Annotated in this window: 170 protein-coding genes and 85 pseudogenes (2 of these 255 only partly in view); 138 read left to right on the top strand and 117 right to left on the bottom strand. The window is 66.6% G+C overall.

The window, feature by feature from the left end:
* Window positions 1–999: pseudogene (locus tag OG985_RS01865) on the bottom strand (IS1380 family transposase); it reaches 438 nt to the left of the window's first position.
* 328 nt (window positions 1,000–1,327) lie between these two features.
* On the opposite strand from OG985_RS01865, the gene OG985_RS01860 reads away from it, so the two are divergent.
* The 7 genes and pseudogenes from OG985_RS01860 to OG985_RS01830 all read left to right on the top strand — a co-directional run.
* Window positions 1,328–1,822 (top strand): ATP-binding protein, encoded by a 495-nt coding sequence (locus OG985_RS01860; RefSeq protein ID WP_371666571.1) that lies wholly within the window; start codon window positions 1,328–1,330, stop codon window positions 1,820–1,822.
* A 95-nt stretch (window positions 1,823–1,917) separates the two neighbouring features.
* Entirely contained in the window at window positions 1,918–2,250 is a 333-nt protein-coding gene (locus tag OG985_RS01855; RefSeq protein ID WP_371666570.1) for an STAS domain-containing protein, read from the top strand.
* A gap of 284 nt (window positions 2,251–2,534) precedes the next feature.
* Window positions 2,535–2,894 carry a transposase gene (locus OG985_RS01850; protein WP_371666569.1) on the top strand — a complete coding sequence of 120 codons (360 nt, stop codon included), beginning with the start codon at window positions 2,535–2,537 and terminating at the stop codon, window positions 2,892–2,894.
* 208 nt (window positions 2,895–3,102) lie between these two features.
* Entirely contained in the window at window positions 3,103–3,570 is a 468-nt protein-coding gene (locus OG985_RS01845; protein ID WP_371666568.1) for a hypothetical protein, read from the top strand.
* 93 nt (window positions 3,571–3,663) lie between these two features.
* The gene (locus OG985_RS01840; RefSeq protein ID WP_331719078.1) at window positions 3,664–5,406 is read left to right on the top strand and encodes an IS1634 family transposase; all 1,743 of its coding nucleotides are present in this window, start codon (window positions 3,664–3,666) and stop codon (window positions 5,404–5,406) included.
* A gap of 537 nt (window positions 5,407–5,943) precedes the next feature.
* Window positions 5,944–8,643 carry a LuxR C-terminal-related transcriptional regulator gene (locus OG985_RS01835; protein WP_371666567.1) on the top strand — a complete coding sequence of 900 codons (2,700 nt, stop codon included), beginning with the start codon at window positions 5,944–5,946 and terminating at the stop codon, window positions 8,641–8,643.
* A 34-nt stretch (window positions 8,644–8,677) separates the two neighbouring features.
* A pseudogene (locus OG985_RS01830) lies at window positions 8,678–8,851 on the top strand (IS6 family transposase); the annotation flags it as partial.
* A 36-nt stretch (window positions 8,852–8,887) separates the two neighbouring features.
* Here the strand turns inward: OG985_RS01830 and OG985_RS01825 are convergent.
* Window positions 8,888–9,972 (bottom strand): annotated as a pseudogene (locus OG985_RS01825) (IS110 family transposase).
* Window positions 9,973–10,278: 306 nt separating this feature from the next.
* Here OG985_RS01825 and OG985_RS01820 point away from each other — a divergent pair.
* Entirely contained in the window at window positions 10,279–10,647 is a 369-nt protein-coding gene (locus OG985_RS01820) for a transposase (protein ID WP_371666566.1), read from the top strand.
* Window positions 10,648–10,660: 13 nt separating this feature from the next.
* Window positions 10,661–11,107, top strand: coding sequence for a transposase (locus OG985_RS01815; protein WP_371666565.1), 447 nt, complete (start codon window positions 10,661–10,663; stop codon window positions 11,105–11,107).
* Between the two features lie 151 nt (window positions 11,108–11,258).
* On the opposite strand, the gene OG985_RS01810 is transcribed toward OG985_RS01815, so the two are convergent.
* Genes OG985_RS01810 through OG985_RS01800 form a run of 3 tightly spaced genes read right to left on the bottom strand, consistent with a single transcriptional unit; the run spans window position 11,259 to window position 13,575 of the window.
* On the bottom strand, window positions 11,259–11,633 hold the full coding sequence (locus OG985_RS01810) for a PIN domain-containing protein (protein ID WP_371666564.1): 375 nt from the start codon (window positions 11,631–11,633) through the stop codon (window positions 11,259–11,261).
* Window positions 11,630–11,884: a hypothetical protein gene (locus tag OG985_RS01805; RefSeq protein ID WP_371666563.1), complete on the bottom strand. Its 255-nt coding sequence runs from the start codon at window positions 11,882–11,884 to the stop codon at window positions 11,630–11,632. Before OG985_RS01805 ends, OG985_RS01810 begins: the two co-directional genes overlap by 4 nt.
* A gap of 53 nt (window positions 11,885–11,937) precedes the next feature.
* On the bottom strand, window positions 11,938–13,575 hold the full coding sequence (locus OG985_RS01800) for a transposase (protein WP_371666562.1): 1,638 nt from the start codon (window positions 13,573–13,575) through the stop codon (window positions 11,938–11,940).
* Window positions 13,576–14,693: 1,118 nt separating this feature from the next.
* On the opposite strand from OG985_RS01800, the pseudogene OG985_RS01795 reads away from it, so the two are divergent.
* Window positions 14,694–15,057: pseudogene (locus OG985_RS01795) on the top strand (transposase); the annotation flags it as partial.
* A 386-nt stretch (window positions 15,058–15,443) separates the two neighbouring features.
* Here OG985_RS01795 and OG985_RS01790 read toward each other — a convergent pair.
* The 3 pseudogenes from OG985_RS01790 to OG985_RS01780 all read right to left on the bottom strand — a co-directional run.
* Window positions 15,444–16,328 (bottom strand): annotated as a pseudogene (locus tag OG985_RS01790) (IS701 family transposase); the annotation flags it as partial.
* Between the two features lie 5 nt (window positions 16,329–16,333).
* Window positions 16,334–17,082: pseudogene (locus OG985_RS01785) on the bottom strand (transposase family protein).
* Between the two features lie 115 nt (window positions 17,083–17,197).
* Window positions 17,198–17,542, bottom strand: a pseudogene (locus OG985_RS01780) (transposase); the annotation flags it as partial.
* Window positions 17,543–17,600: 58 nt separating this feature from the next.
* On the opposite strand from OG985_RS01780, the gene istA (OG985_RS01775) reads away from it, so the two are divergent.
* Together istA (OG985_RS01775) and istB (OG985_RS01770) are read left to right on the top strand one after the other, a co-directional pair.
* Window positions 17,601–19,019: an IS21 family transposase gene (istA, locus tag OG985_RS01775; protein WP_331719138.1), complete on the top strand. Its 1,419-nt coding sequence runs from the start codon at window positions 17,601–17,603 to the stop codon at window positions 19,017–19,019.
* Window positions 19,016–19,786: an IS21-like element helper ATPase IstB gene (gene istB / locus OG985_RS01770; RefSeq protein WP_189845846.1), complete on the top strand. Its 771-nt coding sequence runs from the start codon at window positions 19,016–19,018 to the stop codon at window positions 19,784–19,786. Before istA (OG985_RS01775) ends, istB (OG985_RS01770) begins: the two co-directional genes overlap by 4 nt.
* A 253-nt stretch (window positions 19,787–20,039) precedes the next feature.
* On the opposite strand, the gene OG985_RS01765 is transcribed toward istB (OG985_RS01770), so the two are convergent.
* Complete coding sequence (locus OG985_RS01765; RefSeq protein ID WP_371666561.1) at window positions 20,040–20,366, bottom strand: hypothetical protein; 327 nt, start codon at window positions 20,364–20,366, stop codon at window positions 20,040–20,042.
* 10 nt (window positions 20,367–20,376) lie between these two features.
* Between OG985_RS01765 and OG985_RS01760 the strand changes: the two genes are divergently transcribed.
* Window positions 20,377–20,589: a hypothetical protein gene (locus OG985_RS01760; protein WP_371666560.1), complete on the top strand. Its 213-nt coding sequence runs from the start codon at window positions 20,377–20,379 to the stop codon at window positions 20,587–20,589.
* Between the two features lie 477 nt (window positions 20,590–21,066).
* Here the strand turns inward: OG985_RS01760 and OG985_RS01755 are convergent, their stop codons facing one another.
* Window positions 21,067–21,543, bottom strand: a complete 477-nt coding sequence (locus OG985_RS01755; protein WP_371666559.1) for an ATP-binding protein — start codon at window positions 21,541–21,543, stop codon at window positions 21,067–21,069.
* A gap of 270 nt (window positions 21,544–21,813) precedes the next feature.
* On the opposite strand from OG985_RS01755, the gene OG985_RS01750 reads away from it, so the two are divergent.
* Both OG985_RS01750 and OG985_RS01745 read left to right on the top strand, forming a co-directional pair.
* Window positions 21,814–22,095 (top strand): hypothetical protein, encoded by a 282-nt coding sequence (locus tag OG985_RS01750; protein WP_371666497.1) that lies wholly within the window; start codon window positions 21,814–21,816, stop codon window positions 22,093–22,095.
* Between the two features lie 122 nt (window positions 22,096–22,217).
* Entirely contained in the window at window positions 22,218–22,409 is a 192-nt protein-coding gene (locus OG985_RS01745) for a hypothetical protein (protein WP_371666496.1), read from the top strand.
* Here OG985_RS01745 and OG985_RS01740 read toward each other — a convergent pair.
* The 5 genes and pseudogenes from OG985_RS01740 to OG985_RS01720 all read right to left on the bottom strand — a co-directional run.
* A pseudogene (locus tag OG985_RS01740) lies at window positions 22,383–23,028 on the bottom strand (transposase family protein); the annotation flags it as partial. The gene OG985_RS01745 and the pseudogene OG985_RS01740 sit on opposite strands and share 27 nt — an antisense overlap.
* A gap of 90 nt (window positions 23,029–23,118) precedes the next feature.
* Window positions 23,119–23,440, bottom strand: a pseudogene (locus tag OG985_RS01735) (IS5/IS1182 family transposase); the annotation flags it as partial.
* A 142-nt stretch (window positions 23,441–23,582) separates the two neighbouring features.
* A pseudogene (locus OG985_RS01730) lies at window positions 23,583–23,846 on the bottom strand (transposase); the annotation flags it as partial.
* Window positions 23,847–24,106: 260 nt separating this feature from the next.
* Window positions 24,107–24,424: a transposase gene (locus tag OG985_RS01725; protein ID WP_371666558.1), complete on the bottom strand. Its 318-nt coding sequence runs from the start codon at window positions 24,422–24,424 to the stop codon at window positions 24,107–24,109.
* Between the two features lie 265 nt (window positions 24,425–24,689).
* Window positions 24,690–25,445, bottom strand: coding sequence for an HD domain-containing protein (locus OG985_RS01720; RefSeq protein WP_371666557.1), 756 nt, complete (start codon window positions 25,443–25,445; stop codon window positions 24,690–24,692).
* A gap of 296 nt (window positions 25,446–25,741) precedes the next feature.
* Between OG985_RS01720 and OG985_RS01715 the strand changes: the two are divergent.
* Window positions 25,742–25,855 (top strand): annotated as a pseudogene (locus OG985_RS01715) (IS6 family transposase); the annotation flags it as partial.
* Here OG985_RS01715 and OG985_RS01710 read toward each other — a convergent pair.
* A pseudogene (locus OG985_RS01710) lies at window positions 25,803–25,997 on the bottom strand (transposase); the annotation flags it as partial. The pseudogenes OG985_RS01715 and OG985_RS01710 overlap by 53 nt on opposite strands.
* Before the next feature lie 374 nt (window positions 25,998–26,371).
* On the opposite strand from OG985_RS01710, the gene OG985_RS01705 reads away from it, so the two are divergent.
* Window positions 26,372–26,593, top strand: a complete 222-nt coding sequence (locus OG985_RS01705; RefSeq protein ID WP_371666556.1) for a hypothetical protein — start codon at window positions 26,372–26,374, stop codon at window positions 26,591–26,593.
* A gap of 103 nt (window positions 26,594–26,696) precedes the next feature.
* On the opposite strand, the pseudogene OG985_RS01700 reads toward OG985_RS01705, so the two are convergent.
* Window positions 26,697–26,780: pseudogene (locus tag OG985_RS01700) on the bottom strand (hypothetical protein); the annotation flags it as partial.
* Window positions 26,781–26,874: 94 nt separating this feature from the next.
* A pseudogene (locus OG985_RS01695) lies at window positions 26,875–27,625 on the bottom strand (transposase family protein).
* Window positions 27,626–28,021: 396 nt separating this feature from the next.
* Between OG985_RS01695 and OG985_RS01690 the strand changes: the two are divergent.
* The 6 genes and pseudogenes from OG985_RS01690 to OG985_RS01665 form a co-directional block, all read left to right on the top strand.
* Window positions 28,022–29,156, top strand: a pseudogene (locus OG985_RS01690) (IS630 family transposase); the annotation flags it as partial.
* A gap of 723 nt (window positions 29,157–29,879) precedes the next feature.
* Window positions 29,880–31,592: a group II intron reverse transcriptase/maturase gene (ltrA, locus tag OG985_RS01685; protein ID WP_371674221.1), complete on the top strand. Its 1,713-nt coding sequence runs from the start codon at window positions 29,880–29,882 to the stop codon at window positions 31,590–31,592.
* Window positions 31,593–31,708: 116 nt separating this feature from the next.
* Window positions 31,709–31,879, top strand: a pseudogene (locus OG985_RS01680) (IS630 family transposase); the annotation flags it as partial.
* Between the two features lie 43 nt (window positions 31,880–31,922).
* A pseudogene (locus OG985_RS01675) lies at window positions 31,923–32,399 on the top strand (transposase); the annotation flags it as partial.
* A 57-nt stretch (window positions 32,400–32,456) separates the two neighbouring features.
* Window positions 32,457–32,723 (top strand): type II toxin-antitoxin system Phd/YefM family antitoxin, encoded by a 267-nt coding sequence (locus OG985_RS01670; RefSeq protein ID WP_371666555.1) that lies wholly within the window; start codon window positions 32,457–32,459, stop codon window positions 32,721–32,723.
* Window positions 32,720–32,968 (top strand): type II toxin-antitoxin system RelE/ParE family toxin, encoded by a 249-nt coding sequence (locus OG985_RS01665; RefSeq protein ID WP_371666554.1) that lies wholly within the window; start codon window positions 32,720–32,722, stop codon window positions 32,966–32,968. Before OG985_RS01670 ends, OG985_RS01665 begins: the two co-directional genes overlap by 4 nt.
* Window positions 32,969–33,486: 518 nt before the next feature.
* Here the strand turns inward: OG985_RS01665 and OG985_RS01660 are convergent.
* Window positions 33,487–34,029 (bottom strand): hypothetical protein, encoded by a 543-nt coding sequence (locus OG985_RS01660; RefSeq protein ID WP_331718632.1) that lies wholly within the window; start codon window positions 34,027–34,029, stop codon window positions 33,487–33,489.
* Window positions 34,030–34,123: 94 nt separating this feature from the next.
* Entirely contained in the window at window positions 34,124–34,966 is an 843-nt protein-coding gene (locus OG985_RS01655; protein ID WP_371666553.1) for an IS5 family transposase, read from the bottom strand.
* Between the two features lie 370 nt (window positions 34,967–35,336).
* Between OG985_RS01655 and OG985_RS01650 the strand changes: the two genes are divergently transcribed.
* The 3 genes and pseudogenes from OG985_RS01650 (at window position 35,337) to OG985_RS01640 (ending at window position 42,817) form a co-directional block, all read left to right on the top strand.
* Window positions 35,337–42,059 carry an FG-GAP-like repeat-containing protein gene (locus OG985_RS01650; protein WP_371666552.1) on the top strand — a complete coding sequence of 2,241 codons (6,723 nt, stop codon included), beginning with the start codon at window positions 35,337–35,339 and terminating at the stop codon, window positions 42,057–42,059.
* A gap of 315 nt (window positions 42,060–42,374) precedes the next feature.
* Window positions 42,375–42,566 (top strand): annotated as a pseudogene (locus OG985_RS01645) (IS6 family transposase); the annotation flags it as partial.
* Window positions 42,567–42,613: 47 nt separating this feature from the next.
* A complete protein-coding gene (locus tag OG985_RS01640) occupies window positions 42,614–42,817 on the top strand; it encodes a group II intron maturase-specific domain-containing protein (RefSeq protein WP_371666551.1) in 204 nt (67 codons plus the stop codon).
* An 88-nt stretch (window positions 42,818–42,905) separates the two neighbouring features.
* On the opposite strand, the gene OG985_RS01635 is transcribed toward OG985_RS01640, so the two are convergent.
* Window positions 42,906–43,598 (bottom strand): hypothetical protein, encoded by a 693-nt coding sequence (locus OG985_RS01635; RefSeq protein WP_371666550.1) that lies wholly within the window; start codon window positions 43,596–43,598, stop codon window positions 42,906–42,908.
* A gap of 275 nt (window positions 43,599–43,873) precedes the next feature.
* Here OG985_RS01635 and OG985_RS01630 point away from each other — a divergent pair.
* Window positions 43,874–44,624, top strand: a pseudogene (locus OG985_RS01630) (transposase family protein).
* On the opposite strand, the gene OG985_RS01625 reads toward OG985_RS01630, so the two are convergent.
* Entirely contained in the window at window positions 44,602–45,309 is a 708-nt protein-coding gene (locus OG985_RS01625) for an ISAs1 family transposase (RefSeq protein ID WP_371666549.1), read from the bottom strand. The pseudogene OG985_RS01630 and the gene OG985_RS01625 sit on opposite strands and share 23 nt — an antisense overlap.
* A gap of 10 nt (window positions 45,310–45,319) precedes the next feature.
* Window positions 45,320–45,847: a transposase family protein gene (locus tag OG985_RS01620; protein WP_371666548.1), complete on the bottom strand. Its 528-nt coding sequence runs from the start codon at window positions 45,845–45,847 to the stop codon at window positions 45,320–45,322.
* On the opposite strand from OG985_RS01620, the gene OG985_RS01615 reads away from it, so the two are divergent.
* Together OG985_RS01615 and OG985_RS01610 are read left to right on the top strand one after the other, a co-directional pair.
* Window positions 45,822–46,343, top strand: a complete 522-nt coding sequence (locus tag OG985_RS01615; RefSeq protein WP_371666547.1) for a transposase family protein — start codon at window positions 45,822–45,824, stop codon at window positions 46,341–46,343. The genes OG985_RS01620 and OG985_RS01615 overlap by 26 nt on opposite strands.
* A gap of 63 nt (window positions 46,344–46,406) precedes the next feature.
* Window positions 46,407–47,587 (top strand): IS3 family transposase gene (locus tag OG985_RS01610; RefSeq protein ID WP_371666478.1). Its coding sequence is split into 2 segments (ribosomal slippage): window positions 46,407–46,671 and window positions 46,671–47,587, totalling 1,182 coding nucleotides; the frame shifts between segments, so codons are not numbered across the junction.
* Window positions 47,588–47,627: 40 nt separating this feature from the next.
* On the opposite strand, the gene OG985_RS01605 is transcribed toward OG985_RS01610, so the two are convergent.
* The gene (locus OG985_RS01605) at window positions 47,628–47,816 is read right to left on the bottom strand and encodes a hypothetical protein (protein WP_371666546.1); all 189 of its coding nucleotides are present in this window, start codon (window positions 47,814–47,816) and stop codon (window positions 47,628–47,630) included.
* Window positions 47,817–47,852: 36 nt separating this feature from the next.
* On the opposite strand from OG985_RS01605, the pseudogene OG985_RS01600 reads away from it, so the two are divergent.
* The 3 genes and pseudogenes from OG985_RS01600 to OG985_RS01590 form a co-directional block, all read left to right on the top strand.
* Window positions 47,853–48,209 (top strand): annotated as a pseudogene (locus OG985_RS01600) (ISAs1 family transposase); the annotation flags it as partial.
* Window positions 48,210–48,497: 288 nt separating this feature from the next.
* On the top strand, window positions 48,498–49,229 hold the full coding sequence (locus OG985_RS01595) for a FadR/GntR family transcriptional regulator (protein WP_371666545.1): 732 nt from the start codon (window positions 48,498–48,500) through the stop codon (window positions 49,227–49,229).
* Complete coding sequence (locus OG985_RS01590; protein WP_371666544.1) at window positions 49,216–49,983, top strand: sterol desaturase family protein; 768 nt, start codon at window positions 49,216–49,218, stop codon at window positions 49,981–49,983. Before OG985_RS01595 ends, OG985_RS01590 begins: the two co-directional genes overlap by 14 nt.
* Here the strand turns inward: OG985_RS01590 and OG985_RS01585 are convergent.
* The 5 genes and pseudogenes from OG985_RS01585 to OG985_RS01565 all read right to left on the bottom strand — a co-directional run.
* Window positions 49,920–50,285, bottom strand: a complete 366-nt coding sequence (locus OG985_RS01585) for a transposase (RefSeq protein ID WP_371674220.1) — start codon at window positions 50,283–50,285, stop codon at window positions 49,920–49,922. The two genes, OG985_RS01590 and OG985_RS01585, sit on opposite strands and share 64 nt — an antisense overlap.
* A 148-nt stretch (window positions 50,286–50,433) precedes the next feature.
* Window positions 50,434–50,784 (bottom strand): DUF6444 domain-containing protein, encoded by a 351-nt coding sequence (locus OG985_RS01580; protein ID WP_371666543.1) that lies wholly within the window; start codon window positions 50,782–50,784, stop codon window positions 50,434–50,436.
* 50 nt (window positions 50,785–50,834) lie between these two features.
* Window positions 50,835–51,025, bottom strand: a pseudogene (locus tag OG985_RS01575) (ISL3 family transposase); the annotation flags it as partial.
* Between the two features lie 505 nt (window positions 51,026–51,530).
* A complete protein-coding gene (locus tag OG985_RS01570) occupies window positions 51,531–52,733 on the bottom strand; it encodes an IS110 family transposase (protein WP_371674219.1) in 1,203 nt (400 codons plus the stop codon).
* 236 nt (window positions 52,734–52,969) lie between these two features.
* A pseudogene (locus OG985_RS01565) lies at window positions 52,970–53,210 on the bottom strand (ISL3 family transposase); the annotation flags it as partial.
* A gap of 578 nt (window positions 53,211–53,788) precedes the next feature.
* On the opposite strand from OG985_RS01565, the gene OG985_RS01560 reads away from it, so the two are divergent.
* From OG985_RS01560 to OG985_RS01540, 5 genes and pseudogenes are all read left to right on the top strand, one after another.
* The gene (locus OG985_RS01560; protein WP_371666542.1) at window positions 53,789–54,247 is read left to right on the top strand and encodes a transposase family protein; all 459 of its coding nucleotides are present in this window, start codon (window positions 53,789–53,791) and stop codon (window positions 54,245–54,247) included.
* Window positions 54,248–54,500: 253 nt separating this feature from the next.
* Window positions 54,501–55,510: pseudogene (locus OG985_RS01555) on the top strand (IS110 family transposase); the annotation flags it as partial.
* Window positions 55,511–55,618: 108 nt separating this feature from the next.
* Window positions 55,619–56,374: a transposase family protein gene (locus OG985_RS01550; RefSeq protein ID WP_371666485.1), complete on the top strand. Its 756-nt coding sequence runs from the start codon at window positions 55,619–55,621 to the stop codon at window positions 56,372–56,374.
* A gap of 8 nt (window positions 56,375–56,382) precedes the next feature.
* Window positions 56,383–56,634 (top strand): annotated as a pseudogene (locus tag OG985_RS01545) (IS110 family transposase); the annotation flags it as partial.
* A complete protein-coding gene (locus OG985_RS01540; protein ID WP_371666541.1) occupies window positions 56,576–57,316 on the top strand; it encodes a transposase in 741 nt (246 codons plus the stop codon). The pseudogene OG985_RS01545 and the gene OG985_RS01540, both read left to right, overlap by 59 nt.
* Here OG985_RS01540 and OG985_RS01535 read toward each other — a convergent pair.
* Window positions 57,294–58,049 (bottom strand): transposase family protein, encoded by a 756-nt coding sequence (locus OG985_RS01535; protein ID WP_371666485.1) that lies wholly within the window; start codon window positions 58,047–58,049, stop codon window positions 57,294–57,296. The genes OG985_RS01540 and OG985_RS01535 overlap by 23 nt on opposite strands.
* A gap of 360 nt (window positions 58,050–58,409) precedes the next feature.
* On the opposite strand from OG985_RS01535, the gene OG985_RS01530 reads away from it, so the two are divergent.
* Window positions 58,410–58,772 carry a transposase gene (locus OG985_RS01530; RefSeq protein WP_371666540.1) on the top strand — a complete coding sequence of 121 codons (363 nt, stop codon included), beginning with the start codon at window positions 58,410–58,412 and terminating at the stop codon, window positions 58,770–58,772.
* Between the two features lie 46 nt (window positions 58,773–58,818).
* Here the strand turns inward: OG985_RS01530 and OG985_RS01525 are convergent, their stop codons facing one another.
* Window positions 58,819–59,343, bottom strand: a complete 525-nt coding sequence (locus tag OG985_RS01525; RefSeq protein ID WP_371666539.1) for a hypothetical protein — start codon at window positions 59,341–59,343, stop codon at window positions 58,819–58,821.
* Window positions 59,258–59,881 (bottom strand): transposase, encoded by a 624-nt coding sequence (locus OG985_RS01520; RefSeq protein WP_371666538.1) that lies wholly within the window; start codon window positions 59,879–59,881, stop codon window positions 59,258–59,260. The genes OG985_RS01525 and OG985_RS01520 overlap by 86 nt, the downstream gene beginning before the upstream one ends.
* Window positions 59,882–60,199: 318 nt before the next feature.
* Between OG985_RS01520 and OG985_RS01515 the strand changes: the two are divergent.
* Window positions 60,200–60,313: pseudogene (locus tag OG985_RS01515) on the top strand (IS5/IS1182 family transposase); the annotation flags it as partial.
* A gap of 52 nt (window positions 60,314–60,365) precedes the next feature.
* On the opposite strand, the gene OG985_RS01510 reads toward OG985_RS01515, so the two are convergent.
* From OG985_RS01510 to OG985_RS01500, 3 genes are all read right to left on the bottom strand, one after another.
* A complete protein-coding gene (locus OG985_RS01510; RefSeq protein ID WP_371666537.1) occupies window positions 60,366–60,521 on the bottom strand; it encodes a hypothetical protein in 156 nt (51 codons plus the stop codon).
* On the bottom strand, window positions 60,521–62,155 hold the full coding sequence (locus tag OG985_RS01505; protein ID WP_371666536.1) for a (2,3-dihydroxybenzoyl)adenylate synthase: 1,635 nt from the start codon (window positions 62,153–62,155) through the stop codon (window positions 60,521–60,523). The genes OG985_RS01510 and OG985_RS01505 overlap by 1 nt, the downstream gene beginning before the upstream one ends.
* Window positions 62,156–62,486: 331 nt before the next feature.
* Window positions 62,487–62,963 (bottom strand): ATP-binding protein, encoded by a 477-nt coding sequence (locus OG985_RS01500; protein ID WP_371666535.1) that lies wholly within the window; start codon window positions 62,961–62,963, stop codon window positions 62,487–62,489.
* A 164-nt stretch (window positions 62,964–63,127) separates the two neighbouring features.
* On the opposite strand from OG985_RS01500, the pseudogene OG985_RS01495 reads away from it, so the two are divergent.
* Window positions 63,128–64,040: pseudogene (locus OG985_RS01495) on the top strand (IS1380 family transposase); the annotation flags it as partial.
* Window positions 64,041–64,125: 85 nt separating this feature from the next.
* Here OG985_RS01495 and OG985_RS01490 read toward each other — a convergent pair.
* The 5 genes and pseudogenes from OG985_RS01490 to OG985_RS01470 all read right to left on the bottom strand — a co-directional run bounded on the left by OG985_RS01490 (window position 64,126) and on the right by OG985_RS01470 (window position 67,659).
* Window positions 64,126–64,809 (bottom strand): transposase family protein, encoded by a 684-nt coding sequence (locus OG985_RS01490; protein WP_371666534.1) that lies wholly within the window; start codon window positions 64,807–64,809, stop codon window positions 64,126–64,128.
* Between the two features lie 317 nt (window positions 64,810–65,126).
* A pseudogene (locus OG985_RS01485) lies at window positions 65,127–65,935 on the bottom strand (ISAs1 family transposase); the annotation flags it as partial.
* 26 nt (window positions 65,936–65,961) lie between these two features.
* Window positions 65,962–66,018, bottom strand: a pseudogene (locus tag OG985_RS01480) (hypothetical protein); the annotation flags it as partial.
* A gap of 157 nt (window positions 66,019–66,175) precedes the next feature.
* Complete coding sequence (locus tag OG985_RS01475) at window positions 66,176–66,448, bottom strand: hypothetical protein (RefSeq protein WP_371666533.1); 273 nt, start codon at window positions 66,446–66,448, stop codon at window positions 66,176–66,178.
* Between the two features lie 209 nt (window positions 66,449–66,657).
* Window positions 66,658–67,659 carry a transposase gene (locus OG985_RS01470; protein WP_371674218.1) on the bottom strand — a complete coding sequence of 334 codons (1,002 nt, stop codon included), beginning with the start codon at window positions 67,657–67,659 and terminating at the stop codon, window positions 66,658–66,660.
* A gap of 444 nt (window positions 67,660–68,103) precedes the next feature.
* Here OG985_RS01470 and OG985_RS01465 point away from each other — a divergent pair.
* Together OG985_RS01465 and OG985_RS01460 are read left to right on the top strand one after the other, a co-directional pair.
* Window positions 68,104–69,548: pseudogene (locus OG985_RS01465) on the top strand (ISAzo13 family transposase).
* Window positions 69,549–69,577: 29 nt separating this feature from the next.
* Window positions 69,578–69,757 (top strand): hypothetical protein, encoded by a 180-nt coding sequence (locus OG985_RS01460; protein ID WP_371666522.1) that lies wholly within the window; start codon window positions 69,578–69,580, stop codon window positions 69,755–69,757.
* 74 nt (window positions 69,758–69,831) lie between these two features.
* Here the strand turns inward: OG985_RS01460 and OG985_RS01455 are convergent, their stop codons facing one another.
* The 3 genes from OG985_RS01455 to OG985_RS01445 are packed head-to-tail and all read right to left on the bottom strand — an operon-like array spanning window position 69,832 to window position 70,704.
* Complete coding sequence (locus OG985_RS01455; RefSeq protein ID WP_371666532.1) at window positions 69,832–70,011, bottom strand: hypothetical protein; 180 nt, start codon at window positions 70,009–70,011, stop codon at window positions 69,832–69,834.
* The gene (locus OG985_RS01450; RefSeq protein WP_371666531.1) at window positions 70,008–70,166 is read right to left on the bottom strand and encodes a hypothetical protein; all 159 of its coding nucleotides are present in this window, start codon (window positions 70,164–70,166) and stop codon (window positions 70,008–70,010) included. The genes OG985_RS01455 and OG985_RS01450 overlap by 4 nt, the downstream gene beginning before the upstream one ends.
* Window positions 70,167–70,176: 10 nt before the next feature.
* Window positions 70,177–70,704 carry a transposase family protein gene (locus OG985_RS01445; protein ID WP_371666530.1) on the bottom strand — a complete coding sequence of 176 codons (528 nt, stop codon included), beginning with the start codon at window positions 70,702–70,704 and terminating at the stop codon, window positions 70,177–70,179.
* Window positions 70,705–71,009: 305 nt separating this feature from the next.
* Between OG985_RS01445 and OG985_RS01440 the strand changes: the two genes are divergently transcribed.
* From OG985_RS01440 to OG985_RS01425, 4 genes are all read left to right on the top strand, one after another.
* Window positions 71,010–72,248 carry an IS256 family transposase gene (locus OG985_RS01440; protein WP_371674217.1) on the top strand — a complete coding sequence of 413 codons (1,239 nt, stop codon included), beginning with the start codon at window positions 71,010–71,012 and terminating at the stop codon, window positions 72,246–72,248.
* Between the two features lie 130 nt (window positions 72,249–72,378).
* Window positions 72,379–72,711: a helix-turn-helix transcriptional regulator gene (locus tag OG985_RS01435; protein WP_371666529.1), complete on the top strand. Its 333-nt coding sequence runs from the start codon at window positions 72,379–72,381 to the stop codon at window positions 72,709–72,711.
* The gene (locus OG985_RS01430) at window positions 72,708–73,262 is read left to right on the top strand and encodes a hypothetical protein (RefSeq protein ID WP_371666528.1); all 555 of its coding nucleotides are present in this window, start codon (window positions 72,708–72,710) and stop codon (window positions 73,260–73,262) included. Before OG985_RS01435 ends, OG985_RS01430 begins: the two co-directional genes overlap by 4 nt.
* A gap of 494 nt (window positions 73,263–73,756) precedes the next feature.
* A complete protein-coding gene (locus tag OG985_RS01425; RefSeq protein WP_371666527.1) occupies window positions 73,757–75,052 on the top strand; it encodes an ISAs1 family transposase in 1,296 nt (431 codons plus the stop codon).
* A 63-nt stretch (window positions 75,053–75,115) separates the two neighbouring features.
* On the opposite strand, the pseudogene OG985_RS01420 reads toward OG985_RS01425, so the two are convergent.
* The 9 genes and pseudogenes from OG985_RS01420 to OG985_RS01380 form a co-directional block, all read right to left on the bottom strand.
* Window positions 75,116–75,607: pseudogene (locus OG985_RS01420) on the bottom strand (transposase family protein); the annotation flags it as partial.
* 63 nt (window positions 75,608–75,670) lie between these two features.
* Window positions 75,671–75,876, bottom strand: a pseudogene (locus OG985_RS01415) (transposase); the annotation flags it as partial.
* Between the two features lie 6 nt (window positions 75,877–75,882).
* Window positions 75,883–76,470, bottom strand: a complete 588-nt coding sequence (locus OG985_RS01410; protein ID WP_371666526.1) for a hypothetical protein — start codon at window positions 76,468–76,470, stop codon at window positions 75,883–75,885.
* On the bottom strand, window positions 76,467–76,730 hold the full coding sequence (locus OG985_RS01405; protein ID WP_371666525.1) for a hypothetical protein: 264 nt from the start codon (window positions 76,728–76,730) through the stop codon (window positions 76,467–76,469). Before OG985_RS01405 ends, OG985_RS01410 begins: the two co-directional genes overlap by 4 nt.
* Before the next feature lie 475 nt (window positions 76,731–77,205).
* Window positions 77,206–77,403 (bottom strand): annotated as a pseudogene (locus tag OG985_RS01400) (ABC transporter substrate-binding protein); the annotation flags it as partial.
* Window positions 77,404–77,433: 30 nt separating this feature from the next.
* Complete coding sequence (locus tag OG985_RS01395; protein ID WP_371674216.1) at window positions 77,434–77,880, bottom strand: PIN domain-containing protein; 447 nt, start codon at window positions 77,878–77,880, stop codon at window positions 77,434–77,436.
* Window positions 77,877–78,119: a type II toxin-antitoxin system Phd/YefM family antitoxin gene (locus OG985_RS01390; RefSeq protein WP_371666524.1), complete on the bottom strand. Its 243-nt coding sequence runs from the start codon at window positions 78,117–78,119 to the stop codon at window positions 77,877–77,879. Before OG985_RS01390 ends, OG985_RS01395 begins: the two co-directional genes overlap by 4 nt.
* Window positions 78,120–78,156: 37 nt before the next feature.
* Window positions 78,157–78,485: pseudogene (locus OG985_RS01385) on the bottom strand (IS6 family transposase); the annotation flags it as partial.
* Window positions 78,486–78,634: 149 nt separating this feature from the next.
* A pseudogene (locus tag OG985_RS01380) lies at window positions 78,635–78,849 on the bottom strand (transposase); the annotation flags it as partial.
* A gap of 1 nt (window position 78,850) precedes the next feature.
* Between OG985_RS01380 and OG985_RS01375 the strand changes: the two are divergent.
* From OG985_RS01375 to OG985_RS01360, 4 genes and pseudogenes are all read left to right on the top strand, one after another.
* Window positions 78,851–79,313, top strand: a pseudogene (locus OG985_RS01375) (transposase); the annotation flags it as partial.
* A gap of 94 nt (window positions 79,314–79,407) precedes the next feature.
* Window positions 79,408–80,853, top strand: a complete 1,446-nt coding sequence (locus OG985_RS01370; protein WP_371674215.1) for an NF041680 family putative transposase — start codon at window positions 79,408–79,410, stop codon at window positions 80,851–80,853.
* A 3-nt stretch (window positions 80,854–80,856) separates the two neighbouring features.
* Window positions 80,857–81,076, top strand: a pseudogene (locus OG985_RS01365) (transposase); the annotation flags it as partial.
* An 819-nt stretch (window positions 81,077–81,895) separates the two neighbouring features.
* A complete protein-coding gene (locus OG985_RS01360) occupies window positions 81,896–82,270 on the top strand; it encodes a Rieske (2Fe-2S) protein (protein ID WP_371666523.1) in 375 nt (124 codons plus the stop codon).
* 315 nt (window positions 82,271–82,585) lie between these two features.
* Here OG985_RS01360 and OG985_RS01355 read toward each other — a convergent pair whose 3' ends face one another.
* Both OG985_RS01355 and OG985_RS01350 read right to left on the bottom strand, forming a co-directional pair.
* On the bottom strand, window positions 82,586–82,765 hold the full coding sequence (locus OG985_RS01355) for a hypothetical protein (protein WP_371666522.1): 180 nt from the start codon (window positions 82,763–82,765) through the stop codon (window positions 82,586–82,588).
* Between the two features lie 29 nt (window positions 82,766–82,794).
* Window positions 82,795–84,203, bottom strand: a pseudogene (locus OG985_RS01350) (ISAzo13 family transposase).
* 98 nt (window positions 84,204–84,301) lie between these two features.
* Between OG985_RS01350 and OG985_RS01345 the strand changes: the two are divergent.
* From OG985_RS01345 to OG985_RS01335, 3 genes and pseudogenes are all read left to right on the top strand, one after another.
* Window positions 84,302–84,445, top strand: coding sequence for a hypothetical protein (locus OG985_RS01345; RefSeq protein ID WP_371666521.1), 144 nt, complete (start codon window positions 84,302–84,304; stop codon window positions 84,443–84,445).
* A 112-nt stretch (window positions 84,446–84,557) separates the two neighbouring features.
* Window positions 84,558–85,308 (top strand): annotated as a pseudogene (locus tag OG985_RS01340) (transposase family protein).
* Window positions 85,309–85,369: 61 nt separating this feature from the next.
* A complete protein-coding gene (locus OG985_RS01335; protein ID WP_371666520.1) occupies window positions 85,370–85,699 on the top strand; it encodes a transposase in 330 nt (109 codons plus the stop codon).
* 83 nt (window positions 85,700–85,782) lie between these two features.
* Here the strand turns inward: OG985_RS01335 and OG985_RS01330 are convergent.
* Window positions 85,783–86,009 (bottom strand): annotated as a pseudogene (locus OG985_RS01330) (DDE-type integrase/transposase/recombinase); the annotation flags it as partial.
* Between the two features lie 224 nt (window positions 86,010–86,233).
* Between OG985_RS01330 and OG985_RS01325 the strand changes: the two are divergent.
* Entirely contained in the window at window positions 86,234–86,707 is a 474-nt protein-coding gene (locus tag OG985_RS01325) for a hypothetical protein (protein WP_371666519.1), read from the top strand.
* A gap of 152 nt (window positions 86,708–86,859) precedes the next feature.
* On the opposite strand, the pseudogene OG985_RS01320 reads toward OG985_RS01325, so the two are convergent.
* A pseudogene (locus OG985_RS01320) lies at window positions 86,860–87,610 on the bottom strand (transposase family protein).
* 124 nt (window positions 87,611–87,734) lie between these two features.
* On the opposite strand from OG985_RS01320, the pseudogene OG985_RS01315 reads away from it, so the two are divergent.
* The 6 genes and pseudogenes from OG985_RS01315 to OG985_RS01290 all read left to right on the top strand — a co-directional run.
* Window positions 87,735–87,935: pseudogene (locus OG985_RS01315) on the top strand (DUF5372 family protein); the annotation flags it as partial.
* 420 nt (window positions 87,936–88,355) lie between these two features.
* Window positions 88,356–89,549 (top strand): annotated as a pseudogene (locus OG985_RS01310) (ISAzo13 family transposase); the annotation flags it as partial.
* Between the two features lie 426 nt (window positions 89,550–89,975).
* Window positions 89,976–90,317, top strand: coding sequence for a hypothetical protein (locus OG985_RS01305; protein ID WP_371666518.1), 342 nt, complete (start codon window positions 89,976–89,978; stop codon window positions 90,315–90,317).
* Between the two features lie 60 nt (window positions 90,318–90,377).
* Window positions 90,378–90,539: pseudogene (locus OG985_RS01300) on the top strand (helix-turn-helix domain-containing protein); the annotation flags it as partial.
* Window positions 90,540–90,650: 111 nt separating this feature from the next.
* Window positions 90,651–90,758, top strand: a pseudogene (locus tag OG985_RS01295) (winged helix-turn-helix domain-containing protein); the annotation flags it as partial.
* Between the two features lie 435 nt (window positions 90,759–91,193).
* Window positions 91,194–91,889, top strand: coding sequence for a L,D-transpeptidase family protein (locus OG985_RS01290; protein WP_371666517.1), 696 nt, complete (start codon window positions 91,194–91,196; stop codon window positions 91,887–91,889).
* 613 nt (window positions 91,890–92,502) lie between these two features.
* On the opposite strand, the gene OG985_RS01285 is transcribed toward OG985_RS01290, so the two are convergent.
* Window positions 92,503–93,879 (bottom strand): IS1380 family transposase, encoded by a 1,377-nt coding sequence (locus OG985_RS01285; RefSeq protein WP_371666516.1) that lies wholly within the window; start codon window positions 93,877–93,879, stop codon window positions 92,503–92,505.
* 308 nt (window positions 93,880–94,187) lie between these two features.
* Here OG985_RS01285 and OG985_RS01280 point away from each other — a divergent pair.
* Window positions 94,188–94,938, top strand: a pseudogene (locus tag OG985_RS01280) (transposase family protein).
* 868 nt (window positions 94,939–95,806) lie between these two features.
* Here OG985_RS01280 and OG985_RS01275 read toward each other — a convergent pair.
* The 4 genes and pseudogenes from OG985_RS01275 to OG985_RS01260 all read right to left on the bottom strand — a co-directional run bounded on the left by OG985_RS01275 (window position 95,807) and on the right by OG985_RS01260 (window position 105,104).
* Window positions 95,807–96,556 (bottom strand): annotated as a pseudogene (locus OG985_RS01275) (transposase family protein).
* Between the two features lie 114 nt (window positions 96,557–96,670).
* Window positions 96,671–96,859 (bottom strand): annotated as a pseudogene (locus tag OG985_RS01270) (ISAzo13 family transposase); the annotation flags it as partial.
* A gap of 409 nt (window positions 96,860–97,268) precedes the next feature.
* Window positions 97,269–104,225, bottom strand: a complete 6,957-nt coding sequence (locus tag OG985_RS01265) for an FG-GAP-like repeat-containing protein (protein WP_371666515.1) — start codon at window positions 104,223–104,225, stop codon at window positions 97,269–97,271.
* A 120-nt stretch (window positions 104,226–104,345) separates the two neighbouring features.
* Window positions 104,346–105,104: an FKBP-type peptidyl-prolyl cis-trans isomerase gene (locus tag OG985_RS01260; protein WP_371674214.1), complete on the bottom strand. Its 759-nt coding sequence runs from the start codon at window positions 105,102–105,104 to the stop codon at window positions 104,346–104,348.
* 757 nt (window positions 105,105–105,861) lie between these two features.
* Here OG985_RS01260 and OG985_RS01255 point away from each other — a divergent pair.
* On the top strand, window positions 105,862–107,241 hold the full coding sequence (locus tag OG985_RS01255; RefSeq protein ID WP_371666514.1) for an IS1380 family transposase: 1,380 nt from the start codon (window positions 105,862–105,864) through the stop codon (window positions 107,239–107,241).
* 228 nt (window positions 107,242–107,469) lie between these two features.
* Here the strand turns inward: OG985_RS01255 and OG985_RS01250 are convergent, their stop codons facing one another.
* Window positions 107,470–107,694, bottom strand: coding sequence for a ubiquinol-cytochrome c reductase iron-sulfur subunit (locus OG985_RS01250; protein ID WP_371666513.1), 225 nt, complete (start codon window positions 107,692–107,694; stop codon window positions 107,470–107,472).
* Between the two features lie 670 nt (window positions 107,695–108,364).
* Between OG985_RS01250 and OG985_RS01245 the strand changes: the two genes are divergently transcribed.
* The 3 genes from OG985_RS01245 (at window position 108,365) to OG985_RS01235 (ending at window position 110,377) form a co-directional block, all read left to right on the top strand.
* Window positions 108,365–108,787 carry a hypothetical protein gene (locus OG985_RS01245; RefSeq protein ID WP_371666512.1) on the top strand — a complete coding sequence of 141 codons (423 nt, stop codon included), beginning with the start codon at window positions 108,365–108,367 and terminating at the stop codon, window positions 108,785–108,787.
* A complete protein-coding gene (locus OG985_RS01240) occupies window positions 108,784–109,383 on the top strand; it encodes an ISAs1 family transposase (RefSeq protein WP_371666511.1) in 600 nt (199 codons plus the stop codon). Before OG985_RS01245 ends, OG985_RS01240 begins: the two co-directional genes overlap by 4 nt.
* Before the next feature lie 364 nt (window positions 109,384–109,747).
* Window positions 109,748–110,377, top strand: coding sequence for a transposase (locus OG985_RS01235; protein ID WP_371674213.1), 630 nt, complete (start codon window positions 109,748–109,750; stop codon window positions 110,375–110,377).
* A 6-nt stretch (window positions 110,378–110,383) separates the two neighbouring features.
* On the opposite strand, the pseudogene OG985_RS01230 reads toward OG985_RS01235, so the two are convergent.
* Together OG985_RS01230 and OG985_RS01225 are read right to left on the bottom strand one after the other, a co-directional pair.
* Window positions 110,384–111,134: pseudogene (locus tag OG985_RS01230) on the bottom strand (transposase family protein).
* Window positions 111,135–111,316: 182 nt separating this feature from the next.
* Window positions 111,317–111,583 (bottom strand): annotated as a pseudogene (locus OG985_RS01225) (IS5/IS1182 family transposase); the annotation flags it as partial.
* A gap of 297 nt (window positions 111,584–111,880) precedes the next feature.
* On the opposite strand from OG985_RS01225, the gene OG985_RS01220 reads away from it, so the two are divergent.
* The gene (locus OG985_RS01220) at window positions 111,881–112,330 is read left to right on the top strand and encodes an SRPBCC family protein (RefSeq protein WP_371666510.1); all 450 of its coding nucleotides are present in this window, start codon (window positions 111,881–111,883) and stop codon (window positions 112,328–112,330) included.
* A 179-nt stretch (window positions 112,331–112,509) separates the two neighbouring features.
* On the opposite strand, the gene OG985_RS01215 is transcribed toward OG985_RS01220, so the two are convergent.
* From OG985_RS01215 to OG985_RS01205, 3 genes and pseudogenes are all read right to left on the bottom strand, one after another.
* A complete protein-coding gene (locus OG985_RS01215; protein WP_371674212.1) occupies window positions 112,510–112,995 on the bottom strand; it encodes an ISAs1 family transposase in 486 nt (161 codons plus the stop codon).
* A 321-nt stretch (window positions 112,996–113,316) separates the two neighbouring features.
* On the bottom strand, window positions 113,317–113,688 hold the full coding sequence (locus OG985_RS01210) for a hypothetical protein (RefSeq protein WP_371674708.1): 372 nt from the start codon (window positions 113,686–113,688) through the stop codon (window positions 113,317–113,319).
* Between the two features lie 54 nt (window positions 113,689–113,742).
* A pseudogene (locus OG985_RS01205) lies at window positions 113,743–114,954 on the bottom strand (ISAzo13 family transposase); the annotation flags it as partial.
* Between the two features lie 86 nt (window positions 114,955–115,040).
* Between OG985_RS01205 and OG985_RS01200 the strand changes: the two are divergent.
* From OG985_RS01200 to OG985_RS01170, 7 genes and pseudogenes are all read left to right on the top strand, one after another.
* A complete protein-coding gene (locus OG985_RS01200) occupies window positions 115,041–115,319 on the top strand; it encodes a transposase (protein ID WP_371666509.1) in 279 nt (92 codons plus the stop codon).
* 5 nt (window positions 115,320–115,324) lie between these two features.
* Entirely contained in the window at window positions 115,325–115,594 is a 270-nt protein-coding gene (locus OG985_RS01195; RefSeq protein WP_371666508.1) for a hypothetical protein, read from the top strand.
* A gap of 127 nt (window positions 115,595–115,721) precedes the next feature.
* Window positions 115,722–116,024: a hypothetical protein gene (locus OG985_RS01190; RefSeq protein ID WP_371666507.1), complete on the top strand. Its 303-nt coding sequence runs from the start codon at window positions 115,722–115,724 to the stop codon at window positions 116,022–116,024.
* A 229-nt stretch (window positions 116,025–116,253) separates the two neighbouring features.
* A pseudogene (locus OG985_RS01185) lies at window positions 116,254–116,664 on the top strand (transposase); the annotation flags it as partial.
* 102 nt (window positions 116,665–116,766) lie between these two features.
* Window positions 116,767–117,976 (top strand): annotated as a pseudogene (locus OG985_RS01180) (ISAzo13 family transposase); the annotation flags it as partial.
* Between the two features lie 205 nt (window positions 117,977–118,181).
* The gene (locus OG985_RS01175; RefSeq protein WP_371666506.1) at window positions 118,182–118,637 is read left to right on the top strand and encodes a transposase; all 456 of its coding nucleotides are present in this window, start codon (window positions 118,182–118,184) and stop codon (window positions 118,635–118,637) included.
* Between the two features lie 56 nt (window positions 118,638–118,693).
* Window positions 118,694–118,957, top strand: a complete 264-nt coding sequence (locus OG985_RS01170; protein ID WP_371666505.1) for a hypothetical protein — start codon at window positions 118,694–118,696, stop codon at window positions 118,955–118,957.
* A 13-nt stretch (window positions 118,958–118,970) separates the two neighbouring features.
* Here OG985_RS01170 and istB (OG985_RS01165) read toward each other — a convergent pair whose 3' ends face one another.
* Both istB (OG985_RS01165) and istA (OG985_RS01160) read right to left on the bottom strand, forming a co-directional pair.
* Entirely contained in the window at window positions 118,971–119,741 is a 771-nt protein-coding gene (gene istB / locus OG985_RS01165; protein WP_189845846.1) for an IS21-like element helper ATPase IstB, read from the bottom strand.
* Complete coding sequence (gene istA / locus OG985_RS01160; RefSeq protein WP_331719138.1) at window positions 119,738–121,156, bottom strand: IS21 family transposase; 1,419 nt, start codon at window positions 121,154–121,156, stop codon at window positions 119,738–119,740. The genes istB (OG985_RS01165) and istA (OG985_RS01160) overlap by 4 nt, the downstream gene beginning before the upstream one ends.
* Window positions 121,157–121,283: 127 nt before the next feature.
* Here istA (OG985_RS01160) and OG985_RS01155 point away from each other — a divergent pair.
* From OG985_RS01155 to OG985_RS01135, 5 genes and pseudogenes are all read left to right on the top strand, one after another.
* Window positions 121,284–121,571 (top strand): annotated as a pseudogene (locus tag OG985_RS01155) (transposase); the annotation flags it as partial.
* A 293-nt stretch (window positions 121,572–121,864) separates the two neighbouring features.
* Window positions 121,865–122,161, top strand: a pseudogene (locus OG985_RS01150) (helix-turn-helix domain-containing protein); the annotation flags it as partial.
* 211 nt (window positions 122,162–122,372) lie between these two features.
* A complete protein-coding gene (locus tag OG985_RS01145) occupies window positions 122,373–123,023 on the top strand; it encodes an IS30 family transposase (RefSeq protein WP_371666504.1) in 651 nt (216 codons plus the stop codon).
* Window positions 123,024–123,183: 160 nt separating this feature from the next.
* Window positions 123,184–124,755, top strand: coding sequence for an ISL3 family transposase (locus OG985_RS01140; RefSeq protein WP_371666459.1), 1,572 nt, complete (start codon window positions 123,184–123,186; stop codon window positions 124,753–124,755).
* A 37-nt stretch (window positions 124,756–124,792) separates the two neighbouring features.
* Window positions 124,793–125,505: pseudogene (locus OG985_RS01135) on the top strand (IS256 family transposase); the annotation flags it as partial.
* A gap of 15 nt (window positions 125,506–125,520) precedes the next feature.
* On the opposite strand, the gene OG985_RS01130 reads toward OG985_RS01135, so the two are convergent.
* From OG985_RS01130 to OG985_RS01120, 3 genes are all read right to left on the bottom strand, one after another.
* Complete coding sequence (locus tag OG985_RS01130; protein ID WP_371666503.1) at window positions 125,521–126,270, bottom strand: transposase family protein; 750 nt, start codon at window positions 126,268–126,270, stop codon at window positions 125,521–125,523.
* Window positions 126,271–126,457: 187 nt separating this feature from the next.
* On the bottom strand, window positions 126,458–127,426 hold the full coding sequence (gene sph, locus OG985_RS01125; RefSeq protein ID WP_371666502.1) for a sphingomyelin phosphodiesterase: 969 nt from the start codon (window positions 127,424–127,426) through the stop codon (window positions 126,458–126,460).
* Window positions 127,427–127,872: 446 nt separating this feature from the next.
* Window positions 127,873–129,894: a neutral/alkaline ceramidase gene (locus tag OG985_RS01120; RefSeq protein ID WP_371666501.1), complete on the bottom strand. Its 2,022-nt coding sequence runs from the start codon at window positions 129,892–129,894 to the stop codon at window positions 127,873–127,875.
* A gap of 1,069 nt (window positions 129,895–130,963) precedes the next feature.
* Between OG985_RS01120 and OG985_RS01115 the strand changes: the two are divergent.
* Together OG985_RS01115 and OG985_RS01110 are read left to right on the top strand one after the other, a co-directional pair.
* Window positions 130,964–131,296, top strand: a pseudogene (locus OG985_RS01115) (transposase family protein); the annotation flags it as partial.
* Between the two features lie 670 nt (window positions 131,297–131,966).
* Window positions 131,967–132,315 (top strand): annotated as a pseudogene (locus tag OG985_RS01110) (transposase family protein).
* Between the two features lie 98 nt (window positions 132,316–132,413).
* Here the strand turns inward: OG985_RS01110 and OG985_RS01105 are convergent.
* From OG985_RS01105 to OG985_RS01070, 8 genes and pseudogenes are all read right to left on the bottom strand, one after another.
* On the bottom strand, window positions 132,414–132,725 hold the full coding sequence (locus tag OG985_RS01105) for a hypothetical protein (RefSeq protein ID WP_371666500.1): 312 nt from the start codon (window positions 132,723–132,725) through the stop codon (window positions 132,414–132,416).
* A gap of 123 nt (window positions 132,726–132,848) precedes the next feature.
* Window positions 132,849–133,019, bottom strand: a complete 171-nt coding sequence (locus tag OG985_RS01100; RefSeq protein ID WP_371674211.1) for a hypothetical protein — start codon at window positions 133,017–133,019, stop codon at window positions 132,849–132,851.
* Window positions 133,020–133,184: 165 nt separating this feature from the next.
* Window positions 133,185–134,348, bottom strand: a complete 1,164-nt coding sequence (locus OG985_RS01095; protein WP_371666499.1) for an acyltransferase family protein — start codon at window positions 134,346–134,348, stop codon at window positions 133,185–133,187.
* Between the two features lie 309 nt (window positions 134,349–134,657).
* Window positions 134,658–134,801: pseudogene (locus tag OG985_RS01090) on the bottom strand (IS6 family transposase); the annotation flags it as partial.
* 31 nt (window positions 134,802–134,832) lie between these two features.
* A complete protein-coding gene (locus OG985_RS01085) occupies window positions 134,833–135,117 on the bottom strand; it encodes a hypothetical protein (RefSeq protein WP_371674210.1) in 285 nt (94 codons plus the stop codon).
* A gap of 301 nt (window positions 135,118–135,418) precedes the next feature.
* Window positions 135,419–135,901, bottom strand: coding sequence for a transposase (locus OG985_RS01080; protein WP_371666488.1), 483 nt, complete (start codon window positions 135,899–135,901; stop codon window positions 135,419–135,421).
* Window positions 135,902–136,078: 177 nt separating this feature from the next.
* Window positions 136,079–136,473 (bottom strand): annotated as a pseudogene (locus OG985_RS01075) (IS6 family transposase); the annotation flags it as partial.
* Window positions 136,474–136,644: 171 nt separating this feature from the next.
* Window positions 136,645–137,067: an ATP-binding protein gene (locus OG985_RS01070; RefSeq protein ID WP_371666498.1), complete on the bottom strand. Its 423-nt coding sequence runs from the start codon at window positions 137,065–137,067 to the stop codon at window positions 136,645–136,647.
* Window positions 137,068–137,407: 340 nt separating this feature from the next.
* Here OG985_RS01070 and OG985_RS01065 point away from each other — a divergent pair, with 340 nt between their 5' ends.
* The 3 genes from OG985_RS01065 to OG985_RS01055 all read left to right on the top strand — a co-directional run bounded on the left by OG985_RS01065 (window position 137,408) and on the right by OG985_RS01055 (window position 139,414).
* Window positions 137,408–137,689: a hypothetical protein gene (locus OG985_RS01065; protein WP_371666497.1), complete on the top strand. Its 282-nt coding sequence runs from the start codon at window positions 137,408–137,410 to the stop codon at window positions 137,687–137,689.
* A 122-nt stretch (window positions 137,690–137,811) separates the two neighbouring features.
* Entirely contained in the window at window positions 137,812–138,003 is a 192-nt protein-coding gene (locus OG985_RS01060) for a hypothetical protein (protein ID WP_371666496.1), read from the top strand.
* A 67-nt stretch (window positions 138,004–138,070) separates the two neighbouring features.
* On the top strand, window positions 138,071–139,414 hold the full coding sequence (locus OG985_RS01055) for an endonuclease domain-containing protein (protein WP_371666495.1): 1,344 nt from the start codon (window positions 138,071–138,073) through the stop codon (window positions 139,412–139,414).
* A gap of 326 nt (window positions 139,415–139,740) precedes the next feature.
* Here OG985_RS01055 and OG985_RS01050 read toward each other — a convergent pair.
* Window positions 139,741–140,934, bottom strand: a pseudogene (locus tag OG985_RS01050) (ISAzo13 family transposase); the annotation flags it as partial.
* Window positions 140,935–140,990: 56 nt separating this feature from the next.
* Between OG985_RS01050 and OG985_RS01045 the strand changes: the two are divergent.
* Window positions 140,991–141,225, top strand: a pseudogene (locus tag OG985_RS01045) (IS3 family transposase); the annotation flags it as partial.
* Window positions 141,226–141,551: 326 nt separating this feature from the next.
* Complete coding sequence (locus OG985_RS01040) at window positions 141,552–141,974, top strand: SSI family serine proteinase inhibitor (protein ID WP_371666494.1); 423 nt, start codon at window positions 141,552–141,554, stop codon at window positions 141,972–141,974.
* Window positions 141,975–142,498: 524 nt separating this feature from the next.
* On the opposite strand, the gene OG985_RS01035 is transcribed toward OG985_RS01040, so the two are convergent.
* A complete protein-coding gene (locus tag OG985_RS01035; RefSeq protein WP_371666493.1) occupies window positions 142,499–142,969 on the bottom strand; it encodes a single-stranded DNA-binding protein in 471 nt (156 codons plus the stop codon).
* 79 nt (window positions 142,970–143,048) lie between these two features.
* Between OG985_RS01035 and OG985_RS01030 the strand changes: the two genes are divergently transcribed.
* Complete coding sequence (locus OG985_RS01030; protein ID WP_371666492.1) at window positions 143,049–143,261, top strand: hypothetical protein; 213 nt, start codon at window positions 143,049–143,051, stop codon at window positions 143,259–143,261.
* Window positions 143,262–143,604: 343 nt separating this feature from the next.
* Here OG985_RS01030 and OG985_RS01025 read toward each other — a convergent pair whose 3' ends face one another.
* The 3 genes and pseudogenes from OG985_RS01025 to OG985_RS01015 form a co-directional block, all read right to left on the bottom strand.
* Window positions 143,605–143,862 (bottom strand): transposase, encoded by a 258-nt coding sequence (locus tag OG985_RS01025; RefSeq protein WP_371674209.1) that lies wholly within the window; start codon window positions 143,860–143,862, stop codon window positions 143,605–143,607.
* Window positions 143,799–144,191 carry a hypothetical protein gene (locus OG985_RS01020; protein ID WP_371666491.1) on the bottom strand — a complete coding sequence of 131 codons (393 nt, stop codon included), beginning with the start codon at window positions 144,189–144,191 and terminating at the stop codon, window positions 143,799–143,801. Before OG985_RS01020 ends, OG985_RS01025 begins: the two co-directional genes overlap by 64 nt.
* Window positions 144,122–144,580: pseudogene (locus OG985_RS01015) on the bottom strand (transposase); the annotation flags it as partial. The pseudogene OG985_RS01015 and the gene OG985_RS01020, both read right to left, overlap by 70 nt.
* 643 nt (window positions 144,581–145,223) lie before the next feature.
* Between OG985_RS01015 and OG985_RS01010 the strand changes: the two are divergent.
* Window positions 145,224–146,467: pseudogene (locus tag OG985_RS01010) on the top strand (IS110 family transposase).
* Window positions 146,468–146,556: 89 nt separating this feature from the next.
* On the opposite strand, the gene OG985_RS01005 reads toward OG985_RS01010, so the two are convergent.
* The 5 genes from OG985_RS01005 to OG985_RS00985 form a co-directional block, all read right to left on the bottom strand.
* Window positions 146,557–147,897: an FAD-dependent oxidoreductase gene (locus OG985_RS01005; RefSeq protein WP_371666490.1), complete on the bottom strand. Its 1,341-nt coding sequence runs from the start codon at window positions 147,895–147,897 to the stop codon at window positions 146,557–146,559.
* Between the two features lie 940 nt (window positions 147,898–148,837).
* Complete coding sequence (locus OG985_RS01000; RefSeq protein ID WP_371666489.1) at window positions 148,838–148,975, bottom strand: hypothetical protein; 138 nt, start codon at window positions 148,973–148,975, stop codon at window positions 148,838–148,840.
* 3 nt (window positions 148,976–148,978) lie between these two features.
* Window positions 148,979–149,248, bottom strand: coding sequence for a hypothetical protein (locus OG985_RS00995; RefSeq protein ID WP_371674208.1), 270 nt, complete (start codon window positions 149,246–149,248; stop codon window positions 148,979–148,981).
* A 301-nt stretch (window positions 149,249–149,549) separates the two neighbouring features.
* On the bottom strand, window positions 149,550–150,032 hold the full coding sequence (locus tag OG985_RS00990; protein ID WP_371666488.1) for a transposase: 483 nt from the start codon (window positions 150,030–150,032) through the stop codon (window positions 149,550–149,552).
* A gap of 283 nt (window positions 150,033–150,315) precedes the next feature.
* The gene (locus OG985_RS00985; protein ID WP_371666487.1) at window positions 150,316–151,581 is read right to left on the bottom strand and encodes an IS701 family transposase; all 1,266 of its coding nucleotides are present in this window, start codon (window positions 151,579–151,581) and stop codon (window positions 150,316–150,318) included.
* A 103-nt stretch (window positions 151,582–151,684) separates the two neighbouring features.
* On the opposite strand from OG985_RS00985, the pseudogene OG985_RS00980 reads away from it, so the two are divergent.
* From OG985_RS00980 to OG985_RS00970, 3 genes and pseudogenes are all read left to right on the top strand, one after another.
* A pseudogene (locus tag OG985_RS00980) lies at window positions 151,685–152,611 on the top strand (IS630 family transposase); the annotation flags it as partial.
* A 672-nt stretch (window positions 152,612–153,283) separates the two neighbouring features.
* Window positions 153,284–154,999, top strand: a complete 1,716-nt coding sequence (ltrA, locus tag OG985_RS00975; RefSeq protein WP_371666486.1) for a group II intron reverse transcriptase/maturase — start codon at window positions 153,284–153,286, stop codon at window positions 154,997–154,999.
* 382 nt (window positions 155,000–155,381) lie between these two features.
* Window positions 155,382–156,137, top strand: coding sequence for a transposase family protein (locus OG985_RS00970; RefSeq protein ID WP_371666485.1), 756 nt, complete (start codon window positions 155,382–155,384; stop codon window positions 156,135–156,137).
* A gap of 129 nt (window positions 156,138–156,266) precedes the next feature.
* On the opposite strand, the gene OG985_RS00965 is transcribed toward OG985_RS00970, so the two are convergent.
* The 3 genes from OG985_RS00965 to OG985_RS00955 form a co-directional block, all read right to left on the bottom strand.
* Entirely contained in the window at window positions 156,267–156,566 is a 300-nt protein-coding gene (locus tag OG985_RS00965; protein ID WP_371666484.1) for a hypothetical protein, read from the bottom strand.
* A gap of 217 nt (window positions 156,567–156,783) precedes the next feature.
* Complete coding sequence (locus OG985_RS00960; RefSeq protein ID WP_371666483.1) at window positions 156,784–158,403, bottom strand: ISL3 family transposase; 1,620 nt, start codon at window positions 158,401–158,403, stop codon at window positions 156,784–156,786.
* Window positions 158,404–159,020: 617 nt separating this feature from the next.
* Window positions 159,021–159,182, bottom strand: coding sequence for a DUF1918 domain-containing protein (locus tag OG985_RS00955; RefSeq protein ID WP_371666482.1), 162 nt, complete (start codon window positions 159,180–159,182; stop codon window positions 159,021–159,023).
* 704 nt (window positions 159,183–159,886) lie between these two features.
* Here OG985_RS00955 and OG985_RS00950 point away from each other — a divergent pair.
* Complete coding sequence (locus OG985_RS00950; RefSeq protein ID WP_371666481.1) at window positions 159,887–160,054, top strand: hypothetical protein; 168 nt, start codon at window positions 159,887–159,889, stop codon at window positions 160,052–160,054.
* A 765-nt stretch (window positions 160,055–160,819) separates the two neighbouring features.
* On the opposite strand, the gene OG985_RS00945 is transcribed toward OG985_RS00950, so the two are convergent.
* On the bottom strand, window positions 160,820–160,996 hold the full coding sequence (locus OG985_RS00945; protein ID WP_371666480.1) for a hypothetical protein: 177 nt from the start codon (window positions 160,994–160,996) through the stop codon (window positions 160,820–160,822).
* Between OG985_RS00945 and OG985_RS00940 the strand changes: the two genes are divergently transcribed.
* The 9 genes from OG985_RS00940 to OG985_RS00900 all read left to right on the top strand — a co-directional run bounded on the left by OG985_RS00940 (window position 160,920) and on the right by OG985_RS00900 (window position 168,107).
* Window positions 160,920–161,336 (top strand): DUF6444 domain-containing protein, encoded by a 417-nt coding sequence (locus OG985_RS00940; RefSeq protein ID WP_371674207.1) that lies wholly within the window; start codon window positions 160,920–160,922, stop codon window positions 161,334–161,336. The genes OG985_RS00945 and OG985_RS00940 overlap by 77 nt on opposite strands.
* A 159-nt stretch (window positions 161,337–161,495) precedes the next feature.
* A complete protein-coding gene (locus tag OG985_RS00935; RefSeq protein ID WP_371666479.1) occupies window positions 161,496–162,233 on the top strand; it encodes a transposase in 738 nt (245 codons plus the stop codon).
* Between the two features lie 127 nt (window positions 162,234–162,360).
* Window positions 162,361–163,541, top strand: a protein-coding gene (locus OG985_RS00930) for an IS3 family transposase (RefSeq protein ID WP_371666478.1) whose coding sequence is annotated in 2 segments (ribosomal slippage) — window positions 162,361–162,625 and window positions 162,625–163,541 — 1,182 coding nt in all. Because the reading frame shifts where the segments join, the coding sequence is not laid out codon by codon here.
* A gap of 151 nt (window positions 163,542–163,692) precedes the next feature.
* Window positions 163,693–165,000 (top strand): helicase-associated domain-containing protein, encoded by a 1,308-nt coding sequence (locus OG985_RS00925; protein WP_371666477.1) that lies wholly within the window; start codon window positions 163,693–163,695, stop codon window positions 164,998–165,000.
* A 40-nt stretch (window positions 165,001–165,040) separates the two neighbouring features.
* Window positions 165,041–165,340, top strand: coding sequence for a recombinase family protein (locus OG985_RS00920; RefSeq protein WP_371674206.1), 300 nt, complete (start codon window positions 165,041–165,043; stop codon window positions 165,338–165,340).
* Complete coding sequence (locus OG985_RS00915) at window positions 165,250–165,774, top strand: recombinase family protein (RefSeq protein ID WP_371666476.1); 525 nt, start codon at window positions 165,250–165,252, stop codon at window positions 165,772–165,774. The genes OG985_RS00920 and OG985_RS00915 overlap by 91 nt, the downstream gene beginning before the upstream one ends.
* A gap of 420 nt (window positions 165,775–166,194) precedes the next feature.
* Window positions 166,195–166,797 carry a hypothetical protein gene (locus OG985_RS00910; RefSeq protein WP_371666475.1) on the top strand — a complete coding sequence of 201 codons (603 nt, stop codon included), beginning with the start codon at window positions 166,195–166,197 and terminating at the stop codon, window positions 166,795–166,797.
* A 93-nt stretch (window positions 166,798–166,890) separates the two neighbouring features.
* On the top strand, window positions 166,891–167,412 hold the full coding sequence (locus OG985_RS00905) for a SigE family RNA polymerase sigma factor (RefSeq protein WP_371666474.1): 522 nt from the start codon (window positions 166,891–166,893) through the stop codon (window positions 167,410–167,412).
* Complete coding sequence (locus OG985_RS00900) at window positions 167,409–168,107, top strand: hypothetical protein (RefSeq protein ID WP_371666473.1); 699 nt, start codon at window positions 167,409–167,411, stop codon at window positions 168,105–168,107. The genes OG985_RS00905 and OG985_RS00900 overlap by 4 nt, the downstream gene beginning before the upstream one ends.
* Window positions 168,108–168,149: 42 nt before the next feature.
* Here OG985_RS00900 and OG985_RS00895 read toward each other — a convergent pair whose 3' ends face one another.
* The 7 genes and pseudogenes from OG985_RS00895 to OG985_RS00865 form a co-directional block, all read right to left on the bottom strand.
* Window positions 168,150–168,371 (bottom strand): hypothetical protein, encoded by a 222-nt coding sequence (locus OG985_RS00895; protein ID WP_371666472.1) that lies wholly within the window; start codon window positions 168,369–168,371, stop codon window positions 168,150–168,152.
* A gap of 471 nt (window positions 168,372–168,842) precedes the next feature.
* A complete protein-coding gene (locus OG985_RS00890) occupies window positions 168,843–169,163 on the bottom strand; it encodes a type II toxin-antitoxin system PemK/MazF family toxin (protein ID WP_371666471.1) in 321 nt (106 codons plus the stop codon).
* Window positions 169,160–169,372: a type II toxin-antitoxin system CcdA family antitoxin gene (locus OG985_RS00885; protein ID WP_371666470.1), complete on the bottom strand. Its 213-nt coding sequence runs from the start codon at window positions 169,370–169,372 to the stop codon at window positions 169,160–169,162. Before OG985_RS00885 ends, OG985_RS00890 begins: the two co-directional genes overlap by 4 nt.
* A gap of 47 nt (window positions 169,373–169,419) precedes the next feature.
* A pseudogene (locus tag OG985_RS00880) lies at window positions 169,420–170,654 on the bottom strand (ISAzo13 family transposase).
* 81 nt (window positions 170,655–170,735) lie between these two features.
* Window positions 170,736–171,314, bottom strand: a pseudogene (locus OG985_RS00875) (transposase); the annotation flags it as partial.
* Window positions 171,315–172,058, bottom strand: a pseudogene (locus OG985_RS00870) (IS30 family transposase); the annotation flags it as partial.
* A gap of 223 nt (window positions 172,059–172,281) precedes the next feature.
* Window positions 172,282–173,248, bottom strand: a pseudogene (locus OG985_RS00865) (IS3 family transposase); the annotation flags it as partial.
* Here OG985_RS00865 and OG985_RS00860 point away from each other — a divergent pair.
* The 15 genes and pseudogenes from OG985_RS00860 to OG985_RS00790 all read left to right on the top strand — a co-directional run.
* Complete coding sequence (locus OG985_RS00860; RefSeq protein WP_371666469.1) at window positions 173,138–174,136, top strand: transposase; 999 nt, start codon at window positions 173,138–173,140, stop codon at window positions 174,134–174,136. The pseudogene OG985_RS00865 and the gene OG985_RS00860 overlap by 111 nt on opposite strands.
* Window positions 174,137–174,730: 594 nt before the next feature.
* Complete coding sequence (locus OG985_RS00855; protein WP_371666468.1) at window positions 174,731–175,294, top strand: reverse transcriptase domain-containing protein; 564 nt, start codon at window positions 174,731–174,733, stop codon at window positions 175,292–175,294.
* 450 nt (window positions 175,295–175,744) lie between these two features.
* Window positions 175,745–176,803: pseudogene (locus tag OG985_RS00850) on the top strand (transposase); the annotation flags it as partial.
* 60 nt (window positions 176,804–176,863) lie between these two features.
* Window positions 176,864–177,772: pseudogene (locus OG985_RS00845) on the top strand (IS256 family transposase); the annotation flags it as partial.
* A 26-nt stretch (window positions 177,773–177,798) separates the two neighbouring features.
* The gene (locus tag OG985_RS00840) at window positions 177,799–178,239 is read left to right on the top strand and encodes a transposase (protein ID WP_371666467.1); all 441 of its coding nucleotides are present in this window, start codon (window positions 177,799–177,801) and stop codon (window positions 178,237–178,239) included.
* Between the two features lie 65 nt (window positions 178,240–178,304).
* On the top strand, window positions 178,305–178,697 hold the full coding sequence (locus OG985_RS00835) for a hypothetical protein (RefSeq protein ID WP_371666466.1): 393 nt from the start codon (window positions 178,305–178,307) through the stop codon (window positions 178,695–178,697).
* 5 nt (window positions 178,698–178,702) lie between these two features.
* Window positions 178,703–179,365 carry a nucleotidyl transferase AbiEii/AbiGii toxin family protein gene (locus OG985_RS00830; protein ID WP_371674205.1) on the top strand — a complete coding sequence of 221 codons (663 nt, stop codon included), beginning with the start codon at window positions 178,703–178,705 and terminating at the stop codon, window positions 179,363–179,365.
* Window positions 179,366–179,780: 415 nt separating this feature from the next.
* The gene (locus OG985_RS00825; RefSeq protein ID WP_371666465.1) at window positions 179,781–180,182 is read left to right on the top strand and encodes a hypothetical protein; all 402 of its coding nucleotides are present in this window, start codon (window positions 179,781–179,783) and stop codon (window positions 180,180–180,182) included.
* A 153-nt stretch (window positions 180,183–180,335) separates the two neighbouring features.
* Window positions 180,336–180,434, top strand: a pseudogene (locus OG985_RS00820) (DDE-type integrase/transposase/recombinase); the annotation flags it as partial.
* Window positions 180,435–181,305: 871 nt separating this feature from the next.
* Window positions 181,306–182,475: a lanthionine synthetase C family protein gene (locus tag OG985_RS00815; RefSeq protein ID WP_371666464.1), complete on the top strand. Its 1,170-nt coding sequence runs from the start codon at window positions 181,306–181,308 to the stop codon at window positions 182,473–182,475.
* Window positions 182,476–182,487: 12 nt separating this feature from the next.
* A complete protein-coding gene (locus OG985_RS00810; RefSeq protein WP_371674204.1) occupies window positions 182,488–185,517 on the top strand; it encodes a lantibiotic dehydratase in 3,030 nt (1,009 codons plus the stop codon).
* A 186-nt stretch (window positions 185,518–185,703) separates the two neighbouring features.
* Window positions 185,704–187,842, top strand: coding sequence for a peptidase domain-containing ABC transporter (locus tag OG985_RS00805; protein ID WP_371666463.1), 2,139 nt, complete (start codon window positions 185,704–185,706; stop codon window positions 187,840–187,842).
* Window positions 187,843–188,314: 472 nt separating this feature from the next.
* Entirely contained in the window at window positions 188,315–189,466 is a 1,152-nt protein-coding gene (locus OG985_RS00800) for an ISAs1 family transposase (protein WP_371666462.1), read from the top strand.
* A gap of 435 nt (window positions 189,467–189,901) precedes the next feature.
* Window positions 189,902–190,054: a hypothetical protein gene (locus OG985_RS00795; protein ID WP_371666461.1), complete on the top strand. Its 153-nt coding sequence runs from the start codon at window positions 189,902–189,904 to the stop codon at window positions 190,052–190,054.
* A gap of 68 nt (window positions 190,055–190,122) precedes the next feature.
* Window positions 190,123–190,665: pseudogene (locus tag OG985_RS00790) on the top strand (transposase); the annotation flags it as partial.
* A 29-nt stretch (window positions 190,666–190,694) separates the two neighbouring features.
* Here OG985_RS00790 and OG985_RS00785 read toward each other — a convergent pair.
* Together OG985_RS00785 and OG985_RS00780 are read right to left on the bottom strand one after the other, a co-directional pair.
* A complete protein-coding gene (locus OG985_RS00785) occupies window positions 190,695–191,705 on the bottom strand; it encodes an IS30 family transposase (RefSeq protein WP_371666460.1) in 1,011 nt (336 codons plus the stop codon).
* Between the two features lie 281 nt (window positions 191,706–191,986).
* Entirely contained in the window at window positions 191,987–193,558 is a 1,572-nt protein-coding gene (locus OG985_RS00780) for an ISL3 family transposase (protein ID WP_371666459.1), read from the bottom strand.
* A gap of 89 nt (window positions 193,559–193,647) precedes the next feature.
* Between OG985_RS00780 and OG985_RS00775 the strand changes: the two are divergent.
* The 5 genes and pseudogenes from OG985_RS00775 to OG985_RS00755 form a co-directional block, all read left to right on the top strand.
* Window positions 193,648–194,283 (top strand): annotated as a pseudogene (locus tag OG985_RS00775) (IS256 family transposase); the annotation flags it as partial.
* Window positions 194,284–194,384: 101 nt separating this feature from the next.
* A pseudogene (locus OG985_RS00770) lies at window positions 194,385–195,679 on the top strand (ISAs1 family transposase).
* A gap of 508 nt (window positions 195,680–196,187) precedes the next feature.
* Window positions 196,188–196,562, top strand: coding sequence for a Rieske (2Fe-2S) protein (locus OG985_RS00765; RefSeq protein WP_371666458.1), 375 nt, complete (start codon window positions 196,188–196,190; stop codon window positions 196,560–196,562).
* 401 nt (window positions 196,563–196,963) lie between these two features.
* On the top strand, window positions 196,964–203,836 hold the full coding sequence (locus OG985_RS00760) for an FG-GAP-like repeat-containing protein (RefSeq protein ID WP_371666457.1): 6,873 nt from the start codon (window positions 196,964–196,966) through the stop codon (window positions 203,834–203,836).
* Between the two features lie 194 nt (window positions 203,837–204,030).
* A pseudogene (locus OG985_RS00755) lies at window positions 204,031–204,531 on the top strand (transcriptional regulator); the annotation flags it as partial.
* 249 nt (window positions 204,532–204,780) lie between these two features.
* Here the strand turns inward: OG985_RS00755 and OG985_RS00750 are convergent.
* The 3 genes from OG985_RS00750 to istB (OG985_RS00740) all read right to left on the bottom strand — a co-directional run bounded on the left by OG985_RS00750 (window position 204,781) and on the right by istB (OG985_RS00740) (window position 208,144).
* Window positions 204,781–206,430: a recombinase family protein gene (locus tag OG985_RS00750; protein WP_371666456.1), complete on the bottom strand. Its 1,650-nt coding sequence runs from the start codon at window positions 206,428–206,430 to the stop codon at window positions 204,781–204,783.
* Window positions 206,412–206,744: a hypothetical protein gene (locus OG985_RS00745; RefSeq protein ID WP_371666455.1), complete on the bottom strand. Its 333-nt coding sequence runs from the start codon at window positions 206,742–206,744 to the stop codon at window positions 206,412–206,414. The genes OG985_RS00750 and OG985_RS00745 overlap by 19 nt, the downstream gene beginning before the upstream one ends.
* Window positions 206,745–207,448: 704 nt before the next feature.
* A complete protein-coding gene (gene istB / locus OG985_RS00740; RefSeq protein WP_371674203.1) occupies window positions 207,449–208,144 on the bottom strand; it encodes an IS21-like element helper ATPase IstB in 696 nt (231 codons plus the stop codon).
* A gap of 109 nt (window positions 208,145–208,253) precedes the next feature.
* On the opposite strand from istB (OG985_RS00740), the gene OG985_RS00735 reads away from it, so the two are divergent.
* Complete coding sequence (locus tag OG985_RS00735; RefSeq protein ID WP_371666454.1) at window positions 208,254–209,663, top strand: IS701 family transposase; 1,410 nt, start codon at window positions 208,254–208,256, stop codon at window positions 209,661–209,663.
* Window positions 209,664–209,695: 32 nt separating this feature from the next.
* On the opposite strand, the gene OG985_RS00730 is transcribed toward OG985_RS00735, so the two are convergent.
* The 3 genes and pseudogenes from OG985_RS00730 to OG985_RS00720 all read right to left on the bottom strand — a co-directional run bounded on the left by OG985_RS00730 (window position 209,696) and on the right by OG985_RS00720 (window position 211,519).
* Entirely contained in the window at window positions 209,696–210,319 is a 624-nt protein-coding gene (locus OG985_RS00730) for a transposase (RefSeq protein WP_371666453.1), read from the bottom strand.
* Window positions 210,319–210,774, bottom strand: a pseudogene (locus tag OG985_RS00725) (transposase); the annotation flags it as partial. The pseudogene OG985_RS00725 and the gene OG985_RS00730, both read right to left, overlap by 1 nt.
* Window positions 210,775–210,895: 121 nt before the next feature.
* Window positions 210,896–211,519: a hypothetical protein gene (locus OG985_RS00720; protein ID WP_371674707.1), complete on the bottom strand. Its 624-nt coding sequence runs from the start codon at window positions 211,517–211,519 to the stop codon at window positions 210,896–210,898.
* A 53-nt stretch (window positions 211,520–211,572) separates the two neighbouring features.
* Here OG985_RS00720 and OG985_RS00715 point away from each other — a divergent pair.
* The 9 genes and pseudogenes from OG985_RS00715 to OG985_RS00675 form a co-directional block, all read left to right on the top strand.
* Window positions 211,573–212,191 (top strand): annotated as a pseudogene (locus OG985_RS00715) (IS256 family transposase); the annotation flags it as partial.
* 47 nt (window positions 212,192–212,238) lie between these two features.
* Window positions 212,239–212,912: pseudogene (locus tag OG985_RS00710) on the top strand (IS630 family transposase); the annotation flags it as partial.
* A 173-nt stretch (window positions 212,913–213,085) separates the two neighbouring features.
* The gene (locus OG985_RS00705) at window positions 213,086–213,784 is read left to right on the top strand and encodes an IS3 family transposase (RefSeq protein ID WP_371666452.1); all 699 of its coding nucleotides are present in this window, start codon (window positions 213,086–213,088) and stop codon (window positions 213,782–213,784) included.
* Between the two features lie 169 nt (window positions 213,785–213,953).
* Window positions 213,954–215,151, top strand: a pseudogene (locus OG985_RS00700) (IS30 family transposase).
* Between the two features lie 337 nt (window positions 215,152–215,488).
* Complete coding sequence (locus OG985_RS00695) at window positions 215,489–215,905, top strand: hypothetical protein (RefSeq protein ID WP_371666451.1); 417 nt, start codon at window positions 215,489–215,491, stop codon at window positions 215,903–215,905.
* A 320-nt stretch (window positions 215,906–216,225) separates the two neighbouring features.
* The gene (locus tag OG985_RS00690) at window positions 216,226–216,744 is read left to right on the top strand and encodes a winged helix-turn-helix domain-containing protein (RefSeq protein ID WP_371666450.1); all 519 of its coding nucleotides are present in this window, start codon (window positions 216,226–216,228) and stop codon (window positions 216,742–216,744) included.
* The gene (locus tag OG985_RS00685; RefSeq protein WP_371666449.1) at window positions 216,741–217,193 is read left to right on the top strand and encodes a transposase; all 453 of its coding nucleotides are present in this window, start codon (window positions 216,741–216,743) and stop codon (window positions 217,191–217,193) included. The genes OG985_RS00690 and OG985_RS00685 overlap by 4 nt, the downstream gene beginning before the upstream one ends.
* 428 nt (window positions 217,194–217,621) lie before the next feature.
* Window positions 217,622–218,458: a class I SAM-dependent methyltransferase gene (locus OG985_RS00680; protein WP_371666448.1), complete on the top strand. Its 837-nt coding sequence runs from the start codon at window positions 217,622–217,624 to the stop codon at window positions 218,456–218,458.
* A gap of 214 nt (window positions 218,459–218,672) precedes the next feature.
* Window positions 218,673–219,614: pseudogene (locus OG985_RS00675) on the top strand (IS256 family transposase); the annotation flags it as partial.
* An 81-nt stretch (window positions 219,615–219,695) separates the two neighbouring features.
* Here OG985_RS00675 and OG985_RS00670 read toward each other — a convergent pair.
* From OG985_RS00670 to OG985_RS00655, 4 genes and pseudogenes are all read right to left on the bottom strand, one after another.
* Window positions 219,696–219,953, bottom strand: a pseudogene (locus OG985_RS00670) (Tn3 family transposase); the annotation flags it as partial.
* A 73-nt stretch (window positions 219,954–220,026) separates the two neighbouring features.
* Window positions 220,027–220,368, bottom strand: a pseudogene (locus OG985_RS00665) (Tn3 family transposase); the annotation flags it as partial.
* 20 nt (window positions 220,369–220,388) lie between these two features.
* Window positions 220,389–220,577, bottom strand: a complete 189-nt coding sequence (locus OG985_RS00660; RefSeq protein ID WP_371666447.1) for a hypothetical protein — start codon at window positions 220,575–220,577, stop codon at window positions 220,389–220,391.
* Between the two features lie 64 nt (window positions 220,578–220,641).
* Entirely contained in the window at window positions 220,642–221,202 is a 561-nt protein-coding gene (locus OG985_RS00655) for a recombinase family protein (RefSeq protein ID WP_371666446.1), read from the bottom strand.
* 241 nt (window positions 221,203–221,443) lie between these two features.
* Between OG985_RS00655 and OG985_RS00650 the strand changes: the two genes are divergently transcribed.
* Together OG985_RS00650 and OG985_RS00645 are read left to right on the top strand one after the other, a co-directional pair.
* On the top strand, window positions 221,444–222,082 hold the full coding sequence (locus OG985_RS00650; protein WP_371666445.1) for an RNA polymerase sigma factor: 639 nt from the start codon (window positions 221,444–221,446) through the stop codon (window positions 222,080–222,082).
* Window positions 222,079–222,819: a hypothetical protein gene (locus tag OG985_RS00645; RefSeq protein ID WP_371666444.1), complete on the top strand. Its 741-nt coding sequence runs from the start codon at window positions 222,079–222,081 to the stop codon at window positions 222,817–222,819. Before OG985_RS00650 ends, OG985_RS00645 begins: the two co-directional genes overlap by 4 nt.
* A 355-nt stretch (window positions 222,820–223,174) precedes the next feature.
* On the opposite strand, the gene OG985_RS00640 is transcribed toward OG985_RS00645, so the two are convergent.
* From OG985_RS00640 to OG985_RS00630, 3 genes and pseudogenes are all read right to left on the bottom strand, one after another.
* Window positions 223,175–223,297, bottom strand: coding sequence for a hypothetical protein (locus tag OG985_RS00640; RefSeq protein WP_371666443.1), 123 nt, complete (start codon window positions 223,295–223,297; stop codon window positions 223,175–223,177).
* Between the two features lie 69 nt (window positions 223,298–223,366).
* Window positions 223,367–223,564, bottom strand: a pseudogene (locus OG985_RS00635) (ISAs1 family transposase); the annotation flags it as partial.
* A 353-nt stretch (window positions 223,565–223,917) separates the two neighbouring features.
* Window positions 223,918–224,085 (bottom strand): transposase family protein, encoded by a 168-nt coding sequence (locus tag OG985_RS00630; protein WP_371666442.1) that lies wholly within the window; start codon window positions 224,083–224,085, stop codon window positions 223,918–223,920.
* Window positions 224,086–224,162: 77 nt separating this feature from the next.
* Here OG985_RS00630 and OG985_RS00625 point away from each other — a divergent pair, with 77 nt between their 5' ends.
* From OG985_RS00625 to OG985_RS00605, 5 genes and pseudogenes are all read left to right on the top strand, one after another.
* Entirely contained in the window at window positions 224,163–224,486 is a 324-nt protein-coding gene (locus OG985_RS00625; RefSeq protein ID WP_371666441.1) for a hypothetical protein, read from the top strand.
* Window positions 224,487–224,545: 59 nt separating this feature from the next.
* A pseudogene (locus OG985_RS00620) lies at window positions 224,546–225,196 on the top strand (transposase); the annotation flags it as partial.
* 145 nt (window positions 225,197–225,341) lie between these two features.
* Entirely contained in the window at window positions 225,342–226,985 is a 1,644-nt protein-coding gene (locus OG985_RS00615) for an IS1182 family transposase (RefSeq protein WP_371666440.1), read from the top strand.
* Window positions 226,986–227,004: 19 nt separating this feature from the next.
* A pseudogene (locus OG985_RS00610) lies at window positions 227,005–227,748 on the top strand (transposase); the annotation flags it as partial.
* Window positions 227,749–227,951: 203 nt separating this feature from the next.
* Window positions 227,952–228,650: a tetratricopeptide repeat protein gene (locus OG985_RS00605; protein ID WP_371666439.1), complete on the top strand. Its 699-nt coding sequence runs from the start codon at window positions 227,952–227,954 to the stop codon at window positions 228,648–228,650.
* 86 nt (window positions 228,651–228,736) lie between these two features.
* Here the strand turns inward: OG985_RS00605 and OG985_RS00600 are convergent, their stop codons facing one another.
* A complete protein-coding gene (locus tag OG985_RS00600) occupies window positions 228,737–230,194 on the bottom strand; it encodes an NF041680 family putative transposase (RefSeq protein WP_371666438.1) in 1,458 nt (485 codons plus the stop codon).
* 171 nt (window positions 230,195–230,365) lie between these two features.
* Between OG985_RS00600 and OG985_RS00595 the strand changes: the two genes are divergently transcribed.
* Window positions 230,366–230,686: the beginning of a hypothetical protein gene (locus OG985_RS00595; protein WP_371666437.1), read on the top strand. The gene runs 480 nt beyond the window's last position; the window shows 321 of its 801 coding nt (coding positions 1–321); its start codon is at window positions 230,366–230,368; its stop codon lies beyond the right edge, outside the window.

Here is a 230,686-nt window from a genome sequence, read left to right as displayed (position 1 = left end):
GGCTCCGGGGTGCGGCCGCTCGCGGCGCACGATGATGCGGGTGCCGACCGGGTAGCCGTCCAGATTCGACCATGCCGGTTAGTTCGGCGACCTCGGCGCCATCACGCAGGGTGCCGTCCTGGTCCAGGGCGGGATACCAGAGGCGGTCGGGCATGGCCCGGACAGCGCGGCGGACCGGCTCAGTGATGGCGTATCCGACCGAGAAGAAGGCACGGATTCCTCGTTTCCTCGCGTCGCGGACGTGGGCGAGGAAGGCTTTGCGGATCCGGCACTGTCGGCGCGGATGAGGATGTCGGTGCCGTGCCGGTGGGCGTCGGGGATCTGCGTGAGCGCCTGGTCGAGCACCGCGATGTGATCGGCGGCAGTGTTGGCTCCGGAGTTTCCTGGCCGCAGCCGTCCCGACACGGCCTCGCCGGTGTTCGCGAGGAAACACAGCAGCGGATGGAAGCCGAAGCCGCCCTTGTAGGTCGGGGCGGCCTGTTCTTTTTCCGAGTGGCAGGCGACCAGCGTGGCGTCGAGGTCCAGAACCAGGCCGGGAAGTTCTCGTCCGCCGGCCCGAGCAGCAGGTATGCCCTCGCCGGTCTCGGCGGCCTGCATCCAGGCGACTTCCCGGGCTGAAGCGCGGGCCGCTCGCAGCGAAGCGAGTGCAGCCTCGTCGGTGTCGGCGAGCAACCGCCAAGCGGTGGGTGTGGAGGCGACCGGGCCGAACACCCCTGCCTGGTCCCGCAGCACGGCCAGATCCGCGATCGCCTCACCGCCGTCGGCGAGCATCACCGCAAGGTCGGTGGCTACCCGTCCCGGGTCATGCCCGGTCCCGCGCGGCCGAAGCGGCCTGAGAGCGGCGGAGTACGCGGCGGTCAGCCCTGTGGCGTCAGCGAGATCCGCCAGCAACCGTGCCCCGGCATGCCCGACCACCCCCGAACCATCGGCACTGACATGGACCTTGGGACGCAACCCGATAGCCTGCACGTAGAAAGTGCCCTCCGCCTGGACCGACAGAACCCCTCAGCAAGGTTCATCGTCCCAGGTCAGGAAGGCACTTTCGCGTTTCCGCCCCAGAGCCAGCCGTACCCAAGCGAAACGGCGAGGCTAACGCACAAGAGCACCTTGCCGTCCGATGCGTCCGGGGCACAGCCCACCAGTTCGACCAGCCAAGACCTCCCGCAAGCCGCCCGGACTGAAGATCGACATGTCACCTAAAGCACTGCCTGATGCCCGATTTTTTCGGTTTTGGGTATGGACTGCTCAGGAGCCTGCGCTCGACGGGAGTGTGCTGGAAGTACCAGAAGAAGCATTCCGGCCCCCTTCCGGACAGGCAGTGATCTTGATGACGACCACCACGACCTCCCACAGCCGGCAACAGCGCCCCGCGCCGCACGCCGCCGCGGCCGGTGCGCGCGTGTTCAGCCTGCCACTGGAACACGGACCGCTCGCACCGGCCACCGCCCGCCGTGCCGCCCGCCCCATCCTGGCCTCCTGGGGACTGGACGAAGACCAGCTCTACGACGCCCTGCTGGTCATCTCCGAACTGGTCACCAACGCCGTCACCCACGCCCTACCCCCCGTCGCCCTGCACCTGCACACCACCACCAACGGCCCAGGCCGCGTCCAAGTCCACGTCAGCGACGGCGGCCCCCACACCGCCTCCCCCACCACCAGCTGGGCCACCACCCGCCCCACAGACGAACACGGCCGCGGCACCACCATCATCACCACCCTCGCCCACCACACCGGCACCACCCCCACCCCCAACACCAACACCAACAACGACACCGACACCGACGGCCTCATCGACCACTGGGCCGACCTCAGCGCCGCCTGACCCCACCAGGCATCCTGGAAAAACCCCGCCCCACACGCGGGAGCACCAGGAAGCCAGCCAGCCCCTGGCCCACCCGACCATCTCCGGAGGCGGCCATGCGAGCGGACCAACTGCTCCAGACCCACACCCTGTGGCACGGAGACACCGTCCTGCTCCGCCTGACCGGAGAACTCGACCTCGCCACCACCCCACTCGTCCACCAAGCACTCACCACAGCACTGGCCGGACATCCCTGGCGCCTCCACCTGGATCTCACCGACCTCGTCTTCTGCGACGGAACCGGCCTACACGCGCTGCAACACCTCACCGACACCCTCCACGCCGCCCACGTCACCTTTCACCTCACCGGCCTCCACCCCAACCTGCACCGCACCCTCACCAGCCTCGGAACAGCCTCCCCCTGGACCCCACCTGCTCTCCCGCACTGACGATCCTGCTGGCCTATTCCGTGCCCGGCGGGGCTGGCGGCTCGTTGGTCGGGCAACAGCGGCCGTCTTGGCGTTCCCGGTAGCGGGTGGGGTGTGGAATGTCGATGCGGCCGAGGCCGTGGCCGAAGGGGCCCGAGCTGACCGCGCAGGTGGCGCGGGCGGTGGCGGCACGGGCCCGTACCCGTTGGCGATGCGGGTCCGTGACGAGTTGGGCGAGTTGTTCGTGGACGCCGAGTTCGCCGAGACGTTCGGAACTGAGCGGCCGGGCTGGCCAGCTGGCGCTGGTGACGGTGTTGCAGTTCGCCGAGAACCTCACCGACCGGGCGGCAGCGCATCAGGTGCGGTACGGCATGGACCTGAAATACGCACTCGGCCTGGAACTGGATGATCCCGGGTTCAACGCCTCGGTGCTGTCCGAGTTCCGCACACGGCTGGTCGAGCACGGGATGGAGGAGAAGGCACTCGACCTGCTGCTGACCGCGCTCAAGGACCGGGGCCTGGTGAAGGCCGGAGGTAAGCAGCGCACCGACTCCACCCGCGTGCTGGCGGCAGTACGCGACCTGAACAGGCTGGAGCTGGCCGGGGAAACACTGCGGGCCACGCTGGAGGCGCTTGCCTGCGCGGCCCCAACCTGGCTGACCTAGGCGGTGGCCGTTCGGGACACGGCCCACAGACTCACTCCTGGCATTCGCCGGCTTCAACGAGCAAGCGCGAGGAGATGGCCCTGGTCTACGGCCGGGACGGGTTCACGCTGCTGGAGGCGGTGCATGCCCCTGATGCCCCGGCATGGCGCGCGAACTCCCGGCGGTGCAGGTCCTGCGCACGATGTAGGTCCAGAACTACCACCGCACCGTGACCGAGGCCGGAGCGGAGGTGAAGCGGCGGGAGCGCAAAGACCTCCCGCCCGGCAGACTGCGGCTCGCCTCTCCGTACGACACCGGCGCGCGCTATGGCCTCAAACAGGGCTCCTGGTGGACCGGCTACAAGATCCATGAGCCCTGCGACGATGCCGATGCCCAGGACCCAGCTGCCGACGGCCAGGCGCTGATCCCCGGAGCCGACGGACCGCCGCCTCACTTGATCACCGGCATCGCGACCACCGACGCCACCGTGACCGATGCGGAAATGGCCGAACCGGTCCATGCTCGCTGCCCGCGATCTCCTGCCTGCCGAGCACTTCCTCGATTCCGGTTACGCCTCCCCCGAGTTGATCGTGGAGATGAAGAAGAACTTGGGGATCATCCCGGTCTTGATGAACCCGGGTTCATCAGTCAGCGGGCATACGGGAGGGGTCTGGCGGGCGTAAGTGCTGGTCAGTGAGGTGTAGGTGTTCCTGTGGGCTGATTTTGTGTGGGCAAACGTTTCGGGGCTTGAGGCTGGCTATCCGCTGGGCTGTTACGGCAGAATGCGGGCATGTATTTACGGAAGATCCAGCGACGGAACAAGGACGGGTCGGTGGTGCGCTACCTGCAGCTCGCGCACAACCGGCGCAAGGGCGGCACGACCGTGGCGGAGGTGGTGGCCAACCTCGGTCGTGAGGACCGTCTCGACGTCGAGGGACTGCGCCGCCTGGTCGCGTCGATCAACCGCTATCTGGGCGACGAGGACGACGTGGTCGTGCCGTTGGCCGCCGATGCGGCCGCGGGTCCGCTGAGTGTGGAGTCCTCCCGGCCGATCGGGGCGACGTGGCTGCTGGACGGGCTGTGGAAGCGCCTGGACATCGCCGCGGCGATCCGCGCGATCGCCGGCGAGCGGGAGTTCCGTACCGACATGGAGCGCGCGCTGTTCGCCCTGGTCGCGAACCGGGCCATCGCCCCCGGCTCGAAGCTCGCCGCCGGCGAGTGGGTCACCTGCGACGTGGTGATTCCCGGGCTCGCGGCGCTGGACGGCAACAACCAGGCCCTGCGCGCGATGGACTTGCTCGCCGGCGCGGACATGCGGGCCCAGGTCCAGGAGGCGGTGTTCTTCGCGGCCGCGAACCTGCTCAACCTGGAGGTCGACCTGGTCTTCTTCGACACCACCAGCACGTACTTCGAGCGCGACGAAGCGGACGACCCGGACGGCGAGGGCTCCAGACTGCGGCAGTACGGGCATTCCAAGGACCACCGCAAGGACCTGCCGCAGATCGTCATCGGCCTCGCGGTCACCCGCGAGGGCATCCCGGTGCGCTGCTGGACCTGGCCCGGCGGCACCAACGACCAGACCGTCATCACCGAGGTCAAGGACGGCCTGCGGGACTGGCGGCTCGGCCGTGTGGTCACCGTGTGCGACACCGGGTTCTCCTCCGAAGCCAACCAGACCTACCTCAAGCGCGCCGGCGGCCACTACATCACCGGCGCCAAGATGCGCGCCGGCTCCCGCCTCGCGGACCAGGCCCTCGCCCGGCAGGGCCGCTACCAGCAGGTCCGCGACAACCTGCGCGTGAAGGAAGTCCGCCTCGACGGCGACGACGGCCGCCGCTGGATCATCTGCCACAACCCGGTGGAGGCGATGCGCGACGCCGCACGACGCGATGACCAGCTCACCGCCGTTCGCCAGGAGCTGGCCCGCATCAAGACCGCGCGGGAGGCCGACGCCAAGAAGGCGAAGGCCAAGACGGCCAAGACCGGAAAGCGCCCCACGGCCCCCTCCGACGCGGTGCATCGCAAGGCCGAGTGCGCGCTGCGCGACCACCCCACGCTCGGGCGCTGGGCCAAGCAGCACCCGGCCACCGGGCGGCTGTCCGTCGACGCCGCCAAGGTCGCCGCCGAAGCCCGCCTGGACGGCAAGTACCTGCTCGCCACCTCCGATCCCGACCTGTCCGCCGAGGACGTCGCGCTCGGCTACAAGAACCTCCTGGAAGCCGAACGCGCCTTCCGCACCATGAAGACCACGCTCGACCTGCGGCCGGTCTACCACCGCCTCGACGAGCGGATACACACCCATGTGCTGCTGTGCTGGCTCGCCCTGCTGCTGATCCGCGTCGCCGAACGCGCCACCGGCCACACCTGGCCCCGCATCAACACCGAACTCGGCCGGATCCACCAGGTCACCCTCACCGGCCCTGCCGGCACCCTCCGGCAGACCACCCGCCTGACCGACACCCAGACCAAACTCTTCAAGGACTGCGCCGTCTCGCGACCGCCAAAGATGAGCGGCCTCACCACCCCCGAATAGCCCCTCACCAGCGAAAACAGGCTCCGGCACCGTGGGCACACGGCACCGGGGCCTCGTCATGCCCATAACCCCAGGTCAGCCCCCGGATTCAGCACTCCCACATGCCCACCGACTGATGAACCCGGGATGAACAGCTCACCCCAGGCGCGTGCCGGCGCCGGGTTCGACCGCACCGCGTTCACCATCGGCTGGGACAAGCGGCAGGCCACCTGCCCACGCGGGGACACCAGCACCTGGTGGAGCCCTGCGACCGCTCGACCGCACCCGCGTCAGTCACCTTGCCCGCCTCGGCCTCTCCCTCGCCGCGTGACCGAATAAGCCAGCAGGATCGGACACCCGCAAACAGCAACCCCACAGCCACACCCAAGGCCACTGTCTCCGGGCACAATGCCGCCGAGGGATCCCCAGCCATCCGCACCTCTGCGACTGACATCCAGAGCCCGGGCGAGCCGAAATGAGTAGTGTGGGTGGTATGCGGCGGGCCGCGTTGAGTGCCAGCCGGTGCCCTCGGGCCGGAAGCGCCGCCGGGAGGCCGTCATGGACGAGCGGATCTCGCGCTGGCCGCTGGTAGGCCGCGACAGCGAGCTGAAGGCCTTCACTGCGGCGTGGGCCAACCGCCGCTGCCAGGGGCTGATGATCTACGGGCAGGCTGGGGTCGGCAAGTCCCGGCTGGCCGAGGAGTGCCTGGCCCGAGCCGTCCACGACGGCTGGAAGGGTCGCCGCGCGACCGCATCCAAGGCGGTCGCCACGGTCCCGCTGGGCGCGATCGCGCACCTGATCCCGGCCGGGGTGGACTTGTCCGACCCGGTGAAGGGCTTCGCCGCGGTCGCCTCCGCGCTGACCGGACCTGACCGACGGCGCCGGTGGGCGCTGTGGGTCGATGACCTGCACCTGCTGGACGCCACCTCGGCGGTGCTGCTGCGCCAGCTGCTGGACGCCGGCGTAGTGCGGCTGATCGCCACTGTCCGCACCGGGGAGCCGGTTGGCGAGGCGGTGCAGGCGCTGACGGGCGGCGACGCGGTGCACCGGATCGACCTGACTACCTTCAGCCCGCAACAACTGGAAACGGTTCTGCAGGCGGCGCTGGGCGGGCCGGTGGGACGGCGCACCCTCCACGAGCTGTGCACCGCGTCCGGCGGGAACGTGCTGTACTTGCACGAGCTGGTCCTGGGCGCCCTGCAGGCCGGGGCCCTGGCCAGCGACGGCGAGATCTGGGAACTCACCAGGGACCGGCCGCAGGGCACGCCAAAGCTGACCGAGCTGATCGAGGCCCGACTGGTAACCGTCGGTCCCACCGCCCGCCCGGTCTTGGAGCTGCTGGCCCTGTGCGAACCACTGCCGCTGGCCGACGCCCAAGCGGCCGCCTCTCTGAGGGTGTTGGTCGACCTGGAAGAAGCAGGGTTGCTCCAGGTCACCACCGACCGGCACCGCACCACCATCGCCCTCACGCACCCGCTCTACAGGGAGATACTGCGCGCCGGACTGCCCGTCCTACGCGGCCGCACCCTGCTCCTGGCTCAGGCCGAGCGGGTCGAGGCCAGCGGTGCCCGCCGCCGCGACGACGCCCTGCACATCGCCACCTGGCGCCTGGCCGCCACCGGCACCGCCGACGCCGCGCTATTGCTTCAGGCGGCCGTCCTGGCCCGGCACGCCCACGACTACCAGCAGACCTTCGACCTACTGCAGGCTTTGCCCGACACTGCCCGCACCACCGCCACCCACCTGATGCAGGGTGAAGCACTTTTTGAAATGGGCAAGAACGACCAGGCGGAGGCCATATTGGCGGCAGCCGATGCGCGGACCGTCGATGAGGCGGCGAAGCTACTGGTGACAAATCTCCGGATGACGAACCTTTTTTGGGGGGCGGGTCGAACCGCAGAGGCGCTGGCAGTAAGGCAGGCAGCCGAAGCACAGGTGACAAGTGCAGGCGGTCTAAGCATGCTGCTGACTCTTGAAGGAGTGGTTCGCGTCGGATCTGGGGACTTCGTGCGAGGTTTGAACTCACTAGAGGGACTTGGAGAAGCCAGGCAGGCTCCGGACGTCAATACGTGGTTGCACGGCGCGTCCCTCAAGACGATGGGATTGGCGCTCACGGGCCGCACAACTGCAGCAGTTCGGTGGGCTGGGCACGCGCACGAAGCCAATCTTTGTCTGGATGAGCAGGCTCTCAGGCCTCCCCCCGCCACCCAATTGGCTCCGATGGTTGTTGCACTGGCAGAGGCCGGCAGGCTGACCGAAGCCCGGGATATCGGAGAGCACGCCTACGCGGAACTTCTCGCGGCTAATGCACCGATACCCGAGCTATGGACGGCTCTGTTTCTTGCTCGGGCAGAGTCGATGGCCGGCCACTACGCCAGGGCTCGCCACTGGTACGCCGAATCTGCCGCCCTCTGTCGGGCCCGTAATCAGACTAGGGCCTTGCGGCCGGTGCTGGCGGGCCTGGCCGCAACGACAGCGATTCTCGGTGACGTCCAGATAGCCGAAGCTGCGCAGGTAAAGGCCAAAGTTTACCCCCAGGTGGGCTACTTCCCAACTGAAGAGTGCCTTGGCACGGCGTGGGTTCAAGCAGGCCGCGGCCACCTAGCCAAGGCCCGAGCGAGACTCACCAAAGCCGCCGAAACCGCCCGATCAATCGGACACGTCGCCTCGGAGGCGCTCCTGCTCACCGATGCCGCCCGCCTGGGCGGCGCCAGGGAAGTCACCGGCCGCCTCAACGAACTCGCCCAGCTGTGCGATGGGGCATTCGCCCCGGCCCGTGCACACCTGGCGGCCGCGCTGGCCGCCGACGCCCCCGACCGACTCCTGGCCGCCGCCGACGAACTGGAGACCATCGGCGCGGACCTGCTGGCCGCGGAGGCGGCCACCGCCGCAGCCGCGGCCTGGCGGCGGACAGGACGGGCCCGCCGGGCCGCCTCCGCAACCCAGCGGGCCCAGGTCTGCGCCACCCGCTGCAAGGGCGCCCACACCCCACTCCTGGCCACCGCCGAGGCCGCATCCGCCCTCACCCCCCGGGAACGGGAGATCGCCCTACTCGCCGCCGCGGACATATCGAGCAAAGACATCGCTGACGCTCTGCACCTGTCCGTGCGCACCATCGACAACCACCTCCAGCACGCCTACGCCAAACTCGGCGTCACCACCCGCCGGGAACTCGCCAACACTCTCGGCCAGCCCATCACCCGACCCCCGACGATGCCCCCCAACGGCGTTGTCACGTTGGCTGACGGGGTGGGATGATCTCCAGGTTGATCATGCTGGGAAGGGTCTGGCCGTGGGGAGCGCTGCCGTCGTATCAGGGCCCCGGTACCGGGTGGAGATCATCTCCCACTGTGTGTGGCTGTACTTTTCGGTTCCCCTGAGCTTCCGTGAGGTCGAGGAGCTGATGCTCGCCCGCGGCGTCGTCACCTCCTATGAGACGGTCCGCCGGTGGTGCCGGGCCTGCGGGGCGTCACCGCAGGTGAACGGTCGACTCCTATAGTCGTCAAGCCGCTGGAGCAAGGTCGGTTTGAGTGATTTGTTCCGTTGGTGTGCTGGTCAGGGCGCGGTAGACCTCGCGGGCGACGAATCGCTTGAGGCAGCGCATGATGTCCTTCTTGGACAGTCCTTCCGTGGTCCAGCGCTCGACGTAGGCGCGGGTGCGTTCGTCGAAGCGCATGCGGGTCAGCACGATGATGTGCAGGGCGTTGTTCGCGGCCCGATCGTCGCCGCGGTTGAGCCGGTGGTGGTGGGTATGGCCGGATGATGCGGGGATCGGCGCGACTCCGGCCAGGTGCGCGAACGCGGCCTCGGAACGCATCCGTTCGGGGTTGTCCCCGGCCGTGGCCAGCAGCTGGCCGGCGGTTTCGGGCCGACGCCGAACAGTTCCAGTAGTACAGGGGCGGCCTGCTTGACCGGCGGGCCGATCTCGGCGTCGAGCTCGGCGATCTCCTCGTCCATCGCCTGATGGCGGCGGGCGAGGCGGCGCAGTGCCGCCCGGGTTGCCGCCAGCGGGCGTGACAGTTCACTGCCGGGCCTCAGCCGGCCCCGGGTGCGTATCAGCGCAGCCCGTTCCAGGCCCGCGACCTGCTCGCGCAGCATCGCCGGTGCGGATACCAGCAGTCCACGGATCTGGTTCATCGCCTGGGTTCGGGCCTTGACCGCGCTGCGGCGGGCTGTCCGCAGGACGCGGACCGCTTCGACCACGCCGTCCCGGCTCTTGGGCGTCCCGGTGGCCCGGCCGGACAGAACGGCCGTCGCGGCGGCGTAGGCGTCGATCGGGTCGGACTTGCCCTTCATCCGCCGGGTCTTGCGGTCCGGTTGGTCCACGTCGTCGACGACCGTGACCCGGCCGCGGTCAGCACGCGGGCGAGCTCGGCTCCGTAGGCGCCGGTGCCCTCAACTCCCACCGCGACGAGCTCACCATGAGAGCGCATCCAGTCCAGAAGGTCTCGGTAACCGCGGATGGAGGCGGGGAACTCCCGGTCGGCCAGGTGCCGGCCGATGGAGTCGATCACCGCCCCATGGTGCGTCAGACCACGGGTCGACTCCGCCGGTGATCTCCGGGCCGTCGTGCGTCATGCTGGTCATGTCCGTCCTTGTGAGTCCGTTCCGAGGGCGGCACGCGCCGGTCGGGCGGGTGGACAAGACAGTGACGGGGCTTCTCGACCAGGCTCCTGACTTGTTCAATCGGCCCCAGATGCTCGGTCTGCAGCCGTAGCGTCCAGGGTGTCGGTCGGCACGGGCCCGCAGTGCTCCTTGCCGCCCATGGGCTGGCTCACTGATAGCGTGCCGCCGCCGGCTGACACCCGCGCGGTGTGGCTCGACAGAGGCATGAAGGCGACACGGTGACTTCAAGTCAGGGTGCCCACCGCACTCCCCTTCCTGACTCATCGAGTGCGAGAGCAGCAGCCTGTGATCCTGATCGGTGTCGATCCCCACAAGTCGTCCCACACCGCCGTCGCCGTCGACACAGCAGGCCACCAGGTGGCCCAGCGCCGGTTCGTCGTCAACGCCGGAACCTTCCGCCAGCTGATGCGCTGGTGCGAGCAGTGGCCTGACCGTCGTTTCGCGGTCGAGGGCGCCGGCGGCCTGGGCCACTCGCTCGCCCAGCAACTGGCGGCCGCGGGCGAGAACGTGGTCGACGTGCCGTCCACGCTGTCGGCACGGGCCCGGCTGCTGGCCACCGGCGCCGACCGCAAGACCGACGAAGGGCATCCGGCCGGTCACGGCCACCGACAACTGCCGCCGGGACATAGCCCGTGACCTGCTGGCCGATTTGCGCAGACTGGACCGGCAGGTCAAGGACAACGAAGCCGAAATGCGCGAGGCCGTCGCCGCGACCCGCACCACGCTGACCGCCCTGCCGGGCCTGGGCACCGTGCTGGCCGCGAAGGTCCTCGGCCACATCGGGGACGTCAGCCGGTTCCCCACCGAGCACCACTTCGCCAGCTACACCGGAAGCGCACCCTTGGACGCCTCCGGCGGCAACAACGTCCGTCATCGGCTCAACACCGGCGGCAACCGCGCGCTGAACTCGGTTCTGCATACGATCGCCGTCTGCCAGATCCGCGACGGCGGCCGCGGGCAGGACTACTACCTCCGCAAGATCGCGGAAGGCAAGACACCATCCGAGGGCCGCCGGGCCCTCAAGCGCCGCCTGTCCAACGTGGTCTACCGGATTATGAAACGCGACCAACGGAGTCACCTCGCTCAAGCCGCTTGACACACAGAGGCGCTATGAAGTCACAAGCGCCCGTCCGGCCGCGTGCATGGAGGCCCGCCGACGCGCCGACAATCCCAAACAGGACAGTCGAAGACGTCAGTCAGGTGGCGAGTCAGACGCATCAGCAGAACCACCACTCACATCCTCACTGTCAGGTGGGGTTCAGCGGGGTGATGCCGGTGCCCGCATACAGCTCGGGGTCCAGTGACAGGACCGTGATCGGATCCCCCGCCTTCACTGCCTGCCAGGCGATGGCAGCCGCGTGAGCCACCGGCCAATCCGTATCTCTCCAGTCCATCGCATCCACCGCATGAGCGGCGGTGAACGGGACGCTCTCCGCGAACCGCAGCGATGCCGCGTGCCTGCCCGCGCCGGCGTCCTGCCGCTCAGCAGCAACGATGGAAAGCGACGGGATGAGAACGCGGCCGGCGCCGCGCGAGGCTTCGACGTAGAGGCCGGTGGAGAAGAGATCCGCGCGATACAGAGCGGTCAGAACGGTATGGTCCAGGACGGCCGTCAGGTTCACGCGGCGGCGCCGCTCTGATGGGAGCGGATCTTCGCCCAGGCGTCCTGGCCGACCTGCTGGACCTGCTCGCTGTACTCGATGCCAAGCTCACGGGCCGCCTCGACGGCACGCTGCTCACGCTCACATTCCGTGAGCTCGCGGGAAGCGAGCTCTTCGAGCAGCTCAGTAATGGTGGTGCCGCGCTCGTCGGCAAGGGTACGCAGCCGGTCGCGCACTTCCTCGCTGGTCTTGATGCTCGTTGGCTTACTCATACCCCGATTCTACCGCCGGTAGAACTCCGGAAGAAGCGTTCGAACGCAATCATTCAGCAGGGCTGCGCTGTGTGACGGTTTTGGGTGTGCGGTGACGGCCGGTGGCCGGTGGTCAGCGGCTGTTGTGTGGGGTGGTCAGGCGGGTGCGGTGGCTGCCGGGGGAGCCAGGGCGTGCCGGTGAAGGCGTCGCGGAGCACGGTCAGGGAGTTGACCGCGTGCTTGGTCGCGGTTGAGAGCACGCCGCGGATGAGGTAGCGGTCCTTGGCGCGTTGCAGGTCGGTGAGCCGCCCGGAGATCTTCTCTTGGGTCTTGGAGGGGCGCAGGTCGCGTTCGGCCTGGTTCGAGGTCGGCGGGATGCGCAGGTCGGTGGTGAAGCGCAGGAAGTCGTCCTCGCGCTCGCGCAGGGCCTGCAGTAGCAGGCGGGCCTTGCGGGCGCCGGGCCGGGCGTCCGCCAGTGTGGCGGTGTGCGCGAGGCCGATGCGCACGGCGTGCCGCAGGCCGGTCAGGGCGACCTGCCTGATCCGTGCGGCCAAGGTCTGCTCGCCTCGGTCGCGGGCCTGGTTGGCGCGGTGGATCAGCTCGCGCAGCTCGTCGGCGAGCTGGGTGGGCCAGGCCTGTTCGGGGTAGAGCCCGGCGGCGCCGGCCAGGTCCCGGAGCACGTGGGTCAGGCACAACTGGTGCTGGAGGGTGCCGAGGTGGATGCTGTCGTAGTTCTGGTAGCGGTCGTGGACGATGACCGCCCCGGGCTCCAGGTCGCGGTAGACGAACTGCCGGAAGGTCGTCATGGAGCGGTCGCCCAGCAGGAAGTTGGTGTACAGCCCGGTGCAGGCGACGTGCAGGTAGCTCTTGGCCTCGACTCTGCCCGGGGCGGGGGTGGCCGGGCAGGCCTTCAGCGGGGTCTCGTCGCAGCAGAGCGTGAAGGCGAGGGTGATCAGGGTTCGGATGACGAAGTCGCAGGTCGCCAGCAGGGACGCCGCCCGCGCCAGCAGGGCGTGGACGAAGCCGACGGAGGGTTCGGCGCCGGTCAGCGCGGCGAGGATCTCACGCATCCGGTGCACCGGCACGAAGTGCACCACAAGCAGGTAGACCGCGAATGCGCGCAGGCTGGGCCCATACTCCGCCCGTCCACGCCCGGCACCCGCGGGACGCTCGGCGGTGGACCTTCCCGCAGGCGCAGGCCACCGCGTGCTGGTCGTACTGCGTGACGGCCACCGCCACCAGCGGGATCTCGTGCTGCTGGTAGCGGTCCACCACACCACACCCAGGCCGACCGCGTCGACGAGGTCGGCCCCGCAGCCGCATGCCTTTTGGGGGAAACGGTCCAGGCGGTCGTCGATCTCATCGTCCCCGCGCCAGCACAGCGCCGACCCGGGCGCACCCCTCTGCTTGCCCTTACCGCGACCGCTCGGCTTGGCCCGGCGCTCCTTGCGCGGCGGCACCTTCCCGAGGGTGTCGTCCTTCGAGGGCGGCATCGAGGAGTTGGAACTGTTGCGCGAGTGCAGATGCTGGAGCTTCGCCAGTTCCTGGGCCTGCCGCTCGAACTTGTCTACCAAGTCGGCGAGTTGCGTAGCCATGGCCGCGATCTGCGCATCCTGACGGGCGATCACCACCGCCAGCTCATCGAGCCGGGCTGCTTGACCACGGGCGAGCACGACCAGCTCGTCACGCGTCATCGACTCCAGCTCGGGCACGGCAAGATCCACCACACCGCACAACCGACGCCTCACACCCTCACGGACCGTCACATCACGGCAGCCACCGTCACACTCCGATTACCTGCTGAATGATTGCGTTCGAACGCCTCCGAGCCCTGCTTGCTGCCAGGGGCCTGTGCGGGCGTCGGTGTAGGGGCGTTCGGTCCTCCTGAGACGCACTGAAGGAGAGCTGCAGCGCCACACGGCGCGCGTCGTCGCCTCGCCTTTCCCTTCCGGGGTACAGCGTGGCACTGGCCCCGCTAGGTTCATGATCAGTCCGCGCCGACACGGGTGCGCGGGCCAGGACCGGTTTCCCGCGCTCTGGGTACAGCCGGACCGCATCCGGGCCTCGGCATCCGAAAGGATGCCGAGGCCCGCACTCCCTCCCCGCCGGTGACGCCTACCGGATCCGTGCGAAACGATGTGACCTACTTGTCGGAGCTCCGGCGTCAGGGAAGTGAGGAGGCGGCGTTGCACTCGCGGAGCGAAGGCAACGGGCGTGCCGGCCGGTCGGGCCGGCACCGTGCTGTAGTCGCCGCCTTCCAGGGGACGCACATGGCCGGCTCCCAACCACACGCGGTACTCGACCGGCTCCGGACGGCCTCCGTTCCCTGTCCCCCAGACGGTGATCCCGACCCCGTACTGGAGGCCCGCAGTTCCTGACCGTCGGGCATGACCGCGATCACCCGCGCACCGGCTCCCGTCATCCGCGCTCCCTCTCTCATCACATGGTTCTCGAAGATGCGGCCCTGCGGTGCTGCCGCATTCTCGCTGGCCCCGACACGGCAGCGATCTCAGGGCTGCGGGGCTGATCAGGACACCTCTTCCGGCTGAGGCGCGATGTCGGGGACCCACGCCTGGCAGGCCAAGTACGCCCTTCGCCGGCGTCGAAGGAACGATCAATCAGGCCCTGGACATCACCGGCCTGCGCCGGGCCCGCTAGGCGGCCGAGGGTGTTCACTTCCTTGTGTAAGCGATGATCTTGTTGGGTGCTGGTCGGGCTTCGGCTGACACCAGGAATGTGACGCACAGTGAGTGACTTGATGAACGAGTTCATGCAGACAGTGGAGTCCCGTGACGACCGCGAGGAGGCGGGGCGTCGGCTGGCGTCGGTGATGTCGCCGGCGACGATCGACAAGCTGCTGGCGGACGCGGAGGCGGCCGGGGTCGGTATCGACGGGTCGGGCGGTCTGCTGCAGCAGATGATGAAGGCGGTGCTGGAGCGGGCCCTGCAGGCCGAGATGGCCGACCACCTCGACTACGAGACCGGGGACCCGGCCGGCCGTGGATTGGGGACGTCCCGCAACGACTCCTGCGCCAAGACGCTGAGCACCTCGACGGGCCCGGTGACCGTCCAGGTGCCGGCGGGATCGGGAGGCGGACTTCGAGCCGGTGATCGTGAAGGGCAAGCGGCGTCTGTCGCAGGTCGACGACATGATCCTGTCCCTGTACTCCCGCGGCATGACCACCCGCGACATCCGCTGCCGCTGGTGTCCGTCATGCGCCACTCCCAGGTCTCGATCCGTACGGGATGACACCTGCCCAGGGGGCCGCGGGAGGAGCGAGAATCTGACCGGCGTGCTCGATGGCAACAGTGCGTGGCCCCTCTGCGGCCCCGGCACCAGACTGACCTACGGGCTCAACGTCCCACCGAGCGACCGGCATCGGCGGGCAGGCGCCACAGTCATGTTTTCACGCCAGCAAGGCGTACCCGAACGGACCAGAGGGACTGACCTGCATATATACCGATGTATATTCCTGTACATGGTTAGGACTCCGTTAGGTTGCTCTGGATCTTGAGTTCGGGCTGGTGGCCGTTCTGGGCAGGGGGCGGTGGCAGGTGGTGCAGGTGCCGGTCCAGCAGTTCAGCAGGTCCTGGATGGCGTCGAGGGTCTGGTAGAGGGTGAGTTGGCTGTATCGGCTTTTGGGGCCAGGCGCTGTTCGATGAGGAAGGCGTGTGCGGCGGTGACCAGGGTGACGTGATGGTGCCAGCCGTTCCAGGAACGGCCCTCGAAGTGGTCCAGGCCGAGGCCGTGCTTGAGTTCCCGGTAGTCGTGCTCGATGCGCCAGCGGATCTTCGCCAGACGGACCAGTTCGGTGATCGGGGTGTCGGCGGGCAGGTTGGACAGCCAGTAGTCGGTGGGTGCTTCGGCGCCGGCGGGCCACTCGGCCAGCAGCGTCAGCTCAGGCAGGACGCCGTCCCAGCTGTTGTCGCCGGCGGCGGCCTGAGCGATGCGTCGGGATTTGATCCCGGCCGGCCGCACCCGCAGGGCCAAAAAGCGTGAGCGCATCGGCCCGCGGGAGCCTTCCCGCCAGGTCACCTCGCTGAAGGCCTGCCGTCCGTGGCCGGCGGCGAGTGCGGCCACCGGGGACGGCTTGTCGCGGTAACGGGGCTGCGGCTTGCGGCCGCTGCCGGACCAGGCGGAGGCGGCGGGCTGCACGTCGTGCGGGTGGACGCCCACATCCGAGCGGATCGCCACCACGTATCCGATGCCCCGGCTGTCCAGCCCGTCGCGAAAGTCGGCGTTCTGCCCGTAGCCGGCGTCGGCCACCAGCACCGGCGGAACCAGACCCCATTCCGCCAGCTCATCACCAGTGTCCAGAGCCAGGCGCCACTTCTCCCGGTGCCCGGTCTCCTCCGGGATCCCGGTCTTGCGCCGGCGGACCGGATCCTGCGCCCACTCCCGGGGCACGAACAGGCGCCACTGCAGCGGACACGACGCGGTGTCGGAGACCGCGTGCACACTGAGCTTCTTCAGCGTTGCTTCTCCAGGGTGAGGACGGCCTTGGCGATTGACGTGAGTGTGTTGGGACTGACGCGGGCTTTGCGGAAGATCCGCCAGGCTTTGAGTCGTGCGAAGGCCCGTTCGACGGGCGAGCGGAGTCGGGCGTGTGCCCGGTTGACGGCCTTCTCTTTGACGGTGAGCTCACGGTTTCGGTGTCTTTTGACGGGTGTGGCGAACGTTCCGCCGGCACCCTGGTACGCCTTGTCCGCGAGGGCGGGGATCTTCAGTCGCTCACAGATGGGGCGATGTTGTGGGTGCGGGCGGCGGTGATGTCCGCGGTCCGTCCGGGCAGGGCCGGCGAGTACCAGACGAGCTCACCGGCCGGGCCGGTGACCGTCTGGATGTTCACGCCGTGCTTGCGGTGCTTGCCTGAATAGTCGTTCTGGCTGTTGCCCACGCGGTCGCATTCGGCGAGCGTGCCGTCGACGAGGATGTGCTCAGGGCGGGCTTGCCGCAGCGCGTGAGTGAGAGAGGGTGCGCGGGCGGCCAGGTGGGTGATCACGCTGTGTACATGTGCGTGGGCGGTGCTCTCGCTGATCCGGAAGCCGGCGGCGATCTGGGCGAGGGTGTCGTGCTTGCGTGGGTACACGAGCGTGATGAGGGCCCGCTGAGAGGCCGGCAGTTTGCACCGGCGGTCACCCTCGCGGGTGATGATCAGCATCGTGACCCACTCCACGAGGGCATGCGGAAGGTCGAGTGCGGCAGGATAGGTAACCAACAAGGCTCCCTGACAAATGAGTTGAGACGTGAGATCTCTCGCTCAACTGTCCGGGAGCCTTGTCCGTTACGAGCCCTTGTCTGTCACCCGATCGGTGGCCAACTCGAAGAAGCTCACTCACCGCGACCTGGCAGTTGGCCTGTTTGCCCAGCGCTCCGCAGTACTGGGGGGCGACCGCCACCGACATCTTCCCGTCCTTGGGGAACGACACGTCATCGACCGCCCAGGCATCCGGGCAGACCTGGGGCACCATCCGCTCGGCGATCCGCCGCCGTACCGGCACCGGATCCCACGTCGACTGATTCACGAACTGCTGCAGGTTCTGCTCGTTGCCGTCCGGCAGCCGCTCCGCCATCGGCTGGATCGACTTACGCCGCCCGTCCAGCATCAGCTGTCGGCGTACACACGATCGTCCCCGGTCGCGTACGAGTGAAAAGGGACGCTTGATGGTGCGGTGAATCGTGGTGCCCGGCACTCTTCTGCTCGTCCGGTGAAGGGTGGCGGAGGGTGGTGACGCGGTGGTTTTGGACCCGCAGCGCTGGCTGGAACTGCGGCGGTTCCGTGCTCTGGTCGAGTCAGGGGCGGTCAGTCTGACCGAGGTGGCCAAGGAGACTGGGCTGGACCGCAAGACGGTCCGCAAGTATCTGTCGAGCACGGCGGCGTCGGTGCCGCCGAGGCGGACGTCGAACGGCCGGCCCCGGAAGAAGGCGGTCGACGAGGTCGCCCCGTTGATCGACGCGATGCTGCGGGCAGAGATCCTCATCAAGGGTGCTGTGGTGCACGAACGCCTGGTGAAGGAGTACGGCTCGACGATCAACTACCAGCGGGTCAAGCTCTATCTGCAGGAGGCCCGGCCGCGGATCGCGGGTGAACTGGGGATCGAGCCGCGGGAGTTGGCGGGTATGCACCGCCGCTTCGAGGTGGTTCCCGGGGCCCAGGCTCAGGTCGACTGGGGCGATGAAGGCAAGATCCTCGCCCACCTGGGAATCCCGAAGGTCTACTCGTTCCATATGGTGCTGTCGTACTCGCGCGATCCGTTCTGCTGCTTCACCACGAGCCAGGACCTGCAGACCTTCTTCGACTGCCACCGGCGGGCATTTGCGCACTTCGGCGGGGTGCCGATGTCGATCGTCTACGACCGGACCAAGACCGTCGTGCGCCGGCACGTCGCTCCCGGTGAGGCGGTTCCGCTGCATCCGGAAGCGGTCGGCTTCGCCGGCCACTACGACTTCGACATCGACGTGCTGGCCGCCTACCGGCCCACCGGGAAGGGTCGGGTCGAACGCCAGGTGTTGATCGTGCGTGATCACGTGCTGGCCGGGCGGGCGTTCTCCTCGCTCGAGGAGTTGGATGCCGCGTTCTTGGCGTGGGTGCCGCAGCGACGCGCCCGCACCCACGCCACCCACCACGAGGTCATCGGACACCGGGCCGCCCGGGATCACGCCGCCCTGAAGCCGTTGCCGTCCTCGCCCTATCTGGTGGCCGAGCGGCATCTGCGGCCGGTGGGCAAGGACTGTCTGGTCGCGTTCGGCGGGAACCTCTACTCGGTGCCCGCCCGCAAGGTCCGCCCGCGTCAGCTGGTGGAGATCAGAGCGACGAAATCCCAGGTCATGCTGCACACGACCGTCCCCGATGCCAGCGGCGAGACGTTGCTGTCCAGCCATCCGCGGGCGGTCGGCCGCGGCGTGGTTGTCAAGCAGGATGAGCACTGGGACGGCCTGCCAACCGGCAAGAACCGCCGCACTACGACGGGCGACGAGCCGCCACCACCGCAGAGCGAGTTCCCCGCGGCGGGTCGCATCGGGCCCTTGCAGGCCCTGTTGAACCGGGCCGCTGCAACCCAGATCGAGGTCGGGCGGCGGCCGCTGTCGGTCTATGACGAACTGACCGGCACCCGGCCCTTCACCACCAACTCCCCGACGAAGGAGTCGTCTTGAGCGAGCTGACCGGCAACCGCATCCGCACCACGGCCGGCAAGCTCGGCCTGCCCCACCTGGCGGAGACCATCAACGAGTACACCCGCCGAGCCGACGAGGCGAAGATGGGCTACCTCGACTTCCTCGACCTGGTCCTTTCCGAAGAGCTCGCCGTCCGCGACGACCGCCGCTTCCGCCAGGGCCTGCGACTGTCCAAGCTGCCACACCACAAGACGCTGGACGAATACGACTTCTCGTTCCAGCCCGAGCTCGACCCGCGCAAGGTCAAAGACCTCGCCAGCCTCTCCTTCGTCGACGGCAAGGCGAACGCCGCGCTGCTGGGGCCACCGGGAGTGGGCAAGACGCATATCGCTGTCGCTCTCGCTGTCGCGGCCTGCCGGGCCGGCTACTCGATCTACTTCACCAGTCTCGACGACATGGTCCGCAATCTGAAGGCTGCCGAGTCGGCCGGACGGCTGGTCAACAAACTCGGCACCTACCTGCGGCCGAGCGTCCTTGTGATCGATGAGGTGGGCTACCAGCCCCTCGAACGGGCCGAGGCGAACCTGGTCTTTCAGGTCATCTCCAAGCGTTACGAGAAGGGCTCCATCATCCTGACCTCCAACAAGACCTTCAGCGAATGGGGACAGGTGTTCGGCGACGAGGTCCTCGCCACCGCGATCCTCGACCGGCTCCTCCACCACTGCGAAGTGATCGCGATCAACGGCCCGAGCTACCGGCTCAAGAACCGCCTCCAGGCCATCGAGCGGGAGAACGAAGTGGCCTAACACCTGGGGACGTTCAAACGTACCGGCCCGGCCCGAAGCGAGAGTACGCCGACATCAGCCCCCGCAGGTAGCAGTAGCGGTGGCGGAAGTCTCGAATTGCTGAGTCAGATCATCCTGCTCACCCGGGAGAACGGAAACATGGTCCGCGGCGCGTGCCCTGCCGAGTCTCGCGGAAACGGGCTCGTTGGGGTGGCAGGCGGCGTAATAACGAAGGAAGGATACGGCAGCTGTAGAGCAGCGGCCGAGTTTTCGATCATGGCGGGGTGTCGGCGTATGCATGCCAGCGGCGGTGGCAGAGGCGGGCGCGGTGTTGGTGGCGGCGGCGCCAGGTGGACCACCACAGCAGGTGGTCGGGGTCTCGTCGGGGTGGCGGAAGGATCAAGGCCCGTAGCAGGCGGAGGAGTTCGTGGCTGCTGAGGGGCACGAGGTTGGCCTCGTCGGGGTCGTCGCGGGTGGTCTGGGCGGCGCGTTCGAGGGCGGCGGTGACGGCCAGGAAGGCGTAGGCGACCAGGGCGATCACGCTCCAGCGGTGCCAGGAGTTCCAGCAGGGCCACCGTACCGGTCCTGTGGCCCCACGCACGATGATCGATATGGCGAGCGAGGAGAACACGCTGGAGGCGGCAGCCCAGGCGCTGCACGATGCGCAAGAAGCGGTCCATGTGGCCCGCCGGAATCTGACTGCGGCGATCGTGGCCGCATACCAGAGCGGCGAGCCGGCAGCCCAGATCGCGATGCGCACTGGTAGAGACGTCATCGGGATCCGAAATCTGCTGGCCGCCGCCCAGGCGACACGTCGCCGGTAATCGAACCCCGTCCAGGAACGCCGCGGTCACGTCATGGACACTCCGTGCGCAGTCGCCGGATCTCGCCGTGGGCCCTTTCCAGGCGTCGGGTCAGCTCGGTGTTGGCCGCCCGGAGTTCTTGACCCGCAACAGGGCGGCTTCCAGGCGCCGGTGCAGTGAGGCGGTGCCCGTCGGCTGCTGACCGGTCCGCACGGGTGACGGTACTCCCTGCTTCAGCTTTGATGGCGTCGACCAGATTGCTCTGCGTGTAGAGCCAGGAGCGGGAGATACCCGCTGTGCGGGCGACGCCGGCGACGGTGACGGGTCCTCGGCTCTTCTGGGCGTTCTTGACGGCTTCCTCGGCGCGTGAGGGTGCCTGCAGGCACCCTCACAAGCCTTCCCCGACCGACGCGGACGAGTCGAGCGCCATCCCTGCCCCCGCTGCGGCGCCGAACCCGGATCGCCGTCCCGCCCGCCGACCCGTTCAACCTGGTGGGGTCAGGCGGCGCTGAGGTCGGCCCAGTGGTTGATGAGGCCGTCGGTGTCGTTGTCGGGGGTGGGGGTGGTGCCGGTGTGGTGGGCGAGGGTGGTGATGATGGTGGTGCCGCGGCCGTGTTCGTCTGTGGGGCGGGTGGTGGCCCAGCTGGTGGTGGGGGAGGCGGTGTGGGGGCCGCCGTCGCTGACGTGGACTTGGACGCGGCCTGGGCCGTTGGTGGTGGTGTGCAGGTGCAGGGCGACGGGGGGTAGGGCGTGGGTGACGGCGTTGGTGACCAGTTCGGAGATGACCAGCAGGGCGTCGTAGAGCTGGTCTTCGTCCAGTCCCCAGGAGGCCAGGATGGGGCGGGCGGCACGGCGGGCGGTGGCCGGTGCGAGCGGTCCGTGTTCCAGTGGCAGGCTGAACACGCGCGCACCGGCCGCGGCGGCGTGCGGCGCGGGGCGCTGTTGCCGGCTGTGGGAGGTCGTGGTGGTCGTCATCAAGATCACTGCCTGTCCGGAAGGGCCGGAATGCTTCTTCTGGTACTTCCAGCACACTCCCGTCGAGCGCAGGCTCTCTGAGCAGTCCATACCCAAAACCAAAATCGGTGGTTTGGTATGCCGTTGTTTCCCCTGGCCGGTTGCTGGTCGCAGGGCGCGCCGTGAGCTGCGGTGACGCGCCCTGGCTGTCATCCTTGCCAGGTCAGACAACCCCGGGCCGGGCCGGAGCGGGAATACGGGGGTGAGTTCACCGCCGGAGTGGAGGCCATCATGCTGCTCAGTCACAGCCTGGACGGCGACGTGCTGCGGGTGACCCTGCACTGCAATCTCGACATCGCCACGCGGGCCGCGGCCGTCCAGGAGATCGAGGCCTTCGTCCGTGCCTGCCGGCCCCGCTGCGTGATCCTCAGCGTTCCCGCTGGGGAGCCGGCACCCGCCACGCTCAGCGCCGCCCTCCGGGCCCACCGCATGTGCCAGAAGGTGGGTATCGCGCTGGAGGTGACCGGAGTATCCACGGCGATGCAACGCCTGTTCGCTACGAACATCGCGTAGACCCCACCACTCGGGATCGGAAACGCGCGCGGTGGCTGCGGCCGCTGTTGTCCGCGCGGGCCTCCACGAGGCCCGCCCCGGCCGTGGGTGACTGGGATGGTGCGGAAGACGTTGAATCCGGTGTGACCAAGACGATGCGGCTTCCGTCCCTTCCCGGCGCCCAGCACAGTGGCAGTGCGGTTTCCCGCCCCGAGCTGGAGCCGATCTTCACTGAACTCGCCGCCCGGTGGGCCGGCGCCGGGCGGGCCGTGCCCGGCCGGGCGGACGAGGAGTGGACGACCCTCACCCGCCGCTCCCCGTGGCCGGTACGCTGACCGCACAGCACGATGCCGATGTCGATCACCAGCTATCACGTCTTTGCCCGGTCGTCGTCTGTGGGGCACGAGGACGATGTCACCGGCGCCCTGGTAGCCGCGGTCGGCCAGGATCGGGATGCCCAGGCGGATACACGTAGCGATGATCCGGTGCCGTCTGGCCGCGGTCAGATCGTGGGTCCGGCCGGGCAGCGCGGGCGAGATCCACACCAGCGTGCCGTCCGGAGCGGTCACCACCTGCAGGTTCACGCCGTGCCGGCGGTGCTTTCCCCAGTAGTCCGCCCGGCCGTCGCCGGTCCGGTCGCACTCGGCGAGTGTCCCCTCCAGCAGCAGGTAGCGGGCGTCGGGGCGATCTCAGGGCCGCGGTCAGACCGGGCGCGAGCTCTGCGAGGTGGCCGATCACGGCGTGCACGTGGGCGTGTGCGGTGCCCAGGCTGATACCGAAGCCGGCCGCGAGCTGACGCAGGGTGTCGTTCTTCCGCAGGTATACCAGTGCGACCAGGGCGCGCTCGGACGCTGGCAGCTTGCACCTGCGGTCACCTTCACGGGTGACAATGAGCATCGTGACCCACTCCACCAGGGCATGCGGAACATCGAGTACGGCACGATAAGGAACCAACAGAGCCCCAAGGCTGAAGAGTTGAGCGTAGACACCTCGCTCAACAGCCCTGGGGCTCTGCCCGTTCCGCCCTCACCACACCTCACCCGATCAGTAGCCGAACTGAACAAGCTCATGCTTCGCCGCCCGGTTGCGCCAGGAGATGGTGGCCTCGCCGGTGAGTCGGCGGGCCATGAGGTCGGTCATGGCGAGGTAGATCGATCATGGCTTCGGATCGGGCAGGGAGGGTCTCGCCAGGTGGCGGTGGAGCATCAGCCAGCCGTAGGTCCGCTCGACCGTCCGGGATCGGGATGAACCCCCTGCTCCCGGGGGTACGGGCGGTGATTTCCAAGTCGATGCCGAGAGTGGCGGCGTGCTCGACGAAGTGCTTGCGATAGCCGCCGTCGACCCCAGTGAGGTGACCCCCGGAGTGTGGACGCAGTGATCGCGTTCGGGGCAGGCCGGATGAGGTGGTAGACCTCGCGGATCACGTAGCGTTTGAGGCATCGGATGATCTCGCGTTTCGTCTTGCCTTCTGCGGTTCGGCGGGCGGCGTAGTCGATCGTGGGCTGGTGGAATCGCATGCGGACGATGACGGTGCGGTAGATCGCGGCGTTGAGCTGGCGATGGCCGCCGTGGTTGATGCGGTGCCTGGCGCTGGTCATTTTGGAGCCGGTGGGCACGGGTGCGATGCCCGCGAGTTTGGCGAGTGCGGCTTCGGACTTGATGCGCTCGGGGTTGTCGCCGGCTGCGACGAGGATTTCCGCGGCCGTGTCCACTGCGATGCCGAACGGCTCGAGCAACTGCGGGGCGGCTCGGTGCGCCAGGTCATCGATCATCTTCGTCAGCTCTTTGGCCTCGGCGTCGAGGTACTGCCACCGCTTGGCCAGCGTGCGCAGGGCGTGACGTAGTGCGCCCTCAGGGCCCTCCAGCTGTCGAGGACGCAGGCCCGCCAGGTGCCGGGCCAGAGCGATCTGCGTTGTGCCGGCGGTCTCGTGACGCAGGCCATCGCCGGCGTGGACGAGCATCGCCTTCATGGTGACCCTCGCGGCCGCGCGCTGTTCGACGGCCTGGTCGTGGGCGATCTTCAGCCGGCGGATCATCTCGGCCTCGCCGTCCGCCGTCTTGGGAGTGGCGGTGGCAAAGCCGGCGAGAACCGCGGGGCGGCGTTCTCGGCATCCAGCGTGTCGGACTTGCCGTTCATCCGCCGTAGCCGCCGGTCCGGCCGGCCGGCCTCGACCACCTTGTGACCGGCCCGGCGAAGGAACGAGGCCAGGGTGGCGCCGTAGAAGCCGGTGCCCTCGACCCCGAATGCGAGCACCTTGCCGAACGAGGTTGCCCAGTCCAGGAGTTGCTGGAATCCACCGGTGTCCGTGGGGATAGTCAATGTCGCCAGGATTTTGCCGATGGTGTCCATGACTGGCGACGTGCACGTGCTTGTGTGTGTCGACGCCGATCACGACGTGCCCGGACCTGTGCTGCTCGTTGGTGTTCACCGCGTTCCTTCCGGCCGGCAGCGTGAGGTGCACGCTGTCGCCGGCCGGATCATGCCAGCCGAGAGGGCCTCCACTCAACCGTCAACTCCATCCGGGGACCGGGAGCTCCACCTCCCGCACCAGGGCCCGCTCCGCGCCCGTGTCCGGCAAGCCGGCCGACTGCCGGAAGGCACCGCCCTGGCCGCGCTACAGGAAGTTGTTAGGCCAGATCATGGTGCGCCACATGTGTGCGACCGGTGAGCCATCAAAGCCCAGGCCCTGATCGGGTTGCCGGAAGTGCCGGCCGATGATGTCTTCGAACTCGGCGATGTCGATGTCGTCTTCGTTGTCGAAGGTGTACAGGTCGTTGAGGGTGACCAGACGCGCTGTCATGTACCAACGGTGTGCACGAACGTGCTCATAGGCACTGTGTATGTGTGCGGGTGGGGCGTATTGCGGGCCGAAGAAGGTCCGGTATGCCTCGGGGTAGTCGTAGCCAACCGACGGGTCGGGAAAGAAACGCAGGATCTCGTGCTGGCGGATAGCCCAGGCGACTTCCTCGGAGACGTAAGGGGCCACCAGCTGGGCGCCCCAGTGTCCATGGTGGCTGCGCAGCAGGCCGCCCACAGCGATGTCGTGGAGGAGACAGGCCAGCACCACCTCCTCGTTCAGCCCCAAGTCTCGGGCCCGGCGGGCGCTGTGCAGCATATGCCGGGCGGTGAAGGGCTCAAGGCGCAGCCGGAAGAAGTCCGCCAGAGTCGGACGCTCGGGCATCGGGGGCAGAGCAGGGTTGTCACCCATCATGAACACTTTGCCAGGACGCAGCTCAGCCAGCAGTTCCTCGCCGGTGGCGTGATGCGCGGTGCCCATCATGGCGATCGACGGCAGAACGGCCATTCGTTCCAATCCCTCCTGGCCGTGACCAGGGCGGGGCTGGGGGACAGGTTCGATGCTGGTGGTCACTGATGAAACTCTCCTGAAGTCCCCCGCTTCTCGAACACATAGGTCATGTTCTGAGTTTTGGGCGGGTCCCACTATGTCCCGGAGGACGATCGCCTCACCCCTGAAGAGCTAGGTAGTTGATACCTCACTTGAAGCGAGCCTCCTCCCCGAACACGGCAGCTGTAGATGGGTCAATGGGGCATTGTCAAGTTGAGCGCGGTGCTCCGAATCTGGGGTTTGCTGAACATCTGGGAGGGGCTGTCGTGGAGGCCGGAGCGACACCGTCGTACAAGGGGTACCGGTACCCGGCGGAGGTCATGTCCCGCTGCGTGTGGCTGCACCACCGCTTCCCGCTCTGCTTCCGCGAGGTCGATGAGCTCATGCTCGCCCGCGGCGTGATCGTCTCCCACGAAACCGTCCGGCGATCGGGTGGAGGCGGGCTTTGGCGAGGAGTTCGATGCCCGTGTAGTGGCGGGCTTCGGTCCATTCGTCGTTCTGCTCGGCCAGGACCGCGCCGACCAGGCGGATGACGGTGGTGCGGTCGGGGAAGATGCCGACCACGTCGGTGCGACGTGCGGGCACCATCCCGATGCCGGAGCAAACCCCCGGATCAGGTCGAACCCGTACACCACTTCTCTGGACGCAACCCCCTGCAGGCAGGGCGAGACCCCTGCACAAGCATGCGAACCGGCACTGTGAAGGGACTACTCGTCAAGGGTTGCCACCGATTGTCCCGCTGGTGACAGTGGCCTCTTCCGAGGTCAAGGGCTCCTCTCTTGACTGACCATCCCGGCTCACAGCACATGATGCGAAAACTGCCTCGGACACCACCCTCACCCCCGACACCTCCTCGCAGAATGAGTAATCAACGCCCAAACACCACTACCCGCCCCGTGACGCTCCCTCACATGAAGCAGCGCCGCAAAGGACCATGAGGGTGCGCACCCATGGTCGGGGTCATCCGCCTTGAGCTTCTCGATCTCCTCGTCGCTGGTGTCCTTGCCCTTCTTGTCCAACGTCTCGTACTCCGCAAGAACCCTCCCCTTGAGCGCGTCCTGCTTGAGCCAGCACCGCACGGTGGAGGCGGAGATCGCGCGGGCGACGACCTCGCGGGCCAGCTCCGGGTCGACCAGCGCGACAGCGGAACCCCGCTCTCGGCGGGCAGCTGACAGGCCAGGGCCTTGACCTGGGCGCCTGCAACGGCGTGAAGTAGGTCGGACGGCCGGAGCGCTTGCGGTCGGACCGGGCGGGCAGCCGGTGCTCGGCAAATCGGCCGCGCCAGGTGCGGACGGTGTCCAGGTGCAGCCTGGTCTCCCCGGCGATGCGGGCGTTCGAGCGATTCCGGGCCGCGTGCAGGACGACCTGGGCGCGCTGACGGAGCCGGTGCTCTGTCTTGTGACCGCCATCGTCTTGAGCCGCTTGCGCTCGGAAGCGGTCAGAGTGAGCTTGTTCAGCGGTGAGTCTCCAGGGTGAGAATGGCTCTGGCGATTGACGTCATCCGGCTCGGGTTGCAGCGGGCTTTGCGGAGGATCCGCCAGGTCTTGACCGATGCGATGGATCTCTCGACAGGCCACCGCAGACGCGAGTGCGCCCGGTTGACGCTTCTCTGTTTGACGGTGAGGTCTTTGCCCGGTCGTCGTCTGTGGGGCACGACGACGATGTCACCGGCGCCCTGGTAGCCGCGGTCGGCCAGGATCGGGATGCCCAGGCGGATACACGTAGCGATGATCCGGTGCCGTCGGGCCGCGGTCAGATCGTGGGTCCGGCCGGGCAGCGCGGGCGAGATCCACACCAGCGTGCCGTCCGGAGCGGTCACCACCTGCAGGTTCACGCCGTGCCGGCGGTGCTTTCCCCAGTAGTCCGCCCGGCCGTCGCCGGTCCGGTCGCACTCGGCGAGTGTCCCCTCCAGCAGCAGGTAGCGGGCGTCGGGGCGATCTCAGGGCCGCGGTCAGACCGGGCGCGAGCTCTGCGAGGTGGCCGATCACGGCGTGCACGTGGGCGTGTGCGGTGCCCAGGCTGATACCGAAGCCGGCCGCGAGCTGACGCAGGGTGTCGTTCTTCCGCAGGTATACCAGTGTGACCAGGGCGCGCTCGGACGCTGGCAGCTTGCACCTGCGGTCACCTTCACGGGTGACGATGAGCATCGTGACCCACTCCACCAGGGCATGCGGAACATCGAGTACGGCACGATAAGGAACCAACAGAGCCCCAAGGCTGAAGAGTTGAGCGTAGACACCTCGCTCAACAGCCCTGGGGCTCTGCCCGTTCCGCCCTCACCACACGTCACCCGATCAGTAGCCGAACTGAACAAGCTCAGTGATCGGGCAGGCGGAGGCAACGGGCAAGGCAGACATGCGGATCACGAGAAGTGGATTACGACAGGCCGCATCCTGCCCCATCCCGATCCCCGGCCCTGCGGCAGGATGTCCGCTGTGCCAACGCCCTCGGAACACACCCGGCTCCAGCTTGAGCTGTACCTGAACATGAGCGCCCATGCCGCCTGGCCGCAGCTGGCCGGCCTCCACGTCCGCCACCGGGGCCAGTTCGCCTAATGTGATGGGCCGGAAATCGCGGGCTTAAGTCTGTAGCCTGTTTTCATGTCCCGGGGTCCTCGTGCCGTCGAAGTGGTGCTGTCCGATGAGGAGCGCGCCGAGTTGCTGCGCTGGGCGGGCGGGGCAGTGGCGCCCTGTCTTGCCGAGCGGGCACGCATCGTCTTGGCATGCGCGGAGGGGAAGCCGAATACGCGTGTCGCGGCGGAGTTCAAGGTGACCGTGGAAACGGTGAGGAAGTGGCGCTCGCGGTTCGTTGACCAGCGGATGGCCGGGCTTGCGGATGAGCCGCGGCCGGGCCGGCGCAAGTTGGAGCTGGTGCTCAGTGATGACGAACGGGCTCAGCTGATGCGGTGGGCGAGGCGGGCGAAGACCGCGCAGTTCCTGGCCCTGCGGGCGAGGATCGTGCTGCGGTGCGCGGAGGGCGGGACGAACAAGCAGGTGGCGGCGGAGCTCGGGGTGCGCGAGCAGTTGGTGAGCCGCTGGCGGGCTCGGTTCGTCAAGCAGCGGCTGGACGGGCTGGTCGACGAGCCGCGGCCGGGGCGGCCGCCGTCTCTCCTGCTCGATCAGGTCGAGGACGTCATCGCCGCGACGCTGGAATCCACTCCGGGGCCAGGACACGCACTGGTCGCGGGCTTCCATGGCGGCCCGGACCGGGCTGTCGAAGTCCACCATCGGCCGGATCTGGAAACGGTTCGACCTCAAGCCGCACCTGCAGGATGCCTTCAAGCTCTCCACCGACCCGCAGTTCGTCGCGAAGGTCGTCGACGTCGTGGGCCTGTACCACAACCCGCCTGAGAAGGCGGTGGTGTTATGCGTGGACGAGAAGTCCCAGATCCAGGCCCTGGACCGCTCGCAGCCGGTACTTCCGATGATGCCGGGCATGCCCCAACGGCGCACCCACGACTACCTGCGGCACGGCATCACCAGCCTGTTCGCCGCCTTCAACATCGCCGACGGGACCGTCATCGGTGAACTGCACCGCCGCCACCGGGCCATCGAGTTCAAGACGTTCCTGGTTACGATAGACAAGGCGGTCCCCGCCGGACTCGACGTGCACCTGGCGTGTGACAACTACGCCACCCACAACACTCCCGAGATCAAGACCTGGCTCGGCAGACACCCCCGATTCCACGTCCACTTCACCCCGACCGGCTCCTCCTGGACCAACCAGGTCGTGCGACACGAAGTCGCTTGAGAAGAGTGGTAATCACCAAGGAGGTTCGGCCGATGTCGAAGGTGTAGGACCCGAGCCAGTGTGCAAGGCTCGTTCCCGCCTCAGCGTGCGTTGCGAGTAATCGCGGGGTGCGAAGCCTGAGGAAATGCCCAAGGATCCTCGTTCCATCCGGGGGTTACAGGCTGGGAAATGCCGGACGGGTGAATGCGAATGAACCCTTGATGATGCCTCGTCATGATCACTCTCGCCGATGGGTTGTTTCAGCGGGAGATAGGGACTGGCCGTTGGAAAGCGGCAGGCGCCGACTGGAGATACTTGACCGGTCGGGAGTGCACCGCCGTCCCCGGGGTGCAGAGGGCGCCCTCCCCGGCAGCATCTCTCTCATGCGGAACGTGACAACCCCGATGGAGTCCAGGCAATGCAGTTCTGGCCTGGTAAGCCAACCGCGAGGAAGGCCCAACTCTCCAGCGGATGCAGGAAGACCCAACAAGCGAATGCCGGTCGCCGAAAGGCAGCAGGAAACCGGGAACCATATGCCGACACCTCCGTCGGCGGTTCCCGCATAACTGGCCGGATAGGGGCCGATGCCTCGACCTGAAAAGGTGCTGACGTGGGTCTGGTGAGCCCGTGAAGAAACGATGACCAAAGACACCTGAACCGAAGGGCAAGTTGGACGCCGTGACGACACACGTGGCTGGGGCGGCGCAAGCCGCTGCGACCGCAGCCGGCATGGCGAACGGACCGGAGGACGAGATCACCGACTGGCCGTCGATCGACTGGCGGAAGGTCGAGGACGACGTACGGCGTCTGCGGCAACGCATCTTTACGGCATCGCAGGCAGGAGACCTGGCCAAGGTCCGGAACCTGCAGAAGTTGATGCTCCGCTCCCGCGCCAACACACTCGCGAGTGTGCGGCGGGTCACGGAGGTCAACGATGGCCGCAAGACGGCGGGCATCGACGGGAAAGTCGTCCTGCTGCCCCAGGGAAAGGCCGATTTGGCCGACTGGGTCCAGCATGACGCGGCCCCGTGGAAGCCCAAGCCCGTCAAGCGGGTGTATATAGCCAAGGCGAATGGGAAACAGCGCCCACTCGGAATTCCCGTGATCGCAGACAGATGCCTACAAGCTCTGACGCTGAATGCACTGGAGCCCGAGTGGGAGGCACGGCTGGAACCGAAGGTCTACGGATTTCGCCCCGGTCGCGGCTGCCATGACGCGATCGTTGCCATCCACACGACGGCGAGCGGCAAGAATGCTAAACGCCTGTGGGTGCTCGACGCTGACTTGAAAGCGGCATTCGACCGAATCGACCACGATCACCTGCTCGCGTCATTGGGGGACTTTCCCGCGAGGGGAATGGTTGCCGGATGGCTGAAGGCCGGTGTGGTCGAGAAAGGTTGGTTCACCCCGACGGTGGAGGGAACTCCCCAGGGCGGGGTGATCAGTCCCGCGTTGTTGAACATCGCCTTGCACGGAATGGGAAAGGCCGCTGGAGTCCGCTACCAGGCTCTCGGCAGTGATGCCACGATTCTGGCGCGCGATTCTCCGGTTCTGGTCGTCTACGCCGACGACCTTCTCGCCCTGTGTCATTCTCGGGAACAGGCCGAGCAGGTCAAGGCTCGGCTGGCCGCGTGGCTCGCGCCCCGGGGGCTGGCTTTCAATGAGGACAAGACGCGCATTGTCCACCTCGATGAGGGCTGCGACTTCCTGGGGTTCAACATCCGACGCTATCGCGGAAAGTTGCTGACCAAGCCGAGCAACGCGGCCCTGCGGCGGATCCGGGAACGGCTTGCCGCCGAAGTGCTGGCCCTGCGAGGGGCCAACGCCGACGCGGTGATCGCCAAGCTCAACCCGATCATCAAGGGCTGGGTCGCTTACTACCGGATCGGGGTGTCCAAGCGGGCGTTCAACTCGCTGGACGCCTACGTGTGGAGACTGGTCTACAAGTGGGCCAAGTTCTCCCACCCGAACAAGCCGATGCGCTGGGTGACCGCCCGGTACTTCGGCATGTTCAACCCGTTCAGGCAGGACACATGGGTATTCGGGGACCGCACCAGCGGTTTCTACCTCTACAAGTTCGCCTGGACGCCGATCGTCCGGCACCGGATGGTGCCAGGGAGAGCGTCAACCGACGATCCCGCCCTGGCCGACTTCTGGGCCAAGCGGCGCCGCCGCGGCAAACTCCCGCTGGGCAAAGGCACCTTGCATCTGCTGCAGATGCAAGACGGCCGATGCCCGCTCTGCGGAGGGCTGCTGCTGCACGCCGACCACGAGCCGCAAACCCCCGACCAGTGGGAGCAGTGGCTCAAGGTCACCCGCACCGCGATCCGCAAACACGCGATCACTACCGATGCGGGCAACGGCAAGCCGGACAAACCCGCCGCCTCACGCCTGATACACACCCACTGCCAGCGTCGGCTGGCCACTGGCCCCGGCCGGTGACCAGCACTTCTGTTCGCCCGCGAGCCCAAGGGGCTTGCTTGAGCCGGTTGCTCGGAAAGCGGGCACGGCCGGTTCTGAGGGGGGACCGCTGCAGCAATGCAGCGGTCCTACCCGACGAGCGGTGGTTCGGCCTGCTGACCGACAAACTCATCCGCCGTGGCGTCCACACCTCGGTGAAGGCGCTCGAAGACGACATCCGGGCATGGATCGTCTCGTGGAACGAGAACCCCAGGCCCTTCACTTGGACCAAGACCGCCGACGAGATCCTCAAATCCCTCGCCGACTACCTCACCATGGAGTTACGACGCTCTGTGATCACTGGGGAGACCTGTGCCTGCGCTGCCATCATGGCTGACCGAACCGCTCTGGGGCCAATTCGCTGCCTTGCTGCCCGAACGACCGGAAGACCACCCGGACCATCCGCTGGGCTGCCACCGCCAACGCATCAGCGACCGGATCATCTTCGACAAGATGCTGCAGCTGCTGCGCTTCGGCTGCTCCTACCAGGCGATCGCCGACACGACGTGCTCGGCCACAACGATCCGCAACCGCCGCAACGAGTGGATCCGGCTCGGCGTCTTCGACAGGTTCAAGCAGATCGCGCTGGAGTCTTACGACCGGATCGTGGGCCTCGTCCTGGACCAGATCGCCGTCGACGGCTCGATCACCAAGGCCCCCGGCGGCGGCGAGGTCGCCGGGCGTTCCCCCGTGGACCGCGGCAAACAGGGCCTGAAGCGCTCGGGCATGACGGATGGTTACGGCATTCCGCTGGGCCGCGTCCTGGCCGGAGCCAACCGGCATGACTCCTAAGCCCGCGATTTCCGGCGCATCACACTAAGTGTTATGTGGGTGTACTCTAGATTCATGTCGAGTACCTATCCGATCGCTGAAGCCCGCACCTGTCTAGGCGACCTCGCGCGTCGTGCCGCCCAGCACGAGCACATCACCCTCACCGACCGGGGGACACCCGCCGCCGTCCTGATCTCCCCGGCGGAGCTGGAAGACCTCGAAGACGCCCTGGCCGTCGCGCGCCTGGAGCGCGACAGGGCCCTGGGGATCACTCCGGCTCCCGTCTCGCATGCCGAGGCGCGTCTCGCACTCCTCGACGCAGCAGGCCGGAGCGGAGAGTGAGCTGGAGCGTCACGTGGGAGCCCACAGCGCTCAACGAGGCAGCCGGCCTTCTGAAGGCCGATTCCGCCGGCGTGGACGCACTGCTGCATGCCACGGACCGGCTCGCGGACGATCCGGCCCCCGAAGGCTCTCGCGCGTGGGGAAGCAGCCACCGGCGTCTGCACAGCGGCCCGTGGAGGGTCCTGTACCGCATCGACGTCCAGAACAGCACGCTGCACATTGAGCATGTAGGACACACCGGCTGAGCGGGGCTACCCGGCGATTCGAGCCAGTGGTCGGGCCGTGATGATGGATCAGCCGACCGGCTGGGCGTGGGCCGCATACCAAGCGTCCCAGATGTCGGTGCGGAGTGGGCCTGGATCAGGCACATCCATGCCCTGGTCCTTGGCCCACTGCCGTACCTGTGGCACCGGCGAGTTCGCCGCGGCTGGTGCGGGATCCGGTCGGCGGCGATGACGACGGGGCGGGAGGGCGGCTGGGGCAGCTGGCCGGGAGAGGTGGCGGTAAAGCCGCGACGTTCGAGGATCCAGTGGCGCTTGTGGTGCATGCGTTCCAGCCAGGGCATGTCAGCGTCGAGGTAGTGGTGCGCCTCGACGTGGTGGTGCGGGTGTCGGTGTGTTCGCCCCACTCGGCGTCGATCTTTGTGGTGGCCTCGGCCTCGATCAGTTCCTGCAGCAGCCTTTCGGCGACCTCGCGGACGAGTTCAAGACCATCGGCCGAACGTAGAGGTCACGCAGATTGGTGGCGGTGCAGTTTGGCGGGTTCAGTTCTCCCAGCGCAGATACCAAGTCGGCTTGGTCACTGTGCGTGCTGAGAATCCGTCGCGGGTGGCTTCCGCCTCGGTCGTACTGACGTAACGCAGCCAGTCGAGTTGCCAGCCGAGTTCTTCCTGTACTGCCCTGTCCTGATCGTCGTTGCATGCGTGAGCTGCGCGGGCGATGCCGCCCGTCGCGAAGTTCGCGGCCGCTTCAGCGTCTTTGGGGTCGCCGAAGAAGGCGGCCTTGAGCGCGTGGCCGACGGCGGTGATCACCTCAAAGGGAATGTCGATGCTCTCATCTAGATCGTCGCAGTAGCTGGCTGCTTCTTGATCGAGGGCTTCTGCCAGACGAGCGGCGGTCTCGCCAGGTATGGTCTCGCCGGATGCCCGGCCCCATGCAGCTGTGATCGCTTCCCAAACGTTGCTGCGGTACGGCCGTGCGCAGTCCATGTACAGGTCGAAGACCCGCTCGGCTACCCCTGCGACGAAGGCCGCACGCTGTTCGGGGGACATCCCGAGGATGACGGCGAATTCCGACTCTGGCAGCATGCCGACTTCTTTCTACGGCGGTTGGCCGTCTTCTTCGGGTCACCCATCCTGTGCTGGCGGCTTCGGCCTCATGGTAGGCGCGCAGGGCGGGTACTCAAGGGCGACGGTGGGGGCGTTCGTCCCAGCGATGGGTGGCCCAGGCTCGACGGATCAGGCTACGGATGGTGATGATCGTGTCCGCGAGATCGAAGAAGGCGTTGACGACGGTAGCGCGGCGTTCGTAGCAGCGGGAAAGGCGGTAGAAGGCGTTCTGCCAGGCGTGCGTACGCTCGACATGCCACCGCCGGCTCGCCTGGATCGGCGCCTTCTCACCCTTGTGCGCGATGCGTCCGCGCAGGTCGCGGGCCGCCAGTTCAGCGCGGGTCTTGTCCGAGTCGTAGCCGGCGTCCAGGTGCACCATGATGTCGTTGGGCAGCGGCCCGAGGTCGTCCAGCAGGTCCAGGGTCGGCGAGAGCAGCGGCGAGTCGTGGCGGTTCGCTCCGGCCAGGACCCGGCCGAGCGGGATCCCGTAACCATCCGTCATGCCCGAGCGTTTCAAGCTCTGTTTGCCGCGATCGACCGGTGAGCGCCCGGCGACCTCGCCGCCGCCGGGGGCCTTGGTGATGGAGCCGTCGACGGCGATCTGGTCGAGCACGAGCCCGACGATCCGGTCGTAGGACTCCAGCGTGATCTGCTTGAGTCGGCCAAAGACGCCGAGCCGGATCCATTCGTCGCGGCGGTTGCGGATGGTGGTCGCCGAGCAGGTCGTGTCGGAGATCGCCTGGTAGGAGCAGCCGAACCGCAGGAGTTGCAGCAACTTGTCGAACACGATCCGGTCGCTGATACGGCGCCGGTGGCACCCCAGCGGGTGGGACGGATCGACCGTAGGGCGCTCGGGCAGCAGCGCCGCGAATTGTTCCCAGAGCGGGTCAGTCAGCCATGATGGAAGCACGGGCACAGGTCCCCCCAGTAATCACAGAGCGTCGCAACTCCATGATCACCGGGACCTGTGCCCACCTTGTCGCTGGGGGCTCCCCACGACGTCTATCTGCGCGAGCTCGTAGTGACTCAAGCAGGCGAAGTAGGTCCTGCTGGGACAAAGCCATCGTGCACCCCCTGGGGTCGAACTGCCCGTCCACTCCGGACAGTTGCACGATGGCCTGCCAGTTGAGCAGGGAGCAGACACCGGCAGACGGTGCACCCCAGGGAGCAGAGAACCCGCGCACTCAACCGCGGAGATCCCCTACACCACTCAGCGGGACGCCATCCGGACGCGGCTACCGCCCCGCCGAATACGAGACCGCCTTCGCAGCCTGACCACCACACCAATGGTGGAACAAGCTCAGTGTGGTGTGAGTGGGGTTTGCTCTGGCGGGGTGGTGGGGGTGGGGGTTGTTTGGGGGGAGGTGGCTGATGCCGTGGGTTTCGGCCTTGTCTTCTCTGGTTGTGAGGCGATGGTGGCTGGTCGTGGTGTGTTGCGGTCGGGGGGTCTGCTGAGACCTGGTTGGTTGGCTGCGTTGTCGCCGGTTGTGGTGGCGGCGTTGGTGGCTGGGGTGGTGGGGCAGGCGCCGGTGGCGTCGGCGGCTGATCCGGTGTCGGGTGTGCCGGTGATTCCGAAGGCGTTGTCTGTGTCCGCGGCGGTAGGTAAGGGAGCAGACGCGGGGTATTTGCCGTCGTCGGGGGAGGTGTTGCCGTCGGGTGTGTTTACGACGTCGGTGCCGTTGGATGTGCCGGCGGGGCGGGCGGCCATGAGTCCGCGGCTGTCGCTGCAGTATGCGTCGGGGGCCGGTCGGTCTTCGGTGGGGGTGGGGTGGTCGTTGTCGGGTGCGGGGTCGGCGATTGCCCGGTGCGCACAGTCGGTGGCGGTGGACGGCACGCACGGGGGTGTGCACTTCGATCCCAACGACCGGTTTTGTCTGAATGGTGAGCGTCTGATTCTTGTCGGGGCGGTGCAGGGCGGCACGGACAAGTACGGAGGGGACGGCTCGGAGTACCGGACGCGGAGCAACAGCTTCCGCAGGATTGTGGCGTTCGGGGGGACGACGCCGGGGATTACGGGTCCGGACCGGTTCGAGGTGACGGACAAGAAGGGGGTGACGCAGACGTTTTTGCCGCACACGGCGACCCGGTCGAGGACAGGGGTCGGTTTCGACACGGCCAACAATCCTTTGATGGATACGGATCTCGCGGTGCCGGTGCGGGTGACGTGGCTGCTGGACCATGAGACGGATGCGTCGGGGAACACGGTCTCCTACGAGTACGACAAGGACGGCAGGGCCCGCAACGAAATCCTCATCTCCAAGATCGAGTATACGAGCAACGGGGGGGTGGCGGCGAAGCGGCGGGTGGAGTTCGATTACGAGGACGATGCTGCGGGGGCCAGGTTCTCGTATACGGCGGGGGTGCGGTTTGCGCATACGAAGCGGTTGAAGACGATCCGTATGCTGGCGCCGATGCCGGATGACACGAAGCTGGCGTGGCAGTACCACCTCGCCTACACGGTGTCGTCGAGCAGGCAGAGTCTGCTGGCCTCGCTGCAGAAGTGCGGCAGCGCGGGCGGGTGTGTGAAGAAGAAGGAGTTCGGCTGGTCCAGTCAGCCGGCGGCGCCGTCGTTCACGGTGGTCGACGGGGGTTCGGTGACACTGGACACGGCGGCTGGTAATCCGCGGATGCGGGTGCTGGACCTGGACGGGGACGGCAGAAGTGATCTTCTGTATTCGCGGGGGCCGGGGAAGCCGGACCGGGTGAAGTTCGGTGTCTCGCCGGATGCGCAGAGGGATCTGACCCCGGCGCTGGGCTGGCCGGGGGAGCTGACCGATCTGGGGCGGGCGCGCGCGGTGGACGCGAACGTCGACGGGGCGGCGGAGATTTTGCTGCCGGTCTTTTCGGCGGTGACGAAGAAGTGGACGTCGCATCTGCTGAAGTGGGACAAGAAGGCCGCCCGGTTCGTTGAGGACATGATGACGCCGTTCGACCTGCCGGAGAACGCGGTGGGTAACCTGGCGGATGTGAACGGTGACGGCCGTTTGGACATGCTCAGCCCCGATGGGGCGGCATCGGACAAGGTGCCGACGGTGTCGGTGCGGATCGCGGACGGGCCGGGCACGTTCAAGCCGGCTACGGCCAGCAGTATGAAGGCCCGTTGTGATCTGGGAGTGTCGGATCTGGACGGTGACGGCCGGGCCGAGCAGCTGTCGGCGAACGTGTCGGCGGACGGCACGTGTCTGGCGTCGGTGTCGTCGCTGAGTGTCAGTGATGCGGGCGTGGCCACGGTGAGTGCGCAGTCGGTGGTCAAGTCCGGCCGCCTCTACAGCCGGGCGGCACCCCAGCAGTCTGGTTTCGAGACGTTTCCGGGGGACTTCAACGCGGACGGTCTGGAGGATGTGCTGCTGCTGCCGCCCAAGACGGACCCGGCCAAGCACATTTACGATCTGCACGGCATCCTGCTGTTCAACACTGGCCGGGGCCTTGCCGATCCGCACAGTGTGTCGATCGGGCATGACGATTCGATGGATTTGCGGGTCGCTGACGTCAACGGCGACGGCCGGGATGACATCGTCTCCTTCGACGCCGTAGCGACGCATCTTGCGGTTTCGGACGGTGACGGCACGTTCACCTCCTCCGACATTGATCTGGGCGGCGGCACTAAGGACGAGAGTGCCGGGCGGGCCACTTCGCAGCTGGCGGATGTCAACGGTGACGGCCGCACCGACGTGGTGAAGATCGATTCGGGGCGGATGCGGATCCTGCAGCAAAACGAACGCCAGGTCGACAAGTTGGTGTCGGTGCACGACGAGGGAGTGGCCTGGCAGCGGGAGAGCATCACCTACTCCAACACCTGGTCCAGCACGCCCGAGACGGCCACGTGCACGTATCCGCTGACGTGTCCGAAGAAGGGCTTCCCGGTGGTGCGCCAGCGGGTGTCGCGGGCTGGACAGGTCAACACCGCTTCTGCCGGCGCGGCCCGCGTGTGGCAGTACACCTACGCCGATCCGGTCACTGACCTGCGGGGCAACGGCTCCCTGGGGTTCGGCACGTTCCGGGTCTTCGACAAGCGGCGTGCCTCCCAGACGGAGATGGTGTTCGCGCACCGCAAGAGCGTCAGCAACGGCGCTTTCTACCCGGAGGTCGGGCGGCCTTCGCTGGTCACCACGGTGGTGGCGATCCTTACCGCCGAGCAGGCTGCCGCGAAGCCGGCCACGGCCCGCGCGCGGGTGACACGCACGTCTTCCGCCTATGAGGCCCGGCCGCAGCACGGCGGCAAGGTGATGGCTGTCTTCGACACGAGCTCGACCACCAAGGAATGGGAACAGTCCGGCGCGCAGCAAGTCGCTATCGACTGGGACGGCCAGGCGGCGGGCGCAGCGATCACCGGTGTCAGTGAGCCGGCCACGGCGCTTCGGCGCACCGACAGTGCTGCGGTGTTCGACGAGTTCGGCAACCCGACCTCGCTGTCGCGGGCCACCGATGGCGGCACCGCGCTCATCACGACGACGAAGTTCGACACCGCGGCCGAGCTGATCGAGGAGTGGCGGGTCGGTGAGGCTCTCTCGTCCAAGACGGTGAGCTTCGCGGCCGACGGCGCCACGCGGGAACGCAACGTCTCCTACCTCCACGACGAGCGCGGCCTGCTGACCAGAACGGACGTGGAGAAAAACAACACGGACGATGATGCCGACAGGGTGCGCGAGTCGACGATCACCGCCTACAACGCGCGGGGCGCGGTGACGTCGGTGACGTCCAAGACGCCGGGGCGCCCGGACCGCACCGTATACACCGCCTACGAGCCGGCGTTTCCCGGCCAGCCGAACGAGGAGATCTACCCCTCCCTGGTGTGGGTCGACTACAAGGTGGCCGCCTACCGGCCGGCGACATGGATGGTCACCCATCCCGCGTTCGGCATCACGCTGGGCAGCGAAGACGTCAACGGCCGCACCACCACAGCGAAAATTGATGATCTGGGCCGACAGGTCCACGCCGAGACCGACGGCACTGCGCCCACCGACATCACCTACGCCGGCCGCGGCGACTTGGCCGGCGGCATCAACGGCGTGAGCGTCACCACCACCACCGGACCCAAGACCAGCACCGCCTCCACCGATGTCCTGGGACGGCCGGTCGCCTCCTTCGGCAAGGACTTCGACAACGTCGGCGGGAAACTGGCCACCGCCGTCACCTACGACACGCTGGGCCGCACCGTGGCCACGTCCGCTCCCTCGCCGACCGGAGGGAAGGCAACCAGCTACTTCGAATACGACAGCCTGGACCGGATGGTGAAGTCGACCGGCCCGGACGGCAAATCCACCGTGTTCGAACCCGCCTTCGCCTCCACGACGGTCACCGACCCCACCGGCGCCACCCGGCTCGACCTCTACGACGCCGACGGCCGGCTGAAAGTCCACACCGACTACCGCACCAAGCCCGACGGCAGCGCCGAGGGCCTCAACACCGCCTACACCTACGCCCCGTTCGACCTGCTGAAGTCGATCACCGACGCCAAGGGCAACGTCACCACCATGCAGTACGACGTCCGCGGGCGCCGCACCAGGCTCAGCGAACCGGACCGCGGAGTCACCGACACCGCCTACTTCGGTAACGGCCTCATCGAGCGGGAGACCCGTGGCGACGCCCAGCACCAGAGCGTCTTCGGCTACGACGACCTGGGCCGGATGACCTCCCGCACCACCGAAGACGGCATCTCCGCGTTCGTCTACGACAGCGCCCCCCACGGCATCGGCCAGCTGGACTACGCCACCAGCCCCGAACAGATCGATAAAATCCGCACCGACTTCACCTACGACTCCTACGGCCGGCCCGCCGGCACCACATACACCGACCAGACCACCAGCCGCTCCTACACCACCTCGCAGACCTACAACGCAGACGGCACCGCCGACACGCTGACCTACCCCGAGGTCACCGGACGCGAGCCGCTCACCCTGCGCTACGGCTACAACGCAGCCGGCTACCCCAACACCGTCACCGACATCACCCCCGGCCAGGACCCGAAAACCCTGTGGACGGTCAGCAAGCGCACCCCCGACCTGCAGACGGACACCGCCCAGCTCGGCAACGGCGTCACCCTCAAGAACACCTACCAGAGCGCCGGCGGACGCCTGGACACCCTCACCGCCACCACCGGCGCGGGCACCAAGGTGATGGGCCTGGACTACGACTACGACGCGGCCGGCCGGGTCATCAAGCAGACCCGCGACGACGCCACCACCCCGCTGCGCTCGGAAACCTACGACTACAACACCGTGGGCCAGCTCACCGGCTGGAACCTCGGCCATGACGCAGGCTCACAGAGCATCGACTACAGCTACGACGCCCTGGGCGGCCTGACCAAGATCAGCCAGCCCGACGGCACTGCGGACACCCTCACCTACCCCACCGGCACCGTGCAGCCGCATACCGTCACCGGTCACGATGCCACCAGCATGGGCGGAGCCAAGGAAACCTACGGCTACGACAACCGCGGCCGGCAGACCACCGTGAAAAACGCCGCCGGCACCGTCACCCGCCAGGTCACCTACACCGCCTTCGACCTGCCCCGCACCGTCACCACCCGGGGCGTGACCACCACCTACCGCTACGACGCCTTCAACAACAAGATCATGGAAGCCACCCCCATCGGCAACACCCTCTACATCGGAGGCCTGTTCGAGCACCGCTTCCACAAAGGCAGCGGCGACAAGGACGTCTTCCACCTCGCCGGCCCCGACGGCAGCATCGGCCAGGCCGTCTTCGACGGCGTCAAGACCGACGTCCAGTACAACCTCACCGACCGCCTCGGCTCCACCGCCACCACCCTGGACACCTCAGGCAACCCCCTCCAGACCCTCTACTACGAACCCTTCGGCCGCCTCGTCACAAAGAACGGCACACCCTTCACCGGCACCACCGGCGACCTCACCCGCACCTTCACCGGCCACGAAAACACCCCCAACACCGGCCTCATCAACATGAAGGGCCGCCTCTACGACCCCAACAATCACACCTTCATCACCCCCGACCCCGTCCTGGACACCACCACCAGCCAAACCCTCAACCCCTACACCTACGTCCACAACGACCCCCTCAACAACACCGACCCCAGCGGCAAAGTCACCTGCGCCTTCACCCACCCCGGTGAATGCGACCAACCCGGCAGCGGATCCAGCGGCATCGCCGGCGCACAGTCAACCGGCGCACCCGGCGTCTACGGCGGCAAGGGCTACATCGGCAACGACTGCGGCTGCACCCCCGTCACCGGAGAAAACAGCGGCTCCAACGCCGAAGCACTCTGGAACCAGGCCAACGCAGCCGACAAAGCCGCCATCGAAGCCGCCGACAGAGCAGCAGCCAAAACCGCCAAAGCCGACGCCAAGGGAAGCACCCAAGCCGGATCAGGCGACATCCTCAACAACACCACAGCCGCCGCCGGACTCTGCACCGAAGACTGCGCCACCGACCTCCGCACCGCCGACGGAACCCCAGCCGCCTACCAGAAATACGAAGGACCCAACGGACTTAATGAAGTCTGGATCACTACCAGAGACTCCTACATCACTCAATGGATTGGAGTGCTAGTTGTGGTCGGGGGAGCGACAGCTGTTGCTGCAGTAGCCGACGCCCTCATCCCCGCAGCAGCACCCACAGTCACAGGTGCATCAGGAACCGGCACCATGTGCGCCACAGACCAAAAATGCGCCGCCCAAGTCAGCGAGATGGTCAAACCTGCTATCCCAGACACTGTGCAGGCACAAAGGGAGATAGCGATCGGCTACGCGGAAATAAAGAAGGCCATGTGGGAGGGCGCCCTCCGGGAGGCGCAGGTCAATCTCGCAAACGCCCGATCAGCTTTCGACGCCGCCGTAAGGGCTGCTGTGAGACACGAGCAGACAGCATCGCCGGATGCCTATGAAAGGCAACTCGCCCGCGATGGTTATAAAGCAGCAGTTGGCCAGGCAGCGTATTGGGTCGACGCTGCGATCAGACTTGTCAAGTCGCGAGAGCAACTGGTGCGAGAAGCAGCAGGAACACTGGGACGAGCTAGGAACGGCGGCTAATCTCGATCTTGCATGACGGTCCGCCGACGGAGTCGGTGGACCGTTTCGCTTCTGTGACTGATGGCGGGCATGCCGACGGCCCGAGTGTCGTGTCGGGTGGGCGCCGGGTTCCGCTGCTCCGGGGTGTTGTTTCGTAGGGATAGGTGGATCCGCTGTCAGCCGGGGTTCGGCAGGAGCGCGAGCTGTTCGAGGGCGCCTGTGATCTCGTGGGTCCAGGGCGGCGCTGTCAAGTTGAGTGAGGGGCCTCGGGGCTGGGATGATCGTCGGGTTTGTTGATCGTCCGGGGAGGGGGCGGCCGTGGAGTCCGAAGCGACGGTGTCGTACAAGGGTTTCCGGTTCCCGGCGGAGGTCATCTCCCAGGCGGTGTGGCTGTACCACCGCTTCCCGCTCAGCTACCGCGAGGTCGAGGAGTTGCTGCTGGCGCGCGGGATCATCGTCTCCCACGAGGCCATCCGGCAGTGGTGTGACCGGTTCGGGCCTCAGTACGCGGCCGCCCTACGCCGTCGCCGGAAGCAGACCTCGCACGGTTCATCAACCCGATCATTCGCGGGTGGATGACGTACTACGGAGCCTTCTACCAGTCGGCCCTCCATCCCCTCCTGGAACGCGTCAACGCCTACCTGAGGCGGTGGATGCGCAAGAAGTTCAAACGGCTGCGGGGCAGGAAGAAAGCCCAAACGGCGTGGAACCAGGCCGTCGCACGGCGACCCCGGTTCGCCCACTGGGCCTGGACCACCCATGCCCCCCGCGTCTGGTGACCAGAACGACAAGAGCCGTATGACGAGAGATCGTCACGTACGGATCTGTGAGGGCCGAGGGGTGAAAATCCCCTCGGCTACTCGGCGGCTAAAGCCGGTGTCGAAGTCCTTCACTGGTCAATTCGATGCTGTCGAAGCGGTCGTGAACTCTCCAAGCGACCGCATCCTGAACATCGGGCTCGTTGATTCGAATACCATTCTCTTGGAAATCGCAGAACAAGGCAACAAGCACTCCTCTTTCGACTCCGAAGAAGGATACATGACCCCTGCCACCAAACTCCTGGGCGGATGTTCCGGCAAAGATCAACGGGAGGCGATAGTAGCAATATGCGTCAAAGTCTCGAAAGGATCCGCTCGCCGTCACATTGGCATGATCATTCAGCGAGATGCGGTTGATCCTCAGTTGGGCAGGGGCGGGATTGTCGTGCAGGTGATCGAAAAGAGCGTCGACCGGTGAATCCCGCCTCAGCTTTCTGTTCTCAAGAAGGTAGATGCCGGGACTTCCTTCATCGTCTACCGCCGGCCTCCATTCCGCGATATCCTCGGCCGTGATCTCGTGGCCGACGCGCCGTAGCTCATCCAGGGCCTCTTCTAGTGTGGCGGTGTCCTCGATGATCAGGTCGGTTAGCAGGTCCTCGTCGGACTCATCGAATTTTTCTGAGAATCCCTGGAGTGATTCTAGTCTCGTCCGCTGCTCAATTAGAACTTGCTCGCGCCACGTCTTGAATTCACTGCGAGAGTTGAATTTGACCTGCATTTGAAATTCTATATTGAATGCCATTGAGTGTTCTCCTGATTTTGGCCGCCAGTTCTGGTTTTTTCGGGCACCCCCGGGGGTGCACAAATTATATGCTGACACACATTAACCGGGCGGTCCTCAACGGTGTTGTCAGGCTGCGGTGGGCAGGCAGGGCCCTGTCGTTCTCGCGATTGGCGAAGCATGAGCTTGTTCAGTTCGGCTACTGATCGGGTGACGTGTGGTGAGGGCGGAACGGGCAGAGCCCCAGGGCTGTTGAGCGAGGTGTCTACGCTCAACTCTTCAGCCTTGGGGCTCTGTTGGTTCCTTATCGTGCCGTACTCGATGTTCCGCATGCCCTGGTGGAGTGGGTCACGATGCTCATTGTCACCCGTGAGGGTGACCGCAGGTGCAAGCTGCCAGCGTCCGAGCGCGCCCTGGTCGCACTGGTATACCTGCGGAAGAACGACGCCCTGTGTCAGCTCGCGGCCGGCTTCGGTATCAGCCTGGGCACCGCACACGCCCACGTGCACGCCGTGATCGGCCACCTCGCAGAGCTCGCGCCCGGTCTGACCGCGGCCCTGAGATCGCCCCGACGCCCGCTACCTGCTGCTGGAGGGGACACTCGCCGAGTGCGACCGGACCGGCGACGGCCGGGCGGACTACTGGGGAAAGCACCGCCGGCACGGCGTGAACCTGCAGGTGGTGACCGCTCCGGACGGCACGCTGGTGTGGATCTCGCCCGCGCTGCCCGGCCGGACCCACGATCTGACCGCGGCCCGACGGCACCGGATCATCGCTACGTGTATCCGCCTGGGCATCCCGATCCTGGCCGACCGCGGCTACCAGGGCGCCGGTGACATCGTCGTCGTGCCCCACAGACGACGACCGGGCAAAGACCTCACCGTCAAACAGAGATGCGTCAACCGGGCGCACTCGCGTCTGCGGTGGCCTGTCGAGAGATCCATCGCATCGGTCAAGACCTGGCGGATCCTCCGCAAAGCCCGCTGCAACCCGAGCCGGATGACGTCAATCGCCAGAGCCATTCTCACCCTGGAGACTCACCGCTGAACAAGCTCAATGACCAGTTGAGTCCGAGGGCGGTTGGCGGCCGGGTCGTGTCCCGCCCGTGATGGTGCAGGCCCGCGGCGATGTTGTCCCAGCCGGTCAGGCGGAGCGCGCCGATGGCCAGGTTCCGCAGGGAGGCCATCGCCCGCGGTGCACCGCCGGTTCGCACCCGTGAGGCGTCCTCCCCGAACGTCACATCCCTGACATGGTGCTCACGATTCTCAATAGCCCAATGCCCGCGAACGCGTTCGTCAGCAGCGTTCGTCTGGTGCACCGTCAGACCGATGATCGCGTAGACGCGCTCGAGCGACACCTTCCCGGTGCGCAGGGTGCGCCGCCTGCGGACGATCTGCAGCGCCTGGTCGGCGTGCGATGGCAGTCCCGGCACGATGGCGGCCTTGAGCCGGCGGATTTCGTCAGGGCCGTGCGCGGTGGGCCGGGTACGGTCCAGCAGCGGAACCTCCTTCCACGGCAGGTTCTTCACCAGCGCGTGCAGGCTCGGATGGTTGCCCTTGAGTACGGCGATGTAGTGCGCTCCCTTCTCCTCGGCCAGGAACTTCGCGTGGTCGGTCTGGGTCAGCAGCGCGTCGAAGGTCACCACCGCGCCGGTCAGGTCCAGCGGGTTCAGCAGGGGGCGGAACGCGGTGATCTCGTTGCTCTTGGCGTTGACCTTACGCTGGGCCAGCACGATGCTGTCGTCACGCAGAGCGGAGATCAGGTGGACGCAGCGCGGCCGTTGGCGCGAATGGCTCCGCGCAGGGACTTGCCGTCCACCGCAACCGCTGCCCGCGCCGGACTGTCCGGTGGGTGTCTGTCCTGGCCGCGGCGCGGGAGGCGGCGGCACGGCCGGTAAGCCAGCCGCCGATCGCCGCGTCGAACGCGTCGCCGTCGATGCGCTGCAGTACCCGGCGCACGGTGGCTTCGCTGGGCGCCCGGCAAGGTCGGTCCGGATCACGCAGCGCGGCCCCGCAGCACAACAGCAGCCGGTCACAGGCATTGGCAGCCCACTCGGCGATCGCGGTGAGGGACTTCGCTCCGGCCAGGACCGCGCAGGCGGCGACCGCCAGGACATACGGCAGCGGGTGACGACGGCCCGGGCGGCGGCGCGGGTCGGGCAAGCGAGACAGCCGGGCCAGAAGGTCGGGCAGTTCGTCGGGGCAGGCCGGATTGCCGCCCGCGAGTTGGCCCAGCCCGACGGGGATGAGTGATGCTGGCGCAGCAGGCACGGTCTTCCGTTGTGGTGATCACAAGCAGGCGGCGCCGGGCCGGCTGACGGTGCAGGCGGACGGCGAGCTGGCCGCGGAGGATGAGTCTGGGCCGCCGGAGTGGACCCTTGACGCACTGGCCGCCGAGGCCAGGAGGCTGGGCATCGAGGTCGGTCGCAGCCAGGTCCGCCGGATCCTGCTGGCCGAGGGTGTGCGCTGGCGCCGTACCCGGTCCTGGACCCGCTCGAAGGATCCGGACTTCGACCTGGCGGTCGGCGAATGGATCACCGACGCTCCGCCCCACGTGCTGGAACACGGCGGCGTGCGACTCGACCCCCTTTCCCCCAAACGGGCCCTGCCTGCGGAAACGACAGTCCGACGACTGCTGGCCCGGATCGACGGCGACGCATTGGACCCGGCGGTCGGCCGCTGGCTGTCCGACCGCCGCAACCAAACCCAGGGCCGGCCGAGCGGCTTGGCGGTCGACGGCAAAAGCCTTCGCGGAGCGGCCAGGTGAGGGGCCCCGAAGTTTCCGGACAGGGACCCAATAGGGTTGTCCTGAACAGGAAACGAGGAAGAAGTGCCGCCACCCAGTAAGTACTCGCCGGAGTTCCGTGAGGAAGCAGTCCAGATCGCGTTGAGGTCAAGCAAGACGATCTCCGAAGTTGCCCGGGAGCTTGAGCTGAACTCGGAGACGCTACGCGGCTGGGTGAAGAAGCACCAGAAGCAGCAGGAACCGGCTCCCGATGCAGAATTGACGGTGAACGAGCGGGTACGCCTGAAGGAACTCGAACGGCGGAACCGTGAGCTGGAGATGGAAAACTCCTTCCTGAAAAAATGCGCGGCGTACTTCGCGAAGGATCCCCGGTAGCAAGCAAGTACGAGTTCATCGATGAGATGCGGCTCGACACTGCGGAGTGCGCATACAGCGTCGAGTTCATGTGCGGCAGACTCGGCGTCTCCAGATCCGGCTACTACGACTGGCGATCCCGCCCGGAATCCGCGACGGCACAGCGGCGCGAGGAACTGAAACTGCTCATCAAGAAAGCCTTCGACATTTCCGACAGCACCTACGGCCACCGTCGCATCCAAGCCCAGCTGCACCGCTGGGGCATCAGCGTCGGCCTGGAACTGGTCCGCCGCCTGATGCGCGAGCTGGGACTTGAGTCCTGCCAGCCACAGCCGAAGAGGTTCAACCTCACCAAGGCCGCGGCCGGCCAAGTGCCGGACCTCGTCGGCCGCAACTTCACCGCGGACGCACCCGGCGAAAAGCTCGTCGGTGACATTACTTATATCGGGACCGGGGAAGGCTGGCTGTACCTCGCGACGGTAATCGACTGCTGCACGAAGGAAGTCATCGGTTACGCGATGGACGACCACTACCAAACCCCACTGATATCCAAGGCGATCCGTAACGCGGCACGGAACAGGAACCTCTCGGCCGACGCGATATTTCACTCGGATCGCGGAAGTAACTACATGTCAGCCGAGTTCGGGAGGACGCTAAACCGGTTCGGGCTCCGCAGATCTGCCGGCCGCACCGGGATCTGTTTCGACAACGCCATGGCCGAATCATTCTTCGGCGCCCTGAAGAACGAGCGCGTATCAAGGGTGACTTACCTGACCCGCGAGGTCGCCCGGCAGGACATCACTCGCTACATCGAATTCTGGTACAATCGCAAACGCCTCCACTCGGCGGTGGGGTACCGCCCTCCACGCGAAGTCCATGCCGAGTACGAGAAGTTGCGAATCGCCGCGTGAAATAAACGGTCAGAAGCCTGTCCGGAAAACGCGAGGCCCCTCACAGGGCCAACGGCCGCAGGATCCACCTGCTCGCAGCCCTGGACCACACCACCGGCCTGGTCCTGGCCCAGCTGGACGTCGGTGAGAAGACGAACGAGATCACCTGCTTCCAGCCGTTGCTGGAGACCATCACAGACCTGGCCGGGGTGGTCGTCACCAGTGACGCCATGCACACCAACGCGAGCACGCCGACTACCTCCTCGGCCGCGAAGCCCACTACATCGTGATCGTCAAAGGCAACCAGAAGAAGCTCCGCAAGCAGCTCAGATCCCTTCCGTGGACAGAGATCCCGCTGCAGGGCCGTGTGAAGGGCATCGGCCACGGCCGCTCGGAGATCCGACGGATCAAGGTGGTCACGGTCAACGGCCTGCTCTTCCCCGGAGCCCGCCAGGCCGCCCAGATCAAGCGTCGCCGCACCGACCGCAAGACCGGCAAGACCACCATCAAGACCGTCTACGCCGTCACCAGCCTCACCGCTGAGCAGGCCGGCCCCGCCCAGCTGGCGGCCCTGATCCGTGATCACTGGCAGATCGAAGCCCTGCACCACGTCAGAGACACCACGTTCGCCGAAGACGCCTCACCACTGCGAACCGGCAACGCGCCCCGGGCGATGGCCACTTGGCGCAACCTCGCCATCGGCACCCTGCGGCTGGCCGGCGCGACCAACATCGCAGCAGCTCTGCGACACAACGCCCGCAACGCGGACCGCCCGCTCGCCCTGCTCGACCTCAAGTGATCACGAACGGACACCCACCTACTTCGCCGAAGCCCTGACCATGTAGGACACGCACATCGTAGGTACGACATCTTTCACCTTGACTGGTCTGACCACTGGACCATCAGTCCACTAGAATCGTAGGGTCTCCGCATGCCTCTACAACCCGTCAACCGGCGCTCCGTTCCTGACGAAGTGTTCGACCAGCTCTTCACCGAACTCGTCAGCGGTAATCTCGCCCCCGGTGAAAGTCTTCCTAGCGAACGGCGCCTCGCCGAAGTCCTCGGCGTCTCACGTTCCGCCGTACGGGAAGCGCTGCAACGACTCGCGCACGCAGGTCTTCTGGACGTCCGCCAAGGCGATGCCACCACTGTGCGGGACATCCGCAGAGCGGGCGGTCTCGATCTGCTCCCTCGCCTCCTCTTCCCCGGCGGCGAGATCGACCTGGAAGTTGCCCGCAGCATCCTGGAAGCACGGTTTCACATCGGCCCGAAGATCGCCGAACTGGCAGCTCGGCGCAAGGGACCCGCCCTCGCCGCCCTACTCCAGGACGCCGTCCGGGCGCTCGACACCGACACCGATCCCGTGAGCAGGCAACGGCGCGCCCTGACCTTCTGGGAACACGTCACGGACGCGGCCGAGTCCGTGACCTTCCGATTGATGTTCAACAGCCTGCGCACCGCCTACGAGCCCGCCCTAGAGGCCCTGGTCCACGTCATGGCCACGGAGGTGAACCGGACGGATGCCTACACGGCCCTGACCGACGCCATAGTTCAGCGCGACGCGACCGCCGCTCGCACCCGTGCTGAGGATCTGCTCCGCCCGGCGACCCAGGCTCTGATCGACGTCATCGACCAACTTAAGGAGAGCGATGAACCTGCGTAGGACGCTCATGCGGATGCGGCCGTCCACCGACGAGGCCTCGGATGCCCCCACCCGAGCCCGCCTCCGAGCGGACGAGGTCCGCGCGGCCGAGAAAGCACAGCCGACGTCACCACACCGGAGAGACGTCACGCTGGGAAACGTGTTCCTGGCCTTCTGGCGTCACCCTTCCCCCTGGATGATCAGCGGCACCCTGGTGACGGTGCTTGCCTGCCGGATTGCCCTGGGGGACTGGCGTACCGACGACGTCTACGCCCCGGTCGCCCTCATCCTGCTGTTCCCGCTCTTGGAATGGCTGATACACGTCTTCGTACTGCACTGGCGTCCGCGCAAGGTCGCCGGCGTCGTCTTGGACCCTCTCCTGGCCAGGAAACACCGCGAACACCATGTCGACCCACGTGACGTCCCCCTGGTCTTTATCCCCTGGCGGGCGCTCGTCTGGGTCATCGCCGGCTACAACATCATGGCCCTCATCGCCTTCCCGCGCCTGGGCCAAGCCCTGACCTTCATGGTCACCGTGGCAGTGACCGGGCTCCTCTACGAGTGGACCCACTACCTGATCCACAGCGACTACCAGCCCCGCAGCAGCGCCTACAAAGCCATCTGGCGCAACCACCGGCTACACCACTACAAGAACGAGCACTACTGGTTCACGGTCACCACGACCGCGAGCGCCGACCGGCTCCTGGGAACCTACCCCGACCCGGCCACGGTACGGACGTCACCAACCGCCAAGAACCTCCACGGCACAGCCTGACCCCCTGCCCTGAACGACGCCCGGGACGCCAACCACCCGCCATATATGGAGAGCGAGTCGTGGACCAGGACACCGCGGTAGTGCGGCAGCACCCCACCCTGGCCGGCGCCGTCCCGGGAACGAGGCGCGAGGTGGAGCAGAGTGAGGAAGCCGGTGCAGGCGACGTGCAGCCAGCGCCGTACGGCCCCGATCCAGGTGGTGGTCTCGTCCGCGTGCAGGATGTGGCCCATCACCAGCAGCGCCCGGATCAGGTTCAGTGAGTCTTCGACCAGGCCGACGGCCTCGCTCAGCAGGGACGCCACCCAGCCGGTGGAGACCTCCGCCCCGGTCACATCCTTGATCAGCCGCGCGTCCGCTCGACCGGGATGTGCTGGAACACCAGCAGGCAGACGGCCAGTGCGCGCAGGTTCGGGCCGTAGGAGGAGGGCGATCCGGCGATCTGTCCGGGCATCAGCCCGCCGTGACCGTGCCGCACGCGCACCGGCAGCGATGAGCCCGGTGCTCAGTGACCTTTACCGTGGCCAGGGGAATGTCACGGACCTGGCGCCGCTCGAAGCCGACGCTGGCGCCCTGATCCAACGTGTTTCCGCAGCCGGTACAGGCCGCCGGGACATGGTCCTCGGTGACGTCGGGGTGCTCGGCCATGGCCAGTCCAGCCCCGCCCGCCCCGGGCTGACGGCCCCGCTTACGTCCGCTCTTGGGTGCCGCCTTCTTCTCCGGCCGCCCGAAGGTGTCCGACGACGGCGGCATCGAGGAGTTGCCCGAATTGCGCGCCCCAAGACGCCGCTCCAACTCCGACACCCGAATGGCGGCCAGGGGCTGCGTGTGGAGGAGCTGGCCGCGCTCGCGGCCACGGGGCGGTCGCCTTCGGCGCGGTCCTGATTGAGGTAGCGGACCAGCAGGTTGGCACTGCTGGTATAGCCCAGTTCCCTGATCTCGTGTAGGAGGTGCGTGACGGGAACGGCCGGATGTCGGGCCGGCGTCGGCGCAGGTGGTCGCGGTAGGGGTCGACAAGGGTGGGTCGGTAGCGGGGGGCCCGTTGAGTCGGCACGGAGCGCGGTGCCGGTGTTGCCATCGGTCCGTTTCTCCGTGCCGCTCGCCGAACCCGGCGTACCCGTCTCCGAGTACCGGGCTCTCCACGGACTCTGCCGTTCAGGCGTGGTTGGGGCGGGTCCAGGGGTTGGGGATCGTGTTGCCTCTGTAGCGGTAGCGAGTGACCGCCACCGCTTGGAGGTCGAACAGGCCGCCCCCATAGCAAGGCAGGGACGCACCGCATCCAGCCCAGATCCGCCAGGTTCGAGCTGGTGACGAGTAAGGAGGCGTCAACGCCGGTTCCTCGCGTACTCCTTTCCGTCTCGCTTGCCGGACCCGCACCATCTGGCAGTGCTGATACGTCCCGGCTTTGTCAGGGCCGCTTGCCACCCTCCCCGGCACCTCCCGGATCGGGCTGCCCTCAGCTTCAACCGCCCTACTGCGACAGGACGGCGGTGGCGTCCTTTCACCGCCACCCGAACAACTCGCGCTTCACGGCGCACCCATGTCTTTCGTCAAGCGAGGCGTGGGGTTCTGGGTTCGTAGGAGGTGCCGTCGCGGAGCATCGCGAACAGGACGTCTGCTCGGCGGCGGGCGAGGCAGAGGATGGCCTGGGTGTGGTGCTTGCCTTGCTTGATCTTCTTGTCGTAGTAGGTGCGGGAGGCCGGGTCGGCGAGGGCGGCGAACGCGGAGAGGAAGAAGGCTCTCTTGAGCTGTTTGTTGCCGCGGCGGGAGGGTTGTTCGCCGCGGATGGAGGAGCCGGAGCTGCGGGTGGCCGGTGCGAGGCCGGCGTAGGAGGCGAGGTGGGCGGCGGACGGGAAGCTGCTGCCGTCGCCGACGTCGATGAGGATGCGGGCTCCGGTCCTGACGCCGATCCCCGGCATGGACGTCAGGACCTTCGAAAGAGGGTGGTTGGCCAGCAGTTCCTCGATCCTGGTGGCGAGGATTTTGCGCTGGTCAAGCACTGCCTGGAGGGAGGCGGCGAGGCTGGGGACGATCAGTGCGGCGGCATCGGTGCCTGGAACGACCACGGTCTGTTCGTCCAGGGCGGTGAAGATCTCGTCGACCAGGCGCTCGGCCATCCTGGGGGCCTTCGGGCGTATGAGGGTGACCAGTCGTCGGCGTCCGGCCGTGCGGATCTGGGCCGGGGAACCGAAGCGTTCCAGCAGCGTCAGGATGGCCGGATGCTGGATGCGCGGGCCGACAACTCGCTCCAGGTGCGGGTGGATCTGGGTCAGCAGCCCACGGAGCCTGTTGGCGACCCGGGTGACCTCACCTGCGAGGTCGTCGTCGAAGCCCACGATCATCTCCAGCTCGGCGACCGTCTCGTCGGTGAGCTCGATGGACCGCAGTGTGTGCGGCATCGCCCGGGCCGCGTCCGCGATGATGAACGCGTCGCGGGCATCGGTCTTGGCCTCGCCCGGGTAGAGATCGGCGATCCGCCGCATCGTCAGCCCGGGCAGGTAGGCGACCTTGCAGCCCGCGTCCCGGGCCACGGCCAGCGGCAGGGCCCCGATGGATGCGGGCTGGTCGACGACCACCAGTACGGTGCCGTGCTTCGCGATCAGTTTGGCGAAGACCTCGCGGAGCTTGGGCTCGCTGTTGGGCAGCCGCTTGTCGAAGGCTTTCTTCCCGGCCGGGGTCAGCGCGGTGGCGTGGTGTTCGCCCTTGCCGACGTCCAGGCCCAGGAAGGCGCCGATGTCGCTGGTGTCGATCACAAGCACTCTCCGGTCGTACGGTCCCGGCCTCACCTGCGGCACCAGATGCCGGCATCCACATTACGAAGAACCTCCCTGCCTCCCGAAGGAGTTGGTGGTCATGCCCCTCATCAGCGGTCTACCAGTGCCTCCGGGAGCGGTGACACCACCCCCCAGATCATGATCAACAGGGGGGAGCAGTCATGCCGTCCCGGAGGCCGGGAACCCCATTGCGGTGCTGATCAAGAAGGTAATGGGGGGGCGATGCGGTCCGCGGGTGGTTTAAGGGACGCGGACGTAACGCTTGACGGTATTCAAGGCGAGGTTCAGTCTGCGGGAGCGGTCGAGCAGGCCGACGCCGGAGTCGAGGAGGGCGTGGACTTTGTGCCAGCGCTCGCGGGTAGTCTGCTCGCGCACGCCGCCGGGCCGGGGCGGGTTGACGATGGCCCAGCAGGGGGCGTGGGCGCGGACCTCGGCCACAACTTTGTCGCACAGGTTGACCCTGTTGCCCATTCGGCTATGCAGCGAGGCTGAGTTCGAGTCGGGCGAGGTGGCTGGTGTGGCGGCGGTCCAGTGGCTTGCTGTTCCACCAGGCTCAGGCGGATGAGGTTGAGGGCGACGGCGTTGTGGACGTGTTCGAGGTGGGTCTTGGCCAGGCCGCGGTAGCGGGCCCGGCGGTTATGGTGACGGCGAGGGCCTGGTGGATGGTGCTCTCGACGCCGGAGCGTAGGGCGTAGGCGTCCTGCCAGTGCCGGCCGGCCTGCTCGGCGCGGGCGGTGTGCAGGGCTCGGTCAGCGAGCGCGGGTTCAAGGTGAGCTGGCGGAAGCCCCGGCGGCTGGTGGTGGGGCTGGTGGGGCCGCAGGCCGGCTTGGAGAAAGCGACCACGATCATCGGATAGCCGTGCTGGGTGCACGGGCTCGAGGAAGAGCTCACCTGCCCCTTGTGAGCGATCACGTAATTCGGCTCTGTCGCTGATCTTGCGATCGGGTGATCTCCGGACGGCGCGGCTGTGATCATGATTCGTGTGTACTTCGCGGAGCTTCGAGGCGCTTCTTCCTCATCTGACGGGTGTCGTGGTGGAGTTGGTGGAGCGGCCTGTCGGCGGGATCACCCTGCATGCCCGCGCGCGTGCGGCCGATGGGCTGTGCCCGCACTGCGGCAGTTCCTCGGGACGGGTGCACGGCCGGTATCCGCGACGGTTGTCGGATGCGGCGATCAGCGGCGCCCGGGTGGTGATCGAGCTGCTGCTGGTGCGCCGGTTCCGGTGCCTCAACGCCGCTTGCGCGGCAGTGACGTTCGTCGAACAGGTTGCCGGGCTGACCAGCCCACATGCCCGCTTCACCCGGCTGCTGCGCGAGATGCTTACCAGCATCGCGGTGGCGCTGGCCGGGCGGCCGGGGAGCCGGCTCGCGGCGGCTCTTGGAGTTCCGGTGGCGAAGGACACGCTGTTACGTCTCCTCCGAGCCTTTCCCGAGGAGCCAGTCGGGCAGGTCAGCGGTCCAGCGCACCGTCGGTGCGCGCCGGGGGCGTGGTAAATCCTGTGGCGCGCGCTGGGGTGCTTCCGTCTGCCTCTGACGCGGGCTGATACCGCTGCGGGACGCTGGTGGGGTTCGTTCCGGCCGAAACCGAATGCTCTGTGATGCCGGTGAGCTCGCAGGTCAGCGTGGTGCTGGGGGCCGTCCACGGGAACCGTGGAGTGTTGCTGCGAGCACGTGCGTCAGAATTCCTGATTCACCTTGGTCCCCCCGGAACGGCGTACCACTCGGCCGTTGAGGGAGGGACAGGGACGTGGATGTGCTGCACGAGCGCTGCGCCGGTGTGGACATCAGCAAGAAGGATGCCAAGGCGTGTGTCCGCACCCCGAGTACCAAGCGGCGGGGGGCCTTCGCGACCGAGACCACGACGTGGGGTTCGACGACGAACGCGGTGCTCGCCCTGCGCGATCACCTGCTCGCCGCCGAGGTCACCCTGGTCGTGATCGAGGCGACGTCGGACTACTGGAAGCTCTTCTACTACCTTCTGGCCGGGGAGTTGAACGTGATCCTGGTCAACGCGCGGCAGGTCAAGAACCTGCCCGGCCGCAAGACGGACGTCTCGGATGCGGCCTGGCTGGCCCAGCTCGGTGCGCATGGCCTGGTGCGGGCCTCGTTCGTGCCGCCCCAGCCGGTGCGCGAGCTGCGAGACCTGACCCGGGCTCGCACCCAGATGACCCGCGAGCGCGGCCAGATCGTGCAGCGGCTGGAGAAGCTGCTGGAGGACACCGGGATCAAGCTGTCCGCGGTCGCCTCCGACATCATGGGGGTCTCTGGCCGGGCCATGCTCGAAGCCCTCATCGGCGGGGAACGCGGCCCGCAGGTCCTCGCGGAGCTGGCCAAACGCAAGCTCCGCAACAAGATCCCCGAGCTGACCGAGGCGCTGACCGGACGCTTCCGCAGCCACCATGCCTTCCTGGCCCGGCTGCACCTGGACCACTACGACCAGCTCACCGACGCGATCCGGCAGCTGGACGAGCGGATCGAGGGGGCGATGGCTCCCTTTCGTCCCTCGCTCGACCTCCTCGACACCATCCCCGGGATCAACCGGGCCGTCGCCGAGGTGATCATCGCGGAGACCGGCGGGGACATGAGCCGGTTCGCCTCCGCCAGGCACCTCGCGTCCTGGGCCGGCGTCTGCCCAGGCCACCACGAGTCCGCCGGCCGAACCAAGAGCACCAAAGTCCGACCCGGCATCCCTATCTCAAAGGCGCCCTCGGACTCGCCGCACTCGGCGCGGTGAGAACCAAGGAGCGTTTTCAGGGTGGCCACTGATCGAGTGATGCAAGGGGATGGCTGGCAGGGCAACGGACGAGGCTCCCAGGCAGTTGAGAGAGGTATCTGACATGCGATCTCGGTTGCCGGGGAGCCCCGTTGATTACGTATCCTGCCGCACTCGACCTCCCGCATGCCCTCGTGGAGACGGTCACGATGCTGATCGTCCTTCGTGAGGGTGACCGCCGGTGCAAGCTCCGTCCGTCCGCGCGTGCGGTTGTCGCGCTCGTGTACTTGCGCCAGCACACCACGCTGGCCCAGATCGCCGCTGGTTTCCGCATCAGCGTCGGGACCGCGCACGCCTATGTCCGCTCCGTGGTGGGCCTGCTGGCGCGCCGGGCTCCGGGGCTGACGCGGGCCCTGCGTGAAGTGAAGGCCCGGGCGGAATACGTGCTGGTGGACGGCACCCTCGCGGAGTGCGACCGGGTCGGTGACGGCCGCGGGGACTACTCGGGAAAGCACCGGCGTCACGGTGTGAACCTGCAGGTCGTCACCGATCCGGACGGCACCATCGTATGGATCTCGAAGGCGCTGCCCGGTCGCACCCACGACCTCACCGCCGCCCGCACCCACCGGATCATCGACACCTGCCGCAGACTCGGTATCCCGGTCCTGGCCGACCTCGGCTACCTCGGTGCCGGCGGCACCATCACCACCCCGATCCGACGTTCTCCCGGCAAAGAACTCAACCGCCGGCAGCTATCGCTGAACAGGGCTCATGCCCGCCTGCGCTACCCGGTCGAGCGCGGCATGGCCCGATTGAAGACCTGGCGGATCTTCCGCAAAGCCCGCTGCAGCCCCACCTGGCTCACCACCGCAGCCAAAGCCGTCCTCACCCTTGAGAGCTACTGCTGAAAATCCTCAAGGACACCTACCTGCAGGCCCGTTACAAGCGGCTCACCGCCCGCCGCGGCCCGATGCGAGCCTTGGTCGCCGTCGAGCACTCGATCATCACCGCGATCTGGCACATGCTCACCGACAACGTCACCTACCACGAGCTCGGCGGCACCTACTTCGCCCAGCGCGACCCCGAACGCGCCACCCGCCGCGCGATCAGTGCGCTCAATCAGCTCGGCTACACCGTCACCCTCAACCCGCTGGAAGGCGCGGCCTGACCGACCCGCACCCAGACACCCGGCGAGCGCCACAGCCACCGGGCACCCAGCCCTGCCTACCCCCACCCTGACCTGCTGCTATTTACGCGTCAGAGTGCTGGGTGTTGACGATTTCGCCATGCGCAGGGGCGACTCGTACTCGACGATCTTGGTAGATCTGGAACGGCGGCGACCCATCGACGTGCTGCCGGGCCGCGAGGCCGAACCGCTGGCCACCTGGCTTCGCGACCACCCCGAGGTGGAGATCATTTGCAGGGACCGCGGCGGGGCCTACGCCGAGGGCGCCCGCACCGGGGCCCCGCAGGCGGCGCAGATTGCCGATGGCTGGCATTTGTGGAAGAACCTCGGTGAAGCGGTGGAGAAGACCGTTGGCGCCCATCATGCCTGCATCCGGACCGTGTTCGCGAACACCGTACCCCTCACCCCGCCGCCCGGAGACGACATCTGGCAGCTACCGCCGCCCGCCACCGACTCCACGCTCGACGTCTGCGGACGCGAGCGCCGCCTGGTGACCCGAACGAAGGAGCGGTACGCCGCCGTACAGCAACTCCTGGCCGACGGAAGCTCGTTGGAACGAATTTGCCGGACGCTGCGGCTGGACCGGTCCACCGTGCGCCGCTTCGCCCGCGCCACCAGCATCGACGAACTACTGAGGATTTTCAGCAGTAGCTCTCAAGGGTGAGGACGGCTTTGGCTGCGGTGGTGAGCCAGGTGGGGCTGCAGCGGGCTTTGCGGAAGATCCGCCAGGTCTTCAATCGGGCCATGCCGCGCTCGACCGGGTAGCGCAGGCGGGCATGAGCCCTGTTCAGCGATAGCTGCCGGCGGTTGAGTTCTTTGCCGGGAGAACGTCGGATCGGGGTGGTGATGGTGCCGCCGGCACCGAGGTAGCCGAGGTCGGCCAGGACCGGGATACCGAGTCTGCGGCAGGTGTCGATGATCCGGTGGGTGCGGGCGGCGGTGAGGTCGTGGGTGCGACCGGGCAGCGCCTTCGAGATCCATACGATGGTGCCGTCCGGATCGGTGACGACCTGCAGGTTCACACCGTGACGCCGGTGCTTTCCCGAGTAGTCCCCGCGGCCGTCACCGACCCGGTCGCACTCCGCGAGGGTGCCGTCCACCAGCACGTATTCCGCCCGGGCCTTCACTTCACGCAGGGCCCGCGTCAGCCCCGGAGCCCGGCGCGCCAGCAGGCCCACCACGGAGCGGACATAGGCGTGCGCGGTCCCGACGCTGATGCGGAAACCAGCGGCGATCTGGGCCAGCGTGGTGTGCTGGCGCAAGTACACGAGCGCGACAACCGCACGCGCGGACGGACGGAGCTTGCACCGGCGGTCACCCTCACGAAGGACGATCAGCATCGTGACCGTCTCCACGAGGGCATGCGGGAGGTCGAGTGCGGCAGGATACGTAATCAACGGGGCTCCCCGGCAACCGAGATCGCATGTCAGATACCTCTCTCAACTGCCTGGGAGCCTCGTCCGTTGCCCTGCCAGCCATCCCCTTGCATCACTCGATCAGTGGCCACCCTGAAAACGCTCACTGGTCAACGGGACGAACCGAGTCAGCATCCTCGACCCGTACACGGTGGCCCGCCTTCATCATCGGTGGAACGACGGCTGCCGCGAAGCGCACAACTCCACCAGGAAATCCAGGCCATGGGCTTCCGGGGCAGCATCCAGACCACCCGGCGCTACCTTCGCTCCTTCAAAACCTTCACCGCCGCACCGGCAGCGCCCCGTGTGGCTCCACGGCCCCGCCGTATCGTCAGATGGATCATGACGAACCCCGGCAATCTCCCGGACGAGGACGCCCTCGCGCTCAAGGAGATCCGTGCGGTCTGTCCCGAACTGGACGCGGTCACCCAGCACGTCCGCGACTTCGCGACGATGCTGCGGGACCTGACCGGCAACGAACTCCCCGCCTGGATGGAGCGCGTCGAACACGACGACCTGCCCGCACTGCACTCCCTGGTCAACGGCCTGCGCCGGGACCAGGACGCCGTCATCGCCGGCCTGTCCAGCTCCTGGAGCTCCGGCCAGGTCGAGGGCCAGAACACGAGGGCGAAACGGATCAAAAGGGATGGATACGGCCGGGCCAACTTCGACCTCCTCCGCACCCGCATCCTGCAGAGATCCTGACCCGCCCGATCACAAGATCAGCGACAGAGCCGAATTACGTGATCGCTCACACCCCTGGGGCAGGTGACCTGCTGGTACTTCCAGTCGATGGTGAACGCGTCGGCTTAAAGCCGGCGCTCTCGCGGGCCTGGCGGGACTGGTCGAGCAGGACCGGGGTGATCAGTGCGATGCCGTAGGCGTGGCGGGACTTCACGATCAGGTCGGCGCTGGGGTAGCCGGAGTCGAGGTAGTGCTCACCCGGGAGCAGGCCGCGGCGCTGCATCTGCTGGTGGATGCCGTCCAGGGCCTTGGTGTCGGGGACGGTGGAGGCGGTGGTGGCCACGTTCGTGATCAGGTTCGGGGCGGTGCGCTCTTTCTCGGGCGCCTCCGTGCAGCTCTCGCTCACGTGCAGTTTGAACCCGTTCCAGAAGGTGTCGCGCTTGCCGGACCAGCGGGTGTCGGGATCGTAGGCAGAAGCGATGCGCAGATGGCCGGACGGAAGCCCGTTACCGCCCTCCTCGGTCTTGGTCCGGCGGGCCACCACCTCGCGACCGCCGCGTGCGGCGGTGCGGGTGTAGTTCTGCAGCAGCACGGTGCGCAGGGTCTGCACCGCGGGCAGCTCGCGCAGCCAGGGTTCGGAGCGCGGAGTAGACGGCGCTGAGCAGGGCGAAGCCGTTGCGGGCGTAGGTCAGCGCGAGTTGGTCGCGCTTGGTAGTGGAGGAGGGCATGCGCCAGGTGTCGATCCGGGTGTCATAGCGGTGCGACCAGCCGGGCACGTCCAGCACGCCGGCGACCCAGTGCGGCGCGGCCACCGTCAACGCCTCCACCGCCGCCCGCACGCTCTCCCCGGCCAGCTCCAGGCGGTTCAGGCCCCGTACCGCGGAGACGATATGGGTGGAGTCGGTGCGCTGCTTGCCTCCGGCCCCGACTAGACCCTGCTCCGTCAGCCTCTCCAGCAGCAGGTCCAGGACCTTCTCCTTCAGATGATGCTCGACCACCCGGGTACGGAACTGGGACAGCACGGTGAAGTCGAAGCCGGTGTCGGTCAGCTCCAACCCGAGCGCGTACGCCCACGAAAGCCGGTCACGCACCGCCTCCGCAGCCTGGCGGTCCGTCAGGTTCTCGGCCATCTGGAACACCGTCGGCAAACGCGAGCCGGCCCGGGGACCAGCTCGCCGGCCCGGTCACGCCGAAAGCCTCCGCGAACTCCCCGATCGGGAACAGTTCCCCCAGCCGGTCACGCACCGTCACCGGCAACGGCACCTGCCGCCCAAATTCTTCGCCCGCACCGCCCGCGCCACCACGGGATCCGGCTCCGGCCACGACTGCGGCTCCAGCGACACGCCCAGCCCACCCCACGCTCGGGGATCAGGAAGAACCGGCCGCACCACCAACCCTGTCAGCACTACCAAGCCCCTGTCAGCCCTCAACAGCCAATAGGCAACAGGGTCAAGATCACCTTCAAAGCCCTGCGCAGAGTCAGCCTCGACCCCAGCCGCATCACGAAGATCGCCGCCGCAGCCCTCGTCCTGCTCCAGATCGAACACGACCGCACCATCTGAACGATCACACACCGTCGTGACCCATTACTGACAAAGACTCACTGGGGCTACCTCACGTCCCACGAAACACGCCTGCGCTACCGGCAATGAGCGCGGCGAAGCTGACGTGGACTCCGGCGCAACGCCAGCGTTCGATTTTTTCGGGTACGCCCAGCAGAGCGGCGATATCGGAGCGTACCTGGGCAGGCTTGAGTTTGTGGGTGTTCATCAGTTGGCTCCGTATCCGGTGAGGGCGAGGGTGATACGGTCGCGCAGTTTCTGTTTGCTGATCTTCCCGACGGCGGTCCGGGGCAGTGCGTCGATGCTCTCGATCCGGTCTGGGAGCTTGTACTCGGCCAGACCACGGCTGCGGACGAAGTTGACCAGTTGACCGGGAGCGGCTGGGCAGTCGCTGGGCACGATGTAGGCGCAGACGCGTTCGCCGAGGAAGGCATCGGGCATGGCGACCACGGCGGCTTCGGCGACTCCGGGGTGGGCGAGGAGATGGTATTCGATCTCTTCAGCGGCGATCTTTTCGCCGCCCCGGTTGATTTGGTCCTTGGCCCGGCCGACGACGACGAGATGCCCGGTGGGTATCTGCTGGACGACGTCACCGGTGCGGTAAAAGCCTTCAGGTGTGAAAGCCGCCTTGTTGTGGTTGGGTGCGCGGTAGTAGCCGCGGATGGTGTTGGGGCCGCGCACGAGGAGGTTGCCCGGCTCGCCGGGTAGTACGTCGTGGTCATCGTCGTCGACGACGCGGATCTCGTCGTCGGGTGACAGGGGCTGGCCCTGGGTGGTGAACAGGAGGTCGTCTGGGTCGTCGAGACGGGTGAAGTTGAGCAGCCCCTCGGTCATCCCGAACACCTGCTGGAGCCGGGCGTCGAGCCCTGGCCGCACCCTTTGGGCGAGGTCCGGCTTGAGTTTGGCACCGCCTACCTGCAGCACCTCCAGGCTGGACAGATCCGCCGACGCTTGGGCGGCGGCGCTGAGCCACGCCTCGACCAGTGGGGGAACCAGCGCTGCGACCGTGGCGCGTTCCTGCTCGATCAAGGGAAAGGTGGTATCGGGCGCCGAGTTGGGGGACAGAACGACGCGTCCGCCGTTGAGGAAGGTGCCGAGCACCCCGGGCGCACTGAGCGAGAACTGGTGCGCCACTGGCAGCGAGCACAGGTAGACGGTGGAATGGGTAAAGCCGCACAGCTCCGCGCCGGCCCGCGCCCCGTATAGGTAGTCGTCGTGGGTGCGGGGGATCAGCTTCGGAGTCCCAGTAGTGCCGCCGGACAGATGTAGCACTGCGACATCGCCCGGGTCGGCGACCTGCCACCTAGTCTCCGCTTCGCCCGGTTCGGCCCGCACCTCGTCGGCCGACAGCCGCCCTTTCGACTCGCCAACGACGATCACATGCTTCAGCGAGGGCACGCTGCTCTGGACCTCAGAGGCCAAGGTCGGGAAGTCGAAACCGGCGTGCCGATCGGGAACGATGTAGGCGACCGCCTCAGTGTGCTGACAGACGTACGTCACCTCACTGCGGCGGTATGCAGGCAGCACAACGACGGGAATGGCCCGGAGCTTGAACAATGCGAAGAATATCTCCACGAACTCCGCCACATTCGGAAGCTGCAACACCACCCTGTCGCCCGGCCCGATGCCAAGACGCTGCAGCCCAGTAGCCATCCGGTTGATGCGCTCTTCCAACGCGGCGTAACTCCAGCGTCTGTCACCGGCGACCACGGCGATGCAGTCACCAAAGCGCCGGGCCCACATGGCGGGCAGCTCACCTAGGGCAATACCGGCCCAGTAGCCCCTGCTGCGATACCGGTCGGCAAACTCTGCCGGCCAGGGAACACACCCATCAAGCATCATAATTCTCCTCAAAATTTCGCCACTTTGATCAGCCGCCCCGGCATTTACCGGGCTCTCTGGGCTCCGGTGGAGCTTCGCAACCGCGGACGGTCCCGGGCCATGGTAGGAGAGTACGGCTGGCGCTCTGACTACGATGTTTCGAAGCGGCCGGTATCCCGCCGGGGCGCCAGCCTTGTCGCGTCGAACTGTCACGACTAGACACCAAGTGCGGGATCTCAGAGAAGATCGGCTGCGAGGCACGATCTGGCGGGTTCGTGGCCGATGGCCTGTCCATCGCCGTCATGACTTACCGTCACCACCGAATGTGAGACAGAGGCAGACGAGACGTTGATCAGGCGGCGCCGAGGTCGGCCCAGTGGTTGATGAGGCCGTCGGTGTCGTTGTCGGGGGCGGGGGTGGTGCCGGTGTGGTGGGCGAGGGTGGTGATGATGGTGGTGCCGCGGCCGTGTTCGTCTGTGGGGCGGGTGGTGGCCCAGCTGGTGGTGGGGGAGGCGGTGTGGGGGCCGCCGTCGCTGACGTGGACTTGGACGCGGCCTGGGCCGTTGGTGGTGGTGTGCAGGTGCAGGGCGACGGGGGGTAGGGCGTGGGTGACGGCGTTGGTGACCAGTTCGGAGATGACCAGCAGGGCGTCGTAGAGCTGGTCTTCGTCCAGTCCCCAGGAGGCCAGGATGGGGCGGGCGGCACGGCGGGCGGTGGCCGGTGCGAGCGGTCCGTGTTCCAGTGGCAGGCTGAACACGCGCGCACCGGCCGCGGCGGCGTGCGGCGCGGGGCGCTGTTGCCGGCTGTGGGAGGTCGTGGTGGTCGTCATCAAGATCACTGCCTGTCCGGAAGGGGGCCGGAATGCTTTTTCTGGTACTTCCAGCACACTCCCGTGGCGCGCAGGCTCCCTGAGCAGTCCATACCCAAAACCGAAAAAATCGGCTCATCGGATAGTGCTCTAGCTGGTTGAGGGCGCGATCTTCATGTCCGGGTCAGGACGCCACTGCGACCTGGAAGAAGACCTTCGGCCACCACCCGCTCGTCGCGTTCGTCGACCACGGTCAGGCCGGGTCCGGGGAGCCGGTGGCCGCCTTGCTACGGCCCGGCAACGCAGGCTCCAACACCGCGAGCGATCACATCACCACCACCCAGCTCGCCCTGGCCCAGCTGCCCAGACACCTGCGGCGGGGACGGCAGACGCTGATCCGCACCGACTCCGCCGGCGGCACGCACGCCTTCCTCGACTGGCTCACCAAGCCAGGCCTTGGCTGTCGTATTCCGTCGGAATAACCATCACCGACACCATCCACCAGCCGTCCTGAAGATCGCGAAGAAGGCGTGGACACCGGCCTACGACGCCGGTGGCACCGAGCGGCCCGGCGCCTGGGTAGCAGAGATCACCGACATAACCCGACCTCTCCTCCCGGCCCAACGGGATGCGGCTGACAGTCCGCAGGGAACGCCCGCACCCTGGCGCCCAGTTGCGCTTCACCGACCTCGACGGACTGCGGCTGACCTGCTTCGCCACCAACACCCAACGCGGCCAGCTCGCCGACCTCGAACTGCGTCACCGCAGACGGGCCCGCTGCGAGGACCGCATCCCAAACTCCCGCGACACCGGCCTGCGCAACCTGCCCCCGCACGCCGGGGGAACCTCACAAAACCAGATCTGGCTGGAGATCGTCTCCCTCGCACTCGACCTCCTGGCCTGGATGCCGATGCTTGCCCTGACCGGCGCCACCCGCCGCTGGGAACCCAAGAAGCTCCGCCTGCGCCTGTTCTCCGCCGCCGCACAGCTCGTGCACACTGGGCGCCGCCACTGGCTCCGCTTCACCGCCCGATGGCCCTGGACCGACGTCATCACCCACGCGACGACAGGCTCCATATCCTCCCGAACCCCGGCTGACCAGCCACTTCGACCATCCCGACAACCATCACCACCACACCGGCGAAGTGGAACCCGGCGCCCACCCGACGCGAAAGCCGGGCCCTCAGCCTGCCCCAGCCCCGAAAAGACCCCACCACACAGACACACCCTCCCCGTCAGCAAGCTGACGGGGAGGGTTATTCATAAGCCTCACCAGGAGGTTCGGAAGAACGCGAGTGCGGTGATGGTGCGGACGATGCTCGGGAGGGTGTCGAGTGGGCCGCGGTAGCGGGTGGCGAGGATCTTCCAGTCCTTCAGGTGTGCGATCGCTCGTTCGACGGCGGCGCGCAGGGTGCTGATGGACTCTGGTGCCGATATAGCCGAGGTCACCCATCGTCTCGCGGTCGGCGAACAGACCGGGGAAGCCTGATTCCCGCCAGGCGCGGATGTCGTGCCAGGACCCCGGAACGGGGGCGGAGACCGCGAGCAGGCCGCCGTCCAAAGTGGCGGCGATCTGCAGGTTGAACCCGGTGTCGCAATGCTTGCCGCTGAACAGCTCGGTGCCCCGGCCCGCCCAGTCCCAGGTGGTAACCAGCGTGCCGTCGACCAGCACCACCTTCCCCGTGCTCGCCTCCGCCGGGTCGGGGACGAACTCGGCAAGGACCTGCTCCAGCAGCGGCCCGAGCAGATCGAGCCGACGTGAGACGGTGGACTGGCTGCAGCCGAACAGCTCGGCCGCCGCCTGCTGGACTGGGTTCTGCCGCAGCAGGAACGGCACCATCACCACTGACCAGTACAGCCCCAGCACGGACGGCCGTCCCCGCGAGACCCGCCCGCTGCCGCCAAGCGCCGTATGCACCCGAGCCAGAGCTCGGTCAATTGCTCCGCATCCAACCCGGTTGTAACCTGCCAACCCAACGACCCCGCCCCGCAGGGCTTCGGCGAAGTAGGTGGGTGTCCGTTTCGTGATCACTTGAGGTCGAGCAGGGCGAGCGGGCGGTCCGCGTTGCGGGCGTTGTGTCGCAGAGCTGCTGCGATGTTGGTCGCGCCGGCCAGCCGCAGGGTGCCGATGGCGAGGTTGCGCCAAGTGGCCATCGCCCGGGGCGCGTTGCCGGTTCGCAGTGGTGAGGCGTCTTCGGCGAACGTGGTGTCTCTGACGTGGTGCAGGGCTTCGATCTGCCAGTGATCACGGATCAGGGCCGCCAGCTGGGCGGGGCCGGCCTGCTCAGCGGTGAGGCTGGTGACGGCGTAGACGGTCTTGATGGTGGTCTTGCCGGTCTTGCGGTCGGTGCGGCGACGCTTGATCTGGGCGGCCTGGCGGGCTCCGGGGAAGAGCAGGCCGTTGACCGTGACCACCTTGATCCGTCGGATCTCCGAGCGGCCGTGGCCGATGCCCTTCACACGGCCCTGCAGCGGGATCTCTGTCCACGGAAGGGATCTGAGCTGCTTGCGGAGCTTCTTCTGGTTGCCTTTGACGATCACGATGTAGTGGGCTTCGCGGCCGAGGAGGTAGTCGGCGTGCTCGCGTTGGTGTGCATGGCGTCACTGGTGACGACCACCCCGGCCAGGTCTGTGATGGTCTCCAGCAACGGCTGGAAGCAGGTGATCTCGTTCGTCTTCTCACCGACGTCCAGCTGGGCCAGGACCAGGCCGGTGGTGTGGTCCAGGGCTGCGAGCAGGTGGATCCTGCGGCCGTTGGCCCTGGCCGCTCCGCGAAGGCTTTTGCCGTCGACCGCCAAGCCGCTCGGCCGGCCCTGGGTTTGGTTGCGGCGGTCGGACAGCCAGCGGCCGACCGCCGGGTCCAATGCGTCGCCGTCGATCCGGGCCAGCAGTCGTCGGACTGTCGTTTCCGCAGGCAGGGCCCGTTTGGGGGAAAGGGGGTCGAGTCGCACGCCGCCGTGTTCCAGCACGTGGGGGGAGCGTCGGTGATCCATTCGCCGACCGCCAGCAGCGACGTCGCCCCCGCCAGTACCGCGCAGGCGGCCAGGGCAAGGACGCCGACCAGACAGTGGCGCACTCCACGGGGATCACGCGGATCGGGCACCTGGGCGAGGCGGCCCAGCAGTCCGGGCACTTCTTCCGGCGCGAGTCCTGGTGTCTGGGTACGAGTTGAAGTGGCCCTGGCAAGATTTTCGTGAAGCGGGGCTGTGCCACCGTGCGCCGGTGACGCTCCGTCACGGGTAGTGGCGTCGGAGGTGGGCCATGAGGACGACGCGGTGGCGTAGGAGCGGAATGCCGGCGCGGCCGGCCATGATCCGTTTCTGGAGTTTCAGGTCCGTGATGCGGCCTTCGTTGATGCCGGAGTTGAACGGGGTGGTGATCCCCTGTACGACTGCCGGCTGGTCTTCGCGGATGGCGTTGGCCAGGCTCGCCAAGGCGGGCAGGCCAGAGGCCGCGAGTTGGTCGAGCCAGGCCGGCAGCGGGGCGGCGTCGCGGGCATCGAGCATGGCCGCGAACTGCCTTACCGGTGTGGGTTTGGTCGAGCTCCGGGCAGTGTTCAAGCAGCCGACGGAGTGCCTCGGTGGGGTGCAGGCCGCGCTTCGGCGGTGTGGTGGTGATCCACCGGGCGACCTGGCGGGGCGAAGGTGGCCGCTCGCGCGGTGTGTCGATCGGCAGACCGCGGCGTAGCGGCGCGATGGCCATCTTGACCTGCTGGTCATGGCCGCCGTAGCCCTTGGCGGCAATCTCCTGGTGCAGCACGGTCGCGGTGTGCTCGCCTTCCTCCCACCGCTGCCTCAGATACTCCAGATACGGGTCGAGGCTCGTGGGTCGGCGGGGCGGAGTGCGCCGTACGCACTCCTGCCAACAGGCAGCGCGTGCGTACTTGGCCACGGTGCGGCGGTTCAAGCCGAGCTCGCGGGCTATCGCACTGAGACTGCGGGCCGTGCCGGTGTACCCCTGGACGGTCTCGAACAGTCGCTTCGCGTGACGGAGGGCGGGAGTATCGCCCCGCCTCGCACGGTTCGTCCGACGGCGGTGGGGCCGGTTCGGGTTGAAGTATTGCGGCGGCCAGGCAGCCGCGGTGGGCCGCGGCGATGTCCGAGACCCGCTTCGACAGCCCCTGCCACAGGTGAAAACGGTCGCTGACCTGCACCGCGTCCGGGGCTCCCTGGGCGATGCCCTGCCGGTAGACCAGCGAACCGTCCCGGCACACCACCTCGACGCCGGGATGCGCTCGCAGCCAGGAGGCCAGCTGCTCGCCATCGCGCCCGGCCCACAACTCGATCGGCAGCCGCGTGTCGGCATTCACCAGCAGCGTGCCGTAGACGTCCGCGTACAACGCAAAGTCATCCACAACCAGCACCCGCGGTGTCGCTACCGCCGGAAGCCCCATGCGCATCAACTGGAACAGCACACTCGTCCGCGACAACGGCGTCCTCAAGATGCGCAGAAGTCGGGCCCCGCCACGGCCGGCGAGCAACACCCCGGCCATCTCGACCAGATGCTGCAGCAGCGGACTGCGACGCTGACAGCGCACCGTCAGCCCCTCCACCTGCTCGGCAAACGTCCGCCGCCCGCAATCCACACTGTCACAAAACAACCGCCGCACCGCCAAACTGATCAGCACCGGGCGGCCCCCGGCGACATCGGCCAGCGTGCGGGAATACCGGCTGTGCACCCGCGCCGACTCGCACCGGCAATCCGGACACGCCACCATCAACTCGCAGGTACGGACAGCGATACGGACCACGCCACCCGACGACCACACCCGTTCCCCCGCACCAGCATCCAGGTGCGGCGACACAATTCGTACGAGATCATCACACTCGCCGAAGGTCCCACTACCCGTGACGGAGCGTCACCGGCGCACGGTGGCACAGCCCCGCTTCACGAAAATCTTGCCAGGGCCACGTTCACGTGTACGCCGACACCTGGATGCTCGCGGAGTTGGTCAAGGGCAGACGGGATCAGCGATGATGCTTCGGCAGGCACGGTCTTCCAGGCAGGTCACGGGGCGTCGAGAAGTCCATGATCTTGGAAGCCGTGCCTGTTCCGCTCTCCCTGACCGATCAACCAGGCGAACCGTCATGAACCGGACGCCCGGCGACTACGCCGAAGCCCTGGGAGCTGCCGAACAATAACTCCTCATGGGCTGGATGCGGTGGTGTCGGAGGGGACGAAGGCAGAACTGGTGGATGTGTTCGGGCTGTTGCTGCCACATCTCGATGAGCGGCAGCAGCGTCTGACGCTGGGTGCGGCGGCGGCCCGTGTTCTGGGCCATGGAGGGATTCGCAGGGTGGCCCAGGCGGCCGGGGTGGCTGAGTCCACGGTGTCGCGCGGGAAGCGGGAGCTGGAGGACAAGGAGGAGTCTGCGGGTCGGGTCCGGGCGCCGGGCGCGGGGCGGAGGTCCTTGCGGGAGGTGGATCCGGGGCTGGTGCCCGCGTTGCTGGCGCTGGTCGAGCCGGACCAGCGGGGCGACCCGGAATCTCCGCTGCTGTGGACGGTGAAGTCCACCCGGAATCTGGCGGCCGAGCTGACTCGGCAGGGGCGCCGGGTCGGCTCGGACACGGTGGGCCTCACTGCTGAAGGCGGAGGGGTTCTCCCTGCAGGGCACCTCGAGGACCACCGGGGGAGCCCGGCACCCGGACAGGACGCCCAGTTCCGTTACATCAACGATCAGGTCACGGCATACCTCGCCGACGGGCAGCCGGTCATCAGCGTGGACGCCAAGAAGAAGGAGACGCTGGGCAGCTACGCGGTCATCGGACGCGAATGGCACCGCGCCGGGCAGCCGGTGCAGGTCCGCGCGCATGATTTTCCCGAGAAGGGCGCCCAGAAGGCGGTGCCCTACGGAATCTACGACATCGGCGCGGACGCCGGCTGGGTGTCGGTGGGCTGCGACGGGGACACCTCCGCCTTCGCCGTGGCCACCTTGCGCCGCTGGTGGAACGGTGAGGGGCGACGCCGCTACCCGCACGCTTCCCGCCTGTTGGTCACCGCCGACGCCGGAGGCTCCAACGGCTACCGTGTGCGCGCCTGGAAGAAGGAACTCGCGGACTTCGCCTATGAGACGGGCGTTGATGTGACGGTCTGTCACTTTCTGCCGGGAACTTCGAAGTGGAACAAAATAGAGCACCGGCTGTTCTCGCAGATCAGCATCAACTGGCGCGGCAGGCCCCTGACCAGCCACGAAGTCGTCGTCAGCACCATCGGAGCGACCACCACACGCAACGGACTGTCGTCCACGCCGACTTCGACCCTGGCACTTACCCCACCGGGGGCACCGTCCCTGACAGTGTCATGGACCGCCTGCCCCTCACGCCGCACGACTGGCACGGCACGTGGAACTACACCCTGCGCCCCGAACCCCTCGCCCCTGAACCACCCCCGCCCGGTGCCGAGTTCGGGCGTTTCCCGGCCGGTGACAAGCTGCCTGCCTGGCTGCGGCACCCCAGCCTCACCGGACTCGAGCCCGCCGCCTTCGACGAGCTCACCGCCCGCTACCAAGCTGGTGCACCGAGCACCCGCCGATCTTTCTGCCCGGAAAGCGCCCCGCCGGCGGCCCCGGCGCCGGCGGCAGACGGCTCTCCGTCGCCGACCAGCTGATCGTCTTCCTCCTCAAGAAGCGCTGGTCCATGGACCAGGCACCGCTCGCCGAGGCAACCGGCCTGCCCAAGAGCAGGATCGGCGCGACCCTCCGGGAGACCACCCCCGTTCTCGCCGCGCTCGGGCACACCGTCTCGACCGGCGCCCTCACCATGACCACGGCCCAACAGCTCGCCGAGATCGCCGGGCACGACCTCACACCCCCGTGATCCTCACCAAGATCGAGGAGTTATTGTTCGGCAGCTCCCAGGGCTCTGTCGTTCTCGCGATTGGCGGGGAATGATCAGTTTAGTCCGAGGGCGGTCGGCGGCCGGGTCGTGTCCCGTCCGTGATGGTGCAGGCCCGCGGCGATGTTGTCCCAGCCGGTCAGGCGGAGCGCGCCGATGGCCAGGTTCCGCAGGGAGGCCATCGCCCGCGGTGCACCGCCGGTTCGCACCCGTGAGGCGTCCTCCCCGAACGTCACATCCCTGACATGGTGCTCACGATTCTCAATAGCCCAATGCCCGCGAACGCATTCGGCCAGGTCACCACCGCGCCGGTCAGGTCCAGCGGGTTCAGCAGGGGGCGGAACGCGGTGATCTCGTTGCTCTTGGCGTTGACCTTACGCTGGGCCAGCACGATGCTGTCGTCACGCAGAGCGGAGATCAGGTGGACGCAGCGCGGCCGTTGGCGCGAATGGCTCCGCGCAGGGACTTGCCGTCCACCGCAACCGCTGCCCGCGCCGGACTGTCCGGTGGGTGTCTGTCCTGGCCGCGGCGCGGGAGGCGGCGGCACGGCCGGTGAGCCAGCCGCCGATCGCCGCGTCGAACGCGTCGCCGTCGATGCGCTGCAGTACCCGGCGCACGGTGGCTTCGCTGGGCGCCCGGCAAGGTCGGTCCGGATCACGCAGCGCGGCCCCGCAGCACAACAGCAGCCGGTCACAGGCATCGGCAGCCCACTCGGCGATCGCGGTGAGGGACTTCGCTCCGGCCAGGACCGCGCAGGCGGCGACCGCCAGGACATACGGCAGCGGGTGACGACGGCCCGGGCGGCGGCGCGGGTCGGGCAAGCGAGACAGCCGGGCCAGAAGGTCGGGCAGTTCGTCGGGGCAGGCCGGATTGCCGCCCGCGAGTTGGCCCAGCCCGACGGGGATGAGTGATGCTGGCGCAGCAGGCACGGTCTTCCGTTGTGGTGATCAGCGAACTCGACACTCCATGATCACCGGGAAGCCGTGCCTGCACGCGTATCGGCCGCCCGCCAGCGGCAACCTCTCGGCCTTGAGCGACGCGCAGCTCCCCCAGCTCCGACGAGTCGGCGGACCTCGGTCATGTCCCGCTTGGTGGTGTAGCCGATCAAGTTGTGGGCGTGCGCGGGCGGGTGCCCGGGGCGCACTTCTGCTGGTGTCCGACGCTCCCTGACGCGAGGAGGGCCATCACGTAACTCTTCTTGGTGAACGCCCAGTTCAACCATGAGGAGTACGTGATGGCCCTGTCCCAGTCTGACCTGATAAGGATGCTGGAGTCACTACGCTCGTCCGACGGAATCGAGCTCGTCCGCAGCGTGGCAGAGCGAATGCTGCAGGAACTGATCGAAGCCGAGGTGAGCGCGCACATCGGTGCCGGCTGGAATGAGCACACCGGTTCCCGGACAGCGTGGCGCAACGGGCACCGGGACAAGACCCTGACCACGCCGGCCGGCGATCTGGACCTGGAGATTCCCAAGCTCCGCACCGGCAGCTTCTTCCCCAGCCTGCTGGAACGCCGACGGCGCATCGACCAGGCCCTCTATGCCGTGATCATGGAAGCATATGTCCATGGGGTCTCCACCCGCTCGGTCGATGACCTGGTCAAGGCCCTGGGCGGGGACAGTGGCATATCGAAGAGCGAGGTCTCCCGCATCTGCGGCGAGCTCGACGAGCCGCTGACCGCGTTCCGCACCCGCCCTCTGGACCACACCCGGTTCCCCTACCTCTACCTGGACGCGACGTACTGCAAGGTGCGGGTGAACCATCAGATCGTCTCGCAGGCTGTGGTCATCGCCACCGGCATCACCGAGGACGGCGGCCGCGAAGTCCTCGGGACCGCCGTGGGGGACAGCGAGACCGAAGCGTTCTGGAGTGAGTTCCTGCGCTCGCTCCGTGCCCGCGGCCTGGGCGGCGTCCGCCTGGTCATCGCGGACCACCACAGCGGACTGATCGCCGCGATCCGCAAGGTGATGCTGGGCTCCTCGTATCAGCGGTGCCGCGTTCACTTCCTGCGCAACTGCTTCGCGCACATACCCAAAGGCGCTGGTGAAATGGTCGCCGCGACGATCCGGACCGTCTTCGCCCAGCCCACTGCGGAACTGGTCGCCACCCAGCTGGACACCGTTGCCGACATGCTCGGCGAGCAGTTCCCCAAGGTGAAAGAGATGCTGCTGACGGCGAAGACAGACCTGACCGCTTTCGCGGTCTTCCCGCTCCAGCACTGGAAGAAGATTCAGTCGACCAACCCCCTGGAACGGCTGAACCGGGAGATCAAACGCCGCACCGACGTCGTACAGGTCTTCCCCAATCCCGGGGCGCTCGAGCGCCTGGTCACCGCCGTTCTCTTCGAACTGCACGACGAGTGGATCGCCTGCCCCCGCCGCTACCTGCCGGAGGGAAGCATGGCCAAGCTCTACCCAGAGCTCCCCGAAAGCGCCACCGCACCACCCCACACCACCAACGACCCCACCGAATGATCGGCCACACCACGAGAAGGGACGCCATCCGGACCTCGCGATCCTTGAGTAGGTGAAGTGCACCCCTGTAGGTCTCACTGCTCGTCTTATGCATTGACTCACCCGTTGTATAAATGCAACACTCTGCCGCATGAGGAAGACGCAGGGTTCGAACGATCAACCGATGCGGATCTACAACCGGCTTGCGATGTTGCGAGCAGAGCGTGGTTGGTCGCGGCGCGACCTTGCAGAGGTTACGAAGGTGAACTACCAGACCATCGGCTACTTGGAGCGGGGCGACTACAACCCGAGCCTGGAGCTGGTTTTCCGGATCTGCAACTGCTTCGGTGTGCCCGTGGAGGCTGTCTTTTCTCCGCATCCCTTTCCTCGGCTCACCGGGGAGGCCCTCGTCACCGATTCACCCTCACCGTCCGCGGAGCTCGGCGTGCCCGCATCCGTCAATCCCGAAGAGAACATGCCATGATCCGTAATACCTTTCTTCGTAACGAACGCCTCTTCCAGCTGGGCCAGTCGGCGCCAGAACCCATGCCGCGGAGACGAACTCGGCGGACTTTGCTTGTCGTGTTGGCGCTGACCGTCATCACGATGACGTTGGCGGTGATGACTCCCTGGCAGGTGGGGGTGTGGCTTTTTGCGGCACTGATCCTTGCTCAAGGCATGTTCCGCTGGATTGCCTGGCGAGGCATCCGCGGTCTGTCCCTGGCTCCGTCTCACTTGCTGGATGAACTGCAGCTTCAGCAGGTACACAGCGCCTACCGTCGCGCCTACGGCATCATCACGGCGGCCGCGTGGATCCTCTTGATCGTCTTCTTCTTCAGTATCGGCCGACACCCGGTCCGCGTCGCAGGCATCGGGATCTTCTTGCTTCTCGAGATGTTGATCTGGCTGCCCACGGCAATTCTCGCGTGGCGCCTCGAGGATGAAGATCCAGCCGAATTGGACGGATCAAGCAACCGACTGCACCAGCAGATGACGGAGCCCCCGGCAACCGCAAGCCCTCAGCCGAGAGCGTGACGTCATCGTCCGCTACACGGCAGCCTCCTTGTGTATGAAACCCAGAGGACTTTGACCATGATCAGAAACGCAGCTCGTGATCATCTTCTTGTTTGGGATCCAGGAAGCTTCCAGACTCGCGCGTGGGCTCGGCAAGTCGATTCGGATTCTCAAGATGGAAACCAGGAGGGTTATTCACAAGCCCACGGGAGGCTTCCACCCCTTGGTCAACAGCAACGACCCCGCTCGGTAACCTGACGAGTTCTCACAAGACAGGTGTTGCCGGGGCGGGGTCGTTGAGCTGGCAGGTTACAACCGGGTTGGATGCGGAGCAATTGACCGAGCTCGTGAGGGTTACTCATAAGCCTCACCAGGAGGTTCGGAAGCAGGGCCCCGGCGAGTGCCTGGATCGTCCCGGTCTGGGGTGTTGATCTCGGTGGTGGGCCCCGGAAGCAGGTGAACACGGCACCTGTGGATCATGTAGTTCTCTACGCTGCAAGATCCACGAAGGTGCCGTGTTCGTTTCTCCATCATCCCTTGTCGCTGTCCCCGTGCCTTGTGCGCCCTGCCTGGAAGCCCTCGGCGAGGGTGCCGCCAAGGAGCAAGTGCGCTGCCTGGTCGCCGAGTTCGAGTCGGTCACCGATCCGAGAGGGGCTTGCGGAGTGCGGTACCGGCTCTCCTCGCTGCTGGCCCTGGTGGTCTGCGCGATGACCCCGTCCGGCCACGACTCGATCACCGCGGCGGCGGAGTGGTGCCGACGTGCGGCGCCGGAGGAACTGGCCGCCTTCGGCCTGCCCTACCACCCACTCCTTGGCCGCTACCGGGTGCCGAGCGAGAAAACCCTGCGCAGCGTCCTGGGGCGACTCGATCCCGGTGAGATCGGCGCGGCCGGTTACGACTACCTTCGGCCTCTGCTGTCCGCACAGCCCCGCCGGCCGGAGCCGGTGATGCCCGACGGTGGCACCGAACGTGAACAGCGCCGGGCTCACCGGGCGGCCGCCCGCGCCGAGCCGGTACGGCTCCGGCGGCGGGCGATCGCGGTGGACGGCAAGTGCCTGCGCGGCGCGAGGCGCCCGGACGGCAGCCGCGTCTTCGTCCTGTCCGCCGTCCGTCACGGCGACGGTGTCACTCTCGCCTCCCGCGAGATCGGCGCGAAGACCAACGAAATCCCCGAGTTCGCACCTCTCCTCGACCAGATCGACGACGCGGATCTCACGGGGGTGGTCGTTACCGCCGATGCCCTCCACGCCCAACGCGACCACGCCATCTACCTGCGCGAACGCGGCGCTCACTACCTGCTGACCATCAAGAACAACCAGCGCGGCCAGGCCCGTCAACTCCACGCCCTGCCCTGGAAGGAGATCCCTGTGATCCACCGCGACGACGCCCGGGGCCACGGCCGTCACGAGCAGCGGCTCGTGCAGGTCGTCACCGTCGAGGGCCTGCTCTTCCCGCACGCGGCCCAGGTCCTGCGGATCCAGCGCCGACGCCGTCTCTACGGGGCGAAAAAATGGTCCAGCGAGACCGTCTACGCCATCACCGACCTGCCCGCCGAGGAAGCGAACGCAGCCGAGATCGCGTCCTGGGCTCGCGGGCACTGGACCGTGGAAAATACCGTCCACTGGTGTCGAGATGTCACTTTCAACGAGGACAAGTCCCAGGTCAGAACCCGCAACGCGCCCGCCGTACTCGCTACCCTCCGCGACCTGATCCGCAGCGCGCTCAAGCTCGCCGGCTACGTCAACACCGCCGCCGGACGACGAGCCCACACCGAGCGCCCCCGCGTCCTCGCCCTCTACGGCATCACATAACCAAACCGGACGATCCAGGCACACGCCGGGGCCCTGGGTTCGGAAGAACGCGAGTGCGGTGATGGTGCGGACGATGCTCGGGAGGGTGTCGAGTGGGCGGCCGCGGTAGCGGGTGGCGAGGATCTTCCAGTCCTTCAGGTGTGCGATCGCTCGTTCGACGGCGGCGCGCAGGGTGCTGATGGACTGGTTGAGGATCTTGTCGGCTTGGGGTCGTTCCCGGCTGGGTGGCTTGCGCCTGGCCGGTGAGGACGCCGGTGCCGATATAGCCGAGGTCACCCATCGTCTCGCAGTCGGGGAACAGACCAGGGAAGCCCGATTCCCGCCAGGCGCGGATGTCGTGCCAGGACCCGTACAAACGGCTCGCGGCCAGGCGGAAGACCATCGCGAAGATGCAGGAGATCGCCCGGCGATACCCCCGCATGTTTGCACACTGGAGGCTGACCGCGGGCGCCGTCCTGGTCTGATGACCAGAACGACAAGAGCCGTATGACGGGAGACTGTCACGTACGGATCTGTGAGAGCCGAGGGGTGAGATCCCCCTCGGCTACTCGGCATCACAGCACCGGACGGAACCCTGGTCTGGATTTCGCCGGCCCTCGCCGGCCGCATTCACGATCTCACTGCGGTCACCACGGTCTTCGAACGAGTGTTGTTGCGGGTGTGGCCGTCGGCGGCCCTTTCATGCTTCTCGTGGCCAAATGATCGGCGATCTCACCCTCGAGAGCGGACTCCAAGAGCCTCTTCGTCAGCTGCTGCATTAGCCCGCCCTCACCGGTCAACTTGATCCCGCCAGCCTTCGCGCGGTCCACCAGTTGCCCGATCAACTGACCTCATTTGTTCCTGGCTGGCGGTGGTCGTAGTTCGTGGGGCTTGTTCAGGTGGCGGCAGGTGTGCTGGAGGATGTGGCGGGCTTGCAGGAGGTGGACCGTGGTGGCGGGGTCTTGTTCGGTGTTTGTGGTGTGTGCGATTGCTGCGGCGGTTTCGTTGATGAGGTCGCGGACCGCGGCGACCAGATGCGGGATCCAGGACTGGTAGAGCCGTCGGTCGAGCGTGGGATTGGGGCGAGTCTGGGTGCGGTGGCGGGCGTGGACCAGCCAGCGGTGGGCCGGGATGCCGCCGGTAACGGGCCGGAGTCGCTGCTCGGTGGTCAGCGCCAGGCGTAGTTGCCAGATACGGGCCTGCGATCCGGGCAGGCGCGTCATATCGTCATGGAAGGCCAGGAGGGCGTCGATGAGCAGGCCGGACCACCGGCGCAGGCGGTCGGTGTGGGCGGGCATGCGTCCGGGGCCGCCGGCTGCCTGGTGGACGGTCCACCAGAGCTGGCTGCGTGCGGCGTCTTCCGCCCCGCAGGGCATGCCGCTCGCGGCTGTGGTGCAGGAGCCTGCGTTGTCCGGCTGGGCGCCTGCTGGGCTGGTCATGCCTGGCATCCACCGCAGGCCGGCGCCGTGTAGGCGTGGGTGGCCTGTTCCAGGCACCAGGCCATCCGCGCGGTGAAGAGCTCGGGGCAGTCCCCGGCCCGCTGCGCGACCGCTCCCGCGCACCCGCCGGGCACTGTCGCGTGGCGGGCCAGCTCCTCGGCGACCGCCGCGCACACCGTCTTTGTACTGATCTGGTCCGGTGGGCGCAGGGGCGAGCAGAACAGGGCCTGTGCCCACACTCGGATCACTTTCTCGGCCACCGGTCCGGCCGAAAGTTGTGAAGTCGTGCCCATTGCGTCACACATTCCTGATGGGAAATCCGCCCGGTGTGCCCACGGTCGAACGGGTCAGAACGGGCCTGGTCTCCCAGGTTCCGCCGCATCCCGGGGCGCGGCGTGAGCAGCTGGTGCTCACCGTGGCGCACGGGGGCGCTGAGCGAGCGAGTGGCAGACGTCACGGGGGTGCCGTGCTCGACCATGTCGGCCCACGCGCGCTCGGCGGCCTGGAAAATCTTGTCCTCGCGTGCCCACGTCACGGCGGGCCGTGACTCGATGTGGGTCGCGGCGAGGGCCTGCCGCGCTGCGCTGGCCAGTTGGTGCCCGGTGCCGCGCCTGCTCGCGGCTGCTGTTCGGCTCGGCGGGCAAGCATCGCCGAGTAGCGGTGGCCGGTGTCGTCGGCGTACGAGCTGAAGTGGCTCTGACACGAAAAATGCGGTGTGCCTGTGCTTCATAGTGAAGTCCAGGTCTTGCCGCCGTCGGAGGACTTGCCCGAGTCGGTGGCGAGGTTGCCGACGACCGAGACGCCGCCCTTGCCGTCCTCCTGGAACTGCGTCAGGCGGCGGAAGAGCAGGTTGGCGACCTGGCCGGCGTCCGAGACATAGATCTAGCCAGGGTCGAGGTGGGAGAGACCCGCCTCCTGGTAGACCTGGATGGTGGAGGCGACCGCGTCGCGTAGGTGCTCGGTCTACAGGTCGTCGGGCAGGAGGCGGAATGCCTGGTGGCCCGTCAGCGGCCGGATCATGCGGAAATGCCGGTCGGTAGTGAGAAGGACCTCGGTCCGGTAGGCGGCTGCGAGGGCGACGCTCATGGCGTCGGTCAGTCCGACGCCTTTGCCTTGGTCGGCGTCTGCATAGCCTTCGGCGACGGCGATCGCCGCGCTCAGGTGTGTGGCGAGAGAGGGGATCTCGAAGCGGCGCACGGCTGTGTTGCGTTCGATGAACCGTGCCGCGGTGAGGGCTTTGCTGGCTCCGGCCCGTGTTGAGATCAGATAGTCCAGTTCTGCCAGGACCATGGGAGAGATGACGAGATGGCTGACTGCCGCGAGGGCTTCCTTGTGCGCTTCATGGCCGGTGAGCTTCGGATCGAGGAGACGGTACAGGCCGTTGGTATCGGCAATTGCAATCATCGTCAGGCGCCCATTCCCCTGAGCGTCTCTTCGATCTCATCGTCGGCCAGATCAGGGAGGCCGAGGTCGGGCAGGTCAATTTCGCCCATGGGGTTTATGGGGTGCGAGGGGACGTCATCGTCGCTGACCGGCACCATCCGGGCCACCGCGACACCGTTCTTGGTGACCGTGATGGTCTCTCCGCGCGCTGCCGCAGCAAGCATCTGCGAGGACTTCTGATTAAACTCCCGAGCCGTGGCATCCATGTACTACATGTTACTACACCCCGTGTCTCACGCGGGCGTTCCGCCGGGACTGGACCAGGGTGTCCAGGACGTTGCCGTCCTGGTCCACCGCCCGCCACAGGTACCGCCACTCGCCGTTGATCTTCACGTAGACCTCGTCCAGATACCACTCATCGCAGGCCTTCGGCCTGCGGCGGCGCAGGCCGGCCGCGTACTGGGGCCCGAACTTGGTGCACCACTGCCGGACGGTTTCGTGGGAGACGATCACGCCGCGGGCGGGCATGAGCTCCTCGGCCTCGCGGAAGCTGAGCGGGAAGCGGTGGTACAGCCACACGCAGCGGGACATGACCTCCGCGGGTACCGGTACTTCTTGTACGACGGTGTCGCTCCGCCTCCACGACAGCCCCTCCCAGATGTTCAGAACCCCAGATCCGGAGCACCGCGCTCGCCACAAACCCTTTCACTGCTGGGTGTCATCTGTTTTCACCGGTGTGGTGCCCATATATAGAATGGCGTCCCTTCTCGTGTGTGGCCGATCATTCGGTGGGGTCGTTGGTGGTGTGGGATGGTGCGGTGGCGCTTTCGGGGAGCTTTGGGTAGAGCTTGGCCATGCTTCCCTCCGGCAGGTAGCGGCGGGGGCAGGCGATCCACTCGTCGTGCAGTTCGAAGAGAACGGCGGTGACCAGGCGCTCGAGCGCCCCGGGATTGGGGAAGAGATCTCCCGGTTCAACCGTTCCAGGGGGTTGGTCGACTTACCCGCGGACTTCCCGCCCTGGCGGACGGTCTGGGGCTTCATGGCCCGCTGGGCCGTCGCCGGAGTCATCGGACAGATCCGCGACCAGCTCGCCGGCCGGATCCGCCGCGAGATGGGAAAAGGCCCCAGAGCGGTGGCCACCGTGATCGACTCCCAGAGCGTCAAGGCTGCCGAGACCGTCGGCAAGGACTCCCGCGGCTACTGATGCGGGCAAGAAAATCAATGGCCGCAAGCGGCATCTCGTGGTCGATACCAGAGGTCTTCCGCTACTGGTCATGGTCACCCCGGCCTCCCTCAGCGACCGCGACGCGGCCAAGGAAGTGCTCTTCCGGCTCCGCCTGATGCCCGAGATCACCATCGTCTGGGCCGACTCCGCCTATGCCGGAAAGCTCGTCGGCTGGGCGAAACAGCACCTGAGCTTGTTCTTTTTCTTCCGGCCCCGAACGGTGTCTCGAACTAAGTCGCTCACCTGAGGGTTCGTCGGACGTGGGGGCGGCCTTCGTCTGATCATGTGCTCCGACCAAGGTGCACGTGACCACGACGAAGGCCGTGAGGATGAGTCTGCTGCCTGATGCTGTCCGCAGGGAAGCGTTCGCGGAAGCGTCACGCTTCCGGGGCGAGTTCTACGAGTGTCTGACCGCTCGGCGCGACGAACTGTTCGAGTTGGTGGACGCGGTGCTGTGTGCCGATGGTGCGGTGAAGTCCGCGGTGGACTTGACCCTTCTGCCCGAGCATCGGCGCGGGCACGGAGCGATGTACGGAGGCTTGAACCGCGGCCGGATCGACGTCGACCGGCTTCGGACGCTGCTGGCAGGGCTGCCCTTGCCGCGTTTCGACGGCGGGCGCCTGGTCTTGGCGGTCGATGTGTCGCCGTGGCTCCGCTCGGACGCGCCGTGCTCAGCCGACCGGCTGTTCTGTCACGTCTATGGCCGCGCGAAGACGGCATCGCAGTTCATTCCGGGCTGGCCCTATTCCTTCGTGGCCGTCCTGGAGCCGGGTGCCACGTCCTGGACCGCGATCCTGGACGCGGTCCGGCTCGGCCCGGCGGACGACGCGACCGCGGTCACGGCCTCCCAGCTGCGGGGTGTCATCGAACGGCTCATCGCCGCAGGCCAGTGGCAGGTCGGGGGCCCGGATATCGTGATCGTCATGGACGCCGGCTACGACGTCACCCGCCTGGCCTGGGTCCTGCGCGACCTGCCCGTCGAGCTGGTCGGCCGGGTCCGTTCCGACCGCGTCATGCGCCTGCCGAAGCCGCCTCGCGTCCACGACCCGAAGGGCGGGCGGCCACCCAAGCACGGCCCGGAATTCCGCTTCACCAGGCCGGAAACCTGGCCCGAGCCCGCGATCACCACGGTCACTGACACCACCAACTACGGCAAGGCCGAAACCCAGGCCTGGGACCGGGTCCACCCACGGCTCACCCACCGCTCCTCATGGCTCGACCACGACGGTGAACTTCCCCTGGTCGAGGGGACGTTGATCCGGTTGAAAGTCGAGCATCTGTCCAAGGACCGCGATGCCCCGCCGGTATGGTTATGGTCCTCCAAGACGGGCGCCACCCCGGAAGACGTGGACCGCTTCTGGCAGGCATTCCTCCGCCGCTTCGACCTGGAGCACACCTTCCGATTCGCGAAGCAGACCCTCGGCTGGACCACTCCGAAACTGCGTACTCCCGAGGCGGCGGACCGCTGGACCTGGATCCTGATCGTCGCTCACACCCAGCTCCGGCTCGCCCGGCCCCTCGCCGAAGACCTCCGCCGGCCGTGGGAGAAACCCGCCACCTCCGACCGGCTCACCCCGGCCCGGGTCCGCCGGGGGTTCAGGAACATTCGCGCCTACCTCGCCTGCCCGACCCGTGTTCCCAAACCCCGAGGCACCGGCCCCGGACGACCACCCGGCGCCAAGAACAGACACCGGGCACCCCGCTACGACGTCGGCAAGACCGTCAAACGCCCCGAGAGCCTCAAAGCCATCGGCAAGCCGGGAAGGTCTTGGTAGATAAAGAACAAGCTGAGCCTCACGATCAAGACCGTCAGCCGCCCCAAGGACACCTCCGGCTTCGTCGTCCTGCCCCGCCGCTGGGTCGTCGAACGCACCCTGGCCTGGCTGATGCACGCCCGCCGGCATGCACGCGACTACGAACGCCTCGTCCAGCACTCGGAGACCTTGATCACCTGGGCGGCCATCACGCTGATGACCCGCCGCATCACCCGCAAGCCAGCCCGTCGACCCGAATCGCCGACGCCCCGGCGGTATCAGCTCCCGCAAGCAGCCTGGATGCACGATGAGTGCTGCGTGCTCTGTTCCTCACGGCGCCCACTCGCAACGATGGGACGGCCAGCTACAGACAGGTCTAGGCGCTACCCCCGATAAAAGCCATAACGCCAGCCAGTCCGATTGCTCCAAGGACGGTTCCGACGGTGGCGATCCACAAGCGGCCGACGCCGCGGCTAGCGCAGTAGATACCCGCCGTGCCGAACGTGACAGAGAGAGCGCCAGCAAGGATGACCATGGGAGCGCGACGAAGACGAGCGTCGGCCACGCGCCTATCGCGGAGATAGTCCCGAGAACAAGCGCGGTGGGCCCCAGGGCGACGGCGGGTGTGTCGTTTCGGTCGGGCGTGGCCGGCTCAGGCATGCATATCCACAAGGGAGTTGACATCTCGCACACAACATCAACGACACCCGTCACCTGCCGTCACCAAAACAGAGTTTGATTCATGACACTCCCCTGCGATGCCCGAAACGCGAAGAAAGGCCGATCGGTCAGGCAGTGGTTACTCAGGATGCAGGTGTTGTCTGCCCGGATACTCATGGCGCGGGTGTGATGTGCGACGGCTGTGAGCGTAGTCGGAAGCGTGGTTTCTTCGGTGGCCGAGAGGTTGCCGGTTGCGCAGATCTCCCGATGTGGCGTGGTCGCTGCTGGTGTTGGCAGCGTTTGAAACTGCTGGAGTGGGATGTGTATGGCGTCGAGTTCGGAAGCGGCTGGCACTGGTCCGGGAGCGGGTTGTGCGTCGAGGCGGAGGGTGGTGGTTGAGGGGTTGGCTGTCGCCGCGGCGGTGACGGTGCTGGCCGGATGTGGCAGGCAGGAGAAAGAGGGGGCGGTGCGGGAGGCGGCGGCTGCGGCGGCTGCGGAGTTGGCCCGTGCGGATGAGGTTCCGCGCGGTGGGGGTTTGGTGGTGCCGTCGGCCAATGTGGTTCTGACCCGTGGTGAGGGTGGTGAGCTACGCGCTTATTCCGCGATTTGTACTCACGCGGGCTGCGTCGTCGCGGAGGTAAGCGATGGGAAGATCCTTTGCCCGTGCCACGGCAGCCGATTCGATGCCGTGACGGGGCGGCCGGTTCACGGCCCGGCGACTAAGGCCCTGCCCGTGGTGAAGGTCACCGAACGGGACGGAGTGATCGTCAAGGGCTGAGCCGCTGCAGCAAGCGTTCGGTAGGGACAGGACGACGGAGGCGGCTGCCCGACGTCCCATGAATCGATCCGCCTGCACGTTCTCGCAAGCATGGTTCGGCAAAGTGCCCCTGGCAGTCCTACTCCCGCGGCAGGCTGACCCTTCAGCGGTCCAAGACCAACCGGGAGGGTTATTCACAAGCCCACGGGGAGGCTTCCACCTCTTGGTCAACAGTAACGACCCCGCTCGGTAACCTGACGAGTTCTCATACAAGACAGGTGTTGCCGGGGCGGGGCAGGGAGCTGCCGAACAATAACTCCTCGATCTTGGTGAGGATCACGGGGGTGTGAGGTCGTGCCCGGCGATCTCGGCGAGCTGTTGGGCCGTGGTCATGGTGAGGGCGCCGGTCGAGACGGTGTGCCCGAGCGCGGCGAGAACGGGGGTGGTCTCCCGGAGGGTCGCGCCGATCCTGCTCTTGGGCAGGCCGGTTGCCTCGGCGAGCGGTGCCTGGTCCATGGACCAGCGCTTCTTGAGGAGGAAGACGATCAGCTGGTCGGCGACGGAGAGCCGTCTGCCGCCGGCGCCGGGGCCGCCGGCGGGGCGCTTTCCGGGCAGAAAGATCGGCGGGTGCTCGGTGCACCAGCTTGGTAGCGGGCGGTGAGCTCGTCGAAGGCGGCGGGCTCGAGTCCGGTGAGGCTGGGGTGCCGCAGCCAGGCAGGCAGCTTGTCACCGGCCGGGAAACGCCCGAACTCGGCACCGGGCGGGGGTGGTTCAGGGGCGAGGGGTTCGGGGCGCAGGGTGTAGTTCCACGTGCCGTGCCAGTCGTGCGGCGTGAGGGGCAGGCGGTCCATGACACTGTCAGGGACGGTGCCCCCGGTGGGGTAAGTGCCAGGGTCGAAGTCGGCGTGGACGACAGTCCGTTGCGTGTGGTGGTCGCTCCGATGGTGCTGACGACGACTTCGTGGCTGGTCAGGGGCCTGCCGCGCCAGTTGATGCTGATCTGCGAGAACAGCCGGTGCTCTATTTTGTTCCACTTCGAAGTTCCCGGCAGAAAGTGACAGACCGTCACATCAACGCCCGTCTCATAGGCGAAGTCCGCGAGTTCCTTCTTCCAGGCGCGCACACGGTAGCCGTTGGAGCCTCCGGCGTCGGCGGTGACCAACAGGCGGGAAGCGTGCGGGTAGCGGCGTCGCCCCTCACCGTTCCACCAGCGGCGCAAGGTGGCCACGGCGAAGGCGGAGGTGTCCCCGTCGCAGCCCACCGACACCCAGCCGGCGTCCGCGCCGATGTCGTAGATTCCGTAGGGCACCGCCTTCTGGGCGCCCTTCTCGGGAAAATCATGCGCGCGGACCTGCACCGGCTGCCCGGCGCGGTGCCATTCGCGTCCGATGACCGCGTAGCTGCCCAGCGTCTCCTTCTTCTTGGCGTCCACGCTGATGACCGGCTGCCCGTCGGCGAGGTATGCCGTGACCTGATCGTTGATGTAACGGAACTGGGCGTCCTGTCCGGGTGCCGGGCTCCCCCGGTGGTCCTCGAGGTGCCCTGCAGGGAGAACCCCTCCGCCTTCAGCAGTGAGGCCCACCGTGTCCGAGCCGACCCGGCGCCCCTGCCGAGTCAGCTCGGCCGCCAGATTCCGGGTGGACTTCACCGTCCACAGCAGCGGAGATTCCGGGTCGCCCCGCTGGTCCGGCTCGACCAGCGCCAGCAACGCGGGCACCAGCCCCGGATCCACCTCCCGCAAGGACCTCCGCCCCGCGCCCGGCGCCCGGACCCGACCCGCAGACTCCTCCTTGTCCTCCAGCTCCCGCTTCCCGCGCGACACCGTGGACTCAGCCACCCCGGCCGCCTGGGCCACCCTGCGAATCCCTCCATGGCCCAGAACACGGGCCGCCGCCGCACCCAGCGTCAGACGCTGCTGCCGCTCATCGAGATGTGGCAGCAACAGCCCGAACACATCCACCAGTTCTGCCTTCGTCCCCTCCGACACCACCGCATCCAGCCCATGAATACCGAGGAGTTATTGTTCGGCAGCTCCCTGCCCTGCGCGCCCTCGTGGAAGACAACCTCGCCGCGGCGAGTCCCGAACTACTGCGCGCGATGATCAAGACGTTCGCCGACGCGCTCATGTCCGCCGAGGCGGTTACTCTCTGCAACGCCGAATACGGGCGGGTCAACGACGAAAGCGTCAACCATTGAGCTTGTTCAGTTCGGCTACTGATCGGGTGAGGTGTGGTGAGGGCGGAACGGGCAGAGCCCCAGGGCTGTTGAGCGAGGTGTCTACGCTCAACTCTTCAGCCTTGGGGCTCTGTTGGTTCCTTATCGTGCCGTACTCGATGTTCCGCATGCCCTGGTGGAGTGGGTCACGATGCTCATCGTCACCCGTGAAGGTGACCGCAGGTGCAAGCTGCCAGCGTCCGAGCGCGCCCTGGTCACACTGGTATACCTGCGGAAGAACGACACCCTGTGTCAGCTCGCGGCCGGCTTCGGTATCAGCCTGGGCACCGCACACGCCCACGTGCACGCCGTGATCGGCCACCTCGCAGAGCTCGCGCCCGGTCTGACCGCGGCCCTGAGATCGCCCCGACGCCCGCTACCTGCTGCTGGAGGGGACACTCGCCGAGTGCGACCGGACCGGCGACGGCCGGGCGGACTACTGGGGAAAGCACCGCCGGCACGGCGTGAACCTGCAGGTGGTGACCGCTCCGGACGGCACGCTGGTGTGGATCTCGCCCGCGCTGCCCGGCCGGACCCACGATCTGACCGCGGCCCGACGGCACCGGATCATCGCTACGTGTATCCGCCTGGGCATCCCGATCCTGGCCGACCGCGGCTACCAGGGCGCCGGTGACATCGTCGTCGTGCCCCACAGACGACGACCGGGCAAAGACCTCACCGTCAAACAGAGAAGCGTCAACCGGGCGCACTCGCGTCTGCGGTGGCCCGTCGAGAGATCCATCGCATCGGTCAAGACCTGGCGGATCCTCCGCAAAGCCCACTGCAACCCGAGCCGGATGACGTCAATCGCCAGAGCCATTCTCACCCTGGAGACTCACCGCTGAACAAGCTCATTGCAACAGATATCGCCCGCGCGATTGGGACACCCGCGCCGGCACCGTCAAGTTGGCCATCCTCAAGCTGCGCCAGGGCAGTTACTTCCCGCACTGGCTCCTTGAACGGCGCCGCCGGGCCGAACAGGCCTCATCTCGGTGGTCGCCACCGCCTACCTGCTCGGCGTCAGTACGCGCCGGGTCGAGAAGCTCGCCGAGTCCCTGGTCGTCACACAACTGTCGAGTCCCAGAGGAGCGCGATGGCCAAGCACCTGGACGAGCAGTCGCCGCATTCCGCAACCGGCCCCTGGACCAAGGCCCTTACGCATTCGTCTGGGCCGATGCCCTGACCCAGAAGGTCCGTGAGGGCGTTGTCATGTTGTTTAGGGTATGGGCTGTATGACGCCGCGTCAGGGCCTGGTTGGGCCGGGTGGCGGCCTTGGGTCAGACCCTGGCGGGCTGGCCGGCGGCGCCGGTGATCTGATCTCAGATGGCGAAGCGGATGGTCATCTCGAGACGGTGTTGGGGGCGGTCATCAGGTGGCGGCCGGGTCGGAAGTGGGGTGAGATGCCGCTGAACGCGGACAGGAACCGCTGGGCCGTGCCGACGCCGCGGAAGCCTTTCATCGCGCGTTCGCGCTGCCGGGTAGGCTGGTGGGAATTCTCGGCCCGGTTGTTCACCCTCCTGTGGGAGCGGTGCTCGACCGAGGACAACGTGACAACGCCTCGGCGGGTTCCTCGCCCGCCGACGGCACTCCCGCCTCGGTCAGATCAGCCCGATCCCCTATGAACAGCGATCAACTACGCTAGCCACCACCGCATGACAACCGGTGTCCACGATCACGGGGAAGGCCCCCCGTCCGCACCACATCGGCCGACCCGCACCTGGCCTGAATATCCGTGGTCACCGCGAAGCCGCACCGCCTACGCTCCATCCCATGCGCAGCGTGTTCGTGTTTCCCGCAGGTGAGCGAGCCGAGACTGTCGCATCACTCGATCAGCACCTGCCCCAGCAGCGCGATCCGTGGACTCTGGACGGAAGCCTCTACATCGACATCAACGATGAGGAAACCGGGCACCTCTTCTCCGACTGGGAACCCAATGATGTCGCAGTCCTCGAAGCGGCCGTCGGACATCACCCCGGCTGGGCAGTGCAGATCGACATCTCAGGGCGGATCGATGGCACTGCAGAGCTTCACCAACTGGTCGCGCTGCTCCTTGAGCACGGGGGTGTTGCGGTTGACGACTACTCCGCCAACCCCTGGACTCTGCGAGAAATCGAGTCCGGGACCGTGATCGACGGCCTACGCTTCTTCCACTTCCGCACCTACCACGAACTCCACGGCAGGCTCGATCGTCACTCCGGCAAGTTCAGAGAAGGGACCGGGGTGAAGTGGTTGCGGCGGAAGTAACCGATCATCCCTTCGACGCCGCTTTTGGACAGCGCCGTCAAATGCTCCAGATCCGCATGGTGTGGAGCAACTTGTGACGGTCACGCACTCGTTCCATCCATGGCATGGGCGGTCGTACGAGTTCGTCGTGCGGCCCGAGACACTGAGCTTGTTCAGCGGTGAGTCTCCAGGGTGAGAATGGCTCTGGCGATTGACGTCATCCGGCTCGGGTTGCAGTGGGCTTTGCGGAGGATCCGCCAGGTCTTGACCGATGCGATGGATCTCTCGACGGGCCACCGCAGACGCGAGTGCGCCCGGTTGACGCTTCTCTGTTTGACGGTGAGGTCTTTGCCCGGTCGTCGTCTGTGGGGCACGAGGACGATGTCACCGGCGCCCTGGTAGCCGGGGTCGGCCAGGATCGGGATGCCCAGGCGGATACACGTAGCGATGATCCGGTGCCGTCGGGCCGCGGTCAGATCGTGGGTCCGGCCGGGCAGCGCGGGCGAGATCCACACCAGCGTGCCGTCCGGAGCGGTCACCACCTGCAGGTTCACGCCGTGCCGGCGGTGCTTTCCCCAGTAGTCCGCCCGGCCGTCGCCGGTCCGGTCGCACTCGGCGAGTGTCCCCTCCAGCAGCAGGTAGCGGGCGTCGGGGCGATCTCAGGGCCGCGGTCAGACCGGGCGCGAGCTCTGCGAGGTGGCCGATCACGGCGTGCACGTGGGCGTGTGCGGTGCCCAGGCTGATACCGAAGCCGGCCGCGAGCTGACACAGGGTGTCATTCTTCCGCAGGTATACCAGTGCGACCAGGGCGCGCTCGGACGCTGGCAGCTTGCACCTGCGGTCACCTTCACGGGTGACAATGAGCATCGTGACCCACTCCACCAGGGCATGCGGAACATCGAGTACGGCACGATAAGGAACCAACAGAGCCCCAAGGCTGAAGAGTTGAGCGTAGACACCTCGCTCAACAGCCCTGGGGCTCTGCCCGTTCCGCCCTCACCACACCTCACTCGATCAGTAGCCGAACTGAACAAGCTCGTGGGGCGAGGACCGCGTGTACTTCCGCGACGAGGCGGGAGAAGTCCTGTCCGCGCCGACGGCGTGGACCGATGCGGGCGGCGAGGACCCCTTCGTCGTTCTCGCCGCCGGCCGCAGCAGCCCGTTCCGCACCGAGGATCTGCTCGCCCTGGCCGATTTGATCGACCACCTCGACGGCCGCGGTGAGAATGTCAAGAAGATGACGCCGTGAACGCCTTGGGATTCACGCCGCAGTGGTGGGCGCGCGTCCCGCGCACGGTGCTCGAGACAGTGCACGCCATGCCGACTGGCCTGCACGGATACGTGATCCGGTGCCTCTGCGCGCTCTTGTCCGTGAGGGGCCGCGACGCAATTCTTGAGGCAGCACGTGAGCGAGGGAGGCGGCATGGCCGGCAACGCGACGAACAACCCGAAAGAGGCCGCACTGCGGGCGACGCGGACGCTTAACCCGCGGCCGGCGAAACGGGTCTGGGTGGAACACTTCCAACGCCGAACACAAGCAGTGGCGCACCTCTCAGCGCTACATCGGACGCCGCGAGCACTTCGACGAGACCTTCGCCGCCATCGCCGGCCTAAGGGCTCGTAGCGAAACAAGTTATGAATCAGTCGCGCGGCGCGTACGTTTCCTGCTATGCCGATCGATATGGAGTCCCTGGCCCGGCGCTACGAGGCGATCCGGGATCACCTGACCGAGCGGCAGCGACGGTTGTGGCTCGGCAACGAGGCTCGTGAGCTGGGTGGCGGCGGTGCACGGATCGTCTGTGAGGCGACCGGGGTGTCCCAGGACACGATCCGACGGGGCCGCGGGGAACTGGACGATCCGCAGCCGCTGGCGGTCGGGCGGTCCCGGGGGCCGGGAGGCGGCCGCAGACGGGCCGAGGTCCTGGACCCGCAACTGGCCGTGGACCTGGATGCCCTGGTCGAGCCGGAGACTCGTGGTGATCCGATGAACCCGCTGCGCTGGACCACGAAATCGCTGTCGCACCTGGTTGCCGAGCTGGTCAATCGGGGACACCGGTGCACCGAGAACGTCGTGGCCCGACTGCTGCACGAGGCCGGCTACTCCTTGCAGGGCAACGCCAAAACCGTCGAGGGCAAGCAGCACCCCGACCGCGACGCCCAGTTCCGCTACCTCAACGATCAGGTCAGGGCGGCCCTCGCTGCCGGACAGCCCGTCGTGTCCGTGGACTGCAAGAAAAAGGAACTGATCGGGAACTTCAAGAACGTCGGCAAGGAATGGCGACCGCCTGGGGACCCGGTGAAGGTCAACGTCCACGACTTCCCCGGACCGGCCGGCAAAGCCATCCCCTACGGCGTCTACGACATCGGCGCCAACGCCGGCTGGGTCAGCGTCGGCATGGATCACGACACCGCCGCGTTCGCCGTGAACACCCTGCGGACCTGGTGGAACAACGTCGGCCGGGCCGCATATCCGCAGGCCACGACACTGACGATCACCGCGGACAGCGGCGGATCCAACGGCAGCCGACTACGGGCCTGGAAGACCGGGCTGGCTGCCCTCGCCGCCGAGACCGGCCTGTCGATCACCGTGCTGCACCTGCCGCCGGGTACTTCGAAGTGGAATCGCATAGAGCACCGGCTGTTCTCCGCAATCACCATGAACTGGCGCGGGACACCACTGACCAGCCACGAGGCCGCCGTTTCCCTGATCGGTGCGACGACGACCGAGACCGGCCTGACCGTGTCCGCGGCCCTGGACACCGGTGTCTACCCCACAGGCATCAAGATCAGCGACAAGGCCATGAAGGCCCTCCCGCTGACCCGTCACGAAACCCACGGCCAGTGGAACTACACCATCAGCCCACCCGCCGACACTCCCGAACCCGCAGACGTTAAATCACACTGAGCCCTAATCTCCGACCGAGCCGCCGAACGATGATCAACCTCCAGCCAACCCACCAGGCCAGCACGACCCAACCTCAATCGCGCACCCCTCCGCTACCTCCGCAGCGAATTGCGCAGCAGTGTCGGAGCCGGGTCGGGTCCGGCGGGCTTGGTGCTGGTCATGAGGGGGTGGTTCTCCTGTCGTGCCCTCGGAACGTCTCACCCAACGGCTGACAGAGAGAGGGGGGCAGTCTCGTATTCGGCAGGCTGAGGTAGCCGAGGCTGCTGTGCAGGCGGTGCAAGTAGGGTTGGAGCAAAGCCTACTCACCCATGTTCCCCTTCCAATCCCCTAGATTGCTGCTGCACGGCCACCAGCGCCTGCAAAACGACTCAGGCGGTAGGCCACATGAACCAGAAGATCGAGGGCACCGCAGCCTGGGTCCTCGCTGGCCTCGGTGCAGTAACTGGACTGCTGGTGTGGGCACCGCGGGCCGCGTTCAGCATTGATGGCGGCTTCGAGGGCCATGCCCGCGATCTGAGCGTACTCTTCCTAGACCTGCCGCTCATTCTGCTCGGTGGCACGGTGGTTCCGCTCTTCACATGGACGCTGGCCACGCGGTCGACGGGTCGCCCCTGCATCGCGGTGCTCACGACCCTGGCGACACTCGCTCTCGGGCTGTGGGGGCTCACCGAGTGGTACACGCCTCGCCAGCACCCTGACCCCGGTTATACCGGCCCCGGGCTTTGATCCCGGCAGCATGAGGACTCGAACTCGTAGGCTGCCAAGCCAGTTGACTCTGAGCGGCGGCGCATGCAGGCGGTTGATTTTTTCGAGCATGGGATGCGTCAGAGCAAGGTCGCGAAGGTGCTCGGGGTAACGCCGCAAGCAGTCAGCCTGTGGCGTCGGGCCTGTGAGGCGGGTGGCCGGGAGGCTCTGCTATCCAAGGGGTGGGCGGCAACTCGTACCTGAGCGCGGAGCAGGAACTGGAGGATCTGCTGCGGGCGGGGCCGGCGGCGTACGACTGGGAGGACCAGCGGTGGACGCTGGCCCGGGTCGGGTGCTGATCGGGGAGCGTTCTCGGTGCGGTACGAGATCTCCGGGGTCTGGCGGTTGCTGGACCGGATGGGCTGGTCGTGGCAGGTGTCGAAATTGGGGGCCGTGGAGCGGAACGAGGAGGCGATTGCCGCATGGCGCACGGAAACGTGGCCAGCGGCTTCCCATCCGCGCGCAGGTCACCGCCGACGGCGGATGGGTCTGTCAGGCGTCGGGCGGCTACACGAAGAAGGACTTGGCCCTACTGCACCGCCGCCTGGGCGGCCGGTACCACGCTGCCACCTCATGACCGCCCCGGAACACCGTCTCGAGATGATCACCCGGTTCGCCGTCTGGGAACAGATCACCCCCGTTGCCAGCCTGCCCGCTGTGGCCTGACCAATAGCCCACGGGCGAACCGACCACACGCCCTAACATACCGTCAGGCGTCAACACACCCGACGACGTCACAACACCTCACCGAGCGCACCAGTGTCACCGTTTGGTCGCAATCCGATCTTCCTGCAACCGACGTCCCCCCGCCCCGCTCTAGTTGATGGAGGCCACAAACTATGCAAGGGGAGGCTCATCATGGCAGATATACGCAGGCGGGGAGCCGTCGTACTGGGGATCACCGGACTGGTGGCACCGCTCACTCTCGCGCTCGGCGCCGCTCCGGCGCAGGCCGCGAGCTGTACCACGGCGGCGGGGCCGTACCAGAAGAAGGTGGAGAAGTTCCTCGGCCGTCCGGTCGACGGAAGGCAGTCCTCCGCCGACTGCAAGGCCATCCAGTCGTTCCAGAACAAGCACGGCATCACACCGAACATCGGCTACGCGGGTCCCGTCACCTGGGGCGTGATGGACCTGATGAACAAGCAGAAGGCCGTCGGGAACAACCCGAACAGGGACGGCAGGTGCCCGGTCAACAAGGGCCGGATCGCCTGCGTGAACCTGACGCTCCAGCTCAGCTGGATCCAGGACGGCAGCCGGCTCGTCTACGGCCCGGTGCCGGTCCGCACCGGTCGCGACGGCTACGAGACCCGCACAGGCCTGAAGAAGATCTACTGGCGCGACATCGACCACGTCTCGAGCATCTACGACGTGCCCATGCCCTACAGCCAGTTCTTCGACGGCGGCCAGGCCTTCCACTCGGTCGGCCTCAGCATGTGGAACCCGCCGGGCTCGCACGGCTGCGTCAACATGACCACGACCACCGCCAAGAAGTACTGGTCGCTTCTGAAGAAGGGCGACGACGTCTTCGTGTACGGCCGCAAGCTGGGCACCTGAGACGGCTGAGGCGCAGTTGATAGTGTCCAGATACGTCGATTTTATAAATATGCGCAAAATTACTTCCGTGGAACAACTGACTCCGGCTCAAGTTGAGCAGCTTGCATTATGCGGCGTTGCCTACGACGGGGAAAACCTACCCGCCAAGGAGCGCGTGTCATCTTCGGAAGTAGCAGACGACGAGGGCGTCCTCAATACATGCGAGCTTTGGATGTAGCGATTGATGATTCCGTTGTCTACGAAGCCTGGTTCTACCAGGCAGACAGCGGTTCCATATTCAAAGAAAACACTACTGAAATGGTGCGGAGGTGATTCAGTGTGGACTTGAGTGCGACGACGAAGAGGTGGAATTGGAAAAATTGGCGCGGCTATGGTCAAGTCGGGGCTACTGCCTTCTGGAGATTCCGAGTATGAGCGTTTCAATCAGTCCTTAAACGAAACATCGCAGCACTAGCCTCGATCTTTCGTGAGGGTCCGCCGACGGAGTCGGTGGACCCTTTTGCTTTCCGGAGCTGATGCCGGGCAGGCTGGTGGCCCGGCTGTCGCGTCGGGTGGGCGCCGGGTTCCACTGCCCGGGGCGGGTGATGCTGTCGCAGGGACGGTGGGTTGCTGGTCAGCCGGGGTCGGGCAGGAGCGCGAGTCGTTCGAGGGCGGCGGTGATCTCGTCGGTCCAGGGCCAGTGCCGGGCGAGGCGGAGAATCCTGCGCCGACCGGTTGTGATGAGCTGGCCGGCCGCGGAGAACAGGCGAAAGCGCAAGCGACGCGGTTCCCAGAGCCTCGCCCGGTCGGTCAGCGCGAGCATGGGCATCCATGCCAGCAGGTCGAGCGCGATCTGGACGATCTCCATCCAGACCCGGTTCTGGGCGGTGCCGTGCAGGGGCAGGTTGCGCAGGCCGGTGGCCCGGGCGGCCCGGATCCGGTCCTCAGCCCGTGCCCGGAGCCGGTGACGCAGCTCGAGCTCGGCGATCGGCCGGCCGGTGGTGTTGGTCGCGAAGCATGTGATCCGCATGCCGTCCGCGTCCGTGATCCTCAACTGGGCGCCAGGATGAGGCCGTTCCTTGCGGACGATGAGCCGCATGCCCTTGGGCCAGCCGTCCAGGAGCTTACCGGTGAGCTCGGCGACCCAGGCCCCGTCCCGCGCCTCACCGTCGGTCTCGATGGCCGGGGTCCAGGCCGAGGCGGGGACCTTCAGCACGTGTTCGTGGATGGCTTCGCTGACCGTCATGCCGACCGAGTAGGACAGCCATCGGCCCCGCTTCGCGAGCCAGGACACGAAGTCGTGGGTGCCGCCGGCGGAGTCCGTGCGGATCAGCGTCTGCCGTCCTCGTCGGTATCGCTTGGGCAGTTGGGCCAGGGCGAGTTGGGCGGTGGTGATGTGGTCGGCAGCGGTGTTGGAGCCCGCGTTTCCCGGTCTGAGGAGGGTGGCGACCGGCTCTCCGGTTCCGCCCGGTCCGTGGTCGACGAAGGCCGTCAGCGGGTGATGGCCGTAGGTCTTCTTCCACGTTGGCGCCGCGTCCTGCTTGTCGGAGTGGGCGATCACGAGGACGCCGTCGAGGTCGACGGTGACCTGACCGTCGGCGTCCGGGGCGTTCTCGCCGGCCAACGACCAGGCACGATGGCGGACTTCGGAGCGTGCGGACCGGATGGCCTGCAGGGCTTTCTCGCCGGACGCGGCGAGGGTGTCGATCAGGCGGGAGACGGTCGGATCGGAGGCGACCGGGCCGAAGATGGCCCGCTCACACCGCAGCATCGCGACGTCCGCGAGGCAGTCCCCGCCCAGTGCGACCGCCAGGGCAACGTCCAGGAGGATCTTGCCGGGATCGTGGACGGCCCGCGGTTTGCGCCACGGAGCCAGAGCTGCGGATATCGCCTGGTCAAGGCCCGTCTTGCGGACCGTCTCCAGCAGCAGGACCGCACCGGCCTGCGAGACCACCTGCCGACCGTCTCCCCGGACACGGACATGTGGGTACGACGAGATAGGCTCTCTCACCTGGAAAGTGCTCTTTTCCTTGCAGCCAACAGGACCCTCAGCAAGTCCTATCGTTGCAGGTCAAGGGCACTTTCCGTGTTTCTGATCAACGCTTGGACAGCCCACCTCGTGAAAGCGCGAGGCTAGAGATCTCAGGTGGACACGGCCGCCGGGGGCCTTCCTGTGCGCCGCCAGGCCAGGTGACGTCGACCAGTGAGCTTGTTCAGTTCGGCTACTGATCGGGTGAGGTGTGGTGAGGGCGGAACGGGCAGAGCCCCAGGGCTGTTGAGCGAGGTGTCTACGCTCAACTCTTCAGCCTTGGGGCTCTGTTGGTTCCTTATCGTGCCGTACTCGATGTTCCGCATGCCCTGGTGGAGTGGGTCACGATGCTCATCGTCACCCGTGAAGGTGACCGCAGGTGCAAGCTGCCAGCGTCCGAGCGCGCCCTGGTCACACTGGTATACCTGCGGAAGAACGACACCCTGCGTCAGCTCGCGGCCGGCTTCGGTATCAGCCTGGGCACCGCACACGCCCACGTGCACGCCGTGATCGGCCACCTCGCAGAGCTCGCGCCCGGTCTGACCGCGGCCCTGAGATCGCCCCGACGCCCGCTACCTGCTGCTCGAGGGGACACTCGCCGAGTGCGACCGGACCGGCGACGGCCGGGCGGACTACTGGGGAAAGCACCGCCGGCACGGCGTGAACCTGCAGGTGGTGACCGCTCCCGACGGCACGCTGGTGTGGATCTCGCCCGCGCTGCCCGGCCGGACCCACGATCTGACCGCGGCCCGACGGCACCGGATCATCGCTACGTGTATCCGCCTGGGCATCCCGATCCTGGCCGACCCCGGCTACCAGGGCGCCGGTGACATCGTCGTCGTGCCCCACAGACGACGACCGGGCAAAGACCTCACCGTCAAACAGAGAAGCGTCAACCGGGCGCACTCGCGTCTGCGGTGGCCTGTCGAGAGATCCATCGCATCGGTCAAGACCTGGCGGATCCTCCGCAAAGCCCACTGCAACCCGAGCCGGATGACGTCAATCGCCAGAGCCATTCTCACCCTGGAGACTCACCGCTGAACAAGCTCAGTGTCTCGGGCCGGACATGGAACAGGGCGGCGATAGCGATCTGGGGTAGGCCGTGCCGGTAATAAAGGACGGCGGCCAGGAGACGTGTTGCCGTCGCCCTTGGCGCGTGGCCGGTGGCCGCGTCGTTTGTCCACGTGCGTCTCACGCTGGGCCTCGTGAAGGGCGGTCAGCGTGGGGAGAGGTCGGGGCTCGGCTGGTCGAAGGGGTCCGGGGCGTATGCCTTGGGGCGGTGAAGTCGGCCCGAAGCACGGTCTCCTCTTTCAATCGAGCCGTTTCTTCGGGCCGCTTCCCGCACCCGGCGTGCCACTCTCATGGCACCGGGCGCTCCACAAGTCCCGTTTTGCTGTTGATGATCGTCCTCATGCCGTGGTCGGCCAGGGGGAAGGGATGGCCGCGCCCCGGTAGCGGTAGCGTGTTGTGCGCACCTTTCCGGGGTCGAACAGCGTCCGTTCCTCTCCAACTGGCCGCCAACCACCCCCGCAGTAGCGGCGGCGGAGGTCCCATCAGGCGACGCTCTTCCCGCCCCAGCTTGCTGCTTCCGGGTGCTCCCGGTCCCTGGGCGACGTACTCGTCCAGGACCGACAGGGCCACGTTGCTGAGCAACGGCGACAAGATCGAACCCTGGGGTTCCGGCGCTGGTTTCTCGCAGTCCGCGATCCTCGCCGAGGATGCCCGCTTTGAGGAATGCCTTCACCAGGAGGGTTATTCACAAGCCCACGGGGAGGCTTCCACCCCTTGGTCAACCGCAACGACCCCGCTCGGTAACCTGACGAGTTCTCGCACAAGACAGGTGTTGCCGGGGCGGGGTCGTTGAGCTGGCAGGTTACAACCGGGTTGGGTGCGGAGCAATTGAGCTTGTTCAGCGGTGAGTCTCCAGGGTGAGGATGGCTTTGGTGATTGACGTGATTGCGGTGGGGTGGCAGCGCGCTTTGCGGAGGATGCGCCAGGTCTTGATCTCCGCGATGGTCCGTTCGACAGGCCAAGGAAGTCGGGAGTGGGCCCGGTTGACGCATTTCTGTTTGAGTGTGAGGTCTTTCCCGGGTTTGCGTCGGTGCGGGACGGCGACGATGTCGCCGGCGCCCTGGTAGCTCCGGTCTGCGATGACAGGGATGCCGAGACGGATACAGGTGGCGATGATCCGGTGTCGGCGGGCCGCGGTGAGATCGTGAGTACGACCCGGCAGAGCAGGCGAAATCCAGACGAGTGTTCCATCTGGTGCTATCCACGACCTGTAGGTTCACGCCGTGTCGGCGGTGTTTGCCCGAGTAGTCCGCGCGGCCGTCGCCGGTTCGGTCGCATTCGGCGAGTGTCCCGTCCAGAAGAACGTACCGGGTGTCGGCCGATCTCAGGGCCGCTGTCAATCCCGGTGCAAGATCGGCCAGAAGTGCCACGACCGCGTGGACATGGGCGTGGGCGGTGCCAAACCGATGCCGAAACCGGCCGCGAGCTGTCGCAGGGTGTCGTTCTTCCGCAGGTACACCAGTGCGACCAGGGCCCGCCGCGACGGGGACAGCTTGCATCTTCGGTCACCCTCCCGGGTGACGATCAGTATCGTCAGCCACTCCACGAGGGCATGCGGGACATCGAGTACGGCACGATAAGGAACCAACAGAGCCCCAAGGCTGAAGAGTTGAGCGTAGACACCTCGCTCAACAGCCCTGGGGCTCTGCCCGTTCCGCCCTCACCACACGTCACCCGATCAGTGGCCGAACTGAACAAGCTCACTGACCCAGCCGGTGTTCGCAGCCAGGTCATAGATGCCATAGGGCACGGCCTTCCCGAGTACTTTGTCCGGGAAGTCATGGGTGCTGACCTGCACGTGGTCGCCTGCGAGCCGCCACTCGCGGCCGCCGTTCCCGTACGACCCCACGATTTCCTTCTTCTTCGTATCGACGCCGATCACCGGGTCCCCGGCGTCGAATCAGACTCACTCTACGAGCGCATGGGGTAGGTCGAGTGCGGCAGGATAGATGACCAACGAGGCGTCCGGGCAGCTGGTTGAGACGTCAGACATCTCGATCAACGGCTCGGGGGCCTCGCTCGTTGCGCTCGCGGAACCTCACCTGATCGGTAGCCAACTCGAAGAAGCTGAGTGGGCCGGCCAAGTTACGTCCGGGGAGACGTCGGTACAGATGCGATGAGAAAGGGCCGTACGGGCGAGGTTCGTCCCACACGCTCAACCCGTACGGCCCTCTTTATGTCAAGACTCCGACCCCGCGACCGATATCGTGCATCACGTCGTGGGCGATAGCCCTGTTACCGGACTGAGTGGCTGGGTAACCGCGGAGCCTTGCGGCAAGATCCTTAATTTCCACAGCCAACTATTTGGTACGAAATATCCAGAAACCTCTATATCCGCGAGCCCTCCTCTCTATATCGACAGCAACTCGTTGCGGGTTTCGCCATTCAATAATTCCACCCACGTTCCTGACGGTGAATGTGTGGTTTAGAGTTTTAGGTATGGAGTGATTGTGTCCAACTACTATGGCGCGGGAACCGTCTCCCATGCTGCGAATTCTCCGCTCAAGCTGACTGTTATTGCTGGCCGTCAGTACGCCTTCTTTAATGCCTAGAGACCTTTGATAATCTTCAATATCCCAGACGTACCCTGCATCCTTCTCTTCGTAAGCTGGAACTGCGAGGGCGGGGTGGTTATTCGCCGTGGCATCGTCCGCAATCGAGGCTCCTATGCAGTTATAGGTGCCACACCAAGGGTTGACTCCATCTGTCGTCGGATCAAGAACCGGTTCCAAAAATGAACCGCCTAGTTTCTGACCTTCGTCCAAGATGTCAACGATATCGCCCACAGCTTGCCATGCCGAATAGTCGAGATTCCCTATGCCGGTGTGGGTCAAAACTTCCGCAGTGCCATACGCGAGACTGGCTGCTGCGGCGGTTATGGCGGCGGTGTCGATGACGGCGCCGACGTTGGTGTTGTAGGTTTCGCGGTTGATTCCGGCGAGTTCGTCGTAGGGGTCGGTGAGGCTGTAGGAGATGCCTTCGTTTCGGAGGCGGTCCCAGGTGTAGACGTAGTCGTCGTAGGTGGCTTTGATGTCGTCGAGGATTTGTTGGGTGTTGTTGATGATGGGGGTGAAGGAGCCGCCGTCGGAGCCGGCGTTGCCGAAGGTTCCGTAGGGGTTGCCGAAGCCGAAGTTTCCGCCGCCGAGGCCGGACATGCCGCCGGGGCCGCCGGGGGTTTCGTAGCCGGACTGGTATTGGCCGGTGCCGATGGCGCCGGCGGTCATGATGCCGGCGGTGACGTTGTTGCTGGGGCAGAGGCCGAGGGGGCAGGTGGGGTCGTTGCCGGTGGGGTCGGTGTGGTTGAGGGGGCTGGCGTTTGCATAGTTGTAGGGGTGGTTGCTCAGGACGGTGTCGGGGGTGAGGAACTGGTTTTGGTCGGGGTCGTAGGCGCGGGCGTTCATGTTGATGAGGCCGAGGTTGTCGTCGTGTTCCTGGCCGGTGTAGCCGTGGGTGTGGCTGCCGGTGGTGGTGGTGCGGGTGCCGGCGGCGGTGGTGCGGGCGCCGTAGGGGTCGTAGAAGAAGGTCTGGCCTATCTGGCCGGTGTCGTTGACGGTGGTGGAGACGGATCCGAGCTGGTCGGTGAGGGTGTAGTCGATTTTTGTGCCGGTGGCGTCGTGGACGGCCTGGCCGATGGCACCTTCGGGGCCGGTGAGGTAGAAGACGTAGGAGTGTTTGCCGGCGGTGTCGGTGCGGTCCTCGAAGAGGCCGGGGAGGGTGAAGGACGTGCCGTCGGGGCCGGTTTTCTTGATGCGGGTGCCGAAGGCGTCGTAGGCGAAGGTGGTGGTTTTTCCGTCTTTGGTGACGGTGCGGGGCAGGTCGAAGGGGGTGTAGGTGGTGGCCCTGAGGGTGGTGGTGGTTTTCTTGGTGGCTTCCTGGCGGCCGAGGGTGTCGTAGGTGTAGGTCTCGTCGACGGCGGGTTCGCCGCCGGTGGTGGTGCGGCTGGTCAGGGCGTGGGGCAGGGTGCCGTCGTTGCGGCCGTAGGTGCGGGTGTCGGTCAGGCCCTTGTTGTTGGTGACGGTCTCGAGGTTGCCGATGGTGTTGTAGCCGTAGCTGGTGGTGAGTTGGGGGTCGGGGCCGTTGGTGAGGTTCCAGCCGGTGAGCTGGTCGAAGTCGTTGTAGGTGAAGGTTTCGCTGCGGTTGGCGGTGGTGTCGGTCTGGGTGCGGGTGTGGACCATGCCGTCGTCGTAGTAGGTGTATCCGCGGTTTTGCAGGACTGCCTTGTCGGAGGCCCGTTCGGCGGTGGACTTCTCCAGCCGGCCGGTCTGCGGGTTGTAGGTGTTGCTGAGGCTGATGGTTGCGCCGGCGCCCAGGGTGGCGGCGGTCAGGGCCATGTCCGCGTTGCGGGCGGTGGCGTGCCACAGCTGCTTGGGGGCCTGCGGGTCGGTGGTGTCCTTGATGTCACTGATGTGACCGTAGGTGTTGTAGGTGGGGGACACGCTCAGGCGGTTGCGGCCGGGAACGGCCGGGTAGGTCATCGTGTCGGGACGGCCCTGGGCGTCGTAGTGCTGGTCGGTCTTGTAGGTGGTGTTGGTGGCCGCATCGGTGTAGTCGGTGCCGATGGGGCGGCCCATGTCGTCGTAGCGGTAGGCGGTGGTGATGTTGTCGCCGCTGGTGGCACGGTCCAGCTGGCCCACACCGTTTTGGGCGGTGTCCCACACGTAGGTGTCGGTGCGTTTGGTGCCGCCGACGTCAGCGACGGTCGAGGTGGGGCGGCCCAGGGCGTCGTAGTGGTAGCCGGTCTGCTGGCCGGGACGGGTGGTCGTGTTGACCTGTCCGTTGCCGTAGTAGCTGGTGGTGGATGTTCCCCGGTCGGGGTCGGTCAGCTTGGTGGGCCTGCCCAGGATGTCGAAGTCGGTGGTGGTCTTGTTGCCCTTGTCGTCCGTGACAACGCTCTGCAGCCGCTTGTAGGCGTAGGTGGTGGTGACGTCTGCGGTGGTGCCGCCCGGCTTGCGGAGCTTGCCGACGGTGGTGCGTATCCGGCCGTCGACGTCGGTGGTGGTCACGGTCTTCGCGCCGCGGGGATCCTCGGTCTGGGTGGTGAAGAACGAGGGGTAGGTCACGCTCGAGTTGGTCTCGTCCGGGTACTCGGTCTCGGTCGGCCGGTCCAGGCTGTCGTAAAAGACGGACGTCGCCTCGGACGGGTCCGGGGTGCCGGCGGAGGGCCGGGTGGTGTAGGCGACGCGGCCCAGGTTGTCGTAGCCGGTGGCGGTGGTGACCGTTTCCCCGGCGAAACCGGTGGTGGTGGTCAGGTGGGTGTTGCCCGCCGGCGCCGTGACCGTCTTCGTCACGTTCTGGCCGGTGGTGGCCGTCACCTGCATGCCCAGCACGTTCCCGCCCGCAGTGACCTTGTAGGGGGCGTAGGCGAGGGTGGTCGGCTGAGTACCGTCGGCCTCGCTGCGCACCGGGCGGCCCAGGTCATCGACGGATGTCGTGGAGCCGGTGCCGTTGACGTCCTCGGTCGCAACCGTGACGCCGAGCGCGGGGTGGACCGCCTGCCAGGTGGTGGGCCGGTAGGCGGCCACCGCATACTCCTGCCAGGTCTGCGAGGGGTAGATCCGCTCATCCGGCTGCGTCGAGCCGAACATTTTGCCGTTGTCGTATTCGAGGTGGGTGACCTGGTCCGGCCGGCCTGGCGCACTCGCCGTCATCTTGACCGGCACACCCAGGCCGTCGAACTCGGTGCGCGCACTGCTGCGCAGCTCGTCCGTATTGCCCGGCTCGGTGTGCACTGCGGTGGGCAGACCACGCTCGTCGTGCTCGAAACCGGTGACGGTGGTCACCGGGCTGCTGGTGCCGGCCTCGGTCTGCTGTGCGGTCTGTTTCTCGGGCAGGCCGACCAGCCAGTCGAGCTGCCGCTGCGGCGAGAGGTCGAAATCGGTGTGTGTGCTGCCGCTGACCCCACCGGTCGTGGCACTGGTGGTGTCGGTGAGATTGCCGTAGGAGTCATACGTGCTCGAGGCCTTGACCTGCTTGTCGGGGCCGCTCTGCGGCTGGTGCTCCACCCACTCGACGTGCTGTGCATTCTCAGAGCCGGCCAGTGACTCGCCCCAGTTGATCGCGACGCTCTGATCCCACACGTCGGTGCCGGTGTTCTTCGGGAACACCGCGAACGTCTTGCCGCCGTTGCCGGGCCGGTACTCGTCACTGCTGCCGGTCACCGAAATCCGGGCATTCGCCGCGGCCGGCTTGTCCGCCACCTCGTTCTGGCTGAGGATCGGCGTCACCGTGGTCACCGTCTTGGGGCGCCCCGCGAACGGATACCGCTTCCCCCCGTCGAACGTGGTCCGCAGATCGTAGGTGGTGACCGTCTGCGACGGCCGGGTGGGCTTCCAGCTGGTTACTTCACCAAAACCGAGGAAACCCTGCCGGACATGCGCGACCGGATCCCGGTAGGAGAAGTACTCACTCGAACCCAGCGACGTCATCAGCCCGTGCTCACGGGTGAGCAGCTCCCGCACCACCGTCATCCCCCGCCGCATACACTGCAACGGTGCCTGGCAGGTGTCCTCACCCATCAGATCCGGGTGGTCATTCCACTCCTGCGAGTAAGTGACTACATTCCGGGAATATGGTGCATCCTCGTCGCGCACATCACTGATCCGCGTTCCGCCGGACTGAGGCGCGTTCTGGATCATGACTTTCAGTGCGGTCTTCTCGGCACGCAGCAGATCGAGAAGGCCGTCGCCGTTGAAGTCACCCAGCTTCGCCATCCGGTCGATCGGACCGGCCGTGACCTCATCGACCGAGAACGTGCCGTCCCCCTTCGACAGCATGATGGCCACATATTTCTGCACCGGACCGTCGATTTCCGACCGGAAACCGACGACGTCGTCCCGGCCGTCACCGTTCACGTCGGCGACCTGAACATTTTCTTCCGTGGCGGGAAGGCTCCCCAGAGGAATCTGCACGGCCTTGCCGTCCCAGAAGAGACCGGCACCGGTGTTCCACAGCATGACACTGTCCGCACCTTGCACTTTGGACATCATCAGAGTGTCCTGCAGGCCGTCGCCGTTATAGTCCCCGGGCCGGATAATCCAATTGGCCAGTGCATTGAACCTGTAGCCGAGATAGAGACCACCCTCGGCGTCGTCCGGTGAGGAAACCTTCCGCGAAGACACTCCCTGCGGCGCAAGGGGTGAAAACTTCCAGCCGCCCGTCCCCACGGCGTCATCCGCGCCCTTGCCCGGCACAGCCTGAAGAGCGCCCGAGCCGTCACTGCCGGCACGCACCGCAACGGTGTGCTGCCCCGTCGAACACGCGAACTTGCCGTTGTAGTCGGGGGTGGTCAGCGGCTTGTCCAGGATCAGGTCCGCTCGTCCGTCACCATCAGTGTCGGACACACGCGCCCCCGGGCACTTGCCGGGGATGTCGGAGTTGACCGAGGGACCGAAGGTGCCACCGCCCTTGTTCATCCGCACCGACAAGGTCCGCCGGTTGCCCTCATCCGGACTCGCGCTGGGAACATCCGCCGAGATCCGGTCCATCAAACCGTCGCCGTCAAGGTCCGCAAAATCGGAGAAATAGCCGTCGGCGTCGAAGACCAGACTGGTGCTGTCGAACCGGTGCGCCCCCTTGTTCCAGCGCAGCATCCGCTCATGCGTCCCGGTCAGATCCACTGTCTTGACCATGAACTCCGGTGTGCCATCACCCTCGATGTCCACCGGCCGGCCCTCCCGCAGGTCCAGCCCCGGCGCGTTACCGACCGGCAGGACGTCCGGGAACCCTCCCACCCCGCTGACCTGCCGCCGGTCCGCAAGCGGCGAGACAACTCCCGCCGCATTGCGCGAACCCAGCCGCGCCTCGACCTGCCGTCCGGTGGCACTGCTGTTCTGGGTCAGGAGGTCGTCGCTGCCGTCACCGTCCACGTCCAGCACCTGCGCAGACGGACGCAGGCCGTCGGGGCTCGGCTCGGAAGCAGGATTCCAGTTCCCCAAAGATGAGGTGGTGAACGACGGCAGATCCTCCGCCCCCGTCCACCTGAATTCTCTGTACGGCAGGCAGCCGCCCTTCGCCCCGCACTCCTGGACCTTCCACAACAGACTGCGCGTCTTGTCATGGTCCGCGGTGCCCGCACCCCGGTAGGTGAAATTGTAGGTGCGCACCGCGGTGGTGGCCGTCGGGTTGGGCGCCTTCATCGTGACGGACTTGACGCGTTCGTCGTTGACGTACCGCACCCCGTTCACCCACGCGGACGTCGCATCATGACGGGACTCGTAGGCGAACTCGACACTCCGGGCCGCATCCCGGCCCGGCCCGAACGTGTAATCAATCTTCTTCAGCGGATACTTGTTGCCGAACTGAGCAGACGTCGTCGGGTCATAGGTGTACCGCATCTCATTGCCCGAACGGTCCTTCACACTCTTCAGCAGCCAGATCACCCGCGGCATCGAATGCACCGTCGAATGCTGCTTCACATACGGCGCGGACATGATGTCCGGTATCCGCTTGGTGAAAACCGTCCCGTCCGGGGTGTGATACACCTCCGTCCTGAGCTCTTCCCACTCCTTCGCCAGATTGACGGAATCGGTGGTACGCAGCGCCGCCTGCGCCTCATACGTGCTGATCCGGCCATCCTTGCCGTAGACCAGGAACTTGTCCGGGCCCATATCCGGATTATTGGCGTTCACCGAAACAATCTTGGCGAAACCGTCGCTCTCGGTCCGGTACTCGGTGCCGTCAGCCCCGTACTCGCCGGACTGCCCCGGCCCGGACGCACCCACACCGACCAGCTTCGCCCCGTCCAGGCAGTACCGGTCCTTCTTGTCGTAGGAAATACCCGACCGGGCGCCCTCACTGTCCGGAGCCGTGGCGCACCGGGTGATCGACGAGCCCATCCCCGACAACGACCAGCCCAGCCCGAAAGCCCCATCACCCCCGCTGCTGGAATAGTTCAACGACAGCTGCGGCTGCACCCCGGCCCGGCCCTCGGGCACAGTCAGCGGCATCCCATAGGTAAACGCCCCGTTCGGCCCCACACTCCCCGAACCCGGCAGATAACCCGCCTTCGCCGCCGCCGCGGGATCACCCGACGGAACCGGCAGAGGATGCTTCGGTACCGGCGGGCCATCGGCCGCAACCGCACCCGGCGCAAACACCACCGGTCCAATCGACCCCACCAGAGCAGCAGCAACTCCCGCCGCCACCGACGATCTCAACAACCGTCTCTTCAATTTCCACATGACACGACTTTCAGAAGAAGAGGAAAACAAGAAAGGGCGCAGCACCTGGCGACCGGCCTGCCCAGTCACTTCGCGCACCGCGCCGAAAGCAGGACCCTCGAAGAGCCCCTCACACCCCGACCTCCCACCTCGATTTCCCCAACACGGAGGTGGCGAGGGTCGGAATTCTCACGCGCTGGAAACAACAGATTCCGGCAGTTACAGGACGGCAAGGATGTCGACGGCGAACACCAAAGTGGAGCCCGCCGGGACGCCGGCGTGTGACCGCGTCCCGTACGCCTTGCCCGGAGGGACCACGAGCAGGACCCGGCTGCCGGCCTTCTGGTCGCGCAGCCCCTCCTCCCAGCCCTTGATCACCTCACCGGCACCCATACGCACCAGCACCGGCTGCCCCCGCTGGGCGGTGGAGTCGAACACCTCGGCCGGCTTGCCGCGGCCGGACGCCCAGACGGCTCCGGCGTAGTGCACCAACACCCTGCTGCGCGGCCCCACCGGCCGGCCCGAACCCGCGATCAGCGTGCGGGCCACCAGACGCCGGGGCGGCGAACCCTCCGGCACCGTCAGGGCGAACTGCCCCGGCGCCGAACTGTCCACCCGCGGCAGACCCGCAGCCGGACGCGCGGTGCCTGCCACCGCCGTAACCGGATCGATCACCGCGGCAATGTCAAGAACAAAAACTAGTGTGTCCTTCGCCGACACACCGGCCGACTGCAACCGGTCCAGGCCGAACACCCCACCCGGCGGAACCACTGCCATCACCCGGCTCCCCGCCCGCCGGCCGGCCACCGCCCGCTCCAAAGCGGGCAACAGCGAACCCCCACCCGCAGTGAACACCTGCGGCCTCCCGCCACCGCGCCGGGAATCCATCACCGTCCGGCCGGACTTCCACACCTTCGCCACATAGTGCGCCACCACCACCCGGCCCTTCCGAACCTCCGGCCCCTTCCCGGCCGACACGGTACGCACCACGAACGCCCTACCCGGCGCCTCACGCGGAATCCCGACCACCGGCCTGCCGCCCGCCTTCCCCGACACCACAGGCAGCACCGCAGCAGAAGCCACCGGCGCCGGCACCGCAACCGGAGACGGGGAATGCCGGGCAGCAGCCGACCGCCCCCCACCCGCACCCGCATCACAGCCCCCAGCCACACCCACCGCAAACACCACCACCGGCACACACCAAAACCGCCGATACCGCAACCAGCCAGCCACAATCACGCCTCTCAATACCGCTCAAACATACAAAGGGAAAGGTTTACGGAATCCACCATCCGAATCACGCGAATGAGACCGGCACAGCAATCGAGAGCCTCGAGCGTTATCCTCGCCAGGACTCTGCGCGGCGGGATTCCTCAGCAGAGGCCGCCAACCCATTCGGCCTATAACGGCAACCGAATGAAACCGACGGAATGCATACCCCCACCGGCGGGACCAAAAATCACCGACTCCCCGACGGGCCCGAACACCACACTTGGGGCGGCCAGAACCCCGGCTAAGCCGCAAACCTTTTTCGAAGTGACCACCGATCGGGTAACAGCTGCTTCCGGCAGGAGCCGACTCCTGCCACAGGTCGGGAGGAAGCCAACCTACTAACCTCGCGCTTTCGCGAGTGGGTCTGTCCGGGTCTTGATCAAAAAAGCGGAGAGTGCTGCTGACCTGCAACGATGGGACTTGTCGAGGGTCCTGTCACTGCAAGGAAAGAAGCACTCTCCAGGTGAAGAAGAGTAGCGGGTCGTACCCGCGCGTCCGTGTCGAGGGCGGCGGCCGCGGGGTGGTCTCGCAGGCCGGGGCGGTGCTGCTGGTCGAGACGGCCCGCAAGTGTGGCCTGGACGGTGCGATAGCGGCGGCACTGGCACCGTGGCGCAAGCCGCGGGCCGTGCACGACCCAGGCAAGATCCTGCTGGATGTGGCGCTGGCCGTCGCGCTCGGCGGCAACTGTCTGGCAGACGTCGGCATGCTGCGGGCCGAGCCGGCTGTGTTCGGCCCGGTGGCCTCCGATCCGACCGTCTCCCGCCTCGTCGACGCGCTCGCCGCCTCCGGCCCGAAGGCTCTTGCGGCAATCCGGGGCGCACGTTCCGAAGTACGCACGCGGGTCTGGGAGTTGGCCGGGACAAGCAGTCCGGCCGCCGACGGCCAAGTGATCGTGGACATCGACGGGGTACTGGTGCTCGCACACTCCGAGAAGCAGGACGCCACCCCGACCTGGAAGAAGACCTTCGGCCATCACCCGCTCGTCGCGTTCGTCGACCACGGCCCAGCCGGATCCGGGGAACCGGTGGCCGCCCTGCTGCGGCCCGGCAACGCGGGCTCCAACACCGCCGCCGACCACATCGAAACCGCCCAACTCGCCCTGGCCCAACTGCCCAAACACCTGCGGCGGGGACGGCAGACACTGATCCGCACCGACTCCGCCGGCGGCACCCACACCTTCCTCGACTGGCTCTCCCGCCGGGGCCGGTGGCTGTCGTATTCCGTCGGAATGACCACCACCGACGCCATCCACCAGGCCGTACTGAAGATCCCGAAGAAGGCATGGACACCCGCCTACGACGCCGACGGCACCGAGCGGCCCGGCGCCTGGGTCGCCGAGATCACCGACATGCCCGACCTGAGTACCTGGCCCACGGGCATGCGGCTGATCGTCCGCAAAGAACGCCCGCACCCCGGCGCCCAGTTGCGCTTCACCGACCTCGACGGCAACCGGCTCACCTGCTTCGCGACCAACACGAAAGGCGGCCAGCTCGCCGACCTCGAACTGCGTCACCGCAGACGGGCACGCTGCGAGGACCGCATCCGAGGCGCCCGTGCCACCGGCCTGCGCAATCTGCCCCTGCACGACACGGCCCAGAACCAGATCTGGCTGGAGATCGTCTCCCTCGCGCTCGACCTCCTCGCCTGGATGCCGATGCTCGCGCTGACCGGCGAGGCCCGCCGCTGGGAACCCAAGAAGCTCCGGCTGCGGCTGTTCTCCGCCGCCGCTCAGCTCGTGAACACCGGCCGTCGCCGCTGGCTCCGCCTGCCCGCCCGATGGCCCTGGACCGCTGTCATCAGCCACGCGATCGTCAGGCTCCACGCCCTGCCGAACCCCGGTTGACCAGCCACATCGCCCGTCCCGACAAACCCGCACCACCACACCGGTGAAGTGGAACCCGGCGCCCATCCGACGCGAGAGCCGGGCCCTCGGCCTGCCCCAGCCCCGAAAAGACCCCACCACACAAACGCAGAGTCCCCGTCAACAAACCGACAAGGACTCATGAACGATCGAGGCTAAGAGGACCGTTCACCCAGGAGCGACCGCTGGAAAAGGTCAATTGCCAGGAACTCAGCGAGTGACGATCACCCCATCAGGTTCAGCGACGGACACTTTCCGCAGCAGTTTCCTGGCCAGGCCGCGGACCGGCCTCTCCGCCGCCGGAGCGAACCGGTCCCCATGGCACGGGCAGAGAATTTCTCCATCAGCCACCTCGGCCACCACGCATCCCGCATGCGTGCACACCACCAAAAAAAGCGCACAGCTCGCCGTCCTCGCCGCGCGCAAGCACCACATTGCCAGCGGGCGCCACCAGCCCCCGCCCCGAGGCACCTCATCCCCACGCGCCAGCTCCGCAGCCGCAGCAGCCGCCTCCTACCGCACCGCGCCCTGCTTCTCCCGTCTGCCGCAGCCCGCCAGTACCGTCACGGCCCAGCAACGGCCAGTCCGTCCCTCACCACCGCCCGCCGCCCCACACCGGCCGCAACCCCGACCCACCCGGATCTGCAACCCGCCTCCATGAACGTCCCTCTCTAACCGCCAACCCGTGCACAACACCAGCAAACACGGACAACGGACTGCACAGGCCGGACTGCCCTCCACCTGAACCAATCCGTCCGCCAGCAACCCGGATCTGCAGGATCTCAAAACAGAGATCGCAAAACGTGAGCAGCCCTTACTTACATGGCGTTACCGCAGGGCGATTGCAAAGTCGTGGTGATCTCTCGGATGCGCATGTCACGGCGGTGTGGATGCTGGTCGGGTGCGCGACCGGACGCAACGAAGCTCCGTTGTGGGGGTGACCTTCCCAAGTCGCCGTCCCGCAACGGAGCTTCGATGTGCCGTCAGTCTGCCCGTCTGTCTGGTCAAGTCGCCCACCCGTCAACATGGTGCGACGGGTCTGCTGGCCGGGCGGCTGCGGGCACTTGCCGATCCGCGGTACCGGCGCGGGAAGCGTCACCCTTTCGTGGCAGTGCTGCTGATCGCCTGCTCCGCCGTGGTCACCGGTGCGAGGAGTTTCGTGGCGATCAGCGAGTGGGCGGCCGAGGCCCCGCAGGATGTCCTGGCCCGGCTCGGTGCCCGTACCGCGACCGACCTGTCCGTACGTGTCCCGCCCAGCGGCGCGACCATCCGTCGGGTCGTCAAGGACACCTGCCCCGGCGGCCTGGCCGACCTCCTCGGCCATGACCCGGCCGGCACCGACACCCTGGCCCTGGACGGCAAGAGCGCCCGCGGCTCGCGCCACGGCACCACCCCGGCCGCGCACCTGCTGGCCGCGATGACCGGCACCGGGATGACCGTCACCCAGCTCCGGGTTCCGGAAAAGACCAACGAAATCACCTGCTTCGCCGCCCTGCTGGACCCCTTGACCTGCAGGGTGTCACCGTGACCGGCGATGCTCTGCACACCCAGCGCGAGCACGCCCGCTTCCTCGTCGACGTCAAGAAGGCGCACTACGCCTTCACCGTGAAGCGGAACCAGAAGAACCTCTACGAGCAGCTGCGGACCCTGCCCTGGGGGCAGGCGGCGGCGAAGTTCTACGACCGCACCACCGGCCACGGACGTAAGGAGACCCGGGTCGTGCAGGCCCTGACCGTCACCGGCCTCGGCGTCGACTTCCCCCACGCCGCCCAGGTCGCCAAGGTCGTACGCCACCGCACCGACACCAAGACCGGCAAGCAGAGCCGGGAAACGGTCTACGTGATCACCGACCTGACCAGCCGCCAGGCGTCTCCCGAACGGATCGCAACGATCTTGAGGACGCACTGGGTGATCGAAAACAGGCTCCACTTCGTCCGCGACACCGCCTTCCGCGAAGACGCCTCCAAGATCCGCACCGGGCACAGCCCGGAGAACATGGCCACCCTCCGCAGCTTCGCCATCAACCAACTCCGCGACGCCGGCCACACCAACATCGCCGCCGGACTCCGCACCACAGCCCTCCGCCCCTACGAGCGGCCACTGGCCCTACTCGGCCTCAACTGACCTGCGCGACACACGATCGAAGGACTTTGCAATCGCCCTGCGTTACCGGTAGTTCGTTAAATTCGGTGGTGGTGTGGGTTGGTGGCAGGTCGGGTTGGTCGTAGGCCGGTGGTAGGAGTCAACTGCTTTGCCGGGGGCTGAAGATGACTGCTCGCCGTCCGTGTCCCGCCTGCGCCGGGGCCGTTGGAGGAGTACGCGGCCCGGTTCGACGACCTCTTCTTCAGCCTGGCCCAGCGGCGAGGATTTCGCGAGTATCTGACCGGGTTGCTGGCGCCGCGGGAGCGGAACAAGACGATCACCTGCCTGGCAGGAGCAGAGCCGGTGGCAGGCGCGGGGATGCCGGGGGTGCAGTGGCAAGTTCTTCCTGTCGGAGTCGCCGTGGGAGGCCGAGCTGGTCAACGAGCGGCGGCTTGAGCTGCTGCGCGAGGAGTCGGCGACGGCTCCGCACGACGGCGGAGTCATCGTGGTCGACGATTGCGGGGACCGCAAGGACGGCACGGCGACCGCGCACGTGGGCGGGCAGTGGCTGGGCCGGCTGGGCAAGACGGACAACGGCGTTGCCACTGTGACCACGGTGTGGACCGACGGCCGCGTGTACTACCCGAATGCACGCGACTCCTTACACCCCTGCCCATCACTTCGCCCGCGGCCGCTCGGATCCAGCCTTCCGCACCAAACCGCAGCCGAAGGTGTCCGAGGACGGCGGCATCTAGGAGTTCCCGGAGTTACGCCCCAGGCGACGCTCCAGCTCCGCCACCCGCGCCGTCAACCGATCGTTGGCCGCGGCCAGTTCCGCCGCCTGAGCCTCCACGGCCGCCACCTGTCGCTAAAGCAGCCCGATCGCGAGGAGATCCTCACGCGACGCAGACTCCAGCCCGGACAGCATGACCACGGATCCTGCCGCACCCACCCCGCACCTGTCACATCGTCAGGAGACGGACGCACGGCCGACCTTCTGAATGCTTACTTGACAATCGGCATTAGGAATCAGTGAGCTTGTTCAGCGGTGAGTCTCCAGGGTGAGAATGGCTCTGGCGATTGACGTCATCCGGCTCGGGTTGCAGCGGGCTTTGCGGAGGATCCGCCAGGTCTTGACCGATGCGATGGATCTCTCGACGGACCACCGCAGACGCGAGTGCGCCCGGTTGACGCTTCTCTGTTTGACGGTGAGGTCTTTGCCCGGTCGTCGTCTGTGGGGCACGACGACGATGTCACCGGCGCCCTGGTAGCCGCGGTCGGCCAGGATCGGGATGCCCAGGCGGATACACGTAGCGATGATCCGGTGCCGTCTGGCCGCGGTCAGATCGTGGGTCCGGCCGGGCAGCGCGGGCGAGATCCACACCAGCGTGCCGTCGGGAGCGGTCACCACCTGCAGGTTCACGCCGTGCCGGCGGTGCTTTCCCCAGTAGTCCGCCCGGCCGTCGCCGGTCCGGTCGCACTCGGCGAGTGTCCCGTCCAGCAGCAGGTAGCGGGCGTCGGGGCGATCTCAGGGCCGCGGTCAGACCGGGCGCGAGCTCTGCGAGGTGGCCGATCACGGCGTGCACGTGGGCGTGTGCGGTGCCCAGGCTGATACCGAAGCCGGCCGCGAGCTGACGCAGGGTGTCGTTCTTCCGCAGGTATACCAGTGCGACCAGGGCGCGCTCGGACGCTGGCAGCTTGCACCTGCGGTCACCTTCACGGGTGACAATGAGCATCGTGACCCACTCCACCAGGGCATGCGGAACATCGAGTACGGCACGATAAGGAACCAACAGAGCCCCAAGGCTGAAGAGTTGAGCGTAGACACCTCGCTCAACAGCCCTGGGGCTCTGCCCGTTCCGCCCTCACCACACCTCACCCGATCAGTAGCCGAACTGAACAAGCTCAGTGGGGCGGGTGGGGCTCGAACCCACGGCCTACGGCTTAAGAGGTCGCGCAGATAGGCGTGTACTGATGGACGGCGGTGGGGGCGTTCGTCCCAGCGGTGGGTTGTCCATGCCTGGCGGATCAGGCTGCGGACGGTGATGATTGTGTCGGCGAGATCGAAGAAGGCGTCGATGACGGTGGCCCGGCGCTCGTAGCAGCGGGCGAGGCGGTGGAAGGCGTTCTGCCAGGCATGGGTGCGCTCCACGTGCCACCTCCGGCTTGCCTGGACCGGCGCCTTTTCGCCTTTGCGCGCAATCCGGCCGTGCAGGCCGCGTTCATCGAGCAGGGTACGGGTCCACATAGATCAGCACACTACAATGCGCGGCCTGACGTATTTTCTCATCCTGGCGGCTCCGTTGATCTCGGCACCCGCACCGTCTGCCAGCACCCCCATGCCCCGCCCCACCACCGCCCGCGCCCTCAACAACACCTGGCAATAAGTTTCGGTGAGAAGACCTCAGTAAAAGGCCTCCGGCAATCTCTTCCCACCGGCACACACGCCAGGCTGAAAAGGATCAGTCCCACGAGCCCAGGCGGTCCGGTAATATTGCCCGCATCTCTCAGGATTCATCCCATTAAAGGAATTCCGTCAGTGTGGTCATTCTCTAGTGAAATTGAAACCAAGGCGTCCCGCAAGTTCGCTTGGGACTTTTGGTCGAACGTCGAAAATTGGGTGAACGTAGATCCGGCGATTATTGAGGTCCGCCTGGAGGGTACTTTTTCCATTGGTGGTCAAGGCGTTACCGTGACCAAAGAAGGCGATCCCGTACGTTGGGAAATAGTGAACGTAATTAAGGGATCGCAGGCGGAAATAATGTTCCCAGTCCCCAGGACGAAACTTCTTGCCAAGTGGGTATTCTCCTCCTCGCCCACCTTGCCCAGAGGGTGTAAGATTTCTCAGGTTCTATCATTGCATGGGGAGTTGGCAAAAGATTACGAGGCGGCCGTTTCTGCAGGGATGGAAGGCGGCGTCCCGGAAGGGATGGAGCGGCTGCGTCTGGCGATAGATCAAGAATTCGATCAAGCCTGCCGAAACGCGTGATTGAGCTTCTTCAGCTTGGCACCGATCGGGTGACGGCCGTCTCCGCAAAGCTTGCCGATCGCTGCAGGCCGTGCCGCGGTCAACCTTCGGGCACCCATTCACCTTGGGGAGTGCCCGCTGAAGAGGCTCATTGAGCCGTTTCCATCCTGTCTCTGTGGGGTGAAGGTGCCAGGGCTTGATCAAGTTCCGTAGGTGTCCGGATCGTTGGTGATGCCCAGGATGGGGAGTGCTCGCTGGGGTTCATCGCGGATCACCCGGGTGGTCTTGGCGATGTTGTCGGCTCCGAGGGTCTTCAGTACGCCGATGGCGAGGTTGCGAAGGGTCGCCATGGCCCGTGGTGCGGTTCCGGCGTGGACGGTGCAGGCGTCCTCGGCGAAGGTGACATCTCTGATGTGGTGCGAGGAGTTCTCCACTCCCCAGTGCCCGCGGATTGCGGCGGCCAGGTCTGTCGGGCCGGCCTGGTGGGCGTCGAGGCTGGTGACGGCGTAGACGTTCTCACGGGTCTCGCGCTTGCCGGTCTGCTTGCGGCGGCGGTGGACGCGGATGGCCAGGCGGGCGTAGGGAAAGGCAATCCCGCCGAGTTCGTCCGCGACGGCGCAGGTCTTGATCGAGCGGGACTCGCGCCTGCCGTGTCCTGCCCCGGAGGCGGTGTGCTGGACGGGGATGTCCCGCCACGGCAGGGCCGCCGGCTGACGGTGGGCGGTGGGCTGGTTGGTCGAATGAGGACCCTGTAGTCACGGGCGGGCATGACCCGGCCGCCGACCGCCCTCGGACTCAACTGATCATTCCCCGCCAATCGCGAGAACGACAGACCCCTGACGGTGTCGGGGACACCGGCCTCGCGGCGGCGCTCGGGGTCGTCGGCCCACTCATGGAGCAGGTACAGGCGCCGGTCGATGAAGGTGTGTATGCGCGGGAGGCGTAGGTGAGCATCACCATGACCTGGCAGTTGCGCACGTCACCGACAGCTTGTCCGTAAATAACTGTCAGAGTTGATCTGTGGGGGTGTTCTCCACGGACGTTAGACGAGTTTGCAGTTGCTGGAGCGTGCGTGCTGGTGAGCCGGGTATCGGCGTGACGGGGATGCGGTGCAGGTCGAGAATTCGGTGGCCGTCCTGGAACAGGTTGGACAGGTTGGTGCGTGTGACGCTCAGGATCTGAGCCATCAGGGTGCTGGTTGCGGCCTTGCGGCCTTGCGGCCTTGCGGCGGCGAGGAGGTAGCCCCGTGGGCAGTGGAAGCGACGCTGGAAGGCTGCCTCGGCCAGGGCGTCCCAGTACGGTTCCGAGATCGCCACGAGGCGTGCGAACTCGGAGCGAGCCATGCCGGTCAGCGCCGGATCGGAAAGCATCGAGGTCACAGCGGGATCGATCGGCCGACGAGTCGCCGGTGCTTCGGAAGGGCTTGGGGGATCCGGGGCCAGAACGTAATTCCAGTTGCCGTGGAACGCATCGGGTGTGATCGGCAGGGGGCGTGGAACTCGGCGGTCGTGACGGTGGTGCCGAGGGCGTAGTCGCCAGTGTCCAGTTCGGCACCGATCCTCAGCCCGGTCGCAGTGGTCGTTGCGGCGATGGTCTCGAGCACGACTTGGTAGCTGGTCAGCGGCCGACCGCGCCAATTGGCGGTGATATGGCAGAACATTCGGTGCTCGATTTTGTTCCACTTCGAAGTACCCGGCGGAAAAGTGACACACGGTTATCTCCAGTCCGCTCTCGCGGGCGAAGGTGTGCAACTGCTTATTCCAGGTCCAGTAGCGGGGGTTGTTCGAGCCGTCGGCGTCCCGCGGTGATCAGCAACCGGTCCGCATCCGGATGGTCCACTCGCCCGCGGCGGTGCCACCAGCGGCGGATGCATTCGGTGGCGAACTCGGCGGTGTCATGGTCGATCCCGACGTTGACCCAGCCGGTGTTGGTGGCCAGGTCATAGACCCCATAGGGAATGGCCGCCGGTTGGTCGTCATCGAAGAGGTGGGAGTGACAGTCCACCTTGATCGGGTCCTTGCCGGGGCGCCAGACACGGCCGGGCCGGTCGCGGTTGCCGATCCACTCCTTGGCCTTGGTGTCAACGCTGATCACCGGCTCGCCGTCGTCAAGGAAGGCGGTGGCGGTGGCGTTGATTTGGGCGAACTGGGCGTCGCGGTCCGGATGGCGTGCGCCTTCAATGATTTGGCCGTGCCTTGCAGGCTATATCCCATCGCGTGCAGCAGACGTCCGACGGTCGTAGCGCCGACCAGGTGCCCCTGCGCGGACAGGGCCCGGGCCAAGCTCCGCAGCGACAGTGTGGTCCAGCGGAGCGGGGAGACTGGATCGCCGCGGGTATGCGGCTCGATCAGCATCTCCAGAGCCGGCAGCAGACCGGTGTCGGTGGCCGTCAACGGCTTGCGCCCGCCTCCCGGAGCCCGGATACGGTGCGTCGGCGCCACGTGCGTCTCCAGTTCGGCGATGCCGCGCGCGATGGTGGCGGTGCTGGTTCGGGAGGCGGCAGCTACCAGGGTGATTCCGCCATGACCGAGCGAGACGGCCTCGCTGGCGAGGTAAAGCCGGCGACGGCGCTCATCGAGATGCGGCAGAACCTGCTCGAACCTGCACTGCAACTCGGCAGCGGGAAAACGGACTTGCGAAGGCACAGTCACATTCCAGCGTCCCACTGACGACCATCTCGCAGGTCAACTCTGAAAGTTATTTATGGACAGGCCCTCGGCGGCGTGGATCTGTGCCAGTCGCTGTGCACCTCACCTTCGCCACAGCCGCCGGGCACTGCCTGATCGACCGGCGCCTGTACTTCACCAAGGAATGGGCCGGTGACGAGGAACGCCGCGAGCTGACCGGTGTCCCCGACGAGCTGTGCTTTGCGACCAAGCCTCAGCTCGCGGTGGACATGCTCCGCAGCGCCATCGGGCAGGGCGGCGTATCCGCCTCGTTCTTCCTCGGGGATGAGGTCTACGGAGGACGGGAACTGCATACCGCCTGCCGCGAGCTGGGCCTGGGCTAGTGGCAGTGCGCTCCAATCACCAGGTCACCACCCCGGCCACGAAGCTGAGCGTGGCCCAGGCCGTCACCCTCTTGCCCAAGCGGGCCTGGCAGCGGATGCGGACCGGCGCGGGCCAGAAGGGCGTACGCGACTACGACTGGGCGATGATCGAGGTCACCGCCGACGACACCCCCGGCGGGCACGATCACGACACGGGACGTCCGTGCTGCTGGTCCGCCGGCACCGCTACACCCGCACCGTGTCCCACTACCGCTGCTTCGCCCCCGGGCCGGTAACGCTGGCGCGACTGGTGTCACTGGTGTGCCGCAGGTGGCGGGTAGAGGACGACTTCCAGGACGCGAAGGAGACCTGCCACCTCGACAAAGGCAGGTCACCTGCTGGAACTCTTGGCACCGCTGAAACGTGATCGCCCTGGTCGCCTACGCCTTCCCGGCCGTCACCGCCGCCCTCGAACGCGCCGCCCAGACCACCCGCGACGACCCCGCCGAAGCCGACCTCGTCCCGCTCAGCAGCCACGAACTCCTCCGCCTGCTACGGGTCTTGATCCTTCCGCCACCCCGACGAGACCCCGACCACCTGCTGTGGTGGTCCATCTGGCGCCGCCGCCATCAACACCGCGCCCGCCTCTGCCACCGGAATTGGCACACATACGCCGACGCCACACCATTATCAGAACTCAGCAGCGGCTATCTACAGCTGCCGTAGCAGTCCGGGACGGAAGGTCCCGAGCCGGTCACGGGCACGTTCACCACCACCGGGCCGACATCGGTCATTACCTTCCTCGCCCGGGGGAGTGTAAATCTAACGGCGGATCCGACGATCATGGGAGAGACGTCAAGTGACCGACACCGCCGTGGAGTTGGAGACCGTGGAACCTGTCGAGAGCGTCCCGTCCGGGAAGCCTGCGCCCGTGTCCGATGAGCAGCTGGTCGCGATGTTGGTGGAACGGGCCCGGTCGGAGGGACTGCAGTTGACCGGGCAGGGTGGGCTGCTGCAGCAGTTGACCAAGCGGGTCTTGGAATCTGCCCTGGAAGGTGAGATCACTGATCACCTCGGCTATGAGAAGCACGATGCCGGCGGCCGGGGCAGCGGCAACTCCCGCAACGGGAGCCGAGCCAAGACCGTGCTGACCGACGTCGGGCCGGTCGAGGTCAAGGTCCCGCGTGACACCTCGGGCACGTTCGAGCCGCAGATCGTCAGGAAGCGACAGCGGCGGCTGACCGGAGTCGACGAGATGGTCCTGTCGCTCTCGGCGAAGGGCCTCACCCATGGGGAGATCGCCGCTCACCTGGCCGAGGTCTACGGGGCGGAGGTCTCCAAGCAGACCATCTCCACCATCACCGACAGTGATAGTGGTATCCGGGTTCCCGGTGGTCGTGGCTCGATCACTTAGGGCTCGTAGCGAAACAAGTTATGAATCAGTCGCGCGGCGCGTACGTTTCCTGCTATGCCGATCGATATGGAGTCCCTGGCCCGGCGCTACGAGGCGATCCGGGATCACCTGACCGAGCGGCAGCGACGGTTGTGGCTCGGCAACGAGGCTCGTGAGCTGGGTGGCGGCGGTGCACGGATCGTCTGTGAGGCGACCGGGGTGTCCCAGGACACGATCCGACGGGGCCGCGGGGAACTGGACGATCCGCAGCCGCTGGCGGTCGGGCGGTCCCGGGGGCCGGGAGGCGGCCGCAGACGGGCCGAGGTCCTGGACCCGCAACTGGCCGTGGACCTGGATGCCCTGGTCGAGCCGGAGACTCGTGGTGATCCGATGAACCCGCTGCGCTGGACCACGAAATCGCTGTCGCACCTGGTTGCCGAGCTGGTCAATCGGGGACACCGGTGCACCGAGAACGTCGTGGCCCGACTGCTGCACGAGGCCGGCTACTCCTTGCAGGGCAACGCCAAAACCGTCGAGGGCAAGCAGCACCCCGACCGCGACGCCCAGTTCCGCTACCTCAACGATCAGGTCAGGGCGGCCCTCGCTGCCGGACAGCCCGTCGTGTCCGTGGACTGCAAGAAAAAGGAACTGATCGGGAACTTCAAGAACGTCGGCAAGGAATGGCGACCGCCTGGGGGACCCGGTGAAGGTCAACGTCCACGACTTCCCCGGACCGGCCGGCAAAGCCATCCCCTACGGCGTCTACGACATCGGCGCCAACGCCGGCTGGGTCAGCGTCGGCATGGATCACGACACCGCCGCGTTCGCCGTGAACACCCTGCGGACCTGGTGGAACAACGTCGGCCGGGCCGCATATCCGCAGGCCACGACACTGACGATCACCGCGGACAGCGGCGGATCCAACGGCAGCCGACTACGGGCCTGGAAGACCGGGCTGGCTGCCCTCGCCGCCGAGACCGGCCTGTCGATCACCGTGCTGCACCTGCCGCCGGGTACTTCGAAGTGGAATCGCATAGAGCACCGGCTGTTCTCCGCAATCACCATGAACTGGCGCGGGACACCACTGACCAGCCACGAGGCCGCCGTTTCCCTGATCGGTGCGACGACGACCGAGACCGGCCTGACCGTGTCCGCGGCCCTGGACACCGGTGTCTACCCCACAGGCATCAAGATCAGCGACAAGGCCATGAAGGCCCTCCCGCTGACCCGTCACGAAACCCACGGCCAGTGGAACTACACCATCAGCCCACCCGCCGACACTCCCGAACCCGCAGACGTTAAATCACACTGAGCCCTTACTGACGTCCTGCTGGACTGTCTTCGCCTTGGTCTGTCCGGCTGCCGGGGCCCGTTCCCGAGGCCCCGGCCGGGTGGATCATGACCTCATAGGAGCCTGGTCAGAGGCCCCATCACTGTCCTGTCTGCCCCACCCGGCTGGAGCCACCTCCGGTCAGGAAGGCATCTTCAGCATGACAGGAACGGACACTGCAGCAGCTATCGAGCACGTGGTGATCGGCGGTGTGGACTCTCATGCCGACACTGTCCACGTCGCCGTGGTGACAGACCGCGGTGGGCAGGTCGCTGATGCTGAGTTTCCCACAACGGCCGCCGGATACAAGGCTGCTCTGGCCTTCCTCGCAGCCCACGGCAGCGTTGCTGCCGTCGGGGTGGAGGGCACGTCCTCCTACGGGGCGGGCTTCACGCGCGCGGCCCGCGAGGCCGGCGTCACCGTGGTCGAAGTCAACGGGCCGGACAAGGCCGAGCGCCGCAGGATCGGGAAATCTGATCCGATTGATGCCTACGCCGCAGCTCGTGCGGTCGTGTCCGGCCGGGCCAGCAGTGCTCCCAAGGCGATGCCATTGCCGGAATCCGGGCTCTGCACAATGCGGCACGATCCGCGATCAAGGCCCGTACAGCAGCGCTGAACCAGATCGGACACATCCTGATCAGCGCGCCCGAGAATATCCGCGCGAAGTACGAGGTGCTGCGCGGTGACAGGCGTATCGACGCCCTGGTCCGGCTCCGGGCCGGCAGCGACCCGATCTTGATCTCTCTGCGCGTGCTCGCACAACGCGTTGAAAATCTGACCACCGAACACGCCGCTCTGACCGCGGAGTTGGACGTCCTGGTCACGCGACTCAACCCTGGCCTGCGTGCCACCTACGGCATCGGTCCCGACACCGCTACGCAACTACTGATCACCGTGTCGGCGTACTCTCGCTTCGGGCCGGGCCGGTACGTTTGAACGTCCCCAGGTGTTAGGCCACTTCGTTCTCCCGCTCGATGGCCTGGAGGCGGTTCTTGAGCCGGTAGCTCGGGCCGTTGATCGCGATCACTTCGCAGTGGTGGAGGAGCCGGTCGAGGATCGCGGTGGCGAGGACCTCGTCGCCGAACACCTGTCCCCATTCGCTGAAGGTCTTGTTGGAGGTCAGGATGATGGAGCCCTTCTCGTAACGCTTGGAGATGACCTGAAAGACCAGGTTCGCCTCGGCCCGTTCGAGGGGCTGGTAGCCCACCTCATCGATCACAAGGACGCTCGGCCGCAGGTAGGTGCCGAGTTTGTTGACCAGCCGTCCGGCCGACTCGGCAGCCTTCAGATTGCGGACCATGTCGTCGAGACTGGTGAAGTAGATCGAGTAGCCGGCCCGGCAGGCCGCGACAGCGAGAGCGACAGCGATATGCGTCTTGCCCACTCCCGGTGGCCCCAGCAGCGCGGCGTTCGCCTTGCCGTCGACGAAGGAGAGGCTGGCGAGGTCTTTGACCTTGCGCGGGTCGAGCTCGGGCTGGAACGAGAAGTCGTATTCGTCCAGCGTCTTGTGGTGTGGCAGCTTGGACAGTCGCAGGCCCTGGCGGAAGCGGCGGTCGTCGCGGACGGCGAGCTCTTCGGAAAGGACCAGGTCGAGGAAGTCGAGGTAGCCCATCTTCGCCTCGTCGGCTCGGCGGGTGTACTCGTTGATGGTCTCCGCCAGGTGGGGCAGGCCGAGCTTGCCGGCCGTGGTGCGGATGCGGTTGCCGGTCAGCTCGCTCAAGACGACTCCTTCGTCGGGGAGTTGGTGGTGAAGGGCCGGGTGCCGGTCAGTTCGTCATAGACCGACAGCGGCCGCCGCCCGACCTCGATCTGGGTTGCAGCGGCCCGGTTCAACAGGGCCTGCAAGGGCCCGATGCGACCCGCCGCGGGGAACTCGCTCTGCGGTGGTGGCGGCTCGTCGCCCGTCGTAGTGCGGCGGTTCTTGCCGGTTGGCAGGCCGTCCCAGTGCTCATCCTGCTTGACAACCACGCCGCGGCCGACCGCCCGCGGATGGCTGGACAGCAACGTCTCGCCGCTGGCATCGGGGACGGTCGTGTGCAGCATGACCTGGGATTTCGTCGCTCTGATCTCCACCAGCTGACGCGGGCGGACCTTGCGGGCGGGCACCGAGTAGAGGTTCCCGCCGAACGCGACCAGACAGTCCTTGCCCACCGGCCGCAGATGCCGCTCGGCCACCAGATAGGGCGAGGACGGCAACGGCTTCAGGGCGGCGTGATCCCGGGCGGCCCGGTGTCCGATGACCTCGTGGTGGGTGGCGTGGGTGCGGGCGCGTCGCTGCGGCACCCACGCCAAGAACGCGGCATCCAACTCCTCGAGCGAGGAGAACGCCCGCCCGGCCAGCACGTGATCACGCACGATCAACACCTGGCGTTCGACCCGACCCTTCCCGGTGGGCCGGTAGGCGGCCAGCACGTCGATGTCGAAGTCGTAGTGGCCGGCGAAGCCGACCGCTTCCGGATGCAGCGGAACCGCCTCACCGGGAGCGACGTGCCGGCGCACGACGGTCTTGGTCCGGTCGTAGACGATCGACATCGGCACCCCGCCGAAGTGCGCAAATGCCCGCCGGTGGCAGTCGAAGAAGGTCTGCAGGTCCTGGCTCGTGGTGAAGCAGCAGAACGGATCGCGCGAGTACGACAGCACCATATGGAACGAGTAGACCTTCGGGATTCCCAGGTGGGCGAGGATCTTGCCTTCATCGCCCCAGTCGACCTGAGCCTGGGCCCCGGGAACCACCTCGAAGCGGCGGTGCATACCCGCCAACTCCCGCGGCTCGATCCCCAGTTCACCCGCGATCCGCGGCCGGGCCTCCTGCAGATAGAGCTTGACCCGCTGGTAGTTGATCGTCGAGCCGTACTCCTTCACCAGGCGTTCGTGCACCACAGCACCCTTGATGAGGATCTCTGCCCGCAGCATCGCGTCGATCAACGGGGCGACCTCGTCGACCGCCTTCTTCCGGGGCCGGCCGTTCGACGTCCGCCTCGGCGGCACCGACGCCGCCGTGCTCGACAGATACTTGCGGACCGTCTTGCGGTCCAGCCCAGTCTCCTTGGCCACCTCGGTCAGACTGACCGCCCCTGACTCGACCAGAGCACGGAACCGCCGCAGTTCCAGCCAGCGCTGCGGGTCCAAAACCACCGCGTCACCACCCTCCGCCACCCTTCACCGGACGAGCAGAAGAGTGCCGGGCACCACGATTCACCGCACCATCAAGCGTCCCTTTTCACTCGTACGCGACCGGGGACGATCGTGTGTACGCCGACACACCGCCGGTGACAACCCCGCCCGCCTGCGCACCGAAGCGTCCTTCGCCGCTCTGTGCGGTGTCGCCCCGGTTCCGGCCTCCAGCGGCAAGACCAGCCGTCACCGGCTCTCACGCGGCGGCGACCGCGCCGCGAACGGAGCCCTCTACCGCATTGCGCTCGTCCGCATGCGCCGCGACCAGCGCACCCGTGACTACGTGGAGCGTCAAACCGATGCCGGTCGGGCGAAGAAGGAAATCATCCGGCTCCTCAAACGCGCCATCGCCCGGGAGGTCTTCCGTCTATTGACAACTGCAGTCCAGGTTCCTGAGGTCGCGGATCTCAGGCTCGCCCGCCAGGCCAAGAACATCACGCTCACCGCCGCAGCGAACCACCTCGGCGTCTGGCCCGCCGTCATCTCCAACATCGAACGGGCCTCCGACGCGATGACACCTTCGCCGACGCCTATCGCAGCTGGCTCGCTGCCGCACCAACGATAGGAGCATCAAGGTCATGGACGGCATGGCGGAATGGCAGAGCCGTCCTCTCGACCGTGCTTGAGTTCTATTGGTTGTTGCGAACGCTCCGGAAGGAGAGTGTTTGCATGCCGAGGTACGCCCCCAACAGAGTGCCGACTGCGGTGAAGAAGAGGTACTTCGAGCTGCTGCACGCGGGGTATCGAGGTGCGGCTGCCGCCCGCCAGGTCGGGGTGTCCACGAGCTGCGGTTCGTTGTGGTTCATCGATGCTGGGAGCATGATCATTGCTGACCCCGGCCCGATATCGCCGCGCTTCCTCACCCAGGACGACCGCATCGCGATCGCCGACGGCCTGCACTCCGATCAGAGCGTGAAGCGGATCGCGGCCTCGATCGGGAAGAGCTTTCAGAGCGTCTACCGGGAGATCGAGCGCAACAGCAAGCCGGACGGCCGCTACAACCCCTGGTGGGCCCACAATCGCGCCCTCCTGCGTCGCAGGCGTCCCAAGAGGAGAAGATCCGGGTCGGCGAGCCGCTGCGGACGTTCGTGCGCGAGAAGCTCACTGAGAAGTGGTCTCCTCAGCAGATCTCGCGTCACCTGGCCCGCGAACACGCCCACGACACATCGATGCGGGCATGCCGGAGACGATCTACCGGGCCCTGTTTGCCGGCCTCCTCGGCCGGCGCGACGCCAAGCTCCGCACCGGCCGAACCCGACGCAAGAAGCAGCGTCGCGGCGTGCCCACCCTGAACAAGATCAAGAACATGACGCTGATCCACCGGCGCCCCGTTGAGGTCAACGACCGCAGATCTCCCGGGCATTGGGAGGGAGACCTCATCATCGGCCGCGGACAGGGCTCGGCGATCGGCACCCTGGTCGAGCGCACCACCCGTTACGTTCACCTGATCCACCTGCCCGGCGGCTGGAAGGCCCCGCAGGTGCGCAACGCGCTGATCACGCCGACCGCGCATATCCCGCCCCAGATGAAGAGAACCCTCACCTGGGACCAGGGGCGCGAACTGACGCTCCACGAGGACATCGAGGCCCTCACCGGCTTCCGGATCTACTTCTGCGACCCTCACTCGCCCTGGCAGCGCGGCACCAACGAGAACATGAACGGCCTGCTGCGGCAGTACTTTCCCAAAGGCACCGATCTGTCAGTCCACACCGCACAAGACCTTCGCGCCGTCGCCCGCCAACTCAACCACCGACCCCGCATCGTCCTCGGGGACAAGACCCCGGCCGAGGCCATGCAAGAATGCCTCACAGGCCCATTGACCAGGTGATTCGCAACCACTGATGGAAACCGCCGCGTCTACCCGGTCGTCTTCATCGACTGCATCAACGTGAAGATCTGGGTTCTGGCGACGATCTTGTGATCCGGACGCTTGTGCAGGTCGTTTCAGATGTTCGCGATCATGCATCGCGTGCTCTCGTAATGTGCTGTTGGAGTTGTTTCCCTACCTGTCCGCGTTGCTGATCGAGGAGGTCCAGCGGCGGCCCGACAAGGTGGTGCTGAGGACGCGCGCGCGAGCGACGACCGCGGCTTGCCGGTGCGGCCAAAGCTCGGCACGGGTGCACGGCCGGTATGTACGCCGGCTGCGTGATGTCGCCGTGGGCGGGCTCGGCGTCGTGATCGAGTTAGGCATACGCCGCTTCCGCTGTGAGAACCCTGCCTGCACGGCGGTGACGTTTGCCGAGCAGATCGCGGGACTGACCACCCCGCACAGCCGACATACCCCGCAGCTGCGTGGGGTGTTGACGCAGATCGGCCTGTCCCTGGCCGGCCGGGCAGGAGCCCGTTTGGCGGCCGCGGTCGGCCTCACCGTGGGCAGGGATACGCTGTTGCGGCTGGTCAGGTCCCTGCCCGAGCCGGAGATCGGCGAGGTGGAGATCCTCGGGGTCGACGACTTCGCCTTCCGCAAGGGCCGCCACTACGGCACGGTCCTGATCGACATGGCCACCCACCGTCCGCTGCACATCTACGACGGCCGCGACGGGGAGGACCTGGCCGCCTGGCTCCGCGATCACCCAGAGGTGAGGGTCATTTGCCGAGACCGTTCCAGCGGTTACGGGGAGGGCGCTCGGGTCGGGGCGCCGCAGGCCGAACAGGTCGCGGATCGCTATCACCTGTGGGCCAACCTCGGCCAAGCGGTTGAGAAGACGGTCAACGCCCATCGCTCCCACCTGACCGAACCGCATCCCGGCTCAGCCTCCGGCCCCGACCTCGTGGAGGTGGAACCCGAGGTGGTCCAGCCGCCGAAAGAGCTGAAGATCGTGATCCGGCTGCGTGAGCAGCATGCTGCCGCCCACGAACTGTGGCAGCAGGGGATGTCGAAGGCGGCGATCGGCCGGAAGCTCGGGCTGCACCAGGCCACCGTCCGCAAACTGGTCAACGCACGCTCCGCCGACGATGTCGTGGCCAAGAACCTCCAACGAGCGCATGTCGTTGATCCGTACGTCGGCTACCTGCACCGGCGCTGGAACGAGGGTGTCAGAAACGCTGCCCAGCTCTACCGGGAGATCAAGCAACTCGGTTATTCCGGCGGCGAGTTGGCCGTTCAGCGGCATCTGCGGCGTTACCGGACCGGGCGCGGACACGCACCCGATCCGGGACCGAAGCCTCCCTCGGTCCGCGAGGTCACCTCCTGGATCATGACGCACCCCGAGCACCTGCGGGACGAGGACGCTGACAACCTGCACCGGTTGCGTGAGCGCGATCCTGAACTTGACCGGCTCACTCTTCACGTCAGGAAGTTCGCCGCGATGATGACCGGACGGCACGGCGACCGCCTCGAAGACTGGATCATCGACGTCGAACAGGACAGTCTGGCTCCGCTTGCGGGCTTCGCGCGCAACCTCCGCCGCGACTTCGACGCAGTCCGCAACGGGCTGTCTCTACCGCACAGTTCCGGCGCCGTCGAGGGCAACATCAACCGGCTGAAGATGCTGAAACGCCAGATGTTCGGCAGGGCCAGTCTCGATCTCCTTCGCAAACGCGTCCTGCTCACACGGTGAGCCCCACCGCCCGAATCACAAGATCATCGCCAGAACCAAGATCTGCGAGGGCCAGGTCGCCAACAGGCCGATATACATGGCTCTGGCAGTCACGGCCGAGGGGCACCGCGACATCCTGGGACTGTGGGCCGGCGGCGAGGGAGGCGAAGGCGCCAAGCACTGGCTCCGCGTCCTGACCGAGCTGAAAAACCGCGGCGCCGAAGACGTCCTCATGCTGGTCTGCGACGGGCTCAAGGGCCTGCCCGACGCGGTCGGCGAGGTCTGGCCGCGGGCCGTCGTCCAGACCTGCGTCGTCCACCTCCTGCGGGCATCGTTCCGCTATGCCAGCCCCAGGACTGGGACAAGATCGCCAAAGCACTGAAGCCGGTCTGCACGGCGCCGACCGAGGACGCGGCCCCCAGCCGGTTCCTCGAATTCAGCGAGGAATGGGGCAGCAAATACCCTGCGATCGTGCGGTTGTGGGAGAACGCGTGGGCCGAATTCGTGCCGTTCCTGCAGTTCGACGCGGAGATCCGCCGGATCGTCTGCACCACCAACGCCATTGAGTCGGTCCACGCACGGATCCGCCGGGCGGTCCGGGCCCGCGGCCACTTCCCCTCCGAGAACGCCGCTCTGAAGTGCGTCTACCTCGCGGTGATGTCCCTCGACCCGACCGGCACCGGCCGAAAACGCTGGACCACCCGCTGGAAACGAGCCCTCCAGGCCTTCGATATCGCCTTCGACGGACGCCTCACCAACAACCGAATCTGAACCCAGGAGCGTTTTTCACGTGTAGATCATGAGGGTGAGGATCGCTGCGGCGGCTGACGTGAGCCTGTTCGGACTGGTACGGGCGTGGCGAAAGATCCGCCACCGCTTGATCCGGGAGATCGTCCGTTCGATGGGAGCCCGCAGGGCCGCGTGGACCTTGTTCGACTTCTTGTGCTTGTCGCTGAGCTCGGTCTTCGGGCGGCGCTTGATCGGAGTGATGACCGTGCCGCCGGCTCCGGCGTAGCCCTTGTCCGCCAGGACCTCGAGATCCAGCTGTGCGCAGGTGTCGATGATGCCGTGCTCGCGGGCGGCCTTCACGTCGTGGGTGCCTCCGGGCAGGGCGGGCGAGAGCCACAGCAGCTTCCCCTCTTCCGCGGTGATGACCTGCAGGTTCACGCCCTCACGGTGGACCTTCCCGGAGAAGTGGCCTGGCTCCTGGACCCGGTCGGTCTCCGCGACGGTGCCGTCCAGCAGCACGTATCCGTCGGCGTGATGGCTGGTCAGCGCCTCGGTCAACGACGGGGCGAAAGCAGCTAGGCACTCGATCGTGTCGTTCGTGTAGCGCCAGGCCGTGGCCACACCGATACCAAACCCTGCGGCGAGCTGTTCGAAGGTGTCGTGCTTGCGCAGGTAGACCAGCGTGCACCGGGCCCGATCGTACGGGCGCAGCTTGCAGGCACGGTCACCGTCACACGCGACGATCGCCATCGTCACCAGTTCGAGGAGCTCTTCGTCGAGGTCGCATGCGGCAGGATAGAAGAACACGGGGCATCTCCGCAGGTGAGGATACGTTTGGCGACTTTCCAAACCAGCGGGATGCCCCGTTCGTCACGCCACAGTCAACGCCGCCCCACCACCTCACCCGCCAGCCGTACACATGGAAAAGGCTCCAGAAACCAAACCGCTTACACCGTTTACTGGACAGACCCCGAACGAGCGGTGAAAGGCCTGATCACGAGCCCTGGATCGGGTAGTGGTCCGAGTAGTCGTAGTACTGCGTGTCGTTCAATGTCCAGGTGTGGGGGTGGACGTTGAGCCCAGTGTTGGTCCAGGTCGCAGGGCGGGCGTGCGAGTTGCTGAAGAGGATGTAGTCGAGCCACTGGCGTGGCTCGCCGGTGTAGCGGGCTTTGGCGATCGAGTTGGTGGCCGGATCCATGGTGTATGGCACACCGGCGAAGGAGGGCGCTGCGGCGTTCAGGGTCGACAGCAGGGTCGAATACTCGGGCCTGTAGCGGTCGATGTTCATGTCGCCGGCGTAGACGACTTCTTCGCTCGCCGGGAGTTTGAGCTTGTCGACGAAGGCCCGGATCTCCCTGAGCTGGGCCGTCCGCACCCGTGCTGGCTCGCTGGCGTCGCAGCCGTCGTCGTCCGACTGGAGGTGGGTTCCAATGACGTTGACCGCGGTTCCGTTGACGTTGAGCCGGACGTAGGCGAAGCCTTTTCCGGAGAGGCTGTCGTTGCCGCAGGACTCGTTGTAGATGAACTGCACCTTCTTGGTGATCGGCCAGCGGCTCATGACGCCGACGCCGCCGTCTTCCGGGGTGAAGAAGGAGTAGTCGCCTTGTGTGGAGTCCCACCCGCTGGTGGAACGGCCGATCACCGGCGTCTGGTACGGGTATTGCGCCTTCATCTTGTTCTGCAGGATGTTTGAGGCGCTGTTGTCGAACAGTTCCTGGAAGACGACGACGTCGTGGTTCTGCGTATAGCTTGATGTGCCAATGAGGCCGCCACGGAAGTCCTGCGCCCACTGGTCGACGACCACGGACGGGAGCAGCATCGTGTTGCTGGACACGATGTTCAGGGACGGAGCTATGGCGGCTGTGCTCCGGGGCGCCGCCTCGGCGCTCGCGGTGGTGCCGAACACCGTGGCGGCCGCGAGACAAGTGGCCGCCACGGCCAGTGTGGAGGATCTGGTCTTCATGCTGATGCCTCTCTTGTCGATTCCGGCGACGCGCTGTTGACAGCCGCTGATCCGACTCGAAGGGGTCAGTTCGGACTCCGACGTGTCACTTTCCGTCGAGGGTTGATTACGGTGTCCGTGAGTCGTCTGACTGAGGCCGGCTCAGCTCGGGGCTTTCCATCCCCTATTCGGTGAGACCGTTCTGTCGGCAGAAGTGGGCAGGAAGCCCGGTGTGCTCCCAGGCTCGGCGGTTTTCGCGTCGGCGGCTGGGCGTGCAGGCTGGTTCACCGCTGGTACTTGGACCGGGCGGCGGGCCTGGGTGGGGTGGTCATGGGTTTTCCGGTGTCCAGGGCGCGCAAGTAGCTCCGGGGATCCGAGCCGGTCGGCCACGTGCGAAGACCCTCCATGCGGGTGTCTATCCGCCAAGTCAGCCTTCGCGGTTACGGGTTCTGCGCGGCGCGGAGGTTTCAAGAGATGGTGAATGCATGTGAGGTGCCGCTGAGGGATGTGATGTGGCCGGTGAGTCCGTTTTTCCAGTCGCCGTGGTGGAGGATGCGGTAGGTGCCGACGGGTGTGTCCGCGGGGATGTCCCAGGTGATCGTTGCGGTGGAGGTGGCGCCGAGGGTGCGAGTCCAGCGGTATTTCGTGGCCCAGTCGCCGTCGTCGGCGTGGCGGATCCACTGTCCACCGGTGAGACGTTGTACTTCGAGGAAGGTTCCGCCGCGGTGCAGGTTGTTTTTGGGATGGCCGGTGACGAACCCCACTGAGACCCGCTCACCGCGACGGTAGCTGCTCTTGGGCGGAGTGAGGACGTCACCGAAGTTCCTGAACGGCGTCGGGTCGTCGAAGACGACGCCAGTCTGAAAGTTGAGCTGACTTCCGGACAGGTCACGTGGGACGGGGCCTTGGTCGGGGAACGTTCCCGTGCGGAGCGAGGCCGCGAGTTTTGCGAACTCCTGTTGGTAGGCGGGGAGGGTGTAGCGGCCGAAGAGTGTCGATCCGCCCTCGTACTGTTGGGAGTCGTACTCCTCGGGTGTCGTGACGTACTGGCTGTAGGCGTTGGCGTACCCCTGGAGGAGCACGTGCTCTAGCGGGACACCAAGTTCCGCGGCCACGGTTCGGCGGATACGCAGCCCGGCGACGATCGTGTACTCGGCGGGTCCCGCGACGAGGTGCAGCTGACCGATGCGAAGGATCTGCAACGGCAGCACATCTGGTGTCCATGGGTATGGCCGCATTGCCCCGGTGGGCAGGGCCACGAGCTTCGGAGCCTGGGCATCGGCAAGAGCCTGCGGGATCGGCGCGTCCAGTCCGCCGAGCGCCTCGACGAGCGGGTTCTTGGCACCTTCCGGCACGGGGATTCCGGGTCCATCCTCGGTGCTGCCCGCCAGCATGGATACGCCGATCGCGGCTGTACACGTCGAGTGCAGTCTCCCGTCCGGCGTGTACTGCCCGGCCACCGCCACCGCGGACATGTCCACATAGCACAGCCGGGAGTCCACCCCTCCGGTGACCTGCTCGGTCGCCGAGCCGAATGCGCGCAGTGCCGCACGGAACTGGCGGTCGCCGATGATCCGAGTATTCTCGAACTCGTTCTCCGTCGGTCCCGACCCCGGTCGAAGGTTCAGATTCGGCGACATGTCCCCGGAATTGGTCTGCGGAAAGCTCGCGACGAAACCAGGCACACCATCGAGGTAGCGAACCCCGGCGTAGTCATGCTCCCACGCATAGGCGGCGTAGCCCTTGTTGTCACCGCTGATGAGCCGGTTAGCACCCGTCATCGACGTGCCATGCGTAGCAAACCAGTTGATCGAACCGACATCGTGACCGCCCTGCCTGAACCGCAGCACCGTCACAGCGGGATCGATCGCCAACGGGAACTGCGTCCTGTCTTCTGCAGGGTTGCGCTCGAACGCCACCCTCGACCGGTTGACACTGGCGTCGGTGAGCTCAGTGCGCCCGATCATCATGCTTCCAGGCTCGAGATCGTTGTGCGCTTTGCTGATCGCCTCGACGATCCCCGTGACAACGCTGCTAAAGGTCTGCTGCTGGAATCCGAGGATCGCAAGATTGTACAGCGCGTAATGTGATTCGCCACCAGACGCGGAGTGTGTGTGCGTGGCATTCAGCAGAACGTTCTGATCGGTGTAGAGGCCCCCGTACATCTTCGCCAGCCGTGCCAGCACACCCTGATGCACGGATTGGAAGATCGCAGCCAGATCGGCGGTGACGAACACGACGCGTCGGCCCGAAGAATCCACCACTACATACGCCCGAGCCCTGCAGCGAATATGGATCCCGGTGGTCTTCTGCTGGGTCAAGGAGTAACCCATCATGCCGTTCTCGGCCCCTGGCCCGGTCACATCCGAGATCCCGCGCCCGACCAGATACTCGCCTTGTGCCGCGACGGGCGCCGCGGAGTTGAACACGTGGGCGGCGACCGACAGGCCGGCTACACCGGTCAGTAGACGCCTCCTACTCATTGACATGAGCGCAGTCCTCTCCTGTCGGGTTAGGGGGTCTCGTTTCCGGAGGGCACTGACCACTCGCAACTGCCGATGAATACCAGCCTGCCGCTACGTGCAACGTCACTCTGCTTGCGCCGGTCGATAGCTTGCTGAACAGGGCAGATGTACTGGTGCGATCTCGGCAGACCTCCTATCAGAGCGACGTTGGCCGATACGGAAGGATCGGATTTCAAGATCTTTGTATCTATTCCACAGTGGCAGGAACTTGATATGCGGCACCGGACTCTCTTCCAGGCTGCGCGAGATGCGCAAGAATAATCTTGTCGAAGGTGAAGAAATATCCGGTGCTGCTGGCCGCCGGAGTCGGCAACGTTGATCACATCGAAACTTGCACAGGATCAAAGGTGGCGCCCTGCCACTGATCAACGTCACTGCGATAGCGGGCCTGCCGACGCCGAGATCACAGCACGACATCTGCCCTGCTCGGCAAGCCGTCGACTATCAGAGCAAGGTTGTGCCATTGACCATCAGACTGTGGCACATTCCCAATGCGGGGCGGATCTTGCATGGAACGGCTGAACTCACATGCCAATTGCATTCACGGCGACCACAGGGCTGTAGGCATGTACCGTATCGCCGGAATCGTATAGGCGGACGTGTTCTAGTTATGCCCACTATCGGAAGAGCGGAACCTTTCCTGCGGGCGGCTTACTGATCGTTTCACAATGAGGTTCTGAGTCGCCTCAAACAGATGATGCTGCAGGCGAGTTGGAGTAACGGTGTGGTGTACGAAAGCGGTTTTGGCTGGTGGGGAACGTGAGGAGAGCCGTACGGGTTGGGATGGTTGTGAAGCGATCCTTGGCCCGTACGGCTCTCTTGCATCGCATCTGCACGGCATCTCGAGGCGTCGACTCGGGGCGCTCATCGTCGAGTTGGCCGGCCCGTGGATCAGGGCTGATTCAAAGTCCTTACGGCTGCGAGAACCAGCAGGTCACAGGGATGTGACGAACCTTCACTCCGGCAATGCCGCACGCAACGAAGCTCCGATGATCAGGGAGACCTACCAAGTCGCCCGACCACCGGAGCTTCGATGTGCCGCCAGTCTGCCACCATCTGTCTGATCAAGTCGCCCACCCGTCAGCAGCGTGAGCTGTCGGACACGGCTGCCCGGCTGGGTGCCCTGGCCGATCCCCGTGGCCGGCGCGGACGCCGCCACACGCTCACCTCGGTGTTACTGACCGCCGCGTGCGCGGTCCTGGCCGGCGCCCGCTCCTACCTGGCCATCGGCGAGTGGGCCCGCCACGCACCCCAGGACACCCTCGCCCGCCCGGGGTTTCATGCACGCGGGCCTCTCCAGGTACGCCGTGCGGCCTCGCTCTCCACTCTGCGCCGGGTGCTGGTCCTGGTGTGTCCCGGCGCCCTCGCCGACTTTCTCGGACACGGCCCGGCCGGGGCGGAGACGGTCGCGGTGGACGGCAAGAGTGCCCGCGGATCGCGCACCGATACCGGGCCCGCCGCCCACCTGCTGTCCGCCGTCACCGCCGCCGGCCGGACCGTCAGCCAGGTCGAGCTGGCCACCGCCGAGTGGGTCGACTGGTACTGCCACCGACGCCTGCACGGTGAGATAGGCCACGTCCCACCCGTCGAGTACGAAACCGACTACTACCTGACAACCACGAAACCCCAGGTCACGACCACCAACCGAGATCTCTACCGAACCCGGGGCGGTTCATCGTCCGACTCAGCGAATGCTTCCCGCCCGGCACCACATCGGCTTCACTACGACCACCAAGCCACTTCCGGCAGCTCTGCCAAAGGCTGACGGCCTAGAGATCACCAACAGCATCAGTTCCGTGAAACCCGAGATGTCGATCATGAAGACTCGTGATCATGCTGGGTGACTGTTGCTGAGCTCATCACTGAGCTTCTTCGAGTTGGCCACCGATCGGGTGACAGACAAGGGCTCGTAACGGACAAGGCTCCCGGACAGTTGAGCGAGAGATCTCACGTCTCAACTCATTTGTCAGGGAGCCTTGTTGGTTACCTATCCTGCCGCACTCGACCTTCCGCATGCCCTCGTGGAGTAGGTCACGATGCTGATCATCACCCGCGAGGGTGACCGCCGGTGCAAACTGCCGGCCTCTCAGCGGGCCCTCATCACGCTCGTGTACCTACGCGAGCGACTGAAGATCCCCGCCCTCGCGGACAAGGCGTACCAGGGTGCCGGCGGAACGTTCGCCACACCCGTCAAAAGACACCGAAACCGTGAGCTCACCGTCAAAGAGAAGGCCGTCAACCGGGCACACGCCCGACTCCGCTCGCCCGTCGAACGGGCCTTCGCACGACTCAAAGCCTGGCGGATCTTCCGCAAAAGCCCGCGTCAGCCCCAACACACTCACGTCAATCGCCAAGGCCGTCCTCACCCTGGAGAAGCAACGCTGAAGAAGCTCACTGTTCTGTTCCCGCACTTCGTCAGGCTCCACGTCGACTTCGTCAGGGTGAGCGGCCGGACGGTGCGGCTGCAGGTCCGAGGCAGCGAGCTATCGGCTGCCTGCTCTAGCTGCGGGGCTTCGTCGGCCCGGGTCCACAGTCGTTACGAGCGCCGGATCTCCGACACCGGCGGTCGCACGCCGAGGCTGCCCGCTGGCCGCCGTTCGGATCGAGGTGGAGGCGGTACGGCTGGGGCTGCCGGCCGCCCGCCACCGGGCCGCCAGGTCCTGAAGTGCCTTCCAGATGTCGCGCGGCCCCTGGGTGGTGACGTTCCAGCGCTTGTGGCCCACCGGTTCCACGCGCAGCCACGAGCCGCAGGCGGGCGCGCCGATCACCAGATGCTCGGCGCTGAAGTCCCGCACCAGCCCGCCGAGGAGGTGGTACGCGGCCAGCCATAGGCTCCGGTCGGTCGGCCGGCGGTGTCAGTATGGTTCGCTGAGTCCGGGTGCCCGGCTCGGCGTTGATGTGCTGGCGGAATTCCTCGCTCAGCCAATCCGCTCCATGCCGTGGCCTGCCCGGTGCGCGAACTCCACGGCCCGCAGCTCCGCCGCGATCCGCCCGTCGCAGGTGCGCTCCACGACGGCGAGGCCCGGCCATGACGGCGACGCGCTGGTGACGTGCACGAGGAGCTGGCCGCCGGATGCGAGTTGCTCGATGAGCGCCGTCGGTACGCGCTCTGCACCGCACGTACGCCTGCGGCATCACCACCTCGCGCGGCAGCGCCAGCAGCGCGTCGCGCACCGGCCCAGGCCGCAGCCCGTGCGATCGCAGTCCTCGGGTTCGGCGGTGTGACGCTGTTGGCCGCCTCGGTCGGCAGCGGGCTATGTCGGGGGAGGTGCTGTTGTCGAGGTGCCCAGCGCCGAGCAGTGTCCAGGCACCGAGCCGAGCCGTCGGGCTCGGCGCTGGAGAGGTGCCTCGATGACGGCGTACGACAGGAGGGCCATGGCGGTGGACAGCACGACCGTGGCCGACAGGCGGCCGTCTTGTACGCCGAGGGAGGCCAGCAGGCGCACGATCGGGTAGTGCCACAAGTACATGCCGTAGCTGAGATTGCGGCCCGTCCAGGCGAGCGGAGCCAGGGACAAAAGCCGTGAGAGGTGTCCGTCGCGGCGCAGTTCGAGTCCCGTGACGAGCGTCGCGGACACCATCGCGACCGCCAGGAATCCGACGGTGTACCAGGCGGCGGTCCAGGCGCCCTCGTCACCGGTGACGGGTACCTTCCAGGCGACCATGCACAGCAGGCCCAGGGCCGGCGGGGCCAGTCGGCCGGCCCATCCGCGCAGGGCTTCCAGCCGGGGGCCGTCCGCGTGGAGGCGGGCCAGGACGACGGCCACCAGGGCGCCGGCGAGCAGCTGGTCGGCGCGGGTGTCGGTGCCGTTGTAGATGCGGTGGGCCGCGTCCGGGTTCCACAGCGTGTACCGCCACAGCACCGGCGCCGCGCACAGCACGGCCGTCCACACCAGGGCCGTGCGGGCCCGGAACCGCCGCAGCAGGAACAGCAGGACGAGCGGCCACAGCAGGTAGAACTGCTCCTCTACGCTGAGGGACCAGGTGTGCGCCAGCGGACCAGTCACGTCGGAGTACGCGCCGTCGTCCCCGGCCCGCACGATGTTCACGACGAAGACCGCCGCGAGTCCGGCCGCCGCCGAGGCGCCGTCGAAGGCCCACAGCGATGTGGTCAGCGACAGCACGACGCACGCCGCGCACACGGCCAGCAGGGCGGGGACGAGTCTCTGCCGGCGCCGCCGGTAGAAACGTCGCAGGTCGATGCCGCCCGTGCGGGAGTACTCGGCGATCAGCAGGCGGGTGATGACGAACCCGCTGATGGTGAAGAACACGTCCACCGCGACCGAGCCGCCGGGCAGCAGGTCCGGCCTGACGTGGTAGACGAGGACCATCGCCACCGCCACTGTCCTCAGGCCGTCGAGCCCGTCGACCCGGCCGCCGCGTGCGGCAGCGGACGGGAAGCCCCGGCCGGACGTCACGCGTCTGGGTGGTTCGCCCAGCCCAGATGAGGGACCTGAAGCATTCTTCATGCAGTCCGTTTCGAGATCAAGAGGGAAAGGCCTGTTCGAATGCTGACGGCTGGAGCCGATCTTGGCGCGAGTACATAATGCTCAATTGATCGCTATGCGCCAGAGCCGCTTATCGAATCTAGGTCACCGCAGTTGTAGGAATTCTCCACGGGGCGTTGATGCCCCTATGGATGTTCAAGCGCCGGCGTCGTCACGTTGTCGTGGGTGTGGCGTCTGGCGGTGCGTCAGGGCGTGGTCGAGTCGGCTGTCAGTTCTCGGTCAGGCCGCGGCGGGCAGGCCGGCGGCGCCGGTGATCTGGTCCCAGATCGTGAATCGAATGGTCATCTCGAGGCGGTGGCGGCCGGGCCGGAAGTGGGGTGATATGCCGCTGAACGCGGCCACGAACCGTTGGGCTTCGCCGACCTAGAAGCCCTTCATCGCGCCTTCGCGTTACCTAGTGCTGCATTCCTCTTTGGATGTACGCATATCGGCGTCGTAGTTGGCGGGTGGGCGGGGCTGGCCGGCCCCAGATCCAGGGGCGGGCTCGGGCGTTGAGTTGCCGGGTGGCTACGGCTGTGGCCTGGGTGATGTCGTCGGGGTTGGCGAAGGACCGTCCGGCCAGGGCGGTCTTGCGGAAGATCCGCCACCAGCCTTCCTGCAGGTTCAGCCAGCAGGCGCCGACCGGGATGAACGCGTGGTGGATGCGGGGGTGGTCCTCCAGCCAGGTCCGGGTGGACAGGCTGTTGTGGGAGGACAGGTTGTCGGTGACGATCCAGATCTCACCGGCCGGATTGGCGTCCTCGAGGCCGGATTGGCGTCCTCGACCAGTTGAAGGAATTGCTGGTAGAAGACGCTGTTGCGGGAGGATGCGGCCATGGTGATCTGCTGGCCGTCCCGGATGCGTAAAGCCCCGTAGACCCAGGTCTTTTCTGGCCCGCGGCCGGAGTCGAGCTCGGACTTGATCCGGTGCCCGTCGGGTGACCAGCCCGGTGCGGGCGGAAAAGTGCGGGGGATCACCGGCCCCAGTTCGTCAGCGCAGATCACCGTCGCGCCGTCGGGTGGCTGGGTGTAGAGGCCGATGATCCGCGTCCTTTTCCCGCGAAGTCCGGGTCCTTTGAACGGGTCCAGGATCGGGTACGGCGCCAGCGCACCCCCTCGGCAACCAGGATCCTGCGCACCTGGGAGCGGCCGACCTCGATACCCAGCTGCCGGGCCTGGGCGGCCAGGGAGTCCAGCGTCCACTCGGCCGGCCCGGCTTCGTCGGCCGCCCACAGTTCCCCGCCCGGCTCCCACCGCAGCCGGCCCGGCGGCACCTGTTTGACCAGAGCGATGATCCGGGATCGCTCGGCCTCGGTGATCCGCCGCTTGCGGCCCTGCCCGCCCAGATCATCCAGCCCCTCCAGCCCGGAGCGGTTGAAGCGGTGCAGCCAGCAGCGGACCGTTTTCTCGCTGCAGCCCAGCTCCACCGCGATCGCCGGCACCCGCAGCCCCGACCAGCTCAGGTCGATCATCCGGGCCCGCATCACCACATCCCGCGGCGCCTTCCGCGCCCGCGACAACCGACGGACAACTGCCCGTTCGTCCTCGTCACAGCCCGGCCGTGCCCATAACACCATGCCCAGCACCCGCCCCCGAGCACCATCAACTACCCCGCCACCAAGACATATACCCAACCAAAGCGGAATCCAGCACTAGCTAGTGGGCTGGTGCGAGTTCTCGGCCCGGTTGTTCAACCCTTTGTGGGAGCGGTGCTCCATCGACGGCATTACCTCGCAGTGGGCGGCTCCGTAGGAGCGGAGCTTGTGGGTGACGACCACCCGCGGTACCGTGCCTGTCTCCTTGACGAGTCTGCGGAAGAAACGCCTGGCCGCGGCCTTGTCGCGCCGGTTCTGGACCAGGATGTCGAGCACATCGCCGTCCTGGTCGACGGCCCACCACAGCTACTTCTGTCTCCGTTTATCCTGATGAAGACCTCGTCCAGGTGCCACTTTTCGCCGGGCCGGGGGCGCCGGCGGTGCAGGCCGTTGGCGTAGGAGGCCTGGCTGAACTTCAGGCACCACCGGCGCACCGTCTCATACGAGACGATGACGCCGCGAGTTCTCCGGTCAGGCGGAGCAGGACGGTGTCTCCGTGCCACAGGGTGTGGGTCTGGAGCAGTTGGTCCGCTCGCATGGCCGCCTCCGGAGATGTTCGGGTGGGCCAGGGCTGGCTGGCTTCCTGGTGCTCCCGCGTGTGGGGCGGGGTTCTTCCAGGATGCCTGGTGGGGTCAGGCGGCGCCGAGGTCGGCCCAGTGGTCGATGAGACCGTCGGTGTCGGTGTTGGTGTCGTTGTCGTTGTTGGTGTTGGGGGTGGTGCCGGTGTGGTGGGCGAGGGTGGTGATGATGGTGGTGCCGCGGCCGTGTTCGTCTGTGGGGCGGGTGGTGGCCCAGCTGGTGGTGGGGGAGGCGGTGTGGGGGCCGCCGTCGCTGACGTGGACTTGGACGCGGCCTGGGCCGTTGGTGGTGGTGTGCAGGTGCAGGGCGACGGGGGGCAGGGCGTGGGTGACGGCGTTGGTGACCAGTTCGGAGATGACCAGCAGGGCGTCGTAGAGCTGGTCTTCGTCCAGTCCCCAGGAGGCCAGGATGGGGCGGGCGGCACGGCGGGCGGTGGCCGGTGCGAGCGGTCCGTGTTCCAGTGGCAGGCTGAACACGCGCGCACCGGCCGCGGCGGCGTGCGGCGCGGGGCTGCCGGCTGCGGGAGATCGTGGTGGTCGTCATCAAGATCACTGCCTGTCCGGAAGGGGGCCGGAATGCTTCTTCTGGTACTTCCAGCACACTCCCGTCGAGCGCAGGCTCCCTGAGCAGTCCATACCCAAAACCAAAAATCGGTGGTTTGGTATGCCGTTGTTTCCCCTGGCCGGTTGCTGGTCGCAGGGCGCGCCGTGAGCTGCGGTGACGCGCCCTGGCTGTCATCCTTGCCAGGTCAGACAACCCCGGGCCGGGCCGGAGCGGGAATACGGGGGTGAGTTCACCGCCGGAGTGGAGGCCATCATGCTGCTCAGTCACAGCCTGGACGGCGACGTGCTGCGGGTGACCCTGCACTGCAATCTCGACATCGCCACGCGGGCCGCGGCCGTCCAGGAGATCGAGGCCTTCGTCCGTGCCTGCCGGCCCCGCTGCGTGATCCTCAGCGTTCCCGCTGGGGAGCCGGCACCCGCCACGCTCAGCGCCGCCCTCCGGGCCCACCGCATGTGCCAGAAGGTGGGTATCGCGCTGGAGGTGACCGGAGTATCCACGGCGATGCAACGCCTGTTCGCTACGAACATCGCGTAGACCCCACCACTCGGGATCGGAAACGCGCGCGGTGGCTGCGGCCGCTGTTGTCCGCGCGGGCCTCCACGAGGCCCGCCCCGGCCGTGGGTGACTGGGATGGTGCGGAAGACGTTGAATCCGGTGTGACCAAGACGATGCGGCTTCCGTCCCTTCCCGGCGCCCAGCACAGTGGCAGTGCGGTTTCCCGCCCCGAGCTGGAGCCGATCTTCACTGAACTCGCCGCCCGGTGGGCCGGCGCCGGGCGGGCCGTGCCCGGCCGGGCGGACGAGGAGTGGACGACCCTCACCCGCCGCTCCCCGTGGCCGGTACGCTGACCGCACAGCACGATGCCGATGTTGATCACCAGCTTCACGTGCCGCTGCTCGCCGTTAGCCTGCTGATATGTCAGAGCGTGTCATCCCGGGCAGTGGCGGCGGCCTGATCTCCCTGAGCGCTGCGGACGCCTTGTGGGCCAGCTTAACGGCCGATAGTGCTGTCCCGACGGCTTCTGCACCGTTCACCTGCTCTCCTGCTGATGCCCGGCTGGGGTATGTCCTGCTCGGTGGTCGTGTGGTGGCGGCGGTGAAGGCAGGTGCCGAGCAGTGGAGTGTTGTGGAGATGGAGGTGCGCCGGGCGGCTGCGGCACTGTGCGCGGTGGAGGTGGACCGCCGGGACCTGGTCCGTATCGGTCCGTTCCGTGGCCTGCCGCGGCAGGAGCGTATGGAGGGGATGCTGCTGCGGTGGCGTCAGCGTGTGGCCGGGGAACTGCAGGAGCCTGGCCCTGAGGGGGCGGCACGAGGTGAAGGCGGCCAGTCGTACCACCCGGCGGGGGTCGACTGGCGCCGGATACTCGTAGAGCAGCCCGACGGGCGGACTGCGGGGTCATGGTGGCTGCCGCGCTCTGTGGTCAGGCTGCTGGACGCCGCCGGGCATGCCGAAAGGCAGTGGCTGCAAGCCGTACGGCAGCCAGGTGAGGCCGTGACTGAACCGCCCTCCTCCCACCGGCAGGCTCAAACCGCCGACGGCCCAGAGACGACGACCACGAACGGCCCGGCCACCGCACTGCGTCTGTACAACGGGGAGCTGAAGGGCCGGTTGTACTCGGTACTCAGCAGGAAGCCTGGTATCTCCGGCAAGGTGGCTGGGTGGGCCTGTGCTGTCTGCCGCACGGCACCCGCCGCGGTCCTGGATCACTGCCATGAACACGGCTATGTCCGCGCCCCGGTCTGTCACTCCTGTAACACGCAGGAACGGCCCGACCACCTGTACAGCAACGACATCCGCGTGGCTGGCCACTACACACGCCTCTTCGACACCGACGTCGCCGACTGGCTGCCTCACTGGCACCGCTGCTGCGGCTGCCGCGCCCGCACCACCCTGCCACTGGCCCACCTCGCCGCCTGGACCGCCCACATAGCCTGCCGACCGCTGCGCCCCACCCACCGCGCACCCCGCGGCTCCAGCAGGCGCAAACCCTGCGGGGTGCTGCGCGTGTCCTGGACAGGCGACCACAACGCACCCGGATCCTGCCTGCTCACGGTTGCCGTCGACTTCTGTCCTTCCGGCGAGCACCGGGTCCTGGCGCGAGTCCCCTACCGCGAAGCCGCCGAGCAGTTCCGCATCTGGCTGGCACAGGCCGCCCCGGCCGTGGCCGCCGCGGCCGGACCCGACCGCCTGGACGACCTGCCCGCCCAGTCCCGGCCGGTCATCGCCGACACCAGGGGTGAAGGCCTGGCGCTGTTCTGAACGAACGACAAGTGACCCTGCATCAACCCCAGCCCGTACCCGCCCGGCTGGGGGTGACGGGCCGCATTGGCCTGGCGTCGTACGGTCCGGTCGGGCCCCGCTCCTGCCGCAGTTCTGCATTCTGCTTGCACGGCAGCGGCTGTGCACCATCCTCGGCATCACCCAGTCCAGCTTCTCTTCCTGGCGCGGCACCGCCCCCGGGCGGTCCGCCCGCCAGGCGGCGGACCGCCCGGCTCGCGGCCCGGATGCGCCACGTCCCCCGGGACTCGGACGGGACTTAGGGCTCAGTGTGATTTAACGTCTGCGGGTTCGGGAGTGTCGGCGGGTGGGCTGATGGTGTAGTTCCACTGGCCGTGGGTTTCGTGACGGGTCAGCGGGAGGGCCTTCATGGCCTTGTCGCTGATCTTGATGCCTGTGGGGTAGACACCGGTGTCCAGGGCCGCGGACACGGTCAGGCCGGTCTCGGTCGTCGTCGCACCGATCAGGGAAACGGCGGCCTCGTGGCTGGTCAGTGGTGTCCCGCGCCAGTTCATGGTGATTGCGGAGAACAGCCGGTGCTCTATGCGATTCCACTTCGAAGTACCCGGCGGCAGGTGCAGCACGGTGATCGACAGGCCGGTCTCGGCGGCGAGGGCAGCCAGCCCGGTCTTCCAGGCCCGTAGTCGGCTGCCGTTGGATCCGCCGCTGTCCGCGGTGATCGTCAGTGTCGTGGCCTGCGGATATGCGGCCCGGCCGACGTTGTTCCACCAGGTCCGCAGGGTGTTCACGGCGAACGCGGCGGTGTCGTGATCCATGCCGACGCTGACCCAGCCGGCGTTGGCGCCGATGTCGTAGACGCCGTAGGGGATGGCTTTGCCGGCCGGTCCGGGGAAGTCGTGGACGTTGACCTTCACCGGGTCCCCAGGCGGTCGCCATTCCTTGCCGACGTTCTTGAAGTTCCCGATCAGTTCCTTTTTCTTGCAGTCCACGGACACGACGGGCTGTCCGGCAGCGAGGGCCGCCCTGACCTGATCGTTGAGGTAGCGGAACTGGGCGTCGCGGTCGGGGTGCTGCTTGCCCTCGACGGTTTTGGCGTTGCCCTGCAAGGAGTAGCCGGCCTCGTGCAGCAGTCGGGCCACGACGTTCTCGGTGCACCGGTGTCCCCGATTGACCAGCTCGGCAACCAGGTGCGACAGCGATTTCGTGGTCCAGCGCAGCGAGGTTCATCGGATCACCACGAGTCTCCGGCTCGACCAGGGCATCCAGGTCCACGGCCAGTTGCGGGTCCAGGACCTCGGCCCGTCTGCGGCCGCCTCCCGGCCCCGGGACCGCCCGACCGCCAGCGGCTGCGGATCGTCCAGTTCCCCGCGGCCCCGTCGGATCGTGTCCTGGGACACCCCGGTCGCCTCACAGACGATCCGTGCACCGCCGCCACCCAGCTCACGAGCCTCGTTGCCGAGCCACAACCGTCGCTGCCGCTCGGTCAGGTGATCCCGGATCGCCTCGTAGCGCCGGGCCAGGGACTCCATATCGATCGGCATAGCAGGAAACGTACGCGCCGCGCGACTGATTCATAACTTGTTTCGCTACGAGCCCTTACGGTGTCCCCAGGGTTACTGCCGAACTCCGACGGCGGCCAGGCCGTGAACCACAAGCGCGTCGCCCGCGTCGCCCGCGTCGTGCGGGCCGTCGGGCTCGCCGGAGTGCGTCTGCGGCGCCGGCACCGCACCACCGTCGCGGACCCGGCCGCGGTGAAGGCCCCGGACCTGATCGGCCGCGATTTCACCGCATCCACGGTGAACGCGAAGTACGTCGGCGATATTGGGGTGCTGTGAGGTCTCGGCCGTACGGTTCGGGTGTGACCGGCAACACGTGCCAGGTGTCTCTCAGCTTGCCCACTTCTGGCCAACCTGGCACTAAAAGGAAGGGCTTACTCAAGCAAAGACTAGAGCAAGTCATGTTCGAGGTAGCTGAATACATTCCTTCGTGACTTTTTCAAGTCCCCCACGACCTGCACATATCCTCTCCTGTTCTCCCACTGGCTGCCCGCGTCCATCGTGCGTCTGGAAGGAGGCGGTCCGGGTGATGGTGGTGCCTCGGGTACGACAGACTCACTCCACTTCGACCTCGGCACTCTTAAAGGAGGAGCAAACCCTTCATGCGTAAATTCACGGGCCTCGCTGCGACGGCGCTCGCTGCGGCCGGGCTTGCGGTGGTCGTTCCGTCCGCTCACGCTGAGTCTTTCGGCCTGTATGCGCCCTCGGCGCTCGTCTTGACTACCTCCCGTGGTGAGGGGGCCCACGCCGTTGTCGAGCGGGCGGTGACTCTCAGCTGTGCGCGCGCCGCGCCCTACAGGAACCCACCCCTTGCCTGCTGTGGCATGCAAAGAGCTACGGCCGGCGACGTCGGCACTCTTCTCTCCCTTGCGGACGACCGGCCCTGCGTAAAGACCTACCGGCCCGTGACGATCCCTGGAGCTCACCTTCGCCAACGCCTGCGAGAAGGACGCAGCCATCAGCGCGAACACCGTCTTCCGCCTTCTGAAACCCGGGCGCAGCCACGCCACCCGCCGCCCACATGATCCCGGAGCCGGCTTTCCAACGTGACCTGATACCGCTCGCCGCCGCTACTTGCCCAGCCTCTCGTCCTGTTTTTTCCGTGTCTTGGGTCCGCTCATCTCCCGCAGCGCCCTCCGGTGAGCACAACCCTCAAAGTTCGAACTGCTCGTCCCAGGCATGAGCAGTTCGACAGGAGGCGAGTTGTCTGCCCTGTGGAACTGGGGAGTATCACAGCAGGCATCAGCTCGCTTCATGCTGCTCGGCCCGTACTGTGGGGGTACGGGCCGAGCACCCATCACCTCCCGGTTCTACCCCCCTGCGGCCCCGCTGAAGCGGCCTTCTGCCCTCTACGCAAGCCGTCCTTGGGGCTTGACCTGGCTAACCCCCGCTCGGACGGACCGCGTCACTGGTCCCGACACAGATCCAGACCCCGAAGCGCCGAAGCCAGTAGCTACCCGGCCTTGGGGCAAGGGCCCAGGTCTCTGGACGATGCTCTGGCCCTATTGGACGATCCGTGTCAGGCGTTCTGGGACTGGTCAGCTGTTGGTCAGAACGGGTGCGGTTCCGCGGGAGCCGGGCTCGACGGCGACTGTGCTGGAGCGGAGTCGGGTCTGGCCGTTGGGGCGGGCTGGCCCTGGGCGGGCATTCCTGGGCGGTAGGTCTTGGTGATGGTCGCGGTCGCATGCGCCAGGGATGCGGCGACTTCCTCGACGTCGATCTCAAGGACGGTGCGGCGCTGGCCTTCCTTGCCATCGTAAGTGCGTTGTTTGAGGCGGCCCTGAACGATGACACGCATCCCCTTGGCCAGCGACTGCGCGGCATTTTCGCCGGCCTGTCGCCACAGCGAGCAGCGCAGGAAAAGGGTTTGCCCGTCGACGAACTCATTGCGGTCACGGTCGAAGACGCGGGGGGTGGATGCCACGGTGAACCCGGCCACCGGGATACCGGAGTTGGTGTAGCGCAGTTCCACGTCGGCGGTCAGGTTGCCCACCACCGTCACCAGCGTCTCGCCCGCCATACCGCCACCCTCTTTGCCGTCCGCTCACCGCAATACGCCCACCGTACCGGCCCTGCACCCTGGCTGGCACGATGACCGTATGACGAGCGAGGAGCACACGCTGGAGACGGCAGCCCAGGCACTGCACGATGCGCAGGAAGCCGTCCACACGGCTCGCCGGAACCTGACCGCGGCGATCGTGGCCGCATACCAGGGTGGGGAGTCGGCAGCCCGGATCGCGATGCGCACCGGTAGGCACATCATCGAGATCCGGAATCTGCTGGCCGCCGCCCAGGCATCCCGTCGCAGGTAGACCAGTTGTCGCGGCGAGGTTCCCCCGCAGCCGACCCTCACCCCGGAGTCGCTTCGCCTTGAGGTTCCGACTTGTATTGGCCGTAGCGGAGCGCGGTCGGGTTGGCCGCTCGTAGCGTTCCGTTAGGACGCTGGGTTGGATGGCTCGTGAGGTTCCTGCCGCCTCTCGGGGCTGGCCCGCTCGGGGTGTGCCGCCGGCCCGGTGTCCGGCCACGGTCTGACTCAACAGAGGATGTCCCGGCAGGTTCCGGAAGTCGGCGTGTCGGCCGTGGACGTCCTGTCGTCCCCGAGATGCGGAGTGTGGTGACAGAGGGTCAGGTGGGACTGATGAGTGCCTCTGTGTGTCAAGCGGCCGCAGCGAGAGTCGTATGGCGGTCACGTTTAAGGGTGCGGTAGACGACGTTCGACAGGCGCCGTTTGAGGGCCCTGCGGGCCTCTGCAGGCGTCTTGCCTTCGGCGATCTTCCGCAGGTAGTAGTAGTCCTGACCTCGGCCGCCGTCGCGGATCTGGCAGACCGCGATGATGTGCAGTACGGAGTTCAACGCGCGGTTGCCTCCGGTGTTGAGGCGGTGGCGGGTGTTCTTGCCGCTGGACGCGTCCAGCGGTGCCGTACCGGTGTAGCTGGCGAAGTGGTGCTCGGTGGGAAAGCGCGTGCGTCGCCGACGTGTCCGAGGAGCTTGGCGGCGAGCACGGTGCCCACGCCGGGCAGAGCGGTCAGCGCGGTGCGGGCGGCGGCCAGGGCGTCACGCATCTGGCCTTCGTTATCGCGGACCTGCCGGTCGACGCGCCGCAGGTCGGCGAGGAGATCCCAGGCGAGGTCACGGCGGCAGCAGTCGGTGGCCGTGGCTGGACGGATGCCCTTCATGAGGGCGGCGGCCTTCTCCGCGGACAGACGGATGGGGGCACCGCCGGGCAGCAGGTCTCGCAGCACGGCATGGAGGCGGTTGATGATGCGGGTGCGTTCGTCGACCAGGTCAGCACGGCATGGAGGCGGTTGATGATGCGGGTGCGTTCGTCGACCAGGTCATCGTGCCGCTCGGTCAGCAGCCGCAGGATCGTCGACTGGTCCTCCGGCTCCACCTTGCGCAGGTCGTGCCGGAAGAGGGCGACCTGAGAGACGTGCAGGGCGTCGGCTGCATCGGTCTTGCGGTCCCCGCCGGTGGCCAGGAGCCGGGCCCGGGCGGAAAGGGTGGAGGGCACGTCCACCACATGCTCGCCGGTGGAGGCCAGCTGCTGGGCGAGGCTGCGGCCGAGTCCTTTGGCACCCTCTACGGCGAAGCGGTGCTCGGGCCACCGCTCGCACCAGCCCATCAGCTGCCGGCCGGTCCCTGCGTTGACGACGAAGCGGCGCTGGGCGAGCTGGTGTCCTGCGGCGTCGACGCGACGGCGGTGTGGGACGACTTGTGGGGATCGATACCGATGGTGATCACGTGCACCTTGCCCAGGTCGAACGGGATGGGAGGGGTGCGGTGGGCACTCTGACTTGAAGTCTCAGCGTCCATTGGTCACGCCTCTGTCGAGCCACACCGCGCGGGTGCCGGCCGGCGGCGGCAAACTCATCATGAGCCAGCCCGAGTTGGGGCGGCATGAGGTCACGCGAGCCCGTGCCGGTCGGCACCCTGGACGCTACGGCTGCAGATCGCGCGTCTGGGGTCGATTCAACAAGTCAGCGGTCCAGCGCACCGTCGGTGCGCGCCGGGGGCGTGGTAAATCCTGTGGCGCGCGCTGGGGTGCTTCCGTCTGCCTCTGACGCGGGCTGATACCGCTGCGGGACGCTGGTGGGGTTCGTTCCGGCCGAAACCGAATGCTCTGTGATGCCGGTGAGCTCGCAGGTCAGCGTGGTGCTGGGGGCCGTCCACGGGAACCGTGGAGTGTTGCTGCGAGCACGTGCGTCAGAATTCCTGATTCACCTTGGTCCCCCCGGAACGGCGTACCACTCGGCCGTTGAGGGAGGGACAGGGACGTGGATGTGCTGCACGAGCGCTGCGCCGGTGTGGACATCAGCAAGAAGGATGCCAAGGCGTGTGTCCGCACCCCGAGTACCAAGCGGCGGGGGGCCTTCGCGACCGAGACCACGACGTGGGGTTCGACGACGAACGCGGTGCTCGCCCTGCGCGATCACCTGCTCGCCGCCGAGGTCACCCTGGTCGTGATCGAGGCGACGTCGGACTACTGGAAGCTCTTCTACTACCTTCTGGCCGGGGAGTTGAACGTGATCCTGGTCAACGCGCGGCAGGTCAAGAACCTGCCCGGCCGCAAGACGGACGTCTCGGATGCGGCCTGGCTGGCCCAGCTCGGTGCGCATGGCCTGGTGCGGGCCTCGTTCGTGCCGCCCCAGCCGGTGCGCGAGCTGCGAGACCTGACCCGGGCTCGCACCCAGATGACCCGCGAGCGCGGCCAGATCGTGCAGCGGCTGGAGAAGCTGCTGGAGGACACCGGGATCAAGCTGTCCGCGGTCGCCTCCGACATCATGGGGGTCTCTGGCCGGGCCATGCTCGAAGCCCTCATCGGCGGGGAACGCGGCCCGCAGGTCCTCGCGGAGCTGGCCAAACGCAAGCTCCGCAACAAGATCCCCGAGCTGACCGAGGCGCTGACCGGACGCTTCCGCAGCCACCATGCCTTCCTGGCCCGGCTGCACCTGGACCACTACGACCAGCTCACCGACGCGATCCGGCAGCTGGACGAGCGGATCGAGGGGGCGATGGCTCCCTTTCGTCCCTCGCTCGACCTCCTCGACACCATCCCCGGGATCAACCGGGCCGTCGCCGAGGTGATCATCGCGGAGACCGGCGGGGACATGAGCCGGTTCGCCTCCGCCAGGCACCTCGCGTCCTGGGCCGGCGTCTGCCCAGGCCACCACGAGTCCGCCGGCCGAACCAAGAGCACCAAAGTCCGACCCGGCATCCCTATCTCAAAGGCGCCCTCGGACTCGCCGCACTCGGCGCGGTGAGAACCAAGGACACCTACCTGCAGGCCCGTTACAAGCGGCTCACCGCCCGCCGCGGCCCGATGCGAGCCTTGGTCGCCGTCGAGCACTCGATCATCACCGCGATCTGGCACATGCTCACCGACAACGTCACCTACCACGAGCTCGGCGGCACCTACTTCGCCCAGCGCGACCCCGAACGCGCCACCCGCCGCGCGATCAGTGCGCTCAATCAGCTCGGCTACACCGTCACCCTCAACCCGCTGGAAGGCGCGGCCTGACCGACCCGCACCCAGACACCCGGCGAGCGCCACAGCCACCGGGCACCCAGCCCTGCCTACCCCCACCCTGACCTGCTGCTATTTACGCGTCAGGAGTGCATGTGGTGCAGGGCTCTCATTGCGCTGTCGATGACCTCGTCGTCGGATGCACGGGCGAGTTGGTGAGCCTGATCGCCGCCGTTGAGGCCGAGGAGTACAGGCTTGCCGAAGGCCTTGTATCCGTTGACCCACCAGGACCATAGGTTGGGGTGCTTGGGGTCGAACCATTCGATGACGTCGACGTCTTTGTCCCAGAAGGGCTTGGGGAATTCGAGCCACAGTTTGTCGAGCAGACCGGCTCCCAGTGCTTTGATGGCCTTCTGTTTGGCATCGGGCAGGGCCGGCTCGAAGGCGATGGTTGCGGCCTTGAGTACGCCGATCGGGACGGTGATCACCGCGCGGTCGGCCTGTACGGTGTTGCCGTCCCGCAGGGTCACGCTCACCCCGTGCGGGCCGTACTGAATGCTGGCGACGACCTGCCGTATGCGCACCGGGATATCGCCGCGGACGTGCGCGAGCATCCGGTCGTAGCCCCGCGGGAGTAGAAGATCGGGGCCCCTCAGATCCCTGCCCTCGAGAGTGGCCTCCACTGAGAGCTGGCTCGGCTCCGCGGCGTACTCCAACGGATAGTTGATGTTTAGCGCGGTGCGCAGCGCGGCTGAAGGACTGTGCGGCATCACGGAGGCGACGGTGACTTCGTTCGGATCATCGACATCGTCGAGTTTCTCTTCATAGTGGGCGAGTTCACGCATCGCGTGTTCATGTTGGCCAGCGGAATTCTCATAGTCGAAGGTGTAGCTCGGGTCGCCGGTTTCTCTGAGAATTTTAGTCATGACGTTGCCCGAGGAGCCGTGGATCCAGGATGCTCCCATCTCCGCAGGCGCTCCAGCGATGTGCCGCGTCCATATGCGCCCGCCGACTCGATTTCGCCCTTCGAGAACCGTCACCTGGTAGTCCTCGTCGACAAGAGCGCGAGCGCAGCCGAGTCCGGCGAATCCGGACCCGATGATCACGATGTGCTCGCCCTCTTCGGCGGCGCTGATGACTTGTGCGGCTGCGCGTCGTCCGCTTTCCAGGGCGCCATGGGCTGTGGAAGGTGCTTCGGAAGACGTCGCTTCACCGGCGAAGTACAGACGGTCATCCACCGGCGCAGCAAGCATTGTGCGGGCCCGCGCACCCAGGCTGCTGGGCGCAAGATAGGAGTAGGAGCAATGGGCGAAGGGGTCGATGGACCAGGACGTTCGTAGGTACGCCACCGGTTCCGGAACCGCCCGGTTGCCGCGTCTTGGCGTTGTGCTCGGCTTACAGGAAGCCACCGTCCCCGTGACGGCCATGGCGAGAGCCGAGCCGAGCAGCAGCCTGCGGCGCCCGATTTCGTTCGGTGACTTCATGCGAAGGAATCCTGTTCAGGTGAGCGGTAAGGGAAGGTCGCCTGCAAGACGAGAGCATGACAGTCACGGTTAGCCGGCCTGGCTCCATCCAGTTATCGCCGACAGTGGTGGGCGCTGTTCGGAGGGGTAGAACCGGCATTTTGTGTCGCGCCCTTACCCACTGGTCTGGTGATCTTCCAGTCCTTCAGATGACCAAGCACACGAGTGCTGCTTCTGCGTCTGAAGCCAGCTGGCTTGTTCGTTGTTGTTGGGGCTGCGGGGTTGTCCCGGCCCCTGCCGGGACAACCCCGCGCCTGACACTGCGGGGGTAACCTGTTGTGTCCATCCCAGATGATCATGGGGTTCCGTCTTTTGGGTGAGTGATCGCTACTTCATCTGTAGTCATGGTCTGGTCTGCGGCTGGGGGCGTTCTTGGCGGTTGGTCAGGACGGAACCGGCACGGTCAGCCGTGTGGCGATTGGATTCAGCCGTAAAGACCCTGCATGCGTACTTGGGTCAGCTTTCCGCCTCTCGCTTGGACGGGGCTACGCTCGGCTTCGGCCCGTGCCGGTAGGGAGTGCGCGGGATGGGCCCCGGTCCCCGTGACGGGGCGCAATGTGGCCGGGGCCGCTCCTTCTCGTGGCAGCGTTACGTCTCCGCCCAGTCGAGTCTGAGGGCGCTGAGAGCAGCGAGCTTGTCTGTGTGAGCTTGGCGCGCCTTGACTTCGTGTTCGACAGGAACACCCCGAGCTTGACCTCCGACCCGTCCGGCAATGTCTCTGCGTGGGCTGTGGGGACGGTCACGGCGCCGGTGCGGGCCTTGTACTGCGCGAGGGCGGCAACGCCCTTCTCGAAGGCGCTCATGGTCGCCGTGGACGGCTTCACCGCCGTTTTCGGCTCCGGGGTGGCGTCGTGATGCCGGGTTGTTTCAGGCGCTTACGCTGCCCGTCCGTCAGGGTTGCTCAGGCAGCGGGCTTCCGCTGCTTGGCGAGCCATTTCCCGATGTCCACGCTGTAGACGGTGACGTCGGGCAGTACCTCGGTCTGACCGGTCTCAGCGTCGTCGGCCAGGAGCTCGCGCAGCGCGGCGTAGTGCTGCATTCCTCATTGGATGTACGCATATCGGCGTCGTAGTTGGCGGGTGGGCGGGGCTGGCCGGCCCCAGATCCAGGGGCGGGCTCGGGCGTTGAGTTGCCGGGTGGCTACGGCTGTGGCCTGGGTGATGTCGTCGGGGTTGGCGAAGGACCGTCCGGCCAGGGCGGTCTTGCGGAAGATCCGCCACCAGCCTTCCTGCAGGTTCAGCCAGCAGGCGCCGACCGGGATGAACGCGTGGTGGATGCGGGGGTGGTCCTCCAGCCAGGTCCGGGTGGACAGGCTGTTGTGGGAGGACAGGTTGTCGGTGACGATCCAGATCTCACCGGCCGGATTGGCGTCCTCGAGGCCGGATTGGCGTCCTCGACCAGTTGAAGGAATTGCTGGTAGAAGACGCTGTTGCGGGAGGATGCGGCCATGGTGATCTGCTGGCCGTCCCGGATGCGTAAAGCCCCGTAGACCCAGGTCTTTTCTGGCCCGCGGCCGGAGTCGAGCTCGGACTTGATCCGGTGCCCGTCGGGTGACCAGCCCGGTGCGGGCGGAAAAGTGCGGGGGATCACCGGCCCCAGTTCGTCAGCGCAGATCACCGTCGCGCCGTCGGGTGGCTGGGTGTAGAGGCCGATGATCCGCGTCCTTTTCCCGCGAAGTCCGGGTCCTTTGAACGGGTCCAGGATCGGGTACGGCGCCAGCGCACCCCCTCGGCAACCAGGATCCTGCGCACCTGGGAGCGGCCGACCTCGATACCCAGCTGCCGGGCCTGGGCGGCCAGGGAGTCCAGCGTCCACTCGGCCGGCCCGGCTTCGTCGGCCGCCCACAGTTCCCCGCCCGGCTCCCACCGCAGCCGGCCCGGCGGCACCTGTTTGACCAGAGCGATGATCCGGGATCGCTCGGCCTCGGTGATCCGCCGCTTGCGGCCCTGCCCGCCCAGATCATCCAGCCCCTCCAGCCCGGAGCGGTTGAAGCGGTGCAGCCAGCAGCGGACCGTTTTCTCGCTGCAGCCCAGCTCCACCGCGATCGCCGGCACCCGCAGCCCCGACCAGCTCAGGTCGATCATCCGGGCCCGCATCACCACATCCCGCGGCGCCTTCCGCGCCCGCGACAACCGACGGACAACTGCCCGTTCGTCCTCGTCACAGCCCGGCCGTGCCCATAACACCATGCCCAGCACCCGCCCCCGAGCACCATCAACTACCCCGCCACCAAGACATATACCCAACCAAAGCGGAATCCAGCACTAGTAGGGCTTGGTCAGGTTCGTAGTGGTGTGGGTATGCCGTGGTGGCAGGTGGGGCAGGCGCCGGTCAAGAGGGCGAGGAGTGTCTGTAGCTCGCGGACGATCTGGTAGAGGCTCAGGCCGGCGCCGCGTCTTTTGGGGCGCGGGCCAGTCGTTGCAGGGTGCAGAAGGCGTGCGCGGCGGAGACGAGGGTGACGTGGTGGTGCCATCCGTTCCAGGTGCGGCCCTCGAAGTGGGCAAGTCCCAGGGCCTGTTTCATCTCCCGGTAGTCATGCTCGATGCGCCAGCGGAGTTTGGCGAGGCGGACCAGTGTGGTCAAAGGCATGCCGGAGGGCAGGTCGGAGAGCCAGTACTGCACCGGCTCGCTCGCGTCGGCGGGCCATTCGGCCAGCAGCCAGCACACGGGCAGTTCCGGGCCGTCGGTGTGCTGGCGGACCTCGCGTCCGGCGGGCCGGATCCGCAGGGCCACGAAGCGGGAGTACATCCGCTTGCGGCCCGAGGGGCCGGCGCCGGGCCGGGAGCCCTCCCGCCACTGCACCGGCCTGGCTGCCTTCCGGCCCGCCGCGATGACCAGCTCCTTCACCGACCGCGCCGTGTCGGGATACTTCGCCACCGGCGGGCGTCCGCTGCCGGAGTACGGCTCAGCCACCGCCACCGCGTCGGCGCTCTGGGCCGACAGCGTGCTGGAGATCCCCACTACATAGTTCAGGCCGCGGGCCTGCACTCCGTGCCGGAACGCGGCGGCATCACCGTATCCGGCGTCCGCGACGGCCAGCGGCACGTCGAGTCCCCAGGAGCGGGTCTCATCGAGCATGTCCAGGGCCAGCTGCCACTTCTCCACATGCCCCACATCGTCCGGGATCCGGCAGGCGGCACGGCGGGCGACCTTGCCCGCATCGGCCTTCGGCGAGGCCGGATCCCAGCTCTGGGGCACAAACAGCCGCCAGTTGACCGCCGCCGAGGCGTGGTCGGAGGCCAAATGGAGCGAGACGCCGACCTGGCAGTTGGTGACCTTTCCCGCCGTTCCGGTGTACTGCCGCGACACACACGCCGAGGCTTGGCCGTCCTTCAAAAACCCGGTGTCGTCGAAGACCAGGGCCTCGGGTCCGATCGCCTCCTCCATCCGCCAGGCGAGCTGGGCCCGGATACGTGCCGGGTCCCAGGGACTGGTGGTGATGAAGTTGGCCAGCGCCTGACGATTGCCGTCCTGGCCGAGCCGGGCGGCCATCGGCTCGACCGACTTACGCTGTCCGTCGGTCAGCAGCCCCCGCAGATAAACCTGCCCCCACCGGCGCTGATCCTTGCGCGCGAACGGCTCGAACACCTCCGCCGCAAACGCCTCCAACTCACCACGCACCACAGCAATCTCGTCCGGAGTCACACACACTCAACGCCACACCGGGCCCAAAGGACACGCACCACCACAACCGACCTGACCAAGCCCTACTAGTGTCCTGCGCCAGTAGTTGCTCGTTAGTAGTGGTGTGACTTCTACTGCTGGTGCGTCAGTTCCTCGTCGGGGCCCGAAACTCGAGCCGTTGCTGCTGTCTGATGACGAGCGGGCAGAGTTGGAGCGGTGGACGCGCCGGGCGACATCGGCCCAGGCCCTGGCCCTGCGGGCACGGATCGTGCTGGCATGCGCGGGGCCGGAAATCCCGCCGATCGTCGCGGTCGCCCGGTATCTGCGGGTGACCGCGGACACGGTCCGCAAGTGGCGGCGACGCTTCCTCACCCAGCGACTGGACGGACTGGTCGACGAGCCCCGACCGGGCCGGCCGCCCACCATCAGCGTCGACCAGGTGGAAGCGGTGGTGGTCACCACGCTGGAACAGCTCCCGAAGAACGCCACCCACTGGTCGCGGACATCGATGGCCCAGCACAGCGGCCTGTCCAAGTCGACCGTCGGCCGGATCTGGCGGCAGTTCCAGCTCAAGCCGCATCTGGCGGACACGTTCAAGCTGTCGACGGACCCGCTGTTCGTGGAGAAGGTCTATGACGTCGTGGGGTTGTACTTCAACCCGCCCGAGGGTGCGGTGGTGCTCTCGGTGGACGAGAAGTCGCAGATCCAGGCCCTGGACCGGTCCCAGCCGGTGCTGCCGATAATGCCGGGCATGCCCGAGCGGCGCACCCACGACTACGTCCGCAACGGCCTGACCACCATCTTCGCTGCCTTCGACGTCGCCACCGGTGAGGTCATCACCGCCCTGCACCGCCGGCACCGGGCCGTGGAGTTCAAGAAGTTCCTGATCCGGATCGACAAGGCGGTGCCCGCGCACCTGCAGATCCACCTGATCGTGGACAACTACGGCACCCACAAGACCCCGGCGATCAAGGCCTGGCTGGCCAAGCACCCGCGGTTCGAGCTGCACTTCACCCCGACCGGCTCTTCCTGGATCAACCAGGTCGTGCGACACGAAGTCGCTTGAGAAGAGTGGTAATCACCAAGGAGGTTCGGCCGATGTCGAAGGTGTAGGACCCGAGCCAGTGTGCAAGGCTCGTTCCCGCCTCAGCGTGCGTTGCGAGTAATCGCGGGGTGCGAAGCCTGAGGAAATGCCCAAGGATCCTCGTTCCATCCGGGGGTTACAGGCTGGGAAATGCCGGACGGGTGAATGCGAATGAACCCTTGATGATGCCTCGTCATGATCACTCTCGCCGATGGGTTGTTTCAGCGGGAGATAGGGACTGGCCGTTGGAAAGCGGCAGGCGCCGACTGGAGATACTTGACCGGTCGGGAGTGCACCGCCGTCCCCGGGGTGCAGAGGGCGCCCTCCCCGGCAGCATCTCTCTCATGCGGAACGTGACAACCCCGATGGAGTCCAGGCAATGCAGTTCTGGCCTGGTAAGCCAACCGCGAGGAAGGCCCAACTCTCCAGCGGATGCAGGAAGACCCAACAAGCGAATGCCGGTCGCCGAAAGGCAGCAGGAAACCGGGAACCATATGCCGACACCTCCGTCGGCGGTTCCCGCATAACTGGCCGGATAGGGGCCGATGCCTCGACCTGAAAAGGTGCTGACGTGGGTCTGGTGAGCCCGTGAAGAAACGATGACCAAAGACACCTGAACCGAAGGGCAAGTTGGACGCCGTGACGACACACGTGGCTGGGGCGGCGCAAGCCGCTGCGACCGCAGCCGGCATGGCGAACGGACCGGAGGACGAGATCACCGACTGGCCGTCGATCGACTGGCGGAAGGTCGAGGACGACGTACGGCGTCTGCGGCAACGCATCTTTACGGCATCGCAGGCAGGAGACCTGGCCAAGGTCCGGAACCTGCAGAAGTTGATGCTCCGCTCCCGCGCCAACACACTCGCGAGTGTGCGGCGGGTCACGGAGGTCAACGATGGCCGCAAGACGGCGGGCATCGACGGGAAAGTCGTCCTGCTGCCCCAGGGAAAGGCCGATTTGGCCGACTGGGTCCAGCATGACGCGGCCCCGTGGAAGCCCAAGCCCGTCAAGCGGGTGTATATAGCCAAGGCGAATGGGAAACAGCGCCCACTCGGAATTCCCGTGATCGCAGACAGATGCCTACAAGCTCTGACGCTGAATGCACTGGAGCCCGAGTGGGAGGCACGGCTGGAACCGAAGGTCTACGGATTTCGCCCCGGTCGCGGCTGCCATGACGCGATCGTTGCCATCCACACGACGGCGAGCGGCAAGAATGCTAAACGCCTGTGGGTGCTCGACGCTGACTTGAAAGCGGCATTCGACCGAATCGACCACGATCACCTGCTCGCGTCATTGGGGGACTTTCCCGCGAGGGGAATGGTTGCCGGATGGCTGAAGGCCGGTGTGGTCGAGAAAGGTTGGTTCACCCCGACGGTGGAGGGAACTCCCCAGGGCGGGGTGATCAGTCCCGCGTTGTTGAACATCGCCTTGCACGGAATGGGAAAGGCCGCTGGAGTCCGCTACCAGGCTCTCGGCAGTGATGCCACGATTCTGGCGCGCGATTCTCCGGTTCTGGTCGTCTACGCCGACGACCTTCTCGCCCTGTGTCATTCTCGGGAACAGGCCGAGCAGGTCAAGGCTCGGCTGGCCGCGTGGCTCGCGCCCCGGGGGCTGGCTTTCAATGAGGACAAGACGCGCATTGTCCACCTCGATGAGGGCTGCGACTTCCTGGGGTTCAACATCCGACGCTATCGCGGAAAGTTGCTGACCAAGCCGAGCAACGCGGCCCTGCGGCGGATCCGGGAACGGCTTGCCGCCGAAGTGCTGGCCCTGCGAGGGGCCAACGCCGACGCGGTGATCGCCAAGCTCAACCCGATCATCAAGGGCTGGGTCGCTTACTACCGGATCGGGGTGTCCAAGCGGGCGTTCAACTCGCTGGACGCCTACGTGTGGAGACTGGTCTACAAGTGGGCCAAGTTCTCCCACCCGAACAAGCCGATGCGCTGGGTGACCGCCCGGTACTTCGGCATGTTCAACCCGTTCAGGCAGGACACATGGGTATTCGGGGACCGCACCAGCGGTTTCTACCTCTACAAGTTCGCCTGGACGCCGATCGTCCGGCACCGGATGGTGCCAGGGAGAGCGTCAACCGACGATCCCGCCCTGGCCGACTTCTGGGCCAAGCGGCGCCGCCGCGGCAAACTCCCGCTGGGCAAGGCACCTTGCATCTGCTGCAGATGCAAGACGGCCGATGCCCGCTCTGCGGAGGGCTGCTGCTGCACGCCGACCACGAGCCGCAAACCCCCGACCAGTGGGAGCAGTGGCTCAAGGTCACCCGCACCGCGATCCGCAAACACGCGATCACTACCGATGCGGGCAACGGCAAGCCGGACAAACCCGCCGCCTCACGCCTGATACACACCCACTGCCAGCGTCGGCTGGCCACTGGCCCCGGCCGGTGACCAGCACTTCTGTTCGCCCGCGAGCCCAAGGGGCTTGCTTGAGCCGGTTGCTCGGAAAGCGGGCACGGCCGGTTCTGAGGGGGGACCGCTGCAGCAATGCAGCGGTCCTACCCGACGAGCGGTGGTTCGGCTACCTCGCCCACCAGATGATCCGCCGCGGCGCACACAAGAACATTCAGGCCCTCGAAGCCGACATCCGGTCCTGGGTCAATGAGCGTTTTCAGGGTGGCCACTGATCGAGTGATGCAAGGGGATGGCTGGCAGGGCAACGGACGAGGCTCCCAGGCAGTTGAGAGAGGTATCTGACATGCGATCTCGGTTGCCGGGGAGCCCCGTTGATTACGTATCCTGCCGCACTCGACCTCCCGCATGCCCTCGTGGAGACGGTCACGATGCTGATCGTCCTTCGTGAGGGTGACCGCCGGTGCAAGCTCCGTCCGTCCGCGCGTGCGGTTGTCGCGCTCGTGTACTTGCGCCAGCACACCACGCTGGCCCAGATCGCCGCTGGTTTCCGCATCAGCGTCGGGACCGCGCACGCCTATGTCCGCTCCGTGGTGGGCCTGCTGGCGCGCCGGGCTCCGGGGCTGACGCGGGCCCTGCGTGAAGTGAAGGCCCGGGCGGAATACGTGCTGGTGGACGGCACCCTCGCGGAGTGCGACCGGGTCGGTGACGGCCGCGGGGACTACTCGGGAAAGCACCGGCGTCACGGTGTGAACCTGCAGGTCGTCACCGATCCGGACGGCACCATCGTATGGATCTCGAAGGCGCTGCCCGGTCGCACCCACGACCTCACCGCCGCCCGCACCCACCGGATCATCGACACCTGCCGCAGACTCGGTATCCCGGTCCTGGCCGACCTCGGCTACCTCGGTGCCGGCGGCACCATCACCACCCCGATCCGACGTTCTCCCGGCAAAGAACTCAACCGCCGGCAGCTATCGCTGAACAGGGCTCATGCCCGCCTGCGCTACCCGGTCGAGCGCGGCATGGCCCGATTGAAGACCTGGCGGATCTTCCGCAAAGCCCGCTGCAGCCCCACCTGGCTCACCACCGCAGCCAAAGCCGTCCTCACCCTTGAGAGCTACTGCTGAAAATCCTCAATGACTGGAACCAAGACCCCAAGCCGTTCATCTGGACCAAGACAGCCGAAGAGATCCTCGACTCCCTCGCCCGCCTCTGCCGACGAATCTCTGGCGCAGGACACTAGTAGGCTGTCGCGACTAAGTGTCTTCCTGGTTGGTGGAGTTGGCCGAGCGAGCGTCACTTGTCGCTTCCGTTCGGCCGGGCAGGGGTGCCGTGTCCTCGCAGAAGAAGTATCCGGTCGCGTTGTGTGCCGAAGATCGTCGGGCTTTGGAGCGCGTGACGACGACGGGGGTCCGCAGCGCGTCGATGATCAGGCGGGCGCGGGTGCTGCTCGCGTTGGACACCTCGGCCGGCGCGGTCGCTCCGCGGGTGGTGATCGCGGACCGGGTCGGGGTCTCGTGCGATACGGTCCGCCGGGCGGGGATCACGGCCCGCATCAGTCGGGTAGCGGGGACGCATCGCTGCGTCCCCGCCCCCTCAGAACCGTGCAAGCAGCTGTTCACCGCACACGGCTCAAGCAAGCCTCAGGGGCTCGCGGTCAGGAGAAGGTGCAGACTTCGTCAGTCCGGCGGCTCCATCCGTCTCGGCGACGCCTGAATCCTGGTTCTGGATCACTTTCAGTGCTAGGGCCACGGAGGGTCACCGAAACCGCGATCATGAACGGCATCGCGCGGTGAGGAGGACCCGTTTGCGGAGCAGGTCGAAGTTGGCTCGGCCGAACATCTGCCGCTTCAACATCTTGATCTTGTTGTTCTGACCCTCGACCGCGCCGGAGCTGTAGCGAAGGCTGAGGCCGGCGACGACGGCATCGAGATCCTGGCCGAGACCGGTGACGAAGGTATGAAGGGCTGGCAGGTCCTCGGCCCGGACGCTCGTGATCCACTTGTTCAGGTCCCGGCCCTGACGGTTGTTCATGAGCTCGGCAAACGTGCGGACGTGGTGGGCGGTGCGGTCGAGCGCGGGGCAGCGAGCCAGGATCGCTTTGAGCTGCTGGGTCTGGTCCTCGGTGAGGCGGTCGGGATGGCGGGTGAGCCAGCTGGTCACATTCCGCACGGACGGCGTCTTGTGGGGCGGGTCGTGCGGAAAGTTCTCGCGGAGTTTGGCCACGTAGACCTTCACCACGTTCTCGCCGCCGGGGTAGCCACGTTCGCGTACTTCCTCGAACAGGCGGCGGGCGACGGTGCAGCCCTCCGCCCACCGCTGGTGCAGGTAAGGCTTGTAGGGGTCGAGAATGCTGGCTCGGCCGGTCCACCGGCCAACCAGGAGTTCGTCCGCGCTTGCCGCGTTGGCGAAGCGGCGGACGGTATTGCGGGCCAGCCCCTGTTGGCGGGCGATCGCGCGCAGTCCGATGCCCTGCTCGAGGAGAGCGTGGATAGCCGCGTGCTGTTCCCGGATGCGGTCGGAGAGTCGGCCGGTTGTCCGCGGCCCTCTGGGAGAGGGCGGATCGAGGTTCGTGTTCTCCGTGTCCGCGACGGCCTGGGCCGTGGCGGCGTCGTGCGGCTCACGTAGCAGAGCGCGGTGTTGAACGACTGTCTTCTCGACGGCCTCAGTAAGGTTCGACCAGATGTGCCATCGGTCCGCGACGTGGATGGCGTTCGGGGCGCCGAGCCGTCCGGCCTCGGCATAGGCGGTGGAGCGGTCCCGACAGATCACCTCGATGCCGGGATGGTCGGCGAGCCACTTGGCGACCGTCGACGTCGTCCGGTCCGGCAGCAGGTCGATGGGCTGACGGGTTTCGATGTCGATCAGGATCGTGCCGTACTTGTGGCCCTTGCGCAGCGCGAAGTCGTCCACCCCGAGCACCCGCGGTGTCGAGGTCTCGGGCTCCGGCAGGCGACGGATCAACCGCAGCAGTGTCGACCTGCTCACCCCGGCGGCCAGAGTCTGGGAGAGGCGGGCACCGGCACGGCCGGCCAGCATCACCGCCACACGCTCCAGCACTGTCTGCAGCCCGGCGCTGCGTCGGCCGTGCCGGACGGTCAGTCCGTCGACCTGCTCGGCGAACGTCGCCTGTCTGCACAAACGTTGGCCGCAGCGGAACCGCCGCACCTGTAACTCGATCAGCACCGGACGCCCTCTGACCGAGCTGTCGGCGAGCCGCCGTACGTACCGGCTGTGCACCCGAGACGACAGCGTCCCGCACGCTGGACATACGACCCGCTCCGCAACCGCCCGGGCCCGCACGGCCACCAACTCGCCGTCAGGCACAACGTTTTCGATCACGACACCTTGGACCTGGTGGAACCACAGGTTCTGGAGGAGAACATCACCCACGACCGTTCATGATCGCGGTTTCGGTGACCCTCCGTGGCCCCAGCACTGAAAGTGATCCAGAACCCGGCATGATCAGCGCAGAGCACCGAAAGAAGGGACCGGCAGCGCTAGGGGCCCGTGGCCCCGGCGAGCTGGGACCGTTTGGATGGTGGGGTACCGGAGACGAGGAAGCGCATCAAGGAGGCGATGACATCCACCCGTCTGATATGGGGCCTGCGGTCGGGGCCCCGGCCCCGGCATCCTCCCCGTCCGGCGCTCTGGCCGAGGCCGCAGACATGGCACGACCGCCCTGTGGCTGAAGCACAGGGTGGACCGCGGCACACGGGAATATCGGCCGGGGAAGCCGCCTGGCGGGTCAGCCGAACAGGTCCCGCACCCGGATCGTGTGGATCCTTCGCCAGGTCAACCGGCGCGGAGGCAGCCAGTCACCCGAGGCTGCCGGCAGTCCGTCTGTGGGCGGCGGCGTCCAGCTCGCCCGCGCCGCAGCCCAGAAATCCCGCCACGCGTCCGACTCGGTTGGCCCGCGCCCGACCACATCCGACCCGGGGCACGAGATCACATATCCGTCCGTGTCAGCTCCACCGACATCAGCCGCCGCGGCATGCCGCACCGCCCTGTCAGTCCCCGCGCGGGGAGACCCGGTGGGCCTCACCGGTCTCGACACAGCAGCCCGGGCCGGGGAAGATCTCCGTCTGGCGGCCGTCTTCGTACTGCACCCGGTACGGCGGCTGCCCGTCTGAGCCCAGCACGACGGTCACCACCGCCCGCTGCTCGGCCATCCCGACCCTGCGGGCCGGCGAACCGCAGCACATCACCCACTTGAGCCCATGACAGGCCCCCTTGTCTGTTGCCCGGCCGGGGCCGGAAAAACCAGTCCAGCATGGGCAGTGTCCCGCCCCCGCGACCGTGTCGCACCCCAGGCGCGCGAAGTCGCCGAGCCCGACCAGAGCGCGGAGCGCGGAGCGCCGCACAGTTCGGCAACAGGCCTGGTCCAGGGGGCGTGGACCGGCACCCGTCGACCCGGTTATGCCAGCCCGGGGCTGTGGCCCGGCACGGTCAGACACGAAGACGGCCCCGGGGTCTTTGCCATGACGTCCCGGGGCCGCCGCGTCACCCGGCCGGTGCGCCAGGTAATAGCGCGGCCCGACCCGCCACCGGGCAGAGACAGATCGAGACCGCCAACACGTTGCACGCGTCGTGTCGCCTGCTCAACGCGCCCGGCCTCGTCAAGGACACGCGGGGTGTCAACACGACTCGTGCGGTCACGTCACCCACGTCCGACACGACCGCACCAGCCCCAACGAGGCAACCCACGGCATCCGCCCATAGGGGTCCCACGCGCTGAGCACCGCGAACCAGTCAGTACAAAACACCGCAAAACGGGTAGTTGGTTTTCAGGGCCTACGGCGAGGACGAGGAAGTCGGGCCTGTTCACGATGGTCGAGGAGCATCTGGCCATGCGTTCGCCACGACGGTCCCGTGAGTGGAGGTGAGCGTCATCGGCGTCGACCTCACCGCGAGTGGGATCGTGGCGGCCTGCGCCCGCGGTAGACAGCGGCAGGCCATCGGACTTCTGGATCTGCCCCTGCCCACTCCCGCACCGAGCGGCGCGCAATGGATCGAGGCCTACCGCCGCTGGGCGGACTGCTGACGCCCTGCCAGGTCGTGCCCGGGCACGGTACCAGGCGCCGCCGGGGTCCGCGGTCGGCGGCGAAGGGGTTCGGGCTGGTCGGGCACAATGGCGCGGTGCGCGAAGACGATGACACAGAGCTGCTGGAACGGGTACGGGCGTTGCGGGCAGCCGGCAGCGGTCCCAAGCAGGTGGCGAGGGCGTTGGGGCTTCGCCCCGGGCAGACGGGGGTGCTGGTGCGGCGGGCCGCCGCAGCCGACCAGGCGGTTAAAGCGGGAGACCGGCCGGTGGTGGGCTGCTGGGTGAGCCCGGGCTGGAGCAGCGGGCTGGACCTGTCGGCCTGCCCTGGGTGGGCGGCGCAGGATCCCTCAGCGAGTGAGGAGGCAACCGGGGCGGGGTTCGCGCAGGTGCTGGTGGCACGCCGGGAGCGGGCAAGCCGGGTGAGGGTGACCGGTGTGCTGGTGGACGTGTACTGCCTGGGCGTCAAGAACGTGATCGAGCCCCGCACCATGACTACAGCGCGTTCGAGGAACCCTCCCTGCCGATCGGCATCGAGCAGGCCCAGGCCATCGTCTACGGGGCCGTCGCCTACGCCCACGAGCTCGGGTTCGAGCCGGCCCCCGGCTTCACACAAGCCGCCGATGTGCTGGGGGAACCAGCCGGCGCGCTACCGCAGATCGGCTTCGGGAACCAGGGGATGCCTTTCTATCTCGTGACTGGATAGCTGGTCACTGGTAGGCGAGTTGCTCTCGACGCCCGGTTTCGTGATCATTGGGTCTCATGTCCTCAGTCGCGCTGCTCCCCAGCTATGAGGAAGTCGTGGCGCTGGTAGTTGAGTTGCGGAGCGAGCTGACCACGGTACGCGCCGAGTTGGCGGCAGCGCGGGATCGCGGATCTGGAGGCCCGGCTGGGCCAGAACTCCTCGAACTCCTCGAAGCCGCCGTCCTCGGACGGCCTGGCCAAGCCCGCCCCGAGGTCGCTGCGCGGGAAGTCCGGGCGTGGCCCGGGCCGTCCGAAGGGGCAGCCGGGCACCACGCTGCGGCAGACCGAGACCCCGGATGAGACCGTGACTCACCGGCCCGGGCCCTGCACCGGCTGCGGGGCCGGCCTCGACGACGCGCCCGTGGTCTCGGTGGAGCGCCGCCAGGTCTTCGACCTGCCCGAGGAGATACGGCCGCGGGTCACCGAGCACCGGCTGCTCTCGGTCGGTGCGCCTGCGGGACGAAGGCCCGGGCCCTCGCTCCGGACGGGGCCGCCCCGGTGCAGTACGGGCCCCGGCTGGCCGCCGTCGGGGTGTATCTGATGCATGGGCAGTTCCTGTCCAAGGACCGTACTGCCCGCGCGCTGGCTGACCTGTTCGGTGCTCCGGTCGCGGTGGCCACCGTGGCGGGCTGGGTGCGCCGCTGCGCGAAGACCCTGGACACGTTCGGCCGCCTGGTCGCCGGGCGGGTGGGCCGCGCCGTTGGCGTTCTTCGACGAGACCAGGTTCCGCACCGCCGGCCGACTGCACTGGCTGCACTCCGCCTCCACCGGGATGTTCGTGCACCTGAGCGTGCACCGGCGGCGCGGCACCCAGGCGATCGACGCCGCGGGGATCCTGCCCGCGTTTCGCGGGGTGGCCATGCACGACGCCTGGGCCCCGTACGACACCTACACCGAGGCCACCCACGCGCTGTGCTCCGCGCATGCCCTGCGCGAGCTGGTCGCGGTCACCGAATGCGGGTCCGGACAGGCCCGCTGCGCGGCCTACCGGTCCATCGACGCGCTGCTGGCGCTGAAGAGGGCAGCCGACGCTGCCCACGCCGCCTGCGCTGAGCGGATCGCGGACCGGCTCAAGGCCGGGGAGCTGAAGGCGCTGCGGACGGCGGTCCGCGACGGGGTCAAGGCCACGGTCGCACGCTCCTCGAAGACCGAGTGCAAGCACAACGCGCTCTTCAAGCGACTGCACAGCCGCTGGGACGACTACCTGCGCTGGGTCCACGACCTGGACCTGCCCTTCGACAACAACCCGGCCGAGCAGACGATCAGGATGGCGAAACTGCGGATCAAGGTGTCCGGGAGCCTGCGGACCCTGCGCGGGGCTCAGGACTTCGCGGCGATCCGGACCTACCTGGCCACCGCCGACCGTCACGGCCAGAACATGCTCGACGTCCTCAGCCAGGCCATGCGAGGCAGACCCTGGACGCCCGCCACCACCTGATCTCCACCGGTCCCGCCGACCGAAGATCAGGCATGCCCCGAGCAGGGGCAGCTATACAGTCTGAGGGGCCCCGAAGTTTCCGGACAGGGACCCAATAGGGTTGTCCTGAACAGGAAACGAGGAAGAAGTGCCGCCACCCAGTAAGTACTCGCCGGAGTTCCGTGAGGAAGCAGTCCAGATCGCGTTGAGGTCAAGCAAGACGATCTCCGAAGTTGCCCGGGAGCTTGAGCTGAACTCGGAGACGCTACGCGGCTGGGTGAAGAAGCACCAGAAGCAGCAGGAACCGGCTCCCGATGCAGAATTGACGGTGAACGAGCGGGTACGCCTGAAGGAACTCGAACGGCGGAACCGTGAGCTGGAGATGGAAAACTCCTTCCTGAAAAAATGCGCGGCGTACTTCGCGAAGGATCCCCGGTAGCAAGCAAGTACGAGTTCATCGATGAGATGCGGCTCGACACTGCGGAGTGCGCATACAGCGTCGAGTTCATGTGCGGCAGACTCGGCGTCTCCAGATCCGGCTACTACGACTGGCGATCCCGCCCGGAATCCGCGACGGCACAGCGGCGCGAGGAACTGAAACTGCTCATCAAGAAAGCCTTCGACATTTCCGACAGCACCTACGGCCACCGTCGCATCCAAGCCCAGCTGCACCGCTGGGGCATCAGCGTCGGCCTGGAACTGGTCCGCCGCCTGATGCGCGAGCTGGGACTTGAGTCCTGCCAGCCACAGCCGAAGAGGTTCAACCTCACCAAGGCCGCGGCCGGCCAAGTGCCGGACCTCGTCGGCCGCAACTTCACCGCGGACGCACCCGGCGAAAAGCTCGTCGGTGACATTACTTATATCGGGACCGGGGAAGGCTGGCTGTACCTCGCGACGGTAATCGACTGCTGCACGAAGGAAGTCATCGGTTACGCGATGGACGACCACTACCAAACCCCACTGATATCCAAGGCGATCCGTAACGCGGCACGGAACAGGAACCTCTCGGCCGACGCGATATTTCACTCGGATCGCGGAAGTAACTACATGTCAGCCGAGTTCGGGAGGACGCTAAACCGGTTCGGGCTCCGCAGATCTGCCGGCCGCACCGGGATCTGTTTCGACAACGCCATGGCCGAATCATTCTTCGGCGCCCTGAAGAACGAGCGCGTATCAAGGGTGACTTACCTGACCCGCGAGGTCGCCCGGCAGGACATCACTCGCTACATCGAATTCTGGTACAATCGCAAACGCCTCCACTCGGCGGTGGGGTACCGCCCTCCACGCGAAGTCCATGCCGAGTACGAGAAGTTGCGAATCGCCGCGTGAAATAAACGGTCAGAAGCCTGTCCGGAAAACGCGAGGCCCCTCAGTCACTCTATCTCAACGGTCCCCGCGACGACGCTCGCACGGTGCTGGCCACCTTGGAGCGCACCCGCGGCGCGGGCAACTACCACTACCTTCTCGCCTCGGGGCCGATGTGACCCACCCGCACGACACCGAGACCCCGCAGATCCGCCTCACCGAACACCGAGCCCAGGCCGATCTGCGGACCCTGCTGCAACTGTGCGCCGCGGGCCGGGTGAAATGCAGCGCCAAGACAGTTCGCCCGTCTGCCGCGACCATCGCCCAGGTGGCCCAGGTACTGGACGCAGGCGACTTCTACGCCGATGAGCCGATAGCCGCCTTCGCCTGGCCCCTGCTCCTGCAGGCCGGCGGCCTGGCCCAGCTGGCCGCAGGCAAGCTCGCGCTGACCGTGCGCGGCCGGCAGGCCCTTACCCAGCCCGCGCACCAGGTGCTGGCCCACCTGTGGCAACGCTGGCTTTCCAGCACGATCCTGGACGAGTTCTCCCGCGTCGAAGCGGTCAAAGGGCAGCGCGCCGCGAACGTGCTCAGCGCACTCAAGCCACGGCGCGGCCACGTCGGCGCCGCGCTGGCTGCCCTGGCCGCCGGCGAGTGGACCACCGTCGACCAGCTCTTCACCACCATGCGCACAGCGGGGCACAACCCCTCGGTCGCACGTTCCGAACGGGCTCTGTGGAAGCTCTACCTGGAAGACCCCGAGTACGGCAGCCTCGGCTACGACGGCCACCACCCCTGGGCGCTGCTCCAGGGCCGCTACACCATGGCCGTGCTGTTCGAGTACGCCGCACCCCTGGGGCTGATCGACGTCGAGTACGTGGACCCTGCCGGGGCGCGCGACGACTACCGGCACAACTGGGGCGGCGACTGGCTGGAGCGGCTCAGCCGCTACGACGGCCTGCGCGCGATCCGCCTGACCCCTCTCGGCGCCTACGCCACCGGCCAGACCCCCACCTACCTCCCCGGGCCGGCCCCCGAACCGGCCACCGCCGGGGGCGCCACAGGGCTGAAGGTCCTCGCCAACCACGACCTGGTCGCCCTCGACGGCCTCCCCCCGGCCCAGGCCCTGCTCCTAAACGCCTTCGCCACCCGCACCGGCGACCGGACCTGGGCCCTGAGCCCCGCCTCGCTGCTGGCCGCCGTGCACGCCGGACGCAACCTCGCCGAACTACGCACCTACCTCGACCACGCCGCCACCGCCCTACCGGACACAGTCGCCACGCTCCTGGCCGACGCCGAGCGGCGCGTCAGCGCAGCCCGCGATCTCGGACCCGTCCACCTCATCGAGTGCGCGGACACAGCCACCTGCGCACTGCTGGCCAGCGACCGGCGCATCCGCGCGCTCGCCACCCGCCTTTCCGTCCCCGCCGACAAACTCGACCGCTTCCGCAAAGCCGCCCTCACCCTCGGACACCCCGTCACCTGAAAGCCACTCACCCCGCCAACTCCCCTCCCTCCCGCAGGCGATCAAGCCACCGTACGAGGACCCGGCCACGTCGTCCCGCGTCTACGCGGTCAACCGATCCGGGTTCCGCCGGCTCCTCGACGAGGCGGCGGTCGGCGACACCATCCGCATCGCGGACGCCGCCTGGCTGTTCCGCTCGACCAAGGACGTCATCCAGATCCGGGAGGTCCTTGGGCGGCGCGGCCTGCACCTGCGCATTGCGACCGGCGCATGGTCCGGCTTCGATCTCGCGGTGAGGACCCGCAGACCAAGCTGTTCGTCACGATGCTCGCCGGGGTCCTGGAGTTCCAGCGCGACATGATCTCGGAGAACACGAAGGAAGGCGTCGCCGCCGCCGAGGCTGCGGACAGGACCCTGGGGCGCCCGGCCGCGCTCGACGGAGATCAGGCCGCCGAGGCCGCGAACGCGTACCGCGCCGGCGCCGCGGTGAAAGCGCTCGCCCGGCAGCACGGCGTCGCACCCAAGACCATCCGTAGAGTGCTCGACGCGGCCGGCGCCCGCGACGTTGGCGACGTCCTGGAAGAACTCGACGGCGTGGCCTGCCAGGTCGAGGACCAGGAACAGGCGCCCGAGCGGCCGCACACCATCGACGTGCCGGCTTGCTCGCCGAACACCTTCAGGGCGTGCGGGACACCGCCGTCCACGAGGCGCTGCGCAGCAGCCGGATCATTCGCCGCGGGCAGGGCTACTCGGTGCGCGTTACCGCTCCGCTTGCGCTCCATGAGTCCGCGCTGAAGTAGTGCGCCACCCTCGTCAGCGACGATTCCACCCCGGCCGGACGCAAGGCGTACCGTGCGTATGCCGACCGGATCGCTGCGGCGACGAGGACAGAGTGACGGTCGGTCGTCACGGGACTGCGTCGCCTCACGCGCCCCGACCGCCAGCCGGAGGGGCTGAGCTGAAACCCTTCCAGACGTCCTTGAGCTGCGGCTCGTTCGTGTTGGCCAGCGCCGTGGAACTCGCTGGAGCGGCCGTGTTGGCAAACGACGGCTCTACCGACCCTGTGTGGGGGCTGTATGCAGTGTGCGCAGGCGCCAGAGAGAGACGGAAAAAATCTTCGGGTTTGTGTCATCCAGGTCTGGGGTGGATGGGGTTTAGGAGGGTGGAGAGGCGCCCTCCACCTTGTTCATTGAGATCTGCAAGGAGATTTTATTCATGACACGGATGAAGAAGTACGTGGCGGCCGCGGCGATCGCGGCCGCGCTGGTGGGGGTCCCGACGATGGCGCACGCGTTCGCGCCGGCCAAGGCCTCGGTGGCGACTGCGCAGGTGGCCGCTGTCGCCAAGGCCAAGGCCTCCAAGTCCGCTTCGGCGGTGCGGGTGGTGGCGCCGGGTGAGCGGGTGCAGGCCGCCCCGGGGGTGAAGCTGTGGCTGACCAAGGACGGCAAGCACTGGTCCACCCCGGATATGCCGGAGGGCCAGTTCCGTAGCGCGGTCGACGGCAACATGGGTGGCCAGGGTGCCAGCATGCAGCAGGAACCCGTGGGCAAGAACTACTTCCTGTCCGGGCTCTACATGGGCAAGGGCGACGCGGCCCGGGTCAAGGTCGTCACCCAGGACGGCACCATCGCCGGCACCGTGGTGAAGCTCGCCGGCAAGCCCGGCTGGGGCGCCTGGTACGCCACCAGCAAGCTCCCTAAGCTTCCGCATCTGAGCGTGTCAGACAAGAAGCAGGTACACAGCTTCGTCCGCAGCGTCACCGTCTACGACACCGCGGGTCACATCGTCGCCCAGACCATCCTTCCCAAGTACATGTGACCCCACTAGGTGGGGGCCCGGCACAGACCAGGCCCCCACCTTCTTCGACCTTCTTCGCTCCGCGTATGCCCCACTTGTAAGGAACTGCTGGTTGTGACGCACGAGAGCCGTGGCGAGTTCGCCGAGTTCGCCGCTGTGTCCTGGCCACGGCTGGTGCGGACCGCGCACATGCTCACCGGCGACTTTCACGAGGCCGAGGACCTGGTGCAGACCACCCTGGTCAAAGTCCATACCCGGTGGGGACGCATCCCGCGCGATGAGGTCGATGTGTACGTGCGCCGCGCGCTGGTCAACAACAACCTCAGCCGGATCCGCAAGAAACGCGTCGCTCACCTGCTGATGCCGTTCCTTCCCGAGACGATGCACCGCTCGCACGGCGGACACGCCGAGGACGTCGAACACCGCACCGCAGTCGCCCAGGCGCTTTCGTCCCTGCCGGCCCGCCAGCGGACCGTGATGGTACTGCGCTACTGGGAGGACCTGAGCGAGCAGGACATCGCCCAGGTCCTGAACTGTTCACTCGGCACGGTCAAGACCCACGCCCGCCGGGGACTGCAGGCACTGCGCGCCCACCCCCTCTTCGCCCCCGCCACTTCTTCTGGAGCAAGCCGATGACTTCCCGGCCCGACACCGAGCGGCTGCGTGAGGTGTTCGCCGACGCCGCCTACGACATCACACCGTCTCCCGTCCCGCTGGCCGCCATCGAGAAGGCCAGCCACGCACGACGCCGCCGTCGGGCCGCAGGACTGGCGGTCGGCTGCGGCCTGCTGCTGGCGCCCCTGGCGATCACCGCCCCTCACATCGCCGCGCCGGTACAGACCCACACCGCAGCGCGTCCGGCAACCACGATCCCGTCGGCTTCGGCGGTGCGGGTGGTGGCGCCGGGTGAGCGGGTGCAGGCCGCCCCGGGGGTGAAGCTGTGGCTGACCAAGGACGGCAAGCACTGGTCCACCCCGGATATGCCGGAGGGCCAGTTCCGTAGCGCGGTCGACGGCAACATGGGTGGCCAGGGTGCCAGCATGCAGCAGGAACCCGTGGGCAAGAACTACTTCCTGTCCGGGCTCTACATGGGCAAGGGCGACGCGGCCCGGGTCAAGGTCGTCACCCAGGACGGCACCATCGCCGGCACCGTGGTGAAGCTCGCCGGCAAGCCCGGCTGGGGCGCCTGGTACGCCACCAGCAAGCTCCCTAAGCTTCCGCATCTGAGCGTGTCAGACAAGAAGCAGGTACACAGCTTCGTCCGCAGCGTCACCGTCTACGACACCGCGGGTCACATCGTCGCCCAGACCATCCTTCCCAAGTACATGTGACGTTCCCCTGTTCTTGAACGGCGGGTTTCTACGCGGGGCGGCTCAGAGGTCTTGCTGCAGCAGGGCGCGGGTTTCGAGTGGGATGAGGTACCCGAAGTCGGGGTGCTTGCGGAGCCTGGTGCGGTTGTACTCGACCTCGATGAAGTGGAAGACGTCGGCGCAGGCCGCTGCCCGGCTCTCCCAGACGGTGGTGCCGACCGCCCAGGGCCCGCTGTCCCAGCCGCGCTGAAGTGCCCCATTTCCCTGTCGGCAGCGCACCGTCATGTGACCGCGTGCCGCTATGAAACAGCTGGCGTCATTCCGTGCGCGGGCGGGCGGTGGTGGCCTACTGCTCACCCGCCAACCGGCCACATATGCGGGTCTTCGAAGTTAAGCGGGTGCACGCGTACATGACAGCTGTCCGACGGGCGGCTGAAGCGGTGCGCCATCCGCGCAACGACTGGCCTGAGCGGCGTCCGGTCGACGACTCATCGTGTTGGCATGACCATGTCGCACCGCTTGACTTCGAAGACCCACATACGCACCGGAAAGCCCATTCCTCCATGCCGTATCGCCAACCAGCTCCGCTCGCTGCTGCGGGATCAGCGGGGAGTAGAAGTACCTGTGGCGGGCCGTCAACGCCGACGCGCTCAACTCGCATCACGACGCTGCCGACCGAGCAGGTCGCCGAACTGCGTAAGACTCACCGCTGGCGTTGTCCGTCTGGCGAAAGATGACAACGCCCCCGGAAGGAGCTCAGTCGGTAAGGTCGAGAACGACACGCAGGGCCGATGACACCCGTTCCATTGTGACGGAGTCGACAGTTCCTATCAGTGCGCCGGAACGGATGCGCTTGTCGGTCAATGCCACGAGATCGACGGCAACCGCCGCGCCCTCGACCGGCTCGACCAGTGGAACGGTGATCACGGTGTCGGGCGCACCTCCGGTCTCGTCGATCATCATGCAGACAACCGTGGCCGGCAGAGCTCTGATCGCCGCGTCCGACTCGACGACCAGCACTGCTCTGGTTTTGGTGGCCAGCAAGACTCGCCACACCTGGCCGCGTGCGACGTTCAAGCGACTTCCTCACCAAAGACGTCAGCGAGTTCTTCGATGGCGGCCGTGGCGTCCCCGCGCCACTGGGCCACGGCTTGCGAGGCCTCACTGAGCGCCTGGGCACGCAGAGCTCGTTCGACGTAGGCAGAGAAGTTTCCACTGGACGCGCCTTTAGCCCAGGCAAGAAGATCAGCTGGGATTGATACGGTAACCCGCTCCTTCATCGTCATACCTGCCATCATACGCTCAGTGTGAGCAATGTTATGGACCTAAGGGCTCAGTGTGATTTAACGTCTGCGGGTTCGGGAGTGTCGGCGGGTGGGCTGATGGTGTAGTTCCACTGGCCGTGGGTTTCGTGACGGGTCAGCGGGAGGGCCTTCATGGCCTTGTCGCTGATCTTGATGCCTGTGGGGTAGACACCGGTGTCCAGGGCCGCGGACACGGTCAGGCCGGTCTCGGTCGTCGTCGCACCGATCAGGGAAACGGCGGCCTCGTGGCTGGTCAGTGGTGTCCCGCGCCAGTTCATGGTGATTGCGGAGAACAGCCGGTGCTCTATGCGATTCCACTTCGAAGTACCCGGCGGCAGGTGCAGCACGGTGATCGACAGGCCGGTCTCGGCGGCGAGGGCAGCCAGCCCGGTCTTCCAGGCCCGTAGTCGGCTGCCGTTGGATCCGCCGCTGTCCGCGGTGATCGTCAGTGTCGTGGCCTGCGGATATGCGGCCCGGCCGACGTTGTTCCACCAGGTCCGCAGGGTGTTCACGGCGAACGCGGCGGTGTCGTGATCCATGCCGACGCTGACCCAGCCGGCGTTGGCGCCGATGTCGTAGACGCCGTAGGGGATGGCTTTGCCGGCCGGTCCGGGAAGTCGTGGACGTTGACCTTCACCGGGTCCCCAGGCGGTCGCCATTCCTTGCCGACGTTCTTGAAGTTCCCGATCAGTTCCTTTTTCTTGCAGTCCACGGACACGACGGGCTGTCCGGCAGCGAGGGCCGCCCTGACCTGATCGTTGAGGTAGCGGAACTGGGCGTCGCGGTCGGGGTGCTGCTTGCCCTCGACGGTTTTGGCGTTGCCCTGCAAGGAGTAGCCGGCCTCGTGCAGCAGTCGGGCCACGACGTTCTCGGTGCACCGGTGTCCCCGATTGACCAGCTCGGCAACCAGGTGCGACAGCGATTTCGTGGTCCAGCGCAGCGGGTTCATCGGATCACCACGAGTCTCCGGCTCGACCAGGGCATCCAGGTCCACGGCCAGTTGCGGGTCCAGGACCTCGGCCCGTCTGCGGCCGCCTCCCGGCCCCCGGGACCGCCCGACCGCCAGCGGCTGCGGATCGTCCAGTTCCCCGCGGCCCCGTCGGATCGTGTCCTGGGACACCCCGGTCGCCTCACAGACGATCCGTGCACCGCCGCCACCCAGCTCACGAGCCTCGTTGCCGAGCCACAACCGTCGCTGCCGCTCGGTCAGGTGATCCCGGATCGCCTCGTAGCGCCGGGCCAGGGACTCCATATCGATCGGCATAGCAGGAAACGTACGCGCCGCGCGACTGATTCATAACTTGTTTCGCTACGAGCCCTAAGAGGTCGCACAGATAGCGTGTACTCATGGACGGCGGTGGGGGCGTTCGTCCCAGCGGTGGGTTGTCCATGCCTGGCGGATCAGGCTGCGGACGGTGATGATCGTGTCGGCGAGATCGAAGAAGGCGTCGATGACGGTGGCCCGGCGCTCGTAGCAGCGGGCGAGGCGGTGGAAGGCGTTCTGCCAGGCATGGGTACGCTCCACGTGCCACCTCCAGCTTGCCTGGACCGGCGCCTTTTCGCCTTTGCGCGCAATCCGGCCGTGCAGGCCGCGTTCATCGAGCAGAGTACGGGTCTTGTCGGAGTCGTAGCCGGCGTCCAGATGGATGGTGATGTCATCGGGCAGCGGTCCGAGGTCGTCCAGGCGGTCCAGGGTCGGAGCGAGCAGCGGGGAGTCATGCCGGTTGGCTCCGGCCAGGACGCGGCCCAGCGGAATGCCGTAACCATCCGTCATGCCCGAGCGCTTCAGGCCCTGTTTGCCGCGGTCCACGGGGGAACGCCCGGCGACCTCGCCGCCGCCGGGGGCCTTGGTGATCGAGCCGTCGACGGCGATCTGGTCCAGGACGAGGCCCACGATCCGGTCGTAAGACTCCAGCGCGATCTGCGTGGAGCGGCTGCTGCGCTCGACAAGCGTGCCGATCGCGGAGCGGCCCGTCCCGATAATCAAATCGCCTTCCCAGTGTCCGGGGACCGCGCGGTCCGTGGCCTCGGCGGGGCGTTCGCTGAGGACGACGTCCGCGGTGACATGCCCCTGCGGCTTGTTCTGCGACCGTGCACGGGGAGCCCGCAGCGCCCGGCCGGTGCGCAGGCACGTCACCAGTTCCCGCTTGAGCGCGCCACGGCCTTCGATGAACAGCGCCTGGTAGATCGCTTCGTGGCTGATGCGCATGGACTCATCATCGGGGAAGTCGACACGGAGTCGGTGCGAAATCTGCTCCGGACTCCATGCCGTCGCCCAACGTCTGTCCTGACGGTGCGGCTTGTTCAGCCCTTTCCATGCGGGCGTCTTGGGCCCGGTGACGGTCATCTTGTCGGGGCGACGGATGCTGCCGGCGAGCCGGTCCTCTACGTACTCACGCAACCGGTCGTTACCCAGGAGTTTCGCGTTCTTCGGGCGCTTGGCCGCCTGCTGAGCCTTCCACTGGGCGACCGTCGCGCGGTATTCCTGCTTGCCGCCGCGCGTGGCGGCGTTGCGGCGCAGTTCGCGAGAGATTGTCCCGGGGTCTCGCCCCAGGGCGCGGGCGATCTCGCGCACGCCCTTGCTCATCGCCATGAGGATCGCGATCTCCTCGCGCTCTTCGAACGTGAGGTACCGGCTCGAGGGCTCGGCCAACGAGATCGGAGGCATGCCGCCAGCGTGACGAAACCACCTCGCACCCACCGGCCACGACACGCCGACCACCAACGACGCCTCCACCGTCGTGACCCCCGTGGCGATCAGTCGCCAGAACTGGCGCTGCACGACCCGAGAAGGATCAGGCCGCCCCGGCGAACGCATCGCCGGCCGCAACGCACGGTCAGCGCGCCACTGCCGACGCCGCCCCTCCGGAACATCGCTGGTCTTCAAACTCCAGTCCGCCGTGGCCACGTCGCACACCTCCGAGATCAGGGTGTTGCGACGACCAGTTGAATCCACCTTGCGCCCCGTTGTCGCTGTGGAAGGTCGCTCCGTGCAGGCCGTCGGTGCCCCGGGCCGCCGCCGCAGCCTTGAGCGCGTCGGTGATCAGCCCGGTTGCGCATGTGGTCGGCGATCGACCAGCCCGCCAGGCGTTTCGAGCACAGGTCCAGCACCGTGGCCAGGTAGAGGAATTGGCCGTTCCCGACGGGGAGATACGTTATGTCACCCACGTACTTCGTGTTCGGCGTCTTCGCGGTGAAATCGCGCCGCAGCAGGTCGGGAACCGGTGTCGCCGACGGCTCCGGGATGGTGGTGCGGACCTTCTTGCGCAGGTGGAAGCCGACGATGCCCCCCCCGCGCACGCATGACCCGGGCTACGCGTTTGTGGTTGACCTGTACTCCGGCCTCGCGGAGCTCGGCGGTGACCCGCGGGGCGCCGTAAGTCCCGTCGGACTCGACGTGGATGGCGGTGATCCGCTCGGCCAGGTCGGCATCCGCCCGGACCCGCCCGGCCCGCGCGTTAGCGCCGTCCAGCCACCGGTAGAACCCGGACCGCGAGAGATGCAGGATCCGGCACAGCCGCTTGACGCCGAAGGCGCCACGATGATCGTCAACGAACTGGAAGCGGCTGCTCACCAGCTGGTCCGGCCCGCAAAATACTTCGCGGCCCTCCGCAGGATCTCCCGCTCCAGCTCGAGTTCCTTCACCCGCCCCCGCAGCTGCCGGTTCTCCTTCTCCATCGCGCCCGCCTCGGCGGCACCGGGCTGGGCGGCCGGCTCGGCGTCGCGCACCCACGTGCGGAGCGTCTCGTGACTGACGCCCAGGTCCGTGGCCACCGAGGCGTAGGTACCCCCGGTCGTGGCCCGGTACAGCGCGACGGCATCGGCCCGGAACTCAGGCGAGTACTTCGACGTCCCCAACGGGAACTCCTGTTCTTCGGATCCTCACGATCCAATGATCAGGGTGTCCACGATCAAGGGTTAACCCCCCTGTACGCCGCCTTCGGCTCCCGGTCCAGCGGCGAGAGCGTCTACGGCAAGCGGCTGATGCGCTCGCTGCACACCGGCATGATCGTGTTACTGGACCGGGGCTTCTCCTCGAACACGTTCCTGGCTGCGGTCGCCGCCACCGAGGCCGCCTTCCTCGCCCGCGCCTCCGCCGCCCGCAGACCGCCGGTCCTGGCCCGCTACGACGACGGCTCCTTCCTCTCCCGCTTCGGCGACATCGAGGTCCGCATCATCGAGTGCGAGGTCACCATCACCACCAGCCAGGGCCGCCGGACCGGTCTCTACCGGCTGGCCACCAACCTCCTTGACCACCACCGCTATCCGGCATCAGACCTGGTCAGCCTCTATCACGAGAGGTGGGAAGTGGAGTCGGCCTTTTTCGCGATCAAGAAATCGATGCTGGGCCGCCGGGTCCTGCGCTCGAAGACCTGGGCCGGCATCGCCCAGGAGGTCTACGCTCTGCTGAGCGCCTACCAGGTCCTGCGGATCGCGATCGCCGACGCCACCGGGACCACACCCGGAGCAGACCCGGACAGAGCCAGCTTCAGCGTCGCGCTCCGATGCGCCCGCGGCCAGATCATCCAGGCCGCGGGCATCATCGCCGACACCGTGACCGACCTCGTCGGGACGATCGGCCGAGCCGTCCTGGACCAGCTCATGCCCGCCCGCCGCCTCCGCGTCAGCCCCCGCGCAGTGAAACGCCCCCTGTCCCGATACGCATACAAAAGCCTCAAGGTCGACCGACGCACCTACAAAGCCACCCTCAGCATCAACATCCTGACGCCAACGATCAGCCCGTAACTTCACGGCCTTGTTGTGTCCTGAACGTGAAAGGAAGAAGCATGTAGGAACTCTTCTTGTAGCGATGTTGTACGGAGGATGAAGGTATGGCCCTTCAAATTCACCCTGCGGGGGGAGAATTTAAACCACCTCATGCTGCGCTAGCTGAAGACTGCCGTGGTGAACGATGAGGAAAAGGCGTCCATTGAGACGTCAGGTGGGGATCGGGAAGGCGAGCGCAAGCGAATCGCTGCTGACGTGTCGAAAAGTAGAGTCGACATCAGAACCGGGGTGTCAAGGCAGTCCCGGGATGAGTCTGGCGGGTGCCCGTTTATTGGCCAGGCGGTGTCCGGCATGCAGGCGACGCGAGCCCGGTCTGCGGCCTTCGTACGGAACAGGAGAAGGCGGGCTTGGATACGTCTCCGCTGGTGAGCGGGGAGAGAGGGAGCGTCCCGGGCGGTCCGAAGCCGTGAGGGACTGAGTACCGACGCCAAGTACGCCGGCGGACCGGCTCGTAGTAGTGATGAAACCCCTGTAACGGGGGCGGAGCGAAGGGGCCGGGTCGTTCGTGACTGTGTTTATTCGATCAACCGGACGTTACCCGGGAGGAGTCGTGTGAACGAGGTGAAAGCGTCAGGCAAGCCGTTCAATATTTCCAAGCATTCCGTCTGGGAGGCGTACGAGAAAGTCAGGTCGAACAAGGGCGCAGCGGGCGTGGATGCGGTGTCGATGGAAGAATTCGAGAAGGATCTGAAGAACAATCTATACAAGATCTGGAATCATCTTTCCTCCGGCACCTATTTTCCGCCTCCGGTGCGTGCGGTGGAGATCCCCAAGAAAGAGGGCGTCCGGATATTGGGCGTGCCCACGATCGGGGATCGTATAGCCCAGACGGTGGTTGCCGGGGTGCTGGAGGCCAAGGCCGAGCCGGTCTTTCATCCCGACTCCTACGGTTACCGTCCTGGGCGGTCGGCGATTGATGCTGTGGGCCGGTGCCGGGAGCGCTGCTGGAAGGCGGACTGGGTCATCGACCTGGATATCCGCGCATTCTTCGACAGCGTTCCGTGGGACCTGGTACTCAAGGCGGTCGCCGCCCACACTGATCCGTCCAATCCGTCCCAGTCCTGGGTCCTGCTGTACGTGCGACGCTGGCTGGTCATGTCCCGCTTGGTGGTGTAGCCGATCAAGTTGTGGGCGTGCGCGGGCGGGTGCCCGGGGCGCACTTCTGCTGGTGTCCGACGCTCCCTGACGCGAGGAGGGCCATCACGTAACTCTTCTTGGTGAACGCCCAGTTCAACCATGAGGAGTAGGTGATGGCCCTGTCCCAGTCTGACCTGATAAGGCTGCTGGAGTCACTACGCTCGTCCGACGGAATCGAGCTCGTCCGCAGCGTGGCAGAGCGAACCTCGGGTATTCAGCCGGGCGAGCCGGTCTGACTCGGAGTTAGCGAAAGGTGCCCCGTGGCCTGCGAGGATGCGAGTGTCGAGGTCGTATCAGCGCAAGAGTCAGGTGCACCTTTCTGGTGAGTGAGCGTACCGGGTGGGACCGGCGGCTGTCTGTGACGGCTGATGGGAAGGGGCTGGTCGGGCATGCCGGGGTGCTGCTGCACGGGTCGCGGACCAGGTCGGGCTGACCGCCGCGCTTGCGCGGCTGTGGCCGGCAGGCGGGAGCGCGAACTGGCGGGACCGTACGCACGTGCTGCTGGGCCTGGCCTCGGCGATCGTGCTCGGGGCGACGAACCTGTCCGACGCCGGGCAACTCCAGGCCCACCACCAGGCGATCTTCGGCCCGGCCGCGTCGGACTCCACCGCGCACCGTCTGCTGGCCGACCTCGACCGGCGGGCGCGCGGGCGGATCGCGAAAGCCCGCGCGCGGGTACGCCGCCGGGTGTGGGACGTGCTCGCGCTGCGTTCCGGCGGCTTCCCCTGGCTGACGGTGGCCGGCAAGGTGCTGACCGGCTGGATCGTGATCGACATCGACGCCACGATCATCAACGCGTCCTCCAAGAAGGAGGGCGCCGCGGCCACCTTCAAGAAGACGTTCGGCTTCCACCCGCTCGCGGCGTGGTGTGCCAACACCCAGGAGTCGTTGGCCATGCTGCTGCGCGAGGGCAACGCGGGCTCGAACACGGTCGCCGACCACCTCGCCGTGCTCGCGGACGCGCTTCGGCAGATCCCCGACAGCTCCCGCGCGAAGATCCTGGTCCGCGTCGACGGCGCGGGCGCCACCCACGAACTGCTGGAGCACCTGGAGAAGCTGAACACCGCCCGGCGCACCGTGCGCTACCTGACCGGCTGGACCATCACCGCCGACGACGAGCAGGCCATCGTGAAACTGCCGGCCGCAGCCTGGGACGCGCTGCTCGAACAGGACGGCACACCCCACGAAAGCTATGGGGTCGCGGAGTTGACCGGGCTGAACCGGCGGCCGGGCTGGCCGGACGGGATGCGGCTGCTGGTCCGCCGGGTCAAACCGTCCGGGCGGCAGGTCAAGAAGCTGACCGCGTTCGAGAAGAAGACCGGCTGGAAGTACAGCATCGTCGCCACGAACATCCGCCACATGTGGGGCATCGCCGGCTCCCACCAGCCGCAGTGGCTCGATGCCCTCAGCCGCTCCCACGCCACGGTCGAGGACCGCGTGCGTGGTGACAAGGCGATGGGCCTGCGTAACCTGCCGTCCAAGAAGTGGCAGGTCAACCAGGGGTGGATGCTCGCCGCGAACATCGGCCACGACCTGGACTGCTGGGTCCATGGGGTCTCCACCCGCTCGGTCGATGACCTGGTCAAGGCCCTGGGCGGGGACAGTGGCATATCGAAGAGCGAGGTCTCCCGCATCCGCGGCGAGCTCGACGAGCCGCTGACCGCGTTCCGCACCCGCCCTCTGGACCACACCCGGTTCCCCTACCTCTACCTGGACGCGACGTACTGCAAGGTGCGGGTGAACCATCAGATCGTCTCGCAGACTGTGGTCATCGCCACCGGCATCACCGAGGACGGCGGCCGCGAAGTCCTCGGGACCGCCGTGGGGGACAGCGAGACCGAAGCGTTCTGGAGTGAGTTCCTGCGCTCGCTCCGTGCCCGCGGCCTGGGCGGCGTCCGCCTGGTCATCGCGGACCACCACAGCGGACTGATCGCGGCGATCCGCAAGGTGATGCTGGGCTCCTCGTATCAGCGGTGCCGCGTTCACTTCCTGCGCAACTGCTTCGCGCACATACCCAAAGGCGCTGGTGAAATGGTCGCCGCGACGATCCGGACCGTCTTCGCCCAGCCCACTGCGGAACTGGTCGCCACCCAGCTGGACACCGTTGCCGACATGCTCGGCGAGCAGTTCCCCAAGGTGAAAGAGATGCTGCTGACGGCGAAGACAGACCTGACCGCTTTCGCGGTCTTCCCGCTCCAGCACTGGAAGAAGATCCAGTCGACCAACCCCCTGGAACGGCTGAACCGGGAGATCAAACGCCGCACCGACGTCGTACAGGTCTTCCCCAATCCCGGGGCGCTCGAGCGCCTGGTCACCGCCGTTCTCTTCGAACTGCACGACGAGTGGATCGCCTTCCCCCGCCGCTACCTGCCGGAGGGAAGCATGGCCAAGCTCTACCCAGAGCTCCCCGAAAGCGCCACCGCACCACCCCACACCACCAACGACCCCACCGAATGATCGGCCACACCACGAGGGAGGGTGAAGTGAAGGCACATTTTCGGGCACACCCGGACGCTGAGATCTACCTGTCGATGCCCGGCATCGGCGAGATCGTCGGGGCCCGGGTGCTCGCCGAGTTCGGGGACGACCCCGCCCGCTACGCGTCCGCGAAGGCACGCAAGAACTACGCCGGCACCAGCCCGGTCACCCGCGCTTCCGGCAGGAGCCACACCGTCCAGGCCCGCTTCGTCCGCAACAACCGCCTCGCCGACGCACTGCAGCGCCAGGCGTTCTGCGCGCTGCAGAACTCACCCGGAGTCCGCCGCTACTACAACAAGCAGCGAGCCCGCGAACTCGACTACAACCCCGCCCTGCGTCAGGTCGGCAACCGCCTCGTCGGCATCCTCCACGGATGCCTCAAGACCCGCACCCGCTACGACGAGGCCACCGCCTGGGCCCACCACGCCAACCTCGCCACGAGTTGACACCCAACGCCATGGGATGTCTGACAACGCCCCCGCGCCACTTTTCCGGCCGCCATAATGGACTCATGCCCTCGAGCCCCCAGCACCCCGCACCCACAGCGAGCGACCTCTCGGGCGCGGTCGCCGAGGACCTCGCGCTCTATCGGGAGAAGTTCCGGCTGCGTCTGCCGGAGTCGCTGGACGAGTTGCACGGCCCGACTCAGGGAGTCGTAGAGCTGCCGCTGCACCTGGCCTGGTCGGGGATGACCTCGTACGACATGAGCAAGCCTCGTCAGCGCATGGGCCTGTACCGCACCGTCCTGCACGAGGGCCTACGTGACGACCTGCCCCGGTATCTCAACCGGGACCTGCTCCTTCAGCTGTGGCCGGTACTGCGCACCCTCGTCGGCCGCACCGTGCGCACCGTCTGGGAAGACGCCTTCCCCCAGCTCGCCTCCCGCACCCAGGCAGCCGCGTGACGGACATGCCGGAGCTGCACAGGCGGCTCCTGGCGGACGTGATCGCCCTCGGCTCCGCGTACCCCCTGGTTCTGACCGGCGGGTACGCCGTGCGGGCGCACCACCTCGTGAACCGCCCCAGCCAGGACCTGGACGTCGCCACCGAGAACCCGGCGCCCATGGCCGACATCGCGGCCACGCTCCGCGCCGGCCTGGAAGCCCGCGGTTGGCAGGTGCAGGCGCTGGAGACCGCCCCACTGTCTGCCCGCTTCACCGTGACTGATCCGGCCACCGGGCAAGACTGCGAAGTCGACATCCTCAAGGAGATCTTCTGGCGGCCGGTCGCTCAGAGCCCGTACGGGCCCGTCCTCGCGGAGGAGGACGTGATCGGGACCAAGGTCCGCGCTCTGGCCGACCGCGGAGCACCCCGTGATCTGATCGACGTGTTCGCAGCCTCGCGCCGCTGGACCAATGCCGAGCTTGAGGAGTTCGGCCGCCGCCACGCCCGCGGCCGCTTCGAGCGCGAGGACCTGCAGTCGAATCTCACGGGCGCCGAGTGGACTGACGACGAAGCCTTCACCGCCTACGGCCTGGACGAGGCCGCCATCAGTGCTCTCCGCACATGGGCCCTGGAGTGGGCCGACGACCTCGCGACCCGGCTCCTTGAAGAAGCCTATGATCCGGACTGACTGATCGCGTCCTGATGAGATCACAGCTGCAAACAAATCGCAAAGCTTGTCACACTGCAATGGAGCCTGCAGGTCCTCAAGATCGCCGAGGAGACCGGGGAAGCCTCCCAGGCAGTCATCGGCGCCCGCGGCACCAACCCCCGCAAAGGGACCACTCCATGGGAGGAGGCTCATGCGGAAGTCGCGGATGTAGCCATCACGGCCATGGTCGCCCTGGCCCGCATGCGTCCCGACGACGCCGCGGAATACCTCGACCGGCATCTGGCCGCCAAGTCGGCGAAGTTCCTTCTTCCCGGTTCCCCATCCGTCCCAGCCCCGGCGGAGCTGGAATGAGCAACCACCATTCGACACCGCAGCAAAGACCAGGCCACCCACGCGTGCTGAGCCTGCTGGCCGAGGTCGAAGGAGGCTGTGCGTGACGGCTTCCGATGAACCACTCCCGCATACCGCCGCAGCTTCAGCGCCGGTGGCCGCCGACGACACGGTCAACCGGGACCTCGTGCTGTTCAACAACGGGCTGGCAGTCGGCGTGCTGGGCGGCGCGGTCACATCCGTCGCGCTGCTCACTCTGGCCCTTCTCACACTGAAGGCGACACCGCTGGAGATGAGCGTGCTCTACGCCGCCCAGCGGTTCCCGCCCGCGGTGACGGCCCTGTTCGGCGGGGTGCTGGTCGACCGGCACCGCAAACTCGTCTTGCTGACCTGGGGCAAGGTAGGGGGCGGAGTCCTGTTGCTGTGCGTGCCGCTCGCCGCGTACCTCGGTTGGTTGTCGCTGCCACTGCTGTGTGTCGTCGGCCTCCTTGCTCGCCGCCGTTAACGACGTCTCCTCTACGGCCGGGATCAGCTATTTACCGTCGCTCGCCCGAGGTGACAAGCTCGCGTCCGCCAACTCGCAGATGGGCGCCCTGTTCTCCTTCACGGACGCCGCCGCCAGCTACCTCGCCTCCGGCCTGATCGCGATGCTCGGTACGGCGTGCAGAAGTACCTGTGGCGGGCCGTCGACCAGGACGGGAACGTGCTCGGCATCCTGTTGCAGAACCGCCGCGACGAGCCCGCGGCCAGGCGCTTTCTTCCGGAAACTGATGGATCATCCGCTTCGCGATCTGGGACCAGATCGCCGGCACCGTCCGCCTGCCCGCCACGGCCTGAGCCAACCGCCACCACCACGGCCGGACACGCCCCGAACCGGACCACACCACCGACGGCCCGCCCGACCTGACAACACCCCTCCCCATACCGCCTATATGCCCGAACTGACAGATCGTCAAGCAAGACCTTAAAGATCAGTACTGGGCGCACGGGAAAACCTCACTTGTTGAGCATTGATTGCTCAGGGGGCACGGCGCCCTCATCAATACAATTCAGAATTGCCTGCATCTGCGCCCTGGCTATAGTAGCTAGCCCTTCAAAGGCTTAAAGTGAGTCGACGTGGGTTCTGTAGCTGAACGCGTAGCAGCAGTCGGAGCGGGAATCTTTAGGTATTTCCCGCCTAATGTGCAATTGCGGTTGATCGACGAAATGAAAATGGGAGGACCGATATGGCGGCGGCCGATGAATTCAACCGAAATGGTCTCGGCGTTGACAGGCCTGAGCTCAGCTTTTCCCGTGAGACCCTCAAGGAGCTGACTCTTGAGGAAATGGATGTTGTCGTCGGCGGCATGATGATGGACACTGGAGGCGCTAGTGCGCTTTGTTCCGAAGGCTGTCCGCCTCCTACTGGTTTCCCTATGTGCGGCTACTGACCTGCAGGGGTAATCCTGATTCGTGGTGCGCTACGTCCAGTGGCGGATTTATGAAGAAGTGAGGGGCGGGACGAGAACGTCCCGCCCCCCTTTAATGAATGATTTCGATGATTAGATTGCGCACTAAATCCCGCGCCCTGAGGGTGCGTCCGGCAATCGGGTTCTTGTCGAGTGCAAGTTACGTGAAATGAAAAAGACATGGCATGGCATTCGATAATCGACGAGTTCGGCAACGTCGGATCCGCGGTGAGTCACCCGACAGTGGTTGCGCTGGAAGGGCTGGTCGGCCCATTTCGTGATGGTTCTCTGGCAACTGGCGATGCTGGCGTCGCGTTGGCGCACGCATATGCTTCCTGTGCAGGGAAAGCGTGTCCGTCAGCGGTGCCACTGATTGAGTCGTCTTGGTCTCGGTCGGTGACCAGCGGGGCGGCTCCTACATCGCTTTATTGTGGGGTGACGGGGGTTGCATGGGTCACCGCCCACTTGAACGGGTTGCTGTTCGATCTGGCTGACGAGGACGTCCTCGATTCAGTTGATCTCGCATTGTTGGCGTTTTTGTCCGGTGAGTCGATGCCGCGGGAGTACGACCTTGTGTCAGGTCTCGTCGGGCTTGGTGTCTACGTGCTGCAGCGGCTGCCTCGGCCTACCGCCGTGACATGCCTCGAACGGATTGTGGACCATTTGGCGATGGCGGCGGTCTATCGGGAGGAAGGGGCCGCGTGGTTCACGGGCCCGGAAGCGTTGCCGGAGAGGAACCGGCAGCTTGCCCCCCATGGCTATTACAACATGGGTGTTGCGCACGGTGTTCCGGGTGTTGTCTGGCTGCTGGCGCACGCGGCCCGAGCGGGTGTACGGAGCGAGACTGCCAGCGCACTGGCCGATGCAGCGGTGCATTGGATTCTAAGCCAGCGTCGCCCCTTGGGCGGGGACGGCGGGCTTCCGTCGTTTGTCGGCCCTTCCGGTGAGGCAGGGGAGGCGCGTCCGTTCGCTTGGTGTTACGGAGCCCCCGGGGTGGCTGGGGTGCTGTTCGCGGCGGCCCGGGTATTCGGTCACGCCGAATGGGAGGAGGCAGCGGTGGAGATGGCCTTGAGCGCTGTACATCTACGGCCTGAGGCGACTTCTGTGAGTGAGGCGGGCATCTGTCACGGTGCGGCTGGTCTGGGCCACGTGTTTAACCGCCTGTACCAGAGCACGGGCGAAAAAGTTCTGGCTGATGCCGCCCGTCGCTGGATTAACCGGGCAGTGGAGCTTCTTCCATCAAACACCGGGGCCGGTTTCCTGGAGGGCAGGGCTGGAGTCGCTCTGGTGATGCTGGCAGCGCTGGAAGGGACCGAGCCTGCCTGGGACCGCGTCTTGCTGCTGTCCTGAAATTTGGAGTCGATGATGAGTGCCGGAGTCCTGCAGTATGCGCCGTCGGGGTTCTTTGTCCTGCGCACCCCGTTGTTGCCGTATGAAGCACCTTCTGAACAGGGTTTGCGGGATCCGGTGATTCGTGAGGCACTGCATTTGGCCTCGTCGGCGCTGGTGGAGGCACTGGACAGTCCCGAGCAGTCGTCACCGAGGGCGTTGCACGCGCTGACGGCTTATATGGTCCGGGCGCGTACCCGCGCGACGCCCTTTGGTTTGTTCGCCGGCTGCACGATGGGCACGGTGGGCGAAGGCACGCGTTTGGAGCTTGCTCCGCAGGCTGACTACAGGAGACGTACCAGACTCGACAATGACTTCCTGTTCGCGCTGATTGCGGCGCTGGAGGCTGACCCGGTGGTGCGCCGGGTTCTGAAGTGGATGCCTAACTCGAGTCTGTACCCGTTGGGCGGACGCCTGCATTATGCCGAGGCCAGCTGGTCGGGTAGGCGGCGCACCTATCACCTGGTCGCCGTCGACAGGTCCGCTCACCTCGAGGCGACCCTGGAACGTGCCAGCCGTGGAGCCACGATTGACGAGTTGGTCCTTTCTCTGGTTGATGACCAGGTCACAGCCCGGATGGCAACGGCATTCATCGATGAATTGACCAGCGCTCAGATGCTGGTGTCAGACCTGCAGTTGCCCGTCACGGGTCCAGAGCCACTGACGGTGCTCATCGATCGGCTTGTCCAGCAGGAGTCCACGCGTCACCTGGCGGAACTGCTTGAGAATGTCCGTGTCGCGTTGGAGAAGCTGGACGCGGGAGGGATGGGTGCGGCGCCCGCGGAGTATCTACGGGTGCGACGGCTACTCGATCCGCTGCCTGCTCAGCCGGATCCGGCGCGGCTCTTTCAAGTCGATATGATCAAGCCTGCAGTCAGGGCAGAGCTCGGCCCGCAGGTCATCGCTGAGATGGGCCATGCGGCCCAGGTGCTGTTGAGGCTGACTCGCCCTTCCTCGAATGATGCGTTGAGGCGGTTTCGTGAGCGTTTCGTTGAACGATACGAGGACCGTGAGGTGTCTCTCGCGGAGGCGCTCGATGAGGATATCGGCCTCGGTTTCTTCGAGGGGCCAATCTACGAGGCCTCGCCGCTGCTGCGCGGGCTGAACTTCCCTCCCACCGGGGATCTCTCGGAGATCTGGATCCCACGTGACCGGGTGCTACTCGGCATGCTCACTGGTGCCCTCCGGGACGACCGAGACGAGATCTCATTGACCGATGACGACATAGCTTCGCTGGAGACCGCCGACCGCCCCGCCCCGCCAGATGCGATTTCTGTGATGGCCGTACTCGCTGCCGCGTCCACGCAGTCCGTGGACCGCGGCGACTTTCGGCTGATCGTCCGTGGCGTCGACGGAGCCCCCGGGGCGGGGCTACTGGGCCGGTTCTGTCACGCGGACGATGCCCTCCATCAAGCCGTGAAGATGCACCTGCGCAGGGAGGAAGAGCTACGTCCGGACGCTGTGTTCGCCGAGGTGGTGCACCTGCCAGAAGGGCGGATGGGCAACATACTGTGCCGTCCCGTCCTGCGGCGATACGAGATCCCGTACCTGGGCCGATCGGGGGCACCTGCGGAGACCCAGATTCCGGTGGCTGATCTGACGCTCTCAGTGCGAAACAACAGGTTCGTGCTCCGGTCCGGGCGCCTGGGGTGCGAGGTCGTGCCCCGCATGACCACGGCTCACAATGCCGACCGCCGCACTCTGGGAATGTACCGGTTCCTGTGCGCATTGGCCGGAGACGGAACCGTGCGCAAAACCTCTTGGGACTGGGGCCCGCTGAACGGGGCACCGTATCTGCCCCGGGTTACCTACGGAAGGCTTGTCCTGTCGCGGGCGCGATGGACGCTGCACAAAGAACAGATCCGCCAGATCACTCAACGCCGTGCGGAAGGGCAGCTGCCGCAGCTGGTCGCCCTCGCCGACGGCGATAACGAACTGATTGCTGACCTGGATAGTCGGCAGTCCGTGGAGATGCTGGAGGCTCAGCTGAAGGGGCGTACGAGAGCGACCCTGGTCGAGGCGCTGGCCAGCCCACAGACACTGTGTGTGACCGGGCGGGAGGGCCGGTTTACACACGAGCTGATCGTGCCATTCGTGCGAACCAGTGCAACGGTCAAGTCAGTGACCCCTGCACGTAGGTCGCGTATTCGGCGCGACTTTCCTCCCGGTGCGGAGTGGCTGTATGCCAAGCTCTACACCGGCACAGCCACCGCCGACCAGGTGCTGACCGAGCTGGTGCGGCCCGTGGTCGATCAGGCTATCGGCTCCGATGCGGTGGACTCGTGGTTCTTCATCCGTTACGGCGACCCCGACTGGCACATCCGGCTACGCCTACACGGTCCGCGTGGCGGACTGACCGCAGAAGTCCTGCCTTTGCTGCACAATGCGGCCGCGCCGCTGCTGGACGACGGACGCCTGCGGCGCCTGCAGTTGGACACCTACCAGCGGGAACTCGAGCGGTACGGCGGTGATGCCGGCATCGAGCTATCCGAGCACCTGTTCCGTCACGACAGCGAGGCTGTGCTGGCGATCGTCGAAACGCTGCCCAGTGGCACGGCCGCCGATGCACGCTGGCGATTGACCCTCGCCGGTATCGACCTACTGCTGACCAACCTGGGCTTTGACCTTTCGCAGAAAGCGACATGGGCATGCGAGCGCCGGGATGCCTTCGCGGCCGAGTTCCGGGCCAATGGTGCGCTCGGCGGGCAGATCGGCCGACGATTCCGCACTGAGCGGCGTGGCCTGAACGAGTTGCTGAACGGCGCCGATTCCACCCATGGCCTACTGCCGGGCCTGTCGATCCTGCGCCGCCGCTCCTCCGGGCTGACACCAGTGGTTCACGAGTTGCAGCGCCGCGGGCTGCCCGTTGCACAGCTTGCAGCCAGCTACGCGCACATGCACGCCAACCGGCTGCTGCGCTCCCAGCACCGCGCCCAGGAATTCGTGATCTACGACCTGCTCCACCGTCTGTACAACGCCCGATTGCACCAGAGGCAAGCATGAAGGACCTCTTCCGCCAGGAGGCGCGGGACTATCAGCGTGGGTGCCCCACTGGCGAACTGCTGCCAGTCGGAGCGTCGTGGATGACAACCGCCTACCGGCTCCTGTTGGTCACCGTGGCTGGCGGTGTCCTGCTCGCTTTGACATACCAGGTCGACGGTCAGTCGCTTCTAGGCCTCGTGACCGGCCATGGCTAAAGGTATCCCGTACATCGCCGGCATGGGGCTGACCGACTGCGGGCCAGCTTGCCTGGCCATGGTACTCGCGCACCACGGCCGTCACGTTCCCCTCAGCGAGGTCCGTGACGCGACCGGGACCGGACGCGACGGCTCGACCGCTGCGATACTTGTCAATGTCGCCCGACGGTATGGACTCCAAGCCCGCGCTGTGCGCGCCGATATCGACGACCTGTGCCGCCTGCCTCAAGGGTCGATTCTTCATTGGGAGTTCAACCACTTCGTCGTATTCGACCGGTGGCGCCGGGGCACCGCCGAGATCATCGACCCGCGAGCGGGACGGACCCGGGTCCCGGCCGGCCAGCTTCATCAGTCCTACACCGGCGTCGCCATCACGCTTGAGCCCACGCCCACCCTGTCACCCCGGGGCCGAGCTCCCAAGGGATTGTTCCGCTACCTAAGACCGTTGCTGGCACAGTCGCGGAACCTGCGGCGCATTCTCGTAACCTCACTGCTGTTGCGGGTTTTCTCACTCGCCGTGCCACTGCTCACCGCCACTCTGGTCAACCGGACTCTGCCCGACGGCCACCACCACCTGCTTGCCGTTCTCGTGACTGCCATGTGCGTCCTGACCGGCTACCACTTCATCACCGCGTTCCTGCGTTCCCGGCTGCTGCTGCAACTACGCACCGACCTCGACCTGCAGATGACCCTTGGATTCATGGGGCATCTGGTCGACCTGCCCTATGCATTCTTCCTCCAGCGCTCAGCGGGGGACCTGATGATGCGGCTCAAGTCCAACAGCGTGATCCGCGAAAGCCTGGCTAACGGAGCGATCTCGACCCTGCTGGACGGCGGCCTGGCCACGCTCTACCTCGTCGTCCTGTTTGCTCTCAGCCCACCCATCGGTGCGTTGGCGCTGACGCTGGGCGGGCTGCAGGCGGCGCTGCTCGTGGCCGCGCGCAAGCGCAACCGACAACTGATGGCCGAGGGCCTGCAGGCCGAGGCTCGCTCCCAAGGCTACGTGTACCAGCTCCTGGCGGGCATCGAGTCACTCAAGGCGGCAGGAGCGGAACGGCGCGGGTTTGACCACTGGACGAACCTGTACATCGCCGAGGTCAGCACGGCCGTCAAGCGAGGCCGCCTTTCCGCGCTGGTTGACTCCGCATTGGCCAGCTTTCGTTTCGGCTCCCCGCTGGCGGTCCTTGCCATCGGCGGATATCAGGTCCTCGACGGAGCGCTTTCCGTGGGCACCATGCTGGGACTGGTCGCCGTGGCGGCTGGATTCCTCGAACCACTAACCGCACTGGTGATCACTGTCCTGGATCTGCAACGGCTGGCCAGCTACTTCGAACGCATCAACGACGTGCTCGACACCCCGACTGAGCAGGCATCCCAAAATCCGCGGAAACCTGGGCATCTGTCCGGACGTATCACTGCCGAAGCAGTGACGTTCCGGTACAACGGCTTCGCCACTCCAGCCGTCCATGACATCTCACTGGAGATCCGGCCCGGGCAGTCCGTGGCGATCGTCGGACCGTCCGCCTCCGGGAAATCCACGCTCGCTCACCTCCTGCTTGGCCTCTACCAGCCCGAAAGCGGCACAGTCCGCTATGACGGTGTGGACCTGTCCGCGATGGACACCCGCTCCGTGCGGCAACAGCTTGGCATCGTCACCCAGAACGCGTACGTCTTCGGAGCAAGCATCCGGGACAACATAGCGCTCGCCGACCCCAGCGCTCCTTTTGAAGCTGTCGTCCGTGCCGCCGCACTGGCCTGCATCGACGCCGACATCACAGCCCTGCCCATGGGCTACGAAACCCCACTCATCGACGCTGGCGCATCCCTGTCCGGAGGCCAGCGACAGCGCATCGCCCTGGCCCGGGCACTCGTCCACGAACCGTCGATCCTCCTTCTCGACGAAGCAACCAGTGCCCTTGACCCCATCACCGAACGCCAGGTCTACGACAACCTCGCCCAGCTCGGGTGCACCCGAATCATGATCGCCCACAGTCTCAGGACCCTCGCCCACGCTGATCTGATCGTAGTCATGAACCATGGCACCATCGCCGAACAGGGAACCCACGACGACCTGATGATCCTCGAAGGCCTCTACCACCGTTTGGTCTCCAACGAAGCGGGAGTATCGTGAATCGGCGACATACCCTGGGAGAGCCAGCCCCGAAGAGCGGCAGAGGCACTGTCTGAGCTGCCGGCCCGTCACACGCGCCGCAGGACACCCTCGCCCGCCTGGGGTTTCATGCCCGCGGACCGCTCGGGGTGCGGTTCGCCGGCCTCGCCTTCGACTGTGCGCCGGGTGCTGATCCTGGTGTGTCCCGGCGGCCTCGCCGACCTTTTCGGACACTGAGCTTGTTCAGTTCGGCCACTGATCGGGTGACGTGTGGTGAGGGCGGAACGGGCAGAGCCCCGGGGCTGTTGAGCGAGGTGTCTACGCGTCAACTCTTCAGCCTTGGGGCTCTGGTCAGGGCGATTGCAAAGTCGTGGTGATCTCTCGGATGCGCATGTCACGGCGGTGTGGATGCTGGTCGGGTGCGCGACCGGACGCAACGAAGCTCCGTTGTGGGGGTGACCTTCCCAAGTCGCCGTCCCGCAACGGAGCTTCGATGTGCCGTCAGTCTGCCACCGTCTGTCTGGTCAAGTCGCCCACCCGTCAGCACCGTGTGATCGGCCCGCTGGCCGGGCGGCTGCGGGCACTTGCCGATCCGCGGTACCGGCGCGGGAAGCGTCACCCTTTCGTGGCAGTGCTGCTGATCGCCTGCTCCGCCGTGGTCACCGGTGCGAGGAGTTTCGTGGCGATCAGCGAGTGGGCGGCCGAGGCCCCGCAGGATGTCCTGGCCCGGCTCGGTGCCCGTACCGCGACCGACCTGTCCGTACGTGTCCCGCCCAGCGGCGCGACCATCCGTCGGGTCGTCAAGGACACCTGCCCCGGCGGCCTGGCCGACCTCCTCGGCCATGACCCGGCCGGCACCGACACCCTGGCCCTGGACGGCAAGAGCGCCCGCGGCTCGCGCCACGGCACCACCCCGGCCGCGCACCTGCTGGCCGCGATGACCGGCACCGGGATGACCGTCACCCAGCTCCGGGTTCCGGAAAAGACCAACGAAATCACCTGCTTCGCCGCCCTGCTGGACCCCTTTGACCTGCAGGGTGTCACCGTGACCGGCGATGCTCTGCACACCCAGCGCGAGCACGCCCGCTTCCTCGTCGACGTCAAGAAGGCGCACTACGCCTTCACCGTGAAGCGGAACCAGAAGAACCTCTACGAGCAGCTGCGGACCCTGCCCTGGGGGCAGGCGGCGGCGAAGTTCTACGACCGCACCACCGGCCACGGACGTAAGGAGACCCGGGTCGTGCAGGCCCTGACCGTCACCGGCCTCGGCGTCGACTTCCCCCACGCCGCCCAGGTCGCCAAGGTCGTACGCCACCGCACCGACACCAAGACCGGCAAGCAGAGCCGGGAAACGGTCTACGTGATCACCGACCTGACCAGCCGCCAGGCGTCTCCCGAACGGATCGCAACGATCTTGAGGGCGCACTGGGTGATCGAAAACAGGCTCCACTTCGTCCGCGACACCGCCTTCCGCGAAGACGCCTCCAAGATCCGCACCGGGCACAGCCCGGAGAACATGGCCACCCTCCGCAGCTTCGCCATCAACCAACTCCGCGACGCCGGCCACACCAACATCGCCGCCGGACTCCGCACCACAGCCCTCCGCCCCTACGAGCGGCCACTGGCCCTACTCGGCCTCAACTGACCTGCGCGACACACGATCGAAGGACTTTGCAATCGCCCTGGACACCGACCCCTTGATCAGGTGGGGCCCAGGGCTGTTCCAAAATCCTGCCCCGCCACCACCTGAACCCTCCCCGCCTGCCGCATCCATCAGGACACCGACGCCGGAGAGTCAACTCGACCTGCCCGGGCACTACTTCATTTTCGGATCAGATCCAGAAAACCCTGACAGTTCACGCTATCGAGTATCGGCTGCTCTAGTCAGGGGGCGCTGCCTGAGCTGAGGGTAGTCAGCGGAACGGGGGGTGCCAGAATCTTTGGATCCCCCACCTGACCTGCTTTCGAAGTGCAAGGACACGGCAGCTGTAGTTCGTGAGGCGTAGAACGTCGTCACTCGTCAGAGTGGTGGATGGGGTGCCTGAGGGCAGAGGTACGGCCACCTGCATCGTGATCGTTTGTGACGACGAATCAAGACGCGGTGGCCGTGCAGGCCACGCTAGCGCACGCCGTGTGGGACGAGTCCTTCGAGGTCCTGATGGGCCGGGTCGCGGGGTGCTTCCCGCGCCGGGAAGCCCGGCTGACCTGCCGGAACATGGTTCAGGGCTGCTGATGGTCAAGGACTCGGCGAGCGGGACTGTGAATCGTTCGGTGTAACTCCCGATCATGGAAGATGCATCGATGACCAGTGAGAACGAGTCCGAGTCCGAGAGTGTCGAGCCCACGCAGGCTGCGTCGGTGAAGGCCGTGGACGACCAGTTGATCGACGAGCTGGTGGGCCGTGCCCAGGCCGAGGGCCTGCAGCTGACCGGCGAGGGCGGGCTGCTGCAGCAGCTGACCAAGCGGCTGCTCGAGTCCGCTCTGGAAGGCGAGATCACCGACCATCTCGGCTATGACAAGCACGATCCGGCGGGCAAGAACGGCGGCAACTCCCGCAACGGCAAACGCTCCAAGACCGTGCTGACCGACGTCGGCCCGGTGGAGATAACCGTGCCCCGCGACCGCGACGGCTCCTTCGAACCGAAGATCGTCAAGAAGCGACAGAAGCGCCTGACCGGCGTCGACGAGATGGTTATCTCGCTGGCCGCGAAGGGCTTGACCACCGGCGAGGTCCAGGCCCACCTGGCCGAGGTCTATGGGGCCGACGTTTCCCGCCAGACCATCTCCACCATCACCGACAAGGTCCTGGAGGGCATGGCCGAATGGCAGAGCCGCCCGCTCGACGCCGGGCGGTTTCCATCAGTGGTTGCGAATCACCTGGTCAATGGGCCTGTGAGGCATTCTTGCATGGCCTCGGCCGGGGTCTTGTCCCCGAGGACGATGCGGGGTCGGTGGTTGAGTTGGCGGGCGACGGCGCGAAGGTCTTGTGCGGTGTGGACTGACAGATCGGTGCCTTTGGGAAAGTACTGCCGCAGCAGGCCGTTCATGTTCTCGTTGGTGCCGCGCTGCCAGGGCGAGTGAGGGTCGCAGAAGTAGATCCGGAAGCCGGTGAGGGCCTCGATGTCCTCGTGGAGCGTCAGTTCGCGCCCCTGGTCCCAGGTGAGGGTTCTCTTCATCTGGGGCGGGATATGCGCGGTCTGCGTGATCAGCGCGTTGCGCACCTGCGGGGCCTTCCAGCCGCCGGGCAGGTGGATCAGGTGAACGTAACGGGTGGTGCGCTCGACCAGGGTGCCGATCGCCGAGCCCTGTCCGCGGCCGATGATGAGGTCTCCCTCCCAATGCCCGGGAGATCTGCGGTCGTTGACCTCAACGGGGCGCCGGTGGATCAGCGTCATGTTCTTGATCTTGTTCAGGGTGGGCACGCCGCGACGCTGCTTCTTGCGTCGGGTTCGGCCGGTGCGGAGCTTGGCGTCGCGCCGGCCGAGGAGGCCGGCAAACAGGGCCCGGTAGATCGTCTCCGGGCATGCCCGCATCGATGTGTCGTGGGCGTGTTCGCGGGCCAGGTGACGCGAGATCTGCTGAGGAGACCACTTCTCAGTGAGCTTCTCGCGCACGAACGTCCGCAGCGGCTCGCCGACCCGGATCTTCTCCTCTTTGGGACGCCTGCGACGCAGGAGGGCGCGATTGTGGGCCCACCAGGGGTTGTAGCGGCCGTCCGGCTTGCTGTTGCGCTCGATCTCCCGGTAGACGCTCTGAAAGCTCTTCCCGATCGAGGCCGCGATCCGCTTCACGCTCTGATCGGAGTGCAGGCCGTCGGCGATCGCGATGCGGTCGTCCTGGGTGAGGAAGCGCGGCGATATCGGGCCGGGGTCAGCAATGATCATGCTCCCAGCATCGATGAACCACAACGAACCGCAGCTCGTGGACACCCCGACCTGGCGGGCGGCAGCCGCACCTCGATACCCCGCGTGCAGCAGCTCGAAGTACCTCTTCTTCACCGCAGTCGGCACTCTGTTGGGGGCGTACCTCGGCATGCAAACACTCTCCTTCCGGAGCGTTCGCAACAACCAATAGAACTCAAGCCGTCTATCCGGTCATCTTCATCGACTGCATCAACGTGAAGATCTGGGTTCTGGCGATGATCTTGTGATTCGGGCGGTGGGGCTCACCGTGTGAGCAGGACGCGTTTGCGAAGGAGATCGAGACTGGCCCTGCCGAACATCTGGCGTTTCAGCATCTTCAGCCGGTTGATGTTGCCCTCGACGGCGCCGGAACTGTGCGGTAGAGACAGCCCGTTGCGGACTGCGTCGAAGTCGCGGCGGAGGTTGCGCGCGAAGCCCGCAAGCGGAGCCAGACTGTCCTGTTCGACGTCGATGATCCAGTCTTCGAGGCGGTCGCCGTGCCGTCCGGTCATCATCGCGGCGAACTTCCTGACGTGAAGAGTGAGCCGGTCAAGTTCAGGATCGCGCTCACGCAACCGGTGCAGGTTGTCAGCGTCCTCGTCCCGCAGGTGCTCGGGGTGCGTCATGATCCAGGAGGTGACCTCGCGGACCGAGGGAGGCTTCGGTCCCGGATCGGGTGCGTGTCCGCGCCCGGTCCGGTAACGCCGCAGATGCCGCTGAACGGCCAACTCGCCGCCGGAATAACCGAGTTGCTTGATCTCCCGGTAGAGCTGGGCAGCGTTTCTGACACCCTCGTTCCAGCGCCGGTGCAGGTAGCCGACGTACGGATCAACGACATGCGCTCGTTGGAGGTTCTTGGCCACGACATCGTCGGCGGAGCGTGCGTTGACCAGTTTGCGGACGGTGGCCTGGTGCAGCCCGAGCTTCCGGCCGATCGCCGCCTTCGACATCCCCTGCTGCCACAGTTCGTGGGCGGCAGCATGCTGCTCACGCAGCCGGATCACGATCTTCAGCTCTTTCGGCGGCTGGACCACCTCGGGTTCCACCTCCACGAGGTCGGGGCCGGAGGCTGAGCCGGGATGCGGTTCGGTCAGGTGGGAGCGATGGGCGTTGACCGTCTTCTCAACCGCTTGGCCGAGGTTGGCCCACAGGTGATAGCGATCCGCGACCTGTTCGGCCTGCGGCGCCCCGACCCGAGCGCCCTCCCCGTAACCGCTGGAACGGTCTCGGCAAATGACCCTCACCTCTGGGTGATCGCGGAGCCAGGCGGCCAGGTCCTCCCCGTCGCGGCCGTCGTAGATGTGCAGCGGACGGTGGGTGGCCATGTCGATCAGGACCGTGCCGTAGTGGCGGCCCTTGCGGAAGGCGAAGTCGTCGACCCCGAGGATCTCCACCTCGCCGATCTCCGGCTCGGGCAGGGACCTGACCAGCCGCAACAGCGTATCCCTGCCCACGGTGAGGCCGACCGCGGCCGCCAAACGGGCTCCTGCCCGGCCGGCCAGGGACAGGCCGATCTGCGTCAACACCCCACGCAGCTGCGGGGTATGTCGGCTGTGCGGGGTGGTCAGTCCCGCGATCTGCTCGGCAAACGTCACCGCCGTGCAGGCAGGGTTCTCACAGCGGAAGCGGCGTATGCCTAACTCGATCACGACGCCGAGCCCGCCCACGGCGACATCACGCAGCCGGCGTACATACCGGCCGTGCACCCGTGCCGAGCTTTGGCCGCACCGGCAAGCCGCGGTCGTCGCTCGCGCGCGCGTCCTCAGCACCACCTTGTCGGGCCGCCGCTGGACCTCCTCGATCAGCAACGCGGACAGGTAGGGAAACAACTCCAACAGCACATTACGAGAGCACGCGATGCATGATCGCGAACATCTGAAACGACCTGCACAAGCGTCCGGATCACAAGATCGTCGCCAGAACCAAGATCCGCGACGGCGCGGTCGCCAACCGGCCCATCTACGTGGCCCTGGCCGTCACTACCGAGGGCCGGCGCGAGATCCTGGGGCTCTGGGCCGGCGACGGCGGCGAGGGCGCCAAACACTGGCTGCACGTCCTCACCGAGATCAAGAACCGCGGCGTCAGCGACGTCCTCATGCTGGTCTGCGACGGGCTCAAGGGCCTGCCCGAGGCAGTGGAGACCGTTTGGCCGCGGACGATCGTGCAGACCTGCGTGGTGCACCTGCTGCGGAACTCGTTCCGCTATGCCGCCCGCCAGGACTGGGACAAGATCGCCAAGCTCCTCAAGCCCGTCTACACCGCTCCCACCGAAGAGGCCGCCTTGGACCGGTTCGCCGAGTTCGCCGACGCCTGGGGCCGGAAGTATCCGGCGATCGTGAGACTGTGGGAGAACGCCTGGGAGGAGTTCACTCCGTTCCTGCGGTTCGACACCGAGATCCGCCGCATCGTCTGCACGACGAACGCGATCGAGTCGGTGAACGCGCGGATCCGACGGGCGGTCAAGGCCCGCGGACACTTCCCCAACGAGCAGGCCGCGTTGAAATGCGTCTACATGGCGATCATGTCCCTCGACAGGGCCCCGGCGAGTGCCTGGATCGTCCCGGTCTGGGGTGTTGATCTCGGTGGTGGGCCCCGGAAGCAGGTGAACACGGCACCTGTGGATCATGTAGTTCTCTACGCTGCAAGATCCACGAAGGTGCCGTGTTCGTTTCTCCATCATCCCTTGTCGCTGTCCCCGTGCCTTGTGCGCCCTGCCTGGAAGCCCTCGGCGAGGGTGCCGCCAAGGAGCAAGTGCGCTGCCTGGTCGCCGAGTTCGAGTCGGTCACCGATCCGAGAGGGGCTTGCGGAGTGCGGTACCGGCTCTCCTCGCTGCTGGCCCTGGTGGTCTGCGCGATGACCCCGTCCGGCCACGACTCGATCACCGCGGCGGCGGAGTGGTGCCGACGTGCGGCGCCGGAGGAACTGGCCGCCTTCGGCCTGCCCTACCACCCACTCCTTGGCCGCTACCGGGTGCCGAGCGAGAAAACCCTGCGCAGCGTCCTGGGGCGACTCGATCCCGGTGAGATCGGCGCGGCCGGTTACGACTACCTTCGGCCTCTGCTGTCCGCACAGCCCCGCCGGCCGGAGCCGGTGATGCCCGACGGTGGCACCGAACGTGAACAGCGCCGGGCTCACCGGGCGGCCGCCCGCGCCGAGCCGGTACGGCTCCGGCGGCGGGCGATCGCGGTGGACGGCAAGTGCCTGCGCGGCGCGAGGCGCCCGGACGGCAGCCGCGTCTTCGTCCTGTCCGCCGTCCGTCACGGCGACGGTGTCACTCTCGCCTCCCGCGAGATCGGCGCGAAGACCAACGAAATCCCCGAGTTCGCACCTCTCCTCGACCAGATCGACGACGCGGATCTCACGGGGTGGTCGTTACCGCCGATGCCCTCCACGCCCAACGCGACCACGCCATCTACCTGCGCGAACGCGGCGCTCACTACCTGCTGACCATCAAGAACAACCAGCGCGGCCAGGCCCGTCAACTCCACGCCCTGCCCTGGAAGGAGATCCCTGTGATCCACCGCGACGACGCCCGGGGCCACGGCCGTCACGAGCAGCGGCTCGTGCAGGTCGTCACCGTCGAGGGCCTGCTCTTCCCGCACGCGGCCCAGGTCCTGCGGATCCAGCGCCGACGCCGTCTCTACGGGGCGAAAAAATGGTCCAGCGAGACCGTCTACGCCATCACCGACCTGCCCGCCGAGGAAGCGAACGCAGCCGAGATCGCGTCCTGGGCTCGCGGGCACTGGACCGTGGAAAATACCGTCCACTGGTGTCGAGATGTCACTTTCAACGAGGACAAGTCCCAGGTCAGAACCCGCAACGCGCCCGCCGTACTCGCTACCCTCCGCGACCTGATCCGCAGCGCGCTCAAGCTCGCCGGCTACGTCAACACCGCCGCCGGACGACGAGCCCACACCGAGCGCCCCCGCGTCCTCGCCCTCTACGGCATCACATAACCAAACCGGACGATCCAGGCACACGCCGGGGCCCTGTGTCCCTCGATCCCACCGGCAAAGGCCAGGCCCGCTGGACCATGCGCTGGAAGACCGCGCTGAACGCCTTCGACATCACCTTCGACGGCCGCCTCTCCGCAGCCCGTCAGTAACCCCAACTACCCAGTTACACCGCTCGTTTGACAGACCCATTGGACAGTCCCGCGATGCCCGGAACGCGAAGAAAGGCCGATCGGTCAGGCAGTGGTTACTCAGGATGCAGGTGTTGTCTGCCCGGATACTCATGGCGCGGGTGTGATGTGCGACGGCTGTGAGCGTAGTCGGAAGCGTGGTTTCTTCGGTGGCCGAGAGGTTGCCGGTTGCGCAGATCTCCCGATGTGGCGTGGTCGCTGCTGGTGTTGGCAGCGTTTGAAACTGCTGGAGTGGGATGTGTATGGCGTCGAGTTCGGAAGCGGCTGGCACTGGTCCGGGAGCGGGTTGTGCGTCGAGGCGGAGGGTGGTGGTTGAGGGGTTGGCTGTCGCCGCGGCGGTGACGGTGCTGGCCGGATGTGGCAGGCAGGAGAAGGAGGGGGCGGTGCGGGAGGCGGCGGCTGCGGCGGCTGCGGAGTTGGCCCGTGCGGATGAGGTTCCGCGCGGTGGGGGTTTGGTGGTGCCGTCGGCCAATGTGGTTCTGACCCGTGGTGAGGGTGGTGAGCTACGCGCTTTTTCCGCGATTTGTACTCACGCGGGCTGCGTCGTCGCGGAGGTGAGCGATGGGAAGATCCTTTGCCCGTGCCACGGCAGCCGATTCGATGCCGTGACGGGGCGGCCGGTTCACGGCCCGGCGACTAAGGCCCTGCCCGTGGTGAAGGTCACCGAACGGGACGGAGTGATCGTCAAGGGCTGAGCCGCTGCAGCAAGCGTTCGGTAGGGACAGGACGACGGAGGCGGCTGCCCGACGTCCCATGAATCGATCCGCCTGCACGTTCTCGCAAGCATGGTTCGGCAAAGTGCCCCTGGCAGTCCTACTCCCGCGGCAGGCTGACCCTTCAGCGGTCCAAGACCAACCGGGCAATTCCGAAACTCGATATTGTTGTGCACTTACATCCGGTAAAGGTGGTGCCGTTTAGACGGGCGCTGTGGTTTTTCGTTTCTTCCGCGAATTGAATTTCGACCGGAAGATATCAGGGCGTCTGCAGTTACGAGTTTCGTTGTGTTTTCTCAGTACATTTCAAGGAGCCATTTCGTATGTTGTCGAGGGTTGGCAGAGGAGGCGGGAGGCGTCGTGGTTCGGCGTTTGCTGCCGCTTTGGGGTTGTTGGTGGGTGTGGTGCCGGGGGTGGTGTTTTCTTCCGGTGCATGGGCGGTGGATGGGCCGCCGGTGGCGAAGCATCCGGTCAAGTTGCCGGCGGAGTTGCCGCAGGTGGCTGGGGCGAAGGCTGGTTTTCTGGCGGGTTCGGGTGGGGTGGGTCCGGGTGGTGCGTTCACTTACCGGGTGCCGTTGAGTGTGCCGGCGGGCCGGGCTGGTGTGGAGCCGGGTCTGTCACTGAATTATTCCAGTGCCGGGCATGATGGGGTTTTCGGGCTGGGCTGGTCGGCGTCCGGGATGTCGTCGTCGATTAGTCGGTGTGGGAAGAATCCGGAGGATGACGGGACCCGCAGCGGTGTGCATTACGACAAGAACGACCGGTTTTGTCTCGACGGGGCCAGGCTCGTCGGGGTGGATGCGGAGCAGGGGACGTCGGGTGATTATGGTGCCGACGGAACGGTGTACAACACCGCGGAATCGAGTTTTGCCAAGATCGTGTCGGTGAACGACGACGGGTCGAGTGCGAGTTTGGACAGTGGTCCGGACAAGTTTGTGGTTGCCGGGAAGAACGGTCTGATCAGCACGTATGAGGCGCAGACCGGGGTGCGCGTCGGTGCGGATTCGGCGACGTTGACGAAGAGTTGGCTGGTGGACCGGGAGGTCACGGCGACTACGCCCGGCCCGCCTAAACCTGATGGAAGCCCCGGTACCCCGTTCACCGAGAAGGGGACGGTTCGAGACAAATTGTCGGATCAGTTCCTGCAGCAGCATTCCGATGAGGTTTCCACGCCGCGTGTGGTGTGGCTGCTGAAGAAGATGGCAGACCGCAACGGCAATGAGATGCGGTACTCCTACGACGTGCAGACTTCTCTGCTTTTCGGGAACCGCTTCTTGCCGAAGGCGATCGACTACACGTTCGGTCCGGGCCGTCAGGCGGAGCGGTCAGTTGAGTTCGGGTATGAGAGCAGACCCGACCCGACGTCTTCGTATGTGGCTGGTGTCCGTTACAGCAATACGCAGCGACTCAAGACGATCAAAATGTTTGCGCCGAATCCGGGTAAAAAGGCTTTGGTGCGGACGTACAATCTCTCTTACCTTGGTGCGGGGACTGCTGATCACGATAAGACGCGAAGTCTGCTCTGGCGAGTTCAGGAGTGCGGTGCGCTGAGCGGCTGTCTGCCGTTCAAGGAGTTCGACTGGTTCAATGCGGAGAACAGGCCGTCGTTTGACGGACAGTTCCTCGGGGGTACCTGGCATCCCGCGCCCGCTTCACCGACGGACGGCGACACGTCGATGGACCCGGTGATGTCCGTTCAGGACCTGGACGGGGACGGCGTCGATGACATTCTGACGCAGAACAACCTGTCGACCGGCCGGGGGGTGCAAGCCCGCCTCGGTGTCCGCGACGGCAGCTCGGTGGCGCCGCTGTCGGATGTGCGTGCGGTGAGCGGGGTCGGTGCGTTTCCTCCGGTCGAGCCGCAGGGCGCCAATCCGGGGCTGGACCTCGCACAGGGACGGCCCCTGGACTCGGACGGGGACGGCAAAACAGAATTCATGGTCCGCTCGGCGGACCTGACGGGCCTGCACGAGAAGGTGCTGCACTGGAATCAGGCCAAGCACGAGTTCGAGAGCACCGGCCTCGTTTTCGACGATGACGGGTACTACTCCAACTATGCGGATGTCAACGGCGATGGCCTGGTGGACCGTATTGCCGCGGATGTTGCGGCAGGAAGTGACGACCCGGACAACCGTAGGGATCTGTCGGTGCGGTTGAACAAGGGCGACAACCATTTCGCCAACCGCGTCGATTCCACCATCAAAGGCAAGTGCCCCGGAGCCAGGATCGCGGACGTTGATGGCGACGGCCGAGCGGACATGATCATCGACACGCCGCTGCTCGTCAAGGACCGGAACGGCAAGTACGTATGCGGTGTGGGATTCCACACCAATGCGGTCCACGTGGACGATCAGGGTGCCCTCAAGATCGAGCTCGGTCGGGGCTCGGACAGCAATGTTGGTGATCCCGGCTGGAAGTTCCCTCCGCTCGCACCGCAGCACCCCGAGTGGGAAAGGGAGATGAAGGACCTCGAAGGACACAATGTTCCCCCCTTCCCGACCGCTGACGAAAACGGCGTCTACGGGTGGCATTCCTACCAGGCCGACCTCAACGGGGACGGCCTCAAGGACACTTTGTTGATGGGGAGGGTGCCCGGCTACCACGACGTCATCCTGTGGAACACGGGCGAGGGTCTGTTCTGGGACGGCAAGACACTCGACGACAGCCTGCAGATCGATCACGATGCGATCGACTTGTGGCAGGATTCCACCGTGCAGATCGCGGACGTCAACAAGGACGGCCGCGACGATGTGGTCACCTTCGCCAAGACCGGCACGTCGTCGGTGTCCCTGCTGCTGTCCAAGGGCGACGGTACGTTCGACCTGGAGAAGGTCGCCGCCGGGCCGATGGACCGCATCGCCAGGCTGGGAGATTTCAATGGCGACGGGAACACGGACATCCTCAAGGCCGAGGCCAACCAGCTGGAGCTTTTGACGCAGACCTCCGACTCCGGCACCCGGATCACCAAGGTCCGGGACGAGGGCGCGGGCTGGAACCGGGAGTCGGTGACGTATTCCAGTGACTTCAGTGACCAGGCTGGTGCCGGAAACGCCGAGTGTGACTTCCCGCTGATGTGTGTGCACCGGGGTATGACGGTGGTGCGTCAGGTGACGTCGCGGGAAGGATCGTTCAAGAACGCGTCGGAGAATGCGCGTTCGGTGTTTTATTCGTACCGGGATCCGGTGGCGCATGTTCGGCAGGGCGGTCTCGGGTTCGGACAGGTGTCGGTGTGGGATCCGACCCGGCCCTCGATAACGGTCACCAACTATGATCTGCGGACCACGAAGGACGGCGGGAAACACTATCCGTTCGCCTCGCTGGCGAAGAATACCATGACCGCCACTCCGGTGCTGACGCAGAATCAGGTCAACAGCAAGGTGGCCTCGGCGACCGCACGGGTCACCCGGGTGGCGAATACGCCGGAGTTCCGTCCGCTGGACGGCGGGAAGACATTCGCGGTGTTCCCCAAGACGTCGTCTACCCAGGTGTGGGAGCAGAACGTCAGCCTCGACTGGGATGCGGCGGCCTCGAGCCATGTCGGCGGCCTGCAGGTTCCCGACCCGGCGGATGTGAAGCGGCAGGTGGACTCCACCACCACGTTCGACGACTACGGCAACCAGACCGACGCCAAGAGCGTGACGGTGGGAGGTGCGGCCGTCGAGTCGCACACCGACTACGACCTCTCCCCGCAACGCCAGCAGGACTGGCTGACCGGACTGCCGTCCAAGACGACGGTGCAGCGGACCGAGCACGGCAGCACCACTCCGGTGGTGCGGGTGACCGGGTTCACTCACGATGATCTGGGCCGGCGGACCGCAGTCAACACTGAGCCGGACAACACTGAGCCGGGCAACGCGGATCTGCGCAGCAGCGTGAAAACCGACTACACCGGCCTGGGCATGGTGTCGAAGGTGACCGCCACGACGCCGGGCCGGCCGGACCGGGTCACCCACACCGAGTACGCGCCGGCGTTCAGCGATCAGCCGGATGAGGGCATGTTCGTCTCGCAGGTGTGGTCTGAGCACAGTGTGGCCGCGCACCGGCCCTCGGTGTGGCAGGCGATGCATCCGGCGTTCGGGTTCGCGGTCGCCTCGGAAGACGTCAACGGCGTTGATTCCACCGTCTCCTCCTGGGACGACCTGGGCCGGCCCTTGACGGCGGCGACCACCGGCAGGCCGTCGGTGACCACCGCCTACAGTGCACACCTCGACGCCGGCAACATCACCGGCACGGAGGTCAAGACCACCAGTACCGACGGCGGCCAGGCCGTGAGCGTGAGCGACCCGGCCGGCCGGCCACGGACCAGTTCGGTGAAGGGTTTCAACGGCACCGCCAGTGTGTCGGTCACCGACTACGACCTGCTGGGCCGGGTGTTTGTGCACTCACGCCCCTCCACCGCTGCCGACCCCTACGACGGTTCCTCGGGCGTCACGGTGACCACCTTCGACAGCCTGGACCGGCCGATCCAGACCGAGAGCCCAGACCACAAGTCCACCGTGTTCACCTACCCGTCGTTCTTCACCAGCCAGGTGCAGTCCCCGCGCGGCAACACCACCCGGTCCACCGTCGACGTCGACGGCCGGCCCGTCAGCGCCACCGCCGTCCTGAAGAACAAGGACGGCTCCACCACCCCCGTCACCACCACCTACACCTACCCCCGGCTGCAGGCGAAGGCCACCGACACCAAGGGCAACGTCACCACCAGCGACTTCGACATCCTGGGCCGGACGGTCAAGTACACCGACCCCGACCGCGGCACCAGCACCACCCAGTACTTCGGCAGCGGCGAGGTCCGCCAGAGCGCCCGGCTCAAGACCAACGGCACCGACGCGATCGTCTCCAGCTACGACTATGACGACCTGGGCCGCCAGACCACCGTCACCGACACCGACAAACTCGCCGGCAAAACCCTCACCACCAGCTTCGTGTGGGACACCGCCGCCAACGGCAGCGGACAGATGGCCTCGGCCACCAGCCCCGACCAGGTCACCACCGCCTTCGGCTACGACACCCTCGGCCGCCTGGAGACCACCAACCTGAGCGTGCCCACCGGCGCCACCACCAAGACACTGCGCGCCGACACCACCTACGACTCCCTCGGCCGGGTCAAGGACCTCATCTACCCCGCCGCGGGCGCCAGCCGTATGTTCCTCACCACCGGCTACAACGCCAGCGGCTACCCCGAAACCGTCACCGACACCACCCCCGGCCAGAGCGCCAAGCAGCTGTGGAAGACCACCGGCCGCAACGCCGACCTCTCCCTGGCCACCGCAACCGTCGGCCCCAACGCCCTCAACCGCACCCAGGGCTACGACACCACCGGCCGGCTCACCGACATCGACATCACCAAACCCAGCAACGGCACCAAAATCCTCGACCTGCACTACACCTTCCATCCCGACGGAATGGTCAAGGACCGCATCCAGGACGACCCCACCGCCAAACGCGGCGAAACCTTCGACTACGACTCGATGGGCCGGCTCACCAACTGGACCCTGGCCAACGCCACCGACCCCGAAAAACCCGTCACCTACAGCTACGACACCATCGGTAACCTCACCGGCGTCACCGGAGCCAACCAGGCCGAAACCCGCACCATCGGCCGCCCCGACGGCACCCTGCCCCACGCACTGACCGCACGGGACAAAGAAAAATTCGTCTACGACGACCTCAACCGCATCCAGGAAACCAACGACGAACAAGGATCACAGGCCACCACCACCTACACCCCCTTCGACCTACCCCGCACCCAGACCTTCCGCGGTGACACCACACCCACCACCTACCTCTACGACGCCTTCGGCACCCGCGTCTCCAAGTCCGGCCCCAACGGCACCACCCTCTACGCCGGCAAACTCTTCGAACAACGCACCGACAAAAACAACAAAACCAGCTACATCCACTACCTCACCGGCCCCGACGGACCCATCGGCCAGGCCGTCACCGACACCACCGGCACCACCATCCAGTACACCCACGCCGACCACCTCGGCTCCACCAACACCGTCACCGACGCCACCGGCACCATCCAGCAGACCACCTACAACGACCCCTACGGCGGCCGCATCAAAGCCGACGGCACCCCCGACACCACCCCCCTGGGCACCCTCACCCGCGGCTTCACCGGCCACGAACACGACAACCCCGCCCAAATCAACATGAACGGACGCATCTACAACGCCTCCGCCAAAACCTTCCTCACCCCCGACCCCGTCACCACCAACCACCCCTACACCTACGTCAACTCCAACCCCCTCAACGCCACCGACCCCACCGGATACGACGACCTCGCCACCTACAACCAGCCCATGGCCACCTACACCGCCGACGAAATAACCGTCACCGGCGAAGCCATCGACACCTCCTCCACCATGACCATCAACCCCTGCGCCAGCATCATCGCCACCGGACCCGCATGCGGCAGCGGCAACACCGGCAGCGACAGCAACGGCTACACCACCGTCCAAATCGGCGACGGCACCAACGCCGTCTTCAACCAAGCCCTCCGCAACGCCGGCTACAACGTCAACCCCTACGGCGGCCCCGACGGAGACTTTTCACCCGCTATAGGCCCCCTCGAAACGGGGGAGGCCCTGTCTCCGGTACAAACAGAGCTGGAAAATGCAAATGCCAGAGTCGGGTTTTCTGGAGATAATCGCCTGATAGGCACGGGACCCATGTGGGTGACGGAAGGTGCAAATTATGCGTTCGTCTGGAGGGTTGGTTCGATTGAGGCTGGGGACACCGCAGAAAGCAAGATGGGCGTCATGCAAGAAGATCCGAACGCAATCTTCCCTTTCACGGTGCAACCCGTTGACCCTAGCACTCATCAGTCATGGGATTCAGGCCTCCCCCCGGCAAGCGCCAGAAGGGTCCGAGTGGGGAATGAATATAATCTATACAATGTCGAGACTGAAAGTGTAGTCGCGCCGAAGGGGTGGCTTCCGACTATTTCAAACAGTCCGGTACGGGTAATTTCAGCCACCCCGACAAGCTTCACGTTCGTGACACTTCCTGGGCATATTGACGGACCGGGAGCTCATGTGAGCTTCAGTACATTCTCGTCAGGTGACGATGTACTGCTAATGCAGCGAGGCTACGCGCCAGGAGCTAGTCGTGTGGTTACAACCGTGCAGCCTCTTTCCCTCTATGGGTGGGCTTGGCGAACGCAGGCCAGGAATCTTGCGGGATATCCCAATGGTCCAACGGGCCTCGTAGCAGTGGACTATTCGCACGAGCCGTTCGTGAATCATTGACCGATATTGAAATGATCATCGCACTGCAAGGCGCCGTGATCACATAGGCGGCCCTTCTCGTTCAGGGCTCTTGTAAGGTCGGCGTGATCTCGCGTTAAGGCGCTGGTCAGGCGGGGTGTGACCGAATAGATCGAAGCTCTGTTGGGGCGAGCGATTCATCAATCGCTTGTCACCAACGGAGCTTCGATGCGTTGCACACCGAACACCCGCCTGGCTTGCCGGGCACGGACCCGATGGACCCGGCGCCGAGAGAGGCGACCGACTGGCACCCGTCCCGGCGCACCTGCCACGGTTCCATGTGAGCGGCCCGACGGAAAGCTGTTTCGAGGAGGCCCTATGACTGGGCGCGGGACCTGCCCGACAAGGAATGCATGAAGCGCCACCTGCTCGGTATCGACTCAGCCTCGCCTTCGGTGCGGCCGCCAACGGCGCCGTCGTCGGCCTGGCCTCGCCGCCCGTGCACGTCACCGATCCGGCTTTCGATGCGGCGCTGCCGGGCCCATGGCTGGTCGACCTCTCCCACGTCGATCTGAACCGGGTAAAGGTCGGCAAGCAGTAGCGCGACCTCGACGGCGACCTGTTGCCCAGCCGCTCACGCCGACCGGCCAACGTCCCAAGGGCCCAGCTTGGTATGGCCCCCCACCGTGGCCTACGCGATGGAGCTGGGCTACGAGGTGGAACCTGGGGAGGCCTGGTGTGTGCTTCCCCTCGTAGCGTGGAGCCCTGAACCGTTCCGACTTCTCTGCCGCTCCGTTGTGAGCCATCAGAGAGGATGGGATACGTGCCTGTCAATGGACACGGGCTTCTCCCCGATGGCGGACTGATCACATCCCCACTGATGGACAGCAGATCTCCCCGCCGATGGACAGGCCGTTTCCCCAGGTGAGAGCTAGTTCAAGGGGACCACCCCCTCTCCTGCGGTGGCCTGGGTGAGCCGGAAGCTGTCACCCTGGGTGGCCACCAACGGAACGCAGATGGTCTTGGCTGGACGGTGCGGGGCGGCGGGGCCAGGGACTGGGTGGGGTGGGCTGCTGAGGTGGCTCGTCGAGTGGGATCCGTAGGTGGATCTTGACGTGCCGGCCGGTGACTTCGATCTCCTCGATGACTGTGCGGAGGAGGGCTTGTTGCCGGTCGAAGTCGAGGGCGTCGATTCCGGCGCGGGCCCGACTGGTGAAGTCGGCGATCCTGTCGCGGAGTTGGCCTGTCTGGGCAAGTTCGTGGCGCCGGGCTGCGAGTGCGTCACGTCGCTGGGCCAGGTCGTGGCGGCGGTGGTCGATCGCGGTGGCGCGTCGTTGCAGGTCGAGGAGGTCGATCAGACCGGCCTGATAGAGATCCGCCAAACGGCTCCGCTCGGCTTGAGTCGCGGCGATCTTGCGGTCGAGGCCACTCAGTTCCTTCGCCAGCAGTTCATCGCTGGATGCCTTCTGCGCGATTGCGTGCTGGCCAGCGAGGAGGACGTCGGGACGCAGGAGGACGTCGCGGACCTGGGCGATGACGAAGGCGTCCAGGACGTCGGCGCGGATGTTGCGTTCGGTGCAGCGGCGGTCGCTGCCGCCGGCTCGGATCGGGTCGTGGTTGCGGCAGTAGTAATAGCGGTGGAAGGCGCCGTTGCGGCCGCGCATCTTGTGACAGTTCGTGCCCACGTGGCAGGAGCCGCATTTGACCAGTCCGCGCAGCATCCACTGGCCGGGCTCGGTCCGGCGCGGGCTCCACTTGCTGTTGTTACGGCTCACGCGACCGACCGCGAGGAAGGTCTCTTCGCTGATGAGGGCGGGCACCGTGATGGCGGTCCAGTCCTCCCGCGGCCTGGGGACCTGGCGGGGACGGCGTTCTGGGCGCGGGTCGGGAACCGTGGTGGTGCGGTTGAAGTAGACCCGGCCGACGTATGCCTCGTTGTGAAGGAGCCGGGCGATGGTGGAGGATCCCCAGACGCCGTTGCCCTTCTTCGGGGTGGGGATGCGGTCGGCGGCGAGCCCGTGGATGATCTCGCGCATCGACAGATCGCGCACCGCGTAGTCCTCGAAGATCCGCCGGACCACTGCGGCCTCCGGCTCGAAGACCTCCAGGTGAGCGGCCCGTTCACCCTCTCGGGGAAGTCGCCGGTAGCCGTAGGGCGTGCGCCAGGAGATAACCTCGCCGGCGCGAGAGCGGAAGAGTTTGCCGCGCCGGTAGCGTTCAGCGATCTTGGCCCGTTCGTACTCGGCGATCACGCCCTGGACCTGTGTCAGCAAGATTGCCTGTGGATCGTCTGTGATCGGCGGGGCGTCGGTGAAGCAGACTTTCACCTGCAGGCGGGCCAGTTCGTCCAGGACGACGACCTGGTAGGCATAGACCCGGGCGAGTCGGTCCGGCGACAGGCACCACACCCGCTCGAACAGCCCGGCCTCGGCCGCGTCCCGCAGCGCGTCCAGGCCCGGCCGGTCCAGGTGGGCTCCCGAGCAGCCGTCGTCGGTGAACTCGGCGACCAGCTCGTCGCCCTCGGCGGCCACCCGTTCGTGCAGCACGGCCAGTTGAGAGCCGATGGTGCCGCGGGCCTGCTGCCCCTCGGTGGACACCCGCGCATAGAGCGCGGCCTTCACCGCACCCACCTCCATGCCTGATCACTCCCGAAGCCGAGACGGTCGGCGGCCTCCAGCAGCACCGCGAACACGGCGGCAAGCACGTCCATTCGCGGGTCATGGTGCGGTGTCCATGCAGGTCGACGCGCTCCGGACAGTTCGGCCATAAAGTCTGTCTCACCGGCCGGCCAGGAGATGAGTCCGACCAGTCCGCGGCGGGCGAAGCGGGCCGCAGCCAGCGAGGACGGCATCCTGCTGTGTTCGAGGACGTGACTGCGGAGCAGTTCGTACTCGGCCTGTGCGTGCTCGCCCGGCAGCGGAAACCAGCCCTGCCCCGACGATGTGGTCATGGCCGCCGGATCCGTTCCACCGTGCGCCGGTGCAACAGCTCGCCGAAGATTCGTTCCACCTCGTCGGCCAACACTGCACTCGAGAGGCCCGCGGGTGCCGCCTGGATGAAGGCACGATGTCCTCGGTGACCTTGACCGGGCCGTGCCGTCCGGGCCGCCCGTCCAGCAGACCCGTCATGCCTGCTTGTGTGAAGGACGCCTTTACCAGGTAGAACGCCGAACGTGAATAGCCGTGAGCCGCCGCTGTGGCGCTCACGCTCCGGCCCTCGACCACGTGCGCCCGGAGCATCTCGTACTTGACCTGGACCTTGTCGTGGGCCAGGAAGAAGCCGCCCTCTGCGAACAGCGGCGAGGTGACCATCTCCGGGTTCGGGTGCAGCAGTCCGGAGGTTTCCAGGACCTTCACTCTCGTCGGTTCGCTCATCGGCCCCGCCTCCTACTTCGGAAGGTAAGGCGGCCGCGAGTCCGTGTCGACCGTTTCCCGCCGCACTCTTTGAACGCGCCGGAACTACCAACAGCGCACGCCCTGTTGACGGCTCCTCGCACCGAATACCGAGGTCATGAAGCGGTGCTTCTCGCTGAACACGGCGGCAACGGTCACTGCACATCTGGGACCCTCTCCACGATGGGTCGTCGAAGACGTCGACGGTGCTCAGGACGCGAGTACAGCCCCTCCACCGACTCCTCGGATGCCAGCGTGACCGTCAAGTACAGCTTTGCGTTCCGTTGGTGACGACGACGTGGGCGTGGTGGAGGAGCCGGTCGACGGTCGCGGTGGCGAGGGTCTTGGGCATGATCTCTTCGAAACCAGCCGGGTGGAGGTTGCTGGAGACCGCGAGAGAGCGTTTTTCGTAGGCGGCATCCACCAGGCGGTAGAAGCCCTCGGCGGCGTCCGGCGCGATGGGCAGGAGTCCGATGTCGTCAACGATGACGAGGTCTGCCCGCATGATCCTGGACATGGCCTTGGCCATGGAGTCGTCCGCGCGGTGGCGTCGCACCAGTGTGCCGAGGTCTTCGATGGTGAACCAGCAGGTGGTCATCCCGGCCTCGATGGCCGCGTGGCCGAGTGCTTCGCACCAGTGGCTCTTGCCCGTGCCGGAGGGTCCCACGATGCAGAGGTTCTCTTGCCGTGAGATCCATTCCAGGGTGCGCAAGGCGGTCTGGGTTGCGGTGGGGATGGAGGACTTCGTCTCGTCCCACACCTGGAAGGTCTTCCCGGCTGGGAAGCCTGCCTTTTTGCGCCGGTTGACCAGCATCGCGGCGTCCCGGCCGGCGGCCTCTTCCGCCAGCAGGACGCGGACGAGTTCGGCGGGGTCCCAGCGCTGGGCGCGTGCGGTGGGGATGAGGTCGCTCAGCTGCCGTCTCACGTGCGGGAGCCGAAGCCGTCGGGTGAGCTCGATCGCCTCGTTACCGGTAGTTCGTTAAATCCGGCCGGTGGTGGGGATTGACGACGGGTTGGGTTGGTCGTAGGCCGGTGGTAGGAGTCAACTGCCTTGCTGGGGGCTGAAGATGACTGCTCGCCGTCCGTGTCCGCCCGCGCCGGGTCCGTTGGAGGAGTACGCGGCCCGGTTCGACGACCTCTTCTTCAGCCTGGCCCAGCGGCGGGGGTTTCGCGAATACCTGACCGGGCTGCTGGCACCGAGAGAGCGGAACAAGACGATCACCTGCCTGGCAGGGGCGGAACCGGTGGCAGGTGCAGGAATGCCAGGGGTGCAGCGGCTGCAGTTCTTCCTGTCCGAGTCGCCCTGGGAGGCCGAGCAGATCAACGACCGGCGGCTTGAGCTGCTGCACGAGGAGCCGGCGACCGCTCCGCACGACGGCGGGGTCATCGTGATCGACGATTCCGGAGACCGCAAGGACGGCACCGCGACCGCGCACGTGGGCCGGCAGTGGCTGGGCCGGCTGGGCAAGACGGACAACGGCGTCGTCACGGTGACCACGGTGTGGACCGACGGCCGCGTGTACTACCCGCTGCACGCGACTCCCTACACCCCCGCCCATCACTTCGCCCGCGGCCGGGCTGATCTGGCCTTCCGTACGAAACCGCAGCTGGCCGCCGCTCTCGCGGCCCGCGGGAAGGATGCGGGCTTCGGCTGCCGGGCCGTGGTCGCCGACTGCGCCTACTCCGTCAGCGACGACTGGTATCTCGCGCTGCGCGAGGCCGGCCTGGCCTACGTGGTCGCGCTCAAGCCGCACCGCGGCACCTGGGCTCCGGCCGACCAGCCGCACACCCCCATCGAGGCCGCGCACGCCCTGACCTGGAAGGGTGCCAGACGCCCTGGCGACTGGACGGCCGTGGAGCGTCACTTCCGCGACGGGCACACCGAGACCTGGTGGGCCGCCGATGCCCGCCTGGGCGGCTACGGTCCCGACTCGCCCTGCCGACTGGTCGTGGCCACCACCGACCCAGCCCGGCTGCCGGAGAAGGCCACCTGGTACCTGGCCACCAACCTGCCCCACCCCGACGCACCCCACGCCGCCACCAGCCCGCATCCGCCGGCCGACCTCGCCGAGATCGTCCGCCTCTACGGCCTGCGGCCATGGATCGAGCAGAGCTACAAACAGATCAAGGACGAACTCGGCTGGGCCGACTTCCAGGTCCGCTCCGATCGCGCCATCCGCCGCCACCAGACCCTGGTCAACTGTGCCTTCTCCTTCTGCTGGGACCAGTGGTTCAACCCACCCGGACCCCTGGATGACACCGCCCCGGACCCGTGCCCCGACGAGGGGCCAGAGAGGGGGACCAACCGAACCCCACCCACCCCAACTGCCCTGCTGGCCCAAGGCATTACGTTCGGTCCGCGCCTGGCTCACCCCCGCCACCACCCCGAACCGATGGTGGCGATCCTGGACGGACAGAGACCCACCCCCCGACCTCCAGGCCCTGATCGACGCGGTCACCACCGGACACGGCCTTGATCTCTACCTCCGGATTTACTGACTTCGGCGCATCAGGGTGACGCTGGGTCGTCGAAGGTCAGGCCGGTGCCTGCTATGAAGCCGTCAAGAGTGTCGGGCCGGTACTGGAGGCGTTTGAGCCGGTTGCGTACGAGGACTTCGAGCCGGTCGAGGGCGACGACGGCGAGGTTGGCCAGGCTGCGCTTGACATGTGCCCATACCCACTCGACGGGGTTGAGGTCGGGCGAGTAGGCGGGCAGCAGGAATACCGTCAGCCATTCACGCTCGGCGATCAACTCACGTATGGCGTGGGAGACGTGGGTGTTCAGCCGGTCCCAGACCAGCACGATCGGGGCCTTGACGAGGTGGTGGACTCCGTCGATCAGCGCGATGAAGTCCCGTTCGCCTATGCTGCGGCGTTTGCCTTTGCCCGCGGGATGGGTGCGCAGGCGGTGACACAGCCGGGTGCGGGAGCCGGGCCGCATCGCGATGAGTCCGGCCACCGACAGGCGGCCCGAGCGTCGCCCGCTCACCGTGACCTGCGGGGTGCGGCCGCGCCGGCCCCAGGTGCGTCCTTTGGGCGGTCGTCGCGTGAAGCCCGCCTCGTCCTCGAAGCAGACGTAGCCCCCGCACGCCGCCCGGGCTCTTTTACCTCGGCCCAGGTCGCCTCCTTCCACACGGTCACGGCCTGCTCATCGCGCTCGGCCACCCGCCGCGCGGGTACTTGAGGACTGAAGCCGAGCCGGTGCATCAGCCTCGTGGCACCCGAGACGCTGTAGGAGACGTGGAACTTCCTGCCGATCAGCGTGGCCACCCGGGCAGCCGTCCACACCTGGTCCTCCACCCAGCCATGCGCGGCAGGCCCCTCATCGAGGTACGCAGCCAGCTTTTCCAGACAGCCCGGGGACAGACGGCATCGCGATCCACTCGAGCCACGAGAGACCAGAGCCTGCACGCCACCGTCCCGCCACATCTGCTGCCACTGGTAGGCCGACTTCGGGCTCACCCTCAGGCGCCGTGCGACTTCCGGCGGCTTGATGTCCTGCTCGAACAGCTCCGCCGCCTGCATCCGTACCGTCTCCCGGCGCTGACGTCCCACAGGGGTCAGGCCGCCCCCATCCGCATACCTCATACACCACGGAATACAGACAACACTCCAGGCCCATCAGGGACGTCGAAGAAGATCACCCTAACGAGCCGAAGTCAGTAACGAACTACCGTTACCGGTAGTTCGTTAAATCCGGAGGTAGAGATCAAGGCCGTGTCCGGTGGTGACCGCGTCGATCAGGGCCTGGAGGTCGGGGGGTGGGTCTCTGTCCGTCCAGGATCGCCACCATCGGTTCAGGGTGGTGGCGGGGGTGAGCCAGGCGCGGACCGAACGTAATGCCTTGGGCCAGCAGGGCAGTTGGGGTGGGTGGGGTTCGGTTGGTCCCCCTCTCTGGCCCCTCGTCGGGGCACGGGTCCGGGGCGGTGTCATCCAGGGGTCCGGGTGGGTTGAACCACTGGTCCCAGCAGAAGGAGAAGGCACAGTTGACCAGGGTCTGGTGGCGGCGGATGGCGCGATCGGAGCGGACCTGGAAGTCGGCCCAGCCGAGTTCGTCCTTGATCTGTTTGTAGCTCTGCTCGATCCATGGCCGCAGGCCGTAGAGGCGGACGATCTCGGCGAGGTCGGCCGGCGGATGCGGGCTGGTGGCGGCGTGGGGTGCGTCGGGGTGGGGCAGGTTGGTGGCCAGGTACCAGGTGGCCTTCTCCGGCAGCCGGGCTGGGTCGGTGGTGGCCACGACCAGTCGGCAGGGCGAGTCGGGACCGTAGCCGCCCAGTCGGGCATCGGCGGCCCACCAGGTCTCGGTGTGCCCGTCGCGGAAGTGACGCTCCACGGCCGTCCAGTCGCCAGGGCGTCTGGCACCCTTCCAGGTCAGGGCGCGGTTCCCGGACAGCGTGGCGCAACGGGCACCGGGACAAGACCCTGACCACGCCGGCCGGCGATCTGGACCTGGAGATTCCCAAGCTCCGCACCGGCAGCTTCTTCCCCAGCCTGCTGGAACGCCGACGGCGCATCGACCAGGCCCTCTATGCCGTGATCATGGAAGCATATGTCCATGGGGTCTCCACCCGCTCGGTCGATGACCTGGTCAAGGCCCTGGGCGGGGACAGTGGCATATCGAAGAGCGAGGTCTCCCGCATCTGCGGCGAGCTCGACGAGCCGCTGACCGCGTTCCGCACCCGCCCTCTGGACCACACCCGGTTCCCCTACCTCTACCTGGACGCGACGTACTGCAAGGTGCGGGTGAACCATCAGATCGTCTCGCAGGCTGTGGTCATCGCCACCGGCATCACTGAAGACGGCGGCCGCGAAGTCCTCGGGACCGCCGTGGGGGACAGCGAGACCGAAGCGTTCTGGAGTGAGTTCCTGCGCTCGCTCCGTGCCCGCGGCCTGGGCGGCGTCCGCCTGGTCATCGCGGACCACCACAGCGGACTGATCGCGGCGATCCGCAAGGTGATGCTGGGCTCCTCGTATCAGCGGTGCCGCGTTCACTTCCTGCGCAATTGCTTCGCGCACATACCCAAAGGCGCTGTCAGGCGGGCTCTGATCATCATGGCGTCGGCGTCGGGTACCCCGGTCACGGCGATCGCCCGGTTGGTGGCTGCTCACGAGGACACCGTCCGCGACGTGATTCACGCCTTCAACAAGAAGGGCCTGGCTGCGCTGGACCCTCGGTGGGCGGGAGGCTGTCCCCGCCTGATCAATGATGAGGAACGCAAGTTCATCATTGCGACGGCCAAGACCCGCCCCGCAACGCTGGGACGTCCGTTCACGCACTGGAGTCTGCGCAAGCTCGCCGACCACCTGGCCCGCAACCGGGTCCGGACGGTCAGGATCGGCCGGGAGCGGCTGCGGCAGATCCTGCGCGAGCACGGGATCTCCTTCCAGCGCACGCGGACCTGGAAGGAGTCCAAAAGACCCCGACAAGGAAGCCAAGCTCGACCGTATCGAGCACGTGACCAGGCATTTCCCGGATCGGTGCTTCGCCTTCGACCAGTTCGGCCCGCTGTCGATCCGCCCTTGCCACGGCTCCGCCTGGGCTCCGGAGAAGAGACCTGAGCGATTGCCGGCCACCTACCACCGCACGCACGGCATCCGCTACTTCCACGGCTGCTTACTCCATCGGTGACGACCAGCTCTGGGGTGTGACCCGCCGCCGCAAAGGCGGCGACCACAGCCTGGCGGCCCTGAAGTCGATCCGGGCCGCCCGGCCCGACGGCGCCCCAGAAGCAGCAGGAACCGGCTCCCGATGCAGAATTGACGGTGAACGAGCGGGTACGCCTGAAGGAACTCGAACGGCGGAACCGTGAGCTGGAGATGGAAAACTCCTTCCTGAAAAAATGCGCGGCGTACTTCGCGAAGGATCCCCGGTAGCAAGCAAGTACAGTTCATCGATGAGATGCGGCTCGACACTGCGGAGTGCGCATATAGCGTCGAGTTCATGTGCGGCAGACTCGGCGTCTCCAGATCCGGCTACTACGACTGGCGATCCCGCCCGGAATCCGCGACGGCACAGCGGCGCGAGGAACTGAAACTGCTCATCAAGAAAGCCTTCGACATTTCCGACAGCACCTACGGCCACCGTCGCATCCAAGCCCAGCTGCACCGCTGGGGCATCAGCGTCGGCCTGGAACTGGTCCGCCGCCTGATGCGCGAGCTGGGACTTGAGTCCTGCCAGCCACAGCCGAAGAGGTTCAACCTCACCAAGGCCGCGGCCGGCCAGGTGCCGGACCTCGTCGGCCGCAACTTCACCGCGGACGCGCCCGGCGAAAAGCTCGTCGGTGACATTACTTATATCGGGACCGGGGAAGGCTGGCTGTACCTCGCGACGGTAATCGACTGCTGCACGAAGGAAGTCATCGGTTACGCGATGGACGACCACTACCAAACCCCACTGATATCCAGGGCGATCCGTAACGCGGCACGGAACAGGAACCTCTCGGCCGACGCGATATTTCACTCGGATCGCGGAAGTAACGGTGGATTCAACTGGTCGTCGCAACACCCTGATCTCGGAGGTGTGCGACGTGGCCACGGCGGACTGGAGTTTGAAGACCAGCGATGTTCCGGAGGGGCGGCGTCGGCAGTGGCGCGCTGACCGTGCGTTGCGGCCGGCGATGCGTTCGCCGGGGCGGCCTGATCCTTCTCGGGTCGTGCAGCGCCAGTTCTGGCGACTGATCGCCACGGGGGTCACGACGGTGGAGGCGTCGTTGGTGGTCGGCGTGTCGTGGCCGGTGGGTGCGAGGTGGTTTCGTCACGCTGGCGGCATGCCTCCGATCTCGTTGGCCGAGCCCGCGGGCCGGTACCTCACGTTCGAAGAGCGCGAGGAGATCGCGATCCTCATGGCGATGAGCAAGGGCGTGCGCGAGATCGCCCGCGCCCTGGGGCGAGACCCCGGGACAATCTCTCGCGAACTGCGCCGCAACGCCGCCACGCGCGGCGGCAAGCAGGAATACCGCGCGACGGTCGCCCAGTGGAAGGCTCAGCAGGCGGCCAAGCGCCCGAGGAACGCGAAACTCCTGGGTAACGACCGGTTGCGTGAGTACGTAGAGGACCGGCTCGCCGGCAGCATCCGTCGCCCCGACAACATGACCGTCACCGGGCCCAAGACGCCCGCATGGAAAGGGCTGAACAAGCCGCACCGTCAGGACAGACGTTGGGCGACGGCATGGAGTCCGGAGCAGATTTCGCACCGACTCCGTGTCGACTTCCCCGATGATGAGTCCATGCGCATCAGCCACGAAGCGATCTACCAGGCGCTGTTCATCGAAGGCCGTGGCGCGCTCAAGCGGGAACTGGTGACGTGCCTGCGCACCGGCCGGGCGCTGCGGGCTCCCCGTGCACGGTCGCAGAACAAGCCGCAGGGGCATGTCACCGCGGACGTCGTCCTCAGCGAACGCCCCGCCGAGGCCACGGACCGCGCGGTCCCCGGACACTGGGAAGGCGATTTGATTATCGGGACGGGCCGCTCCGCGATCGGCACGCTCGTCGAGCGCAGCAGCCGCTCCACGCTCCTGGTGCACCTGCCCCGTCTGGAGGGCTGGGGCGAGAATCCGCCCGTGAAGAACGGCCCCTCGCTCGGGGGCTACGGCGCGATCGCGATGAACGCGGCGCTCACCACGTCGATGACGCAATTGCCTGAGCAGCTACGTAAGACCCTCACCTGGGACCGTGGGAAGGAACTCCGGTCATACCCAGTTCGCTCTCGATACCGGGACGAAGGTGTTCTTCGCCGATCCGCACTCGCCCTGGCAACGACCGACGAACGAGAACACGAACGGGCTGCTGCGCCAGTACTTCCCGAAGGGCACCGATCTCTCCCGCTGGTCGTTCACGGACCTCGAAGCCGTCGCCATGGCGATCAACAACCGGCCCCGCAAAGTCCTGGGTTGGCGGACGCCGGCCGAGGTCTTCGAAGAACAGCTACGCTCGCTGCAACAGCCCGGTGTTGCAACGACTGGTTGAACTCGCCCAGACAACGACATCACCGATCAACAGTCACGAGATCTGAGGCTGTAGTACGAGCTGATCAGACCACAGGCGAATCGAGGTCAAAGATCAGTACTCCACGTTTGTCGAGGGGAATGTGGTCAACGGCGATAGCAACAAAGGGGGTTGTGAAAAATTCATGGTTCAGTCACGCGCCCGTACCTTACACCAACACCTTCGAAACGACTGCTTGAGAACTGATGGAACATCACAAATTACTGGCGGACGGGGAAGTAATTCAGTATCGATTACTCTGTCGGCCATTAGAATTTGGCGGGATGCTTTGATTTCCAACTACGCCTGAGGGGTGTACATGTCTTTGAGATCCCGATCCCTGGCACTCGGTCTAGCGGCCTTCGCTCTCGCATCTGTAGCAACCGGCACGGCCAACGCTTCGGTGATCCCTCAGCAGAGCGAGAGCACGACCTGGCAAGCCAGCGTACAGATGCCGCAGGGGGACCCTTGTTCTGTCCATGTGATAACCGAGTACCACGGCTACACGGATAATGAAGCTATGGTTGCATTTGCTAACCATGCGACTCATAATCTCTACAATTCCTCAGCCATTGCCAAGGAGCATTGCGGGGCTGCGTTCACTGTGTTCGACAGTGATACCTCTGCGCAGCTTTCCATTGGCCATGACTGCTCAGACGTCCCCCCGGAGGGTGGGCCGTGCAAGAAGGTCTACTACATCTCAAAAAACTACTACTACAAGCAGCTTGTTCAGTAGTGTAGCTGTGGGGGGTTCCACACCCAGCTACATTCCCAGTGCACCTGCTATCCCTGTTCCTGCGTGCGTTCTGGTCAACTGGGAAATGTAGATGCGCTGAAGCTCCGTTGGTTTAAGGTGAGCTACCAACTCGCTTGGAAGCAAAGGAGCTTCGATGCGATCCCGTCAAGCGTGAGTTGCATGCCGCCCTTCGGGGGCACGTAGCCGAGTATGAGCATCCCTGCGTTACTTTGATGCAGGGCGAGTTCTATAAACGCCTTGGCCGTGGCGCTCTTGTTAGAGCGTGCGTCCGCCAGTACTGATCTTTAAGGTCTTGCTTGATGATCTGTCAGTTCGGGCATATGGGCGGTATGGGGACTTCGAATGCCGCGCGTTGGGGGCCGGCTGAGCGGGAGGCGCGGCGGATGCAGGCCGCCGACCTGTTCGAACAGGATGTGAGGCAGGCGCATGTGGCCCGGCTGCTGGGGGTGTCCCGGCGGGCGGTCGGCCAGTGGCATGCGGCGTGGCGGGAGGGCGGTCGTGAGGCGCTTGTGGCGCGGCCGAACGGGTCCCGCTCGTATCTGACGCCGCAGCAGGAGCAGGAGTTGCTGCGAGAGTTACGACTTGGGGCGTCGGCGCACGGCTGGGAGGGCCAGGGCTGGACGCTCGCGCGTATCGCGCGCGTGATCGAGGAGAAGTACGGGGCGCGGTTCACGGTGCCGGGGGTGTGGTACCTCATGGACCGTCTGGGCTGGTCGTGGCAGGTTCCGAAGACGCAGGCGGTCCAGCGCGACGAGGAGGCGATCGCCGCATGGCGCACGGAGACGTGGCCGGCGGTGTCCCATCCGGTCAAGCCGTGACCGAGGGGCGCTGGATCGTCTTCGAGGACGAGTCCGGAGCGGCGCTCGCCGGCGTGGTGCGCCGCACCTGGGGACAGCGGGGCACCACTCCGGTGATCAAGCTGAACGGGTCGCGCGGGGACCGGGAGAACATGGTGGCGTTCGTCGCCTACAGGCCCGGGTTCGAGCCGAGGCTGCTTGTGTGGCACAAGAGTCGCGAGGGATACACCAAGGAGCACTTCCCGCTCCTGCTGACCATGCTGTACGCCCGCCTCGGCGGCCCCGTCACGCTCGTATGGGACAACTACTCCAGCCACACCAGCGCCGGGGTACGCGAGTGGGCTGAGGGGCAGGAGCGCTGGCTACGAATCGTCCAACTGCCGCCGTACGCCGGAACTGAACCCGGTGGAGCTCCTGTGGAAGATCGTCAAAGATCTCCTCGCGAACCGCGCATTCCGTTCGATTCGTGAGCTGGCAGAAGCCGCCGACGCCGCACTCAGCAAGATCAAGCAAGCCCCGCACCTCCTGCGCGGATTCCTGGCCGGGACCGGGTTGGTATTGCTGGAATGACCGTCAAGCACCGAGATAAAGATCTGTAGTGCTACTGTTCCGTTTTCCTGGCCCGCCCGCCGAACCGGACGTGCCCGTCTCCGGGCATCCGGCTCTCCACGTGCTCTTGCCTCCAGTCAGCCGACGGCTGCCGGTATTGGCGTCCATGGTGTGGGTATGTTCCGTCCCCGGTATCGGTAGCGGATCACCGGAACCTTCTGGGGTTGGAACAGCGAGATCCCGTCCTCGGTCGGCCGTTTCCCCGGGAGGAAAACGGTTTCCCGTCCTGAGCTGGAGCGATCTTCAGAGGCTGTTCGAGATCCGGTGGGGGCTTTGTCACACTGCTGGCATGAACGGAAAACGCCTTGATGAGGAACTCGCCGCGAACCGCGCCCTTTGGGACGCCCGCGCCCGGGCACACGGAACGACCCCGAATGACATGTTCTACGACGTCGATTCGTTCCTGGCCGGACGCCAGACGCTCTACGGGATCGAGCTGGAGCTAGCCGGTGATGTGACCGGCCAGGATGTGCTGCATCTGCAGTGCCACTTCGGCATGGACACACTCAACTGGGCCCGTCTGGGCGCCAGGGTCACCGGCATCGATTTCTCGTCGACGGCGATCACCCGGGCACGTGAGCTGGCCGAGCGCGCCGGGCTGACCGCCGATTTCATCGAGGCGGACACGCAGAACCTTCCATCCGACCTGGCGGACAGGTTCGACCGGGTGATCGCCACCTACGGGGTGCTGTGCTGGATCGCTGACCTCGATGCATGGATGCGCGGCACGGCAATGGCACTGCGGCCTGGTGGCAGGCTGGTACTGGTCGACCTGCATCCCGCCTTCCAAACCCTGGCCAGCTACGAGCCGCTCGTGGCCGACTGGCCCTACGGCGGCGGCGAACCCCAGCGAGAAGCGGTCACGGGCACGTATGCCGATCCGGACCTGCTGATGGAGGCGCAGGAAGTAGTCCAGTATCCTCACTCCGTGGGCGAGATCGTGACAGCGGCCGCCGGAGCCGGACTGATCGTGGACCACCTCGGCGAACACACAGAGGCCGAGTTCGACGGACGCCGCATCCTGCCCCAAGGACCCGACGGCAACTACCGCTTCCCCTTCAGCGACACCTATCTCCCGATCCTCTACTCGTTGCGAGCGGTGTCACCTCAACCGACCGCAGAGTAGATGCCACCCGTCCCTCAGTGTGAGCACACAGTAGGCCGCAGGGCTTGGGAGAAAGGGTCATGTCCCGCTTGGTGGTGTAGCCGATCAAGTTGTGGGCGTGCGCGGGCGGGTGCCCGGGGCGCACTTCTGCTGGTGTCCGACGCTCCCTGACGCGAGGAGGGCCATCACGTAACTCTTCTTGGTGAACGCCCAGTTCAACCATGAGGAGTACGTGATGGCCCTGTCCCAGTCTGACCTGATAAGGATGCTGGAGTCACTACGCTCGTCCGACGGAATCGAGCTCGTCCGCAGCGTGGCAGAGCGAATGCTGCAGGAACTGATCGAAGCCGAGGTGAGCGCGCACATCGGTGCCGGCTGGAATGAGCACACCGGTTCCCGGACAGCGTGGCGCAACGGGCACCGGGACAAGACCCTGACCACGCCGGCCGGCGATCTGGACCTGGAGATTCCCAAGCTCCGCACCGGCAGCTTCTTCCCCAGCCTGCTGGAACGCCGACGGCGCATCGACCAGGCCCTCTATGCCGTGATCATGGAAGCATATGTCCATGGGGTCTCCACCCGCTCGGTCGATGACCTGGTCAAGGCCCTGGGCGGGGACAGTGGCATATCGAAGAGCGAGGTCTCCCGCATCTGCGGCGAGCTCGACGAGCCGCTGACCGCGTTCCGCACCCGCCCTCTGGACCACACCCGGTTCCCCTACCTCTACCTGGACGCGACGTACTGCAAGGTGCGGGTGAACCATCAGATCGTCTCGCAGGCTGTGGTCATCGCCACCGGCATCACCGAGGACGGCGGCCGCGAAGTCCTCGGGACCGCCGTGGGGGACAGCGAGACCGAAGCGTTCTGGAGTGAGTTCCTGCGCTCGCTCCGTGCCCGCGGCCTGGGCGGCGTCCGCCTGGTCATCGCGGACCACCACAGCGGACTGATCGCGGCGATCCGCAAGGTGATGCTGGGCTCCTCGTATCAGCGGTGCCGCGTTCACTTCCTGCGCAACTGCTTCGCGCACATACCCAAAGGCGCTGGTGAAATGGTCGCCGCGACGATCCGGACCGTCTTCGCCCAGCCCACTGCGGAACTGGTCGCCACCCAGCTGGACACCGTTGCCGACATGCTCGGCGAGCAGTTCCCCAAGGTGAAAGAGATGCTGCTGACGGCGAAGAGCGGCCGCCTTACCGCCGGACGGCTGTAGGCCGAACAGCCCACCCATCAACTCGTAGGCCAAACAGACGAATCACACCTAATTCCTGATAGACCCGTGCTTCACGGAGAGGGCGACCTGCATGAGGTCGGGCCAGTGGCGGCGGATCAACTCCCAGCCGATCGCGGTGCGCGGGTCGGTGGAGAACAGCGGGTCGATGTGCCGGTAGCGCACGGCGGGGTGGGGGCGGTGGAAGGTGGTGAGGTCCTGGAAGTTGCGGATCCTGGGCAGCAGGTCGATCCCCAGGAGATGGGCGAGTCCGAAGACTGGGAAGGACTGGCCTTGCGTGTCGGCGTGGACCTGGCCCGGGCCGGGCCGCCGACTGGTTCTGGAGCAGGGAGTCGATCAGGTAGACGGCCTCCCAGACGCCACAGGGAACGAACCGGGAGAACAGGGCGAGGTAGGTGTCGGCGACCAGGTGGTGGGCGATGCCTCCGTAGCCGCCGTACCGGATCGAGGTCTCGGCCAGGAGGTTGTCGACTGCGGCGTCCATTATGGTGCCGTCCACGGCGGCCACCGACCCGTCGCCCCACGCCCGGACCAGGTCCAGGTCGAGGTGGGCGTCGACCACGTCAGCGCCGGCCCGGGCAAGGTTCGTCGCGGTGCAGTGGCGTTTGGCGATCGCGGCCAACTCGTGCGCCGTCACGGTGTTCATGTGCGGGGCCGCCTGGGTGGCGCCGAGGCCGGAGCCGTAGGTGAACGCGGTGACCACGTAGCGGGCCAGCGGGTCCTTCAGCTTCGCGGATCCAACCCCGACAGTGGTCCGAGGCGGTGCCACCAGCCGGTCCAGTGTGCCGCCCGGGCGAGGTGCTCCAGGATGCCCCGGGCTGGTAATCGCAGGGTGAGCTCGGCTTCCAGTGCCTCCGCGGAGGCGGTGCGCTCGCGGCCGACGCGCTGTTTGAGTGATGGCACCCCGGTCACCGGGTCGATCGTCAGGTCCCGGGTCCTGCCGGTATCGCTCCAGGATTGCGCGTTAAAGGATTGATCATGGTGTGGCGGTCTTGCCGAGGTGGCGGTAGATGGTGGGGCGGGTGACGCCGAACTCGTCGGCGATCTGTTGGACGGTCAGTTCACCGGCGTCGTACATCTCCCGGGCGAGCTTGATCTGGCGGGGGCCGAGTTTGGGTTTCTGGCCGCCGGTGCGGCCGCGGGCGCGTGCGGCTTCCAGGCCGTCGACGGTGCGCTCGGACATCAGGGCGTGCTCGAATTCGGCTACTGCGCCGAGGATCTGGAAGAACTTCCTGCCGACGGCGGTGGAGGTGTCGATGCCCTGGTCGAGCACGACGAGGTCGACGCCGCGGGCTTGGAGGTCTTTGGCCAGCTCGATGAGGTTCTCCAGCGAGCGGCCTAGGCGGTCGAGTTTGGTGACGACGAGTTGGTCGCCTTCGCGGGCGACGAGGAGGGCTTTGTCGAGTTCGGGGCGGCGGGCGAGCTTGCCGGATGCCTTGTCGGTGAAGATCTGTTCGCACCCTGCGGCTTTGAGGGCGTCTTGTTGCGCTTCAGGGTGTTGGTCCCGTTTCGATACGCGGGCGACGCCGATTCTCATGTCTGAACCGTATCGTGAACGGGGTTGTGCGTTGCACAGGTGCGTACACGGGTAGCGTTACATGTGCGACCTGGGAATGTCAGGTGGATCTTCGTGTTTCGCGAACGATCGTTACCGTACGCTCGATGCCAGAGGCGTGCCGCTTCGCTTCGGCACCGATGGTGAGGCAGTGGGCATGTCGGCGGTGAGCTCTGTGACGGGTATCACTGCAACGGGCTTGGGTGGTCGGACAGGACTGTGTGTGGAGATATCGTTGCGCGCCCGGGTGCGTGCCGGGGACCCGACCGCATTCGGGCAGATCTTTGATGAGCACGCCCGGGTCGTGTACAGGCATGCGGTGCGCTGGACCGGCGACTGGGTCGCTGCCGAGGACGTGGTGTCCCTGACGTTCCTGGAGGCGTGGCGGCTGAGGAAGAAGCTGCGTCCGGACGGAGAGAGTCTGCGGCCTTGGTTGCTGGGGATCGCGACCAATGTGCTGCGCAACACCGCCCGCGCCGCGCGCCGGCACCAGAAGGCGCTCACGCAACTGCCGCCGCGTGAGACTGTGCCCGATTTCGCGGAGGAGCTCGTGGGGCGGCTGGCCGACACCGAGCAGCTGGCCGCGGCCAAGGCTGCGCTTGAGCAGTTGCGGCCGGCAGAGCGGGAGGTGTTCGCCTTGTGCGTGTGGTCCGGCTTGGAGCATGCGGCGGTGGCCGAGGCGCTGGGGGTGCCGGTCGGCACGGTTCGTTCCCGGCTGTCGCGAGCTCGCAGTCGGCTGCGGGAGCTCACTGAGCAGGAACTGGCCCGGGTTCAAAAAAACATGCAACGCGCCTCTGGCAGCGGACAGATACCGGGTGACCGCACATCCGCGGTCCGGTCGATTCAGGAGAAGAACCGATGAATGCCACCCCGCAGTCGCCGCAAGGGTCGGAGCGCGAGGAACTGTCCCGGCTGCTGCCGGCACCGGCGGACCCGGATCTCTCTCGCGACCGCCACCTTTTGCTGAAGGAACACCTCATGAACCACGTGCAAGAAGAGTCCGGCCTCACCGCGAGGCGCTGGCGTCTGGCGACGCGATTTGTTGCCCCGGTGGCGCTGGCGGCGGCCGTGGCCGGTGTCGCGGTGAGTATCGGCCAGACGTCCGGGAACACCGACACCGTCGCGGCCGGCCCAGACCGGATCAGCAACGTGGCCTACACCCTCGACCAGGAACCCAACAACACGGTGAAAATGAGCATGCGGGTTGAGGGAGGGGAGCTGAAGTGCGTCAACGGCAATTGCAGTGTCCCTCCGACCGGCCCTGAGCCTGAGAGGGTGCTGGCTGACCCTGCCGGCTTGCAGCACGATCTGGACCGTATGGGCGTACATGCCCGCGTTTACCGTGAAGACCCCAGCTGCCCTGTCGACCAGAGGGACCTCAACCGGGACAGGGGGGTCACCAGGGCTGCGATCGGGAAGATCGAACGCGAAAACAACCGCCTAGTCACAACCATTCACCGGGACAAGATTCCCGATGGCTCGACCCTGGTGGTCTTTCTTCCGTCCAATGAAGACACGCCTCACGGGCTGTTCGGCGTAGATGTCCTCAAGGGAGAGCTCCCCTCCTGCTACCACGCCCAGAACGAGGAACTTCGCTAACCCAGGACCATGCCTGGCCGGTGAGCCCAGACGAACATTACTCACCGGCCAAGGCCACTCTTACCAGATCGCCGACTGTCAGTTCTTCCGGGCCAGTCGCCAGGTCATGAGGGTGACTCGCCCAGGTGACGAGTGCCGCAGTCCCCGGAGTCACCAGCCGGCGTCGGCCGGGTCGGCGGTGCCGGGGAATCGAATCGCAGAGGCCTATGCCCTCGCTCGTCGAACTGGGCGAGCTCGCGTTCATAGTCGACGGTGATGAGCCGTAGTAGGTCTTGGGAGGAGATGCGCGTGGTAGCGCCGGGACATGTCCCGGCGCTACCACGGCCCCGGAGTGTTCCGGGATTGTCCGGTTTGGTCATGTGATGCCATGGAGCTTGAGGATGGTGGCCGGGGTGGTGTGGGCACGTCTGGCGCTGGCGGTGTTGGCCCAGCCGACGGCCCGCAGCGTGCCACGGACGATGTCGCTCAGGGTGGCCATGACGGCGGGGGTGTTGCGGGTGCGGATCGTGCGGGCGTCCTCGCCGAAGACGACGTCGCGGATCCAGTGGACGGAGTTCTCGATGGTCCAGTGGTCGCGGGCCCAGGCGGCGATCTCGGCGGGGGTAGCCTGCTCGGCGGGCAGGTCGGTGACCGCGTAGACGATCTCCAGTCCACTTCTTCTTGCCGAGCGGGCGGCTTCTGCGGCGGATGCGTACGACCTGGCGGGCGTGGGGAACAGGAGCCCGTTGACGCTGGCGACTTGCAGTTCGCGGATCTCCTCTCGGCCGTGACCGCGCTCGGCGGTGCGGTGCAGGACCGGTATCTGTTTCCAGGGAAGAGACTTGAGCTGGCGGGCGAGGTTCTTCTGGTTGCCCCCAGCGCGCTCGCTTCACCGGCGGTTGCTGTCTCGGCCAGGGCGGCCAGGCGTTGATAGCCGGCCCGGGTCAGCTTGTCGGGGCTGACCTTGGCGTAGGCGTCGCGCAGTGTCTTCTCGTCGGGGCAGCAGATCCGCCCGGCCAGCGGATCGTAGGGACATCCGAGGTCGGCCAGGGTCTGCTGATCGCAGCGGCGGACCCACTCGCCCACCGAGACAAGGGAGTTGTGGGCCCACCGTGGCCATCAACAGACGCCGATCGCCAGCAGAGTAGCCAGTTGATATCGCACTCCGCGCGGATCACGCGGGTCGGGCACCTGCGCCAGGACCTGCAGCAGCCCCTCGGGAACGACCGAGTCCACGCAGGTCGGCGATGCGGTCAGACGGGACGCGTCCGGAAGCGCAACGGACATGGGGGAAGATGGAGCGACGAGCACGGCACCCTTGCAGATCGTGGCAGCGTAGAGAACTTCCATGATCCACAAGCGCCGTGCTCGCCCTGCATCCGGGACCCGCCAGCGATCACCAGGTCAAACCGGACATCCCGGAAACGCTCCGGGGCCGTGGGGTGTTTACAGCCGGATGTGTGCTGTCAAGTTATGCGAGTGTTGTCGGTGAAGTTTTTGAGCACGGAGTTGCGATGCCAAGAGAATCGTTACTGAAAAAACGTATCAAACTTACCCAAATGCTTACAAATAGCCCCTCGCAGGCCGAAGTGCTGTTCGAGCGTGCGCTCGTCAATGCACAGTTAGCCTCGCGCTTTCGCGAGTGGGTCTGTCCGGGTCTTGATCAAAAAAGCGGAGAGTGCTGCTGACCTGCAACGATGGGACTTGTCGAGGGTCCTGTCACTGCAAGGAAAGAAGCACTCTCCAGGTGAAGAAGAGTAGCGGGTCGTACCCGCGCGTCCGTGTCGAGGGCGGCGGCCGCGGGGTGGTCTCGCAGGCCGGGGCGGTGCTGCTGGTCGAGACGGCCCGCAAGTGTGGCCTGGACGGTGCGATAGCGGCGGCACTGGCACCGTGGCGCAAGCCGCGGGCCGTGCACGACCCAGGCAAGATCCTGCTGGATGTGGCGCTGGCCGTCGCGCTCGGCGGCAACTGTCTGGCAGACGTCGGCATGCTGCGGGCCGAGCCGGCTGTGTTCGGCCCGGTGGCCTCCGATCCGACCGTCTCCCGCCTCGTCGACGCGCTCGCCGCCTCCGGCCCGAAGGCTCTTGCGGCAATCCGGGGCGCACGTTCCGAAGTACGCACGCGGGTCTGGGAGTTGGCCGGGACAAGCAGTCCGGCCGCCGACGGCCAAGTGATCGTGGACATCGACGGGGTACTGGTGCTCGCACACTCCGAGAAGCAGGACGCCACCCCGACCTGGAAGAAGACCTTCGGCCATCACCCGCTCGTCGCGTTCGTCGACCACGGCCCAGCCGGATCCGGGGAACCGGTGGCCGCCCTGCTGCGGCCCGGCAACGCGGGCTCCAACACCGCCGCCGACCACATCGAAACCGCCCAACTCGCCCTGGCCCAAGACCCTGATGGTTAATTCGTGCGGCTGAGGGTGCTGGTGGGAGTGGGTGGGCAGGTTCCTCCTGTGCCGGGAGGGTCCGGCCGGGGAGGGGCTCGTTTTGTCGATGTCGCCGCGGTCGTGGCCGGAACCGTCGCCGGAGATCGCTGCGGCGGTGCGGAAGATATACGCGCGTAAGGAGCCGCCGCTCGCGGTGGCGATCCGGGACCAGTTGCCCGAGGTGTTCCCGGACACGGAGTTCTCCGGTGCGTTCGGTGCACGGGGCCGACCGGCACTCTCGCCGGGCCTGCTGGCGCTGGTCACGGTGCTGCAGATGGCGGAGAACCTCACCGACCGGCAGGCCGCCGATGCCGCCCGCAAGGACCTCACCTGGAAATACGCGCTCGGGCTCGGCCTGGCGGACGAGGGGTTCGACGCGTCGGTGTTGTCGGAGTTCCGCACCCGGGTGGTCGAGCACGGCCTGGAGGAGCGGGCCTTGGACCTGCTGCTGGCCGCGTTGAAGGAGAAGGGCCTGGTCAAGCCGGGCGGGAAGCAGCGGACAGACTCCACTCACGTGATCAGCGCGGTGCGGGACATGAACCGCCTGGAGTTGGCCGGTGAGAGTGTGCGGGCCGTGCTGGAGGCGCTTGCGGCCGCGGCACCGGGCTGGCTCGCCACGGTCGTGGACGTCGAACCATGGTCCAGGCGTTATGCGGCCCGGGTCGATTCCTGGCGGCTGCCCGTCACCGCGTCCAAGCGCGCCGACCTGGCCGTCGCGTTCGGAACGGATGCGGTCACACTGCTGGAAGCGGTCTACCGCGCCGACGTGCCGGGATGGCTGCGCGAGCTGCCCGCGGTGCAGGTCTTGCGGACCGTACTGGTGCAGAACTACCAGGTCACCGACACCCCCAGAGGACGGGAGGTGCGGCGGCGGGCGGCGGACGAGGACGGTCTCCCGCCGGCCAGAGTCCGTCTCGGCTCTCCGTACGACACCGACGCCCGCTGGGCGGCCAAGGGCGAGGACTTGTTCTGGCTGGGATACAAGATCCACCTGTCCGAGACCTGTGACGACGATGATGGCGACAACCGCGCCCCGAACCTGGTCACGAACGTGGCCACGACCGATGCCACCGTGCCGGACGCGTCGATGACCGAGCCGATCCACCAGACCCTGGCCGGCCGGAAACTGGCTCCGGGCGAGCACTACGTCGACTCCGGCTATCCCTCCGCGGCGCTTGTCGCCTCCTCGCTCAAGGACTTCGGCACCGTGCTGATCAGCCCGCTGTTGGGCGACTGCTCGCCCCAGGCCAGAGCCGGTGCCGGCTACGACCGGGCCGCGTTCGCCATCGACTTCGAACAGCAGAACGCCGTCTGCCCGCAGGGCCGCACCAGCTCGTCCTGGAGCCCCTGCACCCAGCGCGGCACCGACGCCGTGGTCATCAAGTTCGCCAAGACCACCTGCCAGCCGTGCCCGGCCCGGGGCCGGTGCACCACCTCGAAGGCCGGATACCGGCAGCTCACCGTCCTGCCCCGCCAACTCCACGAGCTCCAGCACACCGCCCGCCTCGCCCAGGCCACCCGTGACTGGCAGCACGAATACCGACGACGAGCAGGCGTCGAGGGCACCATCCGCCAGGCCGTCGCGGTCACCGGCACCCGCCGTGCCCGCTACCGCGGCCTGGCCCGGACGCACCTCGAGCACGTCTACTCGGCCGTCGCTCTCAACCTCATCCGACTCCACGCCTGGTGGAACGGCCACCCCATGGACCGGACCAGGACCAGCCACCTCGCCCGCCTCGAACTCGCCCTCGCGGCTTGACCCCGAATTAACCATCAGGGTCGCCCAACTGCCCAAACACCTGCGGCGGGGACGGCAGACACTGATCCGCACCGACTCCGCCGGCGGCACCCACACCTTCCTCGACTGGCTCTCCCGCCGGGGCCGGTGGCTGTCGTATTCCGTCGGAATGACCACCACCGACGCCATCCACCAGGCCGTACTGAAGATCCCGAAGAAGGCATGGACACCCGCCTACGACGCCGACGGCACCGAGCGGCCCGGCGCCTGGGTCGCCGAGATCACCGACATGCCCGACCTGAGTACCTGGCCCACGGGCATGCGGCTGATCGTCCGCAAAGAACGCCCGCACCCCGGCGCCCAGTTGCGCTTCACCGACCTCGACGGCAACCGGCTCACCTGCTTCGCGACCAACACGAAAGGCGGCCAGCTCGCCGACCTCGAACTGCGTCACCGCAGACGGGCACGCTGCGAGGACCGCATCCGAGGCGCCCGTGCCACCGGCCTGCGCAATCTGCCCCTGCACGACACGGCCCAGAACCAGATCTGGCTGGAGATCGTCTCCCTCGCGCTCGACCTCCTCGCCTGGATGCCGATGCTCGCGCTGACCGGCGAGGCCCGCCGCTGGGAACCCAAGAAGCTCCGGCTGCGGCTGTTCTCCGCCGCCGCTCAGCTCGTGAACACCGGCCGTCGCCGCTGGCTCCGCCTGCCCGCCCGATGGCCCTGGACCGCTGTCATCAGCCACGCGATCGTCAGGCTCCACGCCCTGCCGAACCCCGGTTGACCAGCCACATCGCCCGTCCCGACAAACCCGCACCACCACACCGGTGAAGTGGAACCCGGCGCCCATCCGACGCGAGAGCCGGGCCCTCGGCCTGCCCCAGCCCCGAAAAGACCCCACCACACAAACGCAGAGTCCCCGTCAACAAACCGACAAGGACTCATGAACGATCGAGGTTAGGACGGCGGGGGCGCGCAGTACGTGACATGGCCAGTGCGCTCGCGCTCAACGATGACCTGATCGAGCGAGCGCGGAGGGAATTCACAAAGTACGCTGGTGATCCCTTCGTTGTTGATGTCCTGGCACCGCAAAGCCCTATGGCGAAGGTCGTTTGGATGCTGCATTCCGAGAAATTTGCGAAGGCTCAGAAGCGGCTCACCCCCCTGCTTGCCGCCGAGCCGGAGAATCCGTCACTTCTCTTTCTTGCATCTCAGGCAGCAGCCGCACTAGACAGCTACGAGGCGGCGATATCGTTCGCAGAGAAGTGCATTACAATAGATCCCGACTTCACTGATGCACACTTCAACCTCGCTTTTGCTCATGAGGCGCTTCAGCATCACGAACAAGCTCTCGGGTCCTACCGCGCGGCACTGGCGCTTGAAGACGACCACGAAAGCTCGGCGTTCAATCTGATTCTGCTGTTGCGGAGGCTGGATCTTCATGTGGAGGCTGCCGAAGTCGGCGGGAGAACGTTGGCCGCATTGCCGATGGCTCTCATGGTGCGCTACAAACATGCTGAGACTCTGGCGATCTTGGGGAGACCCAACGATTCGCTGCGCGAACTTGAGAAGATAGTCGAGCGCGATCCCGCAGCAAGCAAATCCGTGGCTGACAATGAGCACTTTGCGCCTTACCTTGAAATCCAGGAATGGCAGTTGCTGATCGAATGTGATCACATCGTCTGATCAGAGACTTGCGGGTCTATCGGCGATACCGAGTGGATCGACATCGGTGGCTCTTGTCTTTACGGGTGCGCAAGCTAGCTTGATCTTTAACCTGTGCGGCGTGGTCGTGGGGTGGTCGACTTCTTCGTTCGTTGTTTCGCCGCCGGTGTTTTGCGGGGTGTGTGAACGTCGTGGCGTGGGGTGGGTCGGGTGTTCTTTCGGCCTGGTGGTCGTCGGGGGCCAGGACGGGTGGGTTTCGGTGCTTGGGCCGGGCAGCTGGCCTTGGGGCGGATGTGCCGGAAGTCGCGGCGGACTCGGGCGGGGGTGAGTCTGTCCGGCGGAGTTGGTCTTTCCCAGGGGCGACGTCGGTCGGCCGCCAGCGGCCGGGCGAGCCGCAGTTGGGTGTAGGCGGCGAGGATCAGCCAGGTCCATCGGTCGGCTGCCTCGGGGGTGCGGATCTTCGGGGAGGTCCAGCCGAGGGTCTGTTTGAACAGGCGGAAGGTGTGCTCGATGTCGAAGCGTCGCAGGTATACCTGCCAGAGACGGTCGGCATCTGCCGGGGTGGCGTCGGTGCCGGACCACCACAGCCAGACTGGCTTGGGGGTTGCTCCGCTGGGCAGGTGGTCGATGTCCAGGCGGATCACCGTCCCTTCGACGATCGGGAGGGTGCCGTCGGCAGCGGCCCAGGAGGAACGGTGGGTCAGTTTGGGGTGCAGGCGGTCCCAGGAGCGGGCCCTGGCGGTGCCGTAGAGACGGGTGTCGGCGACGGCCTCGGTGTCCGGGGTGCCCCAGGTGTCGGGCTGTCCGAAGACGAACTCGCCACCGTGCCGGGGCGGCCGGCCCTGGGTGTGCGGCAGCCGCGGTGGGACAGCCCTGCGCAGGACCCGGTCGGATCGCATCCTGGCCAGCACCTGGACCGGCAGGTCTTTGAGGAGAAAGCCAAGGCGGGGCGCGTCGTATCCGGCGTCCGCGACGACGAGGATGTCCGGGTCACCCGCCTGCCACTGCCCCGCTGCGATCAGTCGCTGCAGTAGATCACGCAGTTGCCGGGCGGTGACGGTGGCGGTGTCATCACCGGGCGCCAGCCGCAGTGCGTCCAGTGGTGCGGTCCATGAGCTGCGGCCCGGCTCCAGCGCGCAGATGATCGAGTAGGGCCAGCCCGGGACCGGGATGTGGTGGTCCTTGCCCCGGCCGTACGTGTGGCACAGGATCCGCTGCGGTGAGGTGTGCGCGTCGGGCCGCAGCCAGCAGGTGACGTCGATGGCCAGGACCAGCCGGCCGTCGGCAGCCCGTGGCAGTTGCACCTCGGCCAGTGCCCGCCGCAGCCGGCCGGCATCGATGCGACCACGGGCCACCGCCGCGTAGAGCCCGCCATGACCGCGACGGTGTTCACCCACCAGCGACAGCTCGGCCAGAGACCTCACCGGCCCGTCACCGCACAGGATGGCATCAGCGAGCTCGAACAAGGCGTCCGAACGAGCGGTCAGACAGGCGTAGAACTCGCCCCGGAAGCATGACAGTTGTGCCAACGCCTCCGATTGGGCGTCGTGATGCAGCAGACTCATCCTCACGGCCTTCGTTCTGAATGTGTGTGTTCCTTGGTCGGAGCACATGTTCAGACGAAGGCCGCCTCCACGTACGGCAGTTACCGGACCGAGTGATCAAGTTCGACGCGTCATTCGACGCCAGGCGTTAAAGATCAAGCTAGGGCATGTTTCGTAAATAAGACTGGGTAAATGTTTACTCGAGTGGGGCATTTCCGTGCACTTTATGGAGGCGTTCGCAAGTTGAGTTACTTTTCGGCAGCGTTGACCCTTGCTGGCGCAGCGGCGAATGTGTCTGATGCCGCCGTAGATCGCTTGGACCTGCTGGAGGCCACGCACGGCGTTGTCTTGCCTGCAGCGGTCCGCGAATGGTACTCCCGCCCCAAGCTGGTGGATCTCCTCGCTGCGACATCGAGCCTGGAACGAATCTACCCAATAAGGGACTTCGGGTATTGGGGGCCGTATTGGCGTTTTCCCGGTGGCGCCAGCGACCAGGAGGCGGAGCCCGGCGAG

It is taken from the genome of Streptomyces sp. NBC_00289, from assembly GCF_041435115.1.
GTDB lineage: Bacteria > Actinomycetota > Actinomycetes > Streptomycetales > Streptomycetaceae > Streptomyces.
The sequence above is the reverse complement of the archived record's forward strand: the minus strand, read 5'-3'. Positions and strand labels throughout refer to the sequence as shown.

Excerpts from the sequence above, each read along its gene's own strand:
- OG985_RS00750 (WP_371666456.1), bottom strand. The coding sequence starts at position 206,430 with ATGGAGGTGGGTGCGGTGAAGGCCGCGCTCTATGCGCGGGTGTCCACC.
- OG985_RS01460 (WP_371666522.1), top strand. The coding sequence starts at position 69,578 with ATGGACCAGGCACCGCTCGCCGAGGCAACCGGCCTGCCCAAGAGCAGG.
- OG985_RS01650 (WP_371666552.1), top strand. The coding sequence starts at position 35,337 with ATGGTGGAACAAGCTCAGTGTGGTGTGAGTGGGGTTTGCTCTGGCGGG.
- OG985_RS01040 (WP_371666494.1), top strand. The coding sequence starts at position 141,552 with ATGCGTAAATTCACGGGCCTCGCTGCGACGGCGCTCGCTGCGGCCGGG.
- OG985_RS01175 (WP_371666506.1), top strand. The coding sequence starts at position 118,182 with ATGACAGGAACGGACACTGCAGCAGCTATCGAGCACGTGGTGATCGGC.
- OG985_RS00680 (WP_371666448.1), top strand. The coding sequence starts at position 217,622 with ATGAACGGAAAACGCCTTGATGAGGAACTCGCCGCGAACCGCGCCCTT.
- OG985_RS01250 (WP_371666513.1), bottom strand. The coding sequence starts at position 107,694 with ATGTGGTGCTTGCGCGCGGCGAGGACGGCGAGCTGTGCGCTTTTTTTG.
- OG985_RS00630 (WP_371666442.1), bottom strand. The coding sequence starts at position 224,085 with ATGTCCGTTGCGCTTCCGGACGCGTCCCGTCTGACCGCATCGCCGACC.
- OG985_RS00600 (WP_371666438.1), bottom strand. The coding sequence starts at position 230,194 with ATGAGTCTGCTGCATCACGACGCCCAATCGGAGGCGTTGGCACAACTG.
- OG985_RS00655 (WP_371666446.1), bottom strand. The coding sequence starts at position 221,202 with ATGAGAATCGGCGTCGCCCGCGTATCGAAACGGGACCAACACCCTGAA.
- OG985_RS01305 (WP_371666518.1), top strand. The coding sequence starts at position 89,976 with ATGAACCAGAAGATCGAGGGCACCGCAGCCTGGGTCCTCGCTGGCCTC.
- OG985_RS00895 (WP_371666472.1), bottom strand. The coding sequence starts at position 168,371 with ATGACGGTGCGCTGCCGACAGGGAAATGGGGCACTTCAGCGCGGCTGG.
- OG985_RS01595 (WP_371666545.1), top strand. The coding sequence starts at position 48,498 with ATGCCTCTACAACCCGTCAACCGGCGCTCCGTTCCTGACGAAGTGTTC.
- OG985_RS01500 (WP_371666535.1), bottom strand. The coding sequence starts at position 62,963 with ATGACGACCACCACGACCTCCCACAGCCGGCAACAGCGCCCCGCGCCG.
- OG985_RS01520 (WP_371666538.1), bottom strand. The coding sequence starts at position 59,881 with ATGGCCGAGAACCTGACGGACCGCCAGGCTGCGGAGGCGGTGCGTGAC.
- sph (WP_371666502.1), bottom strand. The coding sequence starts at position 127,426 with ATGAAGACCAGATCCTCCACACTGGCCGTGGCGGCCACTTGTCTCGCG.
- OG985_RS00800 (WP_371666462.1), top strand. The coding sequence starts at position 188,315 with ATGTGCCGTCAGTCTGCCACCGTCTGTCTGGTCAAGTCGCCCACCCGT.
- OG985_RS01145 (WP_371666504.1), top strand. The coding sequence starts at position 122,373 with ATGCCGGAGACGATCTACCGGGCCCTGTTTGCCGGCCTCCTCGGCCGG.
- OG985_RS01855 (WP_371666570.1), top strand. The coding sequence starts at position 1,918 with ATGCGAGCGGACCAACTGCTCCAGACCCACACCCTGTGGCACGGAGAC.
- OG985_RS00645 (WP_371666444.1), top strand. The coding sequence starts at position 222,079 with ATGAATGCCACCCCGCAGTCGCCGCAAGGGTCGGAGCGCGAGGAACTG.
- OG985_RS01370 (WP_371674215.1), top strand. The coding sequence starts at position 79,408 with ATGAGTCTGCTGCCTGATGCTGTCCGCAGGGAAGCGTTCGCGGAAGCG.
- OG985_RS01760 (WP_371666560.1), top strand. The coding sequence starts at position 20,377 with ATGGCGAGCGAGGAGAACACGCTGGAGGCGGCAGCCCAGGCGCTGCAC.
- OG985_RS01410 (WP_371666526.1), bottom strand. The coding sequence starts at position 76,470 with ATGACCAGCCCAGCAGGCGCCCAGCCGGACAACGCAGGCTCCTGCACC.
- OG985_RS01430 (WP_371666528.1), top strand. The coding sequence starts at position 72,708 with ATGATCCGTAATACCTTTCTTCGTAACGAACGCCTCTTCCAGCTGGGC.
- OG985_RS01390 (WP_371666524.1), bottom strand. The coding sequence starts at position 78,119 with ATGGATGCCACGGCTCGGGAGTTTAATCAGAAGTCCTCGCAGATGCTT.
- OG985_RS01640 (WP_371666551.1), top strand. The coding sequence starts at position 42,614 with ATGACGTACTACGGAGCCTTCTACCAGTCGGCCCTCCATCCCCTCCTG.
- OG985_RS01840 (WP_331719078.1), top strand. The coding sequence starts at position 3,664 with ATGTATTTACGGAAGATCCAGCGACGGAACAAGGACGGGTCGGTGGTG.
- OG985_RS00915 (WP_371666476.1), top strand. The coding sequence starts at position 165,250 with ATGGTCCGGCTTCGATCTCGCGGTGAGGACCCGCAGACCAAGCTGTTC.
- OG985_RS01705 (WP_371666556.1), top strand. The coding sequence starts at position 26,372 with ATGGTCGGGGTCATCCGCCTTGAGCTTCTCGATCTCCTCGTCGCTGGT.
- OG985_RS01670 (WP_371666555.1), top strand. The coding sequence starts at position 32,457 with ATGTCGAGTACCTATCCGATCGCTGAAGCCCGCACCTGTCTAGGCGAC.
- OG985_RS01005 (WP_371666490.1), bottom strand. The coding sequence starts at position 147,897 with ATGAAGTCACCGAACGAAATCGGGCGCCGCAGGCTGCTGCTCGGCTCG.
- OG985_RS01725 (WP_371666558.1), bottom strand. The coding sequence starts at position 24,424 with ATGGACACCATCGGCAAAATCCTGGCGACATTGACTATCCCCACGGAC.
- OG985_RS01475 (WP_371666533.1), bottom strand. The coding sequence starts at position 66,448 with ATGCTCGATGCCCGCGACGCCGCCCCGCTGCCGGCCTGGCTCGACCAA.
- OG985_RS00695 (WP_371666451.1), top strand. The coding sequence starts at position 215,489 with ATGTCTTTGAGATCCCGATCCCTGGCACTCGGTCTAGCGGCCTTCGCT.
- OG985_RS00835 (WP_371666466.1), top strand. The coding sequence starts at position 178,305 with ATGCCCTCGAGCCCCCAGCACCCCGCACCCACAGCGAGCGACCTCTCG.
- OG985_RS01805 (WP_371666563.1), bottom strand. The coding sequence starts at position 11,884 with ATGAGTAAGCCAACGAGCATCAAGACCAGCGAGGAAGTGCGCGACCGG.
- OG985_RS00990 (WP_371666488.1), bottom strand. The coding sequence starts at position 150,032 with ATGCGGGCCCGGATGATCGACCTGAGCTGGTCGGGGCTGCGGGTGCCG.
- OG985_RS01325 (WP_371666519.1), top strand. The coding sequence starts at position 86,234 with ATGCGCAGCGTGTTCGTGTTTCCCGCAGGTGAGCGAGCCGAGACTGTC.
- OG985_RS01435 (WP_371666529.1), top strand. The coding sequence starts at position 72,379 with ATGAGGAAGACGCAGGGTTCGAACGATCAACCGATGCGGATCTACAAC.
- OG985_RS01470 (WP_371674218.1), bottom strand. The coding sequence starts at position 67,659 with ATGGTGGCGTGTCCGGATTGCCGGTGCGAGTCGGCGCGGGTGCACAGC.
- OG985_RS01440 (WP_371674217.1), top strand. The coding sequence starts at position 71,010 with ATGGCCCTGTCCCAGTCTGACCTGATAAGGATGCTGGAGTCACTACGC.
- OG985_RS00805 (WP_371666463.1), top strand. The coding sequence starts at position 185,704 with ATGGCTAAAGGTATCCCGTACATCGCCGGCATGGGGCTGACCGACTGC.
- OG985_RS00965 (WP_371666484.1), bottom strand. The coding sequence starts at position 156,566 with ATGCGGGCCGTGATCCCCGCCCGGCGGACCGTATCGCACGAGACCCCG.
- OG985_RS01755 (WP_371666559.1), bottom strand. The coding sequence starts at position 21,543 with ATGACGACCACCACGACCTCCCACAGCCGGCAACAGCGCCCCGCGCCG.
- OG985_RS01510 (WP_371666537.1), bottom strand. The coding sequence starts at position 60,521 with ATGAACACCCACAAACTCAAGCCTGCCCAGGTACGCTCCGATATCGCC.
- OG985_RS01860 (WP_371666571.1), top strand. The coding sequence starts at position 1,328 with ATGACGACCACCACGACCTCCCACAGCCGGCAACAGCGCCCCGCGCCG.
- OG985_RS01750 (WP_371666497.1), top strand. The coding sequence starts at position 21,814 with ATGCTGCTCAGTCACAGCCTGGACGGCGACGTGCTGCGGGTGACCCTG.
- OG985_RS01030 (WP_371666492.1), top strand. The coding sequence starts at position 143,049 with ATGACGAGCGAGGAGCACACGCTGGAGACGGCAGCCCAGGCACTGCAC.
- OG985_RS01660 (WP_331718632.1), bottom strand. The coding sequence starts at position 34,029 with ATGCTGCCAGAGTCGGAATTCGCCGTCATCCTCGGGATGTCCCCCGAA.
- OG985_RS00815 (WP_371666464.1), top strand. The coding sequence starts at position 181,306 with ATGGCATGGCATTCGATAATCGACGAGTTCGGCAACGTCGGATCCGCG.
- OG985_RS00705 (WP_371666452.1), top strand. The coding sequence starts at position 213,086 with ATGCGGCTCGACACTGCGGAGTGCGCATATAGCGTCGAGTTCATGTGC.
- OG985_RS01035 (WP_371666493.1), bottom strand. The coding sequence starts at position 142,969 with ATGGCGGGCGAGACGCTGGTGACGGTGGTGGGCAACCTGACCGCCGAC.
- OG985_RS00640 (WP_371666443.1), bottom strand. The coding sequence starts at position 223,297 with ATGGCCACCCTGAGCGACATCGTCCGTGGCACGCTGCGGGCCGTCGGC.
- OG985_RS01635 (WP_371666550.1), bottom strand. The coding sequence starts at position 43,598 with ATGGCATTCAATATAGAATTTCAAATGCAGGTCAAATTCAACTCTCGC.
- OG985_RS00785 (WP_371666460.1), bottom strand. The coding sequence starts at position 191,705 with ATGATCATTGCTGACCCCGGCCCGATATCGCCGCGCTTCCTCACCCAG.
- OG985_RS00735 (WP_371666454.1), top strand. The coding sequence starts at position 208,254 with ATGACTGCTCGCCGTCCGTGTCCGCCCGCGCCGGGTCCGTTGGAGGAG.
- OG985_RS01080 (WP_371666488.1), bottom strand. The coding sequence starts at position 135,901 with ATGCGGGCCCGGATGATCGACCTGAGCTGGTCGGGGCTGCGGGTGCCG.
- OG985_RS01120 (WP_371666501.1), bottom strand. The coding sequence starts at position 129,894 with ATGTCAATGAGTAGGAGGCGTCTACTGACCGGTGTAGCCGGCCTGTCG.
- OG985_RS00605 (WP_371666439.1), top strand. The coding sequence starts at position 227,952 with ATGGCCAGTGCGCTCGCGCTCAACGATGACCTGATCGAGCGAGCGCGG.
- OG985_RS01000 (WP_371666489.1), bottom strand. The coding sequence starts at position 148,975 with ATGCAGCACTACGCCGCGCTGCGCGAGCTCCTGGCCGACGACGCTGAG.
- OG985_RS01835 (WP_371666567.1), top strand. The coding sequence starts at position 5,944 with ATGGACGAGCGGATCTCGCGCTGGCCGCTGGTAGGCCGCGACAGCGAG.
- OG985_RS01055 (WP_371666495.1), top strand. The coding sequence starts at position 138,071 with ATGTCAGAGCGTGTCATCCCGGGCAGTGGCGGCGGCCTGATCTCCCTG.
- OG985_RS01355 (WP_371666522.1), bottom strand. The coding sequence starts at position 82,765 with ATGGACCAGGCACCGCTCGCCGAGGCAACCGGCCTGCCCAAGAGCAGG.
- OG985_RS00690 (WP_371666450.1), top strand. The coding sequence starts at position 216,226 with ATGATCTGTCAGTTCGGGCATATGGGCGGTATGGGGACTTCGAATGCC.
- OG985_RS00955 (WP_371666482.1), bottom strand. The coding sequence starts at position 159,182 with ATGGCCGAGCAGCGGGCGGTGGTGACCGTCGTGCTGGGCTCAGACGGG.
- OG985_RS01530 (WP_371666540.1), top strand. The coding sequence starts at position 58,410 with ATGACGAACCCCGGCAATCTCCCGGACGAGGACGCCCTCGCGCTCAAG.
- OG985_RS01590 (WP_371666544.1), top strand. The coding sequence starts at position 49,216 with ATGAACCTGCGTAGGACGCTCATGCGGATGCGGCCGTCCACCGACGAG.
- OG985_RS01505 (WP_371666536.1), bottom strand. The coding sequence starts at position 62,155 with ATGATGCTTGATGGGTGTGTTCCCTGGCCGGCAGAGTTTGCCGACCGG.
- OG985_RS00900 (WP_371666473.1), top strand. The coding sequence starts at position 167,409 with ATGACTTCCCGGCCCGACACCGAGCGGCTGCGTGAGGTGTTCGCCGAC.
- OG985_RS00910 (WP_371666475.1), top strand. The coding sequence starts at position 166,195 with ATGACACGGATGAAGAAGTACGTGGCGGCCGCGGCGATCGCGGCCGCG.
- OG985_RS00830 (WP_371674205.1), top strand. The coding sequence starts at position 178,703 with ATGCCGGAGCTGCACAGGCGGCTCCTGGCGGACGTGATCGCCCTCGGC.
- OG985_RS01290 (WP_371666517.1), top strand. The coding sequence starts at position 91,194 with ATGGCAGATATACGCAGGCGGGGAGCCGTCGTACTGGGGATCACCGGA.
- OG985_RS00810 (WP_371674204.1), top strand. The coding sequence starts at position 182,488 with ATGATGAGTGCCGGAGTCCTGCAGTATGCGCCGTCGGGGTTCTTTGTC.
- OG985_RS00745 (WP_371666455.1), bottom strand. The coding sequence starts at position 206,744 with ATGACCACATCGTCGGGGCAGGGCTGGTTTCCGCTGCCGGGCGAGCAC.
- OG985_RS01065 (WP_371666497.1), top strand. The coding sequence starts at position 137,408 with ATGCTGCTCAGTCACAGCCTGGACGGCGACGTGCTGCGGGTGACCCTG.
- ltrA (WP_371674221.1), top strand. The coding sequence starts at position 29,880 with ATGGCGAACGGACCGGAGGACGAGATCACCGACTGGCCGTCGATCGAC.
- OG985_RS01615 (WP_371666547.1), top strand. The coding sequence starts at position 45,822 with ATGAGTGATGCTGGCGCAGCAGGCACGGTCTTCCGTTGTGGTGATCAC.
- OG985_RS00885 (WP_371666470.1), bottom strand. The coding sequence starts at position 169,372 with ATGACGATGAAGGAGCGGGTTACCGTATCAATCCCAGCTGATCTTCTT.